The sequence below is a fragment of the Tunicatimonas pelagia genome (genome assembly GCF_030506325.1).
Classification (GTDB): domain Bacteria; phylum Bacteroidota; class Bacteroidia; order Cytophagales; family Cyclobacteriaceae; genus Tunicatimonas; species Tunicatimonas pelagia.
Genome location: NZ_CP120683.1, coordinates 2,765,245 through 2,995,930 on the forward strand (window position 1 = coordinate 2,765,245; position 230,686 = coordinate 2,995,930).

General features: G+C 44.6%; 212 protein-coding genes and 1 pseudogene (2 of these 213 running past the window's edge). 112 read left to right on the forward strand and 101 right to left on the reverse strand.

Going from position 1 to position 230,686, the window contains the following annotated elements:
• Positions 1 to 159 carry the final stretch of a DUF1553 domain-containing protein gene (locus P0M28_RS11650; protein WP_302210077.1) on the forward strand. Its footprint begins 3,024 nt before the window's first position, so the window shows 159 of its 3,183 coding nt (coding positions 3,025-3,183); the start codon falls outside the window, past its left edge; the stop codon is at positions 157 to 159.
• A 177-nt stretch (positions 160 to 336) separates the two neighbouring features.
• The gene (locus tag P0M28_RS11655) at positions 337 to 1,794 is read left to right on the forward strand and encodes a DUF1501 domain-containing protein (RefSeq protein ID WP_302210078.1); all 1,458 of its coding nucleotides are present in this window, start codon (positions 337 to 339) and stop codon (positions 1,792 to 1,794) included.
• A gap of 59 nt (positions 1,795 to 1,853) precedes the next feature.
• On the opposite strand, the gene P0M28_RS11660 is transcribed toward P0M28_RS11655, so the two are convergent.
• The 6 genes from P0M28_RS11660 to P0M28_RS11685 form a co-directional block, all read right to left on the reverse strand.
• Positions 1,854 to 3,383, reverse strand: coding sequence for a beta-helix domain-containing protein (locus tag P0M28_RS11660; RefSeq protein WP_302210079.1), 1,530 nt, complete (start codon positions 3,381 to 3,383; stop codon positions 1,854 to 1,856).
• The gene (locus P0M28_RS11665) at positions 3,380 to 3,829 is read right to left on the reverse strand and encodes a DUF5004 domain-containing protein (RefSeq protein WP_302210080.1); all 450 of its coding nucleotides are present in this window, start codon (positions 3,827 to 3,829) and stop codon (positions 3,380 to 3,382) included. The genes P0M28_RS11660 and P0M28_RS11665 overlap by 4 nt, the downstream gene beginning before the upstream one ends.
• Positions 3,829 to 5,397, reverse strand: coding sequence for a T9SS type A sorting domain-containing protein (locus tag P0M28_RS11670; RefSeq protein ID WP_302210081.1), 1,569 nt, complete (start codon positions 5,395 to 5,397; stop codon positions 3,829 to 3,831). Before P0M28_RS11670 ends, P0M28_RS11665 begins: the two co-directional genes overlap by 1 nt.
• Positions 5,398 to 5,415: 18 nt before the next feature.
• Positions 5,416 to 8,610, reverse strand: coding sequence for a TonB-dependent receptor (locus tag P0M28_RS11675; RefSeq protein ID WP_302210082.1), 3,195 nt, complete (start codon positions 8,608 to 8,610; stop codon positions 5,416 to 5,418).
• Positions 8,611 to 8,625: 15 nt separating this feature from the next.
• Entirely contained in the window at positions 8,626 to 8,856 is a 231-nt protein-coding gene (locus P0M28_RS11680) for a DUF4974 domain-containing protein (RefSeq protein WP_302210083.1), read from the reverse strand.
• Between the two features lie 423 nt (positions 8,857 to 9,279).
• A complete protein-coding gene (locus P0M28_RS11685) occupies positions 9,280 to 10,488 on the reverse strand; it encodes a mandelate racemase/muconate lactonizing enzyme family protein (protein ID WP_302210084.1) in 1,209 nt (402 codons plus the stop codon).
• A gap of 137 nt (positions 10,489 to 10,625) precedes the next feature.
• On the opposite strand from P0M28_RS11685, the gene P0M28_RS11690 reads away from it, so the two are divergent.
• The 3 genes from P0M28_RS11690 (at position 10,626) to P0M28_RS11700 (ending at position 13,569) form a co-directional block, all read left to right on the forward strand.
• Complete coding sequence (locus tag P0M28_RS11690; protein WP_302210085.1) at positions 10,626 to 11,180, forward strand: RNA polymerase sigma-70 factor; 555 nt, start codon at positions 10,626 to 10,628, stop codon at positions 11,178 to 11,180.
• 78 nt (positions 11,181 to 11,258) lie between these two features.
• Positions 11,259 to 12,128, forward strand: a complete 870-nt coding sequence (locus P0M28_RS11695; protein ID WP_302210086.1) for a FecR family protein — start codon at positions 11,259 to 11,261, stop codon at positions 12,126 to 12,128.
• A gap of 367 nt (positions 12,129 to 12,495) precedes the next feature.
• Complete coding sequence (locus P0M28_RS11700) at positions 12,496 to 13,569, forward strand: twin-arginine translocation signal domain-containing protein (protein WP_302210087.1); 1,074 nt, start codon at positions 12,496 to 12,498, stop codon at positions 13,567 to 13,569.
• An 84-nt stretch (positions 13,570 to 13,653) separates the two neighbouring features.
• Here P0M28_RS11700 and P0M28_RS11705 read toward each other — a convergent pair whose 3' ends face one another.
• From P0M28_RS11705 to P0M28_RS11715, 3 genes are all read right to left on the reverse strand, one after another.
• Positions 13,654 to 13,938, reverse strand: coding sequence for a hypothetical protein (locus tag P0M28_RS11705; RefSeq protein ID WP_302210088.1), 285 nt, complete (start codon positions 13,936 to 13,938; stop codon positions 13,654 to 13,656).
• A 98-nt stretch (positions 13,939 to 14,036) separates the two neighbouring features.
• Positions 14,037 to 14,411 (reverse strand): hypothetical protein, encoded by a 375-nt coding sequence (locus P0M28_RS11710; protein WP_302210089.1) that lies wholly within the window; start codon positions 14,409 to 14,411, stop codon positions 14,037 to 14,039.
• A gap of 345 nt (positions 14,412 to 14,756) precedes the next feature.
• Complete coding sequence (locus tag P0M28_RS11715) at positions 14,757 to 15,008, reverse strand: hypothetical protein (protein ID WP_302210090.1); 252 nt, start codon at positions 15,006 to 15,008, stop codon at positions 14,757 to 14,759.
• A gap of 45 nt (positions 15,009 to 15,053) precedes the next feature.
• On the opposite strand from P0M28_RS11715, the gene P0M28_RS11720 reads away from it, so the two are divergent.
• Together P0M28_RS11720 and P0M28_RS11725 are read left to right on the forward strand one after the other, a co-directional pair.
• A complete protein-coding gene (locus tag P0M28_RS11720; protein WP_302210091.1) occupies positions 15,054 to 15,209 on the forward strand; it encodes a hypothetical protein in 156 nt (51 codons plus the stop codon).
• Between the two features lie 327 nt (positions 15,210 to 15,536).
• Positions 15,537 to 16,316 carry an IS5 family transposase gene (locus P0M28_RS11725; RefSeq protein ID WP_302210092.1) on the forward strand — a complete coding sequence of 260 codons (780 nt, stop codon included), beginning with the start codon at positions 15,537 to 15,539 and terminating at the stop codon, positions 16,314 to 16,316.
• Positions 16,317 to 16,356: 40 nt separating this feature from the next.
• On the opposite strand, the gene pruA is transcribed toward P0M28_RS11725, so the two are convergent.
• Both pruA and P0M28_RS11735 read right to left on the reverse strand, forming a co-directional pair.
• Positions 16,357 to 17,985, reverse strand: a complete 1,629-nt coding sequence (pruA, locus tag P0M28_RS11730) for an L-glutamate gamma-semialdehyde dehydrogenase (protein WP_302210093.1) — start codon at positions 17,983 to 17,985, stop codon at positions 16,357 to 16,359.
• A 210-nt stretch (positions 17,986 to 18,195) separates the two neighbouring features.
• Positions 18,196 to 22,206: a fibronectin type III domain-containing protein gene (locus P0M28_RS11735; RefSeq protein WP_302210094.1), complete on the reverse strand. Its 4,011-nt coding sequence runs from the start codon at positions 22,204 to 22,206 to the stop codon at positions 18,196 to 18,198.
• Positions 22,207 to 22,433: 227 nt separating this feature from the next.
• Between P0M28_RS11735 and P0M28_RS11740 the strand changes: the two genes are divergently transcribed.
• From P0M28_RS11740 to P0M28_RS11810, 15 genes are all read left to right on the forward strand, one after another.
• Positions 22,434 to 25,088: a TonB-dependent receptor gene (locus tag P0M28_RS11740; protein WP_302210095.1), complete on the forward strand. Its 2,655-nt coding sequence runs from the start codon at positions 22,434 to 22,436 to the stop codon at positions 25,086 to 25,088.
• Positions 25,089 to 25,093: 5 nt separating this feature from the next.
• The gene (locus P0M28_RS11745) at positions 25,094 to 26,209 is read left to right on the forward strand and encodes a DUF4249 domain-containing protein (RefSeq protein ID WP_302210096.1); all 1,116 of its coding nucleotides are present in this window, start codon (positions 25,094 to 25,096) and stop codon (positions 26,207 to 26,209) included.
• 2 nt (positions 26,210 to 26,211) lie between these two features.
• Complete coding sequence (locus tag P0M28_RS11750) at positions 26,212 to 28,527, forward strand: hypothetical protein (protein WP_302210097.1); 2,316 nt, start codon at positions 26,212 to 26,214, stop codon at positions 28,525 to 28,527.
• A gap of 71 nt (positions 28,528 to 28,598) precedes the next feature.
• The gene (locus tag P0M28_RS11755; protein WP_302210098.1) at positions 28,599 to 30,005 is read left to right on the forward strand and encodes a Gfo/Idh/MocA family oxidoreductase; all 1,407 of its coding nucleotides are present in this window, start codon (positions 28,599 to 28,601) and stop codon (positions 30,003 to 30,005) included.
• A 131-nt stretch (positions 30,006 to 30,136) separates the two neighbouring features.
• Complete coding sequence (locus P0M28_RS11760; protein WP_302210099.1) at positions 30,137 to 30,766, forward strand: TetR/AcrR family transcriptional regulator; 630 nt, start codon at positions 30,137 to 30,139, stop codon at positions 30,764 to 30,766.
• 187 nt (positions 30,767 to 30,953) lie between these two features.
• Entirely contained in the window at positions 30,954 to 32,099 is a 1,146-nt protein-coding gene (locus P0M28_RS11765) for an efflux RND transporter periplasmic adaptor subunit (protein ID WP_302210100.1), read from the forward strand.
• Between the two features lie 56 nt (positions 32,100 to 32,155).
• On the forward strand, positions 32,156 to 35,296 hold the full coding sequence (locus P0M28_RS11770) for an efflux RND transporter permease subunit (RefSeq protein WP_302210101.1): 3,141 nt from the start codon (positions 32,156 to 32,158) through the stop codon (positions 35,294 to 35,296).
• Positions 35,297 to 35,395: 99 nt separating this feature from the next.
• Positions 35,396 to 36,730, forward strand: coding sequence for a TolC family protein (locus P0M28_RS11775; protein ID WP_302210102.1), 1,335 nt, complete (start codon positions 35,396 to 35,398; stop codon positions 36,728 to 36,730).
• Positions 36,731 to 36,777: 47 nt separating this feature from the next.
• Positions 36,778 to 36,918, forward strand: coding sequence for a hypothetical protein (locus P0M28_RS11780; protein ID WP_302210103.1), 141 nt, complete (start codon positions 36,778 to 36,780; stop codon positions 36,916 to 36,918).
• 68 nt (positions 36,919 to 36,986) lie between these two features.
• Complete coding sequence (locus tag P0M28_RS11785; RefSeq protein ID WP_302210104.1) at positions 36,987 to 38,120, forward strand: adenylate/guanylate cyclase domain-containing protein; 1,134 nt, start codon at positions 36,987 to 36,989, stop codon at positions 38,118 to 38,120.
• A 59-nt stretch (positions 38,121 to 38,179) separates the two neighbouring features.
• Positions 38,180 to 39,541 carry a Na+/H+ antiporter NhaA gene (nhaA, locus tag P0M28_RS11790; protein ID WP_302210105.1) on the forward strand — a complete coding sequence of 454 codons (1,362 nt, stop codon included), beginning with the start codon at positions 38,180 to 38,182 and terminating at the stop codon, positions 39,539 to 39,541.
• Between the two features lie 223 nt (positions 39,542 to 39,764).
• Positions 39,765 to 40,931, forward strand: coding sequence for a BamA/TamA family outer membrane protein (locus P0M28_RS11795; protein ID WP_302210106.1), 1,167 nt, complete (start codon positions 39,765 to 39,767; stop codon positions 40,929 to 40,931).
• 53 nt (positions 40,932 to 40,984) lie between these two features.
• The gene (locus P0M28_RS11800) at positions 40,985 to 41,638 is read left to right on the forward strand and encodes a DUF2461 domain-containing protein (protein ID WP_302210107.1); all 654 of its coding nucleotides are present in this window, start codon (positions 40,985 to 40,987) and stop codon (positions 41,636 to 41,638) included.
• A 37-nt stretch (positions 41,639 to 41,675) separates the two neighbouring features.
• Complete coding sequence (locus P0M28_RS11805; RefSeq protein ID WP_302210108.1) at positions 41,676 to 42,563, forward strand: helix-turn-helix transcriptional regulator; 888 nt, start codon at positions 41,676 to 41,678, stop codon at positions 42,561 to 42,563.
• Positions 42,564 to 42,682: 119 nt separating this feature from the next.
• Positions 42,683 to 43,180 (forward strand): hypothetical protein, encoded by a 498-nt coding sequence (locus P0M28_RS11810; protein WP_302210109.1) that lies wholly within the window; start codon positions 42,683 to 42,685, stop codon positions 43,178 to 43,180.
• Here the strand turns inward: P0M28_RS11810 and P0M28_RS11815 are convergent.
• The 3 genes from P0M28_RS11815 to P0M28_RS11825 all read right to left on the reverse strand — a co-directional run bounded on the left by P0M28_RS11815 (position 43,158) and on the right by P0M28_RS11825 (position 45,162).
• A complete protein-coding gene (locus P0M28_RS11815; protein ID WP_302210110.1) occupies positions 43,158 to 43,862 on the reverse strand; it encodes a LytR/AlgR family response regulator transcription factor in 705 nt (234 codons plus the stop codon). The two genes, P0M28_RS11810 and P0M28_RS11815, sit on opposite strands and share 23 nt — an antisense overlap.
• Positions 43,859 to 44,932 (reverse strand): sensor histidine kinase, encoded by a 1,074-nt coding sequence (locus tag P0M28_RS11820; protein WP_302210111.1) that lies wholly within the window; start codon positions 44,930 to 44,932, stop codon positions 43,859 to 43,861. The genes P0M28_RS11815 and P0M28_RS11820 overlap by 4 nt, the downstream gene beginning before the upstream one ends.
• Before the next feature lie 62 nt (positions 44,933 to 44,994).
• A complete protein-coding gene (locus tag P0M28_RS11825) occupies positions 44,995 to 45,162 on the reverse strand; it encodes a hypothetical protein (protein ID WP_302210112.1) in 168 nt (55 codons plus the stop codon).
• Here P0M28_RS11825 and P0M28_RS11830 point away from each other — a divergent pair, their 5' ends adjacent.
• The 12 genes from P0M28_RS11830 to P0M28_RS11885 all read left to right on the forward strand — a co-directional run bounded on the left by P0M28_RS11830 (position 45,163) and on the right by P0M28_RS11885 (position 56,033).
• A complete protein-coding gene (locus P0M28_RS11830; RefSeq protein ID WP_302210113.1) occupies positions 45,163 to 47,562 on the forward strand; it encodes a TonB-dependent receptor domain-containing protein in 2,400 nt (799 codons plus the stop codon).
• Between the two features lie 238 nt (positions 47,563 to 47,800).
• Positions 47,801 to 48,301 (forward strand): Crp/Fnr family transcriptional regulator, encoded by a 501-nt coding sequence (locus tag P0M28_RS11835; protein WP_302210885.1) that lies wholly within the window; start codon positions 47,801 to 47,803, stop codon positions 48,299 to 48,301.
• An 81-nt stretch (positions 48,302 to 48,382) separates the two neighbouring features.
• Positions 48,383 to 48,952: a hypothetical protein gene (locus P0M28_RS11840; protein ID WP_302210114.1), complete on the forward strand. Its 570-nt coding sequence runs from the start codon at positions 48,383 to 48,385 to the stop codon at positions 48,950 to 48,952.
• A gap of 18 nt (positions 48,953 to 48,970) precedes the next feature.
• The gene (locus P0M28_RS11845; RefSeq protein ID WP_302210115.1) at positions 48,971 to 49,834 is read left to right on the forward strand and encodes a hypothetical protein; all 864 of its coding nucleotides are present in this window, start codon (positions 48,971 to 48,973) and stop codon (positions 49,832 to 49,834) included.
• 6 nt (positions 49,835 to 49,840) lie between these two features.
• Positions 49,841 to 50,122 (forward strand): 2TM domain-containing protein, encoded by a 282-nt coding sequence (locus P0M28_RS11850; protein WP_302210116.1) that lies wholly within the window; start codon positions 49,841 to 49,843, stop codon positions 50,120 to 50,122.
• A 257-nt stretch (positions 50,123 to 50,379) separates the two neighbouring features.
• Positions 50,380 to 51,165, forward strand: coding sequence for an aminoglycoside adenylyltransferase domain-containing protein (locus P0M28_RS11855; protein ID WP_302210117.1), 786 nt, complete (start codon positions 50,380 to 50,382; stop codon positions 51,163 to 51,165).
• A 273-nt stretch (positions 51,166 to 51,438) separates the two neighbouring features.
• Complete coding sequence (locus P0M28_RS11860; RefSeq protein WP_302210118.1) at positions 51,439 to 51,651, forward strand: helix-turn-helix transcriptional regulator; 213 nt, start codon at positions 51,439 to 51,441, stop codon at positions 51,649 to 51,651.
• Positions 51,638 to 51,967, forward strand: a complete 330-nt coding sequence (locus P0M28_RS11865) for a HipA N-terminal domain-containing protein (protein WP_302210119.1) — start codon at positions 51,638 to 51,640, stop codon at positions 51,965 to 51,967. The genes P0M28_RS11860 and P0M28_RS11865 overlap by 14 nt, the downstream gene beginning before the upstream one ends.
• 51 nt (positions 51,968 to 52,018) lie before the next feature.
• Entirely contained in the window at positions 52,019 to 52,639 is a 621-nt protein-coding gene (locus P0M28_RS11870) for a HipA domain-containing protein (RefSeq protein WP_302210120.1), read from the forward strand.
• 252 nt (positions 52,640 to 52,891) lie between these two features.
• A complete protein-coding gene (locus P0M28_RS11875) occupies positions 52,892 to 54,043 on the forward strand; it encodes an alpha/beta hydrolase (protein WP_302210121.1) in 1,152 nt (383 codons plus the stop codon).
• Positions 54,044 to 54,198: 155 nt separating this feature from the next.
• The gene (locus P0M28_RS11880; protein WP_302210122.1) at positions 54,199 to 54,813 is read left to right on the forward strand and encodes a DNA-3-methyladenine glycosylase family protein; all 615 of its coding nucleotides are present in this window, start codon (positions 54,199 to 54,201) and stop codon (positions 54,811 to 54,813) included.
• Positions 54,810 to 56,033, forward strand: coding sequence for a DUF763 domain-containing protein (locus P0M28_RS11885; protein ID WP_302210123.1), 1,224 nt, complete (start codon positions 54,810 to 54,812; stop codon positions 56,031 to 56,033). Before P0M28_RS11880 ends, P0M28_RS11885 begins: the two co-directional genes overlap by 4 nt.
• A gap of 26 nt (positions 56,034 to 56,059) precedes the next feature.
• Here the strand turns inward: P0M28_RS11885 and P0M28_RS11890 are convergent, their stop codons facing one another.
• Positions 56,060 to 56,797: an SDR family oxidoreductase gene (locus tag P0M28_RS11890; RefSeq protein ID WP_302210124.1), complete on the reverse strand. Its 738-nt coding sequence runs from the start codon at positions 56,795 to 56,797 to the stop codon at positions 56,060 to 56,062.
• An 88-nt stretch (positions 56,798 to 56,885) separates the two neighbouring features.
• On the opposite strand from P0M28_RS11890, the gene P0M28_RS11895 reads away from it, so the two are divergent.
• From P0M28_RS11895 to P0M28_RS11905, 3 genes are all read left to right on the forward strand, one after another.
• Positions 56,886 to 57,230: a winged helix-turn-helix transcriptional regulator gene (locus tag P0M28_RS11895; RefSeq protein WP_302210125.1), complete on the forward strand. Its 345-nt coding sequence runs from the start codon at positions 56,886 to 56,888 to the stop codon at positions 57,228 to 57,230.
• Between the two features lie 301 nt (positions 57,231 to 57,531).
• Positions 57,532 to 58,377 carry a macrolide hydrolase EstT gene (estT, locus tag P0M28_RS11900; RefSeq protein ID WP_302210126.1) on the forward strand — a complete coding sequence of 282 codons (846 nt, stop codon included), beginning with the start codon at positions 57,532 to 57,534 and terminating at the stop codon, positions 58,375 to 58,377.
• Positions 58,378 to 58,574: 197 nt separating this feature from the next.
• Positions 58,575 to 58,985: an EthD family reductase gene (locus P0M28_RS11905; RefSeq protein WP_302210127.1), complete on the forward strand. Its 411-nt coding sequence runs from the start codon at positions 58,575 to 58,577 to the stop codon at positions 58,983 to 58,985.
• A gap of 103 nt (positions 58,986 to 59,088) precedes the next feature.
• On the opposite strand, the gene P0M28_RS11910 is transcribed toward P0M28_RS11905, so the two are convergent.
• The gene (locus P0M28_RS11910) at positions 59,089 to 59,670 is read right to left on the reverse strand and encodes a hypothetical protein (protein ID WP_302210128.1); all 582 of its coding nucleotides are present in this window, start codon (positions 59,668 to 59,670) and stop codon (positions 59,089 to 59,091) included.
• Between the two features lie 598 nt (positions 59,671 to 60,268).
• Between P0M28_RS11910 and P0M28_RS11915 the strand changes: the two genes are divergently transcribed.
• The 7 genes and pseudogenes from P0M28_RS11915 to ppgK all read left to right on the forward strand — a co-directional run bounded on the left by P0M28_RS11915 (position 60,269) and on the right by ppgK (position 66,025).
• Positions 60,269 to 60,757, forward strand: coding sequence for a hypothetical protein (locus tag P0M28_RS11915; protein ID WP_302210129.1), 489 nt, complete (start codon positions 60,269 to 60,271; stop codon positions 60,755 to 60,757).
• Between the two features lie 75 nt (positions 60,758 to 60,832).
• Positions 60,833 to 61,075, forward strand: coding sequence for a DUF1016 N-terminal domain-containing protein (locus P0M28_RS11920; RefSeq protein WP_302210130.1), 243 nt, complete (start codon positions 60,833 to 60,835; stop codon positions 61,073 to 61,075).
• 329 nt (positions 61,076 to 61,404) lie between these two features.
• Positions 61,405 to 61,880: pseudogene (locus tag P0M28_RS11925) on the forward strand (PDDEXK nuclease domain-containing protein).
• Between the two features lie 54 nt (positions 61,881 to 61,934).
• A complete protein-coding gene (locus P0M28_RS11930) occupies positions 61,935 to 62,402 on the forward strand; it encodes a hypothetical protein (RefSeq protein ID WP_302210131.1) in 468 nt (155 codons plus the stop codon).
• Between the two features lie 160 nt (positions 62,403 to 62,562).
• Positions 62,563 to 63,951 (forward strand): mercuric reductase, encoded by a 1,389-nt coding sequence (locus tag P0M28_RS11935; protein ID WP_302210132.1) that lies wholly within the window; start codon positions 62,563 to 62,565, stop codon positions 63,949 to 63,951.
• Between the two features lie 11 nt (positions 63,952 to 63,962).
• On the forward strand, positions 63,963 to 65,177 hold the full coding sequence (locus P0M28_RS11940; RefSeq protein ID WP_302210133.1) for a glycosyltransferase WbsX family protein: 1,215 nt from the start codon (positions 63,963 to 63,965) through the stop codon (positions 65,175 to 65,177).
• 92 nt (positions 65,178 to 65,269) lie between these two features.
• Positions 65,270 to 66,025: a polyphosphate--glucose phosphotransferase gene (ppgK, locus tag P0M28_RS11945; protein ID WP_302210134.1), complete on the forward strand. Its 756-nt coding sequence runs from the start codon at positions 65,270 to 65,272 to the stop codon at positions 66,023 to 66,025.
• A 12-nt stretch (positions 66,026 to 66,037) separates the two neighbouring features.
• Here the strand turns inward: ppgK and P0M28_RS11950 are convergent, their stop codons facing one another.
• A complete protein-coding gene (locus tag P0M28_RS11950) occupies positions 66,038 to 66,511 on the reverse strand; it encodes an NADPH-dependent F420 reductase (RefSeq protein ID WP_302210135.1) in 474 nt (157 codons plus the stop codon).
• A 32-nt stretch (positions 66,512 to 66,543) separates the two neighbouring features.
• Here P0M28_RS11950 and P0M28_RS11955 point away from each other — a divergent pair, with 32 nt between their 5' ends.
• A complete protein-coding gene (locus P0M28_RS11955) occupies positions 66,544 to 66,879 on the forward strand; it encodes a winged helix-turn-helix transcriptional regulator (RefSeq protein ID WP_302210136.1) in 336 nt (111 codons plus the stop codon).
• Between the two features lie 89 nt (positions 66,880 to 66,968).
• On the forward strand, positions 66,969 to 68,021 hold the full coding sequence (locus tag P0M28_RS11960; RefSeq protein ID WP_302210137.1) for a PA0069 family radical SAM protein: 1,053 nt from the start codon (positions 66,969 to 66,971) through the stop codon (positions 68,019 to 68,021).
• 165 nt (positions 68,022 to 68,186) lie between these two features.
• Here the strand turns inward: P0M28_RS11960 and P0M28_RS11965 are convergent, their stop codons facing one another.
• The 3 genes from P0M28_RS11965 to P0M28_RS11975 all read right to left on the reverse strand — a co-directional run bounded on the left by P0M28_RS11965 (position 68,187) and on the right by P0M28_RS11975 (position 70,624).
• Entirely contained in the window at positions 68,187 to 68,876 is a 690-nt protein-coding gene (locus P0M28_RS11965) for an ABC transporter ATP-binding protein (protein WP_302210138.1), read from the reverse strand.
• 96 nt (positions 68,877 to 68,972) lie between these two features.
• Positions 68,973 to 69,326 (reverse strand): four helix bundle protein, encoded by a 354-nt coding sequence (locus P0M28_RS11970; RefSeq protein ID WP_302210139.1) that lies wholly within the window; start codon positions 69,324 to 69,326, stop codon positions 68,973 to 68,975.
• A 50-nt stretch (positions 69,327 to 69,376) separates the two neighbouring features.
• Complete coding sequence (locus P0M28_RS11975) at positions 69,377 to 70,624, reverse strand: efflux RND transporter periplasmic adaptor subunit (protein ID WP_302210140.1); 1,248 nt, start codon at positions 70,622 to 70,624, stop codon at positions 69,377 to 69,379.
• A gap of 443 nt (positions 70,625 to 71,067) precedes the next feature.
• Between P0M28_RS11975 and P0M28_RS11980 the strand changes: the two genes are divergently transcribed.
• From P0M28_RS11980 to P0M28_RS11990, 3 genes are all read left to right on the forward strand, one after another.
• Complete coding sequence (locus tag P0M28_RS11980; protein WP_302210141.1) at positions 71,068 to 72,465, forward strand: sigma-54-dependent transcriptional regulator; 1,398 nt, start codon at positions 71,068 to 71,070, stop codon at positions 72,463 to 72,465.
• Positions 72,455 to 73,801: a sensor histidine kinase gene (locus P0M28_RS11985; protein ID WP_302210142.1), complete on the forward strand. Its 1,347-nt coding sequence runs from the start codon at positions 72,455 to 72,457 to the stop codon at positions 73,799 to 73,801. The genes P0M28_RS11980 and P0M28_RS11985 overlap by 11 nt, the downstream gene beginning before the upstream one ends.
• Before the next feature lie 77 nt (positions 73,802 to 73,878).
• Positions 73,879 to 74,655, forward strand: a complete 777-nt coding sequence (locus P0M28_RS11990; protein ID WP_302210143.1) for a DUF5694 domain-containing protein — start codon at positions 73,879 to 73,881, stop codon at positions 74,653 to 74,655.
• Between the two features lie 128 nt (positions 74,656 to 74,783).
• Here P0M28_RS11990 and P0M28_RS11995 read toward each other — a convergent pair whose 3' ends face one another.
• Positions 74,784 to 74,942 carry a hypothetical protein gene (locus tag P0M28_RS11995; protein ID WP_302210144.1) on the reverse strand — a complete coding sequence of 53 codons (159 nt, stop codon included), beginning with the start codon at positions 74,940 to 74,942 and terminating at the stop codon, positions 74,784 to 74,786.
• A 360-nt stretch (positions 74,943 to 75,302) separates the two neighbouring features.
• On the opposite strand from P0M28_RS11995, the gene P0M28_RS12000 reads away from it, so the two are divergent.
• On the forward strand, positions 75,303 to 75,998 hold the full coding sequence (locus tag P0M28_RS12000; protein ID WP_302210145.1) for an ABC transporter ATP-binding protein: 696 nt from the start codon (positions 75,303 to 75,305) through the stop codon (positions 75,996 to 75,998).
• 1 nt (position 75,999) lies between these two features.
• The gene (locus P0M28_RS12005) at positions 76,000 to 77,352 is read left to right on the forward strand and encodes a TolC family protein (RefSeq protein ID WP_302210146.1); all 1,353 of its coding nucleotides are present in this window, start codon (positions 76,000 to 76,002) and stop codon (positions 77,350 to 77,352) included.
• Between the two features lie 13 nt (positions 77,353 to 77,365).
• Here P0M28_RS12005 and P0M28_RS12010 read toward each other — a convergent pair whose 3' ends face one another.
• Complete coding sequence (locus P0M28_RS12010; RefSeq protein ID WP_302210147.1) at positions 77,366 to 78,595, reverse strand: chorismate-binding protein; 1,230 nt, start codon at positions 78,593 to 78,595, stop codon at positions 77,366 to 77,368.
• Between the two features lie 13 nt (positions 78,596 to 78,608).
• Entirely contained in the window at positions 78,609 to 79,025 is a 417-nt protein-coding gene (locus P0M28_RS12015) for a hotdog fold thioesterase (protein ID WP_302210148.1), read from the reverse strand.
• Positions 79,026 to 79,096: 71 nt separating this feature from the next.
• Here P0M28_RS12015 and P0M28_RS12020 point away from each other — a divergent pair, with 71 nt between their 5' ends.
• The 3 genes from P0M28_RS12020 to P0M28_RS12030 all read left to right on the forward strand — a co-directional run bounded on the left by P0M28_RS12020 (position 79,097) and on the right by P0M28_RS12030 (position 80,882).
• A complete protein-coding gene (locus tag P0M28_RS12020) occupies positions 79,097 to 79,756 on the forward strand; it encodes a histidine phosphatase family protein (protein WP_302210149.1) in 660 nt (219 codons plus the stop codon).
• A gap of 110 nt (positions 79,757 to 79,866) precedes the next feature.
• Positions 79,867 to 80,259: an arsenate reductase family protein gene (locus P0M28_RS12025; protein WP_302210150.1), complete on the forward strand. Its 393-nt coding sequence runs from the start codon at positions 79,867 to 79,869 to the stop codon at positions 80,257 to 80,259.
• Positions 80,260 to 80,300: 41 nt separating this feature from the next.
• The gene (locus P0M28_RS12030; protein ID WP_302210151.1) at positions 80,301 to 80,882 is read left to right on the forward strand and encodes a Uma2 family endonuclease; all 582 of its coding nucleotides are present in this window, start codon (positions 80,301 to 80,303) and stop codon (positions 80,880 to 80,882) included.
• Between the two features lie 26 nt (positions 80,883 to 80,908).
• Here P0M28_RS12030 and P0M28_RS12035 read toward each other — a convergent pair whose 3' ends face one another.
• The 4 genes from P0M28_RS12035 to P0M28_RS12050 form a co-directional block, all read right to left on the reverse strand.
• On the reverse strand, positions 80,909 to 81,757 hold the full coding sequence (locus P0M28_RS12035; RefSeq protein ID WP_302210152.1) for a carboxypeptidase-like regulatory domain-containing protein: 849 nt from the start codon (positions 81,755 to 81,757) through the stop codon (positions 80,909 to 80,911).
• Between the two features lie 158 nt (positions 81,758 to 81,915).
• On the reverse strand, positions 81,916 to 82,356 hold the full coding sequence (locus P0M28_RS12040; protein ID WP_302210153.1) for a hypothetical protein: 441 nt from the start codon (positions 82,354 to 82,356) through the stop codon (positions 81,916 to 81,918).
• Positions 82,357 to 82,461: 105 nt separating this feature from the next.
• A complete protein-coding gene (locus P0M28_RS12045) occupies positions 82,462 to 85,071 on the reverse strand; it encodes an ABC transporter permease (protein WP_302210154.1) in 2,610 nt (869 codons plus the stop codon).
• Between the two features lie 73 nt (positions 85,072 to 85,144).
• Entirely contained in the window at positions 85,145 to 85,474 is a 330-nt protein-coding gene (locus P0M28_RS12050) for a PadR family transcriptional regulator (protein WP_302210155.1), read from the reverse strand.
• Between the two features lie 434 nt (positions 85,475 to 85,908).
• Here P0M28_RS12050 and P0M28_RS12055 point away from each other — a divergent pair, with 434 nt between their 5' ends.
• Positions 85,909 to 86,190, forward strand: coding sequence for a HigA family addiction module antitoxin (locus P0M28_RS12055; RefSeq protein WP_302210156.1), 282 nt, complete (start codon positions 85,909 to 85,911; stop codon positions 86,188 to 86,190).
• Between the two features lie 15 nt (positions 86,191 to 86,205).
• Here P0M28_RS12055 and P0M28_RS12060 read toward each other — a convergent pair whose 3' ends face one another.
• Entirely contained in the window at positions 86,206 to 87,048 is an 843-nt protein-coding gene (locus P0M28_RS12060) for an AraC family transcriptional regulator (RefSeq protein WP_302210157.1), read from the reverse strand.
• Positions 87,049 to 87,355: 307 nt separating this feature from the next.
• Here P0M28_RS12060 and P0M28_RS12065 point away from each other — a divergent pair, with 307 nt between their 5' ends.
• Positions 87,356 to 88,303, forward strand: coding sequence for a phytanoyl-CoA dioxygenase family protein (locus P0M28_RS12065; RefSeq protein WP_302210158.1), 948 nt, complete (start codon positions 87,356 to 87,358; stop codon positions 88,301 to 88,303).
• A gap of 498 nt (positions 88,304 to 88,801) precedes the next feature.
• Here the strand turns inward: P0M28_RS12065 and P0M28_RS12070 are convergent, their stop codons facing one another.
• Entirely contained in the window at positions 88,802 to 89,515 is a 714-nt protein-coding gene (locus P0M28_RS12070; protein WP_302210159.1) for an ERCC4 domain-containing protein, read from the reverse strand.
• A 123-nt stretch (positions 89,516 to 89,638) separates the two neighbouring features.
• On the reverse strand, positions 89,639 to 90,541 hold the full coding sequence (locus P0M28_RS12075) for a hypothetical protein (protein ID WP_302210160.1): 903 nt from the start codon (positions 90,539 to 90,541) through the stop codon (positions 89,639 to 89,641).
• A 254-nt stretch (positions 90,542 to 90,795) separates the two neighbouring features.
• On the opposite strand from P0M28_RS12075, the gene P0M28_RS12080 reads away from it, so the two are divergent.
• Positions 90,796 to 93,216: an ABC transporter permease gene (locus tag P0M28_RS12080; RefSeq protein WP_302210161.1), complete on the forward strand. Its 2,421-nt coding sequence runs from the start codon at positions 90,796 to 90,798 to the stop codon at positions 93,214 to 93,216.
• A gap of 137 nt (positions 93,217 to 93,353) precedes the next feature.
• Positions 93,354 to 94,715: a GAF domain-containing protein gene (locus P0M28_RS12085; RefSeq protein WP_302210162.1), complete on the forward strand. Its 1,362-nt coding sequence runs from the start codon at positions 93,354 to 93,356 to the stop codon at positions 94,713 to 94,715.
• 1 nt (position 94,716) lies between these two features.
• Here P0M28_RS12085 and P0M28_RS12090 read toward each other — a convergent pair whose 3' ends face one another.
• Positions 94,717 to 95,787: a hypothetical protein gene (locus tag P0M28_RS12090; RefSeq protein WP_302210163.1), complete on the reverse strand. Its 1,071-nt coding sequence runs from the start codon at positions 95,785 to 95,787 to the stop codon at positions 94,717 to 94,719.
• Between the two features lie 117 nt (positions 95,788 to 95,904).
• On the opposite strand from P0M28_RS12090, the gene P0M28_RS12095 reads away from it, so the two are divergent.
• Positions 95,905 to 96,507, forward strand: a complete 603-nt coding sequence (locus tag P0M28_RS12095; RefSeq protein WP_302210164.1) for a methyltransferase family protein — start codon at positions 95,905 to 95,907, stop codon at positions 96,505 to 96,507.
• A gap of 137 nt (positions 96,508 to 96,644) precedes the next feature.
• On the opposite strand, the gene P0M28_RS12100 is transcribed toward P0M28_RS12095, so the two are convergent.
• The 7 genes from P0M28_RS12100 to P0M28_RS12130 form a co-directional block, all read right to left on the reverse strand.
• Positions 96,645 to 99,920, reverse strand: a complete 3,276-nt coding sequence (locus P0M28_RS12100) for a CBM96 family carbohydrate-binding protein (RefSeq protein ID WP_302210165.1) — start codon at positions 99,918 to 99,920, stop codon at positions 96,645 to 96,647.
• Positions 99,921 to 100,034: 114 nt separating this feature from the next.
• Positions 100,035 to 101,687, reverse strand: coding sequence for a RagB/SusD family nutrient uptake outer membrane protein (locus P0M28_RS12105; RefSeq protein ID WP_302210166.1), 1,653 nt, complete (start codon positions 101,685 to 101,687; stop codon positions 100,035 to 100,037).
• A gap of 12 nt (positions 101,688 to 101,699) precedes the next feature.
• Positions 101,700 to 104,975, reverse strand: a complete 3,276-nt coding sequence (locus P0M28_RS12110; RefSeq protein WP_302210167.1) for a SusC/RagA family TonB-linked outer membrane protein — start codon at positions 104,973 to 104,975, stop codon at positions 101,700 to 101,702.
• A 154-nt stretch (positions 104,976 to 105,129) separates the two neighbouring features.
• Entirely contained in the window at positions 105,130 to 106,164 is a 1,035-nt protein-coding gene (locus tag P0M28_RS12115) for a FecR family protein (protein ID WP_302210168.1), read from the reverse strand.
• Between the two features lie 219 nt (positions 106,165 to 106,383).
• Positions 106,384 to 106,986 carry an RNA polymerase sigma factor gene (locus P0M28_RS12120; RefSeq protein WP_302210169.1) on the reverse strand — a complete coding sequence of 201 codons (603 nt, stop codon included), beginning with the start codon at positions 106,984 to 106,986 and terminating at the stop codon, positions 106,384 to 106,386.
• Positions 106,987 to 107,428: 442 nt separating this feature from the next.
• Positions 107,429 to 108,181, reverse strand: coding sequence for a LytR/AlgR family response regulator transcription factor (locus tag P0M28_RS12125; RefSeq protein WP_302210170.1), 753 nt, complete (start codon positions 108,179 to 108,181; stop codon positions 107,429 to 107,431).
• Complete coding sequence (locus tag P0M28_RS12130) at positions 108,171 to 109,262, reverse strand: sensor histidine kinase (RefSeq protein WP_302210171.1); 1,092 nt, start codon at positions 109,260 to 109,262, stop codon at positions 108,171 to 108,173. The genes P0M28_RS12125 and P0M28_RS12130 overlap by 11 nt, the downstream gene beginning before the upstream one ends.
• 265 nt (positions 109,263 to 109,527) lie before the next feature.
• On the opposite strand from P0M28_RS12130, the gene P0M28_RS12135 reads away from it, so the two are divergent.
• The 5 genes from P0M28_RS12135 (at position 109,528) to P0M28_RS12155 (ending at position 114,264) form a co-directional block, all read left to right on the forward strand.
• The gene (locus tag P0M28_RS12135) at positions 109,528 to 110,289 is read left to right on the forward strand and encodes a tetratricopeptide repeat protein (protein ID WP_302210172.1); all 762 of its coding nucleotides are present in this window, start codon (positions 109,528 to 109,530) and stop codon (positions 110,287 to 110,289) included.
• A 103-nt stretch (positions 110,290 to 110,392) separates the two neighbouring features.
• A complete protein-coding gene (locus P0M28_RS12140; protein WP_302210173.1) occupies positions 110,393 to 112,510 on the forward strand; it encodes a TonB-dependent receptor plug domain-containing protein in 2,118 nt (705 codons plus the stop codon).
• A gap of 187 nt (positions 112,511 to 112,697) precedes the next feature.
• Positions 112,698 to 112,901, forward strand: coding sequence for a hypothetical protein (locus tag P0M28_RS12145; protein ID WP_302204934.1), 204 nt, complete (start codon positions 112,698 to 112,700; stop codon positions 112,899 to 112,901).
• Positions 112,898 to 113,872 carry a hypothetical protein gene (locus tag P0M28_RS12150; RefSeq protein WP_302204932.1) on the forward strand — a complete coding sequence of 325 codons (975 nt, stop codon included), beginning with the start codon at positions 112,898 to 112,900 and terminating at the stop codon, positions 113,870 to 113,872. Before P0M28_RS12145 ends, P0M28_RS12150 begins: the two co-directional genes overlap by 4 nt.
• A gap of 98 nt (positions 113,873 to 113,970) precedes the next feature.
• Positions 113,971 to 114,264 (forward strand): DUF4834 family protein, encoded by a 294-nt coding sequence (locus tag P0M28_RS12155; protein WP_302210174.1) that lies wholly within the window; start codon positions 113,971 to 113,973, stop codon positions 114,262 to 114,264.
• 5 nt (positions 114,265 to 114,269) lie between these two features.
• Here P0M28_RS12155 and P0M28_RS12160 read toward each other — a convergent pair whose 3' ends face one another.
• From P0M28_RS12160 to P0M28_RS12215, 12 genes are all read right to left on the reverse strand, one after another.
• A complete protein-coding gene (locus tag P0M28_RS12160) occupies positions 114,270 to 114,812 on the reverse strand; it encodes a DNA-3-methyladenine glycosylase I (protein ID WP_302210175.1) in 543 nt (180 codons plus the stop codon).
• Positions 114,813 to 114,877: 65 nt separating this feature from the next.
• Positions 114,878 to 115,759: a DMT family transporter gene (locus P0M28_RS12165; protein WP_302210176.1), complete on the reverse strand. Its 882-nt coding sequence runs from the start codon at positions 115,757 to 115,759 to the stop codon at positions 114,878 to 114,880.
• A 13-nt stretch (positions 115,760 to 115,772) separates the two neighbouring features.
• Positions 115,773 to 116,579 carry an inositol monophosphatase family protein gene (locus P0M28_RS12170; protein ID WP_302210177.1) on the reverse strand — a complete coding sequence of 269 codons (807 nt, stop codon included), beginning with the start codon at positions 116,577 to 116,579 and terminating at the stop codon, positions 115,773 to 115,775.
• 134 nt (positions 116,580 to 116,713) lie between these two features.
• Positions 116,714 to 118,330: an apolipoprotein N-acyltransferase gene (lnt, locus tag P0M28_RS12175; RefSeq protein WP_302210178.1), complete on the reverse strand. Its 1,617-nt coding sequence runs from the start codon at positions 118,328 to 118,330 to the stop codon at positions 116,714 to 116,716.
• 7 nt (positions 118,331 to 118,337) lie between these two features.
• Positions 118,338 to 119,015 carry a 16S rRNA (cytidine(1402)-2'-O)-methyltransferase gene (rsmI, locus tag P0M28_RS12180; RefSeq protein ID WP_302210179.1) on the reverse strand — a complete coding sequence of 226 codons (678 nt, stop codon included), beginning with the start codon at positions 119,013 to 119,015 and terminating at the stop codon, positions 118,338 to 118,340.
• A gap of 80 nt (positions 119,016 to 119,095) precedes the next feature.
• Positions 119,096 to 119,329, reverse strand: a complete 234-nt coding sequence (locus P0M28_RS12185) for a 4a-hydroxytetrahydrobiopterin dehydratase (protein WP_302210180.1) — start codon at positions 119,327 to 119,329, stop codon at positions 119,096 to 119,098.
• 63 nt (positions 119,330 to 119,392) lie between these two features.
• Positions 119,393 to 120,277: an endonuclease/exonuclease/phosphatase family protein gene (locus P0M28_RS12190; protein WP_302210181.1), complete on the reverse strand. Its 885-nt coding sequence runs from the start codon at positions 120,275 to 120,277 to the stop codon at positions 119,393 to 119,395.
• Between the two features lie 3 nt (positions 120,278 to 120,280).
• Positions 120,281 to 120,547, reverse strand: coding sequence for a DUF493 family protein (locus P0M28_RS12195; protein ID WP_302210182.1), 267 nt, complete (start codon positions 120,545 to 120,547; stop codon positions 120,281 to 120,283).
• A 123-nt stretch (positions 120,548 to 120,670) separates the two neighbouring features.
• The gene (locus P0M28_RS12200; RefSeq protein WP_302210183.1) at positions 120,671 to 122,125 is read right to left on the reverse strand and encodes a pyridoxal phosphate-dependent decarboxylase family protein; all 1,455 of its coding nucleotides are present in this window, start codon (positions 122,123 to 122,125) and stop codon (positions 120,671 to 120,673) included.
• Positions 122,126 to 122,139: 14 nt separating this feature from the next.
• Positions 122,140 to 122,787: a GNAT family N-acetyltransferase gene (locus P0M28_RS12205; protein WP_302210184.1), complete on the reverse strand. Its 648-nt coding sequence runs from the start codon at positions 122,785 to 122,787 to the stop codon at positions 122,140 to 122,142.
• 14 nt (positions 122,788 to 122,801) lie between these two features.
• Positions 122,802 to 123,221, reverse strand: a complete 420-nt coding sequence (locus P0M28_RS12210) for an STAS/SEC14 domain-containing protein (RefSeq protein WP_302210185.1) — start codon at positions 123,219 to 123,221, stop codon at positions 122,802 to 122,804.
• Between the two features lie 346 nt (positions 123,222 to 123,567).
• Positions 123,568 to 124,596, reverse strand: a complete 1,029-nt coding sequence (locus tag P0M28_RS12215; protein WP_302210186.1) for a hypothetical protein — start codon at positions 124,594 to 124,596, stop codon at positions 123,568 to 123,570.
• A 373-nt stretch (positions 124,597 to 124,969) separates the two neighbouring features.
• On the opposite strand from P0M28_RS12215, the gene P0M28_RS12220 reads away from it, so the two are divergent.
• From P0M28_RS12220 to rny, 5 genes are all read left to right on the forward strand, one after another.
• Positions 124,970 to 125,566, forward strand: a complete 597-nt coding sequence (locus P0M28_RS12220) for a T9SS type A sorting domain-containing protein (protein WP_302210187.1) — start codon at positions 124,970 to 124,972, stop codon at positions 125,564 to 125,566.
• Positions 125,567 to 125,819: 253 nt separating this feature from the next.
• Complete coding sequence (pheT, locus tag P0M28_RS12225; protein WP_302210188.1) at positions 125,820 to 128,231, forward strand: phenylalanine--tRNA ligase subunit beta; 2,412 nt, start codon at positions 125,820 to 125,822, stop codon at positions 128,229 to 128,231.
• A 91-nt stretch (positions 128,232 to 128,322) separates the two neighbouring features.
• Positions 128,323 to 128,622, forward strand: coding sequence for a hypothetical protein (locus P0M28_RS12230; RefSeq protein WP_302210189.1), 300 nt, complete (start codon positions 128,323 to 128,325; stop codon positions 128,620 to 128,622).
• 11 nt (positions 128,623 to 128,633) lie between these two features.
• Complete coding sequence (locus tag P0M28_RS12235; protein WP_302210190.1) at positions 128,634 to 128,921, forward strand: cell division protein ZapA; 288 nt, start codon at positions 128,634 to 128,636, stop codon at positions 128,919 to 128,921.
• 115 nt (positions 128,922 to 129,036) lie between these two features.
• On the forward strand, positions 129,037 to 130,647 hold the full coding sequence (rny, locus tag P0M28_RS12240; RefSeq protein WP_302210191.1) for a ribonuclease Y: 1,611 nt from the start codon (positions 129,037 to 129,039) through the stop codon (positions 130,645 to 130,647).
• Between the two features lie 89 nt (positions 130,648 to 130,736).
• Here the strand turns inward: rny and sucD are convergent, their stop codons facing one another.
• The 5 genes from sucD to pheS form a co-directional block, all read right to left on the reverse strand.
• A complete protein-coding gene (gene sucD, locus P0M28_RS12245) occupies positions 130,737 to 131,612 on the reverse strand; it encodes a succinate--CoA ligase subunit alpha (protein WP_302210192.1) in 876 nt (291 codons plus the stop codon).
• Between the two features lie 169 nt (positions 131,613 to 131,781).
• Complete coding sequence (locus P0M28_RS12250) at positions 131,782 to 132,246, reverse strand: hypothetical protein (RefSeq protein ID WP_302210193.1); 465 nt, start codon at positions 132,244 to 132,246, stop codon at positions 131,782 to 131,784.
• A 176-nt stretch (positions 132,247 to 132,422) separates the two neighbouring features.
• On the reverse strand, positions 132,423 to 132,812 hold the full coding sequence (locus P0M28_RS12255; RefSeq protein ID WP_302210194.1) for an ACT domain-containing protein: 390 nt from the start codon (positions 132,810 to 132,812) through the stop codon (positions 132,423 to 132,425).
• 2 nt (positions 132,813 to 132,814) lie between these two features.
• Positions 132,815 to 133,444 (reverse strand): hypothetical protein, encoded by a 630-nt coding sequence (locus tag P0M28_RS12260; protein ID WP_302210195.1) that lies wholly within the window; start codon positions 133,442 to 133,444, stop codon positions 132,815 to 132,817.
• A 57-nt stretch (positions 133,445 to 133,501) separates the two neighbouring features.
• Positions 133,502 to 134,542, reverse strand: a complete 1,041-nt coding sequence (gene pheS, locus P0M28_RS12265) for a phenylalanine--tRNA ligase subunit alpha (protein WP_302210887.1) — start codon at positions 134,540 to 134,542, stop codon at positions 133,502 to 133,504.
• 80 nt (positions 134,543 to 134,622) lie between these two features.
• Here pheS and P0M28_RS12270 point away from each other — a divergent pair, with 80 nt between their 5' ends.
• Positions 134,623 to 135,432 (forward strand): Rossmann-like and DUF2520 domain-containing protein, encoded by an 810-nt coding sequence (locus P0M28_RS12270; protein ID WP_302210196.1) that lies wholly within the window; start codon positions 134,623 to 134,625, stop codon positions 135,430 to 135,432.
• 7 nt (positions 135,433 to 135,439) lie between these two features.
• Here the strand turns inward: P0M28_RS12270 and P0M28_RS12275 are convergent, their stop codons facing one another.
• The 7 genes from P0M28_RS12275 to P0M28_RS12305 form a co-directional block, all read right to left on the reverse strand.
• Positions 135,440 to 136,051, reverse strand: coding sequence for an HAD family hydrolase (locus P0M28_RS12275; protein WP_302210197.1), 612 nt, complete (start codon positions 136,049 to 136,051; stop codon positions 135,440 to 135,442).
• Positions 136,052 to 136,055: 4 nt separating this feature from the next.
• Positions 136,056 to 136,571: a hypothetical protein gene (locus P0M28_RS12280; RefSeq protein WP_302210198.1), complete on the reverse strand. Its 516-nt coding sequence runs from the start codon at positions 136,569 to 136,571 to the stop codon at positions 136,056 to 136,058.
• 151 nt (positions 136,572 to 136,722) lie between these two features.
• Positions 136,723 to 137,514 (reverse strand): TIGR02757 family protein, encoded by a 792-nt coding sequence (locus P0M28_RS12285; RefSeq protein ID WP_302210199.1) that lies wholly within the window; start codon positions 137,512 to 137,514, stop codon positions 136,723 to 136,725.
• The gene (locus P0M28_RS12290) at positions 137,507 to 138,094 is read right to left on the reverse strand and encodes a hypothetical protein (RefSeq protein ID WP_302210200.1); all 588 of its coding nucleotides are present in this window, start codon (positions 138,092 to 138,094) and stop codon (positions 137,507 to 137,509) included. The genes P0M28_RS12285 and P0M28_RS12290 overlap by 8 nt, the downstream gene beginning before the upstream one ends.
• A gap of 83 nt (positions 138,095 to 138,177) precedes the next feature.
• The gene (locus P0M28_RS12295) at positions 138,178 to 138,846 is read right to left on the reverse strand and encodes a hypothetical protein (protein WP_302210201.1); all 669 of its coding nucleotides are present in this window, start codon (positions 138,844 to 138,846) and stop codon (positions 138,178 to 138,180) included.
• 173 nt (positions 138,847 to 139,019) lie between these two features.
• Positions 139,020 to 140,048: a LysM peptidoglycan-binding domain-containing protein gene (locus tag P0M28_RS12300; protein WP_302210202.1), complete on the reverse strand. Its 1,029-nt coding sequence runs from the start codon at positions 140,046 to 140,048 to the stop codon at positions 139,020 to 139,022.
• Positions 140,035 to 140,754, reverse strand: a complete 720-nt coding sequence (locus P0M28_RS12305; RefSeq protein WP_302210203.1) for a DUF4905 domain-containing protein — start codon at positions 140,752 to 140,754, stop codon at positions 140,035 to 140,037. The genes P0M28_RS12300 and P0M28_RS12305 overlap by 14 nt, the downstream gene beginning before the upstream one ends.
• Positions 140,755 to 140,867: 113 nt before the next feature.
• Here P0M28_RS12305 and P0M28_RS12310 point away from each other — a divergent pair, with 113 nt between their 5' ends.
• From P0M28_RS12310 to P0M28_RS12325, 4 genes are all read left to right on the forward strand, one after another.
• Positions 140,868 to 142,241, forward strand: coding sequence for an NfeD family protein (locus P0M28_RS12310; RefSeq protein WP_302210204.1), 1,374 nt, complete (start codon positions 140,868 to 140,870; stop codon positions 142,239 to 142,241).
• A 96-nt stretch (positions 142,242 to 142,337) separates the two neighbouring features.
• Positions 142,338 to 142,604: a UBP-type zinc finger domain-containing protein gene (locus P0M28_RS12315; RefSeq protein ID WP_302210205.1), complete on the forward strand. Its 267-nt coding sequence runs from the start codon at positions 142,338 to 142,340 to the stop codon at positions 142,602 to 142,604.
• A 195-nt stretch (positions 142,605 to 142,799) separates the two neighbouring features.
• Positions 142,800 to 144,749: a CHRD domain-containing protein gene (locus tag P0M28_RS12320; protein WP_302210206.1), complete on the forward strand. Its 1,950-nt coding sequence runs from the start codon at positions 142,800 to 142,802 to the stop codon at positions 144,747 to 144,749.
• Positions 144,750 to 144,939: 190 nt separating this feature from the next.
• Positions 144,940 to 146,064, forward strand: a complete 1,125-nt coding sequence (locus P0M28_RS12325) for a tetratricopeptide repeat protein (RefSeq protein WP_302210207.1) — start codon at positions 144,940 to 144,942, stop codon at positions 146,062 to 146,064.
• A gap of 164 nt (positions 146,065 to 146,228) precedes the next feature.
• On the opposite strand, the gene P0M28_RS12330 is transcribed toward P0M28_RS12325, so the two are convergent.
• The 3 genes from P0M28_RS12330 to P0M28_RS12340 form a co-directional block, all read right to left on the reverse strand.
• Positions 146,229 to 148,307 (reverse strand): protein-disulfide reductase DsbD family protein, encoded by a 2,079-nt coding sequence (locus P0M28_RS12330; protein ID WP_302210208.1) that lies wholly within the window; start codon positions 148,305 to 148,307, stop codon positions 146,229 to 146,231.
• A 134-nt stretch (positions 148,308 to 148,441) separates the two neighbouring features.
• Positions 148,442 to 148,678 carry a hypothetical protein gene (locus tag P0M28_RS12335; protein ID WP_302210209.1) on the reverse strand — a complete coding sequence of 79 codons (237 nt, stop codon included), beginning with the start codon at positions 148,676 to 148,678 and terminating at the stop codon, positions 148,442 to 148,444.
• Between the two features lie 168 nt (positions 148,679 to 148,846).
• Complete coding sequence (locus P0M28_RS12340; protein WP_302210210.1) at positions 148,847 to 150,115, reverse strand: MFS transporter; 1,269 nt, start codon at positions 150,113 to 150,115, stop codon at positions 148,847 to 148,849.
• Positions 150,116 to 150,248: 133 nt separating this feature from the next.
• On the opposite strand from P0M28_RS12340, the gene P0M28_RS12345 reads away from it, so the two are divergent.
• A complete protein-coding gene (locus P0M28_RS12345) occupies positions 150,249 to 150,731 on the forward strand; it encodes a regulatory protein RecX (RefSeq protein ID WP_302210211.1) in 483 nt (160 codons plus the stop codon).
• 21 nt (positions 150,732 to 150,752) lie between these two features.
• Here the strand turns inward: P0M28_RS12345 and P0M28_RS12350 are convergent, their stop codons facing one another.
• The 11 genes from P0M28_RS12350 to P0M28_RS12400 all read right to left on the reverse strand — a co-directional run bounded on the left by P0M28_RS12350 (position 150,753) and on the right by P0M28_RS12400 (position 160,274).
• Positions 150,753 to 152,366, reverse strand: a complete 1,614-nt coding sequence (locus tag P0M28_RS12350; protein WP_302210212.1) for a GAF domain-containing protein — start codon at positions 152,364 to 152,366, stop codon at positions 150,753 to 150,755.
• 364 nt (positions 152,367 to 152,730) lie between these two features.
• A complete protein-coding gene (locus P0M28_RS12355; protein ID WP_302210213.1) occupies positions 152,731 to 153,441 on the reverse strand; it encodes a 2-phosphosulfolactate phosphatase in 711 nt (236 codons plus the stop codon).
• A gap of 12 nt (positions 153,442 to 153,453) precedes the next feature.
• Complete coding sequence (locus P0M28_RS12360) at positions 153,454 to 153,783, reverse strand: pPIWI-associating nuclease domain-containing protein (protein WP_302210214.1); 330 nt, start codon at positions 153,781 to 153,783, stop codon at positions 153,454 to 153,456.
• Complete coding sequence (locus P0M28_RS12365) at positions 153,752 to 153,946, reverse strand: hypothetical protein (RefSeq protein ID WP_302210215.1); 195 nt, start codon at positions 153,944 to 153,946, stop codon at positions 153,752 to 153,754. The genes P0M28_RS12360 and P0M28_RS12365 overlap by 32 nt, the downstream gene beginning before the upstream one ends.
• Positions 153,943 to 154,299: a RusA family crossover junction endodeoxyribonuclease gene (locus P0M28_RS12370; RefSeq protein WP_302210216.1), complete on the reverse strand. Its 357-nt coding sequence runs from the start codon at positions 154,297 to 154,299 to the stop codon at positions 153,943 to 153,945. Before P0M28_RS12370 ends, P0M28_RS12365 begins: the two co-directional genes overlap by 4 nt.
• A gap of 90 nt (positions 154,300 to 154,389) precedes the next feature.
• A complete protein-coding gene (gene gcvT, locus P0M28_RS12375) occupies positions 154,390 to 155,493 on the reverse strand; it encodes a glycine cleavage system aminomethyltransferase GcvT (protein WP_302210217.1) in 1,104 nt (367 codons plus the stop codon).
• A 112-nt stretch (positions 155,494 to 155,605) separates the two neighbouring features.
• Positions 155,606 to 156,361: an arylamine N-acetyltransferase family protein gene (locus tag P0M28_RS12380; RefSeq protein WP_302210218.1), complete on the reverse strand. Its 756-nt coding sequence runs from the start codon at positions 156,359 to 156,361 to the stop codon at positions 155,606 to 155,608.
• 6 nt (positions 156,362 to 156,367) lie between these two features.
• Positions 156,368 to 156,832 (reverse strand): peptide-methionine (R)-S-oxide reductase MsrB, encoded by a 465-nt coding sequence (msrB, locus tag P0M28_RS12385; protein WP_302210219.1) that lies wholly within the window; start codon positions 156,830 to 156,832, stop codon positions 156,368 to 156,370.
• A gap of 45 nt (positions 156,833 to 156,877) precedes the next feature.
• On the reverse strand, positions 156,878 to 157,225 hold the full coding sequence (locus tag P0M28_RS12390; RefSeq protein WP_302210220.1) for a HepT-like ribonuclease domain-containing protein: 348 nt from the start codon (positions 157,223 to 157,225) through the stop codon (positions 156,878 to 156,880).
• Positions 157,218 to 157,514 (reverse strand): nucleotidyltransferase family protein, encoded by a 297-nt coding sequence (locus P0M28_RS12395; RefSeq protein ID WP_302210221.1) that lies wholly within the window; start codon positions 157,512 to 157,514, stop codon positions 157,218 to 157,220. The genes P0M28_RS12390 and P0M28_RS12395 overlap by 8 nt, the downstream gene beginning before the upstream one ends.
• Before the next feature lie 27 nt (positions 157,515 to 157,541).
• A complete protein-coding gene (locus P0M28_RS12400) occupies positions 157,542 to 160,274 on the reverse strand; it encodes a restriction endonuclease (RefSeq protein ID WP_302210222.1) in 2,733 nt (910 codons plus the stop codon).
• Positions 160,275 to 160,471: 197 nt separating this feature from the next.
• On the opposite strand from P0M28_RS12400, the gene P0M28_RS12405 reads away from it, so the two are divergent.
• Complete coding sequence (locus tag P0M28_RS12405; RefSeq protein WP_302210223.1) at positions 160,472 to 161,938, forward strand: ATP-binding cassette domain-containing protein; 1,467 nt, start codon at positions 160,472 to 160,474, stop codon at positions 161,936 to 161,938.
• A 123-nt stretch (positions 161,939 to 162,061) separates the two neighbouring features.
• On the opposite strand, the gene P0M28_RS12410 is transcribed toward P0M28_RS12405, so the two are convergent.
• Positions 162,062 to 162,631: a hypothetical protein gene (locus tag P0M28_RS12410; protein ID WP_302210224.1), complete on the reverse strand. Its 570-nt coding sequence runs from the start codon at positions 162,629 to 162,631 to the stop codon at positions 162,062 to 162,064.
• 162 nt (positions 162,632 to 162,793) lie between these two features.
• Between P0M28_RS12410 and P0M28_RS12415 the strand changes: the two genes are divergently transcribed.
• The gene (locus P0M28_RS12415; protein ID WP_302210225.1) at positions 162,794 to 165,253 is read left to right on the forward strand and encodes a S9 family peptidase; all 2,460 of its coding nucleotides are present in this window, start codon (positions 162,794 to 162,796) and stop codon (positions 165,251 to 165,253) included.
• Positions 165,254 to 165,262: 9 nt separating this feature from the next.
• A complete protein-coding gene (amaB, locus tag P0M28_RS12420) occupies positions 165,263 to 166,825 on the forward strand; it encodes an L-piperidine-6-carboxylate dehydrogenase (RefSeq protein WP_302210226.1) in 1,563 nt (520 codons plus the stop codon).
• A 64-nt stretch (positions 166,826 to 166,889) separates the two neighbouring features.
• Here the strand turns inward: amaB and P0M28_RS12425 are convergent, their stop codons facing one another.
• The 3 genes from P0M28_RS12425 to P0M28_RS12435 all read right to left on the reverse strand — a co-directional run bounded on the left by P0M28_RS12425 (position 166,890) and on the right by P0M28_RS12435 (position 169,225).
• Positions 166,890 to 167,558, reverse strand: coding sequence for a hypothetical protein (locus P0M28_RS12425; protein WP_302210227.1), 669 nt, complete (start codon positions 167,556 to 167,558; stop codon positions 166,890 to 166,892).
• Positions 167,559 to 167,628: 70 nt separating this feature from the next.
• Positions 167,629 to 168,207: a Crp/Fnr family transcriptional regulator gene (locus P0M28_RS12430; protein WP_302210228.1), complete on the reverse strand. Its 579-nt coding sequence runs from the start codon at positions 168,205 to 168,207 to the stop codon at positions 167,629 to 167,631.
• 211 nt (positions 168,208 to 168,418) lie between these two features.
• Entirely contained in the window at positions 168,419 to 169,225 is an 807-nt protein-coding gene (locus P0M28_RS12435) for a DUF1338 domain-containing protein (RefSeq protein WP_302210229.1), read from the reverse strand.
• Between the two features lie 279 nt (positions 169,226 to 169,504).
• Between P0M28_RS12435 and P0M28_RS12440 the strand changes: the two genes are divergently transcribed.
• Complete coding sequence (locus P0M28_RS12440; protein WP_302210230.1) at positions 169,505 to 171,385, forward strand: sensor histidine kinase; 1,881 nt, start codon at positions 169,505 to 169,507, stop codon at positions 171,383 to 171,385.
• Here the strand turns inward: P0M28_RS12440 and P0M28_RS12445 are convergent.
• Positions 171,351 to 172,703 (reverse strand): saccharopine dehydrogenase C-terminal domain-containing protein, encoded by a 1,353-nt coding sequence (locus tag P0M28_RS12445; RefSeq protein ID WP_302210231.1) that lies wholly within the window; start codon positions 172,701 to 172,703, stop codon positions 171,351 to 171,353. The genes P0M28_RS12440 and P0M28_RS12445 overlap by 35 nt on opposite strands.
• 78 nt (positions 172,704 to 172,781) lie before the next feature.
• Positions 172,782 to 174,206, reverse strand: a complete 1,425-nt coding sequence (gene creD, locus P0M28_RS12450; RefSeq protein ID WP_302210232.1) for a cell envelope integrity protein CreD — start codon at positions 174,204 to 174,206, stop codon at positions 172,782 to 172,784.
• Positions 174,207 to 174,444: 238 nt separating this feature from the next.
• On the opposite strand from creD, the gene P0M28_RS12455 reads away from it, so the two are divergent.
• The 9 genes from P0M28_RS12455 to P0M28_RS12495 all read left to right on the forward strand — a co-directional run bounded on the left by P0M28_RS12455 (position 174,445) and on the right by P0M28_RS12495 (position 184,972).
• The gene (locus P0M28_RS12455; RefSeq protein WP_302210233.1) at positions 174,445 to 176,346 is read left to right on the forward strand and encodes a fasciclin domain-containing protein; all 1,902 of its coding nucleotides are present in this window, start codon (positions 174,445 to 174,447) and stop codon (positions 176,344 to 176,346) included.
• A gap of 233 nt (positions 176,347 to 176,579) precedes the next feature.
• Positions 176,580 to 178,568, forward strand: coding sequence for a hypothetical protein (locus P0M28_RS12460; RefSeq protein WP_302210234.1), 1,989 nt, complete (start codon positions 176,580 to 176,582; stop codon positions 178,566 to 178,568).
• Between the two features lie 20 nt (positions 178,569 to 178,588).
• Positions 178,589 to 179,377 (forward strand): DUF2490 domain-containing protein, encoded by a 789-nt coding sequence (locus P0M28_RS12465; RefSeq protein ID WP_302210235.1) that lies wholly within the window; start codon positions 178,589 to 178,591, stop codon positions 179,375 to 179,377.
• Positions 179,378 to 179,459: 82 nt separating this feature from the next.
• Positions 179,460 to 179,951 (forward strand): nucleoside deaminase, encoded by a 492-nt coding sequence (locus tag P0M28_RS12470; protein WP_302210236.1) that lies wholly within the window; start codon positions 179,460 to 179,462, stop codon positions 179,949 to 179,951.
• Positions 179,923 to 180,501, forward strand: coding sequence for an NADPH-dependent FMN reductase (locus P0M28_RS12475; protein ID WP_302210237.1), 579 nt, complete (start codon positions 179,923 to 179,925; stop codon positions 180,499 to 180,501). The genes P0M28_RS12470 and P0M28_RS12475 overlap by 29 nt, the downstream gene beginning before the upstream one ends.
• Positions 180,502 to 180,652: 151 nt before the next feature.
• Positions 180,653 to 181,696 carry a glycoside hydrolase family 43 protein gene (locus P0M28_RS12480; protein ID WP_302210238.1) on the forward strand — a complete coding sequence of 348 codons (1,044 nt, stop codon included), beginning with the start codon at positions 180,653 to 180,655 and terminating at the stop codon, positions 181,694 to 181,696.
• Between the two features lie 136 nt (positions 181,697 to 181,832).
• Positions 181,833 to 183,881 carry a glycoside hydrolase family 97 protein gene (locus P0M28_RS12485; RefSeq protein ID WP_302210239.1) on the forward strand — a complete coding sequence of 683 codons (2,049 nt, stop codon included), beginning with the start codon at positions 181,833 to 181,835 and terminating at the stop codon, positions 183,879 to 183,881.
• A gap of 51 nt (positions 183,882 to 183,932) precedes the next feature.
• On the forward strand, positions 183,933 to 184,493 hold the full coding sequence (locus P0M28_RS12490) for a Crp/Fnr family transcriptional regulator (RefSeq protein WP_302210240.1): 561 nt from the start codon (positions 183,933 to 183,935) through the stop codon (positions 184,491 to 184,493).
• A 62-nt stretch (positions 184,494 to 184,555) separates the two neighbouring features.
• On the forward strand, positions 184,556 to 184,972 hold the full coding sequence (locus P0M28_RS12495) for a DUF5367 family protein (RefSeq protein ID WP_302210241.1): 417 nt from the start codon (positions 184,556 to 184,558) through the stop codon (positions 184,970 to 184,972).
• A 149-nt stretch (positions 184,973 to 185,121) separates the two neighbouring features.
• On the opposite strand, the gene P0M28_RS12500 is transcribed toward P0M28_RS12495, so the two are convergent.
• From P0M28_RS12500 to lpdA, 6 genes are all read right to left on the reverse strand, one after another.
• The gene (locus P0M28_RS12500; protein WP_302210242.1) at positions 185,122 to 185,562 is read right to left on the reverse strand and encodes a hypothetical protein; all 441 of its coding nucleotides are present in this window, start codon (positions 185,560 to 185,562) and stop codon (positions 185,122 to 185,124) included.
• Entirely contained in the window at positions 185,528 to 186,004 is a 477-nt protein-coding gene (locus P0M28_RS12505) for an Lrp/AsnC family transcriptional regulator (protein ID WP_302210243.1), read from the reverse strand. The genes P0M28_RS12500 and P0M28_RS12505 overlap by 35 nt, the downstream gene beginning before the upstream one ends.
• A gap of 326 nt (positions 186,005 to 186,330) precedes the next feature.
• The gene (locus P0M28_RS12510; protein ID WP_302210244.1) at positions 186,331 to 186,705 is read right to left on the reverse strand and encodes a DUF3108 domain-containing protein; all 375 of its coding nucleotides are present in this window, start codon (positions 186,703 to 186,705) and stop codon (positions 186,331 to 186,333) included.
• A 136-nt stretch (positions 186,706 to 186,841) separates the two neighbouring features.
• The gene (locus P0M28_RS12515; protein WP_302210245.1) at positions 186,842 to 186,982 is read right to left on the reverse strand and encodes a hypothetical protein; all 141 of its coding nucleotides are present in this window, start codon (positions 186,980 to 186,982) and stop codon (positions 186,842 to 186,844) included.
• A 14-nt stretch (positions 186,983 to 186,996) separates the two neighbouring features.
• Positions 186,997 to 187,737, reverse strand: a complete 741-nt coding sequence (locus P0M28_RS12520) for a DJ-1/PfpI family protein (RefSeq protein WP_302210246.1) — start codon at positions 187,735 to 187,737, stop codon at positions 186,997 to 186,999.
• Between the two features lie 137 nt (positions 187,738 to 187,874).
• The gene (gene lpdA / locus P0M28_RS12525) at positions 187,875 to 189,281 is read right to left on the reverse strand and encodes a dihydrolipoyl dehydrogenase (RefSeq protein ID WP_302210247.1); all 1,407 of its coding nucleotides are present in this window, start codon (positions 189,279 to 189,281) and stop codon (positions 187,875 to 187,877) included.
• Positions 189,282 to 189,537: 256 nt separating this feature from the next.
• On the opposite strand from lpdA, the gene P0M28_RS12530 reads away from it, so the two are divergent.
• The 4 genes from P0M28_RS12530 (at position 189,538) to P0M28_RS12545 (ending at position 193,582) form a co-directional block, all read left to right on the forward strand.
• Positions 189,538 to 190,248 carry a class I SAM-dependent methyltransferase gene (locus P0M28_RS12530; RefSeq protein WP_302210248.1) on the forward strand — a complete coding sequence of 237 codons (711 nt, stop codon included), beginning with the start codon at positions 189,538 to 189,540 and terminating at the stop codon, positions 190,246 to 190,248.
• A 105-nt stretch (positions 190,249 to 190,353) separates the two neighbouring features.
• Positions 190,354 to 191,052, forward strand: coding sequence for a YjjG family noncanonical pyrimidine nucleotidase (locus P0M28_RS12535; RefSeq protein WP_302210249.1), 699 nt, complete (start codon positions 190,354 to 190,356; stop codon positions 191,050 to 191,052).
• 233 nt (positions 191,053 to 191,285) lie between these two features.
• Positions 191,286 to 192,995 carry a GMC oxidoreductase gene (locus tag P0M28_RS12540; protein WP_302210250.1) on the forward strand — a complete coding sequence of 570 codons (1,710 nt, stop codon included), beginning with the start codon at positions 191,286 to 191,288 and terminating at the stop codon, positions 192,993 to 192,995.
• A gap of 17 nt (positions 192,996 to 193,012) precedes the next feature.
• Positions 193,013 to 193,582 (forward strand): gluconate 2-dehydrogenase subunit 3 family protein, encoded by a 570-nt coding sequence (locus P0M28_RS12545; RefSeq protein ID WP_302210251.1) that lies wholly within the window; start codon positions 193,013 to 193,015, stop codon positions 193,580 to 193,582.
• A 99-nt stretch (positions 193,583 to 193,681) separates the two neighbouring features.
• Here P0M28_RS12545 and P0M28_RS12550 read toward each other — a convergent pair whose 3' ends face one another.
• The 6 genes from P0M28_RS12550 to P0M28_RS12575 all read right to left on the reverse strand — a co-directional run bounded on the left by P0M28_RS12550 (position 193,682) and on the right by P0M28_RS12575 (position 197,889).
• Positions 193,682 to 194,569, reverse strand: coding sequence for an arsenite methyltransferase (locus P0M28_RS12550; RefSeq protein WP_302210252.1), 888 nt, complete (start codon positions 194,567 to 194,569; stop codon positions 193,682 to 193,684).
• Positions 194,570 to 194,615: 46 nt separating this feature from the next.
• The gene (locus P0M28_RS12555; RefSeq protein ID WP_302210253.1) at positions 194,616 to 194,945 is read right to left on the reverse strand and encodes an ArsR/SmtB family transcription factor; all 330 of its coding nucleotides are present in this window, start codon (positions 194,943 to 194,945) and stop codon (positions 194,616 to 194,618) included.
• A gap of 218 nt (positions 194,946 to 195,163) precedes the next feature.
• The gene (locus P0M28_RS12560) at positions 195,164 to 195,655 is read right to left on the reverse strand and encodes a GNAT family N-acetyltransferase (RefSeq protein ID WP_302210254.1); all 492 of its coding nucleotides are present in this window, start codon (positions 195,653 to 195,655) and stop codon (positions 195,164 to 195,166) included.
• 2 nt (positions 195,656 to 195,657) lie between these two features.
• Positions 195,658 to 195,939 (reverse strand): type II toxin-antitoxin system TacA family antitoxin, encoded by a 282-nt coding sequence (locus P0M28_RS12565; RefSeq protein WP_302210255.1) that lies wholly within the window; start codon positions 195,937 to 195,939, stop codon positions 195,658 to 195,660.
• A gap of 288 nt (positions 195,940 to 196,227) precedes the next feature.
• Positions 196,228 to 196,686, reverse strand: coding sequence for a hypothetical protein (locus tag P0M28_RS12570; RefSeq protein WP_302210256.1), 459 nt, complete (start codon positions 196,684 to 196,686; stop codon positions 196,228 to 196,230).
• A 57-nt stretch (positions 196,687 to 196,743) separates the two neighbouring features.
• Positions 196,744 to 197,889, reverse strand: coding sequence for a cysteine desulfurase family protein (locus P0M28_RS12575; RefSeq protein WP_302210257.1), 1,146 nt, complete (start codon positions 197,887 to 197,889; stop codon positions 196,744 to 196,746).
• Between the two features lie 237 nt (positions 197,890 to 198,126).
• On the opposite strand from P0M28_RS12575, the gene P0M28_RS12580 reads away from it, so the two are divergent.
• The 5 genes from P0M28_RS12580 (at position 198,127) to P0M28_RS12600 (ending at position 204,946) form a co-directional block, all read left to right on the forward strand.
• Entirely contained in the window at positions 198,127 to 198,453 is a 327-nt protein-coding gene (locus P0M28_RS12580) for a PadR family transcriptional regulator (RefSeq protein ID WP_302210258.1), read from the forward strand.
• Positions 198,453 to 201,032: an ABC transporter permease gene (locus tag P0M28_RS12585; protein WP_302210259.1), complete on the forward strand. Its 2,580-nt coding sequence runs from the start codon at positions 198,453 to 198,455 to the stop codon at positions 201,030 to 201,032. The genes P0M28_RS12580 and P0M28_RS12585 overlap by 1 nt, the downstream gene beginning before the upstream one ends.
• Before the next feature lie 220 nt (positions 201,033 to 201,252).
• Positions 201,253 to 201,567 carry a PadR family transcriptional regulator gene (locus P0M28_RS12590; RefSeq protein ID WP_302210260.1) on the forward strand — a complete coding sequence of 105 codons (315 nt, stop codon included), beginning with the start codon at positions 201,253 to 201,255 and terminating at the stop codon, positions 201,565 to 201,567.
• Between the two features lie 3 nt (positions 201,568 to 201,570).
• Entirely contained in the window at positions 201,571 to 204,297 is a 2,727-nt protein-coding gene (locus P0M28_RS12595) for an ABC transporter permease (protein ID WP_302210261.1), read from the forward strand.
• 160 nt (positions 204,298 to 204,457) lie between these two features.
• Entirely contained in the window at positions 204,458 to 204,946 is a 489-nt protein-coding gene (locus tag P0M28_RS12600; RefSeq protein WP_302210262.1) for a retropepsin-like aspartic protease, read from the forward strand.
• A gap of 62 nt (positions 204,947 to 205,008) precedes the next feature.
• On the opposite strand, the gene glmM is transcribed toward P0M28_RS12600, so the two are convergent.
• Both glmM and P0M28_RS12610 read right to left on the reverse strand, forming a co-directional pair.
• Positions 205,009 to 206,403 carry a phosphoglucosamine mutase gene (glmM, locus tag P0M28_RS12605; RefSeq protein WP_302210263.1) on the reverse strand — a complete coding sequence of 465 codons (1,395 nt, stop codon included), beginning with the start codon at positions 206,401 to 206,403 and terminating at the stop codon, positions 205,009 to 205,011.
• 61 nt (positions 206,404 to 206,464) lie between these two features.
• On the reverse strand, positions 206,465 to 206,695 hold the full coding sequence (locus P0M28_RS12610; protein ID WP_302210264.1) for a hypothetical protein: 231 nt from the start codon (positions 206,693 to 206,695) through the stop codon (positions 206,465 to 206,467).
• A gap of 196 nt (positions 206,696 to 206,891) precedes the next feature.
• Between P0M28_RS12610 and mazG the strand changes: the two genes are divergently transcribed.
• Both mazG and P0M28_RS12620 read left to right on the forward strand, forming a co-directional pair.
• Positions 206,892 to 207,701: a nucleoside triphosphate pyrophosphohydrolase gene (mazG, locus tag P0M28_RS12615; RefSeq protein ID WP_302210265.1), complete on the forward strand. Its 810-nt coding sequence runs from the start codon at positions 206,892 to 206,894 to the stop codon at positions 207,699 to 207,701.
• Positions 207,698 to 208,570 carry a UbiA family prenyltransferase gene (locus tag P0M28_RS12620; RefSeq protein ID WP_302210266.1) on the forward strand — a complete coding sequence of 291 codons (873 nt, stop codon included), beginning with the start codon at positions 207,698 to 207,700 and terminating at the stop codon, positions 208,568 to 208,570. The genes mazG and P0M28_RS12620 overlap by 4 nt, the downstream gene beginning before the upstream one ends.
• 87 nt (positions 208,571 to 208,657) lie before the next feature.
• Here P0M28_RS12620 and P0M28_RS12625 read toward each other — a convergent pair whose 3' ends face one another.
• From P0M28_RS12625 to P0M28_RS12645, 5 genes are all read right to left on the reverse strand, one after another.
• Positions 208,658 to 211,150, reverse strand: coding sequence for a BspA family leucine-rich repeat surface protein (locus tag P0M28_RS12625; RefSeq protein ID WP_302210267.1), 2,493 nt, complete (start codon positions 211,148 to 211,150; stop codon positions 208,658 to 208,660).
• A gap of 269 nt (positions 211,151 to 211,419) precedes the next feature.
• Positions 211,420 to 213,000, reverse strand: coding sequence for a response regulator (locus tag P0M28_RS12630; protein ID WP_302210268.1), 1,581 nt, complete (start codon positions 212,998 to 213,000; stop codon positions 211,420 to 211,422).
• Between the two features lie 12 nt (positions 213,001 to 213,012).
• Positions 213,013 to 213,600 carry a hypothetical protein gene (locus P0M28_RS12635; protein ID WP_302210269.1) on the reverse strand — a complete coding sequence of 196 codons (588 nt, stop codon included), beginning with the start codon at positions 213,598 to 213,600 and terminating at the stop codon, positions 213,013 to 213,015.
• 336 nt (positions 213,601 to 213,936) lie between these two features.
• Positions 213,937 to 216,444, reverse strand: coding sequence for a hypothetical protein (locus P0M28_RS12640; RefSeq protein ID WP_302210270.1), 2,508 nt, complete (start codon positions 216,442 to 216,444; stop codon positions 213,937 to 213,939).
• A 398-nt stretch (positions 216,445 to 216,842) separates the two neighbouring features.
• A complete protein-coding gene (locus tag P0M28_RS12645) occupies positions 216,843 to 217,457 on the reverse strand; it encodes a toxin-antitoxin system YwqK family antitoxin (RefSeq protein WP_302210271.1) in 615 nt (204 codons plus the stop codon).
• 223 nt (positions 217,458 to 217,680) lie between these two features.
• Here P0M28_RS12645 and P0M28_RS12650 point away from each other — a divergent pair, with 223 nt between their 5' ends.
• The 13 genes from P0M28_RS12650 to P0M28_RS12710 form a co-directional block, all read left to right on the forward strand.
• Entirely contained in the window at positions 217,681 to 219,327 is a 1,647-nt protein-coding gene (locus tag P0M28_RS12650) for a sodium/sugar symporter (protein WP_302210272.1), read from the forward strand.
• A 58-nt stretch (positions 219,328 to 219,385) separates the two neighbouring features.
• Positions 219,386 to 219,958 (forward strand): hypothetical protein, encoded by a 573-nt coding sequence (locus tag P0M28_RS12655; protein WP_302210273.1) that lies wholly within the window; start codon positions 219,386 to 219,388, stop codon positions 219,956 to 219,958.
• Positions 219,959 to 219,999: 41 nt separating this feature from the next.
• Entirely contained in the window at positions 220,000 to 221,157 is a 1,158-nt protein-coding gene (gene galK / locus P0M28_RS12660) for a galactokinase (protein WP_302210274.1), read from the forward strand.
• Positions 221,158 to 221,230: 73 nt separating this feature from the next.
• A complete protein-coding gene (locus P0M28_RS12665; RefSeq protein WP_302210275.1) occupies positions 221,231 to 222,286 on the forward strand; it encodes a UDP-glucose--hexose-1-phosphate uridylyltransferase in 1,056 nt (351 codons plus the stop codon).
• An 80-nt stretch (positions 222,287 to 222,366) separates the two neighbouring features.
• Complete coding sequence (locus P0M28_RS12670) at positions 222,367 to 222,936, forward strand: hypothetical protein (RefSeq protein ID WP_302210276.1); 570 nt, start codon at positions 222,367 to 222,369, stop codon at positions 222,934 to 222,936.
• A complete protein-coding gene (locus tag P0M28_RS12675) occupies positions 222,933 to 223,418 on the forward strand; it encodes a helix-turn-helix domain-containing protein (protein ID WP_302210277.1) in 486 nt (161 codons plus the stop codon). The genes P0M28_RS12670 and P0M28_RS12675 overlap by 4 nt, the downstream gene beginning before the upstream one ends.
• Positions 223,415 to 223,867: a hypothetical protein gene (locus P0M28_RS12680; RefSeq protein ID WP_302210278.1), complete on the forward strand. Its 453-nt coding sequence runs from the start codon at positions 223,415 to 223,417 to the stop codon at positions 223,865 to 223,867. The genes P0M28_RS12675 and P0M28_RS12680 overlap by 4 nt, the downstream gene beginning before the upstream one ends.
• Before the next feature lie 251 nt (positions 223,868 to 224,118).
• Positions 224,119 to 224,670, forward strand: a complete 552-nt coding sequence (locus P0M28_RS12685) for a GNAT family N-acetyltransferase (RefSeq protein ID WP_302210279.1) — start codon at positions 224,119 to 224,121, stop codon at positions 224,668 to 224,670.
• 117 nt (positions 224,671 to 224,787) lie between these two features.
• Positions 224,788 to 225,018 (forward strand): type II toxin-antitoxin system HicB family antitoxin, encoded by a 231-nt coding sequence (locus P0M28_RS12690; RefSeq protein WP_302210280.1) that lies wholly within the window; start codon positions 224,788 to 224,790, stop codon positions 225,016 to 225,018.
• A 77-nt stretch (positions 225,019 to 225,095) separates the two neighbouring features.
• Positions 225,096 to 225,236 (forward strand): type II toxin-antitoxin system HicA family toxin, encoded by a 141-nt coding sequence (locus P0M28_RS12695; RefSeq protein WP_302210281.1) that lies wholly within the window; start codon positions 225,096 to 225,098, stop codon positions 225,234 to 225,236.
• A gap of 228 nt (positions 225,237 to 225,464) precedes the next feature.
• Positions 225,465 to 226,415, forward strand: coding sequence for a carbon-nitrogen hydrolase family protein (locus tag P0M28_RS12700; RefSeq protein WP_302210282.1), 951 nt, complete (start codon positions 225,465 to 225,467; stop codon positions 226,413 to 226,415).
• Between the two features lie 145 nt (positions 226,416 to 226,560).
• Positions 226,561 to 229,743, forward strand: a complete 3,183-nt coding sequence (locus P0M28_RS12705) for a PVC-type heme-binding CxxCH protein (RefSeq protein WP_302210283.1) — start codon at positions 226,561 to 226,563, stop codon at positions 229,741 to 229,743.
• Between the two features lie 183 nt (positions 229,744 to 229,926).
• Positions 229,927 to 230,686, forward strand: the 5' portion of a protein-coding gene (locus tag P0M28_RS12710; RefSeq protein ID WP_302210284.1) for a ThuA domain-containing protein. The gene runs 170 nt beyond the window's last position; the window shows 760 of its 930 coding nt (coding positions 1-760); its start codon is at positions 229,927 to 229,929; its stop codon lies beyond the right edge, outside the window.

Here is a 230,686-nt window from a genome sequence, read left to right on the forward strand (position 1 = left end):
AAGCAGGCTTATTATCAAGAGCGAATACAGGAAGCCGAAAGCTTGTTAAAAGTAGGCGAAGCGTCTCGTGATAAACAGTTGAATACTGTTGATTTAGCGGCTATGACCATCGTAGCGAACACCTTATTCAACCTTGACGAGGCCAAATTTAGAAGCTAGACTAGGATTGATAGAATTTTGGGATTACCAGGATGTAAGGTATTTGCAACAACTTGGTATTGACCTAAGGTACGATTTATTCGCTATTTAGAATTATACGATAATCAAAAAGTAAATATTAGAAGATCAGATACCTGGTAATTTTCAATTATCCACTATCCACTTTGAATTAGTATTATGGATATTTTAGGGGAACATTTTAATCAGTTAAATCGTCGGCATTTCCTGTCTCGCCTGAGTCTAGGTGTGGGTAGTTTGGCTTTAGGCAACCTGCTGGGTTGCGACTCAAAAAGTGGATTGGGTGGAAATGCCCAACCAGAAGCCGGAATTCTGGATAATTTTCATATCGCCCCCAAAGCCAAGCGGGTTATTTATTTGTTCCAAAGCGGTGGGCCTTCCCAGATGGATCTGTTTGACTACAAACCCATGTTACGGAAGATGCACGGCGAAGAACTGCCCGCCTCAGTTCGCGGTGAACAGCGGCTGACGGGTATGACGGCTAATCAGTCTTCTTTCCCGCTGGCGGCGCCTATGTTTGATTTTAGTCAATACGGACAAAGCGGGGCTTGGGTAAGTAACCTAATGCCGTATACGGCTGAAATTGCGGACGAACTGTGCTACATTAAAACGATGCATACCGAGGCAATTAATCATGATCCGGCTATCACGTTTTTTCAGACCGGATCTCAGCAGCCAGGTCGGCCCAGCATTGGTTCTTGGCTGAGCTACGGTTTGGGCAGCGATAATCAGAATTTGCCAACATTTATTGTGCTGCTTTCACGAGGAGCACAACGACCTCAGCCCATTTATTCCCGACTGTGGGGCAACGGATTTCTGGCTTCACTACATCAGGGCGTACAGTTTCGGGCAGGTAGCGATCCGGTATTGTACCTGAATAATCCCGAGGGGATGGATGCTAAAACTCGTCGCGACGTATTAGATCATCTGAATGAGCTTAATACCAAGCGATTGCAAGACTTCGGCGATCCCGAAATTGAGTCGCGGATTGCTCAGTACGAAATGGCTTACCGCATGCAAACTTCCGTACCCGATGCGCTGGACTTATCGGATGAACCAGATAGCACTTTTGAGATGTACGGAGAGGAAGCTCGTAAACCGGGAACCTACGCGGCCAATTGCTTACTAGCCCGTCGCTTAGCCGAACGAGACGTGAAATTTGTGCAACTCTATCATTTGGGCTGGGATCAGCACACTGATCTGCCCCGCGAAATCACTTCCCAAGCCCGCGATACTGACCGGGCTTCGGCTGCTTTGGTGAAGGATTTAAAGCAGCGGGGTTTGTTAGACGATACTTTAGTCGTTTGGGGCGGTGAGTTTGGGCGAACCAATTATTCGCAAGGACAACTAACGGCTAATAACTACGGTCGTGACCATCACCCGCGTTGCTTCACGGTGTGGATGGCCGGGGGGGGAACCAAACCCGGCATCACCTACGGTGAAACCGATGAGTTCAGCTACAATATCGTCAAAGATCCGGTACACGTCCACGATTTTCAGGCTACGCTGTTGCACTTACTAGGCGTAGACCACGAACGGCTCACGTTCAAACATCAAGGGCGGCGTTATCGTCTGACGGATGTTCATGGGCATATAGTGAAAGGCGTGCTGGCTTAGTAATAAAGGAAAAAAGGGAAGCCCACGCCTCCCTTTTCGTTTATCTTGCTGTTTCTCGTTTATTCGTTTATCTCGCCGTCGGCATTTAAGCTCCAGCCAGCCGTCCAGTTAGTATCACCAATAGCTCCGGCGTAAGGAGCCGTATCGAAGAACTCACCTAGAGTAGACGGATCAAAACTTACGGTGGGTATCTCATCCGGCACGTAGCTATCCGAATCAATGCCAGAAACAAGCGTACTGTCTATATCAATCTGGTTATTAAATTGTTCCCGCTGATTGTAGAAGATTAATCCGGCACCGCGCAGTGGCGATGGTCCCTCTTCTACATCTGGATCTTCCGTGCCAATGCCGTCATCCTGCATGCCGCCAATTTGGAAAATAAAGGTGTGGGCAATAATATCTTGGCCTTCCTCGTAGCGTTGCAATCGGATACCATCGTCGGGATATTCAGCTACAATACCATTGTAAAATCGGAACGGACCGGCATCATCACGAATTCTTGCGCCATCCAGGTCTTCGCCTTCATCGCGTCCGTTACCAATAAAAGTAGCATTGCTGATGGTTACTGGCTCACCATCGCGAATGTGCAAATCACGGTCGCCGTGGTCTACTTCCGAATCTATAATTAAGAATTGGGCATTTCCGGCGGCAGTCCGTAGATAGAAACCAGTGCTGGCGTCGGAAGTTGAGATACAGTGCTTAAACGCGAAGGTGCCTTCCCTAACGTAAAATCCATAGTTTCCGGAGAAGTAGGTTTGTACATATTCCATCGGGGTAGAACTTACCTCACGAATGAAAAGAGCGGACTCTTCTTCGCCTCCTCCCGCGTACTCTACTCGAACGTACCGAAGTGAGAAGGGTGAATAACTCGGATCATCCTCATCGCCTCGCAGGATGAACCCACCCCAATCGCCCGGAGCGGCGGTCTGAGTTAATGTGTTTGCTGAGGTAAAAATGATAGGAGCTTCGGCAGTTCCTTCGGCAACCAAACGCCCTCCTTCCGTGATAATCGTTACCGGATTGGCGGTATCTACTGCTGCCAGAATTAAACTACCCGGTGGAATATTCAAGGTGCCTCCCTCAGCTATTGTCACGCTGCTAGCAAATCGGTAGATTGAATCGGCACTTAGCGTTACTTCAGTAGCAATCGTTTCTGCACTAAATTCTCGAAGCCCCCGGATAACATCTACCACAAAAGTCTCAGTCTGCTGTCGCCCATCTTGGTCGGTAACGGTAAACTCAATTGGTAAACTGCCGAAAGCAGCTTCAGTAGGAACAGTATAATTAAATGTTAAGGTATCCTCTACCGAGTTGAGCCCTTCTAGCGGTATAGTCCTCAAATCCGTACCGCTCTGCGAAGCGGTTAGTGAGGTAATCTCTGACAGCACATTGTAACGTATGACAATGGAGGCTACTGAATCGCGCTGGGTAGAGAAACTGGCTCCTTCAGGAAACTCCAAAACAGGTTTGGGGGGAGTAAATCCCTCACGATCTTCGTCAAAGTCTTCGCAAGAAAGAACGAAAACTGATAGTAGAGCGATGGTATACAGACTAAAACGAATGCGCTTTTTTATCATTGTTCTATTCATGGTGCGGCAGATAAATCAAAGGTATATTCGCCTGTAATTCCTTCGGTGCGTCCCACAGGGGCATTATCAAGCGTAAAGCGAAGCCGAAGTAATGCAGCATCGGTGCTGGTGGTAATACTGACCGGGATACCATTCATAATGAGCGTATTGAGGTCATCTTCAGCAAATTCCCAAGTGCCACTGGCACCAAAAGCCGGATCACCATCTTCAGTAGTCCAGGTATTATCTTCTGAGAATGTGATAGTAAAGTCGGTGAAGTCTACATTGGTTACATCTACTCCATCATACGTTACTTGGTCGGCCGTCCAGGTTTTAGCCAGACGCTCGATTTGCTGCTGCTCATCGTTGGTTACCGGGCCATCGTCCCCGCCTTCTTCGTCGCACGAAAGCAGCAATGCGGTTAACCCAGCTATTAACAGATATTGAAGAGATCGTACAGTCACCATTATTTCTTAATAAATTTTTGGGTGCTAATTTTTCCGTTAGGCTCAGTGACGCGAACTAAATAGATACCCGCGTTCAAAGGAGACGTGTTTACTCCAATATATTTTTGGGATTTGGAAGCTGATACCTCTAGCATTTGTTGTCCCATCAGGTTAGTAATCGCTATTTGCTGGGCAATCATATCGTCGGAAAGCTGAATATATAATTGATTCCCTACCGATGGATTAGGAAATATCGCCCAATTATCTTGTTCGGGTAGTAACTCTGCCAGGTCGGTAACGGGGTTCAAATCTTTCAGTGGCCAATTGCGGTCGCCCAGTGGGCCGCCATCGGTCGCTGCTGTAGCCGCAAAGTCAGTAGTACTGTAGCTAAGACTGTAAGGAAACTGCCAAGGAAGTGCTAAAGTCTGGTCTACTAATTGAAAAGCCGGAGAGCCGAAGAGATTCCAGTTAGGTGCCGTTGCATCGTCTAGGTTATCCAGCGTGGCCTGATCAATCACCATTTGGCTCACAACCGCCGCGCTGGGGATGGGGGCATTTTCAAAGTTAACGGGCTCACTAAATGTTAATTCATCAACTAATGTAGTAGAGTCTAGATCAGTAGCCAGAAATACGTCGCTACTGTAGATAGGCCGATCAACTACTGTGTCGGGGCGAGCCGCTATTACCTCGGGCTGAGTGTACCAAAGATTATTGCGAATAATTGCCGTCTGCTCTACATCAGGGAATGTATTAACGGCAGCTTCGCCTACGGGTATGATCTCAAACGGATCGTCGGACCTTACCGAGCCTAAGAATCCAGCATTTACCATTAGGTTATTGACAAACACGGTTTCAATAGTCTCATCTAGCTGAATAACGGTTTGTCCGAAATTCGTGAACGTATTGTTCGTAAATTCTCCGTAGCGTAAGAACCGCCCACCCGACAGGCGGATCGCCCGACTGGTAACATTGTACATAGTGCAATTACGTACCACCACTGAGTCGGTGTTGGTACGACAGTCAATAACCCGTCCATTGTTGGGTACTGAAGGTCGCCCCATGTTGCTAATAATAGAGTTCGTTAGGTAAACCTTAGCATTTACATTATCCAAACGCATTGCCGACTGACCAGAACCATCCAACCAGCAATTGTCAATTCGTACCTCTACGTCATCGGCCCTGACCCGTAAAATACGCTGGATATACTGCCCTAATTCATCAATAGAGGTGATGTATAACCCTTCTAATCTAATATCATTCAGTACTGTGAACGGACGAGCACTTTCACCCCCGCTGGTGGCAGCAGGCTGAATAATCGGCATTGCCCCGTCTCCCTCTTCGGCTCGGATGTAAAGGGGAAAACCAGGATTCTGAATTTCACCTGTTGTCTTATACACTCCGTTACGGCGCAGCACGTAGACAGTGTTAAGACTTACCCGTTCGCCAGTATCGGTGGTGTCGCCGCTAATCCTATCGTTAAGAATTCCAATCCGTTCGGGCTCAACAAATACTTCACGAAGCTCCTGGCCTCGCAGTTCAGATGCTACTAGAGTAAGTATGAATAAAGAATAAATATAAAATTTTTTCATCGAGTCAGTACGTAAAATTTATTCTACCGAAAATCTGTAGCGGATACCCAAGTCGAAAGTAGCTCCGAAGAATTCTCGCTCAGACTCAAAGCGTTCGTCTAGAAGAAAGCTAGTAGGCGGTGCATCCGTTATGTTGTTCCAATTAGCGTACACTTGCCAGCGAGGAGTGATCTTTTGACTAGCCGTAGCATCCCAGCGGGTGAGAAGGCCCGTGAATGTATCGAAGGTTTCGTTGCTTCCTAACTCGTCAAAGCTATTGTCCTGAACGATGACTGAAACCCGACCGGAAAATCCACCTTTTTCGTAACCTAACGAAGCGTTGAAGGTCAAATCGGGCTGACCAGGAATAGAACCAAGACGTTCGGTGTCTAGCGCAGTCGGATAGAAAAATGGTGCCTCGCGTTCGTCCAAAATAGCGAATAGGGGATAGAAAGTGCGAGAGTCAATTAGAGTGGCATTGGCTGATAGTACAATACCATCAAAGGGAGCAGGAAGCATTCGGAAGTTAGCCTGTATATCTATCTCTACTCCGCGTACCTCAGTGGTACTTGTTACATTAATTGGTTGCTCAACTTCAAACCCAAAGAATTCGTCCCGCCGATCGGTTTCATTGAAGGTAGATTGTACGTCTACATTTTGCAGTTCTTTGTAAAATGCGCCGACCGTGAATAGTCCGAACTTATTGTAGAATGAGAAGAATACGTCGTAGTTCCAGGCGGTCATATGCTGAAGGCCTGGATTACCTAACCGAGCTTCAGCCTCAAAGCGGTTCACCGCCCGCCAGGGCACCAAATTTTGGAAATTGGGTCGGGCTAACGATTTAGTTAACGCTCCCCGAATATCAAACCAGTCGGTAATCTGATACTTTGCCTGAAACATAGGAAGTATTTCAGTGTAGGATATACTGTTGAGAGAATCGCGAACAATGGCCTGACCAACTTCTCCCTCACCAAGCTGATCATCATCTTGTTGGAAAGTCTCAAAACCACGATAGTCGGCATCGGTGCGCTCTATCCGGACTCCACCTAACAGCATGAGATTTCCAATATTTACCTCACTCATTAGGTAGCCTGCACTGACTAGCTCCCGTGCTTCATAGTCTTCATTATCGATAAGGATTCGGCGGAAGTAATAATCATCGGAGAACCAGTCAGCCAGCCGATTTGCTTCGCGAACGTTGATACCCGGTCCAAAATTAATGTCACCATCTAAAAAGTCGCCGGCATCATAACTATCCTCTAGAAAGTTAGTCATGGCAATTTGGGCGAACTGAGGCACCCGCGTGTACTCGTTGGGAAAGTCATTGATCAATGCGGCAAACCCATCTTCGGGTCCGTTTCCATTATCCCGAAACTCGATAGCATCCTTAACCCGGTCAAAGTACCTAGCTTTTACTCCTCCTTTTATAAAACCGGCTACGTTAGATCCAATGCGAAAGTCTTTCTGTAAATCTAGCTGAAGCGTATAGATATCTTCGTCGGTTTCGTCCTCCCGCAAGCGAGCTCCCCCTCGGCGAAGGTACGCTTCGCCAGTCCGGTTGAAAGCGATACTTTCTAGCTCCTGAAAAGTGGTACCATCTTGGAAGCCGCCAATTGGAATCTGACTAGCGTCTAGGGCACTTTCCTCCCGAAAACCTAGTTCGTGCGAAAAGGGAGTCGTTTGACGGGTGAGTGAATACGAAGCTCGCCAATTAAATGCCCAGGTTTTATCAAACAAGCGATGCTCTCCGCTAAGTGTATTAGAAATGAGCCGGGTGCGAAGCTTGCGGTCGCGAATGTCGTAGTTTTGAAAATTGGAAGCTACACTGATTTGACGGCGGCGGCGAATCTCATTTCGTACAGTTTCGCCCCAAAGCGCATTAAATAAAATGTTACCAGAAGCTCCCAGATCATAATCAAGCCCCAGGCTACCTCCGTAGCGACGGCGAACTTCGTTGATATCCGAGACTCGCTTAGCGGCTAGATTTAGTTGGCGGGTATCGGCGTTGTTATCCCAATCAGTTTGTAGTACATCAGAGCTACGGTTAGCTTGTTGGTAATTACCAGTAATGAGTACGCCTAATTTATTGTTTAGAAATCGATTACTTAAGCTGGCATTTACCCGCGGTTGCCCCCATTCATTAGCCACACTATTATAGCCTCCCGAAGCCCGTATATCACCGTTTAGTCCGGCATCCGCTTTCTTGGCTACAAAGTTAACCGTCCCCCCAATGGCATCACCGTCTTTGTCGGGAGTGAGGGCTTTAAAAACTTCAATACCTGCGAGTTGCTCAGGAGCAATCATACTCAAATCTACCGAACGGTCGCTAGGGTCGGTAGAAGGAATACGCTCACCGTTAATCGTGATTGCATTGAAGCGAGGGGAAAGTCCGCGTACCACTACTTTCTGTCCCTCTCCGGCATTACGCTGAATAGCAATACCGGGTAAGCGGCCTACCGACTCGGCCGCGTTTTGGTCAGGCAGTTCTTCAATACGCTCTTTAGAAACTATGTTAACGATAGTGTTAGATGAAATCTGCCGGTTGATGGCGGCTTGCTGTCCTAGTGCCTGCCCCGTAATAATCACCTCCTGGGTTAGGATTGCTTCGGGCTTTAGCTCTACATCAACATTCGTTGCGGCTCGGGCTTCAATATCAACTTCTATTTCTTTCGCATCGAACCCGATAAATTGGTACACAATCGTCTGCTTACCCTCCGGCACATTTACCAATAAATAGTCGCCATCAATATCAGCTGTGGTACCGACATTCGTTCCTTTCACTATGATGGTAGCTCCGGCTAACCCTTCACCAGTTTCTTCATCAGTGATAGTCCCTATTACTGCTCCGTACTCTTGCACCACAACGATCTTAGGGCGGGGGGCACGATGGTAGCCCTTAATCATGATTTGATGATTACGCTGCCGGACAATTAAGTTCTTACCCTGAAATAAGGTTTCTAGCACGTTGGCTACGCTTACATCGTATACCTTTAGGTTGACCAGCTGGTCTTTATCTACATTTTGGCTGCTGTAGACAAAGCGAAACTCAGTTTGATTTTCTATTCGCAGTAAAGCTTCTTCTAACGTAACGTTAGTCAGATTAAGAGAGACTTTCACCTCCCGAATACTTCTGGCACTACTAGCCCAAGCCTCAGTTGTTGCGCCGAGGATTAATACAACTCCGCACAGCAAACAGGCAAAGTGGTGCGAAGAGCGATGTAGAAGTTGGTTCATATTAATTGTATAAGATTATTCTCGAATGGTGATATGATCTCCGTTTATTTCATAGCGAATATTTAGTATAAATGATAAATCCTGTAGTATGGCATCTAGACTCTGAGAAGAGAACCGGGCGGTAACTCGCTTGCTCTTTAGTTTCTTGTTTTTGATAGTGAAGACCACGCTGAAATGCTGGCTTAGTGTATCACAAACATTTGTTAAAGGCTGATCTCGAAAAATAAGCTCTCGTTTTTCTGCCATTGAAGGCTCACTGCTTATAATCAACAGAAGCAATACAACAATTAATTGGAACGAAAGACTCTTCATTGAAATAGCTTTAAGACTCTTCGGTAATTTATGGACGTAGCAAAAGCGATATACCCCTACAATCAAAAGTATTTTCTTAGTTAGCTGATCTAGATGCTACTTTTCGCTTCTTATTTGATACACTCATATTTTCTCTCTATTGATACTGTGTCAAAAAGGAATCAAGGATATGAGCAGTTTATCTGCTTATCCGAACAGACTGTTCTGATGCGTGAAAATTGATTCTGCGTAGCCACAGAACAATCAAATAAAATCAAGGATGACGGCGGCACTTACGGTTAATTATATAGTAACAATCATATTGTTTTTTGACTTCAAATAAGAATGAGTTAATCGGACATTAATGATTTGAGGAGTTTAGCGGTTGAGCTTTTCTTTTTCCATTGCCTCCTCATTCACGGTCAGCCCTAAACCGGGTTGGCTGGGGATATAAAGATACCCGTCCTCAAAAGTGAAGTAGTCATCAAAGAGATGGTTTAAACCCAGTTCTTCTCGTTTTCCCCCATACTCTTGCACTCGTGCCGCATTCGGAATTGAGCCAATCAACTGTAAACTAGCCGCAGTGGCAAGTGTGGGTCGAGCATTGTGTACCATGATGGTTCGGTCAAAGGCGTGAGCCATATCCGCCACTTTCTTGCACTCGCTAATCCCTGCACATTTGATAACATCAGCATTGATTACATCAACTCGCCCAATGGTCAGTAAATCGCGCATTTGCCACTTGTTGAATTCGTGCTCTCCCGCCATCACTGGAATGGGAAGTGCCTCTACTACCTGACTTAGCCCTGGATAATCCAGGTAAGAAATTGGTTCTTCCAGGGCGGCAATATTGAAATGTTCGTACAGTCTCAGCCCCATATCAATAGCTTTAGCGGGAGTATAACCGTTGTTAAAATCAACGAATAGCTCAATGTCATCGCCTACGGCTTTTCGCACTTCTCGTACAATCTCAAAAGTGGGGTCAGGATCAGGGTTTAGATTAAGTTGACGGATTTGCATCCGCGCTTTAATGGTAGCATAGCCTTGCTCTACAAAAGCTACCCCGGTAGCGGCCATCTCTGCTGCATTTTTCTGACCATTCTTACCTCCGCTACGCCCGTAGCTACCGTACACCCTTACTTTTTCAGCTTGGGTACTGCCCAGCAGGTTGCGCACTGGTACGTTCAGTAGCTTACCTTTCAAATCCCACAGGGCATTGTCAATACCTGCAATTGTACCGGGTAATAAACCCGTAGAGCCAATATCTTCGCCCTTGAAAAATAGGCGTGCCCATATGTGCTCAGAATGAAATGGGTTCTGTCCTTCTACTTCATCTTCACAGAACTCCTCAATTACTTTTGCGACCAACTCAGGATGATCGTGGTCGGCCTCACCCCAGCCCGATATGCCTGCATCAGTTTCTATTTTTACAAAGGTTGCTTTTTTGAATACGTAAGGCTTTACCTTAGTAATCTTTACTTCAGAAGGCTCTTTTATGTGTGATGTTGCTACTGAGCTTGATAGAACGTTAGGCGTTGCTAGACCTAGGGCAGAAACGCGGAGGAATTCATGTCGGGATAAAGCCATATTTTTAGTAGTTAGACGGGTACTAGACGGTTTACCCTGACAATATTTTAAAAAATTGCTATCTTGGTCGTTTTCTAAGAGTTACTATTAACAATATTCTTTAATAGTGTTGTTCTATTTCGTAACTGGTAAAGACAGTGCCCAACAATACACATTATCCTTCCCTAGAACGGCTATTCGAACAGGTAACCCGGCACGATGACTATCAGGCATTTGAGAAAATATTTAAATCTACTTACGGAGACCTGTTACGCTACATAATGGGCTTTACTTCTGATAAAGGGGAAGCTGAAAATGTAGTATCTGAAGTTTTTTATAAACTTTGGAAGCATCGTGGTAGTATTCACATTAGTACATCGGTAAAATCGTATCTCTATTCGGCAACTCGGAATCAAGCTCTGGACGGATTGCGGAAAACACAGAGTGCCCAGGTTATGATGAAGAAGACTTCAAGTGCCTTGAGCGCCCATGTAATTAGCCCAGAAGAAAAGCTTATTGGCCAGGAGCTGGAGGAGTGTATCCAAAATGCAATTAATCAACTACCCGAACAGCGACAACTGATTTTCCGTCTTAATCGGGAAGAGGGACTCAAGTACCGAGAAATTGCCCAGCGACTCAATATCTCAATTAAAACAGTAGAAACCCAGATGAGCCGTTCACTGAAAGCCTTACGTGAGGCTATTCCTCATTAAATTAGTTATTATAAATTTATAGATCTGCCGTAAGGGAAAATAGCTAGCTACCCGTCATAGAAGCAGACACAGATATTTATGAGTGAACATCATAACTACGAGAAGGAAGCCAACCAGGCTTTTCGCCAACTTGACCAACGATTACGAGAGGAAGATTTAGTGCCTAATCAGAAGGTTCATACTTTTCAACGATACTGGATTGCCGCAGCAGTTTTGGTAATAATACTAGCCTCGGCTGCCCTATGGCCTACCTGGTTTACTTCTGCTCAGTCTGAAGTGGCTGTTAGCCAGATAGAAAAATCCACCCTGCCGGGGCAGAGAACTCGCTTTCAGCTACCAGATGGAACAAAGGTCTATCTAAATGCTGATAGTCGGTTTACCTACCCTTCGGCTTTTGCCGAGCAGCGGATAGTGTATCTCAGCGGAGAAGCCTTTTTAGAGGTAGCGCATGATGCCGATCGACCATTTATTGTTCGCACGGAAGAGGCTACGGTTCAGGTGTTGGGAACCTCTTTTAATGTGAAAGCGCATAAAGATCAGCCTACCGAAGCTGTGGTAGTAAGTGGAAAGGTAGCATTTAATGCCATCAACCATCCAGAATCTCGAATGCTGCTCCAGCCTAACGATAAGGCCGTATTAAATGCTACTACTGGGGAAACCATTCAAAGCTTGGTAGATGCTACTAGCTACACTGCCTGGACGAACGGTACGTTGATCTTTGATAATCAACCTTTGGGCGAAGTGTTTACTGAACTAGCCCGTTGGTACGGAATGACAATAACTGTAGAAAACCCAACTATTCGGGAGTGCCGAGTTACCGCTAAATTTGATGATTTATCGCTAGCTACGGTGCTAGACCAGTTGCAATTCGTTGTTCCCATTACTTACCAGCTAGAAGAAAAGCGCATTTCGATTGGTGGCGATAGCTGTGAGAAAGAAATGCTGTAGTTGGTATTTGTCGCCAAAAATAGAAGTAGTCAAGAAAACTTACTTCTCAACTGCTCTCTAATTGCTTGAAAGAATCTAGTACGAAGCTATCATCTTCCAGTTCTTCATTCAGCCACCATTATTATTGGTTCTAACTTTGTTTAGTCGCCCGTTTACTATTTTATGAATAGCTTCAGATCGCTATTCCAGTTATTGCTGCCATAAATTCCTTTTCCTTTGTATTCCGTTAAGTACATCTGGGGGTGTTGGTCAGAATTTCAACAACGCCTGATGTTCTCTCTTTATTCAGAAAATCGCATTGGATACTCTACTTTATCAGTGGGCTTAGTATATTTACTGGAATAAGAACTACAATACCTAATCTGCTATGAAAGCAACGGCTAACTCTCGTCGCAATTTTTTGAAAGAAACCACTGCCTTGGCCGGAACGGCTTTTCTGGCTCCCTATAACTTTTACATTCAACCTACTAAACCTAAACTTATGGAAGAAATTATTGGCCACGGAGATTTTAAGTACCGCGTACATAAAGAATGGGGTGACTTGAACCCTAGCCAGACCCCAGTGAAGAACTGTCACGAGATGGTAATGGATTCGCAGGGGAGGCTAATTATGATTACCGATGAAACCAAGAACAATATTATCATTTACGATAAATCGGGCAAACTACTAAGTTCTTGGGGAGATCGTTATCCGGGTGGGCATGGCCTTACTTTATTTAACGAAGGCGGGGAAGATGTGCTCTTTATTTCTGACCCAGATAAAGGCCAAGTAGACAAAGTAGCAATAGACGGTAGCCGTAAGTTTATGACCTTGAAAAGTCCCTATGAGTTAGGCATTTATAAAAAAGAAGAGCCTTACAAACCTACCGAAACAGCAATCGCCCCCAATGGAGATATTTACGTAGCTGATGGCTACGGGCATCAGTACATTATTCAGTACGATGCTGAAGGAAACTACATTCGCCACTTTGGTGGGAAAGGTGATGGCGATGCCCAATTTTCTACCGCTCACGGCGTGGCTATTGATACCCGCAACCCAGATAATCTTACACTACTGTGTACTTCCCGCGCCCACAATGCATTCAAGCGTTTTACGCTAGACGGAAAATATCTGGAAACGATTTTTTTACCCGGTGCTTATGTTTGTCGTCCGGTGATTGATGATGAGAATCTGTACGCCGGAGTATGCTGGTCGCGCCTGAAGTACCTAAACCAAACGCCTGATTCGGGCTTTGTAACCATTCTGGATAAAGACAATAAAGTAGTTTCTAATCCCGGTGGTACCGAACCGGAGTACCGTAACGGTGAATTACAACTGATGGTACAGCAGCAACCGCTATTCAACCATTGCCACGATGTATGCATCGACGAAGATAAAAACATCTACGTTTGCCAGTGGAATGCCAATCAGACCTATCCGATTAAGTTGGAGCGAGTTTAAAGCATGTTTGCAAAAAAAAGCCCGGCGAATTCGCCGGGCTAATCAGATTAAAAAGTGTAAGCTTTCAATTTCAAAAAATCCCTCTTACAATTCAACTTCCCGAATAGCGTGGACTGGTATGACCCTTCCTCCTTTTAGTGTAACATAACGTTCGGTAACTGCCCATACGGTAGTAACTACTCGCTGGGGTATTCCATCGTAAAGCTGATACGTGATAGTCACTTTATGGCGGAATAAATTGCCCAATGAAAGTGCTTTTTGTAGATACCATCGGCGTCGCTCAATTTCGAGCCGATCGCTTAATACTTCTTTAGTAGCAAAAGAAGCTTGACCAATAATTTCTTTGGGGACTGTGATGACAGATTCCATATTTTTACTGTATTTAAGATGAAAATTAAATGAAGACTACCAGTATTTGCTAGCGTGATAGCATACCGTAGCTACAATAGAAAAATAATACAGTAAATTTAAATTTGGAAAACACCGTAGAGTGCTAGCAGTAGACTACAGTTTTTTGAGGAAATATGTTGATGACGGCAAACCATTCTAAATTGGTCAGTATCGCCTGCATCCGAAATGGCTTCCCATCTTTGTAGATAGCTTTTAGTGGCGCGCTTATTGCTCTTGAGCCGCTTAGATAAAATTCTGGTTCGCACAAACTTATTAGGTTGTTGCGCTGACGCGACAAATTCTAATTGGTTAGTAGTAGAGCATGTTATCGCTAAATGAGTATCGGCTGAGAATTGGGCTGCATTAGACCAACTACCCTCTTGAATGGATGTAGCTGACACCTGAATAGCTATCAGGAGCATTAGCGATGCATGTACTAACAATGTAATCATGAATTATGCTACTGAATTATTCAAAATGCTTGGATTGTTGCCTTGCTATATATTTTGATAGCTTTACTATTATAGCTATAAATTTCATTAATTCCTAATTTCTACCCTTAGATCTTTATTTCGTACAGAGTCTTTCTGATAAATTTATACTATCAGCCGACAGAAAGTACCTGCTTTTAGAAAAATGGAGGAAAGAGCCCGCTTTAATTTGATAGAGAAAGCACACCAATCAGTTGATGGGAGGGTAATTTACTCGCATTTACGTTGGTCTGTGACAATTGGGCTTAGGTGGTTAGACACATCAAAGTGCTGTACGCAGACAATAAGTAAAATCAAGCATAAGAATTACCGTGGCCCTTGATACTCTACCAATCGTAAAGAATCATTGTTGATAGCGAATAGATAGCCGTATTGGCCGTCGGCTAGTTGAATTGAGGCAGCTTCTTTTACTTCACCACGAACATATAAGCCTGTTTGTTGGGGTGATAAACCTGCAAATTCTTGAGTGTTTTTTTGTAGTAGTAGCCCGTAGCCTGCATCATTACGAGGAGTTTCTACTTCGGAATGGCTTTGTTGCAACGCAACAAAAACAGGCATAGTTGAGTATTTGAATCATAGCGATACAAACCAAATACTTAAGCCATGCCTGAATCGAAAGATAAGTATAAACATAGAGACTGGAAAGCCTATAATGAATCATTATGCCGCCGAGGCAGCCTAGTGTTATGGCTGGATGAAAAGGTGTACCGCCATTGGCGCGATGTCTCGTTACATGGCAAATCCAGGGGAAGCCTATGACTATTTCGTACGCAACTAAAAGTTGTGCGGAAGAGATTGCTTGGCGGGTTAGCTACCAGCTTCTCCCTTTGATAAAATGCTTTTAGCTAAATCTATTCTCCGTTGGGTGTAAGCACCGTCGAGTATCTTCGTAAATGAGGATGTTAATCAACCGCTTTAGTGCATATTGTCTATTGCCTCCAAACGATTGACGGAACATTGTTAACTGACGATGCGTAGTTGTATGCCTAACCCAATGGCAATTCATTTTGAGCACTTTACGCGTAACAACAACTCTTAGAAGCTGTTTGAGTTAGTAAATCTTGGCAGAAAGAGCTATTGTTTTTGATGCGAAACAAAATTTATAGCTCCGATCTTTCTGCCAAGTCATGGCAAAGTATAGAGAAATTGATTAGCGTACAAAGAAAAAGTAAATGGGAACTAAAAGACATCGTAGATAGTATCCTGTACCTGACTAAAAACGGCTGTGTCTGGCGTGACCTTCCCGGCTGTTTCCCCCCATGGCCGACGGTATTCTGGTATTTTTCCAAATGGACTGCCGATGGTACCTGGAAAAACATCAGTGATTGTTTGACGGTGGACCTGCGAGAAAAAGTAGGAAAACCCGTTCAACCAAGTGTCGGTATCATTGACAGCCAGAGCGTGAAAAACAGCCCTACTGCCACAGAAAGTACAGGAATAGATGCCGGAAAGAAACTTAAAGGGCGAAAACGATTTTTCTTGGTGGATACGATGGGGAATTTACTGGACAGCTTCGTAGTGCCTGCTAACTGCTATGATGGGACCACTGCCCTTTCTTGCTGGAGTAAACTGTCTGTTGATAACTTGTTATTGGATAATATTCGATATGTATATGCTGATGGCACATTCGGTGGGCAGTTCAAACAGGAAATGGGCACACAATTTGAAGTATCGGTGATTATCCCCAAGGTACCCATTGCCAAAAAAGGAAATGTCTGTATACACGAAAACAGATGGATTGTAGAAAGAACGATAGCATGGACAATCAATAATAGAAGATGCGTGAAGGATTATGGGCGTAAAACTAAACATGCCAATGCTTTCTTAACGATAGCAAATATCAGAAGAATTGTACGAAAAATTTAACTCAGACAGCTTCTTAGAAAGGTTCTATTTTTTCAGTTGGCTAGCCCATAAACGGATAACGAAAATTAGTGGGCGGATCAAAAGTTTCTTTGATAGTACGAGGTGATACCCAGCGTAGTAGGTTGAGCGCTGCTCCCGCTTTATCGTTCGTACCAGAGCCTCGCGCTCCACCAAAGGGCTGCTGCCCCACTACGGCTCCCGTAGGTTTATCGTTGATGTAAAAGTTTCCGGCCGAGTGCCGGAGCTTCTGAGTTGCCTGCTGAAGGGCGTAACGATCCTGAGCGAAGACGGCTCCGGTGAGTGCGTAGGGCGAGGTCTGATCTACTAGCTCCAGTGTTTCTTCAAACCGCTCGGCTTGATACACGTAGATAGTCACCACTGGTCCAAAGATTTCTTCGCACATGGTGGTATACTTGGGTTCTTGAGCTACCAATACCGTGGGCTGAATGAAATATCCTTGCGACTTATCGTATTCTCCGCCAGCGATGACTTCTACCATTGGATCGTTTTTGGCGTTATCAATGTACTGGGCAATTCGGTCAAAGGCTACCTCACTGATTACGGCACTCATAAAGTTCTGAAAATCAGCCACATCACCCATCTTAATTTGCTCAATATCTTCCAGCATGTAGCCCTTTATCTCATCCCATAAGTTATTAGGAATGTACACCCGCGAAGCAGCGGAGCACTTCTGCCCCTGAAATTCAAAGCCCCCCCGAACAATAGCAGTAGCCACCGCTTTAGCATCGGCCGAAGGGTGGGCGATGATAAAATCTTTTCCGCCAGTTTCGCCTACAATACGCGGGTACGAACGATAGCTATCAATATTGTTACCAATCGTTTGCCAGAGTTGCTTAAACACTTTCGTGCTTCCGGTAAAGTGCAATCCGGCAAAATCAGGGTGGTTGAATACCACCTCTCCCGCTACCGGACCATCTACATTAATTAAGTTAATTACTCCGTCGGGCACCCCCGCTTCCCGGAAGATTTGCATCAGCAGATTGGCTGAATAGATTTGTGTTTCGGCGGGTTTCCAAACGACGGTATTACCCATCATGGCCGGAGCAGCCGGCAGGTTCCCGGCAATAGCAGTGAAGTTGAAGGGGGTGATAGCGAAGATGAACCCTTCTAACGGACGTTGCTCCACCCGGTTCCAAACGCCTTTGGGCGAAATAGGTGGTTGCTGTTCGTAAATCTCGGTCATGTACTTTACATTGAACCGCAAAAAGTCTATGATCTCGCAAACCGCATCAATCTCGGACTGATGAGCTGTTTTAGACTGGGCCAGCATGGTTGCTGCGTTCATCTGGTAGCGATACTTTCCGGCAATCAGTTCGGCAGCCTTTAAAAAGATACTGGCTCGTTGCTCCCAAGCCATATTCTCCCAAGCGTACTTCGCTCCTAGCGCGGCGTTAATTGCTTGTTCCACGTGCGAAGCATCGCCTTCGTAGTAATGCCCCAACACGTGTTGGTGGTTGTGGGGTGGGTTCAATGACTTCTTTACATCTGTAGTAATTTGTTCGCTGCCAATGTACAGTGGTACTTCTACCTGCTGCGATTGCAGGGCAGTAAGCGTTGCTTGAAGTGCTTCTCGCTCGGAAGTGCCCGGGGCATAATCGTAAATAGGCTCGTTAATGGGGGTAGGAACTTGATAGAATCCGGTAGACATGAAGATTAAAAATTATAGGTTAATTGTTGAATGACTGGAAGCTGGGTGCATGGGGCAGGGATTCAGATAATGTACTCCACGCCCCTAGCTCCGTGTTCGTGGGCAAAGGTAGACCTTTTCTAGAGAAAGAACCAGATCAGTTCTATTGTGTTTAGACGAAAAAAGCCCCGAAATATAATTCCGAGGCTTTCCTGTTTGATCGACTATTATTTACTGTTTCACAATTTTCATGACGTGGGATTGATCTTGACTTTGTATCTGCACGTAGTACAACCCAGCCGGTAGTGCTTGTAGAAGCAGGCTACTTCTTCCCTTGGTCAGTGCCTGATTCGCTACTTGCTGCCCCGCAGTATTTGTAACTACGGCCCGGCTACCCAACCAGCTTGCTGGAATCTCTAAAGTTAGTCGGTCACCTACTGGATTAGGATACGCCGCGATGTTCACCTCCGATTCCTGACCAATGCTAGTAATGAGGGCTGGGGGTTCCTCTTCTTCAATACCCACAACATTGATAAATCTTTCTACCTCTACCGATAATGTTAGTGCTTTATCATTCACCTCTATCTGGTTATCCCGCATATCAACTCCTTCGTAGTCTGCCAAAAAGAAATAATCACCAAGTGGAATGTTCGGGAAGTAAAATTTTCCGTCACCGTTCGTCACCCCGTAACCCACAATACTTTGATCGGTGGTGCTAACCAAATACACCGTAATACCAGCCATAGCAGATTCTTCCAACCGACCTCCTGATGAGCCTTCTAGAACCAAAGTTCCTCCTACGGTTACACCCTGCTGAGCGGTAGTATCCGGTTTGGAAATAAGAGCTACTGACAATGTAGTATCCTGCGTGATTCCGAGAATATCGGCCTGCGCCAAAGTTAGTCGTCCCCCCAAATAGGTGGGCAGGTACGCAGCATCAGAAGAAGTTAACCGCATACTGTAGAAACCACCCGCCACCTCCGAGAAAATACCACTACCTGAAACCAAAGGCTGCTCTTGCTCTACCGAAAAACTACTACCCGAAGCCTTGTTGAGGCTAGCCATTACGGCGGGTACCTCATTTGCCGAAGCAAGTTGTACGGTAATAGAATATTTCAGGGTAGAATCAACCGGAGGCTCGGTAGTTGGCGGAACCGTATCCGAGGTGAAAACCAAGAAAGACTGACTTACCGGAAAAGCAGGTTGGTAAAACTCGTTTCCGGCTTGAGCAGCGGTTACCGTGACGGTTCCGGTATCCAGAAGCCGGAGTATATCACCATCCAGTTCAGCCGGACCGTCGATAGAAAAGTCAATCGGCAGCTCCGAGCTAGCCGAAATCGCTAACGCTACAGAATCAGTGAGGGTAATGTCTTGATCGCTGATGGCGGTAAACGCAATAGTCTGGGTGCCCTGATTAATGGTAAACTGCCGGGTAATTGGAGTGGCTGCCTCGTGAAAATCGTCGCCGGGCTGGGTTGCCCGAATGGTTACCTGACCAATACCTAGGGTAGTTACCATATCCCCCTGAATATCTACTAGACTATCCCCTTCTATCGCCTCATAGAAAACTGGCAACCCTGAGGTAGCGGTAGCATTCAGCACAAAAGAGGTGGTTCCGAAGTTCACGTTGGCTACCGGACTAAAAGTTAGGCTATTTGGTTTGGCTTGTACGTTCACCGTCATCGGATTACTTACCAATGTCAAATCGGGTGCTGCCAGATTAGTTACCTCGCAGATATACACGCCATCGTCACTCACTACGATAGGATTCATAATATACTCACCTACAGTGGTAGTATCAACCGCCACTCCATCGCGGTACCAAACGTACTGATTACCAACTACTGAAGCATCAATACCTAGCGAGAGCGTATAACTATCTTCCACATTCCGAAACGTATTAGTGGTAGTGCCCACCTTTGCTTGAGGAGAGTAGATTAGGTTTGATGCAGAATCTACAACATAGATTATATCCTCGAACGTAAGTACGTTGTTAGATAAATCAATTACCCCTAAAGTATTAGGCGGGACATTATTTACAGCATCAATCTGATTTCCGTTTAGCAATAGCGAATCAGTAGCTTCCGAAAAGATACTAATCCAGGGATTTAGAATTCCACTCAATACGTTGTCTTGCAAATTGGCGTATTCCAGGCCGGTGAGATCGCTCATCGTTGCTGGAAAAGAACCGACGAGTTGGTTGTTACTCAACTCTAACCGGACTACCCGATTATCCGTTACACTCACCCCGTGCCAAGTGCTTATATCCCCACTCAACCAATTAGTGTTATCCGTCCAGTTAGGACCATCGGTAGCATTATAAAAATCTACCAAGGCCAGTGAATCAATGACCAGCGGATTCTGGGGAGTAGTGAACGTAAGTGTATCGGAAAATGGACCACTACCGCAAGTATTGTCAGCAAATATTCGGAGATAGTACGTAGTTAAAGGAATTAGTCCGGTTACCTTAGTATTAGTTGAGTCTAGTACAGTCGTACTCACCGTACTGCCAAATAGATTATCGGTAGCCACTTCTACCGAATAGGTGTCAGCGTTGATAATACTTTCCCAAGCTACGGTTACTTGGTTATGCTCAACCACTAACAAAGTGTCTACCGGAGCTGATGGTAAACTGTCGGTGGTAAAAGTTAGTACTGCGGTAGTATCGCCCGTGCCGCAAGCATTACCCGGAATAATACGATAAGCGTAGGTAGTAGCCGAAGTAAGACCACTAATTACTAAGGTATCATTACTGATGGGGTAATTATCAATAGTGGCAAAAGCATCGGTAGAAAGCTCTACCAGGTATTCATCCGCTTCGGTTACTTCGTCCCAAGTAAGCATCGCCCCGTCACACGCGATTTGAGAGGCTGCTATATTGGTAGGAATGACCGGAACATCGTTGGTCTGATAGGTTTCCGTACTGGCGGGTCCAGACCCACAGACGTTCTGCGGAGTGACCCGATATTCGTAAACTGTTCCTTGCTCGCGACCTGCTATTGAGAGTGAAGTAGAAGGAATAGATTGAGAAATATCGATAGTAACAAAACCATCTTTGGAAACCTCCAACAAGTAGTTCGAAGCATACGTCACCGCATCCCAGCTTACCTTAAATCCATCGCAGTCGGGATTAGAAGCTGATAGGTTAGTAATAGCGCCCGGAATATCGAGCACTTCTACCGAAATAGTATCCGAATTGAGTGAAGTACCACAACTGGTACTTGCCCGTACCTGGTAATAATACGTTTCAGTAGCCATAAGCCCGCTTACATCTAAGAAGGTATCAGTCGTAGAAGTGGCACTATAACCAGCGACCATTGTAGTAAAATCACTGTCTTCGGCTACATCTATTTCGTAACTAGTCGCTCCGAATACCGGATTCCACGTAGCCGCAAATGCATCGCAGGTGATGTTAGTCGCTGGCTGGGCAACTGGGGCACCATCATCGATTATGCTTATATTAAAAGTAGATGAATCTGAGCAGATCCCACCAGTCGTATACGTTATCGTATGAACGCCCGGCGTGCTAGCCGATAAATCAATTTCACCCGTACCAATATTAATTATAAGTCCGGCTGTAGCGGTAAATGTACCACCGGCATCTCCGGTAATAGTAGCTACTGGATCAGTATCCGTTGGGCAGTAATCGGAAGCAGTATAATTGAAACTGGCATCACCCCTAGCGGTGATGGTCAAACTAAAAGTACCGCCGGAGGGGCATGTCCCCCCCGTTGTGTAGGTAACGGTATAAGTACCTAAAGTACTGCCCGATAAATCTACCTCACCTGTTGCATTATCAACAAATACTAAACCAGGGGTACTACTAAATGTACCACCGGGCGTGGTGATACTATTAGGCACCGGATTACTATCATCTCCACAATAATTCGCACTAGCGTAGCTAAAGCTAGCGTCTTCTACTGCATTAATTGTTACGTTAGAAGTTTGAATATCGGGCGGTGAAGTTGTTTCGTAAGTTACCGTATATGTTCCAGGCATACTAGCATCCAGATCAATCTCACCCGTAGCAATGTCAATATCCAATCCAGCAGTACTGCTAAATATCCCACCGGGAGTGGTTACCGATGGCGTAGGGTCAGCATCACTCTGGCAATAGCCTGTACTAGCGTAGTTAAAGGTAGCGTCCTCAACCCCCCACATATCTTTATCGCTATGGCCTACGACCGAAGCCACCGTTGAACCACCATATAACCACAATAAAATAAAAACAAACTGTTTCATAATAAAACATTTCCATGAAAAGTGCAATTATTATTCTACAGGAAGACAATCCAACAGTATTCTTACTCGGAAAAGTACATGACCGCCATAAAACGCAATAACGAGGGGGTTTTTACAACTTTTTTCTTATTTCTAGGGTCTATTGGTTATCCATTAGAATAGAATTAGATTGGCGGTATATGCAACCTTACGCCTCACTACGACTTTTTTTTGCGGTCTTTCTCATTATGAAAATAGCTACTTCTTCTTTCGGACAATCAGTGGAAGATGTCGTTGTTAACCGCTCAGCAAGCAATATTAGTCTTACCAATTGGATACAAGAAATTGAATCAGCAAACCCGGTTCGGTTCTTCTATCGCCCTGCGTGGACCGACTCTATTACCGTTTCTCAGTCGTTCAGCAACACCCCACTTACCAAAGCACTTTCCACTATTATTCAGAATACCGATCTGGCCTTCACCACTTATCAGAATTATTACATTGTATTGCTTTCTACCGCCCCCGTAGCCACTCGCCGTTCTGCTACTGATGCCGATAACCGCCGAATAATCATTGGCGATTCACTGGCAGCCGACGGACAAACCGAAGCAGTAGTAAGTGGCTATATTCGGGATGGAAGTACCGGACAGGGCATTGCCGGCGCAACGCTTTTCTCGCCGGAGGCTGGACAAGGAACCTCCACCAACGCTAACGGCTACTACAGTTTAACTATCCCTACGGGCAATTACGACTGGGAAATTACCTCGCTAGGTTACGAAGCGGAAGCACGTAAAGTACGGGTGACTTCTGACGGATCATTTTCGGTAGATTTATTTGAAGAGACCTCTCGTTTGGAGGAAATTACTATTACCGAACGAGCGGAAGATAACAACGTGAGCGGAGCCCAAATGAGTGCTACCCGCATGGATATTCAGCGAGTACAGAAGATGCCGGCCTTCTTGGGCGAAGTAGATATTATTAATGCCATTGAGATGCTACCGGGGGTAAGCGTAGCGGGCGAAGGAGCTTCGGGCTTTAACGTGCGCGGAGGTGATGTAGGCCAAAATTTAATTTTACTAGACGGCATCCCCATCTACAACCCCTCCCACTTATTCGGATTTTTCTCCGCTTTTAATGCGGATCTGCTGCAAGATGCTACGCTATACAAAGGGGGCATTCCGGCTCGCTACGGCGGGCGAATTGCCTCAGTATTGGACATAAGCACCAAGGAAGGAAACCTGCGAAAACTAAAGGTAAGCGGAGGTATTGGAGTGATTGCCAGCCGCCTATCGGCTGAAATTCCGATTGTGAAGGAAAAAAGTAGTTTGATTATTGGGGGCCGAGCTTCGTACTCCGATTGGATACTAAACCGCTTGCAAGACATTACCCTTCGGCAGAGTGAAGCTTCATTTTACGATGCTAACGCTAAGTGGACGTATCGGCTCAATGAATCTCATAAAATTGGTCTGACCGGCTACTTTAGTAACGACAACTTTGGCTTAGCCAATGATGCTACTTATCAGTATCAGAACGCGGGAGGAGCCCTTCATTGGGATTACTTAATCTCACAAAAGTGGTTATCCTCACTAAGAGTGACTCAATCGCGCTACCGCTACCAAATTGGCGACGTACAAGATAGCGTATCAGCCTCCCAGATTGACGCTGCCTTCGACCAGACAGGGGGGCAGTGGAACCTGAACTTTTTCCCAAATGAAGAACACGAGATAAGTGGTGGACTTGAAGTAGCCCACTACCAATTTTCGCCGGGTGACCTTCGCCCCACCGGAGATTTTTCGCTAATTATCCCCCAAGAACTGGCGACTGAGCAGGCTTGGGAATTTTCTGGCTACCTAAGCGATGTTTACCAGATTAATCCGTTTTTGACCCTAACTGCGGGAGTGCGCTATAATTATTATCGCTACGTAGGGCCACGCGAGGTAACCAACTACGCTGAAGGCCGCCCCCGTCGGGTTGGTTCCACTACCGGAACTACCACCTTTTCTGAAGGTGAGACTATTGTTACCTATCAGGGCTGGGAACCTCGGGCGGCGTTACGCATCGGACTAAACAACCGAAGCAGTATCAAGCTGAGTTATAACCGTCTTCGGCAAAATACCCATCTAATTTCTAACACGGCCAGCATTACCCCAACCGATATTTGGAAACTGAGCGATCCGTACTTACCCCCTCAAATTGGCGATCAGTACGCGATTGGCTTCTTCCGTAACGTATTTAACAATGCGATAGAAGCATCAGTAGAGGTATACTATAAAGATATTCTGAATTTAGTGGAGTACCGCGATGGAGCCACCCTACTCATGAACGATCAACTGGAAGCCGACTTGCTTAGCGGAACCGGAAAAGCCTACGGAGCCGAGTTATTGGTCTCAAAAAATATCGGAAGGCTGACCGGCTGGCTCGCTTACACCTTCTCCCGCACTTTGCGTAGAGTAGATAGTGATTTTCCTGAAGAGCGAGTGAACCGGGGTGAGTGGTATCCGTCGTACTTCGATAAACCGCATGACCTTACCGTGGTAGGAAACTACCAATTCACTCGACGAGTACGCTTAGGCTTTAATTTTACGTTCAGCACCGGGCGCCCTATCACCTTACCCGAAAGCACGTACCGCATTGGGAGCTTCGATATTGCCAACTACTCCGACCGCAATCAGTACCGTATTCCGGCTTACCATCGGTTAGACCTATCATTTTCAGTAGATGGAAATCTGAAAAAGAAGAAGAAGTGGGACTCAAGTTGGACATTTGCGCTCTACAACCTCTACGGACGGAATAATCCGTATTCTATTTTCTTTCAGAGCACCGGTTCTGGGCGGTTTTCAGCCTTCCGGCTGGCTATTCTGGGGCGACCATTTCCATCAATCACCTATAATTTTAAATTTTGAGCGTTATGAAGGGAAGGGGATTTATTTTTGCATTTCTACCACTACTACTAACTACCTGTATTGATCCTTTTGATATAGGCGATGTAGTAAATGGCCAGCCACGATTGGTGGTAGATGGTTTACTCACCAATCAGCCTCAAGCGCACGAAGTACGCATCTCTTATTCATCGCCTACCCTAAATACTTTTGATCGGGAAGTAGTGTCGGGGGCTGACGTTTTTATTGAAGACGAAAACGGCAGCCAGGTATCACTAATTGAAGATACTGAACGGGAAGGCGTGTATCTAACCCCGAGTAACTTTGCCGGAACTGTAGGAGTTACTTATACCTTGCGGGTGCGTACCGCAGAAAATGTTAGCTATCGCTCTTTACCGGAGATGATGCGCCCGGTAGCTGAGATTGATAGTATCTACGCCGAACTGGACAGTCGACAGTCCCTTTCATCCCTTGGTACCCTGCTGAATAATTGGGGAATGCAGTTCTACGTAAGTACCGGAACCGGTACGCCTGAATCGAACTTTTACCAGTGGAAATGGGAAGAAACCTATCAGTTCACAGCTCCCCTAGCCCGAGAAGACCAAATTATTCAACCAATCTGTTACCAGTCGGGCCGTCAGTTTAACCAGCTTCTTATTGGTTCTTCGCAAGATTTCTCCCAAGATCGCATTGGGCGGCAACCGATTACTTTTGTATCTAAAAATACGTATAAGCTTCAGCAACGCTACAGCTTACTGGTGAAACAGCTATCACTTTCTGAACGGGCTTTTAACTTCTGGAGCGATGTAGAGGTGCAACGTGATACTGACGGCTCTTTATTTGACCCACCCCCCTCTCAAATTATTGGCAATATGGTGCGCGACGATGATCCCGAAGATATTGTACTTGGTTACTTTCAGGTATCAGCAGTAACCGAGCAGCGATTTTTCATTACCCGAGCCGAAGTGCCTGCTAGTCCTGGTGGGCCAATTGGAGGGTTTAGCTCCTGTGTAGAGTCTTCCGAACCTCCGGCGGATGGAAATAACGGCGAATCCTCAGGTGGTCCGGATGATGGCCCCCCAGATTTTTGCTACGATTGCACGCTGATACAAGGAACTACTACTGAACGACCTTCTTTTTGGTGATTATGAAGAGAGTATACTTTGGTTTACTGTGGCTAGTGCTAATTCAGGCACCAATATTAGGCAAGGCGCAAGGTGTAGGCACTATGCTTCAAAACTACGCCAGCAAGTCAGCAACCGAGGAGGTGTTTCTCCAGCTATCCGAAACAGCAGTTGGGGTTGGTGATACAATCTGGTTTCAAGCCAGCATCAATCAACCGGATACTGCTCAGAACCCTAGTCGGGTAGTGTATATAGAGCTGTTTAATCAGCAAAAAGTAGCGGTGGCGCAAGGCATTTACCAAGCCTCGCTAGGAGTAGCTACAGGTCAGTTATCGCTGCCCGATAGTTTAGTCGGTGGGTGGTATCAGCTTCGGGCGTATACCCAGCACATGCAGAACAGACATTCTAGCAATTTTTTCACCCAGCCTATCTTAGTAGTTAATGTTAACGCTACTAATCCCTCGCCCGCCACCCGGCCTAACCCGCCAAGTTTTACGCTTCATCCGGAGGGAGGAAACTGGGTAGCCGATAAAAAAACTAACGTAGTTGCTCAACTTTATTCTTCTGCCAATCACACCGACACAATTCGCCTGGAAATAATTCAAGCGTCTGATTCGGCAGTAGTAGCGCAGGCAACTTTCTCGCACCGCTTAGCGAAACTTTCGTATACCCCTCAAGCAGATACCAGCTACATGGCTCGGCTCATTACCGCCGATACTAGCTACACCCAACTTCCTAATGCAAAACCTGACGACTGCACTCTTCGGGTCAGCAGCGATGGGAATCAACTAAAAATTGATGTTACCAAGCAACCGAGTATCCGGGAAGTCTTTTTGGCCATTCGCTCCGGTAAGCAGCTATTACACGCTCAAGCGGTAAACCAACCGTCTTTTTCAACCTCAGTGCCTACCTCTCAAGTACCGGGCCTGATTGAAGTAGTACTGCTTGATAATCAGGCGCAGGTGCTCGCACAACGATTGTTTTATATTGATGAACCAACCAGCAGCTCTTCCATTAGCTTATCTAAAACAACCGTATCGCCTCGCGAAGAACTACACGTTTCCCTGAGCGACATCCCCAATTTGAATGAGGTGACGCTTGCGCTGACTGTTCGTAAAACTCATCTTTCTCAGCATCCGCTTTCGGTAGCGGTGCTAAATAATTTTGGCTTAGCGGGTGTATCCTTACCCACTGACCTACCGGCTAGCCAAACTTCCGCCTGGGTTAATCAGTGGTTAGTTACCCAAAAATCTTCTTGGCGTAGTTGGCCTAAGATGCTTTCTCAAGAAGATTCTTCCGAGCGTTTTATAGCAGAAGATGAAATGCTCCTTATCACCGGAAGCGTGCATACCTCTCAACCCATTGGTGAAGACGATCAGGTGTTACTTTCTATTCCTGGGGATGACCCCTACTTTGAGTACAGTGAGATTACGGAGGGTGGCAGGTTTGCTATCCCCATTTCTCGGGTGTACGGTTCGCAAAACTCTATTCTACAGTATAACTCTGCCACCGATGAACAGCCCCAGAGTATTCGTTGGAAAGTAGATAGCACCTTTGCCTCATCGCCTCCGGCGAAATTCTATGCACCTTATACCATTACGAATGATGAATGGCAAAAGCTTGTAAATGAGTATCGTACCAGAAAGAGTATTCAGCAGGGGTACTACTATTTTGAAGACAATGCTGAAGATACGTTAGGCCAGTCTAGAAAGCAGTTTAGGTTTTACGGTGCACCCAACGTACAAATTGACCCTGAAGATTATATCGCTCTGCCCTCCTTCGAAGAAATCTGTAGAGAGTTGCTACCGGGAGTACGGCTCATGAAGAAAAAGAAAGTGTATGATTTTGATGTTTTCAACCCAACATCACGCAAATTTCTACCCAACGAACCTACGCTACTGTTAGATGGCGTTCCTATTCAAGATAAAGACTACATCATTAACTTTCCCCCCGATCAAATTGATTTCATTGAGACGGTAAACCGCCGAACGTACTACGGTAATGTGCGACTCGATGGAGTAATTGCTCTGTACACCAAGCAGGAGAAGGCATATGAAGATGCTCTCGCGGGGCGGGCCCACTTTACTACCCTACCCTACTACACTCCGCTGGTCTCCTTTTCATCACCCGATTCTCTAATTGCCTCATTGCCTGATTTCCGAACGCTGTTGCATTGGAAGCCAAATGTTACTCTTGATACCGACGAAACCGGCTCGTTGTCATTTACTACTTCCGATGAGCTTGGTCAGTACGAAGCCGTGTTACAAGGGGTAACCAAGGAGGGTGAAGTCATCTACGAAATAGCTACTTTTGAGGTAAAACCGGCTGACCTTCCCTAAAAAACGGCTTATCCCTTTCAGATAAATCGATAATTCTTAATATCTTACTGAGCAGATACAATTACATAACCATGACAAAAAACGAAATTTCCCGTCGCTCTTTTCTTTCTTCCGTCAGTATGCTTGCTGCTGGCTCTATGATTACCGCACCCGCTGGTGGCTTTGGCCTCACCGATGAAAAGCTCAAAGTAGTGTTGGTCGGCACCGGAGTGCGGGGCACCTCCTTCTGGGGTAAGCGACTGGTGGAGCAATATCCTGACATTTTAGAGTTCGTTGGCTTAAGTGATATTAATCCGGGACGCTTAGCGTATGCGAAAAAATATATGGGCGTAGATTGCCCTACTTTCACCAACTTTGAAGAGATGGTCACCCAGACCAAACCCGATTTGGTGATTGTAACCACGAAAGATTCTACCCACCACGAATTTATCATCAAGGGCTTGCAAATGGGCTGCGACGTGCTCACCGAAAAGCCGCTAACCACCGACGAACGCAAGTGTCAGGCGATTCTGGATGCAGAACGGAGCTCTAATAAAAACCTAATTGTTGGATTTAACTACCGATGGAGTCCCTACGCTACCAAAATTAAAGAGTTGTTGATGAATGAAGCAGTCGGAAAAATCACTTCGGTAGATTTTCATTGGTACCTAAATACGTACCACGGTGCTTCGTATTTCAGACGCTGGCACGGGTTGCGCCAAGCAGGAGGGACGCTATGGGTTCATAAATCTACGCACCACTTCGACCTGCTGAACTGGTGGCTCAATTCCGACCCGGCCGAAGTTTTTGCTTATGGAGCACTAGAACACTACGGGGTGAATGGCCCGTTCCGGGGAGACAACTGTCGCTCCTGTGAGCACAAAAGTGACTGTAACTTCCACTGGGATATTACTAAAAGTGAGCGGGATATGGATTTGTACGTAAAGAACGAGGAGTACGATGGCTACATTCGCGATAACTGTTTGTTCCGGGAGGATATTAATATCTACGATAAAATGTCAGCCCAAATTAAATACGCTAACGATGTAGTAGTAAACTACTCGCTCACTACTTATTCGCCCTACGAAGGCTGGCGAATTGCTTTCAACGGTATGGATGGCCGGATTGAAGCCTGGTTGGATATTCCGTACTTCAAAAGCGAAAATATGAGTCAATCGGAATTACACGCGGCGGAAATGAATCAGTCGGGCGAAGACGAAGCCCAATCCGAACCACTGATTGTACATAAAAACTGGAATAACTTCGAGACGGTCAATGTTCCGGTAGAGCGAGGTGGTCACGGCGGAGGTGACAAACGGCTGCACGATAAAATCTTTAAAAATCCTGAAAAAACTGATCCTTATGACCGGGCAGCGGGAGTACGCGACGGTGCCATGTCTATCTTAGTGGGAGTCGCAGCCCGCAACAGTATTGAATCAGGCGAACCCGTACGAATTGCCTCACTAACCGACCTTCAGCCTCGCGCCAAGCGAATTTAGCTCACTGATAGGCCACTATTTTAGCAATTGTTAAGAGCAAAATGGTTTAGTCTGATAGTATTGCTAACTATTATTGTAGAACTATTTACTGCTGTTTATAGTATGTATATGTGCATACCAGCAGAACTATTATGAAAGTCGGCTCTAAGCATCAATCAGCAGAAATGCGGCGACAGCAAATATTGTCGGCGGCCGATTTGGTACTCATCGATGTAGGCGTTGAAGATTTTACTATTGATCAAGTTGCCGAACGGGCTAACATTGCCAAAGGAACTGTCTATAAATACTTTAAAAGTAAGGATGAGATTTTAGCCGAAATCAGTGCCAAGGCGATCAGTTTACTACTACAAAATTTCCGGCAAGCAACCGCTAGTCATACCCACAGTGTAGAAAGGCTTAAAGCAATATGCTGGGCGGCCTATCGCTATTATCAAACTCATTTGGCCTACCATGAGTTGTTGGCTTATATAGAACGCCCTGACTTTAACATTGATTTTCAGGGATATACTAAAATCAGCCAATCAGTCCAGGATTTCTGCGAAAGTATTATTGCGGAAGGCCAACAAAAAGGCGAAATAAACCCTTCTCTCAACCCCGAATTATTAGTTCGGGTCATTTGGGCTACCAATATTGGGGTCATCCAATTTGTGCAAACTAAGCAGAAACTAATTCAGAATATTCACGAGACTTCGATAGATGAGATGATTGACATCTCGGTACAGATAATGGCTAATGGCATTTCTACCAATAAAAAAGACTGATAGTCATTTTATAATAATTATTTATTCCTCTCTAACTGTTTGATTCTCTTCAAGAAACGTATATTTATCACCGCCATTTACAATTTTGTTTAAAAATTTCTCTCAAAGAACTAAACAAAAATATCGATACTGCGATTAATCAATGGTGACTGTTAGTCATTTTTATAAACACTTTTAAACCGCAGTAATGAAATATCTCAAATTCGCCACTTTAGGATTGCTTGGAATAGCCCTGAGCATCACCCTAATTTCTTATGTGACCAAATCGGAAAGCAAAGCATCTGCTGCTTCCAGTGAGTCTAACAAGACTGAATCCACTAGTTCATCCAATACCGTGCGTCTTAGCACCTTAGAGCTAATTCCTGTGGAGAATCGGGAAAAAACCATTCAAGTTCCAGTCAGCGGACGAGTGGTACCTAAGAACCAAACCCAGCTATTGGCCGAGGTACAGGGGCGCATTCTACCGGCATCGTGTAAATTCAAAGCTGGTCAGCATTTTAAGCGAGGCGAGGTATTGCTCTACGTTGATTCCCGCGAATTTGCGCTGAACCTGGAAGCCCAAAAAAGTGCCTTTCTCAATATTTTAACCGGAATTATGCCTGATTTGAAGGCGGATTATCCCAACAATTATCAGCAGTGGCTTACTTACGTGCAAGCTTACGATAGTGGTCAGCCACTACAACCACTTCCCGAAACTTCTTCGGAAGGCGAGAAGTACTTCATTACTTCTAACCAGGTGTACAACACTTTTTATTCCATTAAGGCACAGGAAGAGCGGTTGAACAAATATACCATCCGGGCACCTTACGCGGGGTTAGTAACTGATGCAATGGTGGATATTGGCGGTATGGTATCGCCGGGACAACTGTTGGGTACCCTTATCAGTAGCAGTGACTATGAATTGGAAGCCGGGGTAACCTTGGAAGCCACTACTAACCTCAGCGTAGGTGACAAACTGACGTTTCAGAGTAACGAAATAGCGGGTACCTGGATCGGCGAAGTAGTTCGCATTAACGATATTGTTGATCCCCAAACCCAGAATATTCCCGTATTCTTTCAAATGCAGGGGCCTTCACTCAAGAGTGGTATGTACTTGGAAGGGACATTTGCTACGCGTAGCTACGAAGATGTATTCGTCATCCCGCAAGCAGCACTGTCCCGCGACGAAAGTGTGCTGATACTGGAAGAAAACGTAATTGTCCGTAAAGCCATCACCCCCGTTGAGTACCTGCGCGACTCTATTATTGTGCAAGGTCTCACCGAAAGCGATCAGCTGATTTTAAACCAGTTTGGCACGCCCGTAGAAGGTAAAAAAGTATACCAGGATAACTAAGATTAATCGCTTGTACCGGACAGGTTTCGGAAGATAGCAAGAATAAGTAATACGCTATGAAAAAGATTATTGAATTTCTCACCCAGCGTCCCAGCCTGGTCAACATCTTCATCGGGCTGATTGTGGTCGTCGGATTGTTCACCCTTTCCTCCATCCGCAACACATTTTTCCCCTCCGAGCCAATCAACTTCATCTCCGTCAATGTTGTGTACCGAGGGGCTTCGCCTCAGGAGGTTGAAGAGGAAGTGATTAATAAAATAGAAGATAACCTTCAAGGACTAAAAGGAATCCTTCGGGTTACTTCTACCGCTACCGAAAGTAATGGCAACGTGCGGATTGAAATGAAAGAAGATGCCGATGTCAATGAAGTATTGCAAGACGTTAACAATGCCGTTGACCGGATTACTACTTTTCCTAGCGGAACGGATACCCCGGTTATCCGCAAAGAAGAACCACTTAACTATACCATGACCGTTAGCTTAGTGGGCGACGTCGGTTTGGCTACTTTGAAGGATTACGCTAAGTATATGAAAGACGAACTAATCCTTTCGCCCAGCTTATCGCAAATTGCCATCAGTGGCTACCCCGAAGAGGAAATTGAGGTGCGGGTGCGCGAAAATGACTTGCGGGCGTACGAGCTAACTTTCGAGGAAGTGAGCCGGGCCATTCAGCAAACTAACCTCAAAGCTTCCGGTGGGGAACTGGAAACGGAAGACCGTAACATACTAATTCGCCTTAACAGTCGCGACTACTACGCCAAAGGCTTGTTGAATACTGTAGTAAAAGCTACCCCCGATGGTAAGGCCATTTTGCTTAAAGACGTAGCCGAGGTAAAAAACCGCTTTACCGATAAGCCAGACGCCACGTTTATCAACGGTCAAACCGCCGTGACACTGAAGATTTTTAGCCGCTTTCAGGAAGATATTCTAGACAACGCCGCCTACGTAACCGACTACATGCAAGACTTCAACGAAGGGCACGAAGGGGTAGAAGTAGTGATAGTGGAAGACAATAGTGTGGGATTGAATACGACCATCAGTACGCTAACCAACAATGCGTGGCAGGGTATTTTGCTGGTCCTTATTGTGCTAGGGCTGTTTCTGCACCCGCGCATTGCCTTTTGGGTAGCCTTCAAAATTCCGGTAGCCCTGCTGGGCATGTTTATCTTGTCTAACTTCTACGGGATGACGATCAACCAGCTTTCGCTGTTTGGTACTATCGTGGTACTGGGTATTTTAGTAGACGATGGAGTGGTAGTAGCCGAGAATATTTACCAGCATTACACTAACGGAAAAAATAGACTGCAAGCCGCTATTGATGGTACCCTTGAAGTGGTTCCGGCAATTGTTTCTTCATTGACTACTACCGCCCTCGCTTTTTCACTTTTCTTCTTTTTGGATGGCCAGCTAGGCGACTACTTTTCGGATATTTCCTTCGTGGTATGTGCTACGCTATTGATTGCTTTATTAGAAACCTTATTTTTTCTGCCGGTACACGTGGCTCGCTCTAAGGCTTTAGGTAAAGATGACAAGCCGTGGAAACTAACTCAAAAAACTAATGAATCGCTGATTCACTTTCGGGATAAGGTATATGTGCCCATTATTAACTTCGGGGTACGCCGACCGTGGGTGCCCATCCTGGGCGTAGTGGTCGCGATGGTGCTTTCTGTTTTTGCCATCGGCTCAGGTACCATCAAGAGTACCTTCTTCCCAGCTATTGACCAAGACGTGATTACGGCGAGCTTAGAGCTACCGCTAGGCACTGACGAAACGTTGGTGAATAAGCGGTTGGCGCAGATGGAAGAAGCCGTTTGGAAAATCAATGAACGCTACAGCGTCCAGCGCGACGATAGTGCTCAGGTGGTTAACTACGTGGAGCGCATCATCGGTCCGCGTAGTAATGAAGGCAAACTAAATATTTACATGATGGAGGGCGATGCCCGGGGAATTCGCTCGTTTGAGATTGCCGGAGCTATTCGGGATGAGGTTGGCCCCATTCCGGAAGCGCGTAACCTAGCCTACGGCAGCATTCCGGTGTTTGGTAAACCCGTTTCTATCGCCTTGGTAGGTAGCGACCTGGAACAACTACGCGACGCTAAAACCCAACTTCGCAGCTATCTAGAAGAACGCAGCGACCTGAAAGACGTAACCGATACCGACCAGCAAGGCGTACCCGAGTTGGCGATGGAGCTGAGCCCCAAAGCTCGGTTTCTTGGGCTCACCGAAGCGCAAGTGTTCAATCAAATCCGCCAGGGCTTTTTTGGATTGGAAGTACAGAGTTTGCAGCGAGGTGACGAAGAAGTAAAAGTATGGATGCGTTACGATGAGCAAGACCGACGGTCGGTAGATCAATTGGAAAATGTACGCTTGAGAACGCCCAACGGCGCTTCCTATCCCATGCGGGAACTCGCTACTTTTACTGATAAAACTAACGTAGCCTCCATCAACCACCAGGAAGGTACCCGGGAGATTCGGGTTGAGGCGGATGTAGAGAATTTGCTGGTCTCGGTACCTGGCGTGCTAGCTGAGGCTGAAGCCACGGTTCTAAAAGATATTCAGCAGCAGTTTCCCAGTTTACGCTACACCTTGGAAGGCGAGGCTCGCCTCTCGAGCAAAACGCAGAATTCCAGCCAGGCACCGAGCTTAATCATATTAGTGCTCATGATTACGGTGCTGATGTTGAATTATCGCTCGCTGAGTAAAACCCTCGCTATTCTGATAATTCTTCCCTTTGCCTTTGTTGGCGCGGCCTGGGGCACATTTTTGCACGGTATCCCGTTTAGCATCTTTTCTATTTTGGGTATGATTGCTCTCTGGGGGATTTTGATCAATAATGGGCTAGTGTTGATCTCTACTTACAACGAAGAACTGAAGAAGGGAAATTCAGTAACCGAAAGTTTGAAGTCGGCCGCTATTTCGCGATTCCGACCGATTGTACTTACCACCATCACTACGGTATTTGGTTTAGCTCCGCTGTTGCTCAATAATTCAATCAGTGCCCAGTTTATTAAGCCTACCGCTATTTCGGTAGCCTACGGCCTGGTTTTCGGCATTGTACTTACGCTGTTTTTCTTGCCCGCGCTGATACTTTCTTTTCATAAACTGAAAGAATTCTATCACCTCAAAATCCGAAAAAAGGATGTAAAATCAGAGGAACTGGATGTAGTCTTCCGCGAAATGAAGCAACAAATTACCTAAAACCTAATGAGTGATGACTAGTGATGAATGAATAATAAAATATCAGTCATTCATCACTAGTCATTATTCATCAGTCATTATTCATTAATCATCACCACCATGAACGCTATACGTATTTTTATTTTTTTCTGTCTCTTCAGTGCAGCTCCGGTTGTGTACGCTCAGGAGACACTGACCTTGGAAGAAGCGATTGATATGGCACTGACCAATAACCAGGAGATCGCTATTCAGCGTAAACAAACCGATATTGTTCGCAATAATGTGTACAAGGGCAACGCCGGGTTGCTACCGACGATCAGCTTGATTGGTAACGGAAGTTACAGCAGTGGCAACACCGAAGTAACGCTTCGGACGTTCACCGAAAACCCTGCCCAGATTACCATTGACGAAGACAACGTCGTGACCGAACAGGCTTCAGCCGTAGTCCAGGCCGACTACGTATTGTTTGCTGGGTTTAGTGGTCAGTACCGCTATCGGTTGCTGGAACACGCGGCTACCATCAGTCGTTATCAGCAGGAAATACTGGTAAACAACACGGTGCTATCGGTAGCCGAGCTGTTCTTAGAAATCGCTAAACTTCAACGCCGGGAGGAACTGCTGCGTGAAACCATTGAGATTAGTCAGGAACGGCTGGCCAAAGTCAATGACCAGTTCGCCTTTGGTAAGGCCACCGGATTGGATATTCTAAGAGCAGAGACCGATCTGAACCAAGATCAAACCGCGCTGGATGATATACGCTTAGCTAAAAATAACCTGTTGAAAGACCTCAGCTTTCTAATTGGTCAACCCGCCGAATCTAACTACGCAGTGTCGGCGGTCTACCAACTACCCAAGGTAGTTACCCTGGATAGCTTGAAGCAACAGGTGCTTCAGAGTAACCCCGAGCGTAAGCTACAGGCCGAAAGCATGATGGCTGCCCAAGATCAGCGAAAACTTACCCAAGCCAACCAGTACCCTCAGCTAAGTGCTTTTGCCAACTATGGTTACCAGTGGCAACGAAACGATGTGCAACAGTTGGCCGAGTTGCAAAATATTGGGTACACGGCTGGAGTCTCACTCCGCTACAACTTGTACCGGGGTGGACAAACCCGCCGGAACTTACAAAACGACCGACTGGCAATTGAGGCCGAAGAGGTTCGCTTACAGCAGGTGCGTGAGCGTTTGGTTAACCAAGCCATTAAAGAATATAGTACGCTGGAGTATCTGCAAGCGCAGTTGAGCCGGGAAAAAGAAAACCTAGACACGTTCACTGAGAGTTTTGGCCGAATGCAAGAACGGTACTACAATGGTAAAGCTACCTCGCTTGACATCCGAGATACCCAAACCGCTTTACTAAATGCGAACATCACCGTCAGTGATATTCAAGCCGAAATTATTCAGTCGTTTATGCGACTCGAGAACTTACGCGGAGGACTGATAGGAACCACTCCCTAAACAAGAAAGGTAGCGCATAATTTACTTAACCCGTATAATTAGCGATTATGAAATCCACCGAATCAATTACTACTTTATCGATGCCCCAAAGCTATCAACAAGGATGGAAAACGGCTCAACAGCAACTTGATCGTCAGCTTTATTTACGCCCGACTAAAGCGAAGGGTCGGGGCAAGACAGATCGTTAGCCTCAGCTTATATTTTCCAGGAATCTTCTCGGTAAAGCAACTATCACCACTTCTTTCATCGAATATTTATGCTCTATTTGCTAAAAAAATACCCTAAGCAAACCGATACTGCCCTATTAATTCTAGGGTTTGTCATTGGTATGAATTTTTTAGCTTACGTTAAGTACGCCGGCGTAGATTGGCAATATTTCTACCAACTTCATCCTTCATTTCTGCTGATCACCCCTACGCTAGAAGGATTAGTCTTGGGTACCACATTGGCCGTGATGGAGCATGTTCTCTTCAAGCGGTTTTACGTTAGGTTCAGCTACAGCCAAGCTTTGTTGATGCATATCATCATCACTGCCATAGTTATTGTCATTACGTTGTTGGTGGGAGAAATTTTCAATCAGATAGTATTTAATAAACAAGATTGGGGCATAGCTCTACCCACCGCTTGGCAGTTTATACAGTCACCATTAAATGCTTCTCTATTTGCCTACTCACTGGCACTAGCAACGCTACTCAACTTTTTTCGACAGTTGGGTAACCACTTTGGCCATAGTATAATCTTGGACTTCATTACCGGAAAGTACGTTCGCCCTCAAGAGGAGCACCGGACTTTCATGTTTTTAGACCTCAATCAGTCTACCACCATCGCCGAGCAACTGGGGCACGTGAAGTACAGTCGCCTGTTGAATCAATGCTTCAACGATCTTTCAGAATTTATTTTACGCTACGAAGCAGATGTATACCAGTACGTAGGCGATGAAGTCGTACTCACCTGGCATACTGACCAAACGAAAGAACCCATTGATATAGCTGGATTGTACTTTGATTTTCGGTCGAAACTCCGCCAGAATGCCGTTAGCTACCGCGAAAAATTTGGGGTAGCCCCTCAGTTCAAAGCTTCGGTGCACACCGGTTTGGTCTCTATCACTCGGGTCGGGCATCACCGTAAAACTCTAGCTTACCACGGTGATGTACTCAATACCGCGGCTCGCTTAATCAATATTTGCAGTAGGCTTAAGAAAGATTTACTAGTAACGGCTACCTCTGCTTCGTTCATCCAGCGTAGTCCCCAATATCGGGTAGATAACGTAGATACACTGCTGTTACGTGGTAAGCATAACACAACTCAAGTGTTTGAGGTGATACAGTTACTTGAGCCTTGGTCGGCTCAACTACAGGGTAATGCACCCTTATCTAACGCTGCCCTATGAAAAGTCTTTACTTCACTATTTAATGACTGAAGCACATTTACTTCATAATTCTGCTTTCTATGAAACAAGAACCCATTGATATACTGCTTTCTCCTTTACGGCGCGTATTAGCGCACCCTTCTACAAGTGGTTTACTTCTATTGCTTATGGTAGTAGTCGCTATGATTTGGGCCAACTCACCTTGGGAAGCGGCCTATCATCATCTATGGGAGACTCACTTTACCATCGGATTTCCAGGTTTTTCACTGGATAAGAGCTTGCATCACTGGATCAATGATGGGTTAATGTCCATTTTCTTTTTTGTGGTTGGTCTGGAAATCAAACGAGAAATCATTAATGGCGAACTATCCAGCTGGAAGCAAGCTTCGTTGCCAATTGCCGCAGCCGTAGGTGGCATGGTTATCCCTGCACTGCTCTATTTGGTTTTCAACTACGGTGGGGAAGGAGCTAGCGGATGGGGTATCCCAATGGCTACTGACATTGCATTTACCTTAGGCTTACTCTCACTAGTGGGTTCACGGGTGCCGCTTTCGCTCAAGATATTCATCACTGCCCTAGCTACAGTTGACGATATTGGTGCGGTGTTAGTTATTGCTATTTTCTATACCCCGGACGTCGATTTTGTACACCTCGCTTTGGCTGGTGCTTGCCTGTTAGTGATGCTCAGCGGCAACCTGTTAGGCATTCGGAATGTCTGGTTCTACCTATTCTTTGGCATAGTAGGCTTGTGGACAGGTATGTTATTGTCGGGAGTACACGCCACACTAGCTGGGGTATTGGCTGCGCTCACTATCCCAGCCCGGGTGAAAGTGGAGGAGCAGGAGTATCATCATCTACTAAAAAGCTGGTCGAGGCACTTTGCTCAAGCACCTTCCATTGGTGGCCCGCTCATCTCTAGCGACCAGCTGCATATTACCTTAGAGGTGGTCAAGGGAAGTGTGCGAGCCACCCCACCCTTACAGCGACTGGAGCACGTTATGGCCCCACTGGTTACTTTCGGAGTAATGCCTCTGTTTGCTCTAGCCAACGCTGGCGTGAGCATCAAAGGTGATATACTAGCCATGCTAGCTCATCCGGTGAGTCTGGGTATCATCGTAGGCTTGGTGGTTGGAAAAATTGGAGGAATCTGGCTGTTTTCCCGCATTATGGCCACCGCTGGTTGGGGACGTCTGCCCAAGAGTAGCAACTGGTCACAAATGGGAGGAGTAGGTATGATGGCTGGTATCGGCTTCACCATGTCGCTCTTCATTGCCGAGATGGCCTTTACCGACCCAGTACTAGTGCAACACGCCAAGATTGGCATATTAACTGCTTCTTTTCTGGCCGCCGTGACGGGTATGTTGTGGCTATACTTTCTACCGACTCGGCCTACTAGTGCTCGACATTCCCCACGTCCAATGGCTAAAAAGTATGCCCAATAATTTCTGTGTTTCAATGACCTTTAATTTACGCATAATGAAAACCTTGCTACTGCTGATCCGTACGCCAAAGCACAGTGGGCTGCTATTTAATAGCATTTTGGTAGGCTTAACTAATTTAACTCTACACATCAATAATTCTTTAACCTATTACTGGTTTTACCTTAAGGCTTTTTCATCCAGCTCTTTAGTATAAGTGTCGTATAATTAGCCTTGATTTTTTACTATGCCTAAGCAGTTTCTTAGAAAGGTTCTCTACTTCGGATATACACTATGCTTCGGATTACTAATTCCCTACTTAGGTACAGCTCAGTCCATTGATCGGTTGGTTGATTTTTTTACCCTTCAGCCTAACCAGCGAGCCGCTCGGCAGGATACTAGCCTATACCCAGCTAAACTAATTTTAACTCCGTTGGTCGCTTTTTCACCCGAAACCAGCTTAGAGTTCGGGGTTGGAGCTAAGTACTTGTTTAAGTTCCGAGGATCAGGTTCGGAAACCCGCACCTCCAATATGCCACTTTCGGCAACTTACACCCTCAACAATCAGGTGTTGCTATTTTCCGGATTTTCCATTTTCTCCAATCAAGAACGCTATATGCTGACGGGTAACCTACGGTTCCGCGTGTTTCCTCAGTATTTTTACGGTATTGGTCGTGACAGTCCTTCATCGGCGGAAGAGGAATACTCATTTACCCAGGTAACCATTGAACCGATTTTACTCAAACAGACTTGGCTACGTTATCTATTTGTAGGAGGCGGGATGCGCTATAACTATATCGGTAATATGGAGTTTGAGGCGGAAAGCGTACTAGCCGAGAGTGACATTTTGGGGGCAGATGGCTCTACTTCCGTAGGTGTTGAAGCCTCAGTAGTTTACGACAATCGGGATAATATTCTTACTGCTCACCGAGGGTGGTACGTTTATTTGACACACGGTTTCTACGAATCATGGTTGGGAAGCAGCGCTACCTTTCAGTTAACCCGGTTCGATGCCCGCCGATTTATTCCACTCCCCGACCGCAGAAGTGTGCTGGCGTTACAACTACTAGCAACTTTTTCATTTGGCGATGTGCCGCTGAATGAGCTAGGCGCACTGGGTGGGGATCAGATTATGCGAGGATACTACGACGGACGGTTTGTTGACAATCATCTGTTAGCACTTCAGGCCGAGTATCGGTTTAAAATATTGGGTCGGTTAGGTGCCGTAGTATTTGCTGGAGCCGGCGATGTGGTTTCGCAAACCCGGGATTTTCGGCTAGGAAACTTTCGCCCCACTGTGGGAGCTGGATTACGCTTTTTAATTGACCCACGAGAAGATTTAAATATTCGCTTTGACTACGGCATCGGGCGTAGTACCCAGAACTACTACTTTCAGGTGGGCGAAGCATTCTAAATCGTAGAGATCATGAAAAACAGAGCCAACCGTAAATCAAACCCCAAACAACAATGAGTTTCTACCAAGTATTTGACTTTTTGCGTGACCTGAACAAAAATAATAACAAAGCCTGGATGGACGAACACCGCGGGCGCTACCATGAAGTACGCGACTTTATGCTTGGCTGGATTGAAAATCTGGACAAACGGCTTCAGGAAATTGATCTCGGTTACATGCCGACTCCAGCTAAGAAGGCGATTAGCCGCATCAATAATAATTTGGTATACAAGCCCAATGCTCCCACTTACCGCGATCATTTTGGGGCAGAAATGAATAAAGCGAAAGACAAAAGTGGTTTTTACGTTCACATGAGCCTGAACGGCAGTTTTATCGGCGGTGGGTTCTATAATCCTTCCAAAGATCAACTGGATAGCATCCGCGATGCGATTGATTACAATGGTGAAGAGCTCAAGAAGATCATCTCCAAAAAATCGTTCGTTGAAACGTTTGGAGAAATGAGTGACAAGGATGCACTAAAAACGGCACCCAAAGGCTTTGCTCAAGACCATAAGCATATTGATTTGCTACGGATGAAAAGTTTTGCCGTAATGCACACGATTACCCAAAAAGAAATCATGGCCGATAATTTCACTGATAAAGTAGTGAAAGTGTACCAAGAGATAGTACCGTTTAATCAGTATCTGGAAAAAGCGGTGAGTGTCTGAACAACAAATCTAACCATCCTCTTTCAATAGTCACGTCATGTCTTTTGTTACCCAGTTTTCTTCTATGCGCGACTACGCTGAGCGCATGAAATTGCCCATTAGGCCTGAGGTAGATAATTTCGCTATTTTCGACTTTGCTGATTTACCTCCGTTGGCTAACGTTTCGCTCACAAGCTACCAGCAGCACTTCTTTGAAATTACCCTAGAAATTACACCCATGTGTTCGCTTCAGGTAGATGCGTTTCATTTTCCTGCCAGCGGACATCGTATCTCTTTCATTCGGCCTTCCTGTCTACTTTCACTTCAACAACCGGCAGACATCACCGGAAGAGGCTTTACCGTATTTATTGGTCAAAAGATAATAGAAGAACTCTTTCTCACTACGCGCTCTTTGGGTATATCTCCCCTTTTTGATCCTACCCGTTCGCCAGTTATCTCTTTGACTTCTAAGCTATTACACGAAATAACGGATATCTTTGCACAGCTATACTACGAGTACACCGAATACGGTGCAGCCGGCAAAACTATTCTTAGAGCATATCTGGGCATTTTGTTAGAAAAAGTGGCTCGCCACTGTGCTTCCACAACGAAACTTCCGTCGGTTTCACGGGCTGCCGAACTCACGGCTAACTTTCATCGATTCTGTCAGCGTCATTTTCGGACCCACCGAACAGTGAAAGATATTGCTTCGGAAATGAATGTATCGCCCAAGTACCTTTCGGAAGTAGTGAGTCGTACCACTGGCCAGAAGGCACTGAGTATTCTCAACCGCTACCGGATTGATCACGCAAAAGCGCTTCTACTCCAGACAACACTTAGTCCAACCGAAGTGGCTTACCACCTTAATTTCGAGCATCCCAACTACTTTTTCACACTGTTTAAACAAACTATCGGTCTAACCCCTCGGCAATTCCGGTATATGTAGAGTATTATCCGACTTTTCCGAATAAAGCCTCTGCTTGTGCCTGTATATCTTTATGAAACGCCTTGGTAGTTTCCTGGGCTATTAATCTATCTTAAGTATTCATACTAATTAGTTTAATCATGAATGATACCCATCAAGCATCGAATCAAGAACAAGTATTGCGCCAGATGATCGAGCAAGACTACGCTTCGCTCTGGACTAAAACAGCTAAGAACCCTCTAGATATGGCTCAAGCTACTGAGGTATACCTCACTACCAAAGAACTTGTAGTAATCGACCCAGATTTAGGAATGGCCGACCCTGGTGCTCCTTCCCGAGCTGTAAGTTACGAGACTATTTTCCCGCTATGGTCGCGCATGTGGGAGTTTGTAGAAGAAGGGGGAATTACAAGTGTATTTAATATAAACATTCACCTATACTCGGAACAAGCCTTTGCAGCCTTTGATGCGACCGGAGAGATGAAATTTAAGAACGGCGAACAGGTATCACTCTTCCGTAATGTTACGCAGTGGTGGGTATACACTTCAGCGGGATGGCGCATTCGCTACGAACATGTATCGGAAGGAAAGCCAGCTGGTGAAGGGCAAGTGAAAACTAGCCCTGAAAATGTTGTCTGACTGACTCACGGTACTGCTCTCCAATGGGAAGCTCTTGTCGACTAATTTCTACATCCTGTTTAGTGTAAGCCGTGATTTGGTTAACATTGACGATGTATGAACGATGAATCCTCAAAAAGCGATCGTCTAGCAGTTTTTGAAATGCCGAGATACTGTACTTGACGGTGTGTTTCTCATCAACGCAATGAATAGTGATATAGTCTTTACGACTCTCAACGTATAAAATACTATCTAGCAATAGCTTTACTTGCTTCCGATCTTTCCTAATAAAGATATGGTCTTTTCGTACTACTTCGCCGGGCAGGGCGGTAGTTGGAGGCACTTCCGGTTGCTGACTCAAAAATTTCTCAGTGGCCTTGAAAAGACGCTCAAAGGTGATTGGTTTTAGTAGGTAGTCAACGGCATTTAGCTCAAACCCATCGAGCGCGTAGTCTCGGTAAGCAGTTGTAAAAATGACCTTCGGTTGGTGCAACAGATTTTTGAAAAATTCCGTCCCCTTCATTAGCGGCATCTCAATGTCTAAAAAAAGAAGGTCAATCGTATGTTGTTGTAACACCTTTCGGGCTTCCAGGGCGCTGGCGCAGGTGGCGACTACCTCAAAATCGGGTAACTGGGCTAAATGGGTCACAATGAGTTCACGAGCCAATTCTTCGTCATCAATAACTAAACAAGCGTACGTCATGGGGCTTGCAGGTTTAGAGTCACACAATAAGTTTCGGTTGTTTGCTCGATCTGAAGTTGATGAGCGTTGGGATAGAGCAACGCTAACTGTTTTCTAACGTTCCTTAGGCCAATAGCTGGTTTTATTGCTTTACCGGGCGGAATACCGGCTGGCACTGAGTTTCTGATACGGAAGGAAATGGTCTTCGCCTGGGTACTCAGTCCAATAGCAATGGTAGCTTGATTAATTTCTTGGCTTACCCCGTGTTTGAAAGCATTTTCAACGAAGGTTAATAGTAGCAGTGGAGCAATCTTGAGGTCATAGTGTAGCGAGTTATCAAAAGTGATGGCTACCCGTTGGCCGTAGCGAATTTTTTCTAACGTAAGATAGTTTTCAATCAGCGCTACCTCTTTAGCAAGCGGTACGTAGTCTTCATTGCAGCGGTACAGCATATAGTCCAGCATATCGGATAGCTTACTAATGACTTCGGGAGTTTTATCTGATTTTTTGACCGCCAATGCGTACACATTATTCAGGGTGTTGAATAGGAAGTGAGGGTTGAGTTGATGCTTTAAGGCCGTGAGTTCCGCTGTCTTTTTTTGCTCGTTGATCTTCGCCAAACGCTGTTGATTGCGATAGAACTGAAAGAGCAACAGCAATACCGTAGGCGAGAAGAAGAAAATTGCTTTACTGGCCGTCACCGAAAGATTAGCTAATCGCTCGGGAACCGAAAAATACCCAAATTTTTCAAACTGCCAAGCGTACGACTGAGGATACATAGGCTCGAAGTAGTAATACTTCGCGGCATAGTACCCAGTGGTAGCCAGCACCAGCAGAAGGGCGAGTAGCCCTCCAAACAAAACAAATCGCTTTTTGTCCAGCAATTTCGGCATGAGAATGTAGAGCGTCACGTACGCCACGATCACTTGCAAAGCAGTCATGACGGCCATCACCCCGATCGAGTGGCTGACATTGTTATAAATCACCCGACTAGAGGTGATGATATGAAACACAAAAATGACTATCCAAAAAAGTAGGTGCCGCAGGAAAGGAGTATCTACTCGCTGGTATGTCTCTTTCAGAAAATGCATAGCAATGGGTAAAGATACGGATCGCTAGGCGAACTACCCGCAAAAGTAGCTAAAGCGGCAGGCTAGGTGGTTGTACCACTCATTACCGTAGACGAACCCTGATTTTTACCCTCAATAACAGTCTGATAGCGAGAATCAGCGATTGGTCTACTTTTCAAAAGAGGTGAGGCATTCAGAGCTAGTATTGCCCGCATAGAGGAACCACCCTCATTCATCCAAACCTCGTACATATGCCTTATTTCCTAAAAAAAGCACTCCTCATTGGGTGCCTGGTAATGATCTATTTTACCGCTCACGCCCAATCCATTCAAACCATTACGGGTCAAGTGGTAAACGTTCAAGGGGAACCACTCTTCGGAAACGCGATAGTCATCTCACCCACCGACTCGAGCATTATTCAGGGCACACCTTTTTTGGAAGGAACATTTACGCTCACTGGGTTAAATAATCAACAAGTACTGCTTAAGCTTAGCTCACTCACTTTCCGGGATACCATATTGGTTGTGCGCTACGCCACCAATGCTCACGTGGATTTGGGAAGGGTTAGGGTTCGGGAAGCAGCTAATGAATTGGACGAGGTGACGGTAACCGCGAAACAATCGCTCGTTAACGAACGGCCCGATGGCTCTCTGGCCATCAATATCGCCAACACTCCACTGGCAACGGCTACATCGGTAGACGAAATTTTAAGTCGCTCACCGACAATCGTGTACGACGAAGATGGCAACTTACAAGTGTTTGGGAAAGGAGCAGCCATTCTGTTTATCAACGGGGTGCGGGTAGCCAACGAACGCCTGTCTACCCTTTCGCCTTCCGATATTCAAACTATTGAAATCATTAGCAACCCCGGCCCCCGCTACGATGCTGAAGGTAACGCCGTGATTAATATCATTACCCGCACCAATCGTGAGCAGGGCGGGCAAGGAGCGATCAAAAATTATTACAGCTACAGTGATTTTACGGGCTACGATAACCGAACCGACATCGCTTACAGCTACGCCCAGGGCAACTGGTCGACCCACGCTAACTACGGCTTACAGTTGGGACACAATCGGCACATCCAGCGCACCAGTCGTACCCGCAACATTCCTAATAACTTCTTTCGCTCTACCATCAAAAACGATTGGCAGTACGAATACGATAATTTGTCTAACTACGGAGTAGGACTCCAGTACAACGTTGCGGCAGATCACTATTTTTCAGTACAGTACACCGGGGCATACGAAGATTTGGGCGGACAGCAGTTGAGTGATAATACCATTGAGGATAGTCAAGTTATTGTCTACAACACCAACATTGCCCGGGACGACCTGACGCAGAAAAATACCCTAAACGCCAATTACTACCGTAAAATGGATAGCCTGGGTTCCAGCCTATTCATCGGTAGTCAGTTTGCGGGCTACGCCAACGACTTCGACAATGATATTACCGAATCCAGCGCCATTGATGATATAGCGCAAGTGGCTCTCATCAACAATGTGGGTGGTAATGACATCAACATTTTTAGTACTCAACTTGATTATACGAAAGTTTTTAGTAAGCGGTACCACTTAGAGTGGGGCGGGAAATACGGGTACGTACAGATCAACTCCCGCACCACATTTTTTGATCTGGGTGAAGGGGGCACTCGCACCCGAGATGAGGATCTGTCCAGTAGTTTTGCATACCGCGAGCGGGTTCCGGCTGCCTATCTCAATCTGCAAGGCAACATCACTGATAATATTGACTATGGTGTGGGACTGAGAACGGAACTTACGGATTACACGCTTTTCACCGAAGTAGACGGTGGCCGTACCATCGGTGATACTTATTTCAATGTGTTTCCCAGTGCTTCACTCACCGCCCGGCTGTCGGAGCAGACCAATGTTTATGTTACTTACACCTCTCGTATTGTTCGCCCACCCTACCAAACCCTCAACCCGTTTGTCGTCTACCAAGATGCTTTTACTTCTATTCGGGGCAACCCCGATCTTCAGCCCTCGCGAGTGCACGCTCTCGAGGCCGGAGGAGCGTGGGCGGGGCTCAGCCTCAAACTAGGCTACAACTATACGATTGACCCTATTGATGGCGGAGCATTTCAGTCGGAAGATAATCCTCGTGAATACATTTTGCAGCGGGTTAACCTAAGTGAGCGGCACGCATTCTTTGGTACGCTGTCTAAAAATATTAACCTGGCCTGGTGGCGATCTAACAATACCGCCACCCTCAGCTTCGACCGATTGTTTGACAATACCGGAGTTTTTGCGGTGAATAACAGCGAGCCGTACTACTACCTCTACTCTCAGAATAGCTTTGATATTAAAGATTGGTTTACGCTTTATCTCACCGCTTGGTACCTGAGTGATAAACGGGACGGCATTAACTTCGAGAAAGACTACTCCTCGGTCAACCTAGGAGTAGAGAAAAAGCTATTGGGGAACTCTCTCACTTGCAACCTCGACTTCAACGATGTGTTCTACCGGGTACGGGCTAGCGGGGAATACCGGGTAGGCCAAACCGATGTGATTTATGATAACGTGTGGAATACCCACTATGTCCGGTTTTCAGTAGCCTACAATTTTGGCAGGCTCAAAGAACTTAACTACCGCAATAAGAATGTGGGGGAGTCAGAAAGTCAACGAGCGCGCTAAGGCATTGTTGAACCCATGGGCTACCCAATGAAATTTTGTCATTATAAGTAGCTGGAAAATGTACATTTGTATTCACGATAGCCTTTGTAGGTGTGTGTTATTAGGGTAAAAAGCAGTAGGTTCGTATATCGAGCCGTTGTCCAGCGTTATGAACATGAAGCCACATACACTTTAGCAATTTCTTAGAAACCTAATTAGTATTTCAGAGGAAGCTATCGCTGAAATAGAAACATCAGGAATTAGAAAATCTGTAGAAGCTAACTCGATTTTTTTCTCGGCCAGCGAGCCGTTTTCTAAGTTACTGTTTTTAGAAAAAGGCTTGGTCAGGTCTTATCGAGTGATAGACGGTAAGGACATTACTTTTTATTTCTTTACCGCCGGGGAATTCGCCGTTGATTACGAAAGCTTCTTAAAAGAATCGGAAAGCTCGCTATTCTTTGAGGCATTAGTTGATTGTGATTATCTAGAGTTCAGCAAGTCAACCATTGAAGCGTTGTATGACTCATTCCCGGCGTTTGAGCGGGTGGGAAGAATCATGGCAGAACAGGCTTATCTAAGTGCTACCAGCCGGGTCAAGGAGCTTCAGGCGGAATCTTTACAGGATAGGTACCTTAAACTGCTGGCACGCAATCCCGAACTTTTTCAGCAAATTCCCCAATACCATATTGCCTCTTACCTAGGCGTGAAGCCTCAGAGCCTCAGCCGAGTGAGGGCCAAGCTTACCGGAAAGATTTACTAGCCCTGCCCCTTCTTCACCTAGGTGAATGAAAAAGACCCTTTGCTTTTTGACCTTTGTATTATCACCAAAACAGATAATCAAATGCAAAGGATTCGTTTCACTCTTCTCATTCTTCTGGTCGCCTCTTGGGGAACCACATTAGCCCAAAGCGAAAACGAGGTACGCCGCTGGGGCGTAGAGTTCAGCCCGGTTGGAGCCGGAGTCTTTCAACTATTTCAGGGCAAGGCCACCTACCTGCTTTGGCCTAATAAGTCTACCCCGGCGGAAGTGGGTCTGGGCCTACTCTTACAGCCCCAATCTACTTCTTCCACTAATGAAGGCTTCAACAGCGATGGTACGTATTCCGCCGTGATGGCCTCACTGGCCTACCGACAGTATTATTGGCGAGGTCTCCATACGGAATCGGTGGTCAATTTTGGACAAGGTTCGGTAGCGGATAATGTGGTTGATGGCGGGGAGTACAGTGCCTTTCAGCTCTTTGTACAGCACTTCGCTGGCTACAAATTTCGGTTCCTCAACGGGGCTAAGATCAATTTTTACGCGATCCCGCAGTTCGGCATTGGCTATGTTCCGCTGGACAAAGAATGGCCTACCACCGAAGACAGTGGAGTCTTCTTCTTGGGAGACCTGAAGGTGGGAATTAATTTCTAATCAAAACAACATCATCTTATGAAAAAGCAACGAGATATTATCCGAATTGTCCACTTGTTAGGGGCAGCGGTCATTGGCACCTACGTGTATTCGCCCTACAGTCAATTAGCGTGGTTCACGTTAATCTTGCAGATTGTGATTATTCCAGCTCTAATCCTTACAGGTTTATGGCTATGGAAACCCAAGTGGTTTAAAGCCAGTCGGAAAACGGCTACGCTACTACTTTTCGCCCTGATGACGACTGCATCATTAAACCCGCTACAGGCGCAAGATCGCCTGAAAGGAGGCGCGGGAGGATTCACGATAGGGGTTAAGGCCTACAATACGGCTGCTCACCAGTTCTTCGTGCCGGAAGGAGGCCCTACGATGGGCGATAACATTGTTCAATTTGGTGGGGAAGGCTACGGGTTACTCAATCGGTGGGTGCTGGGCGGAAGTGGATACATGAGCCGGGGCGACCAGGTGCAGGAGGGCAACCTACAGTATAAGGTACACGGCGGCGGTGGGTTTTTCCAAGCTGGATACGTGGTGTACCATACCGATGAGCTATTGGCATTTCCCCTTTTGGGTATCGGTGTAGATGCCTTGGGGATTAATCGGAGAGTGGAGGAAGACATCGCCTTTGCCCCTGACCGCTTTTTGGAAGCGAACTACTTTATTGCCCGACCTAGCCTAGACGTAGGGGTTGGCGTTGATTGGTTTCCGGGTAAAAAAGGTTGGAAGCTAGGTATCCGAACCGGCTACAATGTGACGCTTGCCCGAAATAATGAGTGGCGACACTACGGTGGTGAGATTACTACCCCTGATCTGCCCGATAATGATCTGGACGGTTTCTACGTGAGGCTAACGGTTGGGGGTGGCCATTTCAGAACAAAAGAATAACTGACTATGAACGCACTCATCGAACAACAAATCTACGAAAGGGCGCGTCGCAGAGTCGCCTTTCGGATTCACTTGATTGCCTACGTGATTGGAGTACTCATCAACTGGGTAGTTTGGGTAGTGTACCCCACCCCGCACATTTGGCCGATCTGGCCGACGCTGGGTTGGAGCATTGGTATCGCCTCTCATTACTTGGGAGTTTATCATCCTGGTCAGATATTCTCTATTGACCAAGAGATAGAACGTGTGGTAAGGAAGGAGCTCAACAAGAAAGATCAGAACGCTTAGTGTCTAGCTTTTTTACGAGGCAAATTACAATTTTGGGATAAAGACGTTTATAACACAGCATAAACACTAAGGCATAGTTGAACCAATGGTCAACCCAATGAAGTTTTGTCATTATGAGTAGCTGGAGAACGGAGCAAATGTCGCGAGGGGTGGAGTGGTTGTAGCCAATTGGGGTATCCCAGAAGCATTGAATTTCACTGAAAACGTTAAACATTAAAATCAACAATTTAATTTTACGTTGTTTAGAATTATGGATAATGCCAGAAGTAGAACAAAAAAATATTGGTTTTGAAAATGCTCCTGCAAAAGTAAGAGAGATTGTTTTTGCGCTTAGCGATGGTTTACAAAACACACTTAGCGACAAACTTCTTGGTTTGTATCTGTATGGCTCTCTTGCTTATGGCTGTTTTAATTCCGAAACGAGCGACATAGACTTTGTTGTCGTGTTATCTGAACCCTTAACTTCCGAAGAAGAGCAAAAAATAGCTCAATTGCATAAGCGTTTGGGTTACGATCCTGAATATGGAAAACGTATTGAGGGAACGTATATGACCGAAGAACAGGTAAAAACCGATGAGTATCCACCTGATTTTTTGTTTTACGTGGAAGGTAAAGAATTTGTACAAGCACAAGCAGGACAAGGCGAATACGATTTCCCAATGCATTGCCAACATTTGCATGAATCAGGTTTAAAGATTATTGGATATGAACCGCAGAAATTATTTTTGCCCGTACCATGGGAAATTTTAAAGCGTTCTCTCCGGCAGGAAATGCCATTTATTAAAGAACAATTTGAAAAAAGACCCATATATGCTGTGCTCAATTTGTGCCGAGTAGTTCGAGCCTATGAAACTCACAAACTTTCTTCAAAGAAACAGGGTGGCGAATGGGGGCTCCAAAATTTCCCTGCTGAATTTCATGAGATGATTCAAATTGCGTTGGAAGGGTATACGCATAAAAAAACGGCCAGACAAAAACAATTCTTAACAGAAAACCTCTCTCGTTTTTACGAGTATTGTATTGAAAGAATTCCTAATAGTTGACAACAAACAATAGAACAACTGGCTACAACACTATAAACAAGCAATAGCAGGTTAGCACCATGTTGATAGAGTTGATTTTTGGCCGATTAATTTGCGCCTGCGCGAAGCTTATCCGGTGAAATTCCGTAACTACATCATAGCCGAGACCATTGTAGCTAATTTAATTATACCCGAATAGGTATAATCTTTTCTAAAGAACATATGTCTATACCCGAGCGGGTACATTTTAACAAATTATCATTATATTTATACCCGTTCAGGTATAATATTAGTATGAAAAAATTAAGTCAATTCGTAAAGGAAAGGCGAAAAAACCTAGGGCTCACCCAAGAAGACCTTTCGTTTAAAGCTGGAGTCGGATTACGATTTGTTCGCGAACTAGAACAAGGGAAAGAATCATTAATGACCGACAAAGTCAACCAAGTATTATCATTATTCGGCCATGAACTTGGCCCAGTACCAACAGAAAGAGATGAAAGTAGCTAAAGTTTACATGCACGATACATGGGCCGGCGTATTGACGGAAGATGAAGATGGCTACCATTTTCAATATGAAGAATCGTACCTGAAAAAACCCGATTCAGAAGCAATAAGTGTAACATTTCCCCTTGCACCCGATCAATATGATAGCAAAGTTTTATTTCCATTTTTTGACGGATTAATTCCAGAAGGATGGTTATTAGATATAGCACAAAAAAACTGGAAACTAAATCCGAGAGATAGAATGAGCATACTACTAAAGACCTGCTATGATTGCATAGGCGCAGTATCAATACGATCACAAGAAGAAAATGGAAAGTAAATGCTTTTACTGTTACCAGAAAGTCGATGCTAGTGAATTGAAGACCTAACCATGCATTTGGCTGAGATTAGTAAATTAAAAACAGTAGAGCATTCACTTGTTAGATTAAAATCGGGTGAATTAGCTTATCTAACAAAACGAATTGACAGAAAAAAAGGAAGTAAGCTTCATATGGAAGACATGTGTCAAATCACCGAACGAATGACGGAACACAAGTACCAAGGATCTTATGAGCAAATAGCCAAAGCTATAAAAAAATATAGCGCTAACCCCGGCTTAAGTATCACTGATTTCTTTGAATTGGTTCTGTTCTGCTTTTTAACCGGAAATAATGATATGCACCTTAAGAACTTCTCTTTACTGAAAGGCAATTCTAGAAATGATTTATGCCCTGCCTATGACTTAGTTGCCTCTGAACTAGTGGTTGAGGGAGATGATGAAGATCTTGCCCTGAACTTAAATGGCAAGAAGAAAAAAATCAAAAAGAGAGATTTTGTAATTGCTATGAAAGGGGCTGGTTTAGGCGAAAAGGTGATTGAAAACATCTTTAAAAAGTATAAAAGGCTGATCCCAAAATGGTCTAAATTCATTGAAGAAAGTTTCTTGAGTGAATCAATGAAAGAAGAATATAAAACACTGATTAATCGCAAAGCAATACAAATTGAACTCTAAAAACCAGCTACAATAAGGCGTAGAGTACATAGTCTCCCTCCGGTCAGCAATGCCTTGTACACCAATAAGTTTTACAATTCTACAATCATGGGAAAGCCACTTTTATACCTTACCATTCTATTTCTATTCTCCTCTTGTATACACCATGATAACGCTCGGCCTTTTTCTAAACACAATAACAACCCTCTGATTTTTCGTGAGGTTAATAATATCTTTAATGCTTCTAGCCCTACTATTTCTGAACTCAAAAAGTTGGATAAAGACGATAGAATCGGCGCAGTAGATAACCTTCTTGCTAGCCATAAAGAAAAAGGCTTCCCTTTAATAGAACAAGATTCATTGTTGGAGGGATACGTTTATGCTACGTTTATCCATATTGACTCAACTCACCAAAACGATATTACATTTAACGTATTCGGAATCTATGACGAATACCGGTTTGGAGACAAAAAGCTTTATCATCTAGACTCCACCGATTTGTACTATAGAACCTATATGATTCCAGATGATTTATGTTTTGCCTACAAGTTTTACTATTCTAATAAAGTAACTGGAAAGAAGTCAAGGATGTCTGATCCTTTAAATCCGAGTCTTGTTCCATCCTCCGAAAGAAAAAATATGAGCTGGTCTGCGCTAGATTTAAGAACCAGTGAGGATGAATGGTATGTTAAAAGTGACCATCGTCAATACGGAACACTTGATACACTAGAACTACACAGTGAGCTGCTTTCCAACGCACGAAACATCTACGTTTATCTACCGCCCAAATATGATACTACTAAGGAAAAGTATCCGGTAATATATCTTTTTGATCCGTACATTTATTTGAATCTGGTGGAAGTTCCTAATGTGCTTGATAACCTAATCTATCATCAAGAAATTAGTCCGATGATAGCCGTATTTATTGATAACCCATCGCAAGCAGTAAGGAACAAAGAACTTCCGCTGAACGCTCAATTCAAGAACTTTTTTATTACTGAACTATTACCATTCATTAAAGATAGGTACCACGTTACGGATTTAGCAGATGAAACTATTATTGGCGGAATCAGCTACGGTGGATTAGCTGCAACGTATATTGCCTTTGAGCATAGTGATGTTTTTGGGAAAGTTCTTTCTCAATCGGGCAGTTTCTGGCGAGATACCACGCTTACCGACGGGGGAGAAGATTGGATAAGGGGCGATCACTTGACCAGGCAATTTCAAACCCAAGAGAAACGCAGCTTAAAGTTGCACCTCGATTGGGGATTGCAGGAAAACTGGTGTAAAGCATCTGGTAGAAGATTAGCCCAGGTACTCAAAGATAAACAATACGAGTTCACATTTACAGAGTTTAACGGATGGCATGATTGGTCTAACTCGAGAAAAATATTTCCAGATGCTTTACGGTATTTATTAGAGTAACAACAAATTGCCTGTGCCAACATTTTGTGTAGTATGTAGCGGGTAACGTTCAGGTTCGCAGCGTTGGTTCTCGTATTAGTTTTGGTACATCCTGACAAAAAATCTTCGCGAACTCTGCCACATGCTATACAATCTACTTAACATAAGTAAAACAAGTGAACTCACTCAGTAATTCTGTAACCCATCATCTGTCAGCTAAAGACAGTATTCTGAAGCAAGTCATCGCCGAAGTTGATTGGCCAAAAATCATTAGTACAGGTAACGTCTTTCATGATTTGATGAGTTGTATTGTTGAACAGCAGATTCACTACCGCAGTACCAAAAAGACATTTGCTAAACTCTTAGCCAAAGCTTCGTCGGAAGAGCTTACCGTAGATAACTTTGCGGAGTTTGAAGAGCAAGCGTTGGGCGATGTAAAACTCTCCATGAAAAAGTACGAGACCATCATTGAGGTAGTAGCGTTCTTTCAGGAGCACTCACCCGATTGGTCAGGGATGAGTAATGCTGAAGTACGCGAAGTACTCGGTAGTATCAAGGGGATTGGCCCCTGGACGATAGATATGATTTTACTCTACACGCTGGAGCGTCCTAATGTATTTCCTGCTCAAGACTATCATCTTCGGCTGGTGATAGAACAATTGTACTCTGTTGACGCTAAACGCATCACCTCAGAAATGAAGAAAATTGCTAAAAACTGGGCTCCGTACCAATCTTTCGGCGTGAAATATTTGTTAGCCTGGAAGGAGGCTAATAAACGAAGAAAGCAATGAAACAATCCGGTTCAGCTGATTTAGCTCTGATGGGAGGAGGTATTCCCCCCTGGTTATTTGAACGAATGAAGAAATTGAGTCTGGCCATTGTAGAAAGTATTCTGGCGGAATACGGTCATCAGGCTTTTCTCGCTAAATTGTCTAATCCATTCTGGTTTCAGAGCTTTGGAGCGGTCATCGGTATGGATTGGAACTCGTCGGGAGTGACTACCGCGGTTACTCGCGCTCTGAAAGATTCTATCAATCCTCACGCTCAAGAATTGGGTTTGTACGTTTGCGGGGGAAAGGGTAAACAATCCAAGCGAACTCCTCAGGAACTGGTTTCAGTAGGGGATAAAACGGGACTGAATGGCGAAGAACTATCGCGTTTCAGCAAACTAGTAGCGAAGGTAGATAACACGGCGGTACAAGATGGGTTTCAGCTTTATCTGCACAGTTTTCTGGTCAGTCGTGCGGGTGACTGGACAGCTATTCAGCAGGGAATGAACGGTAACACTCAGCAGGCTCGTAGGTATCATTGGCACTCTAAAAATATCAGTTCGTTTGTAAACGAACCTCATGCGGCTGTCTGCGGCACTAACCAAGGAGACATTTTGAATCTGGTAGCCCAGAATGCCGAACCAACGCGGGGTGGAATTTTAGAAATTGCCCAAGAAGCTCCCGATAAAATGATACGAGAAGTACAAAAGATGATCTTACCCAACTACTGCGGAGTGAAGGCGAAAGATGTTAATCTTAAACGACTCGGCAGCATTCTGTGGCTGGCCCAAGAAAGCCAGACCAATCAGTTTGAGGATCTACTACTGCTCAAAGGTTTAGGTCCCCGAACATTGCAGTCTCTCACGCTGGTAAGTGAAGTGATTCACGGCACCCCTTCCCGCTTCTCCGACCCTGCCCGCTACTCTTTTGCCCACGGCAGCAAGGGTGGCCGACCGTTCCCGGTACCTACCAACATATACGATGAAACCATCAGCACTCTTCGAAAAGCCGTAGATCGAGCCAAAATTGGGCATACCGACAAACAAAAAGCCATTAGCAAACTCACCGATTTAGCGCAGAAAGCTGAACAAGGTTTCACGCCCAACGATAATGGGTCGGCCGTCCGATTTAAGCAAGTACTGGAAAAAGAACAACGAGACTCCTGGAAGCACGGTGGGAGAACAGTGAAAGGCTTCGTAAAGCAACCCCGAGATGGGCAGATGGACTTGTTTAATTCTTGAGCAGCCGAACAAGTTAACCTTGCGAATTAAAGTGTTGTTCCCCCATCAACAATCACTTTTTCGTTTCTTAGAACTTGCGATTTATCAGAAAGTAAGAATTCAACGACGGGAGCAATATCGGTGGGTTGCACAATCCGACCGATGGGCGAAGTTGATGATATATGTTCTAACAGACTGTCAATCGCTTCGTCAGTCATACCAGATTTCTTCTGAATAGGAGTTTCGGTAACTCCTGGGCTTACCACATTGACCCTGATTCCTCTGGCAGCAAGTTCTATGTTCAAAACTTTTGCGATGCTTTCCAGTGCTGCTTTGCTTGCAGTATAAATACTAGTGTTAGCAAATGACTTGAAAACGACAACAGAAGTATTGAGCACCACACTAGCTGTATTATTCAGAATCGGAATAAATTTCTGGATGGTAAAAAAGGCTCCTTTAAAATTAACATTCATGGTTTCATCAAACAAGCTTTCTGTGGTTTCTTGAAAGCTGGAAGCTTTAAAAATACCAGCATTTACAAATAAGCCATCGATCTTACCAAATTGATTTTTAACTTTTGCTACCAAATCATCTATATGTTCTAAAGAGGAGGTATCCGATAAAATCCCGACACAGTTCGTACCTAGTTTGGTAACTGCATGGTCTACGTTTTCTCTGGTTCTTCCGGTAATTATTACCTGGTAATCAAGACCCAGCAGATAATCGGCACAGGCGAACCCAATTCCGGTAGTTCCTCCTGTTATCAGTACTATTTTGTTATTCATTTTGTAAAGCTGCAAAACCGCTTTACATTTGGCAAGTACTTACTTTTTGGTAAGTAACTAACCATTAGCTCAGAAAAGTGCTACCTGTATGGAAACAGCCGAAAAAAAATCCAAAAAAATGTATCAACAAGCCATAGAATGCCCCATTACGGTGTTCATGGATCAAATCGGAGGTAAATGGAAACCCGTTATTATTTGGCTTTTGCTCTTAAACGAGGTAATGCGCTTCAATGAGTTGGATAAAGCTATCGCGGGAATCAGTCAGAAGATGCTATCCCAACAACTAAAAGATTTGGAGAGTATTAAAATAATAAAAAGAAAATCATATCCCGTAATCCCACCTAAAGTTGAATACCGATTAACTGAAAAGGGTAAGTCGCTCAAAGAGAACTTAACTTTGATAATGGAATGGAGTCGCAAAAATCTATCATGAATTATGATTGACGCCAAACAGTACGACCGTATCCAAATCTTTACAGCCAACTTGGAAGAGGTTTTCATAACTAACGCTATGATTGGTTATACAAACCCAGCCAAAAAGGTTTGGTTATATGGCACTACTCGCATTGTTTAATTGTACAAAATAGGATAGGTTTGTTTATCCACACGTTAGCGGGCATTGTAACAGACGCCACCACATAAATAGACAAAACGTTTAGAAAGTGAAAAATATCCTACTTTGGACATTAATAATCGGGCTGACAATTTGCAGTTGCAAGCAAAATAACAAAGAAATGAAAGAGAAAGTAATTAAGGCGAATGACATTGAACTTTATACGAAAAGCTTTGGAAGTGAAAATAATCCTCCAATTCTATTAGTTGCGGGAGCGACAGTTTCAATGCTCTATTGGGACACAGATTTCTGTCAAAAATTAGCGGACAAAGGATTTTTTGTAATTCGCTATGACAACAGAGATGTTGGAAGGTCAACTTTCTTCGAGCCAGGTACAACACCTTATGACATTATTGATTTGACAAATGATGCAATTTCAATCTTAGATGCTTATCGGATTGACAAAGCACATTTTGTAGGTATGTCATTAGGCGGACTGATTTCTCAAATTGCATCAATAAAATATCCTGACAGAGTAAAGTCATTAATACTTTTATCGACTGGACCTTGGGGAGACTCTGACCCAACAATTCCTGAAATGGACACAAGAATTTTAGAACACCACGGGAATGCAGAATCTGTTGACTGGTCAAATGAAGATAGCGTTGTAAATTATATGGTCAAAGGGTTTACTTTAATGTCAGGTAAAAAGGCATTTGACAAGAAAAGAACCGAAAAGTATGTAAGAAAAGAATTTAACAGGGCTAAAAATTATATCAGTATGTTCAATCACGCAGCACTGCAAGGTGGTGAAGAATATTGGAATAGGTTAGACGAAATTAAACAACCAACATTAATAATACACGGAACAAACGATATAATTTGGCATTATAAGAATGCCGCAGTTTTACTTGCAAAGTTAAAAGGTTCTAAACTGATTACTCTTCATGGAACAGGACACGAATTACATTATGAAGATTGGGAAACAATAGTTGAAGGAATTGAAAATCACATAAATGAGTCATAAAGAAAAAAACGACCCGCTAACAATGTGTATAAGTAATAGCGGTTTAAGTGAAAAAACGAAATTATAAACATAAAACAAGGTCAATGCTAAACTAAAAGGCTTGTGAGTAGAAATCCGCTACTACTCATACACGAGACCGTTGTGAACAATGCCATCAGAGAGCTATTATCCTTTACCAAACCATCAATAGCAACAATATGAAAACTAGAACTGTGCTCTCAATCCTTGGTACCATCGTACTCCTTAGCAGTTGTCAGCCAGTTGAATCATCTGAAACTACCCAAATAAAAAAGGGCATGATCAGAGTAGTAATCATGTACCCCAACGAGGATGGGAAAACGTTTGACATGGACTACTATTCTAAGAAGCATATGCCAATGGTCGCCAGCTTATTTGGCGATCCATTGAAACGATATGCCATTGATAAGGGAATGTCTGGCCGAACGCTCGATGAACCAACGCCCTACTTGGCCGTCGGGTATTTTTACTTTGACAAGCTTTCCGACTATGAAAATGCTTTTGGATCAAATGCCGAAAAAATCCTGAGCGATATTCCCAACTACACCGACATTCAGCCTATTGTCCAGATTAGCGAAGTAATATACTGATATGTCTATGAGTAATAGTACCTTGCAGATCGCTGCTGTTTACAGGCTTTGTTAGCAGTAATTTTTTACAAATTGCGTTGATACATACTCACCAAATTTACAACTACTCTGAGCTTTTCCCAAATCCAATTGTGTACCCAAAAGACAACCCAATAAAGCTTAAATCAACGGTTCCTATTGTTTGGGTATTTGGTAATTCAATATCACCTTTTGGAGTGAAATTGTATTCCAACCCAATGATTAACTTATTGAATTCAACCCCTCCTCTTACCAAAACCCCTATTTGATTACTGACGCTTCCTCTAATTTCTTCTCTGGAAAAATCTGCTTTATCTAGTTGAGTAACTTCTACGTAGGTTCCCAACAAATAGTATCCTACGCCTAAACCTAAGTAGGGACGAAAAAAATACTTGTTCAAAAGAATGTTTTCATTCAAGTAATAGTCAAAAGTCGGCACAAACGAAATCACCCCGTTACCTGATTTTTCATTGACGGTATATTCAAAACCAGTATTATTTCCAATGGTCTGAGTATTAATTGTACTGATACTGTTTGACCCGGAATATCCCACAACTCCAAATCTCAATCCAACGACAGTATTTTCTGTAGATCGCACTTTAGGCTCTACATTAAGGAATAACCCTGGTTTTCCGAGGTCAAAACCAGTTTCTATTTTCAGTTTCATACCGCCCCGTTCTTGAGCATTTACATCGAGCAACCAGAACAACAATGTTATAAGTATGACTATCTTCCTAAGCACAGCATTTTTATTGCAGAACGATTTAAGTTAGAACATCTTATAAACGCCTATTCTCTTATTGTTGGAAACTGATTTTGAGCCTGCTTTTTTATAATTGTTGCTGGCAAAATTACAGCCTGACTAATAGAGAGATAGTTGCTGAAGGCAAATTTTTTGTCCGTACCCTCTTTAATCGTAGAATCAGCAACTACCCGACCTAATCACAAGCCAATTCTTTTGTCTATGTTTCTCCAAACATTTTTACTACACTATGAATCTGCGCAACCTATGCCTTACCTGAAAGGAAACGAATAGCCTATAGCAAATTTTAATAGTAACCAGGCTAAAGCATTAAATCGCCAATAGTCGCTCAAATAGGTTAAAAGTTTGCATATACAACTTGATAAGCAGATATGTGAATTTACTGAAAAAGGTGTAGATATACTGCACCTTTTCTGTTGTGTACCTATACAAAATGAATTAGGTTTGTTTATACCTACGTTGTGCGTCATTAATGAAAATGATTGAAAAAACTCAGAACATATTGAATAAAAAGCATCTCCTGATCGTCGGAAAAACCGAAGCCGAAAGACGAAAGTTTATTAATGACTTAATTCAAGGTGTAAATTTTGAAGTGTTTCGATTTCCTTCAAGGATGAAGTTGTTTGATGAGTACTGTGACTTTATAAAAAAAGAAAAGATTTATGAGCCCTGGTACAAAGCAAAAGGTTATAATGTAAATCAAATTTTAGATTTTCATTGGGATTGGATTTCGGAGAATAATTCGCTGATAATTATGGAAGAATTTGAGCAAATGGAAAAAAGATGGCGGATTGAATTATTGAGGATTTACCTAAATGAGATTGAGAATCGAAAAAAAGATGAAAAGAAAATCCATTTAATTATATCTCAAGAAAGTGAAAACGGATTGATTGAAAAGCTTTCTGAGGTAATGGTCATTAGAGAAAGCGAAAGAAGAACCGAAAAACAAATTGTTGAACAGAATTTAGAAACAATTGATATTTCGGAATAAAAAAGAACACACAACACTGTATAAAAAGCATTAAAACGACTTTTTATACTAAACGTTGGGCACAATTATAGGAATATGAATCTAGATATCACCAGTACCGAGGAGTATTCCCAGTGGGTCAGAGACCTGAAGGGGAAGATTCGAGTGAGTCAAATTAAGGCAGCTATCAAAGTAAATATTGAAATGCTCTACCTGTATTGGGAAATTGGCAAATCAATATCAGATAAATTGAGCACCTCCGATTGGGGAAGTTCTATTGTAGACAAGCTCTCTACTGACCTAAAAAGGGAATTTCCAAATCAGAAAGGTTTCTCCTGATCCAATCTTTTCTCTATGCGGAAATGGTTCGAGTTCTATGCCATGGAAAGTAGAGATTTTGAAAAAGTCCAGCAACTTGTTGGACAAATTCCCTGGGGTCATTATTAGGTCATGATTTCTAAAATTACTGCACTTGAAGAAGCAAAGTTTTACTGCCAAAAAACGATAGAAAATAGTTGGTCGCGAGCTATCCTAATCCACCAGATCGACAGTGGATTGATAAACCGAATTGGTAAAGCCACGACAAATTTTCCAAAACATTGCCAGAGCCGCGTTCAGAATTGGCCCAAGACACTTTGAAGGACCCCTACAAACTGGATTTTCTTGACTTGGGAGAGAAAGTATTAGAACGCGACATTGAACGGCAGCTAGTGAAGCACATTACCTCATTCTTGCTTGAGTTAGGAACAGGATTCTCGTTTGTAGTCAACAAGTAGCCCTGAAAGTGGACAGCCAAGACTTTTATGTAGATCTTCTTTTTTACCATATCAAACTCAAATGTTACGTTGTAGTCGAGTTAAAGGCCATTGAGTTCAAGGCAGAATTTGCTGGAAAAATGAACTTATACCTTTCGGCTGTGGATGATCAATTAAAAATGCCAGAAGACAACCCTACTATTGGATTGCTGCTTTGCAAATCAAAATCAGAAATCGTTGCTGAATACGCGCTGAGAGGAACTACACAACCCATTGGGATTGCGGAATACGATTTGAACAAGGCTATTCCGGATGAACTCAAAACAAAACTACCAACAATAGAAAAAATAGAAAAAGAACTGGCTACAACAATGGCTAAAAAATCATAGCTACCCTTCGGGACATCAACGCTTTTTAGCCTAACCACCGTACGCAATTTGAGGATGGACAAACTTAACTTCAATTTTATTTTTAAAAACGCATTTGATACATTCAAAGTCTTTGAAACTATCCCAATTAAAATTAGTGGAATTTCAATAGAAGGACATTCCAAAACTATATGGCAAACACTAAATCATCTGATAATATGGAGAGAATTTCAGATAGAAAAACTGAATAATATTAACTCAAAAATTGATTTTAATGAATCTGAATCCTGGATATCCGAATTAAAACCAAATAATTTGAACGAATGGAAAACAAAAACAGAAGAATTCAAGAATCAAACAGAACAAATTGAAAAAGTTATATCGAGTCTTGATTTATCGGAATTAAAATTAAATGAGAAACTCAAATTAATTCAAGATTCAAGTGCGCATTTGTCATTCCATTTGGGAGAAATAATATTAATAGCAAGACAGAAAAATAAATATCCTAAGCCAGACGAAATGAACGATTTTTTGAACGAATAAAAATTACTTACAATAGCAGCTACAAGTAATTGCCTGTTCTCGCCTACTTCTGAAAACCCTTGCATATTTTCAGTTTGGTTTGTACTTGCTAAGTTAAGTACTAAATCCTGCTACTACTCATACACGAAACCATTAGCAAAACACCAGAACCCATAAAACCATGAAACACTTCGCTCATCTCATTATCGGAACCGGACAGGCTACCGGGACTTTACTTGGCAAGCTAATTCCTACCGAAACGGCTATCGGGGTTATTGAAGCCAACAAAGTGGGGGGCAGTTGTGTGAACTACGGTTGTACGCCTACCAAAACATTAGTAGCCTCGGCCAAAGCTTGGCATCAGGCTAATCGGGGCGATTTTTACGGCTTCCAGGCTGAGAATCTCAAGCTTGATTACGGCAAGGTAAGAGAGCGGATGAACAGTATCCGAAACAGCGGTAGCGATGGTTTAAAATCTTGGATGGAAAATACATCCAACGTCGATCTAATATTCGGTACTGCTAAGTTCACTGGCGATAAGCAGGTAGAAGTAGACGGTCAGACTTATACGGCTGATAATATTTATATCAACGTAGGAACTCGGCCTTCGGCTCCGCCCATTCCGGGCTTAGATGATGTACACTGGCTGGATAGTGCCCGCTTACTGGATCTTGAAAACGTACCGGAGCATCTGCTAATTATTGGTGGTGGATACATCGGCGTTGAGTTTGCTCAAGTGTTCAGGCGGTTTGGAGCTAAGGTCAGTATCATTCAGCGGGGAAGCCAACTAATGCCCCGGGAGGACGAAGATGTGGCGGATACAGTGAAAGAATTTCTGGAAGAAGAAGGCATCAATATTTACTGTAATGCTAATACTATAAAAATCACTCCAAAAGGCGATCAAAAAGAAATTGAGATTGAAGTGGACGGAGAACCCAAGCTATTGATTGGTGATCAGGTTTTAGTAGCAGCCGGAAGGATTCCCAATAGCGACACGCTAGCCCTGGAGAATACCGGAATAAAAACCAACGATCGCGGACATATTGAAGTAGATCAATACTGCGAAACTGTCGTCAAAGGAGTCTACGCTGTGGGAGATGTAAATGGGCACGGCGGGTTTACCCACACAGCGGTGAATGATGCCGAGATTGTTCTGGACAAACTCTTCGACGGAGACAGAACGCTTGATGTTAGAAACACGATTTACGGATTATTTACCGATCCGCCGCTGGGCCGAGTCGGTATGACCGAAAAAGAAGCAGTAAAGAAAGGAAAGCGCGTACTAAAAGCTACCCGATCCATGAGTAAAATAAGCCGGGCTAAAGAAATGGGCGAAACCAAAGGCTTTGCTAAACTGCTGGTAGATGCTGAAACCGATTTGGTGTTAGGAGCTTCTATTTTAGGAGTAGGCGGAGATGAGATCGTCAATATGTTCGCCACCATTATGCACTCCAACATTCCGTGCCGCCACTACCGAAAAGTAGTCTTAGTTCATCCTACCGTTTCTGAGCTAATGCCCTGGGTTCTGGATGGAATTAAAGAACTTATGGAAAAAAATAACAACGAATAAGCCTATCCGTCATGCGTAAAATATTCTTATTACTTGGCATCGTTGCTACTAGCTGGCTTTTAGCGTTCTGCACCGAAGCTGAAAAAAATGTAGCAGAAGATACTACCGTAGTTCAATCAGTCAGCAGTGAATATACCGTCGCTGCCTACGTATGGCCCTCGTGCCACCATGATGAACGCTTTGGCGATATGCTTTGGCCGGAAGGAACCGGCGAGTGGGAAGTTATTAAAAAAGGAACAGCGCGCTTTAACGGGCACTACCAACCCAAAGCTCCGCTATGGGGCTACGAAATGGATGATAATCCTCAGGTGATGGAAAAGTGGATTGATGCCGCTACCGATCACGGGGTGAATACCTTTATTTTTGACTGGTACTGGTTCGACGAAGGTCCATTTCTGGAAAGCTCGCTTAATAATGGATTTTTGAAAGCTCCCAATCGCGAGAAAATAGATTTCTACCTGATGTGGGCCAACCACGATGTAAAGCAAAATTACTGGAACGTGCATAAGTACCCGGATGTAGATACACTACTTTGGGATGGCGCGGTAGATCTAAAGAACTTTAAAATTGTAGTTGATAGAGTGATTACTCAGTATTTCAGTCAACCCAACTATCATAAAATCGACAGTATGCCAGTCTTTTCCATCTTTAGCCTTACTAACCTGACGGAAGGGCTGGGTGGATTGGAAGCAACTCAAGACGCGCTCAACTATTTCAGAGAGCAGACCATAGCAGCGGGTTTTCCGGGACTTCACCTTCAGGCAATACTCTTTGGTAATCCCAATCAGAACGCAGCAGAAACAGTGGAAGCCCTGAATTTCAATAGCGCCACTCAGTATAATTGGGGGTGGATGAAAGAACAAGACTATCTGAAATGGGGAGCTAAAGCCATTGAGAGGAGAAATGCTTGGGCTGAACAACTCAAAGTGCCGCTGTTCCCCAACGCTTCCATCGGGTGGGACGATACTCCCCGTTTTCCGGCTAAGGGAGAGAAAGATATAGTACGCTATAATAAGTCACCGGAAAGCTTTGCTGCCTACCTTCAAGAAGCCAAAGAATACTGCGATGACCATCCCGATCAAGCAAAGCTAATCACTATCTTCTCATGGAACGAGTGGATAGAAGGAGGATATCTACTCCCTGATCGGAAATACGGATTTGAATATCTGCAAGCCGTAAAAGAAGTTACCGAAGGCTCTTACGACCAATACTCAAATCAGCAATAAGATCATTATAAACAATACATTCAGACCGTAGTTTTAACCTTCATGAGTAACCGGGTTCGCCGGACAGCTAACAAGTAAAGCAAAAGTATGCCATGGAAATTTTAGGATTAGACGTAGGCGGCTCCGGAATTAAAGGCGCCATTGTAGATACTGAACAAGGTGAATTAATTACGGATCGGTTTCGAATAGATACTCCCAAACCGGCTACCCCTAAATCGGTGGCTGAAACGGTGAAGGAAATAGTAGAGCACTTTAAGTGGAAAGAGTTTGTAGGGTGCAGTTTTCCGGCGGTGATTATCAACGGAAAATCCATGACCGCGGGTAATATCAGTGACAAATGGATCGGCACTCAGGCTGATGAATTATTCAGTAAACACTGCGATGGCCTGAAATTTTACTTAGGTAATGATGCCGACTTGGCCGGAGTAGCCGAGGTAGAATTTGGTGCTGCTAAGGGTCTGATGGACAAGGTGCTAATGATCACGATTGGTACCGGACTGGGTACTGGACTTTTTTACAACGGAGAGCTTATTCCCAATATGGAATTGGGGCATATTCTCTATAAAAATGGCGACCCGATTGAACGTTACGCCGCCGACTCAGCCCGAAAGCGAGAAGACCTATCTATGAAAGAGTGGGCTAAGCGCTTTGATTATTATTTGCACCATTTGGTGCGGGTAATGGCTCCTGACTATTTTATTTTAGGTGGAGGTATCAGCAAAAAATTTGATAAGTTTAAAGACCATCTTACTGTGGACATTCCCATAAAAGTTGCTGAGTCCCGAAACCACGCCGGAATTATTGGTGCGGCTCTATACGCCAAAAGAATGCATGAAGCGGGTAAATAGGATCTGTTTTCATTATCGCTTGAGCAACTTAAAACCAATTTCTCGACCTTGCCCCTGAACCATAGCTAGGTTGATCCAAAACCAGGCAAATTGCTCGGTTAGCTCGAATTTGTCATTTCCGCCAATATCATAGCATTCGGCAAAGCCCGTATCTTTTGCTAATTGGACTGCTACCTTTTTTCCTCGGGCGCTGTTGCCGCAGGTAAACATATCGCCAGCTACGCTCTTGTATTCTGGATTAACCATATTATTGTAACCTGTATTGTTAAAGCACTTTACTACATCTTCCGACTGGGTATTCGTCAAAACTGCATCAGCGGTGTTAGAATATCCCTTTGAGCCTCGCTCCATCACAATATTCATAGCATCAATAATGACCTTTCCGCTTGTATCACCCAGGCTTTGGGCTACTTCAACGGCGGCGGGTGCAGGGGTAGCCAATAAAATTACTTCCGACTTGGCTACGGCTTCTGCTACTAGAAACACCTCAGTGTTGGAGTTATTTAACAATTGCATTCATGTATAAGAACAAGCTTTACTACAACCCAGTAGAGTTTGCGATGGATAAGATTGGGGGTATCTGGAAAATACCGATTCTCTGGAGGTTGAAAAGCCGGATAATGCGATACAGTGAGCTAAAAAAAGATATTCCTCACATTACCGACAAAATGCTGACTACCCAACTTCGAGAATTAGAGGCAGAAGGGTTCATCCACCGGGAAGTGTATGCCGTAGTACCTCCCAAGGTTGAATATTCCATGACCGAAAAAGGAAAAACCTGCATTCCCATCATTGAAACCATTAGGAATTACGGACTTTATCTCATTAAGGAAGCTGGAATAGAGCATGGATGAAGATATTTGCTTCACCTCTCTTCAACTACTTTTTCTTTTTTCAAACATTTTATACTTATTTTAAGTATTTATTACTTATCATAAGTGTAATGCAACAATCGTATCACTCCGGTCGGGGAGCGCAGTTCAATCCGGCTAATTCTTTTCTAGACCAACAAACTGTTCAGGAACACATCGAAGGAATCGACGAAGAACATTACGTTCCGCCTCAGCGACAGATTATTATCGACCATCCGAAGAAAATCATCAGCAAAAGCGACAGTCCTGACTTACGGATGATGTACTCGGTAAACCCTTATCAGGGTTGTGAGCATGGTTGTATTTACTGCTACGCCCGCAATTCTCACGAATACTGGGGCTTTAGTGCCGGACTAGACTTTGAACAAAAGATTGTCGCCAAGCCTAATGCGCCCAAGTTACTGGAAGAAGCTTTTCAACGACGTAGTTGGCGAGCTGTGCCGATTGCCCTCTCAGGAAACACTGACTGTTATCAGCCCGTAGAGCGAGAGCTAAAAATCACCCAACAACTACTGCAAGTTTGTCTGAAATACGGTAATCCGGTAGGTATCATCACCAAAAACCGCTTGATTGAGCGGGATTTACCTATTCTAAAAGAATTGGCAGCTGAGCAACTGGTTCATGTGTACTTCTCCGTTACTACCCAAAACGAAGAGTTACGCTCTAAAATGGAACCCCGCACCGCCAGCATCACTAAACGATTGAAAACGCTGGAAACACTTTCCCAGGCGGGAATTCCCTGCGGAGCTATGCTTGCCCCTATTATTCCTTCCTTAAACGATCATGAAATTCCCTCACTCATGCAACAGGTAGCCGATGCCGGAGCTTTGTCCGTGGGCTATACCGTTGTGCGTTTAAATAAAGCTATTGGCCCATTATTTAAAGATTGGATTGTCAAAAACTTTCCTGACCGAGCCACTAAAGTTTGGAAGCAAATTCAGGAACTACATGGTGGCGCGGTACACGATAGTCTGTGGGGACGACGCATGGTAGGAGAGGGACCTATCTCCGATCATATCGCTCAGTTATTTAAAATCGCCAAGCGGAAATACTTATACGGTCGGGAAATGCCTGCCTACGATCTTTCCCGCTTCAACCGTAGCGGTAGTTATCGTTTGTTTTAGCACATCAATAATTGCAATGGTTATTCCACAGCTAAGAGAGAAGTACGGTCTCTCTTCCGTACAGATAAACAAAGTGCGATTGTGAGCTCAAAAACAAAAAAGCGGCACCCTATCTACGAAGTGAGGGTCGCCGCTTTTCAGTTCTACAAACTACTTATCAAAAGTTTACACGTGAAATTTCTCTTTAATGTTTTCGGTTACGATCATACCGTCGAATAAATTAATCACTCGGTTGGCGTAGGTAGCATCGTGGGGGGAGTGTGTTACCATCGCAATGGTGGTTCCAGCTTTGTTAAGTTCTGATAACAGGTTCATTACTTCCTCTCCGTTGGTAGAGTCTAAGTTACCCGTCGGCTCATCCGCCAGTATAAAGTTAGGGTTGGCAACTACCGCTCGGGCAATAGCCACACGCTGCTGCTGACCACCCGATAGCTGCTGCGGAAAGTGATTACGACGGTGCATAATGTTCATATGCTCTAGGGCAGCATTTACTTTCTTTTCCCGCTCCGCCGAAGGTACTTTCAAATATAACAGTGGCAATTCTACGTTTTCGAAAACGGTCAGTTCATCAATCAGGTTAAAGCTCTGAAATACAAAACCAATGTTTCCTTTTCTTAGTTGAGCCCGCTGCCGCTCGGAGTAGTTACCCACCTCGTGATCCATAAAGTGGTACTCACCGGAAGAGGGGTTGTCGAGTAGTCCTAAGATGTTGAGCAAAGTAGATTTACCACAGCCAGAAGGACCCATAATAGCGACGAACTCTCCCGACTTGATCTCAATATTGATGTCGTTCAGTGCGGTGGTTTCTACCTCATCCGAGATAAATACTTTCTTTAAGTTGTTTGTGCGAATCATAGAATTTTCGGTTTTAGATTTTAAGGACTGGGATTTGGAGCGGTTACCCGCCGGGACCGGAATCCGGAGACGGGAGACCGGGGTTACACAATCCGGTTAGAATTTAGTTTTTCTGGTTTGAATTAATTTATGTAGCATGGCTGAGATTTTGCAAGTTCGTTCTATTGATTCATCTATATTTCTTAGTTCAATTAGCTGTGCTTCTTTAGCAATCATAAGCTGAGTTCTCAATTCTGCACACGACCCTTGAGCGATATGCAGATACTGTATAAATTCCTTATTAGATTTTCGCTCAAATCCTTCGGCGATATTAGAAGGCATTGAAATTGCTGATCGCTGAATCTGATCACGTAGTCCGAAATTTCTACTATCTCTTAATTCTCTACATAAGACCACCGATAACTTGAATCCCTCCTGCCAAACATCCAAATCCTCAAACCTCTTTATCATATCTCCCCAACTACATTTTCCGGTCTTCGGACTCCGGTGTCCGGGCTCCGTTAAAATACTAAGACTTCATTATCCCCAAAATTCTCATACGACGATGTAATTACCTTCTCGCCCGGTTCTAAGCCTTCTAGCACTTCGTAGTTTTCGGGATTCTTACGGCCCAGGCGAATATCGCGTTTGTAGGCTCTTGAGCCATCATTGTTCAGTACAAATACCCAGTTACCACCAGTGTCGCGAAAGAATCCGCCCGTAGCGAGCAGCATCGCCTCCTCTGAACTACCTAGTTCTAACCGAATGCGTAGCGATTGTCCACGACGAATACCGCTGGGTACTTCGCCCACAAATTTCATATCTACTTCAAAGTTACCTTCGCTTACTGTCGGATACTTTTTATAAATCTCCAGGCGATAATCGCCACCCGCGAAATTAAATGTTCCTTGTTGCCCTACATCAATGCGGGGTAGGTAGAGTTCATCAATAGCCACACGAACTTTATAGCTATCCAGCAGCGCCACTTGCCCTAATCGCTCACCAGGCGTAATTGATTGACCAGGCTCCCAGTCGGGAGTAGTTAGTAAGCCATCGGTAGGGGCAGTAACAACTAGGTTATCCAAAATCTTATTTACTGCCTCCAGGCTGCGTAATATTCGATCTTCCGATCGGTTAATTTGCCGTAACTGATTGTCCCGTGCCATCGAATCTGCTTGATACGATCGGTACGTAAGGTCTTTCAGGCGCTTATTATACTCAAATTGTTCTTCCACTTCCTCCAACTCCCGTTGAGAAATTAACTTTTTACTAGCTAGTTCTTTAAACCGCTTATACTGGGGAGCTAGAAGTTGTAACTGGTAATCAATTTGGGCTATTGATCCTTTTTGGTTTAAGTCATTCTGGTCAAGTTGCAGTCGGTTATTACGCAATAAACTAAGTTGCTCGTAGAACTGTCCCTCGCGATTCATCACATCTAGCCGAAGTGCTGAGTTATCTAGTATCATAATCGTATCACCTTCATCTACCAATGCCCCTGATTCTAATACAATTTTTTCAATCACCCCACCTTCAATAGCATCCATGTAAATTGTTTGGCTCGGCATTACAATTCCAGTTTCCGGAATACGCTCTTGAAAAATATCTTGCTTAACGGTAGAAACGGTAATTTTTTCTTCGTCTACATTTAACTTAGATCGGTTGTCGGCAAAAAGAAAACTGTATAGAATGAACGACACGAAGATCAACCCGAGACCAATCCCGAGTATACGTCCGGTTGTCCATGTTTTCTTTTTTATTTTTCGGTCCATTCCCATAGCTTGTCTGAATCTTGGCGGTGTAATTTCAATTAATTTTAGGTGGCTGTAGTAGCTCGATCATGAGAGTTACGAACACTGTGCCAAAACTAAAAACTGTGCTCAACCCCTCTATTTAGCCCTTTTAGCCAGGAGGAAGTGTACGGAAATGGACATCCTTTGTACGCTTCTGTACGTTGCCAGTTCGAAACCGGACACTTATATTTGAATTCTTAAAGTGTATTTATAGGTAGAAAAGGTTGAATTCCGTTACGTATGCTTGGTTTTCAGCCTTTGCAGATAGTTGCTTAGCCTATTCCTCTATTTATTAGGTACAATCTTTGGCAAACAAATAATGAATGATGATTAATGAACTACGGATAATCAACCAGTTATGCTATAACTGATTATCTGAAGTCAATTATTCATTATTCACCATTCATCAATCATTCTATACTATGAGCAGAACTGTTAATAAAACTGGTAAAATCTTAATTGTAGACGACAACGAGGATGTATTGCAAGCGGCTAAGATTTTCCTAAAGCGTCATTTCCTTCAGGTAGATACTGAAAAGAACCCGGGAGCCATTCCTGCCACCATCAGCAATGAACAGTACGATGTGATTTTGCTGGATATGAACTTCACCAAAGATGTGAGTAGCGGAAAGGAGGGCTACTTCTGGCTGGATCAAATTCTGGAAAAAGACCCTTCGGCGGTAGTGATTCTTATTACGGCCTACGGAGATGTTGATATGGCGGTGCGGGCAATTAAAGAAGGTGCTACCGACTTTGTGCTCAAACCTTGGAATAACGAAAAGCTACTCGCTACAGTAATGGCCGCTCTACGATTGCGCGCTACCAAATCAGAAGTGAATCAGTTACGCTCTCAGCAGGAAATTCTTACCGCCGATCTTAACAATAAATTCCAGGATGTTATCGGTAGCAGTCCGGCAATGCAACGGGTGTTCGAGACGATTGAACAAGTAGCCAGCACCGATGCCAACGTACTGATTTTGGGTGAAAACGGAACCGGAAAAGAAGTGATTGCCCGGGCTATTCACCGTCGCTCACAACGGACAAATAATGTATTTATTAATGTAGACTTAGGAGCGGTTACTGAATCTCTGTTTGAAAGTGAGCTATTCGGACATATGAAAGGCTCCTTTACTGATGCCAAGCAAGATCGGGTAGGCCGCTTTGAAGCTGCTTCGGAAGGTACGTTGTTCTTAGATGAAATCGGCAACCTTTCACTCCCTTTGCAGGCCAAACTGCTTACCGCTCTTCAAAATAAACGCATCACTCCGGTAGGTTCTAACAAAGTAATTGATGTGGATGTCCGCTTTGTCTGCGCTACCAACATGCCTCTTTACGAGATGGTGCAAAACAGCGAATTTCGGCAGGACTTGCTCTATCGTATTAATACCATAGAAATTAATTTACCTCCTTTGCGGGAACGAGCCGAGGATTTGGAACCCTTAACTACTCATTTCCTGAGTATGTATGCTAAAAAGTACAACAAACCTATTCACTCTATTAGTGCCAGTGCTATTAAGCGAATGCAAAAATACCACTGGCCGGGTAATGTGCGAGAGTTACAGCATTCAGTAGAGCGGGCGGTAATTCTCAGCAATAAACCTACCTTGCAACCGGAAGACTTCTTCTTCAATGCCGATAACGCCCGACAAGGCAAAGACCAGGATGAACTACATCTGGAAAAGTACGATTTGGAAGAAGTGGAAAAGCTCTTAATCCGCAAAGTGTTGAAAAAGCACGGCGGTAATATTTCCAAGGCAGCCGGAGACCTGGGCTTAACGCGGGCTTCGCTGTACCGGAGGCTAGAAAAATATGATATTTAACCGATTTGAGTGGACGCTGCTAGTTCGTATTATACTACTGGCAGCTAGCATGTTATTATGTCTTTACTTCGTGTTTCATACCGAACGATACGTAAGTGGAGTCATCATTTCCTTACTAGTCATCTACCAGATTTACGAGCTGTATCAGTATGTGCTGGAAGCGAACCGTAAGCTAACCCGTTTTCTAGAAGCTGTTAAGTACTCTGATTTTACCGCTGGTTTTAATAAAGATAGCCAACTAGGCGAAAGCTTTCGCAACCTGAACCGGATGTTCAACGAAGTATTCGATGCTTTTCGTAAGGCTCGGGCTGAGAAAGAAGAACATTGGCAATACTTAAAAACAGTAGTACAGCACGTGAACGTTGGGTTGCTATCCTACGATGAATCTGGCAATATTGAACTACTGAACAATACCGCCCGACGGTATTTGAAGGCCCACCAAATGACTAAGATTCGGGAGCTTTCTAAAATTAATCCCGAACTATACGACCTCATTCTTAAACTACCTACCGGCACTAAAACCCTGATTAAGCCCAGTGTCGATCTTCATTTATCCATCAATGCTACCGAACTTCGCCTACGGGGTAGCACCTACAAACTCGTCTCTATCCAGAATATATTATCGGAATTACAGCAGCAAGAGATTGAGGCTTGGCAGAATTTGACTAAAGTGCTTCGTCACGAAATCATGAACTCCATTACACCAATTGCTTCTTTAGCGGGTACCGCGATTGATATTATTCAGGAGGATGTAGAGCGTCAAAATGGTTCTATGCTATTTGATCAGGAAGCTTACGATGATATCAACATGAGCCTGCGAACGATTGAGAACCGGAGCAAAGGGTTGGTGACTTTCGTGGAAGCCTACCGTAATTTCACCAATATTCCCCAACCGGACTTTGAGCGGGTGAAGCTCAAAAACGTAATTGAAGAAGTAGTGAAACTGATTCAGGCTGGAGTGGCTCGCGACCGAGTGGCTATTGAAGTAACAGTGCCCGATAACCTGATTGTCCGGATTGACAGTAAGTTGATTGAAATGGTATTGATTAATATTCTAAAAAATGCGGCTGAAGCACTGGATGAAACCGAAGAACCCACCATCAAAATAGTAGCTCACGCTGACCAAGAGCAGCGGGTATTTGTGGATGTTACCGACAATGGATCAGGCATTGAACCCGAAGCTCTGGAAAGAATCTTTATTCCATTTTACACTACAAAGCGCGATGGTTCCGGCATTGGCCTAAGCCTCTCCCAACGCATCATGCAAATGCACCAAGGCAACCTTACCGCAACTTCAGAGGTAGGGCAGGGAACTACGTTTACTTTACAGATGTAAAAGACGAAATGAGAAATGTGGAAAAAATAAAGATCATTCTTCTAGTAGCTATATTGATTTTGTTTTCGTACAACTATATGGAAGCTCAGAATCAGGTACCTGTTCAGCAACCTGACAATAATAAGATTGCAGTGCTAAACTTTGGTACGTTTCATATGGGATTTACACCTGATGAAAATACGACTGAATTCGACGAGCAGAATCAAGAGAACCAGAGAAAGGTACGGAAGATAGCCAAAAATCTTGCGGAGTTTCAGCCGACCGTAATCGTGGTAGAAGTACCCCCAGATAATGAAGAGTTACAGGGCGAATACGGCCAATATGTAGATAACCCTAAGAGGGTTTTCGAGAACCCGTCAGAAATTGAATTGCTTGCTTACGAAGTTGGGCGGCTTTCGGGGGCGACCAAAATATACGGTATTGATCATAAAATGAATTACAACTACCGAGTAGCTAGAGAGATAGATAATGCAATTGATTCTACAACGGTAAGGGAGTACTACGAAAACCCCTTTTCAACAACTCCTGAAATAGACGTAGAGCTGGATAGTCTTCCGTTATTTGATAAACTCAATATGCTTAACCACGAAAAGTTCCTAGATTTCTTGATAACGATCAATGCAGATATTTTGGCCTACGCCGGAACAGAAGACGGTTTTGAAGGAGCCGATGAAGCCGCAAAATATTATCAGCGAAATCTTAGAATGTACTCTAACCTTAATCGACTTCCTCTGACTAAAGAAGATAGGGTTTTCATCCTTATGGGAGCTAGTCATACTGCGTTTTTCCGAGACTTTTTTAGTCGAAGCCCTAAGTACGAGATGGTAGATACCTTTAAGTACTTAAAAAAATAGTAGCAAAAATTGCCCTTCTAATAAAGACTACACGCGCTATCAGAACTAAATGATCTCGGGTGTGAATGCATAGTCACAAAAAAAGCAACCCATTGGCTGCTTATTCACACACTGTTCTGTTCTTTGCTTCAAGAGGCTTTCTCCAATGAGTTTTCTAACTGTTTTGCTACTTGCTTTGCTGGCTTCTCCATCGGCTTTACTGAGTACGTAGGGCACATTTGCGTATAGCAACCCGTTAGGGAAAAAATCATTGCGCCCATAGCAATTGTCAAGATTTTCTTCTTCATAACACTGTTTTTATTTCAAAAGTAACAGTATCCTTAGAATAATTCAATAACACAACAGCACGATTCATTACATAGCTGCTGAAGCAGCCATAAACTACATTATCCAGCTAATACCCGCCTGTAGCTGGTGTGTTCGTTTCCGTACACCTTCATTTCAAAAGCGGACGGTTAAAACGGGGTAAAACCGCTATTATTACGTCTAAACGCTTAATTAGGGCTTGGCATATTTGTTGGCATACCACAATTGTAGTTAGATATACACTCAATATACTACACCAACTTTTGCCACTACCTCGATGTGAGATTGGCGAAACATCTTTGATAACTACTATTAACTGACATCTTTATAATTATTATACTATGCTCAAACTTATCGATGTAGACAAATTTGTCCAGTCCCGATTCAAGAAAACGTTTATCCTCAAAGGTATTGACCTGGAAGTAGAAGAAGGCGAGTTTATGACTATTATGGGTCCCAGTGGTGCCGGAAAATCTACCTTACTCAACATCATTGGGTTACTCGATCCACCTTCAGCCGGAGAGTACTACTTGCGCGACCAACCGGTGCATAAACTACGGGAACGCCAACGCAGCGAGTTGCAAAAACACACCATTGGTTACGTATTTCAAGCCTACCACTTGATTGATGAACTAACCGTTTTTGAAAACATTGAAACACCACTGCTCTACCAAAATATGAAGGGCAAGGAACGCAAAGCCCGCGTGGCCGAACTGCTTGATCGCTTTCAGATGGTAGCTAAGAAGGACTTATTTCCTGAGCAGCTTTCGGGCGGGCAGCAGCAACTGGTAGGAGTAGCCCGCGCCATTGCGGGAAAGCCAAAACTTCTATTAGCTGATGAACCGACCGGAAACCTACACTCCGAACAAGGGCGACAGGTGATGGAGCTGTTCAAGCAGCTTAATACCGAAGGCATGACCATCATCCAAGTTACCCACTCGGAGGAATGCGCTGGCTACGGCGACCGCATTGTCAATATTGTTGATGGCGCGATTCAAAGCGATGAACAAATTCAGAAAGAAGAACAGAACGCATAATATGAAACGACTAGTATTACCACTACTTTTTCTAACCATACTCGGTAACCTTTCTGCTTGGGCGCAGGAAGATAATACGTTGACCTACGAAGAAGCCGTAAGCATCGCCCTGCGGGAGAATATTCAAATTCAGCAGCAACGTAACTTGCTAGAGGTAAACCGAGCCGAACGTGCTCAAGCTTACGCTCAGTTTGCCCCTTCTATCGGATTTGAAGCGAGTGGAACCCGGATATACGGTCGGCAATTTGATAACACTACCGGGAGATTTACAGAAGAGATTAATAATCGACTGGATCCAGGAATCGGAGCATCCTTAACGCTGTTTAACGGTTTCAGAAATATTAATCAACTCCGCCAGTCACGGAAAAGCGCTGAAGCGCAACTTAACCTAATTAACCAGACTAAACAAGATGTTACATTTGATGTCTCTCAACAGTATTTGCAAGTGCTGCTTGACCAAGAGTTGCTTCGCATACAGCAAGCTAACTTGGAGCAACAGGAAGAGTTGTTGGAGAGTACTCGCACTTTCGTAGAAAGTGGTGCTCAATTCAATATTGCAGACCTATATAATCAGGAGTCTGAAGTTAAGCGAATAGCTCTGCTGGTAGTAGAAGCCGAAAATGCACTAACGATTAGTAAAGTGCAACTAATTCGCTTACTTCAGATTGATCCTTTGGCCGAATGGGCGTTTGCTGAACCGGATATTAATCAATGGGAAATTCTTTCTAAGGATATTAATATTGAAGAGGCTTACAATCAAGCCATTGCTAACCGCAATGATATTAAGCAGCAAGAGAATGTAATTCAAGCTAATCAATACGGCATGAAAGTCGCTCGTTCAGGGTATATACCTCGACTTACCGCTAGTTACTCTATTGGATCACAATATTCTACCTTATTTGATAGCACATTTACCGACCAAATATTTGATATCAATCGAGTAAGTGTGATACGACTCAACCTAAATATTCCCATTTTTAGTAATTTAGATAACTATGTCGCAGTGCAGCGTAACAAGCAACTAATGCATAATGCGGAGTTAGGGCTTGAAGATTTAAAACGTAATACATTTGAACTGTTACAGACTGCAGTAGCTGATTACAAAGCAGCTAAACAACGAATTATTGCAGCGGAAGCTCAGGTAAAGGCTGCTGAGAAAGCCTTAGAAGCTGAGCGAGAACGGTTCCGATTAGGTGTAGGCAATGTTCTGGATCTAAATCAAGTCAATGCTGCTTATGTAGAAGCTCAGGCTACCCAAGCACAAGCTAATTACCAGCTTATATTTCAAAAAACCGCTTTAGATTACTATACTGGAAAACTACAACCGGAAAGCATTACGATGATTAATGAATAAAGACATTCATCCATTATTCATTCGTCATTATTTGCTGTATCGTTCGCATCTTCATTTCGGTTTCTTTCCACTCTCGCTCCGGTTCAGAGTCAATAGTAACCCCAGCTCCGGCGTACAAGGCAGCTCGCTGATCGAGCAGTTGCATACAACGAAGGTTGACGAACAGATGAGTTTCTTCCTGCATATTTACCGGACCTAGAAAGCCGCTAAAAAATGAACGATCATAGCCTTCGTATTGCTGAATAAAATCTAGGGCAGATGCTTTGGGCATACCGCAGACCGCTGAAGTGGGATGCAGTAGCTTAAGCATTACCGAACCCAGTTCGGGAAAATTGGTAGCTTCCATATCCACCGTAAAATCGGTGCGAAGGTGCAGTAAATTACCCGCCGCCGTAGTTTTGGGACCGTCCTCTTCAAACTCCCGCAGCCGGATTCTTTTAAAACAATTGATGATGTATCGACTGACCATTGCTTGCTCCTCAATCTCCTTTTGTCGCCAGGCAGCATTCTTTAGCGGATTTTCTCCTTGCACGGACTGAGTTCCCGCTAGCGCAACGGTTCGGAACGTTTTACGATTCTTTTTCGAGGAGATACTCACCAGTATTTCAGGTGAAGCTCCCATCCAGGTTCCTACTCCCGGAATGGAAAACAAGGAGACGAAAGCAGTGGGGTAAGTATCGCAAAGCTGCTGAAAGGTGCGGGCTGCATCAAAATTATCCGGCAAAGGAACTAGCTTGGAGCGGGATGGTACTACTTTCTTAAAATCACCTCGTTCAATGGCTTCAACTGCCTCCGCCACCATGTTATTAAACGTAGTTGCTTCTAAACTAGAAAATGAAGCGTCTAAAGGAACCGTATGGACTTGAGCCGACTGCTGTTTTTTTAACTGCTGATGCAAGAAGGTGTGAACTTCAGTCGCCTGATTTGAACCACAAACTGCTTCACACTCCGATTTCCCTGATCGATAATAAATATCCGCCCGGATGTAGGGTGACTTCTCCTCGGGATTTATAAACGGGCTAGCAATAAAACCCGGGGTAAGTTCTTCCAGTTGCCACTCGGTTAGAGAGGCTTCTCCCGAAGTGTCTAAAATTACGTGTTGCGCCCGCTGATTGGGTAACCGCCAAGCAGCAACTGATAATTGACGATAAAATGATGTATTCAAAAAAGCCCGCAAGACATCATCAAATGCATACCCCGACCAGTCAACCTCCTGCGACGCTATAGCTTCTAATTCCTTCATGATTTTCCTTACTTCACTTCTCAACCACCGCCACGGTTAGGCGGCTAATGCAGACTAATTGCTGCTTCTCATTTACAATACGAATTTCCCACACGTGGGTTCGCCGACCAATATGTAAGGCTTTAGCCGTTCCGTACACATAACCCTGCATCACTCCCTTCAGATGATTGGCATTGATATCTAACCCCACGCAATAGAACTTTTCAGTATCCACGCATAAATGAGAAGCTACACTGCCTACCGTTTCGGCTAGCACTACCGAAGCCCCGCCGTGCAGAAGCCCCATTGGCTGGTGGGTACGGTAGTCAACCGGCATCCGGGCGGTTAGCCCATCAGTATGAATTTCAGTGAATTCGATACCCAAATGTTCGGTCATATTGCCTTTTCCCATCGCGTTGATGCTGTCAATAGAAATATCGGGGCTAATCATGGGCTGCGCTTTGTACAGTATAACTTTTTTAGTTCCTTACCGCTTTAACTGGTAAACTGGGTGAAAAAGTTATGGATAAAGTTATTTATTTGATCCGGCACGGGCAAACGGAATACAACCGAAAAGGAGTAGTGCAAGGTAGCGGAATTGATGCACCGCTTAATGAGGTAGGCCAATTGCAAGCGGAGGCTTTCTATAAAATGTATCGTGACGTTCCGTTCGATCACGTGTACACATCCACCCTCCAGCGTAGTGTGCAATCCGTAAAAGGTTTTCTGGAGGATGAATTACCAACCACGCCGCTAGCCGGATTGAATGAAATCAACTGGGGGGTGAAAGAAGGAAAAGTACCTACCACCGAAGAACATTCGTATTACAACAAGATCATCAGTGGCTGGCGCGAAGGGAAACTCGATGTAGCCATCGAGGGCGGGGAAAGCCCGCTGATGGTGCAGGAGCGGCAGAAGCCAGCATTAGAACATATTTTATCCTATCCTAAGCAAAAACAGGTGCTGATTTGTATGCACGGTCGGGCTATGCGAATCTTTCTTTGTCTGATGATGAACCGCGACCTGAGAGAAATGGATCAGTTTGCCCACACCAATTTGGGACTTTACCTATTGCACTACTATGCTGATGATAAACGGTTTGAAATTATCAAGGAAAACGATCAAGCCCACCTTCTGGATGTTCCGCCACTTACCCAAGAAGATGCATCTGAGCCGAAGTGATCTAACCTTTTTGAACCAAAGCAGTTTCTAAGTTCTAAGGTTGCAAGTTTCAGGTTAATACTAAACGTGTAACCTGCCAAACTTGTAACTAACAAAACTATTTTTTAATCATGGAATGGAATCCGAAAGAAATCGAGCTTATCTACAATTTTAATAATCAAGGTGACCGAGAGGCTCTCGCTTATGCCAAGCAAATTGCCCAGCATGTAAACGAAACTGATATTTCTAAAACTCCGCTTACCGAACGGCAGATGGCGCAGTTACTAGATAATCTGAGTTTAGGAGTCGATGATGTTATTGACCGCCGGGCGGATATTTACCAAGAAAAATACGATGATGCAGAAATGTCGAAAGAAGATTGGCTGGAAGTACTAAAGCATAATCCTGAACTAATGCGTACCCCGATCGGAATTCTAGGCAACCGAGCTATTATCTGCGAAACTCCCAACGATCTGCTCAAGCTAGACGATGGGCAGGGCTTCGACCAGAACATGAAGACGTAGTTTAGTCGTGATTCATCTAGAAAATCCGTAATTTCCTCATCATGGAAAGATACGAAATCAAGTTACCACCGACTCTTTCGCTCACCGAGGATGAATTCTTCGCGCTCTGCCAAGAAAACCGCGACCTGCGTTTTGAGAGAAATGCTAACGGAGAAATTATTATTATGGCCCCTACCGGAGGAATCACTGGCGATAAGAATGGCGAATTAGTTGCTGATTTGAAATTATGGAATCGCCATACGCAACTGGGAAAAGTATTTGACTCCTCTACGGGCTTTATCTTACCTAATGGAGCGACTCGCTCGCCGGATGCTTCTTGGTTGGAAAGGTCGCGCTGGGAGGCTTTAACTGAAGAGCAACAGGCTACGTTTGTGCCACTATGCCCTGATTTTGTGGCTGAACTGATGTCTCCTTCCGATATACTAAAGACTACGCAAGCAAAAATACAAGAGTGGATGGACAATGGCTGTCGCTTAGGTTGGTTGTTTTATCCGCCAGAAGAACAAACCTTCGTCTACCGCACTGGACAAGCCAAACCAGAGACAGTCATTGGCTACGACCGAACATTATCGGGCGAAGAGGTGCTACCCAACTTTGCGTTTGACTTGCAGTGGTTAAAGTAGCATCGCTGAAAGGTCATCTGGTGAGGCTACTCCGCTAAATGGCCTTCTGCCGTTAGGTAAAGTGTAATCGGAATACCCTCTTTTTTCCAAGGAGCTAAACTGGAGGCTCGAGTGTAAGCTTCTCCGCGATCGTAGCCTTTACCGTGGGTGAAAAATAGCGCGTTATTGCCAGTGTCGCTCCGCCAAAGCTGTATCACCTCAAAGGTCACGATAATATCTTGGTCAACAATCAATTGTCTCGAGGTAACATCCCTGGTGATCCATTTATCGCGTTTGTAACTTTTAATGAATAACTCCTGCTGAAGCAAGGAAGTATCGGGTAAATCATTTTTTACATCGTAAACATTAATGCGAAACAGCACACTATCCATCGTATTGAAGCGGGTATGAAAGTTGATGTCAGTCACTCGGTAGGTTTGTCCGTCGTTAAAAATCCGCACACCCCATTCCCCACCCCAACCGAAGTTTTGCAAACCGCTCTGCCCCGAAGTGGTTTTCGTTGGCTGATAGCGTCCTAATTTTATGGGATCACTCAAACGAGAGTCTTCTACCACTACTTCCCGCAGGGTGAATGCTCTAGGGGATAAGTATACTTTCAGTGGCGCTGATCTCCAACTGGACTGAGGAATATGCTGAGTATGGTAGCCAACACTGGAAAACGTTAGTTCGTCCTGCGAACCAGCTTCGCTCAGATCAATTTTGAACGTTCCATCATCCCGGGAAATTACTCCCATATTTTTGTCTAACACACCGATGTGTACATAAGCTAAGGGCTGCTGCGTGGCTGAATCCAATACTACTCCGCTGACGACCTGACTGAAAGCTGTGTTGGCAAAGAGTGAAACAAATAGAAAAGCAGTTACGATTACTTTCATTGTAGCATTTTTAACGTCATTCCGAGTGAGTGATAGCGAGCGAAGGAATCTCCTCCAGTTAAGTGCTCTGCTGCTTATGAAGAAGATTCCTTTCCTTCACTACCGTTCGTAATGACGGTATTTGAAGTTACTTGCAATGCTTCAGAAGCTGATAGATACTAGCGAGCATTTTTAATCTTCTTCGGATCAGTTTTCCACTTTAGGTTGTATTCGCCCGTAGCCTGTTCTAAACCGATAGTTATTAGATAGTCCGATTTCTCGGGCAACTGAATGATGCAGTTATTTGCCTTTGCGGTTGTTCCTTTATCAAACTTCTTTTTCCATACAACTTCGCCATCTCGTTCTATTAAAATAGTGGCTTTACCTACTGTGGTCTTGATAGAATATGAAAGAATAAGCGGAGATGCACTTTCGGTCGATATTTCTTTAGAAATGTCTCCGCTCGCAATCTTATAAGAGGCTTTCAAGGAATTTCCGAATAGTGTCTTCTTCTGATGATAGTGCTCGGCTTCTAAACCATCGTAGATAATTTCATTATCTGAGGTAAAAATGAAAGACGAGAAAATCAGCAACACGATGATGAATGATAAAGCTTTCATAATTCTTAAACATAATATTTGATGACTAATGATGAATGACCGATGAGTAATGATTCTCTAACCGTCTATTAATCACTATTCGTTTGTCATTACTCATTAAAAATTTTACTCATCCCGCAGCGAGTTTACCGGATTAACCGAAGCCGCTCGGAAGGCTTGTAAGCTGACACTAATACCAGCAATCACGAAGGCGATTATCCCGGCAATAAGGAAAACATCGGCTCCCAGACTGATGCGATAGGCAAAGTCTTGTAAGAACTGATTGGCTCCGTAGTACACCAACGGGCAGGCCACTACAAAAGCAATCGCGACTAACCCCGCAAAATTTCGGGAAAGCAGCACAATGATTTGAGTGACAGACGCGCCCATTACTTTTCGTACTCCTACTTCCTTACGTCGTTGGCGGGTAGCAAAGGCAGCCAAACCTAACAGCCCTAGCGAAGCTAATACCACCGCAATTCCGGCAAAGACGGAAGCAGTCAAGCCCAACCTTTCTTGTGCTCGGTACATCTTGTCAAATTCTTCGTCTAGAAAATAGTAGCTGAAAGGTTCAAAGGGGTCAAGTGACTGATAGGCTGACTCCAGTACTGCCAACCCTTCTGCGGTGCGACCCGGCTGTAAGCGAACGGCAATTTCTCCGTAGTAATATTCATCACCGGGATAATAGTAATGGAGCATGGGCTGAATACGATCTTGCAGCGACTGATAGTGATAATCTTTCACCAAGCCCACTACGGGAAGGTGTTCACCATCGCTATTCACTAGATACTTATCTTGTACATCTTGCCACCCCAATGCTTTGGCGGCAGTTTCATTGATAATTACGGCATTGCTATCGGAAGGAAGGTTGGCGGAGAAAGGGCGACCCGCTACTAAATTCATACCCAATGTTTCAAAGTACTCATTACCTACTATCACCCAGCGCAGTTCGGTCGATTCTTCATTAGGCAATTCGCTGTCGCGGAAATCAGTCGAATAGTAATTATAACGTCCGGGCATTTTCTCCGCGAAGGTGATAGCCGTTACTACGCTTTCACTCTTTAAGCGATCAACCATCGTTTTTATCGCCGACTTAGCCTGCCCTTCGCTTTTGAAGCTGTAGTTATCATACCTTAGTGAGAAGGCCACTACATTCTCTTCATCAAACTGTAAATCCTGAGACTTCATAAACTGAACCTGTCGCCAGATAATGAGCGTCCCAGCGATCAGCAGGATGGAAGCAACGTACTGCACTACAATTAATCCTCGTTGAAATATCCGCCCCGAAGTCCGAAACTTATTTTGCCCTCGGAGGGAAGTAATTGGTGATAGCCGAGAAACGAAAGCTGCTGGATAAGCCCCAGCGAGTAAACCGGTGATAAGCCCGATAGCCAGTAGTGTGCCTAACAACGGTAAATTCTGCCAGTAGCGAAACGTCAAAGACAGATCGAAGTACTGGTTGAATCGGGGCAAAACCAAGTGTACTAGTAGCATTCCTACCACCAAAGCAAACAAACAGGTTACTACTGATTCCATAAGAAATTGAGCGATCAACTGACTACGCAGGGAACCGATCGCTTTTCTCAGCCCAATCTCCCGCGTCCGCAGCAACGACTGGGCGGTAGCTAGATTGGTGAAGTTAACACTGGCAATAAGTAGCGTGATAGCCGCAATAATGCTGAGTAGCACAATGATTGGGGTATTTTTAGTATCAAACGCTCTTAGTTTGGCGAGTGGACGCAGATACAACTGTAAGTTAGCAGCTCTTTCACCCACGTAATGACGATTTTTGAATGCCAGCAGCTTGTCTGATAACTCCGTCGTATTAGCCCGATTATTTAGCTTGACGAAGGATGTCATGAAAGTACCTTCCCAACCAGCTTCCTTCGTCACCCAATCAGGCGCGTTATTCCAAGGTAATAATACCTCAAATTGTAAGGACGAATTATCTGGAAGGTTCTTCAATACTGCACCAACTACAAATCGCTGCTCATTATTGATTACTTCTAACGTTTTACCAATTGGATCAGCGTTTCCGAACAGTTCCTCAGCTATCGTCCGGGTTAAGGCGATATAGTTCTCCGTTTTTAACGTGCTTCGTAAATCGCCTGCTACGGTCTCAAAAGTGAACACGTCTACAAACCCTGAGTCTACAAAATGTACTAGCGGGTTTACCACATTATCTTGATAGCGCAACCGAACGTAGTCTGGAGCAAAGTAGCGGGTACCACTGACTACTTCAGGAATTTCTTCCAGCAACGTAGGAACAACTGGAACTGGAGTGGCATCGTAAGTATCCAACTTACCGTTCTCATTCTCTTGCTGCCCCAACCGATACACTTGCTCGTGCTCGGCATGGAAAGTATCGAAGGATTGCTCGTAGCGAACAATTAGAAATAAGACGATAGAAGCAGCAATACCTACGGCCAAACCAAAAATATTGAGCAAGGCGTAGCTTTTATACTTCCATAAGTTGCGAAGGCTGACTTTCAGATAGTTGCGGAACATAGCGGGATGGATTAAGGTAGAATAGGTATGAACTGGTCGGATAATTGATGGGCGAAACAGTAGCAATACATCACGAATGTACTTCCACCGCGCTTCTCGAGTACCATCTTGCTGCACTCGCTCGTCGTACAGCTCGACCAGATCACCCGCCAAATCTTCGTAATAGGATGGGTGACAGAACCAGCGAAAAAAGTGTTGAGCCCAGTGCGGGGGAGATTGCTTGTCCATAGTTTAGGTTTCAGGGGTTAAGGCTTGGGTTTTAGGAATTAGGTATCACGAACCCCCAAAACCCAAGCCCTATTCAAAAGTCGAAAGCAATTTTTGGAATAGACTGCCATAGTTGTAGGCGAGCGTCCCGCACCTCAGTTAAGGCTTGCTTACCGTAAGGAGTTACTGTGAAAAATCGCTTGCGCTTTCCTCCTCGTACCTTCGTTGCTTCACCTAAGCGAGATTTTAGAAATCCTTTGGTTTCCATTCGTCGCAAGGCCGACTGCAATGCTCCTACGCTTACTGAACGGTCTAGCCGTTCCTCAATTTCTCGTTTAATTGCCACTCCGTAGGCTTCATCGTACAGCACTGCTACGGTTAGTAGTACAATTTCTTCAAATTCACCTAACTGAATTTTTGCCATCGCATTAGTATATTTCCTAAATGTAGTTTTTATAAATCATAAATCCTAATGACGATTCTCAAGTACTTCAATCTATGAGAAGACTATACTGTACTTTAAAACGTCCGCTTGACGTATTGCGTATTATTCAATATATTTATAAATGATTAAAGGGTATCGGAACAAGAAGACCAAAGACTTCGCTAATGGTGAATTTGTCCGACAGTTTGAACCTTCTAGACGCCAAGCAGAAAGGCAACTCAGGATTTTAGAAGCAGCTATCACCCTTCGTGATCTAGCACAATTGCCAAGTAATAGACTGAGGCATTACGAGGTGATCGGCAAGGGCAATATAGCGTTCGGATCAATCAACAATGGCGTGTTTTAAGTGGCCGAATGATTCCGATGGTCCGGATAATGTAGAGAGCGTAGATTACCACTAAAAGACATTAACAATGAGTAGAACCCCCATCCATCCGGGAGAAATTCTTGCCAACGAATTAGAAGAGTTAGCACTTTCGGCTGCTGCATTAGCCCGCACAATTGATGTCCCGGCTAATCGTATTACTCAGATTTTAGCTGGTAAGCGAGCAATCACTGCTGATACTGCTCTCCGGCTAGGACAATATTTTGGAATGAGTGCCGACTTTTGGATGAACCTGCAAAAGATATATGAATTAGATTTAGCTCGTCAAGAAGTGGGTGACCGTATAGCTCTTATTCCACAGCGCACTTAACACTAAAACTCCATACTATATTCTATATTGTTTCCGAAAATCCGAGGCATTCATTCCCACTATTTTTTTGAAGAGCTTACTAAAGTACGATAAACTCTCGAGGCCTACGTCGTAGGCAACTTCCGATACGCTTTTACCCTGAAGCAGTAACGTCTTAGATTGAGTTATCCGGTACTGGTTCACAAAGTCAGTGAAGGTCATATTAGTCTGCTTTTTAAAGTAACGACAAAAAGCAGCCGTGCTCAGATGAACCTGCTCAGCAATCTCATTTACATCGGGATGCTCATTGTAATTCTGATGAATGTAATTGTAGACCGCCGTCATCCGAATTTTGTCGTTCATAAACAGCTTCACGCTGGTGTCCCGATCATTAAGTTCAACTACCTCTTCGGATTTCGCTAGGGTTTGAAACACTTTCAGTAGTTGCAGAAGCTGATCAAAGCGGTTGAGTTCGCGCATATACCGGAGTTGTTCGGCTACTTCTATTTTGGTTTCACCACCAAACGATAATCCTCGATACGATCGATCAAGCAATTGGCGAATTCGATTAAACTCGGGAGTCTGCTGAAAGGCATCACCCAGAAATGGTTTTCTCAGTTGTACCACAATCTGCTTGTAATCAGTTTTTAATCCGTAATCAAAATTGAGGTGTGGGATGTTGGATCCAATGAACACCAGATCACTACCCACGTAGCTAGAAACGTGCTGGCCCACGTGGCGAATGCCTGTAGCGGCTTCTACGTATACCAGTTCATATTCCGGATGATAGTGCCAAAAAAAGTGATTTCGCAGTCGCGGCTCAAACAGTTTGAATGACTGATTGCCATCAGGTAACACAACCTCTTTCTGAATTTTCATTACATAAATTTCCTGTCAAGGTATATTTTTGGATAGAATTTACCGAAAAATGTCAATACAGAGCAAATAGTTATCAATTGGGATAAAAATAGGGAAGAAGCACTAAAGTATCTTTGTAAAGAAAAAGGTGTTATCGTGCGAAGTGCTTTAGTGTTATGACCTAAATATTCGTTTTACCCCTTATCATATACATTAACACAGTAACACCAAGAACTATAACACCCAAACACAATAATACTAGACCCCGGCAGTCGCCACTGCGGAATAAATCCGGGGATAACATCGTAATACTCTAACTCTCAAAATTATGATTGAAACCACCAACGCCCATAAAGATATTCCGGGTAATCCATCTACGGCTATTAGTAGCCAGACCAAACTGAACGACCGCAGCAACGGTCAGCCGTTACAAGTGCTTAGCGAGGAAGATTGGCATTTCTGGATAGAAAACGGCTACGTTGTAATCAAAAATGCCATTCCTCAAGAACAGGTAAACCGATTGGCGAACTTCCTCTGGGAGTTTGAAGAAAAAGACCCGAACGACCCTGAAACCTGGTACGCCCCACCCCGAGCCGAGATGAAGATGAAGGAGTTGGCTAATACGGGTATGGTAGAAGTCTACAATCATCAGTATTTATGGGATAATCGGCAGTACCCAAAAGTATACGAGGCATTCGCTGATATTTGGGGAACCGAAAAGCTATGGGTCACTATTGACCGAGCTAATTTGAACTTTCCCAACCGTCCCGGTTTTGAAACCAAAGGATTTATCCACTGGGACTACGATCCTGAAACTAAGCCTCAGAATGTGCAGGGAGTACTGGCTCTTGCTGACCAAACTGATGAGAATATGGGTGGTTTTCAGTGTGTGCCTGAACTATACCGCACTTACGATACCTGGAAGTTGACTCAACCCGCCGACCGAGATCATTTTAAACCCGATGTCAGTGGTTTTGAGATTGAAAAAGTACCACTCCAAGCGGGTGACTTGCTCATCTTTAATAGCACTCAACCTCACGGTATTCGCCCGAATAATAGTAAGGATAAAGTACGGATTGCCCAGTATATTTCTATGATGCCCGCCGAAGAAGATAACGAAGAGCGGCGGCAGTGGCGCATCTCTTCCTGGAAGGAGCGCCGCGCTCCCGAAGGCTACGCTTTTCCTGGTGACCCTCGATGTTGGGAGCAGAAAAAGTACAATACCGCTGAATTAACGCCCCTCGGCAGAAAGCTGCTCGGCTTGGATCGATGGTAAATAAGAATAGCGGATAACATTAGGAGTTAAAGTCTGGCTTAAGCATCTGACTTAATCCTCTAGCCCCCTTTGCATTCTCCCCCCCTTTTTTAACTAAGTGGACAAAAGTTTTTCGTAATCTCCCCGGATGAGCTTTGCGTCCGCCACCCAATGAATTCTGGGGTTTCCCTTATTCTAATACCAAAAGTTTACCTTTGTTAGTACCAATGCTAAAGTAAATAAAGCTTCGTTACTTTATTTTGCCCGCGTTCCCATGGCTACCACCTTCATGGTTGTTATGATTTGAGTGTATAACAAAATGGGTGCATACAAAAAGCGAGTGGGAATACTAAGATTTCCCTAATTTTGAGGTCTTTAATCATGCGGTGGGCATCACCATCAAAAAAACTCGCTATGGATGGTTTCGACCAAATCTATGGAAAATATGAACCCTCACGAAAACGACACACTTTTTCTAAGAATATTTTTCGTTGCTATTTAAATTAATCGGCTATAAAGCTATTCATTTTCCGTGTTGTATCTTACCCTATCTTCTTCCACTACCCAGCGAATCTTCTCAGCGGTACTACGGCCTACTCCAACTACTTCTTGTAGCTCCCGTTCACTAGCGGAGAGTACGTTTTGCACCGTGCCAAATTTTTCGAGCAACAAACGGGCTCGGGTAAGACCAATACCGGGTAAACCTTGTAAAAAGTACAGTTGCTGTTTTTCCTTCCGGCCAATCTGTGATGTTGGATAGCGTCGGGGCGGCCACCTGCGAGGCGATTTGGAACGACGGGTTCCTAAAGCGTTTAATTGACGAGCAGCCATCAACAACAGAGAGGCACTTTCGGCGGCATCCATAGCGCGGAGCACCGGGATTTGCATAAATAACGTTGCCTGCATTAATGCTCCTTGAACTGCTTCCCGTCGCATTCCACTACGATGCAGGTCAGTAGAAGTGCCTTCCAGCAATAGAGCACAAGGCCGCTCAGACTGTACCAACCGATAGAGTTGAGCAAACAATCGCCCAGATTTTAAAGAAGCAACCAAGTCAATCAGTGTTTTTCGCTCTACTAGTAGTTGACCATTCACCTCGTAGTCACCGATGGGCAACCGCTGTACCTCCAAGTCTACTCCCTCAGTTTCCTGCAAAATTGGTAATAACCCGCTTCGCCTCTCCCGGTCATCAACTTTGATGTTGATTAAAGATAGTTCAGATACGATATTCAATGTGGCGTTAGCTTTATTGAAGAAGCGTAGAGCAAATATCGAGCTATTCCTACCAGAGTTAGGTTCATGCTACTGTAGAATATCACATTCTGATTATCTGATAAAATTCAGCTAATCTTGGTATCATTTTCCAATCATCCACTCTATCAAATCATCTACCTCCACAATGGACCAGGAGTGGGGATGGCGGTTGCCGTTGGATCGATATCCACGATTCTCAGTAGGAATATACTCTACGTTATCACCAAATTTTTTCGCCAAGTCGTCCGCCATTTTCTTAATAAAGTAGGCGTTCATTTCTTCGTACTCATTCTTTCGGTTCTCTTGCCACCAGACTGTATCGGGTTCGGTATAGAACCGTAGTTTGACATCTTGCAGATGGGATAGATTATCAGTGTTGCCGGTTTTAGTGGTATAAACTGCGTACTCTTCGTACGGCTCAATACTGGCTTTAGGCTTGCCAAGGGCTGATTCCAATACGTTGACAATCATCTCGCTCTCCTGAACTGAAACCGGCGAGAAGTTTCGCTCAATATTCCTAAGAGAATTTTCGTATAGTCCCAGCAGATCAACCGGAGAATCAACAATAAACGCTCCTCTCGGCTGAACATCGCCTTCTGATTCTACTAGATAATCGCTGAGTAGCAAGCTAACGTTGCCTCCGCTGGAGAAGCCACCGATGTAGACACTCTCTATCGGGAGTTTATTTTCCTCAAACATTTGAGTAATGATGGTAGCGAGCTGTTTCTTCTCGCTTTCCTTCAGCCACAGTTTTCGGTTAAACTTCATCAGGGCTACGGCTATTCCGGCTTCCGTAGCTGGTTCTATGATTTCAAACTCCCGCTTAACCACATCTGGAGTTTCGGGAAAACCACCGAAGAGTATGAGTACGCCCGTTGGCTTTCGTTCGGGCATCACCAGTTCGTAGTGATCGGTCTCTTCGGTAGTAAACGAGCTTACGTTCTGCGAGAAGCTATTAAAGCTTACCAGCGAGAGAATAAGTAACAGGGCCAGCAGGTTTTTCATAGTATCTTCTTTTTTGCTAAAGAAGTGAACCGCAGCGTAAAAAGTATCCTCTCAGTAGTTAAGGTTTGTTAAAATCTAGATAATAAGAGCTACTAACGTTGCCTTTAAGCTTCGTAGAGTAATTGTTAATTGCTCATTGTTCACTGTACATTGCTTGTTGTTCCCTGCACCTCAGTGGTTGTTCACTGCATTTGGCTTGTTAATACTACCAGGTTATCTCAATTTAGCTCTTCATCGATTCAAATCTGACAACCATGTTCCAATACTTTACCATTGCCTACCGCAACCTCACCAAGCATAAATTTTACTCCCTCATTAATTTATTAGGTCTAGCCATCGGTACGGCAGCTTGTTTACTGATTTTGCACTACGTACGCTACGAGCTGAGCTACGAAGACTTTCACGAGAAATCTAATCAAATCTACCGACTCACGTTGGATGTTTACGAAGACGGGGAACTACTGACTCAAGATGCCGAAGTGTATCCGCTAGCGGGTCCCGAGCTAAAAGCTAATCTGCCTGAAGTGCTGGACTACGTGCGGCTGCACGATCAGGAGCAATTAGCCTTTGGTACCGACAAGTATCGTAATACGGAACGGCGCGCCTATTACGCCGACCCTTCGGTTTTCTCTATCTTTTCGCTGAACATGGTGCAGGGCGACACTGCTGGCGCACTGGATGAACCTTTTGAGTTGGTGCTAACTGAATCGAAGGCGAAGCAGTACTTTGGCACGACTGACGTGGTAGGGAAAACGCTGGACTGGTTCGGGGGTACTTACGGCCCTAACAATGGAAAAAGGCTGGTAAAAGTTACGGGAGTAATAGAAGATCTACCGCCTAATACTCATTTGAAAATAGATTTTCTGATTTCTTACATTTCCCTACAAACAATTGGCTACCCGATGGGCTGGGACGCTAATAACGAATTTACCTACTTGTTGATGGAGCCACAAACTAACTTGGCTGCTTTTAGCGAGAAGCTAAATAAGTTCGTTGAGAGTTTTCAATCTGCTGAAGGCTTTGAAGATAGTGAAGAGCGTTTTATTGTTCAGCCTATGGCCGATATTCATTTGTACTCCAATAAAACCTTTGAACCGGAAGCTAACGGCGATGCTGATACCGTAACGTTTCTATCGGTCATTACTCTATTCATCTTGATTATCGCTTGGGTGAACTACGTGAATTTGGCCACCGCCCGCTCGGTAGAACGCGCCAAAGAAGTAGGCGTAAAAAAAGCTGTGGGTTGCTCCCGCTTGCAGTTAATCCGACAATTTCTGTTTGAATCTCTTGTAATTAATCTATTAGCGATGGTTTTGGCGGTACTTATTGTGTACGTGAGCTTTGCGGCTTTCCGTAACTTAAGCGGCCAACCCCTCAGTATCCGCCTGTTTAGTGATAGTATTTTCATGCTAACCATTGCCGGACTAGTGGTGATTGGCACACTATTATCTGGTTTATATCCGGCGTTAGTGCTGTCTTCTTTTCGTCCGGTAGCGGTGATGAAAGGGAAGTTAAAGAATACTACCCACGGCAGGTATCTTCGTCAGGGGTTGGTAGTGTTTCAATTTCTAGCCTCGGTCGTACTGATGGTAGGAACATTTACGGTGTATCAGCAACTTGCATTTATGCGGCAGCAGGAATTGGGTATGGACATTGATCAGGTGCTGGTGGTCGATGTTCCGTTGGATATTCAGATAGATTCTATTGCCCGCTCCCGCATTGGCACCCTGCAACAAGCCTGGGGTAATTTATCTACTGTAGAAGCAGTGGGTAGCTCCGGGGCAGCCCCCGGAACCGGCTATAACTTTCTTAGCTCAAACATAGGAATACGCCGGATAGGTGATGAAAAGGATAACAATATTACTTTTTATTGGTACCGGGCCGATGCCAATTTTATGGATGTGCTGGATATGGAACTAATTGCCGGACGTAATTTTCAGGAGGGTTCCCGTAATGAGCGGCAAATACTAGTGAACGAAAAAGCAGTTGAGATGATGGGTTTTACCAGTGCAGAGGAAGCAATAGGGCAAATCACCACTTTCTACGACAGTGCCGAGATTATCGGTGTAGCCCAGAACTACCACCACCTTTCTATGAAGGAGCCAATCATCCCGCTGATATATATGCACGGCAGCAATAATCTATATCAATATTTGCGCCTCAATACCGACGACCTTCCTCAAACCTTAAAGCAGGTAGAAGCGACTTACGAGGAAGTATTTTCAGGTAGCACTTTTTCTTATTTCTTTCTGGATGATACCTTCAATCAGCAGTACCAAGCTGAAACCCAGTTCGGAAAAGTGTTCGGAGTGTTTGCCGGACTGGCTATTTTGGTGGCTTGCTTAGGCTTGCTAGGCTTATCTTCTTACACCAGCATTCAGCGCACTAAGGAGATTGGCATCCGTAAGGCTCTGGGTGCTTCAGTGAGTCATATTATTCTACTGCTCACTAAAAGTTACTTCCGTCTTATCCTTATTGCCCTAGTAGTTGCTATTCCGGTAGCTAATTACGTAATGGGCGAGTGGCTAAACCAGTTCACGTATCGCATTGGTATTAGCTGGTGGTTATTTGTGGTACCCGGAATACTGGTCGTCCTTATCGCGCTGTTAGCAGTAAGTGGGCAAACCCTGAAATCAGCTCGATCCAACCCAGTGAAAGCTCTGCGGTACGAGTAGGTAACTAAATTATTGAGCTTCAAAACTGATGTTATTTGGTTGCCCTGATATATTTGAGATTCATCTGATTCATTACACACGCAACTATTTAGAATAAAATTTGCTGTTACTCGACAAATTATTGTGAATAGTCGGGTATGAAATTCTTATTCAACATAGGGGTAACTGAGGAGCTCTCGGAACTATATCAAGCTAAAGTGCGACTCGCTAACCAGATCGCCAGTATGTTTGTATTTGTAGCATTAAGCTACATGGTTTTTTCTATCTTCTATTATCCACCCCTGGTTATGTATCCGGCGAGTGCTGCCGGGCTAGCGTGCAGTATATTTATATTCAACTCCTTTCAGTGGCATCATCTGTCTCGGTTTATCATGTCGTTCCAGGCGTTGTTACTCACCGCTATCTACCACGCCTACCTAGTAACACCGGGTGAGTCTCTACTAGATGCATTTATGGTGTGCCAGATTTCTATGACACTAATTCCCTGGATTCTTTTTGATTTTGAGGAAAAAAGGCTGTTGGCTGCATCGCTAGTTACGTGTTATGTTATTTTCTTTAGTCAATCGTGGCTAAGCACGGTGTTAGTACTAGATCTAGATAATAGTATGTTTAAAGGTGGTATTTTCTATTACGCCACTAGCGGTATGGGTATCATTATCATTTCTCTCTCACTTTTCTTTTTACTCCGCAAGAATCATCGGGCTGGTCAGAAAAATACTAAACTGCTTAGTGAAGTAAGTGATCAGAATCAGGCCATGCAAGAGCAACAAGATGAATTGTCAAAAAACCTAGAAGAAGTTAAACGGGCTAGAGAAGAGGATGAAAAGAGAAGTTGGGCGGCTCAGGGGCTGACTGAGATAAACCAAATATTGCGAGCCAATCAAGATCAGAATGAGACGTATCAGCAACTTATTGCTAAACTGGTTAAATATTTAAAGGCTAATCAGGGTGGTTTGTATGTCTTAGAGAATGAAGACAACCAAATATTACGTTTAGAAGCCTGCTACGCTTACGAACGAAAAAAATTCTTGAACAAAGAGATTGAACCCGGTCAGGGTTTGGTAGGTCAATGTTTTTTAGAAAAAGAGTCAACGTATTTAACTGATATTCCTGATCGGTATACATACATCACTTCAGGCTTAGGAAAAGCTACTCCGAGTTATTTATTCATAACTCCCCTCATACTCGATGAGCATGTAGCCGGTGTTATCGAAATTGCTTCTTTCTCGCCCATTGAAGAACACCATCAGCACTTTTTGCAGAAAGCGGGTGAGGACATAGCTTCGGCCATACGAAGTAAGCAAGTAACGGCCAGAATGAGTGAGCTACTTAACCAGTCGCGGCAACAGGCCGAAGAGATGCAAGCCACTGAAGAGGAAATGCGGCAGAATATGGAAGAGTTACAAGCTACCCAAGAAGAGATGCACCGTAAATCTAGCGAGCAGGAAAGTATTATTCAGCAGCTACGCGAGGAGCTGGCTAGTCAGGCACAAGCATAAACTACTTGTGCTCGGCCATTTCCTTCATCACCGTTAGTAACGAAAGTGCAGTTTCTTCCGAATACCGTCCCATACCACACGAGCAGGCAATATCCACGGAACTACCTCGGGCTGACTCAATTGCCTGTAGTATGTGTTGGTGTTCTTCCTTATTGCGCTCTTTATGTACAAACCCGGCAATAAAACGAACGTGATTGGGTAACTTGATATCCTTTAAATCGGCGTAGTACTTTTCATCTGTCGGGGGAGGAGTAGCTGCCTCAGCCAGAGGATAATGTACGTAGTTAAGTTGATGGGAACTGGGCCACTTTTTCACCATCTGATTGGAGAAATATACTAACTTCTTCAACGTTTTAGGATGAATCAGTGCTTCATTATTCAGATCACCTAAACAAATATGAACCCCCAATTTGGCCGACGGGTCTATCTTTCTCACCAATCCGTATATACTTTTTAGAGGTAAATCTATTAGAAAATTGGGCAACTTATAAGCAAGTGCTAATTCACCCGGCACTTCAATTTGTATTACTACATCGTTACCCGCTAGCTTAATGATCTCATTAACTTCGTAGGCTATCCGTCGATTAAAAACATCTGCGTAACGTATCGCATCGATCTTACCCATCATAGCAAAGGTGATTCCTAAGCCGGTAGGTACTCCAACCTGAAACTTGAGATCTGGCTGACTACGTTCTTCCCGCAGTTGTTTAAACAAGGGGTAACTCTCTTTGAAGTAAGTATGGTACCCGAAATCCAGATGTTGGTACATCTTGGAGGGTGGGTGCTTAGGGCGCAACTTCTGCACAGTATCATATCCCACTGGAAAACCATCATCGCCGCGCTGAGCATCCTGCGCTACTTCCCAGTTCTCAGTATCTTCTGTGCAAATATCAATAGCGGTCATCACCCAAGCCGCCCTCTTTCCTTTAGGATATTGGGGTGTTTTCTCACCAATCTCTCCGTCGGGTAGGCTAGACAAGCGGGTTCCCAGATGATCCATAGCGCGTTGCATGGCATCTTGTTCATCGGCAAAGGGCATGCTACCCACTAAGTGCGTTCGTCGCTGTATCATTTTAACTAAGCTATATTTTCTAAATATAGTAATAGTAGTTGTACTTGCCCCAGTTTTCAAAGCATCGTATATGAAAAAATTACTACTATCTCCCGAATTTTTGTTCATCTTTGAAAGATGGTAGTTTCCTACTTGATTCTGGCAGGTTTGTGGCTAGTGTATTTCGGTTTGCACAGCTTTTTGGCCTTAGCTAAGGTAAAAAAACAGGTGCAGGGCTGGTTAGGTCAATCGTACCGCTACTATCGGTTAGGTTACAATATTATTGCGGTAATCACTCTTATTCCTATTCTGCTCTACAACTCAATAATCTCTTCCGAACCACTGGTGGCCGATGTGCGGGTACGTGATATGCTACAACTGTTTGGCTTAGTACTAGCTTCTTACGGAGTAATTGTGATTCACCTGTCGTTCAAACAATTCTCTAAACGGGAGTTCTTAGGCGTACCCACACCAGCGGCGAATCAAGTTGAGCCACTTCAAACCGATGGCGTTTTGCGCTACGTTCGCCATCCGCTATACGCAGGTACAATTCTGATTGCTCTGGGATTATGGTGCTTCTCCCCTACTATCGCCAATCTTGTTACCGCCTTGGCCTGGATCGCCTACATTTTGATCGGAATTCAACTGGAAGAAAAGAAACTGCTAAAACTTTACGGCAATGAGTACCAAACGTATCGGCAACAAGTACCGATGCTGATTCCCCGATTGCGCTCTCGTTAATAGATGCTTGCTCTTTGTTTATTCTTCAAAGAAGCTGCCCAAATAAGATTTTCATCCGAAAAATACTAAAAGATAGCAACTAATCGCTTCTCCTGAAGCAATGGGAACGATGCTGTTCCCATTGCTTGGTTATCTCTTTATTCAGGTGAACTCACTAGTACCTTCAGCATCTGTGTACGCTGTAGTTGAATAATAGTAACAAAATAGATGCCTTGCTGTAGAGATTTCCCTTGCACAATATCACTCCAAACAACCTGATGGTTACCTGCTTGTTGCCCGACTGTTTGGTAGTGGCCTAGTACCCGCCCTTGTGTATCGTGTACTCGAATGTTTACGGGCGAATCAGTCTCTTGGTAGAAAGTGATAACGGTTGTTTCATTAACCGGATTCGGATAAATATGCGTCTCTGTTGACTCACTTTCACGTACTAAAGGGGGTGCCTTTACGCCTCCTTTAGCAACCGAGGCCACTCGTGTTCCATAACGTAGCGGACGATCTTCGGTACCGTTAATAAGCAAAAAGGGAGCATCATTGGCATCCGGGCTTTCCTTAGAATAGAATCGTTGGTTAGATGTTCCATCCGATATAATAGCAAACGAAACGGTTTTGTCACCATTAAATTCCTGCTTCACAATATCGGTTACATTGTAGATCATGTATTCGCCTTCCCGGGCACTCGGAAGCGTCTCGATAATGGAGCCGATGGTCGGTTCGGTATTCCAGGTGAGCGTTTCCTCTTCCCAGCTATCATCTTCTACAAAGGCAGCACTATACAGATCAGTACCTTGATCTTTGACTTTTAAACGAAGCGTAGCCGTCTTGATCCACCGACGATTACTACTTAGGTCAAACTTTAAAAACGAGCGTCTGGTGAAGGCTGCCCCGGTGCTTTTAGCCTCAAGTTGATCGCTATCGCCAAAGTTTCGGTCGGCATTGTTCCCACCCCGAACGTAGGTATCGTCCACCACCGCTAGCGAAGTACCTCCGTACGATACTGATAAATTCAGCGTAGCCGATGACTCTTTACCTGCTTCATCTACCGCAACAGCTTTCAGAACAAATGCTCCTCCGGTATTCCGGCGGGTTCGTAGAATATACGGACGCCGATTATCAGTACGTACCAATGAATCATCAATGTAGAAGTCAACCCGATCAATAGCTAACCCATCAGTGGTAGCTGCTTGAGCAACGGCTACAATCGGCCATCGGATTGAGGGGTACTGAAAGCCTTCCCGGGGAAAGCGAAATTGCACATTAGGCGAGCCGATATCAGTAGTACCTGCTTCTACGAGCAGGCGAGGTTCATTGCCTTCAGCAGCCTCCTTTGAGAAGTACTCTACCAGTGCCGTAGAGGAAGTCCAGATGGCAAGGGATAGCACCCCATCACCCGCTTGCTCTTGCTGCACATACTCGGTAAGGTCAAAGTCAGTCCAACGGCCTTCATTAGCTACGGATTCATTTGCCAAGGCTGCGGTATATTCTGGCTGATTGTTCCAGGTGATACTATTTTCCTGCCAAGTATCGTCTTCAACTGCATACACCGTATGCTCGGAATTACCTGTGCGGGCTACCCGCAGGCGCAACGTAGCCCGTTCTACGGGTTCCAACTCAGACACATTGAACTGAAGAAAGATTCGTCGTTGCAGGTTTTCACCAGCGGCAGTTTTAATCAGCAGCGAAGGACTATTTCCGAAATTATCATCGTCGGTTTGCCCCCCTTTAACGTACACATCTGCCGCAGCGATCAGATTGATGCCATTATCAGGATGGGCAACACTCACTTGCTGAGTAGCCAGCCGAACGGCTCCTTTGTTATCTTTAGCAATCGCCAACAACGTGGTTGTTCCGGCGGGAATATCAGTCCAATCAAGGGTGTAGGGAGCTGAAGTTATTGAGCCGAGACGAATCGGCCCGGCGTACAAGACAACTTCTCGGATGCCATCTGGGTCAGAAGCTGAGGCAGTAATGCTGATAGTATCACCTTCGCTATAAGTAGTAGCACCATCAGGAATGGTAATACTCACTGAAGGCATGTCGTTGAAAGAGCTGTTGGCTTTCGCAACGAACATATACGTTTCACCGGGTTCCAATCCGCTGACTGTCTCCGAAGTAGCTCCGCTGAGCGTGATAGTTTGGTACGGATCGGGCGTACCCGTGCTGCCAAGTTCTTCGTTCCAAGAATCATAGCGATATACTTCCAATGCGTTAGCGTACGATGGAATATTGTTTACGGTGAACGAAGTTCCGAACAGCGTACTCCACTCTTCGCGGTTATGCCACACCCACATCTTTTTATTGTCGCCTTCCAAAATGTCGATACCCGTCGCTTCATCACCTGAAACTAAGGTTAGCCCTTGCGTAATGTTGGCAAGCATTTGGTGGGCAATTCCTTTGGCATTTCCTAGAAAAGGAAAAGCAGAAACGGCCATACCTAGTTGCGTATTTGAGTTCACAGGTAAGTAGGTGCGAAACGTCAGGGCGTAGTCAGAGACGAACTCTCCCGCTGGATTTTTCACGGTCAGCAAGTCCCAGGTTCCGGTTACAAAGTCTTTGGCATTCTCCGCGTCGGATCCCGCCCCTCGGGCGTTGTATTCAGTACACCATACCCGGAAATCGCTGGTGATGTTATGCCACGAACGCAAGCTATCAATGAGCACTTGGTGCGACTTCGCCTTAAACTGAAGGTTAAACGGATTTCGCCGATCATAGTAGCGATGGATATCCAGGGCATTGAGAGTACCATCGTTGTATAGCGGAGCTAGCCCATCCATGTAGATATTAAACCGCTCGAACAAAGGTACTTCCTGAAATCCACCGGGTGCTACCTGGAGCGAAGGGTCGGCCGAGTGAACTCCGTCGGCAAACCCACGTATGGCGGCTACGAACTCTACCGCATCGAAGTTATTATCTGGCTCATTCACCGCGGTATATTGCGTAATACCCCAGTCAGTGATTCCTTTGGACAGCAGAAAGTCGCTGTTAGGGCGAAATCGATTCGCGAAGGCCGCTCCAATATCAAACCACTTTTGCTCATTGCCCAAAGCCCCGTGGTCGGCAAAAATATGCTCGATAAGCAACATGGGATAGATATCTTCCTCGTAAAGTGCTAACACTAAGCTATCAATGACTTCGGGCTTGACTTGCCCTCCTTGCAGATAGCGCTCTGGAAATATCCCGATGCGGGTATACGAAAGGCTCGCCGCCTGAATGGCTTCAATAGCATTGAAAGCATTTACATCGGTTAGCCCACCGTTAAAATCACAGCTACCCATCATTTCAGCAGCCGTTGGGTTGGAGTTCAGAGGTGGCCCGGCTTGCGCCCGGACTGAGCCATTAGTTGCGATAACAGTAATGGCTACCAAAAGCAGCAACCGTAAATTATATGTTAAGAAGGGAAGGGTATGTCTCATCATTGATAGGATTTAGTGATAGTGTTAACGAGCTAGCGAAGGCCAACTCAGGTCATTGTTATAGAATAAGAAAGGTTGGCATTCCGTAGAACCCGAAATGCCATTTACACGGGTTGGTTAGTACCCGCCATTTTGCCTCATTTCACTCGTTAGGTTGGCATCGATAACCGACTGGGGAATAGGGAATCGGCGGTCACGTTCGGCAATAACCGGGCCAGCAATAGGGTTGTACGCTCGTACCCGTTCTAGCAGCCGATTGTTTCGTATCAGGGCGTAGCGCCGTTGCTCTTCGCATAGTAGTTCCCGCGAACGCTCATCCAGCAAAAAATCAATGGTTGCGTCGGCCGCAGTGATGTCGCCAACCCCAGCGCGACGGCGCACTACATTGATGGACTCGGCTGCCTCAGCCGCTTTATCCTGAGCAATTTGGGCTTCGGCTCGCAGCAGATATGTATCTGCCAAACGGAGATAGGGTTGATCGCCAAACTGCTCGTTAAGAACAATGTTGTTAGGATCAGCCCACTCCCATTTACGGCTATGGGGATACCGCGTACGGTTAGCATTAGTAATGTCTGGTTCCGGAATTACTTCGGTGAAGACTGTATCTCCGAAACTGGCACCTTCGGGAGGTACATCACCGTTGGCTTCGGTGTAGATATAGCCTCGGCTGATAGCGTACCACGAACCGCGGTCATCAGCGGCATCGTAGACATTTATTCCCCAGTTAGTAGGAGCCAAACGACCAATGCCTCGCCCACCCCGATCAACCGATAGCTCAATACCGTTAATCAAGCGGTAGAAGCCCACAAAATAACGTCGCATAATGTTCCTTCCCTGGTCAGGGTTGTCGACGAGGTTCTCTTGCAAGATTGCCCAAAGTACTTCGGTGTTTCCCTGACTTCGGAGTACGTTGCCGTCGTAGAACTGATCCATAAAAGGTACTCCGGCCTGGTCGGCTCGCACGCCGTAACGTTCGGTAATAAGTTGGTAAGGTCCATCAATCACCGCCTGAGCCTTAGCTTCAGCCTCTGCCGGGCGGTTCATCAGAATATAGAGTTCGGCCAAGTAGTGCTGGGCTACAGCCTGACTTACTCGTCCGGAGCTGGCCACTTCTACCGGAAGATGCTGCTCCGCAAAGAGCCAGTCTTCCTCCATGGCCTGGTAAATAGTTTCTACCGAAGCCCGCTCCCAATCGGTTTTGATACTGGCTCCGCTCGACTCGGTCATGTTCAGCGGTACATCTCCCCATAGGTACGTGAGGTGACGATACGCCCAAGCTCGGATGGTTCGTGCCTCCGCCAACACTTGGTTTTTCTCTGCCTCAGTCCAGTCAATATCGGGGTTATCAGCCCGATCAATAATGGTATTAGCGGCATTCACTGTGCGATACAACCAATTAAAAATCCGCTCTATGTACGCATTTTCGGGATTATTCTGGATAAACTCGTTAGTCACTCGCTCTGAAGGGCCCGGATTGAGCGCAAAAACGTTATCGGTACCATTCACCATCAAAGAAAAGCGAATATCGCCCGCCGAGGTCTCGTTTTGTCCCGTACTTCCCATACGCTCCTTGCGTACCTCGTGGTAGAGACCATTAAGAGCCGCCTCGAAGCCAGCGGTGTTGGTAAATAAATTCTCAGCGACAATAATATTGGGGGCGTCTTCTTCTAGAAAGTCTTCGGCGCAACCAGCAGTTAGCACTAAGAGTACGCTCAGTATCCCTCCGCTAACCCATCGTAAAATTAGGTGTTTTTTATTGTTCGTTGTCATGATACGTTTTGTTTAGAATGAGACGTTAATACCTACCAGAAAAGTCCGGCTCTGCGGGATTCCAAATTGACGATTAAACTCCGGATCGGTACCTGTCCAGTCAGTAATGGTGAATAGGTTGCGGACGGTGGTGTATACCCGCGCTGATTGCAAGCCAACTCGTTCCAGCGAGCTAGTTGGCAGATTGTACGATAGCGTTACATCTCGCATGCGGATGAAGCTAGCATCTTCCAAAAACAGCACTCCTCGCGGATTACTATCATCGCTATTTCTGGGGTAGGAATTGATCGGATTTGTAGGTGACCACCACTCTCGTTGCACTCCATTGCGGCGGGCATCTAACAGAAACACTTCCCGGTCGGAATCTAACAGGCGATTGGGTCGTTCTACGCCCTGCTCGGTGAAAAGAAAAAATGTTAAGGCAAAGTCACCATAACTGATGGTGCTTCCTAAGCCAGCAATAAAATCAGGTTGTAAATTTCCGAAGATCGCCCGGTCATCGTCGGCGGTAATTTCATCATCGCTGTTCTGATCTTTAATTTTTACATCGCCGGGTACCGCATCGAAGCCTTCGGCAACGTCAGATTCGCTTTCTTGCCATATTCCGTCAAACACAAATCCATAGTTCACGTCAATGGGCTGACCGATAAACCAGCGGTTTCCTACATCGTCTTGACCATCGCCGTATAAATCCACAATTTCGTTACGATTGAAGGAAAAGTTGAGGTCAGCAGTCCAGGTGAGCTTCTCTTGTCGGATGATATCGCCAGATACAAGTATCTCTAGCCCGTTGTTGCGGGTTTCCCCAATGTTTTGTACGATACTGGTGATACCGTGCACCGAAGAAATAGCTCGGCTGAGTAGCAGATCTTCCGTATTAGATACGTAGTACTCAAGGCTACCCCGAATCCGGTTATTAAGAAACCCGTAGTCCACCCCGATGTTAGCCGAAGTGGTGGTTTCCCACCCCAGTCCATTATCACCTAATGTAGAGGGAATGAATCCAGCGGCCAGTGATCCTCCGTTGTCGCCGCCCAAGTAGTTTTGGGTGGCTAGTCGCGCCAGGGTCTGAAACGGGTCAATGGCCTGATTACCTATTCTTCCCGCTGATAAGCGAAGTTTGAGGGCACTAACAGCCGTTGATCCCTCCAAAAAGTTTTCGTTACCTACGTTCCAGCCTAGGGCTACCGAGGGAAAAAATGCGTACTTCTGATCGCTACCGAAGCCCGAGAAACCGTCGCGACGAGCGGTCAGGGTGAGCAAGTAGCGTCCGTCGTAGTTATAATTAAGTCGTCCCATCTGCGATACCAGCGTGCTTCGGCGGTATATATTTGTTGGGGTGATTAGCGAAGCAATTTCTGCTTGATAGAAACCGAGTATATCGTTGGGAAACCCTTCAGCATCAGTATTAAATCGCTGAAAATCGCTAAGCTGCCCACTGTATAGTGCCGTTATGTCAAAATTATGTTTGTCAATAATCTTCTTATACGTGAGGATATTTTCTACCAGATAGTTTCGATCCCTAACCTGTCGGTTTGTGAGCGACCCTCGGCTCTCAAACCCATTCTTGGTATCTCTCCCCCGGTACACGTTATTGTCCCGATTTGAGTATTCGTAGCCCGCGTTAAGCTTGTAGGATAAGCCCTCAATAAAAGGGAAAGAGATATTCGCATATAGGTTAGAAAACACCGTATACTCTTCGTCTTCATTATCAAACAGGGTTCGGCCGAGGGGATTCCCGAAGAATTCATCTTCAGGCCAGGGATACACCGTAAGCCTACCATTTTCGTCGTACGGATTGGTGAGCGGATTAATGTAAAATGCACTGGCTAAATCTACTTCTACACCACTGCGATCAATGTAACCCAGGCGCGTATTCGTGCCAATGGCAAGCCAGTCCGTAATCTGCTGATCCAGGTTGAGCCGTAAATTATACCGCTTGAAGTCATCGCCTTGAGCAATCCCTCTCACTCCCAGGTACGTTCCCGAAACGTAGAATTTAGTATTTTCAGTCCCGGATGAGATAGACAGCGAATGCTCCTGCTGGACAGAGGTGCGGGTGGATAAATCGATCCAATCGGCGTAGGTGCCTGCTGCAAAATTATCGAGCTCGGTCTGACTCATCACCGAAGTGGGGTCGTCGGTAGCGTTGAGTCGCTCCAGCTTAAAATCATAGAACTCATCACCCGTCATTAGATCGGGTACGTTCACGGCATTCTGTACTCCAATATATCCGGAGTAGGAAACGACTGGCTTACCAACCTCACCCTGCTTAGTTGTGATAAGAATAACGCCATTCGCTCCCCGGGTTCCGTAGATGGCCGACGAGGATACATCTTTCAGCACTTCAATAGAAGCAATATCGTTTTGGTTAATTTGCGAAATATTACCACTGAAGGGTACGCCGTCTAGTACAATCAGGGGCTGGTTGTTAGCAGTGATGGAATTTTGTCCTCTGATTCTGATATTCACGTCACCGCCTTCGGCTCCACCGGAGTTATTGTTGATGTACACCCCAGATACTGCTCCTTGTAATGCTTGAGCAAAGTTGGTATTCGGTACATCTTCTAACCGATAGCTTTCTACTGAGGCTACTGAGCCAGTGATATCTTCTTTCTTCTGAGTGCCGTAGCCTACCACAACTATCTCACCCAATGATTGAATATCCGGAAACATAACTAAATCAATAGTGCTTCTTCCGTTAATTGTTATCTCCTCCTCTACATACCCCACGAACGAAAAAACCAGCGTTGTGGCATCATCAGGAGCAGATAGTTTGTACTGCCCATTAATATCCGTTACTGTACCTACTGTGGTACCCTTAACAAGTACTGTGGCTCCGGGAAGAGGCTTATCTTCTTCATCAGTGACCGTACCACTAATAGAAATGGCTACCGGAGAAGGTGGCACTTCAGGTTGAGGAACCACTACTTTACGTACATCGATATTTTCGTTGTGTTGCTTGAACTGTAATGAGGTTTTCCGCGAGACAATGGCGAGTACATCGGCCACCGATAGCTTCCGACGAGGGATGTTGAAGACTGCTTTATTATCTACGTCGGCGGCATCATACGTAAACTTAAATGCCGATTGCTCCTCAATAGCTCGGAAAATCTCCTGCGTATTGGACTGCTGTATTTCTATTGTGATGAATACTTCTTTTATACTTTTTATTTGTGCCCGACTGCTTTCTGCCATAAGTCCGTTGAAAAAAATGGACTGGATGGCAAAAGCATACACGGAATATCTCGAAAGCATAATGATCGAGTCTAGTAACTTTCTTTTCATACTTTTGTAATGTTTAAATGAGTGATCGTTTAGACACGCTTCGGGCTAGCACATTCCCCAATGTTTATCAGTCCGAAGCATCTTTTGACAGCCTGGCATGCCGGGCTGTCTTTTGTTTTTATGAAGTATCAGGTTGCAGCATCATGGCTATAAATTAAAAGGTGATAGTAACTTGCTTTCCTTCTATACTAAAGGTGAAATTCTCGGCAAAAGCGAGTCGTTCCAGTACCCGCTCGGCACTTTGGTTAGCGAACTCACCATTTATACGCCACCGGCGAGATGGGCTCCCCACCACGGTAACATTGATTCCATACCATCGCTCCAAGATTGCTTTTACTTGAGATAAAGAACTATCTCGAAAGCGTAGTATGCCCTTCTTCCAGGCGATCACCTCCTCTGGATCAAATACTTGCACAATAGCTTCATGGCGATGATAAACAACTTGCTCTCCGGGCGAAAGCGTATGCTCTTGGTCAGCGTCTCTTCGTACAGACACTTTACCACTAACCAGCGATACAGCGAGTGTATGGTCATCATCGGGAAATGAGCGAACGTTGAATGAAGTGCCCAAAACTCTCACGCTTTTATCGTTAATCACGACATCAAAGGGCCGAGCTTCATCGTGTTTTACCTCAAAAAAAGCTTCTCCCCGCAAGTGAACCATGCGAACCTGGGCAGAAAACTGTTCCGGAAAATCAAGCCGACTATCAGCATTAAGCCAAACAATGGATCCATCGGGCAATTGGAATTTTATGCGTTGTCCTTTCGGGTTTTCTTTAGTCACAGTGCTCACTACGGGTAACTCTACTTTAGCAGTAGAAGGAGTGTTGAGATGAATAATTAATCCCGCCCCGATAGCAACACAAAGAATAGCAGCAACTCTCAGGTAAGAAGAAATAGCCTTTCTGGTACGCGTTTGAGTAGAAGGGGTTACCTTGAGCGAGGGGCTAGCTACCAGGATTTTTTCTAATAATGCATCTTTCTCTTCACTATTAATAGGTTGTTGATTGACAGACTTTAGCTTAATACCTAAAATAATCGTACGAGCAGTATGAAATGCCTTAGCTTGGTCGGGATGTTGCTTCAACCAGTTAGACCAGTATAAATCGCGCTGTGGGGTAGGAGACTTAACCCACTGTACAAAGCTGGCGTTGGCAAGAAGTTGATTAATTTGACGCTGATTCTTCATCAATAAGATGGTTCATACTCATAGAGAACCAAAAGAAGAAAAAGACATCAAAAAAAATAAAAAGTTAACACGGATCAGTATCAGCCAGCACAATGACGAACGACTTTGGCAAAAACAAGCTAACGGAGACATCAACGTAAACACACCGATACCCTCAGTTTTTTACAAAGACATAGCAGGTGACGATCAGCGAGAGAATTGATGTTTTGTAGCACTGAGCTATTTTGAATACGCCTTTCTTAGTCGATTGAGTGCTTGGTAAATAAGGTTTCTCGCAGATCGTATATATTTCATTCCCATTACCTGCTGAATTTCCTGATAACTCATATTTTCAAAATACAGATAATAGATTGCCTCCTTCTGATGGCGAGAGAGCTTTTGAATAGCTTTGTTTAAACGGGCAGCTTGCTCTTCTAGCTGCTCACTTTCGAGCATTGTTTTCTCTCGAGAAGGGGTAACGGAAAAATGAAGGTGGTGAAAATCGGCTAGGGAAGATTTCGATTTCTCCTGCCTCTTCTTCACCTTCAATAGCTTTCTTCTGAATGACTTAAGTAAATAGGGCCTGATATGCTGAATTGAGGTAAGGCGTTTTCTATGATCTCGTAGATCAATAAAAAAGTCTTGAATAGCATCTTTGATGATCTCATTATTTAAATTGAACTGCTGCCCTAACCGTACGAGCGAGTCAAAGTAAGCATCATAGATCTCGGTAAAAGCTACGTCACTGCCATTGATAAAATCGTTCCAAATTACCTCATCCGGGCGATCACTGCCGGGCGACTTCTCTTGTTGATGCAGCTTACGAAAAGGATACTCACTCATAGTATGAAGTATTTTGAGAATACCAGCAGTATAATTGCTAATTAAGCATTATCAAGTGAGAAAACTACAGTTTTTTTATTAAAAAATAAACCGTTTGCTCTTTCTTGGTATCGATAGTATACTATTCGCTAGTAGTGATAATAGCAGATTGACGTGACCCTATTAGAAGTCATTGGGTTGTAAGAACATCATTAATGATGTTTTTATAAGACTAAAAAAATACAATAGTGATGAAGCTATATTTCATCCGAAAGGTAGAAAATAGTTGTAATGACATTATATCTTATGGGCACTTTCCCGTTCCACGGTGGCCCGGATGAATGCTAACGAATTCCGGTCGGCATCCAGCGTGGAACGCCCCAACGGAGCCTCCCGCAAGAGATGCTGGGTACCGACCACCGGAATTCACAGAGCCTCATCCGGGGAAAGGAAGTCCTTACTTTTACCGTCTCAACAACTTCTGATTGATCAAGGCTTCCATGACGGACTCGCGGTAGTGGCGACTGATCGGGATGATTTGTTGACCGATGAAGATTTGATTTCCTTCTACCGAGGTGATTTTGTCTTTGGCTACCAAATATGATTTGTGAGTTTGAATAAACCGTTCGCTCGGTAAGCGTTCGGCGACACTTTTCAGCGTAACCAGTGTCATGTACTTATGCTGTTCAGTGTGAATCATCACGTAGTTTTGCATGGCTTCTACGTAGTGAATACCATCCACTGCGATCTTTTCGTATTTCTGATCTACTTTCACAAAGAAGTAGTCATTTTCCGCTTCAGTGGATGAAGAAGGGGAGGGGACGGTTACAGGAACTGGGTTATTAGCTCGTTGCTGGAGTTGCCATTGGGCTTTTGCTTTGTTGGCGGCTCGGTAGAAGCGATCAAAAGTAATGGGCTTAAGCAGATAATCCAGTACATCAAGTTGGTAGCCCTCTAACGCATACTGAGGATAGGCGGTAGTTAAAATGACAAGTGGCGGTTGTCGGATGGTTTTTAGAAAATCGATGCCGTTAATTTTGGGCATTTGCACATCCAGAAAGATCAAATCTACTGAATGCTGATCGAGCATTGTTCCAGCCTCTAGCGGCGACTCACATTCTCCTACCAAGTTGAGAAAATCTAGATCTTGAACATACCCGGCTAATCCTTCCCGAGCCAGCGGTTCGTCGTCTACTACCAGGCAATTAATTTTCATGAAGGTCAATGGTCAGTTCTACCGAGTAGGTCTTGTTTTGGCTATCAATTTGAAGAGCATGTTGCTGGGGGTAGAGTAAGTCTAATCGGCGTTTTACGTTAGTTAATCCAATACCGCCGTAGTATACCGCGTCGCGGGCTTTAGGCTCGGCTGGTTCCTGCGAGTTTTCTACGCTAAACCGAATCTGTTTCTCCTGCTGAGCTAGCGAAATCCGAATAAAGTTTTCTTGCTGCTTTCCTTTGGATACGTGTTTAAAGGCGTTCTCTACGAAGGGCATCAGAATAAACGGGGCAATCTGCGCGCCGTTTACATTTTCGCTCACATCGAGGGCGACCGATACATTTTTATTCACCCGCAGCTTTTCTAGTGACACAAAATTAGCTAGGTAATGCACTTCTTTTTTCAGTGGAATTTGCGGCTCGTTGCATTCATAAAGCTGGTAGCGAAGCAAATCAGAAAACTTAGACAGTGTATCGGTAGCCCGCTTAGAATCTTTCTCGATCAGGAAATGAATAGAGTTGATGGTATTAAACAGGAAATGGGGGTTGAACTGCGAACGGAGAAATTTCAATTCAGTCTCCAGCTTTTCCTTTTCCAATTCCTGCGTTCGCTTTTGGTCTTTCAGATAGTCCTTGGCCAACTTGATAATCATCACCGCCACCACCCCGGTAAACGCATTACTGGCCATAATTCCCAAAAATTGCGGATACGTTCCTTTAAACCAATCTCCGGCTACATCCCAACCACCGGTGTCTAGGTAGTACATTCCCTGAAAGTTCAGTGTGGTCAATGAAGTTGATAAGAGCACACACGCCAAAAACCCTAACGCATACCAACCATAACGCTGCTTCCTGAGCAAAGTCGGAATGAAATAATATATATTAAGATACGCCCCCGACCCGTAAGCGATGGATTGAATAATTATGCTAAAGAATGTTTCCCAGGAAAGCAGAGGCGCACTGCTGAATAATATTGACCAGAATAATACGTACACCACCCAAAACAGTATGTGGTACAGCTTGTACCGAACAATTAGTTGGTACGCTTTAGATTCTTTCCAGCGAGATAATGAGTCACTCATACGTGCAAAATTGCTATAAGTAAGGTAGCGAAACAACTTCGGTTGACCAAATGCACCCCACAGTTGATAAGGCGCACAAAGCAGAGGACAACCAGCGGATGCTGCGAGAAACTGTCTTTTTAAGCCCTCTCTTCCCATTTTCCGCTCTCCCTTTTCCCTTCTTCCGTCTGTTGTCAACGCCCAGCTGCATCTGGTCAACTAAGTTTCTGCGTCATCTGATAAGCCACGTTCTTTGAAGCATTCATTCACCAAAAAACTTTTAATTATGAATGCTTTACAATCAATTTCCCGATTCTTCTTTATAGTTCTTGGATGCGCAATTACCCTGCCTACGGTAGCACAAGTAAGCTCAGAAGTGCAGCAACTCTTTTACCGAGGTTACCTTACTACCGAAAAAGCTCCCTGGGAACAGGCAATAGAAAAAATCAATCAGGATACCTCCCTGGATGAAATAGAAAAGCTACACGCTACTACGGAAGCACAGACTGGGCTATTAATCTACGCGATGGCTCACCAGGATGAAGCAACGTACGATGCCATTGCCGACGACCTGGAAGGAAGTTTAAAAACCATTCTCAAAGAAGATGCTGAAGACGCAACGGCATTAGCCAAGATGGCACAACTTTACGGAGCTACGATGGCTTTTCAAAGCTGGCGAGCCATGTATCTTGGTCCCAAAAGTCAAAAGCTGGTAGATCAAGCTCTGGAGGCCGAACCAGAAAACGCCGACGCTTGGGTGCAACGCGCTAACTCCCGCTTATTCACTCCCACCATGTTCGGAGGTGATATAGATGAGGCAGTAGAGTGCTTTGAGAAGGCGGTTCAGTACTACGAAGCTCAACCGGACTATGCTAAAAACTGGCGTTACTTAAATTCTTTAGCTTGGCTCGGACAAGCCTACCAAAAATCCGATCAGCCTTCTAAAGCTATTGCCACCTACCAAAAAGCGCTGGAAGTAGAACCTAGCTTCGGCTGGGTGAAGTACAAACTTATGCCTCAAGTCATCGCTCAATCTTCCAACAAGTAATAAACGAATTACCCTGCTTCGTCCCCCTTTTCTAAAGGGGGGGGTAGGGGGATTTAGACAAACTCCCCTTTTTCAACACATACTCATTCTTACCCTCTGTTCTATGAGAACCTATTTACTCTCCATCTTTCTTTTCCTCTTTTCCACCTTTTCCTTCGCCCAAAGCCCAATCACTATTCAGGGGCAGGTAGTGGATGCAACTACGCAGGAGTTGCTGATTGGAACAAATGTATATCCACTATCAGACTGGCAACGGGGCACTAGCACCGATGATGAAGGGCAGTTCACGCTGGAAGCCGCCACTGATGATACGCTCATGGTTACATTTATTGGCTACGAACCTCAGTTGGTTGCGGCAACCGAAGGAGAGCTTTTAGTAAAGCTAAAGGCTAACGTGCAGAACATGGAAACCGTAACTGTAGAAGCCTCTAGCTTGGTGGCCGAAGAGTTCAGCATCAAGAAAATTGAACAGTTAGAAATTTATATGAACCCCAATGCCAAGGCTGACCCGCTGTTGGCGGTAAATTCTCTTCCGGCAGCTACTACATTGGATGAATCAGCGAACGTCAGCTTGCGTGGAAGCAGCCCGGCACAAACGGGTATTTTTCTGAACGATGTACCGATTTACGACGCGGTACGATTTGCTCAACTCAATGGTATCGGTACGTTTAGTATTTTTAATACGGCGTTGATTAAACAGCTACAGGTATTTCCCAGTAATCCGCCGCTGGAATTCGGCAACACCTCCGCCGGACTCATCTCTTTGCAAACTACTGACCAGATTCCCGAACAGGCGAGTGTAGATGCAGTTATCTCTCCGGCCAACGTAGGAATTTACGCTAGTTTGCCGACTAGTTCAACTTCGGCAGTTTCGTTATTCAGCAATTATCAACCGTCGGGTATTCTCCAGGCCATGAACTCCCGCGCTTTACAAGACCTCAAGTATTTCCATACGCTAGACTTCGGGGCACATTACTTTCACCAACTAAATGAGAAAACCAGTTTGAAGGTGTTCAACTACGCGGTGAACGAAGGTTATCGCTTTGCCAGTCGGCACCCTTCCGGCGATGATACTTTTCGGATGCAGAAGTGGCGAAATTTTACCACTGCCAATCTCCGGACTCAATACGAACATTCACTGTTGACTTTTAACGGTGGCTTTAGCATTAGTGATATGAATCTTTCAGTAGGCAACTTGGATATTGATACCCAAAACCAAGATATGTATTTGTCAGCTAACTACACCCGCTTCTGGGATGCTTGGACGCTGAAAACTGGCTTTACCTACGATGATCGTCAAGCTGATTTTGCCGGAAAAACACCAGTATTTGATTACGCCCGGGCAACCCATCATCCGGCTGATTCATTTGCAGCCCAGATGCAGGTGCGCGTGCCTGAAGGGTACGTCTACAGCAAGTATCAACCTAGCCAGCGCTGGACACTGGGGCTGGGACTTCGGAAAAATGTACCGATAAACGATCAGCCCGATTATTTGAGCTATCAATTCAACACCCACTATCAACTAGCGAAGCAACAAACCGTAACTTTCTCCGCCGGGCGGTACCACCAGCAGGTAATTCCGCAATCGGAGTCAGCGGCTAGCTTTTACTGTAGCGATCAGCTTTCGCTTGATTATCAGTACCAAAGAAAAGGGAAAACACTGTCGCTGGCAGTTTTTTACAAGGATACCCAAGCGGACAGAGTAATGGAGCAGACCTACGGAGCTGAAGCGGCTGCCGATATTCGCTGGTCACCTAAGCTGAGAACGCAACTTTCGTATACCTACCTGAATGCCAGCGTGCAGGAAGAGGAAGTCTCAATTTCATCGCCCTACGACCTGAACTACTTTGTACGAGGGAGTTTTACTTATCAAATAAGTCCGCAGTGGTCGTTAAGCAGCATCTTTATTCATCGGCAAGGCACTTTCTACCAATCCGTAGTAGATCGCGTATATAATTCTGAGCTAGAAGTGTACGCACCCACGTATGCCTCAGCCGATCAGGCTCTACGATTACCTGACTATAATGTAATCGATCTAAGCATCAGCCGAGTTTGGCCACTATCGGAAAAATTATCAGCGGTGGCTTTTGGCAACATTAATAATGTACTGAACCATCGTAATGTACGAGGTATTGATTACAATCAGGATTATTCTCAGCCTTTTAACAAATTGTTTGCCCAACGTACTTTTTACGCTGGGGTGATACTTCAGTGGCAGTAGGTCTTAGTGTTATGGTGTTAGCGTGTTATTGTGTTAAGGTATTCAAGTATTCAGGCCGTTGTGGAACGGTGTTCAGGAATAGGTGAGATTGAGTGCCCAAACACCATTCCAAGTAACGTGAACATACAAACACCTGGGTGCATTTCATAATGTCGTATGAAGATAGTACCTTAAAAAGTAAAGAGCTATGACGAAAGAAGAATACCTAGACTTAGCAGCTTCCCGGTGGGACGCTCTTGAGTCGTTGCAAGACGAGAGGACTTTTTATGATTACGAAAAGAAATTTGATACCCTCTGGGTTGAGTTAGGCCGCCAAGTGCTAGAAAAAACCGTAGGGGTCTCTTCTACTGACCGACGGATTAAAAAAAAGTCCAAAGTCGCTACGGAATGATAGCAGTGAGTAAAGCCCATCGGTTCAGTCAGTACCTTTCAGGGAAAGTTACCCCCTACCTGACCGAACTGTTGGTATATGTAGGGCAAGATCATTGTTATGCGTCAGGTGCTCGGCTCATAGAGAAACTACTTCATGTGCCCAGTAATGCGACCCAGATCTATCGCCTGGTTCATCATTATGGGCAATCGGCCGCCACTTTATTAGCGGAAGAGACACCTGCGAAAGCAGTAAGCTCCTCAGAAGTGGTCTATGTAGAGATTGACGGCGGGATGTTATTAACCCGGGAACAAAGTTGGCAGGAAGCCAAGATTGGTCGGGTGTTTTGCGAATCGGATTGCTATAAGGAGCAGCCCGAACGGGGCTGGATCAAGCATTCTGAGTATGTGGCTCACCTGGGGCACCATCGGGCGTTTGAAGCCAAGATGGCCGTATTGACCGATAAGTATGAGGCGTTAGCTGAGCGTATGGTCGTGGTGAGTGATGGGGCACCCTGGATCAAAAATTGGGTGGATGCTGCCTATCCGCGAGCGACCCAAATCTTAGATTTTTATCATGTCAAAGAGCACTTAGCTCAGTTTGCACACCTCTATTTCAGTAACGCTCAGCAAAGCAAAGCTTGGCTGGCGCAAGTGAGTGAACAACTACTACAGCAGGGGGGAAGGCAAGTAGTGGCTACCATTGGGGCTTTAAAGACCACCACCCAAGCAGTAGGAAAGGCCAAAGCCAAACTGCTACGTTATTGTCAAAACAACACGTACCGGATGGACTATCCCTACTATGTTAGCCGAGGCTGGATGATCGGATCAGGAGCCATAGAAGCAGCCCAACGTACGGTAGCCCAGCAACGCTTAAAGTTATCAGGCCAACGGTGGGGCCGGAAGGGAGCACAGCGGGTACTTGATTTGAGGGCACTCAATATGAGCGACCGATGGCATCAACTGCAAGATGTTATACGAAACGCTGCGTAACGTCATTTTGAAATGCACCCAAACACCTCAACACACGAATACTTCGTTGTGAAACTTGTATCTTAGTTAGTCAGTTAAATAAGTATACTGTCTACACTATGTTGAAATTTATTATTATCGCGGTTCTTTTTATATATGTCGTTTATAAAGCCAGCGATTTCGTTCTTCGTATGATTGATAGCGTTACTGGCGGGGGACGGCGAGTGAATAATACTAATGGGCGAGGACGTAGTTTTGGTCCTGAGCACCGTCGCCAACAACAAAGCCGCTACCGCCAATCGAAGAATGGTAATGTTAATATTGATTACGTTCCTAAAGAGCAAACTAAGAAGAGAAGTGCTTCTGAGGGTTTTAAAGGTGGTGACTACGTTGATTATGAGGATGTGAAATGACAAACTCACCCCTTCATCCATGCTGGATTTAGCTCTTTTATTTTAGCAAAGATCGGGCAAGAAGGCTCATGGGCACCGGGCAAATAGCCCGTACTCATCAGAAATTCATTTACAATCTCACCTCCCACGAATTTGAAGTGCTTTTTAAATAGCTTTACCCACTCTTCTTTGGTCTTCGGGTGGTGCTGATCGAGCCAATTTTTGAATGACCCGTATTCCTGTTGAAGCAATAAAATCTGCTGGGCATTGTAAATAGTCGCATCTACTTTAAGTCGGTTGCGGATAATTCCCGCATCATTTAACAACCGGCCCCGGTCATTTTCGCCATAGCTAGCTACTTGTTCTATACTGAAACCGGAATAGGCTGTCCGAAAATTATCCTTCTTTTTCAGAATGGTTATCCACGATAACCCTGCTTGATTAATCTCTAAAATCAAACGGCCAAATAGTTCATCATCGTCAGTAAGTGGAAAACCGTATTCATAATCATGATAGTACACGTTTGGATTGTCAGCATCCATCTGCTGAACCGCTTGGCAATAGGTCATATTTTTAGTGTTCAAGTGTTATTGTGTTCAAAGTTACTGCGCTCTAAATGGAGAAACTCAAAGCATTACAACACCTTTCGTTCAATTTTAGCACGCTTGGATTTTTTAGCAAGATTTTGCTTGTACCATACGTTAGCCACTACACCCAGTATAGCCAATCCCATACCCGCGTAGGCTAGTACGCTGTAGGTCTCATCAAAGAAAATATAGCCAAAAATCAGGGCATACACGATGCTTAAGTAGCGAATAATGCTCACTTTAGACAATTCTTCTAACTGAATGGATTTGGTCATAAAAAACTGGGCAAACTGCGTGAGTAAGCCAATAGCAATCAGAATTGCCCAATCCCAACCTTGGGGTGGTACCCAATTGAAAAACGAATAAGCCCCGCTGAGTGGAGTAGTAATCAGTGGAAAGTAAAAGATAATTACCAGCGGATGCTCTTTAGTATTGATTTTTCGGATAAAACTCTGGGCTAAACCAGAAAAGAACGTGGCAACGATCCCAATCACCAGATACAGCCACTGCACGCGAGGGTCAAAGCCTTGAACCATAATGACTCCAACAAAGGCTAATGAGAAGAATAGCCACTGAATAGGTCGCACTTTTTCTCTAACAATAAAAATTCCTAAAATAGTAGTGAATATGGGTGCTAGAAAACCAATAGTAACGGCACTCGCTAGCGGGATTTCTTGTAACGTTTCGTAGAATAAAATCAATGCAACAGCTCCGAATAGCCCTCTTAAAAGCAAATGCTTGCGATGAATACCCCAAACCGATACACCTTGCCTTTTTAGCAACCAGAAACTAAGTAAGAAGGAAATGGCTGACCGGAAAAACACGACCTGAGTGGAAGGAATGTGAGCGACTAGTTTCACCATCAGCCCCATACAGGAGAAGAAAAATACCGACACTACCATATACCAAACACCTCGAGAAAAAGCCACGCTATACGTCTATTCAATAATCCTTACCGCTGTACCAATGCTTTTTAATCACTTCCATCAGGTCAGATCGAATGGCACAGCCTGCTACCAGCTCACCGCCGAAAATGTAATTATCGGTTCCGGTAAATGTGGTGACTGAGCCACCTGCTTGCTGTACGATCAGCGTTCCGGCCGCTACATCCCAGGGTTTGAGGTTATACTCAAAGAAACCTTCAAACCGTCCGCAGGCAACGTAGGCTAGATCAAGCGCGGCACTGCCCATTCGGCGCAAGCCGTGGGTTTGCTGCATCAAATCCTGCACCACATCAATATACGCGGGCATCTCCCGAAACTTAGAATACGGAAACCCTGTCGCTAGTAGTGATTCCTCCAGCGTTTCCACCGGAGAAACTTGTATTTCCTGCTTGTTAAGACACGCTTTTCCATTTTTGGTAGCATAGAACATCTCGTCACGATTGGGTTCGTAAATTACTCCCAAAATCACTTCATCGCCTTCCATCAAGCCAATGCTAATAGAGTAGAAAGGGAGATTATGCACGTAATTAGTAGTACCGTCTACCGGATCAATCACCCAGTTGTAGCGATCGGCTTTTCCTACATCCGCTGTGCCTTCTTCGGTAATAAACCCCGCTTCGGGGAGAATTTTGGATAGCTGAGCCACCAGTCGTTTTTCAGCTTCTTTATCTACGTAAGACACCAGATCATTCTTTCCTTTGTACTCAATTTCTGAGAGGGAGAATTTCTGGTTCTCTTCCCAGATAAACCGTCCGACCTCCTTTACAGTCGTCAACGTTTGCGACAATACTTGTTGAATATCCATTACGTTAATAATTTTAAGATTACATGTTGAAAATTATAAATTACTGATAACCATGTGTTTACATGTTATTTTTTTAACCTGTAATTTTCTATTTTCACTTATCAACTTTTACCTGTCCCCCATCAATTATCAACTTAGTATTTATACGTTTTTCGTTTTACAAAAGCAGCCAAAAATACCAAGGGCGATAGCCAGGCAGCAGTGCGAGCTAGGTAGTCGCCGTGGCGAGCGTAGAAAGTAATCTCATCGTTCGCGTAGATTGTTTCCCGAATAACAGCAGGTTCCCAATATTCGGTAGGCTGCAAAATATCGCCTCGTTGGTTAATAAACGCCGAAATACCCGTATTGGCTGATCGGGCTACACTCCGGCGCGATTCAATAGCCCGCAGTGAGGCGTACTGTAAATGTTGCTTGTAGCCAGGACTGTTACCCCACCAAGCATCATTCGTAATGATAAAAATTAATTCGGCTCCGTTGCGGACAAACTCCGCCATAAAATCGCCGTAGATAGATTCGTAGCAAATGGCTGGGGCAACTCCCACGGAATCGGTATCGTACAGCACGGTGCGCTCGGCTTGTCGGCCGAAACCTCCGGCAGTGCCACCCAAGTCAAAAATTGTTTCAGAAATTACGCGGAACACCTGCGGATACGGCAGAATTTCTACACCCGGCACTAGCTTCGATTTGTGGTAGTAAACCTCAGCATCATTTTCGTCTACGAATAGTGCGGTATTGAACATATCATAGTAACCTATTTTTTCCCCGTATCGGGCTGTAGCTGGAGCCACAGTATCTTTATCGTAGATAATGTAAGAAGTCATTCCGGTAATCAGCGCCAAGTCGGGGTAGCGTTCGTTGAAATCTAGAATCTTCTGAAAAATCTCGCTAGAGATAAACTCCGGCTCGTAATACGCCCCATCGAAAGCTGACTCGGGCCAGAGAAGAAACTGCGTTTCAGGAGTAAGTACTTCTTCGGACTGAGTGATAAATCGGGCTACCTGCTCTTCGTAAGGAATAAAATTTTCGCTACCGACGAATTTCTCAGTGTAAGGGTCAATATTCGGCTGCAAAGCGACTACTTCTACAGGTTTTCCTGTTTCATCATAATTAAAATAAACAATGTAGGAGTACATCACTGGCAAGGAAAGCCAAACTGCTGTGAATAATAATGATCGCCACTGAATCTTCGTCAGCAAACTTCCGGTAGATGTGAAAAATACTTGGTATACCGCAATATTGCCTAGCCAAACCCAGAGCGTACCACCAAATACTCCGGTGTACTCGTACCATTGCACCCAGGCGGGCTGCGCAGCAAAACCATTACCTAGTGTGAGCCAAGGCCACGATAAATCCCAGTTCAGATGGATGTACTCAAATGTCATCCAGTAAACAACTAGTGAAAACAGTCCCCAAGCCGTTCCGGTAACCCGCTTTGTGAAGCGGTACAGCAACCACGGAAGCGTCATTAGTAGCGTATTGGCCAACAGCATAAAAATAGCTCCGGCCAGCGTGGCATTGTAGACCCACCAAGTGGTTAAGATATTCCAAAGGAACAGCGTAAGGTACGCGTAGCCGAAAAATACCCGACCCGGACGACGGTAGTTTTTGCTAGTACAGTAGTTCTCAATCGCTAGTAGCGGGGCAATGGCAAAGAAAAGAAGAAATGGAACTTTAAGGGGAGGCCAGCCCAGCCAGAAGAGTAAGCCACTAGCGGCTGAGAGCAAAAGTAGGTAGTAGGGTTTTTGTGGCAAGAGCGGATTAGGATTTACCTTCAACAACAATGACAATTTCTCCTTTAACGGTAGAGTCAGCGAAGTAGTTGATTAATTCGGATAAAGTTCCTCGTTGGGTTTCTTCGTGCAGCTTGGTCAGCTCCCGAGAGACCGATGCCAGTCGGGTCTCGCCCAAATGTTCGGCTAATTGCTGTAAAGCTTTTACTAGCCGGTGGGGCGATTCGTAAAGTACCATAGTGCGCGATTCTTCGGCTAGTTGCTTCAGGCGGGTTTGTCTACCTTTTTTATGCGGTAAAAACCCCTCAAACACGAAGCGGTCGGCGGGTAATCCTGAGTTGACTAGAGCTGGAATTAATGCGGTTGAACCGGGCAGGCATTCCACTTCAATGCCTTCTTTTAAGCACGCTCGCACTAGCAAAAAACCAGGATCTGAGATAGCCGGAGTTCCCGCATCGCTGATAAGTGCCATGCGTTCGTTCTCCAATCGCTTCACCAAACCTTCTACCGTTCGGTGCTCGTTAAAAGCATGGTAACTATGCATAGGAGTACGAATATCAAAATGCTTTAGTAGCTTTCCCGAAGTACGAGTATCTTCGGCTAAGATAGTGTCTACTTCTTTCAGGATACGTAAGGCTCGCAAGGTAATATCTTCCAGGTTCCCAATGGGAGTAGGCACTAAAAACAAGGCGGCAGTTTCTTGCATGATAACGAGGCAGTCGAGACTTACAAGGTTTTAGAATTCGTGACCTAATTCTGATTTGAAGTTGCTAAACTTCGCAAATTTCAACCAGCTAGTTTATCAATCTCTTCGGCCAATTTGTGGTCTCTATCCGTCACCACATTTCCGGCATCGTGGGTATTCAGCTCAAAACTAACCTGGTTATAAACGTTGGTCATGAACGGATGATGGTCCATTTTTTCCGCTACAATCGCTACCCGGCTCATAAACCCAAAGGCTTCTACAAAATCTTTAAACTCGAAAGACTTTTTCAGCTTGTTATCTTCTTCTTTCCACATAGGTCAATAGTTTTTTTGTGTTCAAGTTTAACTGACCGAAAGAGACAAAGTTTAGCAACTGCTTCAGTTATCAAAAAGGAAAGTAGCCATCACAGGGAAGTGATCACTGAGTGACCAATTTCGTTGATCTGGATTAGGAACAAAAACCTCCTGGTTTAGCGTGATTGATGAGCCTTTTAGCGTTTTTGCCAAATTTTTGCTCAATAGTAGGTAATCAATTCGGCGGTAGGGCACCAAAACATCTTCGCCTAGCTCATCCATTTTGGTAAAGCCACTTCCGTGCTTTAACGAATCGTAGGAATCTACCAAACCCAATTCCATCCAGCGATTGTATTCTACATCAAATGGGCGATGATTCAGGTCACCCGCCACAATTACGAGTTTTTGCTGAGCCAAATCCTTTTTTAGGTAAGGGGTTAGCGCATCAATCTGCTTACGCCGAGTTTTGTAACGTTGCCGAGGTGCTAACTTGAAGCCGTAAACAATCAGGCTTTGATCCTGAAAGTGGAGAACAATTCGCCCCCAGTGGTTGAACAAGTTGTCTACATCAGAAATATTGCCTTCAATGCAATAATTGGTACTATCAACCGAAACTCGCTCATTTACTATCAGCAGACCCACCCGCTTTGCTTCTTTGTAATCAGCACACTTAATTGGGTAAAATCGATACGAGCTACCCATCGCTGATGCTAATGTGTCGTATAAATCGGGATGACCACCGGGTTCTTGAATAACTAAAATATCGGGCTGATACTTACTGACCTCCTGGCCAATTGCGCGAAACCGCTCAGATGTAGTTCTACCATCCGCTTGTCCGTAGCCTCGCCCACTTCTCAAATTGTAGGTGACAATCCGCAATTCAGCAGTAGATTGACTAGTGCCTAATGTGGGAATAAGTAGTACACTGAGAATTACGACGAGTCGCCAACAGATAAGCCGTTCATTCATTAGCTACAGTGCCAGCACTCCCTCAATCTGATGAGCTTCCTTATATTTTTCTATCACATCTTCGCTGGAGCGCATCATTATCTTAGCGGTCACACTGGTGTAACTTCCTTTACTCGATTGCTTGGTGGTCAAATTATTTTTAGGAAACAGCGCAAATACTTTGTCTTCCTTTCCGGTAGGTACAATAAATTTAAACATGTACAGCGAAGGCCAGTCGTGTTGCTGGTCGAGCTTCTGCTTAAAGGCTTCTATATCTAGTTTGGGTAACATAGATCAGGATTAATCGGTGAAACTTACGAGGGGGGCAGCCAGGTATCTGACCTAGCTGCTCCATCCCGATGTTGTTAACAAACGATGTAAGCCATTAAGAGGTTTCTACCAGAAGAAGCACTGCTAGTAACTAATGTTACTAACCGACGAAGCATCGGCAACAGAAAGCTCACTGTAAAACTTATGAGCCACAAAGTCAAGATACGTCAGTGTCATTTCCAGATCCTCAGAAGAGGTATGGGGGTTGATGGTACACATCCTCAACACAGTATGATTACGGATGGTCGTGGAGGAGAGAACCACACCTTGCTCATCCATTATATGGTCAGCCAACTGAAGATTGATCTTATTCTGCAAGTCAAAGGAAATTGAATCAGGTGCAAACCGAAACGTGACAATTCCTAGCTGAGGGGCAGTCATAATCTTCCAGTGAGGCAACCCTTCTAAAATAGAAGCTGCCTGATCGGTTAACGCCATCGTGTACTGGATAGCTTGGCGAAAAGTATCCAGACCATAGTGTTTAATTGACATCCACAGAGGAAGTGCCCGAAAACGCCGGGATAGCTGAATTCCTTTGTCAGCAAAATTTTGGTACCCTTCCGTCTCTTTCAAATAAGCCCCTGATGTTTGAAACGCTCTCTGTAAATATTCGGTATTCTTCACTAGAATGCCGCCAATATCGTAGGGCTGATAGAGCCACTTATGGGGATCAATGGTAAGAGAGTCGGCTTGGTGCATACCTTGCAAAGCCTGACGCCCCCTTGGTGCCAGCCAGGCGGCTCCGCCGTAAGCAGCATCTACGTGCATCCAGCATTCCTCCTGATCGCAAATTTTTCGTATGTCTACCAGCGGGTCTACTGCACCAGTATTGGTCGTTCCCGCATTAGCAATAACACAGAACGGACGCTTTCCCATTTGTCTATCAAGTGCTATTTGAGCCTGTAAATGCGTAATACTAAGTTGGTGCGAATCATTTGTGGGTAAAATACTCAATTGCTTGAGAGAGAAGCCCAAAATTTTGAGTGCCTTAAAGTTGGATTTATGAGTTTGATCGCTACAATAAATTACTGCTTTAGTGCAATCTTCCTCCAGCAATGCTTCTCGAGCGGTGGCCAAGCCAATAAGGTTAGCCACTGACCCTCCCGAAGTAAGAACTCCGCCCGCCAACGGCCCCATGTCCATCTCACGAGTAAGCCATTGAATTACGATTCTCTCAATTTGGTTGGCCGCTGCGCCAGCCCGCTCCATGCCCGAAAATACGTTGTACCCACTCGCTAGCGTGTCGGCCATCACACTAATAAAATTGTGGGGGCCAGGTACCCACGCGAAGAACCGCGGATGGTTCGGGTACATATTATTCGGAAATATATCTTTTTGGGCTTTGGCAAATATTCTATCAAAAGGCATTCCCTTCTCCGGGATAGCTTCATCGAATAGTGCGGTAATCTCACCGGCGTTTTTATGTCCGCCGGCAGGTTTTTCACTTAAGGTCTGATAGTGGTCAATAAGTGTATCTATCACTTTATAGCCAATTCGACGCATTTCATCTTCAGGTAGCTGAAAAAATGTATTTTTCATTTTATGGTAATCTTTCAAATAGGTTTATGGTAGACTTTACAACTTGATACGCTATCAATATTCTTGAAGATAGCCTGACCTTCGTACTGGAAGGTTTTGTAGACAATTTCATCCGCATAGATGTAGTTTAGAGAGTTTTCCATCATATGTTGAGAAATAGAGCCTGTTGCTTCACAAACAGTAGCTTTATACCCTTTTCTCCTACCCATATCTTCGGCAAATTGGATAAGACGTTGTGCCAATCGCTGTCGGACGTACTGCGGATATATTCCGCACATAGACATGTGCAAATGTGAACCAGGAGTTACTTCGTGCTCCTGATTAAAACGTTTACCCAGTACCTCCAACAACGCTGCGATGGGTTCAAATTTCTCAGAAGCCTGCTCTAATCCGGCGGGCGGGGGTGAAGTATAATCTTCACATATTAGGGCACCTACTACCTCATCTTCATCTGTCACAACTACTACGGATAGCTGATCGGAAGCTGCCTTTTGGGTGACTATCTGAGAGAAGTAAATAAATTCTTCTTCACTAATTGCTAGTGCTTCCGACATAGGTTCGCTTTTGCTAAAAGTTGAAGCGATACATTGCGCCGCTGTGGCCACGTGCTTAGGTTCTAATGGCTTAAGGGTAAGTTGGATAGTATCTTGAGCTATACTCATGCTTATTACCTATTTTACTTTTCAAACCAAGCATAGGCCTCAGCTGAACTCGTGAATTTCTCTACCTCCAGAAGCGAAACAAATTTTTGCCCCAATGCCACTGAGTTACTAAATTCTCCGAAAGCGCTCTCAGGCACAACTATTGCTATTTTCTCTACGCCATTTCCTTTAAGCATTTCGCTCCACTGTTCATCTACCCACTTAGCAGTTTTGATTGACCCTCCCTTGAATTGAGAGATATCAGCTATCAAATTCACAATCTGGTGTTTCTTAATTAGATTTAGAATGCGTAAGAAGCCTTCTCTTGTTTCCTCATCAAGGATGTGACCTTTCCATTGGTACATCAATACATTTTTGTCTGGATTAATCTCGACATACAGCTTGGACTCATCAATTGCCACTACTGTCTCTTTTTCTGTGTTCATGGTATTCATATGAAATATATTTAGGATAGTAAATAATACAACTGTACCTACTCTTATTTGTTTATAACACTTATAATAGCAGTAAACTAAAAGTTATAAAAAAACAAGAAATAGCTGTATCGTAAAATTAGAATAGTAAACTCTGGAAAACCTTTTTAAAAAAGAGAGAATGGTACAATAAACGAGACTTCGTTTTTTTGCAAAAAGAGTAGTTGTATTATTCACTGTAAATGCAAGAGGTAGCCAAAACCGAACACATAGAGCAGATGCGCGCAGGGGTATACTCATTGTACTGTATTGTGAGGCAGGAATATATTCTCTAGAAATAGTAATAAGTATGAAGTGTACCTTACTGCTAGATCTTCATGCGAAGCACCTCTTCTAAACTTGCCTTTACGATCTCTCCCATTGATCGGCAGCGAGAAAAGTTGGCAGAATGATAAAAATCGGTTAAATCTCGTTTTAGCTGAGCAACATTTTCGGCGGGAGCCAACGTATCATGCGTCATAGCATTCATCAGATGCTGAACTTGGTGACGCGATGAACGTACTCGGGTGGCCATGAGCGCATGTTCTTCGATCTGGTACTGGCGCACCGACTCAGAGGTCATCAATTTTAATCCTACCTGAATAATCGGATTATTCTGTTTGAAGTACTGCGGCATGTAGATAGTTTTATGACCCTCGTACGATTGCTGGTCAAAATCAATAGCCCGAATCCGGTAATGCAGCTCATCAAAATCAGGGGTAACATCTATCACATAATTAGTGGCGTGCATATCGCCGAGTAGACGCACAAAGCAGCGTTCGTTAAACTTTACAAACTCTTTGGCTAACCGAGTAAGGTTATGAGTACCATTGTGCAACTGATCCTCAAAAAAACGATCGCCCGGAATGCCGGCAATATGCTCCTCTATAAGTGTTTGATCCGCCACCAAGTAGCTAATCCTGTTAGGAGAGAGCATATGCTCCAACTCCAGACCATAGACTCGGGAGGCATCGGCATGCTTAATATAGAAATAATCGAAGTTATCATTGATACGGTTTACAATGCGTATTCGGAACGGGCGGGTATTGCCGTAGATGCATAAATCAACTCGGTCTACGTACAAGTGCTCCATCACCGATACGTCACCATCCGCTTTCAGAATAGAGTAGATCATCTTCAGCGCGTAGTAGATGCGATCCATGTCTTGCTGAGGGTACAACACTGTTACCCACAACGTGTCTTTATTAAATTTATCATAGAGTGGAATAGTATTGTTATACCGCCGTAGGTCTTGGTACGTGATGGGTACCGTAGTTAAACGAGCCTGATCTTGTAAGTAGCTGCGAAGAACCTCACCAATGGCATAGGTTTTTTTCTTACGAGAGATTCTCGGCATAAGTATTCAAGTGAAAATGACGATTACAAGAAATAGTCCGCAAAAAAAGTGATTGAAAATGGCAAAATACGGTACCCGAACCTTACAAATTGAAGAATTACAATATTTACAATTATTCAGTCTTTTTTTAAAAAAATGTTGAACGGAAGTATACCCTTAAGCTCATCTTTTTATACAGTTAATAAATGATTAGATAATTCTTTATAAAATATTCATTTCATTATGTTTTTTATATTGAATTGATATTTTTGTTGAAAATTATTCAACAATCTATTCAATACCTGCGTATATTTGCAGTGAACGGTTAACCAAAAGTTCAAATTTGTAAGTTAGTCAAAGACCATAAGTTAGACCATTAAAAGCAAAAACAAGAATGAAAACTATTCAAGGAACGCTAATGATTGCTGCCGTATTTCTATTATTTGTAGGAAACGTGGTAGCTGCTAGTGGCACTGATACTAAAATTAGTGTTAGATCGCTAGAAAACGAAAGTAAGAAGGCTTTAATCCGGGTAGCCAGTGTCGGTTCATCTGAACAAGCCACTTTACGTATTAAAGATGAAAACGGCCGAACGCTGTACCGCGAAACACTCAATGGTGAAGATGCCTACATGAAAAAGTACGATTTCTCTCGCTTGCCGAGCGGTGAGTACGTAGTGGAAGTTCGTACGGCCAATGGTACTACTAAGGAAGCTTTTTCACTTAATGAAGGAGCAGCCCAGGCTGTGTACTTTAAGCCGGCTATAAAGGTAGAACCACAGAAAGTAAGTGTAGTTTTTAAGAACCAGATCAACTCGTCAGTATCCTTAAAGCTTTTTGATCAGGATGGGCGGGTACTTTATGAGGAGCGAGTAGCCTCTCAGGAGAAGTTTGCTAAAGGCCTCGATTTGTCTAAGCTAAACCGAGGACAGTACTCTTTAGCTATCTTGGGTAATAACTACGTGTACACCAAGAGTATTGATCTAAAGTAATATAGTACGGCGGGCGACCTCGCCGGGTGATAGTTCGCCGGGCGGCTCTGCCATGCGATTATAAGTATTTTTGTTAGGTTGTTGTATTGGTGCAGGCTCCTTCTGGGGGCTTGCATTTTTTTATTCAGTGCCTACTCTAGTAATTCCTACCCAGAGAGCACGACTTCTGTTCAAAATTCTTATTTTTGCCAACCCATTTTGAAGGTACGCATCCCGATAGGTGCCACCTTCTTTTTATTTAATAGCGTTGGTAATGAAAATATCCATCAACTGGCTTCGCGAATTCATCAATCTTACGGCATCGCCTCAAGAACTTGCCGATAAGCTCACGCTTTCTGGTCTGGAAGTGGAAGGCCAGGAGAAGTTCGATCAGATTCCGGGCGGTTTGGAGGGATTGGTCGTCGGCGAGGTGCTCTCGGTACAAAAGCATCCTAATGCCGATCGGCTTAGTTTAACTCAAGTGGATGTGGGCGAAGCGGAACCGCTGCCCATTGTTTGTGGTGCTCCTAACGTAGCCGAAAAGCAAAAGGTCATTGTTGCCAAAGTAGGAGCCACACTGTATCCAACTAAAGGAGATTCTTTTGCTATCAAAAAATCAAAAATTCGGGGTGAGGTATCACGGGGAATGATTTGTGCCGAAGATGAAATTGGGCTAGGTACCCAGCACGACGGTATTATGGTGCTCGATACCCAGCTACCCAACGGTACTCCCGCGGCTGATTACTTCGGACTAGTATCGGACCAGGTGCTAGAAATTGGACTTACTCCTAATCGGGCAGATGCAGCCTCCCACTTTGGCGTAGCTCGCGATCTGAAAGCGTTGTACCACCAACCACTAACACTACCTAATACCGAAAACTTCTCGGTAGATAATCAGAATTTGCCTATTGAAGTAGTGGTAGAAAATACCGAAGCTTGCCCTCGCTACTCGGGATTAACCATTAGCGGCGTCGCCGTGCAAGATTCACCTGATTGGCTACAAGCTCGGCTACGGGCTATTGGCTTATCGCCGATCAACAATATAGTGGATGCTACCAACTACGTGCTGCACGGGCTAGGCCAACCCATGCACGCCTTCGATGCCGATGCAATTACCGGGGGGAAAGTAATTGTAAAAACCCTGCCGGAAGGGAGCACCTTCACTACGCTAGATGAAAAAGAGCGAAAACTACTGGCCCAAGACCTGATGATATGCAATGCTGAAGAGGGCATGTGTATTGCTGGAGTATTTGGGGGCATTAAGTCGGGAGTGAAAGCAAGCACCCAAAATATATTTTTGGAGAGTGCTTACTTTTCGCCGGAGTACATTCGGCGCACTGCCCAGCACCACAGCTTAAAAACTGATGCTTCGTTTCGCTACGAGCGGGGCACCGACCCTAATATTACGGTGTACGCCCTAAAGGTGGCTGCTTTGCTAATAAAAGAGATTGCGGGAGGGCAAATATCCTCGAGTATAGTAGATGTGTACCCTAATGCCATCGAATCGTTTCGGGTAGCGGTAAAGTACAAAAATGTAGATCGGCTCATTGGTAAACAGATTGACCGTGGGGAGATTACAGAAATACTGCAACAACTGGAGATAGAAGTAGTAGAAGAAAATGAAACCAGTATTACCGTGCTGGTACCACCTTACCGGGTAGATGTGCAGCGGGAAGCAGATATTATTGAAGAGATCCTACGGATTCATGGCTACGATCAGGTAGTAACGGCCGATTACCTAAGTGCCGATTATATCGCTCGCTTCCCTGAAATTGATGATCGAAAGCTACAGCTACGTCTCAGTGAGATGTTAGTCGGAAACGGGTTTTACGAAATGGTGACCAACTCGCTTACCAAACCAGCGTATGTTCAGGAGCCAACCGCCGTTTCGTTATACAATCCGCTGAGTGAAGACCTCAACGTTATGCGCCAGCACTTACTATTCTCTGGGCTAGAGGTAATCGCGCACAACATCAATCGTCAGCAAAAAAATTTGAAATTTTTTGAGTTCGGAACAACCTATAGGCACCAAGAGGATAAGTATTTGGAAGCAAAGGAGTTAGTTATTTTTATGACCGGATTGGTGCAAGCCGAAAGCTGGATGGCATCGGCAGAGCCAGTATCTTTTCATCATTTGTCCTCGCATATTCAAATAATTTTTAATAGGTTTGGTATCACTGGAATAGTTCAAGAACCCTTGAACGACCCATTCTTTAGCTACGGATTACAGCTTACTCATCAGGAAAAAATAGTAGCTAAACTCGGTAAAATCGATACTAAAACGGCGAATTTGGCCGAGGTAAAACAGCCCGTTTTTTGTGCGGTAGTACAGTGGCTAGTACTGCTAGAAAAATTGCGCGGCACCTCAACCAAGGAGCGAACAGTTTTTCAGGAAATTTCTAAATTTCCTGAGGTAAGGAGAGATTTGTCTCTGGTATTAGATCAGGAAGTAACCTTTAGGGAAGTAGAACAGGTGGCGAAGGCCAACGGCAATAACTTGGTAAAGCGCATCAATGTGTTTGATGTTTACGAAGGTGAACAGTTGGTGAAGGGAAGAAAGGCCTATGCACTCAGCTTTATTTTACAAGACCAGCATCGAACGCTGACTGATAAAATTATTGACAAAACAATGAACCGGCTTATGAAGCAATTTGAACAGGAACTTCACGCAGAAATTCGCCAATAGTCCATTGGCCACGCTACCAGCTAGGCGGACTAGCAAGCTGGCTCTCATATTCTCTTAACCAAAACCAAACTCTGCTAATACGTCCGTCTGCATGATCCACCCTACTATACTCTCGTCCGAAATTGTAACCCTAGAAAGGAAAATCGAGCTACTTCTTGATAAGCACACAGCATTGCAGGAAGAATTGTCCCGAGTAAAACAAGAGAACGAAGAACTGAAGCTGGCGCTCACTTCTAAAGAAGAAGAATTAACGCATTTTAAAAAATCAATTAAAATCAGTAAACTTGCTCAGTTGACAGTAGCTGATCACAGCGAAACTACTGAAGTAAAGCGTACTATTAACGAGTACATCAAGAAAATTGATAAATGCATTGCTCATTTGAGCCAGTAAAGCACATTTTCATGGAGGCACTTTCCATAAAAATAAAAATTGGGGACCGAGAGTATCCTATGCGGGTTGAGCCCGAAGATGAAGAACGTATCCGGCAAGCGAGCCGAATGCTGAACGAACAGATTCAGCACTACCGCCAGAGCTATAATACTACTGATAAGCAAGATCTGCTGGCAGTAGTGGCCTTTGATGCGTTTTTAGAAAAGTTAGCGTACCAAACCCAGCAAGCTGAAACGGAAAAGGTGATCGCTGATAAGATCGGTCGTTTAAACCGACTTATTAGCCAAGCCATATCGTAGTGCTAAATGTAGGCAGCCTCTAGTGCTGTTTAACGTGCATACCCTTCGTTAATACTCGCTCATCGGCAGTGTAGTTAGGCTACTGTCTGTAGTATCCACATCTAACTATATCATCATGGGTGAATCAACCATAATTTTACTTGTCGCCGTAATTGCGGCCCTAGGGGCAGGGTTCTTCATCGGCTTACTGGTATCCAAGCGGAAAACCGATACGCAGGAAAAACAGCTTAAGGATCGAGAAGCTGCCCTCAAACAACAAGAAACTACCGTGCAGGCCAAAGCCGATATTATTATCAAAGATGCGAAAAGCAAGGCCGAGTCTATTAAGAAAGAAAGAATCTACGAAGCCAAAGAAAAGTTTCTGAAGCTAAAATCAGAATTTGAGGAAGAATCCAATCGAAAAAAGAATATCCTAATTACTAACGAAAACAAACTTAAGCAGCGGGAAACTCGGCTCAACGAGCAAGCGGAAAAACTGCGTGGTCAGGAAAATAAGCTAAAGGAAAAGGCAGAAGGCCTGGAAACCCAGCTGGAAGTTACCCGCAAAAAGCAAAGTGAGTTAGAAAAAGTGCATCAGCAGAAGGTGGCCATTCTGGAGAAAGTATCTGGATTATCAGCGGACGAAGCCAAACAGCAACTTATAAAAAGCCTAGAAGATGAGGCAAACACGCAGGCTACAGCACTCATCAAAAATATTATTGAGGAGGCCAAACTTACCGCTACCAAAGACGCTAAAAAAGTAGTGCTAGATACCATTCAGCGTACTGCTACCGAACACGCTATCGAAAATTGTGTATCCGTATTCAATATTGAAAGCGACGATGTAAAAGGAAAAGTAATTGGTCGGGAAGGGCGTAACATCCGAGCCTTAGAAGCCTCTACCGGGGTAGAAATTATTGTAGATGATACTCCCGAAGCCATCATTATTTCTGGTTTCGATCCGGTGCGCCGGGAGATCGCCCGCCTTTCCTTACACCGATTGGTGATTGATGGTCGTATTCATCCTGCCCGTATTGAGGAGGTGGTTGCTAAAACAACCAAAAACATTGAAGAAGAAATTATTGAGACCGGCGAACGCACAGTAATTGATCTGGGAATTCACGGCTTACATCCTGAGCTGATTAAGATGATCGGGCGAATGCGCTTCCGCTCGTCTTACGGACAGAACTTGCTACAGCACTCCCGTGAGGTATCCAACCTCTGCGCTACTATGGCTTCTGAACTAGGAATCAATCCTAAACTAGCCAAGCGAGCGGGCTTGCTGCACGACATCGGAAAAGTATGGCCTGAAGAACCAGAGTTACCCCATGCTTTGCTCGGGATGAAGCTAACCGAAAAGTACGGCGAGCACCCCGATGTGTGCAATGCCGTAGGCGCGCACCACGATGAAATAGAGATGACTGCCATTATATCTCCGATTATTCAATCTTGCGATGCTATCTCGGGTTCTCGCCCCGGGGCTCGGCGCGAAATTGTTGATTCCTACATTCAGCGACTTAAAGATTTAGAGTCGCTAGGCTTAGAATTTGATGGGGTAAGTAAATGCTACGCCATTCAGGCCGGAAGGGAGCTGCGGGTAATTGTAGATGCTGATAATGTAACTGATGACCAAGCAGGCAACCTTTCGTTTGAGATCTCTCGTAAGATTGAAAAAGATATGCAGTACCCTGGGCAAGTGAAAGTAACCGTAATTAGAGAGATGCGCTCGGTGAGCTTTGCGAAATAGAATCATTTAGAGACCAAAAAAGGCAAGTTTCTGTATCACCGATTAGATTACAGAAACTTGCCTCACTTGAATGTTAGATAAGGATAAATCTACGACAAAGCCTCCGCCATTTTCTCGCCAATGGTAGCCGGAGATTCTACTACAATTAGGCCACATTCGCGCATCACGCGCATTTTAGCTTCGGCAGTATCTTCTTCACCACCAATAATAGCTCCGGCGTGACCCATCCGGCGACCGGGAGGAGCGGTTTGTCCGGCAATAAAGCCGACCACTGGTTTTTTATTTCCGTTTTCCTGAATCCAGCGAGCAGCCTGCGGTTCGTACTGTCCGCCAATTTCTCCGATCATTACGATGCCGTCGGTGTCTGGGTCGTTCATGAGTAGTTCTACAGCCTCTTTGGTAGAAGTTCCAATAATTGGGTCACCCCCGATGCCAATTGCCGTAGAAACACCCAATCCGGCTTTTACCACCTGATCGGCTGCTTCGTAAGTAAGCGTTCCCGATTTAGATACGATTCCGACCTTACCGGGCTTAAATACAAAACCAGGCATAATACCCACCTTGGCTTCGCCGGGAGTAATTACCCCGGGGCAGTTGGGGCCAACCAGCCGTACGCCCTCTTTTTGCTTTAGGTAGTGCTTAGCTACCATCATGTCCTTCACGGGAATTCCTTCGGTAATTGCGATGATTACCTCAATACCGGCATCGGCTGATTCCATGATGGCATCGGCGGCAAAGGCCGGGGGTACAAATATGATGGATACATTGGCCTGCTTTTCGGCTACGGCCTCGGCTACACTATTGAATACCGGACGATCTAAGTGGGTTTGCCCACCCTTACCAGGCGTTACGCCACCAACTACATTGGTGCCGTACTCAATCATTTGTTCGGCGTGGAAAGTACCTTCCGAACCAGTGAAGCCTTGAACAATAATACGGGAATCTTTATTTACTAGAACACTCATAGGGTGGGGAAAAAATTTTTGACAAAAATAGGACAAATCAGCGCATTGCCAAACCGATACAGTGTTAAAGTGCGAAGTGTTAGGGTGCTAATGTTTTCAACTATTCAAACTAGTACGACCCAGTATAGGCACAATAACACTCTAACACATAAACACAATAACACTAACCTTATGGAAGGTTAAAAATGTACAAGAAGTTACCATCTAGTTGCGTACCGTACTGGCGCAGTGGCAACGGACTTACCCCGCCCACCGGATTACCCTGAAAGTCGTAGACGGTATTGTCACAACCCTCCTGTATGAAAAAACCGGATGGATCAACAAATATTTCGGCACAGGCTTCTTCAAATCGATGGGGACTGGCTTTCTCAAAAGCCCGGTAGGTAGTTGCGTTTTCTCGATAGATCAAAATACCCTTCCAGCCACCTATAATCTCGACAAAGCCACCATCTTGCCGAAGGGGCAAAAATTCTTGATTGGTTAGGTTAATCGTTTCGTCTACTAGCACCGGGGGGATAGGATCGTATAGCAGATCATTTTCACAACCGGCTAGGAGACATAGGAAAAAAGCAAGCGCATAAATTCCCCTAGCCCTATTCCATAGCGGCCACTTTAGGAAAGGGGGAAAAAGCATAAGGCAGGACAAACTTTTTTCTCCTCCTTTGAAAAGAGGCCGTCTCCTGGTCAAGCCAGAGACAAGCAGTGGAACGGGGTAAGAAGGGTTTAACGTTTTATTTTTCATTTTGAAGTCAACGTACACTCCTCCGCTCAACGCAGAAATTAAGTAGAAAGTGTCAACTCATAAATACTTTAGTCTGATTCAGCCACAGCACAACCTAGTGACTCTAGGCAGCGTATTGCTTCCGGCAAATCGGCATCCTTTACCAACAAATGGTCAGTAGAATAAGCCGAGAGCGCAAAAATGGAGATTTGGGCGTCGGCTAAGGCCTGCGCGACTGCCGCTAAGAAACCTACCAACTCAAATTGTAAGGTAACCCGAAACGATAGCATCCGCCAACCTTGCTCCGACTCAATAATCCAATCATCATTCAAATGCTGCGCGTCAACTACTACCGTGATCTCTTCTCTATCGCTAAATACCGCCACAAAATCCTTAGGAACGTACTTTGCCTTTACCACAGCGAAATGCTGAGACCAAATTTCTACCGGGCAGTTTTTGAGGAACTCTCTGACGTTCAAAGTTATTCTATTTTTTTGGGAATAGGATCATCAGAACGGATTCGCCAAGTTTCATCGTAGATAGAAGAATACTCAATTTCAATAATCGCCCGTTCGTCTGAATTTACGAAGAGTGTGTTGATAACCGCAGCAGAATACTCGCTACTTGACCCAATTAAAAATATTGTTTTTCCAGCAGGTAATACATAGCCAGGGCTAATATCTACGTTAGAGATAGCAAAGTCGGCACTATCAGAATGATTGATAGAATTGAAGTAAAATGAAGAAGGGGACTGTTCGTAGATAGAGTCCTGATAATAAATTTTAACATTGTTGATGAAAGCTGGGCCAACACCATTATTTGCCAATCCTATTCTCCATTTTATATATTTCCCGCCTCCATCCGAGTACGGGGTTATCATCAGATATGGCAATACGCTAGCATATTGTTGCTTTTGAATAAGATAAGTTTGATAAGCAAATGTGGTAAATGTGCCCATGCTAATTAGAAAAGCTAGCAAACTGAGAAACTTATCGGAATTCCAGAAATTCTTCTTCCCCATAGGAATGCCTAACTGTTCTAACCAGTAGGCGTTGTTCTGGCTTTCGTTCTTTTTAGTTTCTTCAGTTTTCTGGTCAGGTTCTTCTTTCATCAAACGTAGCTATTAAAACTGAAGATAAGCAACAATTCAGCAATTGAACCATCGATATTAACCAAACGCCCTAAATTGCTTCAAAAAGCGCACATCATTTTCGGTGAATAGGCGCAAGTCTTTGATTTGATACTTAATCATCGCAATCCGCTCGAAGCCCATTCCGAAGGCGAAGCCGGTAAATTCTTCCGAGTCAATGCCGCAGCTTTCTAGCACATTGGGGTCAACCATGCCGCAGCCGCCAATCTCCAGCCAGCCGGTACCCTTCGTTACCCGACGGTCGGCCTCGGTTTCAGTGCCCCACCAAATGTCCAACTCGGCACTGGGTTCGGTAAACGGAAAGTACGAGGGGCGCAGCCGAATTTTTGTTTCGGAACCAAATAGCTCGCGGGCAAAGTGCAGCAGGGTTTGCTTCAAATCTGCAAAGCTTACATTGCGGTCTACGTACAAACCTTCCACTTGGTGGAAGACGCAGTGCGCTCGCGCCGAAATAGCTTCATTGCGGTACACCCGTCCCGGCATAATCGCTCGGATTGGTGGTTTCTGCGATTCCATCAGCCGTACCTGCACCGAAGAAGTATGCGTTCGCAGTACGATGTCCTGTTTGTCTTCGCCACTATTCTTCTCAATAAAGAATGTGTCCTGCATCTCCCGCGCGGGATGGTTGGGAGGAAAGTTTAAGGCCGTAAAGTTGTGAAAGTCATCTTCAATTTCCGGCCCGTCGGCCACATTAAAGCCCATTCGCTCAAAAATTTCTACTACCCGGTTCTGCGTTTGGGTCAGCGGATGAATTGCGCCCAAGCTATCGGGTACCGGCGGAAGCGTCAGGTCGGGCACGTCGTCGGGTTGGCCGTTCTGCTGCTCTTCCAGTGATGCAATTAGTTCTTTAAATTTATTTTGAGCAGCGTTCTTCAGATCATTGAGCCGTACCCCCATTGCTTTTCGCTCTTCGGGAGCTACCGTTTTCATTTCACCGAACAGATCGCCGATCACGCTTTTTCGGCTAATAAAGCGAAGACGGTACACTTCTAATTCATCTTGGTCAGCCACCGTATACTGGCTAATCTCTTGCTTTAGGGCTTCTATTTTTTCGTTCATGGCGTAGTTCTGAATAAACCGCAAAGGTAGAGCTTCTTTTAACTGATTTCAATGGTTTCGGAGTTTTCGTAATTTCCATCATGATAAATTCGTATCAAAAAATAACTATTGTAGGAGCAGGCAATGTGGCTTGGCATCTGGCACCCGCTTTAGAGAAAGCCGGTTGCTCAGTAGTGCAAGTGTACGGTCGGCAGTCTGAGAAGGCTCGAGCGTTAGCCAGTCAATTAAAGCAAACGCAGGTAAAAACCGACCTGGATTTTTCCGATAGCTCGGCGCACTTATTTATTCTGGCTGTATCTGACGATGCTATTGCTGAGGTAGCTCGGCAAATAAAGTTATCGGAAGAATCAGCCGTGGTGCATACTTCCGGAGGTCAACCAATGGATACGCTAACGGCCGCTCCGACACAACAGATTGGAGTGTTTTACCCGTTACAAACCTTCAGTAAGCAACGAGCGGTTCATTTCAAAACTATTCCTATTTGCGTGGAGGCTAACAATAAAGAACTGTTAGATGAACTGACGAAACTGGCGCAGAAAATCAGTAATCAGGTGCAAGCTATTAATTCTCAGCAGCGAGCTGTACTACATGTAGCTGCTGTGTTCGCCAATAATTTTACTAATCATTTGCTACGGATGGCGGAACAGTTGCTGCACGACCGTCAGTTAGATAGTACTTTGCTGCACCCACTCATTCAGGAAACGATAAGCAAATCTTTGGAAATTTCCCCAGCCCAATCGCAAACCGGCCCGGCTTGGCGTAATGATCAGAAAACGATTACTCACCATCTGGATTATCTTCAAGCCTATGATCCAAGCTACGCCGAAGTGTATCGGGCACTAACAGGACATATTCAGTCTCTTTTTACTGATAAGTTTGGTACAGATTGATTTCTTTTTACAGAACGCTCAACTTCTTTAGTTCTTCTCGAAGGTTGGTATCAGGGGTGAGGTGGATTCCAGTGATTCCGAGGGCTTCGGCTCCGGTAATATTTTCGGCTACATCATCAATGAAAATGGCTTGTTCAGGTACGATGCTGGGCTGTCGATCCAGCAGCGTCTGATAAATACGGGCATCGGGCTTCACAATCCTAAGCTCACCCGAAACTACGGTATCCTCAAAATACTGTAAAAACGGATAGTCGCGCTGGGCAATGGGAAAAGTTTCGGCCGACCAGTTGGTGATCGCGTACAGACTAATATTGGGCTTCTGCCGTAGGTCTTCCAGCACCGCTACATTTTCTTCAATAGCTCCGCCCAGCATTTCCGCCCAACGGCTGTGATACGCCTGTATTTCGGCTACGTACTGCGGATAGGCTGCCGTTCGTTCTTCTACTGCTTCGGCAAACGGTCGGCCCCGGTCTTGTTCTTTATTCCACGCTCCGTGGCAGACTTCCTGAAGAAACTGTTTCATCTCAGCTTCATCAGTAAACATTTTCCGATACAAATACTCAGGGTTCCAGTCAATCAGTACTCCGCCGAGATCAAAAATTACGGTGTCATAATTCATATGCTTATTTTTCTTTTGCTAATCCGTAGATGGTAGTATGCATACCGGCAATTCGCCACTGACCGTTTATCTTTTCCATTAGCCGTGTTTCTCGCTTTAAGCCTCGCAGTGAATCTTGCTGCTCGTAACTCACCCATGCTCCGTTTTCGTATAGGCGCACATCAATATCGTTAACCAAAGTAGGCACCGGTTCTGGCTCAGGGTGTTGTTCAATAAATGTTTTGACAAAGCTGCTTATCTCATTCCAACCAACAGACTCTGAAAAGCTGCTGTCGGCAAAGTTTATGTATGTTTTGGTAATAGTAGAATCATGCACCCACTTTTCTTGCCAGCTTTCGTAATTCCGCTGAAAAGCCGCTTTCGTTTCGTCGTTTAACGCTTTTATAATAGCTGCCTTTTCTTCTTCAGAGGAGTGCGCTTGATTGGTTGCATTTTCTGTTTCTTGGTTAGTTGCGTTCTTGCAACTAACGGTGTAGGATAAAACTACCAAGAGGAAGGCGACTATCAGTTTACTACGCACGCTTATTGCTTTTTGCTTACAGGCTGCAATGTACAATGTGTAGTTGATAATCGATAATGAATGATGACGAATGATTAACGAACAGTCTATAACTTCTAAAACTTAAAGCTAAATGGCCAATGGCGGTGGACTGTGGACTGTGGACTGTGGACTATGAACTAGAAACTGTGGACTGATTGTTACTTCCTAAGCCAAATAAAGCAAAATCGTACTTCACGGGGTCGGTAGGGTCAAACTTTTGGAGATTTTCGGTGAGTTCTACTGCGGTGCGCCAATCGGTGGGCTTGCGGGTGATTAAACCCAGCTGACGGGCTACTCGGTCTACGTGTACATCGCAGGGACAAACGAGCTGGTCAGGCCGAATCTTATGCCAGATACCAAAATCTACTCCCCGATCGTCTTGGCGTACCATCCAGCGTAAGTACATATTCAAGCGTTTGCAGGCTGAATTGCGCTCGGGTGTGGCTACGTGTTTACGGGTTCGGGTGGGATAGTCGGGTAGACTAAAGAATAAGTCGTGGAAATGAGTGAGCCCACTTTCAACCGTTGGCGACTCTTCGCTCATTCCTTGCCAAAAAGCTTCCTCTAGTGAATTATGCTGTTGATAGAAGTGGCGGAAGAACACAATAAAGTAGAGTGCATCGGTAGCGTTAAACGTTCGGTGCTTAAAATTCAGAAAAGGTTTGAGGTCATCTTCTTGGTGGTGCAAAATGAAGTCGTGCGGAGTATTGTCCATGTAAGAAAAGAACTCCTCACATTTATTGATAATGGTTTTACGCTGCCCCCAGGCTAACACGGCCGCTACGAAGCCACTAATTTCAATATCCTGCTTCTTCTGATACTGGTGGGGAATGCTGATGGGATCGCTTGCGATAAACGCCGGACGGTTGTAGCGATCGTGTTGTTCTTCTAGAAAGTTACGCAGTTCTGCAAACTTACGCATGTAATAACCGCTCCTGCGTTAGCCGCAGTTCATGCTGCTCCTCTCCATCTTGCCAGGTAACAATAATTCCTCGACCCGATTCTTCTACACTCCAGCTAAACGATTTGATGGTTTCAATATACTTTAGCTGCCCGGTTTTTAGGTTAAGAAAAACTAAATCGAAGTCGGGTAATTCCTTGGGAATGACGGTATTGAATTTCTGCAATAACACCCCATCGAAGCAGGGATACTTAAAATCGCCGAAAAAATCTTTGGCTAAGGCTTCGGCATTGTTCGGAATAGCCCGCAACTTGTAGTAAGCCGGCCCAAACATAATTTCTTCTTTCAGCTTTCGCTCAATACGCAAATTATCGCTCTTAAAAAACGCTTGCCAGTCGGGAGCGGCTGGTCTAGGGGCCGGTTCTTCTTTACGGAAGAGTTTGCGGATCAACGAAGTAAGCAACCACGATAGCGTAGAAAACACCCAAACCACACTAACAAACAGTAGCGAGAAAGCCATGATGATAGGATAGAATACGGAAAAGATTCCGGTCCAGATCCAACCCAGAAATTTTTTGGAAGAAGTTTGGTTTTGCGACATAGCTGTAAACTGAAAGGTATAACTGTGACGAGTATATTATACAAAATTACCAACCAATAAATTCCGGGATGGTTTAATAGCTATTATCTTATTTGAAAATGAATGTGATCGTCATGGCGTACCGCCCGACATCCGTGAAATCTTATTTTCGGATCTATTAACCCTAATCGACCTCTAAGGTGAGGTTCAATAAATATCTTACTGACTTCCTTTTGATTAGCTATCTTGTTGACTAGTTCTTGGGTTCCCTCTTCCGAGAAAGCGATTTCGTTGTTGATTCTCGCAAATGTTAAGTACTTTGGAAAGTCGTATTGCCAATAGCCGGCTCCTTTGCATTTTAAGATTTGATCGTATTCATCGGCAGTTGGTTCTTGATAAATGCCGTAGCCACTCACTGAAGGTTTCATGTTGGTCAGTTGACCATTCTGATGTTTGTATACGAAAGAAATATCGACTTTTCTTCCGTCATTGTGGCTCAAGTGCGGAAGTAGCGGAAACCCATCAAAAAATGGAAAATTAGCATCAAGATATATCAGTTTAATGCCATCGTTTTGCTTCTCAAATTTATAGGCGACATTTTGAATTACATCGTTTAGTTCAGTGCGGACGTAGTTTCGGTTGGCAAGCCGGTAAAAGAATGAATGGGCTTGTACCAAATCGGATTCTTTGATACGTTCCCGTCCGAAAATTGGTGCAATGTTCGGAACAACCAAATAGGTCGCTAAGAGGTAAAAAAATGCAAAAGCTACCAATATTTTTCGTGCTCTGTACCTGACTTGCAACCTGATTATGAGAAGTGAGATTGAGTAAACAACTCCTCCGATCTGGGTTAAGATAGTTAGAACAGCAAAAATTACGACGTGTAGAAAGATTATCAAACCCAATCAGATTTTTAACAATTGAGCAATTGAACCATAAAGATAGGCTACTTCACGTACGAAATTTCCACGGGGAAGCGCTGGTTAATGCCACCCAGTTTGTCGTAGGCCGATTGGGTAAGGCGAATGGCGAGCTTGTTATTCACGCCGGTGTCGGGTAGCTTGCCCACTACGCGCACAAAGAGGCTCATATCGTTCATCTCATTACGAACCCGTAAAATAGTACCGACCGGTGCGGTGCGGTGCAATGCCAGGTATTTTTTGGTATTGAGCTTTCCTTCAATTACCGAAGCAAAACCATTGTCAGAAACTTTGGTGTAGGAGGCAATGGTTTCTTCTTCTTCCTGCCGAATGCGCTCGTAGCGTTTTCGCTCCTGTCGCAGAGCTTCGGAGCGACTAATGCGCCGGGTAGGAATTGGCGCCGTGCTAGCAGTAGGCTCTACTCTTATCTCTGGTATTGGCGGTGGTGCTTTTTCCCGAATGGCCAGCACTTGCCCAAATTTGATGCTTTCAGTTTCCAACTCATTACGCTTCATTAACTCAGCTACCGGAACCTGATAGGCTCGGGCAATAGCGTACAGGGTTTCTCCTTCTTGCACTTGGTGCGTAAGGTAGCGACTGGTATCAGGCTGCTCTTCCGGGGGCTGAAGCTGGTAGATAGCAATTACTTGGCTAATTTTGAGTGGCTCTAAGCCTAACACATTCCAGGTTTTAATCTGGTCGGTAGTAACTTCGTACTGCTTAGCCAGTCGATACAAGGTTTCTCCTTCCTGCACCGTATGCAAGGTTTTTTCGCCCCGGCTCAATTCAGGAAATAGCGGTGCCCGAAGTGTATCGCCAATAGCTAATTTCTCAACATCTACGTTCGGATTTATCGCTTTAATCTCTTGAGTAGATAAGCCGTAGCGGCGCGAGATAGAAAAAAGCGTCTCGCCCTGATTAACTTGGTGCAACACGTACACTTCGCCGTTGCGGCGCTCAAGTCCTACTGAGTCAGGCGATAGTGTGCTGGCTAGCGCAGCCGGAATTGTAAATAGACTGATAAATAGCGGAAGTAACCAATTACGATAATGCATAACTCACTAATTGGCGTTGGTGTTGAACAACAATAAGCTGATTCTGAGCAATGAAAAATGTTCCTAATCCTACCTGGGGCACTGATGCTTCCAGGCATTCGTGTAGCAAGATTGTACCCTGCTGGTCAAGTATAAGCAAATAGTTCGCCAATCCGCTTGATTCTGCGGGCAAATAGTAGGCAATACCGATGTAATTACCGTAATCGGCATACTCACACCCCTTTACCGGTTGCCCCAATCCGAGCGACCCCACAAAACTAGCTACCGTAGCAAAATAAGGCTGATCTTCTGCATAAAAAAACGGCTGAACCAGGCCATTATTCTGTCTATCTGTATTTTTTTGATTGGTCTCCCCGTTGATTAGATTTCTGACCGAAGGTTGCGTTTGCGGCTGAATTAGCTGCTGGGTACTGATTTCTACCGCGTAATACGCCTTCTTTTCCGGATTATGAGTATCAGTAAATACCTGAAAAACCAAATATTGATCGTTGGCACGGTATAAAGTAGGCCAGCCTTCGGCAACCGATAATGTAAAATCTTCCCAAAGTAACTGACCAGATGACAGGTCTAGTGCAGCAAAGTAAGTTGATTGACCTTCGGCCGAGCGTAGTTCCAGAAAGAGATGCTTTCCTTCATCATCTACAATTGTTTTCCAAACGGGGGCTTTAAAGGTAAAAGAGAAATTGGGAGTTAACTTTTTTAGCAAGACTGCGGTTTTTTACGTATACTAAGTGGCTATTTGCGGGGATAAATATAAGTAGGTTAAGAGATGAAAAATAGCGAAGTGTGTATTCTCAAATCAGAAGGAGCGTAACAGCCATGAAATATTATTTATTCTTCATTTTATTAGGCGGAATATTCTTCGTTTCGCCGAATCAGTTCGCCTTTAGTCAGTCGTCGGACGAAGCTCAAGTATTTGTAATGGAAATCCGTTCGGAAATTGATGCCCGCACCAGTCATTACGTAAATCTAGCTCTAGAAGAAGCCGAAGACCTTGATGCGGACTATATTGTCATTGATATGGATACCTACGGCGGAGCACTTTACGATGCCGACGATATCCGCACCCGAATGCTGGAATACGAAAAGCCGGTCTACGTCTTCATTAACAAAGATGCCGCTTCAGCCGGTGCCCTTATTTCCATTGCCTGCGATAGTATTTACATGGCTCCTGGAGCTAGTATTGGCGCAGCTACGGTAGTGAACGGCGGAACCGGTGAGGCAGCTCCCGACAAATATCAGTCGTACATGCGGGGCATTATGCGTTCTACTGCCGAAGCAAGCGGTCGCGACCCGCAAATTGCCGAGGCTATGGTAGATGAAAGTATAAAAATAGATAGCATCTCGGAGGAAGGTGAGGTAATTACTTTTTCTACTTCTGAAGCCATAAAGTATGGCTACTGCGAAGCTCAGGTCAGCAGTATTGATGAATTGCTAGCCAGAGCCGGAGTAGAGAACTATCAGTTGACTACATTTGAAACTAGCACCGTAGATCAAATAATTTCATTTTTTTTAAATCCGGTTATTAGTGGGCTGCTCATTCTGGTGATTATCGGAGGATTGTACTTCGAGCTTCAAACTCCCGGGGTGGGTTTTCCGATTCTTGCTTCGTTTGTTGCTTTAACACTTTACCTAACCCCGTATTACCTGAGCGGATTAGCCGCCAATTGGGAAATTGCGGCTTTATTCTTAGGCGTGGCACTAATTGCCCTAGAAGTATTCGTAATTCCCGGCTTTGGGGTAGCGGGTATCAGCGGCATCATTCTGGTAGCTGGCTCATTGATGCTGGTGATGCTTAACAATAATAATTTTGATTTCTTCTTTGTTGATTTCAGCGAAATTACCCAGGCTCTAGCAACTATTTTGGCGGGCTTTTTCGGTGGAGTTCTACTCATGTTCTTCGGAGGGGTTCGGCTTACCAATACCGAATTTTTCCAGCGGGTGGCTCTTCAGGGTACCCAATCCAGTACCGAAGGGTATACCTCTAACTTTAAAGTAGGCTCTTTTGTAGGCAAAGAAGGAGAAGCTTACACCATTCTACGCCCCAGCGGAAAAATAATGATTGATGATGAGTTACTGGATGCTTACACGCAAGGTGATTACATCAATCAGGGCGAGCGAGTAGTAGTAGTGAGTGATGAAGGCTCATCTTTACGAGTAAAACTAGTGCGCGATGTGCAACCACAAGCGTAACTTGTTGTATTTATGTATTACTGTGTTCACGTATTCATGTAATTTTGAACACCTGAACATTGCGCGGCAACCGCCTGAACACCTAAACACCTAAAAATGGCTAAACCACCCTGCGAACACTTTGATTCAGAATCTCTGAAGACTGCCAATGAAGCAGTTTGTGAAGAATGCGTAAAAACCGGCGACTCTTGGGTACACCTTCGTACTTGTCAGACCTGTGGCGGTACTCACTGCTGCGACAGCTCTCCTAATAAACATGCCACCAAGCACTTTCACGCTACCCAGCACCCAGTAGTAATCTCCGCCGAGCCGGGGGAACAGTGGGCTTGGTGTTACGAAGACGAACGGTTTATGAAGTATTAACACTAATAGACTCTTATCATTTGGTATGACATCTAATAGTGATTCTAGCGGCGGGAAAATTCATAATCCTTATTATTTTTATATTTTACACATACTTTATTAAAAAAATTGCCATAAATAGGGGAAGAATTAATAATTTATCAGTTATATAGTATATTTGTTCATGGTATAAATCATCTACTAATTACAAACACAATGACTACACTCAAATTCAGAAGAAGTATTCTTTTCCTTTCTTTCATCTCACTTTTTCTTGTCTTCTCTGCCTGTGATGAAGATGAGGGTTTTACCCCACCTACGCCAGACAATACTCCCAGCAAAGTCTATTTTTTTAATGCGGTGAATGGTGCTGACCTAGCTGGGTACATTGAGTTTTCACCTAATGACGATAATACTGTAGATGCAGAAATAGTTTTATCCGGAACTGAGCCGGGTAACACGCATCCAGCAGCGATTCGAGCCAACTCAGCCGTTGAAGGAGGCGATATTACAGTAGAACTTGAAGCAATTGAGGGTGCTACGGGACGTAGCCTAACTACCCTTAGCAACTTTAACTACGAACAAATACTTACACTTGATAACTACGTAAGCGTTCAGCTAAGCGAAAGTGATCAAACGGTAGTCGCCCAAGCTGATATTGGAACTAATGAACTGAGTGGAGAGTCTAAAGAATACGCGCTGGCTCTTCGTGATAATTCGGGCACAACCGGAGCGTTATTGCTAGAGCAACGCAATAGTGGCGAAACCCTCGCTACCATTACACTAGATAGTGTACAAAACCTTACCGACGGGGCCAGCCATCCTGCCCATATTCACAATAATACCGCGCTAGAAACTGGTGGAATTGCGTTTACCTTTACTCCCGTAAGTGGCACCACCGGAATGAGTATGACACATATTGCCACTTTAGATGATGGTACGGCGATTACTTACGAACAATTACTAGACTTTGATGGCTACGTAAACGTGCACGAAAGCATGGAGAATTTAGCAACGCTAATTGTACAAGGTGACATTGGTGCCAACGAACTTACTGGCGATGAAGTAACCTACCCGTTAATGACCCAAGACGTAGATGGAATTATGGGTGAAGCCACCTTCGAAAAACGACAAAACGGCGAAACCGTGGCTACCCTTTCTCTAGAAGGAACTCCGGAAGGAGGGGAACACCCCGCTCATATCCATTTCAATACGGCAGCCGAAGGAGGAGGGGTTGCGGTGAGCTTTACCCCGGTAAACGGTACTACCGGAATGAGTATGACTAACATTGCCGCCACTGATGATGGTACGGCCATTACCTATGATTCATTACTAAATTACGATGGCTATATCAATGTACACCTCAGTGCCGAAGACTTAGCCACTATTGTAGCTCAAGGTGATATGGGTCAGAACGCTCTGACCGGGGAGACCATAACGTACGTACTAGATTCAGTAGCAATGCCAGATATTAAAGGAGAAGCCATATTCTCCCAACGAAACAATGGCACTACGCTAGTAGAATTAACGTTACAGAATACAATTGAGGGGGGAACACATCCGGCGCATATTCACGCTAATACCGCGGCTGAAGGAGGAGGTATTGTTATTGATTTGAATGATGTAGATGGTACCACCGGCATGAGCCGTACCCAAGTGGCTGCTTTTGACGATGGCACCCCGGTTACTTACGAAGGATTGCTAGACTACGATGGTTATATTAATGTCCACATTAGTGACGATGATCTGCCTACTATTGTTGCTCAGGGCGATATTGGAGCTAATGCCTTAACTGGTAATTCAGTTACGTACAACCTAGGTGAGGTAGCTGGGTCAGGAGTGAGCGGAACGGCTACTTTTGCCGAGCGCAAAGACGGAAGCTCGCGAGTAACCCTCGTTTTATCAGGTACACCTACCGATGGAAATCACCCGGCGCGCATCCATTTTAACTCAGTAGAAGAAAAAGGCAATGTCGCAATTGAGCTTAGTAATGTCAGTGGCGCATCAGGAATCAGCCAAACTTCGGTGATGGCTCAAAATAATAATGTGACTATATCTTATGATGAACTCATTCAGTTCGATGGTCACATTAATGTGCATCCAAGCCCTGATGATTTGACTACGATAGTTGCTCAAGGAGACATCGGAGCTAATGCACCGGAGTAGCCATCTTTCGTGCTGATTTAGATAATAAGGAGAGTTTCATTACTTCTCCTTATTATTCCCATTTTGCTTTTCTTCCAAAAGTTTTTACGTTTCAACAAATGGCCAGCTCCGTTTACACAAAGAGGGTTCGCTATTGCTGAAACTTATCACTTTCCGCCACGTTACTTGTCTGAAAAAAGAAGCAAAAGGCATGAGAATGATCCTTACGATAACCGTGCTAAGTATAGCTACTAGTCTAGGTTGGGCGCAGCGTTCACTTTCTATTAATAATCCGGAAGTAGAGCGGTTAATTAAGCAAAACATTCAACATTTGTATAATACGGATGTAGCGAAGAGTAAGCAGCTAAATCGTCGTATTCGTACGTTATTGCCTAACCACCCGGTAAACCCACTGTTGGAGGCACTTACCGTGCGAGCGGCTCATCATCCCATAGAACCTGAGAGTCAGGCAATGGAGCAATTAAAGAAGCATCTTTATCAGACAGTGGAGGCAGCGGAGGTGCTATTGGAACAAGATGAGGATGATCCTGAAGCTACTTTCTTTACAATGGCCGGGTACGGCTTGCTATCGTTGTATGAAAATGAAACCGGAAACTATATGAAAGCAGTTTCCCGGGCTAAAGAAGCCTACGGTTCACTGAAAGCTGGTATGGATATGAAAGAGGAGTTTGTGGAGTTCTACTTTTCTACCGGTTTGTATAACTACTACCGAGAAAAATATCCGGAAATTCATCCGATTTACAAACCTTTTACTTGGTTTTTCAAGAGTGGCGATAAGGCACTGGGGCTGGAACAAATAAAAAAGTCGCATCGAGAATCTACGTTTATGCGAGCCGAAGCAGCCGATTATCTGACCCACATTTATTTGCACTACGAGAACGATGCTCAGCAAGGACTTAAGTACGCTCGTATACTCACCGACAGGTATCCGGATAACCCCTATTTTACCACTAACTTTGTGGATGCTGCGCTTACCGTTGGCACGTACCAGGGGCTCGATGCTTCTATTCGCCGACTGTTACAACATGATCGCTCGTATTACCGGATGGGAGGACATGTTTTTCAGGGGATGCTGCTAGAGAAACGAGACCAGGATTTTGCTGGGGCAGAGCGACAATATATTAAAAGTCTGGAAGTAGGCACTGCACTTAAGAGCGATGAGTCTGAGCATTACCGTAGCTGTGCTTACGCCGGACTAGCCCGTATTGCCCACCAGCGGCAAAAGTATGCTCAAGCTCGAAAATTGTACGAAAAAGCGCTCGCTTCGGCTCAGTACGAAATAGTAGAGAAAGAAGCAAAAGCGTATCTGAATTAGACTTCGTAATGTTATGATTTTTTGGTGCTCAAGTTTGCAGTTTTATGATCTTTAAAATTGCACTGGCAACCCGCCGCGTACACGGTGGATCGCTTCGCTCAAACAATAAATCTTCCCTTAAATGCCAGAAAGGCCTTTTCTAATCCATAGTTCACGTTAAGTGCTTATTTTTTTGCCAAAGCATTATCGTCTACGGTTTCTCCCGCCGCAAAGCGTTGCTTACCCAGTTCCAGAAAATCCACAAAGTTGGCTACCCTTAAATCGTAAGCTTTGGGTTCGGCTAGTAACTCTCCTTTACTGTTGAGCAGTACGTAGTAGGGCTGAGCATTATTATTGAATCGGCGAATCTGTAAATCAGCGTTCTGCTTACCAATGGTTTTTTTTACTTTGTTATCGTACTCAGAGGTATACCAATCTGCTTCGGACAACTCAGTTTTTTCGTCTACGTACAGAGCCACTACCACAAACTCTTCTTTCAGTCGCCGTAGCACTGCGGGGTCAGACCAGACGCGGGCTTCCATCTCCCGGCAGTTCACACAACCGTGTCCGGTGAAATCCACAAACAGTGGCTTGTTTTGCGCTCGAGCACAAGCCAGTGCTTGTTCATAATCAAAGTAGCCCCGAATACCATGAGGAATATGCAACAGATCACTGTACTTGGGTTCTTCGCACAGTGTTTCTTCGTTACGCACCAGAGCAGCATTACCACCGCTTGCCGATTGCTGCTGGGCAACGAGTAACGGCATATTGAAATCGTGGGTGTGCATAGGTGGAAGATAGCCTGCTAACGCTTTCAACGGAGCACCAAACAGTCCGGGAATCAAATACACTACAAACGAAAAAGTAGCAATAGCCAGCATTAACCGGGGTACCGAAATTGTTTCTAGCCTACTATCGTGTGGGAGTCTCAGTTTTCCTAGCAGATAAAAACCCATCAGAGAAAAAATAACGATCCATAGCGTTAGATATACTTCCCGGTCTAGTAGGTTCCAGTGATACACCTGGTCAGCTACGCTTAAAAATTTCAGGGCTAAGGCTAATTCCAAAAAACCCAGCACTACCTTTACCGAATTCAGCCAACCACCCGATTTAGGCAAACTATTTAGCCACTGCGGAAAGGCAGCAAATAATGCAAAAGGAATGGCGAATGCGAGAGAAAACCCAAGCATACCCACAATTGGTTTGGCAAACTGCCCCCCGGCCGATTCTACCAGCACACTGCCCACAATAGGGCCGGTACAAGAAAAGGAAACCAATACTAGCGTAAACGCCATGAAGAAAATGCCGTAATAACCGCCCCGATCAGCCTGCTGGTCTACCTTATTGACCAATGCACTGGGTAGGGTAATTTCAAATAGCCCTAAGAAAGATAAGGCAAAGAAGATAAATATTGCAAAGAAGAATAAGTTCGGCAGCCAATGAGTGCTAAGCCAATTGGCGAAGGTAGGGCCAAAGATTACCGAAACCAGCGTACCGACTACAGTGTAAATAGCCACGATAGACAACCCGTAAATAATAGCCTTGCGGATAGCAGCAGCATTACTGGTGTTGCCCCCGGTGAAAAAAGTTACGGTCATCGGAATCATCGGGAATACGCAGGGAGTAAGCAGAGCAGCCAGCCCAGCTAAGAAAGCGATAAAAAAGAAAGTAATCAGCGTATACGGAGTGGTAGATTCTCGGGGGTTACTGTTCAGATTGCTACTAAGTACTGGCTGGGCAACATCAGAATTAGTGCCTTCCGCAGAAGATTGAGCCTTTCCGGCCAAAGGTACGGTCAGAGAAAATTCATCATCAAAGGGAATACACTGCCCGTCTATATCATTGCACACCTGATAGCTGTACGAGCCGCTAGCTTTATTCAAAGTTGCATCCAGTATTTTAATGGTCTGCCGAAGTTCAGCCTTCTCAGTAAAGTAAGTGTAATTTCCTTCCCAAAGTTCGTCGTACTTTTCTTTGGCCCCGATCGGTTGAACCTCACCAACTAGCTCATAGCTTTTGTTAGGCGCGAAGGTAAACTCCGTAACCATTGGTCCTAAGTCAGGATCAAAGTCGGTAGAATAAAGGTACCAGTCTCTGTCAATGGTGACCCGAAAAATTATGTCAATCTCTTCCCCAACCTTCACTTCTTCTTTTGACCAAGCTAGCTGCCAAGTAGCTGGCTGTAGAATTTGACCGGAAGCCAGTTGGCTATTAGCTAAAACAAATGATAGGAAAAAGAGGCAAGAAATGAATCGGATGAGCATGAGTCTCTTTAATAGCGTTCTAGAGTAAGAAAACGCTTACCTACTCCGAAAAGTTGCTCAATCGGCGCAGCCCATAGCAAGTCTGCTCTTAACCGCAGAAAAGAAATCATAAAAATAGCAGCCTACTGACAAAACTAGGCAAATACTTCTTCCGGCTCCGTAATGCGGCGACGATGCACAGGTCTATCATCACCGTCAGGCAGAGTGACACCGGGGGGCAGATCAAGATCAGGAGTGGGAGTCGTAGATATGCCACCATCATCGTCATCATCATCGTCGTCACGAAAGCGAAAATTCCGCTTCTTCATCAGGACTACCATGAAGTAGACCATGATTACATACGCTGCTCCCATAAGTAGCAAATCAATCATAGGACGTTCCTCCGACAGAAATTAAAATTGTGTTCTATAAATCTATAAAAAAAACGTGGGAAATGCGTATTAGTTATCAAAAATAAAAATTTGTTAGTGATGTTACCGCTCCAGTAAGGAAAATTAAAAATTAGTCTCCTCTTCGTTACATATTTTACTACAAACTACCTACGCCAAGGCCTGTTTTCTATTTTGTTGTAACAACATTAGTGCCGAGAAGGCGGTGAATATGCTGAGAATAAAGTAGGCGAATACTACATTAGAACCTATGCCGAAAAAGTGGGCCGAAAATAGCATGATAAAACAAACCCGCATCAACACATTCAGGATACTGAAAATACTATTAACGCGCCCAATCACCTCGTTCGGAATGTACTTGAACAGAAAGGCCAACCGAATTACGCGGGTTCCGGCATTAGTAAACCCAATTAATAGACTTACACCTAAAAATATACCTACCGACTGGGTAGTAGCACTCAACAATAAAGCCCCGGTAGTAATGGCCATCATCACAGCAATGGTCAATACCGGATGTACTGCTCGAAACAAGCGTCCGACTCCAATACCCGCAGAAAGAGCACCTAGTCCGTAGAGAACTTCGGCCCCGCCGAACACGTGACCGCCTGCTCCTAAATACTGGGAGACATAGAGCGGCATAAGCGCGTGGAGCTGTACCAGCATAATTACGAAAATGCTGTGAGAGAAAAAGCCAAACCGGAAGATAGCGGGGTGCTGGCGCAGATAGCGAAACCCGGAGCGAAGCCGTTTGATAAATGACCCTCGTTCAATTTTATCTTCGAAGCGAGGAATGTAGTGAATCAAACTAATGAGTCCAATTGATAGCAAATAGGTGATGCCATCCATTAGAAAAATCTTGTGCATACTCCACGCTTCAATGGTAAGTGAAAAATGGTAGGTCTGACCTAGCAGAGTCAATTCCGGATGCCAGGATAGTCCTTCTAAAAGCAGGGCGGCAAAGGCTCCTGCCAGTACGTTGGTTGATTGGCCTACAATTTCAATCGCTGAGGTGACTTTAGTATATTCGCCTTCTGAACTAATTTCATGGGCAAAGGCGTATAAGTTAGGATAGTGAAGATAGAACCCGAAAATAGTGGTCGCAAATACCCCAACGATGAGCCAGGTAGACAATTCTCCGGCGAAAAAGCCGTAGCTGGCTACCAACAGTAAGATAGTGGCCTCAGCCGTGTTGGTTAACAGAAAAACATTCTTGCGATTGAAGCGATCAACGATTGTTCCGGCAGTTAACCCCCACAGCAGAGTGACGAAAGTAATAATGCCGTACAGTAAGTTAAACTGCGACGACATGCTTTGCTGGGCAAAATACCAGGGCACCGCTAGCATCGTAATTCCTTGAGCAAAACCCGAGATACCGTTAGCAGTAAAAAGAAGAAAGAGCGTGCGCCGATGAGATCGCAAGAGCAAAAAATTTGAGGGTGACTCTGATGCAAACGTTCTGCCCAAGGTTAGGGTTCTAAATGTTAGAAAGTTAAAAGTTACAAGTTTAAAGAACCTGGAGCTTATCACTTTTAACCCGTAACTGTACGAACAATTGACAAACGATAAAGGAATAACAACGTGGAAGCAGCAGGCTAAGGTAAAAGCAGCAAAGTATTGTGCCTATCAGGAGCGTACTCAGCAAGAAGTGCGTGATAAACTTTACAGCTACGGACTCTATTCCGATGCAGTGGAAGAGGTACTATCTGACTTGATTAGTGAAGGGTTTGTAAACGAAGAACGCTTTGCCCAGGCATTTGCCCGAGGAAAATTTCGCAGTAACAAGTGGGGACGGATTAAAATAGAGATGGGGTTGCGCCAAAAGGGAATATCCGACTACTGTATTCGTAGTGGTTTGCGAGAAATTAGCGAAGCAGATTATACCGATACACTTAAAGCTTTAATTCAAAAAAAGTGGAACTCGCTGGAGGGTGAAGACGCTTACGCCCGTAAGCACAAGACCGCCCGCTTCGTACAGGGAAAAGGCTACGAATCAGAGCTAGTATGGAGGCTGCTGGCAGATTTAGAAAATAGCTAATAGTGCACCATCACCTATCAGTTAAACAGTATGTCCTTCCCCTTCTAGTTCTTGAATTTTTGCCTGCTGTCGCTCAATCACAGCTTCGTACTCCTGTGTTTTTCGCTGCATTTCTTCTTGGGTAGCCTGCAACTCTTCCATATTCTGACGCATTTCTTCCTCCGATGCTTGAAGCTCTTCAGTATTTTCCTTCGATTGATCAAGCAGTTGTTTCGTCTTGATATTAGTTCTCACATTAGCTACTACTGAGGCAATAATTTCGCCAACATCCTCTAAAAACGCTATTTGATAGGGCTGGAAAGAGGTAAAGGTTGCTAATTCTAGTACCCCCAGTACTTCCTCGTTAGAAATTAGGGGCACGATTAATAGTGCATTGGGTGTAGACTCGCCCAATCCGGAAGTAATTGCAACATATTGGTCAGGAATCTTAGTAAGATGCAGTGTCTTTTTCTCCAAATATGTCTGACCTACCAACCCCTGTCCGATCTTCACCACTTTATCAGTATGCTTCTTTTTATCGTAGGCATAGCAGCCAACTAGCTCTAATAATGGTACAATATCTTTGTCTTCCTGCAAAAAAAAGAGCCCGCCCTGGTTGGCATCTACATATTTTACTAAATAGGATAGTAATTCATCAGCCAAAGTTTGTGGGTCTTTCTGATGCTTACGAGTGATTTCAGCTATCTTTGAAGTACCTTCGGTAGTCCATAATCGCTGCTGGTCTTTTTGCTTCACTGCTTTCATCTTCTCCCGCATCTGGATCAAAGCACCCGTTAAATTATTCTTATTGGCTTCCCGGTTGCTATCATTGATACCTTCCCAGGTCACGGAATAGTCGCCCTGTGATATTCTCTTAACGAAGCCGGCCGCAGTCTTAAGATCGTTAATAAGGTGGCCGATAAGGCTACTATCCTTCTCTTTTCGGTGATGCACCTGATTGTCGAATAAATACATCCGGTGGCTTTCAGCAAGCTTATTGAAAAGATTTCGGCGTTCAGCCGCCTGGTTTCTAATCTGGTGAATAGCGTATAGTAAAGTAGGTATTCCGATAAGTAATAGTACAATCTGTAAGATAGCAGCGATATCCAGATAGAAATTATAGCGATTTTTAGCTTCTTCGTACTTAGAATGCTCAAAGGCTAGTACCTGATTGGTGTAATCTCGACAGTTATTCCATACTTCAGTGCCTTGATCCCGACCGTAGAGGTTAAACATACTAGCGTCGTTACCTTGCTTCTTGAAAGCTAAAATCTCGTTCAGAGTGTTATAATAACCATTCATAGATTTTTCTACCTCCGTTATGCCATCAGCATTAGCAAACTGATGTTTTTCTAATAAGGCTCGCAACTTTTCAAAATTCCGCTGCAAGCCAGTGTGTGCAGAGTTGTGGGTTGTAAGGAAATGATCAGCGGGTTTTACTAAGTAGCCTCGTACTGATTTATCCATGTCATTCATATACAAATAGATACTATCCACTCGCTTACTCACTGTTTCTACCTGCTCTTTTGTAGTATAGAAACGCTTACTTTCGTAACGCCCGTAAAAGGTAAACAGCGAGCTTGCACCAATTAGGGCAACAGTGAAAAAGATCGCTACAAGAACACTATGCTCTTGAATGAAAGAACGAAATTTCATTTGAGGAATATTGTAGTCTGATTTACCCTAAATATGCGAACAGGTATTAGGTTAAAAAAACAATATACATCCAGAAGAGTACGATGTAATGTTACTCAGATTTGAGGAGGGCTAGATCGATAATTTTATTCCCCAAGCAACTGCTAAAGCGCACCCCGAAATTTTAGGCGCTTTCCACCAACCCTCATGGCAATTGGAAGGTGATGAAAAGGGGAACAGTACAGGCTAAAAAAGTTAAATATCCGTAGGGAAACAGAAAAAATCTGAGTGGTGGATAGTTGAAAATGGATAATGGAAATTTGTCAACTGTCACTTGCCAAACGCATAACCATGGAAAATCAGCAATCTAACAGTAATTTAGCCATCACGATGATTGAATTACCAAATGCTCGCTCTCCAGAAATGGAACTACGTTATACTCATCTTTCTTCAGGCAGAAGCGCATATCCTCATCCGCCGATAACTTATTAAGTCGCTGGGCGTGTGACGTTTGCGAAATCACTCCGTAAAGGTCGTTTTGGGCGTTCTCGTAGAGTAACTGAGCCGCTAGTGCTGAATCTCCTTTTATTTTGAAATCATTAGTAAGTTGAGCAACCAACGCTCCGGCAAACAGAGTATCTTCCAAGTTCATCTGCCCTTTCCACCCAGCACAAAGCACTAACGTATCTTCATCTAGCTCTTTAACTCGATTGGCTAGAGCACTTAAGTTCAAAAAAGCTCCAATCAGTAACTGCTTTGCTGACTTTGATTTTTCAATAGCCAGTGTTCCGTTGGTGGTGGTCATCGCCAGTGATTTACCTTTCAACTCGCCGTTCATTACATCGTAGGGTGAATTGCCAAAATCGAATCCTTCTACTTTTGCGCCATCTCGCTCCCCCGCCGAAAGGTAGTCTAGACGCTGTAATGCCATGCAACCTTCCACGTAGGCGACCGGCATTAGTCGTTCTAAGCCGTGGGCAAAAGCCGTAATCATTGTCGAGGAGGCCCGTAGCACATCAACCACTACCGCGACTTTTTCTACGATAGAGTGCTGGTGTAATAATTCAGGGGTTAGGCAAACTTCTATTGTTTTCAAGGTTATGGTTTTTTATTCGTAATAAGTAGCTGTGTCTATTAAAAATTTATTCACTTCTTTTATTTCCTGGGATGAATCAAGCGTAATATCAAACTCAACTGGAAAGCTTTCATACATCTCAGCTTGATCATCTGAGGGTTCATATTCTAATTTGACAGACATATTAGCATATCCGATAATTCGCATTCCCTCATTAGAAGTTTCTAGTGTCTGAATTTCAATGTCGTTCACCTCGTCCATATATACTCGCGATGCCAGGTCAGATAATTCATCTGGAAAATTATGGGTGAAATACTCCGTTAACTTCTCTTCAATACCATCTATGAAATATAATGGCTTCAATTAATATAGTTTCATCACCCCTTCTAGCTATCATATCAACACCAGAACCTTTTGTTTGGCTTTCTAAAATCACTTCGTAATCTTCACTTCGGTACTTTTCTGCAATCTCCTCCAGCGCAGTCCGCTCGTAAACTACAGAAAGCTTTTCAGGTGATAGCTTCATAACTTCATCTTGTAATGTTCACTTCTCAAGATCCCAATGTGAATATAAACAAAACTTTTTCCTGTAGATAACAGTTCGTCAAAGTCTTCAGCGATGTTCTCATCTATATCATCTAACGTTAACCCTGTCGCTGTGTTGGGTGATAAAGTAAGTACTCCCGCGTAGCGCAACCTTACTACTTTATCATCATTATAGCATTCACCTATTAATGAATCCCAAATGGGCTTACTAATATTATCGGCATCCGGATCATTACTATCTTTCCTAATCTGTTGAAAATAAATGATAATGCCGTACAAGTCTTCATCAAAGACAGTGGCATCAGGATTGTAGTAATGAAATTGTTCTCGCACTTTATTTTGAAAGCTGTCCTTCCGTTTTCCTTTTGTTTGTTACGATGGCGGTTTCCCTTCTACCACTATGGAATACATTATTTTGCAGTATCAATTGGTAGTTGGGGTAACAAAGGGTGGTTTCATGATTTCAGCTTTGAGGCGACGGTTGCGGACACCTACGTAGATATTGCTACCGGGCTGAGCCTGCGTTTTTTCTACGTACCCTAAACCAATACCTTTTTGCAAAGAGGGTGATTGGGAGCCGGAGGTTACCCGACCAATCTTTTCGTCTTGCTCATTGAACAGCTCGTAGCCCGCCCGAGGGATGCCTCGGTCTACCATGACTAAACCAATAAGTCTATTTTCTCCCCCTGACTCTTTTCTTCCTTGGAGAAAAACGGAGTTGGTAAATTCTTTATTAAACTTGGTCACCCAGCCCAAGCCCGCTTCAATGGGGCAGGTGGCATCATCAATATCGTTACCGTAGAGGCAGTAGCCCATTTCCAATCGCAGTGTATCCCGGGCACCCAAGCCAATCGGTTTGATGTCAAAAGGCTTACCCGCTTCAAAAATAGCGTTCCACAGTTTTTCGGCTTGGTCATTGGTAACGTACAATTCAAACCCGCCTGCTCCGGTGTAGCCGGTGGCGGAGATAATTATATCATCAACCCCACCAATATTTCCCTGCTGGAAAGTGTAAAACTTCATCTCGTCCAGCTTAATGTCGGTAATTTTCTGTAGCGTCTCGGTTGCTTTAGGGCCTTGAACCGCGAAGAGGGAAATACGATCGGAAGCATTTTCCATTTCAACTTGTTCGGTATTGTAGTGCTGAATCCAGTTCCAGTCTTTTTCAATATTGGAGGCGTTCACTACCAGCATGTATTCTGCTTCGCTAAGCCGGTACACCAGTAGGTCATCAATGACTCCCCCATCTTCGTTCGGTAGATAACTGTACTGAGCTTTTCCGTCAAACAGTTTAGTAGCATCGTTGCTGGTCACGCGCTGAACCAAGTCCAGGGCTTTGGGGCCGCGAACAAAAAATTCGCCCATGTGCGATACATCAAACACTCCTACACTTTGGCGAACCGCCAGATGTTCTTCAATATCAGAACTGTAGCGAAGGGGCATTTGGTAGCCGGCAAAGGGTACCATTTTCGCGCCTAGCTTCACATGCGTATCGTGTAAAGCAACCTTTTTGAGATTTTCTTCCATAGTTAGGTGTGAACTACTGTCCGTAGCATTTATTTTGGAACCAAAGGTAAATAGAAACTGGATAAACACCCAAATAACGAACCGGACAAGTACTGAACAGTATTCTTATAGTTTATAACGCTATGCCGAAGTACTTTTTCAGCTTTTGGTCGAAATCCCGATAGTTCTCTACTGGAGTTTCGTTTTTCTTACCATCAATTGTCTCAATAAAATTTTTGTCAGTAAGGGTAATCCGTCCATCGGGAGTCAATAGCGAACAAAGTTTGCCCTGAGTGAAAGGCGATTCGGGAGAAGTCTGGTGATAGCGGCACATACCAGCGAAGTCAGTCAGCAAGTGTGGCTCAGGTTTGAACTTATACATCTTTATGTACTCCTGCTGGTCGGTAGTTCGGCGCAGTAAGGTTTCTACTTCATTCAGTTTCACCAACTGATAGTAAGTGTCATCCTGGTGCTGATGATCCTCCGCACTTAGCCGTAGTGGTTCAGGGAAATTGGTGCCAAAGCCCACATCTACCAACCAAGGTTCTTCCAAATGCACCACAATCGCTACGTGACCAAAGTAGGGAGTAAACTGCTGTTTGGGCTGAAAAAATACACTACAAGTGATAAAGTGAGTCGAAAACCCTAGATTTTTGAGCAGTTCATTGAACAATCCATTCACCTCAAAGCAAAATCCACCTCGCTTGTGCCCAACGATTTTGTCATAGAACCGCTCCACATCAATCCGAATTTCCTGCCGCTGATGAATATCCAGATTCTCAAAAGGCACGTGTAATAAGTGCGCTCGCTGAAGGACTTTTAGCGTAGCCAACGTTGGCTCTCGCGAACCAGAGTAGCCAATACGGTTCAGATAAGCTTCGGTATTCATCGAGTGTTATTCCGATGCAGTAGTTTCCTCTTTTTCTACCAGTTTAATCGATTCAGAATTGATACAGAAACGCAGACCACTGGGCGGTGGGCCATCGGGGAAAACGTGGCCGAGATGACCATCACACACATTGCACATCACCTCTACCCGTACCATGCCGTAAGAAGTATCTTTTTCGTACTTAATTACGTTGTCCTTCACTGGCTCGGCAAAGCTGGGCCAGCCAGTGCCCGAATCAAATTTGAGTGCGGAGTCAAACAGCAGCGTATCGCAGCAGATACAGGCATATTTTCCGGGATCGTGCGCGTGGCAGAGTGCTCCCGAAAAGGCTCGCTCGGTTCCTTTTTGTCGAGTAATATGATATTGTTCGGGAGTTAATTGCTCTCGCCACTCTTCCTCAGTTTTCTCTACCCGTCTGTCCGGCTCAGGACTACCCTGATTAGCATATTTTATAACATCGTTCCAGTTCATAGTTCAATAGTAAATTGCGTTTGAAAGTGTAACAGTTTAGGTATGCTAGGTGTTCTCGCCGGTGAGAATGCTCTCAATTTGGGAGTGCAGTGAAGGAATTTTATTAGTAGCTACATCCCAAACTATTGAGTAGTTAATCCCCATATAATCGTGAATTAGGCGGTCTCGCATACCCGCCATATTTTTCCATTCTATCTTATTCCACTTCAGCTTTATGTCGGCAGGAATCTTCTTCGTAGCTTCTCCTATAATTTCTAAGCTACGTACAACCGCCCGTTTCAGGGTTTCGTCTTCTAAAAAATCGGATATTTGGGTTTCATCAGTAACTACTGACTGTATATAAAGGCACTCATCCCGGATGTGCTTAAGGTAAGCGAGCGAATCTTTAGGCATAGACTACCTCCTCAAGAATTTTCGGACCGATATACGGACTCAAGCCCGATTTGGTGATAATCTCTATCCTTTCATCGGTGAAAAGACGTTCTAAATAATCGCATAACGCCATATAGTTATCAAACTTCTCGTATTCCGGTTTAAAGTCAATTAGCAAATCAATATCACTCTCGAGAGTCTGTTCGTTTCGGGCGTAGGAACCATATAAACCTATATTCTTCACCCCAAAACGCGCTATTTGCTCTTGATGATCTTTAATAGTTTCTAGTATAGTTTCCTTTGTTCTCAAGTAGGTCTTATAGTTACTTATACCAAACTAGATTTTAATCTTCTTTTTTGTGCGAGATTTCTTATCAATAGCTCTTTGTTTACTTACAGTTATCCCAAACGACTGACATAACTGCTGCTTCTTTTTAATAGGTATATCAAATAGATATAAATAGCCGACAATCATACTTCGCAATACTGAGTTAGCTACCTTTTCAATAATACCGCTTGAAGCCACAAAACAAAGCTTAAAAATAAGGTCGTTAGTTACTTCTGTAATATTCTGGCTATTAGGTACCCTATCTTTCAGATGTTTACTTTCAACAATTATTTTTTTAACATGATCGGCTATTGATTTTGCATTATCACTCAGGAAGTTGATATAATAGCTTAGTGTTCTAAGACCCAAAAAGTACGTTTCAGATATTATTGTATATTTTTGCTCACCTGACATTTCCCCCCAATACTTCTTTGATATTTGTCCGAGTATCTCTATAGTTTTGAATGCTAAGGTAATTTTTGCGAAGATATCCAGACTATCAATATCGTCAGACTCCTGTAAATCAGCACTTATTTCTGATGTTTCATCAACTTCCTTCTCCAACCTTTCAACCTCGTCTTTTTCCTCTAACTCTTGTTCTATTACCTCCTTTGCATCGACTAACTTTATTATTTCTTTAGGCAATTCATTAATTAATGTATTTATCCGATCTACATCTCCCTCAATCCTAGCTACTACCTCTTTTTCAAAAATTGATTTAGCATTGTTTAAGAGGCAGTCTACAATATACTTGTCTTTCGATAGATGTGTTAGAAACATTACAATACTTGCGTATTCTTCTACATATATCTTCTTACACATCTCATCAATCTTGTTACGGATAGCCTGGTTGGTGATATTATTAGTTAGATACTTTGCTACGAAAAAATAATATATGAACTTGTGGGTTACGATAATACTGTTCTCTGTAACTGATAATAGTCTCGCCTGACAGAGAGTATTTAGTACCTCATTTTTATCAGTATTGACTTGTAGTGTTTTGTTAAAGTCTTTATGTAGTTCAGAAAACTCAGTTTCGTCTAACATATCTTCGTCTCTAGCAAATAATTCTTCACATAACCTAGTCATGAAGCTATAATAGAGACTGATATCATTCTTATCACTAAGTGACCTTGCTAAAGATTGATTTATCAATAGCTCATAATAAAATCCGTGTAAAGTAGATTCTGTCTTTCTCGAGGTACCTGCTTCAATAGATTGGAGTAGAGTTAGAAGATATATGGGGTTTGAGGGAATATAATTCTTACCGACTATTGTGTTGATATAGCTTACAGCTTCTTTTACCTTCCGTCGTAAATCATTCGTATTTATGATCTCATCTTCACGACCTATAGTATACCACCTCTCTACCAACTTGTATCTAAGCTTATGTCCAAATTCTTGAAGTGAATAGACTTCGAATTCATCGAAAGTACTCGAAGCATCTTTGCCGTTGAAAAGCCATATCTTTAGCTTTAGAAGCTCATTCCCAATCAAAATGACATTAGAATAACTGGCTACTAAGTTTTTCAGAAATTGATTTTGAAGATCATCCCGACTTTTGCTAGTCTTATGAAAATCATCTATTATCAGAAGTATTGATTCTTTACTTAAAGTAGAGTAGTCTTGTATGTTATCGTATTGTTTGGAATAAGCCTCTTTTACAGACCGTGTAATGTAATCGCTTCTAACATTTTTTATGTCTTTGCAATTAACGTAAATAGGTATACGGTTATCGTAGTAACATCTTTTAAATAGATGTTTACTTAAAGCTGTTTTCCCACTAGAATCTTCGCCCGTAAATAACAACCTGACATTATTATTAGACTTTAATTTACTGTCAAGTAGGCTCGATAAATTTTTGTATTTGGCTTCACCTACATCTTCTTCTTTTTCAGTAATCCTCTTTAAATCTGGGGATATGTAGATATCATCAAGTTTTATTTCTTTTACTTTTGGATGAGCGAAGTTTGCCCCAGGATTATCTAAGTATTTTTCAAATTCTTTACTGATCTCTATATTCGGTGTTCCTGGCGATATTGTTAACTGCTGACCAACACCATAATACTTTTTTTCCAGATCCTGCAATTCTACAATAGCGTGAACAATTGCCTTTTTTCTTGTCAACCTCCTGTCATTCTTCTTGTCTGCTATTTCCTCTACTTCGCTGTCTTTTAACTCTTTTAGAGATTTTGCATCATAGATGTAGTAGTACTTATTTACAGCATCAGGTGAGGTGATTATCACATAATATATTCCGAAATATGTATAGGCGAGTATCTTTTTATATAGGTTTTCATGTTTTGGAAGTAGCGAGTCTCCTATGTGCTGTACTTTTTCAGCATTGATTAAAAATTCTATAATTCTATCAGAACCTATAAATGATAATTTTTTATACTTCTCATCTCCCTGCATTTCTGCTACCAAACCTGCTGCCTGATGATCTAATTCTTCTGTATGAATAAAGTATCCAAAATCTGCCTCCTTATGAAATACATTGAAATGGAAGTTTTTTATCTCGGTAGATTTGGGCTTTTGCTTTGCCTTACATTCTACCAATAGCTTCTCCTTTCTGACAGTATGATTAGCCAATAGGTCAATCTCTAAGCCAGTGAAGTTTACGTTCTGTTGTATTGTATATCCTTGGGTAGATAGTATATCTCGCATCAACCCTTCGAATATGCTTCCATTTTTAGATTTACGTATTTCGGGATATAGAATAATCTTTACTTCAGACCGCATATTTTTCTTTATAAACTCGTAGTTATTTAATGTTATTAAAGTTCTTTAAATACTCTATAACTTAGTGAGTTACTTTCTCTCTTAACAATGCATACCATAATGACTGTTCCTGCTATTCCAAAGTAAACAAAATTGTCAATTGTAACGGCACAATCTGGCTTAGAACACTACTTTTGTATCTATTCCAACAATACAATATGCCAAAACCACTAATAAAAGCCACTCAAATAGAAGTTAAGATTAGATCAAAGGTTGTACTTCGAAATGTAAGCTTTACAATCAGTGAAGGGGAAGCCTGGGCAGTTACTGGCCCATCCGGTAGCGGTAAAACTACCTTAGCGAACGTGATTCGGCAGCGCCAACCACTTTCTTCTGGAAAGCTAACTAGTCATTTATCGCCAACGGAACGAGTAGTGATGGTAGAACAGCAACATACGTATCGAAACCAAACAGATAATTCCTCTACCTACTACCAAGCGCGGTTTGATAGCATGGACTCGGTAGACTTTCCTTCGGTGGAAGAGGAATTGTGGATAAGTGTTACTATGCCTAAGAATGAAGAGATTGATAGAGTACTGCAACTGTTGCAGATCAGTCATTTACGGTACTCCCGCCTGATTCAACTTTCTAACGGAGAAAATAAGCGGTTTCAGTTGGCAAAAGCTTTGCTGCAACAACCTAAGGTGCTGATTCTGGACAGTCCCTTCATTGGTTTAGATCAGCAAGCTCGGAAGGTTCTGCACAGAATTATCAACCAGCTAATATCAGAACAAATCACCATTGTGCTGATTACCACTCCCAGCGAAATTCCCAACCGTATCATGTATGTGCTGGAACTACAAGAAAATCATTCCGCCCAAACGTATTCCCGCGCTTCATTTTTAGCCCAGCAACCTAAGCAGATAACTTCAGTAGCGACTGAAACGGGAATTCATCGGCAGTTACTAGCAAGGCTATCAACCGAAGCGGATACGTCTTTTGAGGTAGCAATCCGAATGCACAATGTGAGCATACGCTACGGGGGCAAAACCATACTGGACGGGGTGAACTGGCAGGTAAATCGGGGCGATAAGTGGGCGCTTTCCGGCCCGAATGGAGCTGGGAAATCCACGCTGTTGAGCTTAATCAACGGAGACAATCCTCAGGCCTACGCCAACCAGATTTATCTCTTCGACCGAAAGAAGGGTTCTGGTGAAAGCATCTGGGATATCAAACGGCGAATTGGCTATGTCTCGCCCGAGCTTCATCTCTACTTCAATCGTCGCCTTTCCTGTTTTGAAGCCGTAGCCTCGGGGCTTACCGATACGCTGATTAGCGATAAGAATATTTCTACCGAACAAAAGGCGACGGTAGCGCAGTGGCTGAATGTATTTGGCTTGCCTTCTCAGCAAGATAATCCGCTGATGGCGTTGCCACTCAGTGAGCAGCGACTGGTACTATTGGCGCGGGCATTGGTTAAAAACCCTCCGGTGCTGCTGCTCGACGAACCTTGTCAAGGATTGGATACTCAACAAACGCAAAAATTCAACGCAATAGTAGACACTATCTGCCAGCACTTTGATAAAACGCTGATCTACGTTTCTCACTACGAACAAGACATTCCCACCTGCGTGAACCAGCGATTGTTTTTAGAAAAAGGAAAGGCTAGCGTGATTTTGGATTAGGCTTAGAACGCTTTGAGTACTGCTATGATATGGCAACTGGTGTTAGGCGTTTAACCTATTCACATTTCAACTCATCTTACAGTAAACGAGTTACTTTTTAGTCAGTGCTTTATTTGAAAGGAACTACTCTAACCCGTCAATCGCATTTTCAATACCATCCATCTTTCGCTCGGAGTAGGCTCCCGAAGTTGCGTATATGATTTTTCCGGTTTGGTCGAGTAGAAAGAAATAGGGAACGTCTTTTTTCTCAAAATCTAGGGCTTGTTTATAAGGCTTGAGTTTGCCTTGGTAGAACAGAATGTAGGGCAGTAGGCGACTGTCTAGGTTCTTGGCTGCTTTACGTTTAGCGGTGCCGGCGGCAGCGGCCTTTACCCCGGTAAACATCGGAATCAGATACACATCAATATCGTAGGTGAAACTAGCGAACAGCCCACCGCTACCCGGGTTCACCTTTTGCGAAATAAACGTGTTGTACACCGGACTCATCCATGAGTTCAAATCCTTTTCAGACTTTTTAGAGTAGGCTAAACCCACCAAAGTAATCCGGCCTTTCGTATCCTCCGGTAAGTTAATCACCTTATCATCTACCGTTTCGGCTTGCATCTTAGGGAAGGGCTGATTAATGACTGACGAGATCGGGTGACCCGCCGCACAGCATAAAATAATCGCTAGAAAAGATACCCACTGTCTCATAACACTTTTGTTTAGTCTTCTTCTTCAATCACAACTACTGTACCTAACGCCGGGTCACAGAACTACGTGTAAGTTGTTAGCAGAATTTGCCCCGAACAGAGTGAGTCAATACCAAAAAATAAGTACCTTGTCAGACCTTTTTTTACCATCTTTTTTACACTTATGACCTATTCTGTTTCACGCCTTATTTTCTTGATTACTTGGCTGAGTAGCACCGTAGTTTTTGCTCAGAAGGATCTTGCTTACCAAACGCCACCTTCGGCTATTGCTAATTTGGCCAATGCGCCCCTTACCCCCGCGGTAAGTGTCAATAATTCGCACGAATGGATGGTGCTACTAGAACGTCCCGGTTACCCATCTATCGAAGAGCTAGCCCAACCCGAGTTGCGTTTGGCTGGCCTTCGGATTAATCCCCGTACCAACGGGTCTAGTCGCGGTGGCTACTACGTGGGCATGTCGGTAAAACCCCTCGATGGCAGTGAACCCATCTCGATCAATGGCTTACCGGAGAGTCCAAAAATTGAGAACGTAAGCTGGTCGCCCGATGGACAGAAGATTGCGTTTACGGTTACGCAAGAGAGTGGGATCGCTCTCTGGATAGCAGATGCAGCCAGTCAGCAAGCAAAGGCACTAACCGAGCCGGTAATTAACGATGCTATGCGAGGACTACCCTACGCTTGGCTATCCGATAGCAAAACCTTGATTTATAAAGCCGTAGCAACCAACCGGGGCGAGGCTCCCCAAGCTGCTTCAGCCCCTGCTGGGCCGGTAATACAAGAAACTTCCGGCGAAAAAGCCCCCGCTCGTACTTACCAGGATTTACTGCAAGATCCGCAGGATGAAGCGTCGTTCGCTTACTACACTACGGCTCAACTTCATTCGCTGAATATTGAAACTGAGGAAAGTTCAGCTATCGGAGAAGCGGCCATCTTCTCTGAGGTATCTCCCTCACCTGACGGAAACTATGTTCTGGTGACCAAAGTACAGGAACCCTTTTCTTATTTAGTGCCATACTATCGTTTCCCAATCGCAGTAGAGGCTTGGAGTCCTTCGGGTGAAGTAGTTCAGACCATTGCCGAAATTCCTCTGGCTGAAAGTATTCCTAAAGGGTTTGGTGCCGTTCGGGAAGGCCCACGGAGCTTTACTTGGCGAAACGATCAGCCCGCTACACTGTACTGGGTAGAAGCGCAAGATGGTGGCGACCCTAGTCAGGAAGCTGAAGTACGGGATCAGCTATTCTTCCTGGAAGCTCCGTTCGACGGTGAAAAGCAAACGAGCATTCCAATGAAGTTGCGGTACGGAGGGGTTACCTGGGGAAATGACGACTTAGCGATTGCCTCCGAGTGGTGGTGGAGCAACCGTCAGCAAATTACTTCGTCCTTTAATCCTACCGGAGGGGAAGATTCCAAAACGGTTCTGTTCGACTACTCTTTTGAAGATCGCTATAACAATCCGGGTAATTTTGAAACGGAAGCAAACCAGTACGGACGCTCAGTACTACTGACCGATAAGAAAGGGAAGACGCTGTACCTGAGAGGGCAAGGCGCCTCCGACGAGGGTAATCGCCCGTTTGTAGATGCTTTCAACTTATCGAGTCAGGAAACGGAACGCTTGTGGCAGTCCGAAGCTCCGTACTACGAATATCCGGTGCAAATCCTGGATGCGAAAGAAAATACGGTGCTCACCCGTCGCGAGTCGCGAGAAGAACCACCCAACTACTTTGTCCGGGACTGGAAATCAGATCAGCTAACCGCGCTTACTGAGTTTTCGCATCCGTATCCCGAGCTTAAAAATATTGAAAAGCAGGTAGTGAAATACGAGCGCGAGGATGGAGTTGCTCTGCAAGGTGATTTGTACCTGCCGGAAGGCTATGAGCCTGGTGATGAAAAACTTCCCGTGCTGATGTGGGCGTATCCTAATGAATTTAAGAGTGCCGATGCAGCCAGCCAGGTACAAGGCTCTCCTTACGAATTTATCCGTATTGGCTGGTACTCGCCCCTGTTCTGGGTAACCCAAGGTTACGCCATTCTGGATGACCCGAGTATGCCGGTAGTGGGCGAAGGCGATGAGGAGCCGAACGACACTTTCCGTAAGCAACTGGTAGGCAATGCGAAGGCGGCTATTGATAAATTGGTAGATATGGGCATTGCCGATAGCAGTCGAGTAGCCATTGGCGGTCACTCCTACGGAGCCTTTATGACGGCTAATCTACTGGCGCATTCGGATCTGTTCGCCGCCGGAATTGCCCGAAGCGGTGCCTATAACCGCACTTTAACCCCCTTTGGTTTCCAGCGGGAGGAACGAACCTACTGGGAAGCCCCGGAAATTTATTATCAGATGTCGCCCTTTATGCACGCTGAAAAAATCAACGAACCCATTTTGCTAATTCACGGTGAGGCTGATAACAATTCCGGTACATTTCCATTACAAAGTAAACGCTACTTTAATGCGCTCAAGGGGTTAGGAGCTACCGCTCGTTTGGTGATGTTACCTCACGAGAGCCACGGTTACCGAGCGCAAGAATCGGTTTTGCACATGCTGTGGGAAATGGATCAGTGGCTGGATAAATACGTGAAAAACAAAGATATGGTCGAGACCGCTCGACAAGGAGAAGAAGAATAAACAACACATATGGAAACAATGACATTAACCCAGGATATGCAAGAGGTACTAAATACTTTGGGCATACAATCTGTAAACCCAGCCTACAGCACAGGGCAAAAATCAGGAAGTACTGATGGAGAAAGAACAACCCGTGATATTCACTCCCCAGTGGATGGCTCGCTGATTGCTACGGTGCAAATGGCAAGTGTAGCCGACTACGATCAGGTAATTGAGCAAGCTCAGAAGGCTTTCAAAACCTGGCGAATGATGCCCGCCCCTCAGCGGGGTGAGATTGTCCGGCAAATTGGTAACCGACTGCGGCAATATAAGGAGCCGCTTGGTAAGCTGGTAACCTACGAGATGGGCAAAATCTATCAAGAAGGGCTGGGCGAGGTACAGGAAATGATCGATATCTGCGATTTCGCGGTGGGTCAATCGCGGCAGTTGTACGGTTTTACCATGCACTCGGAACGTCCGCAACACCGTATGTACGATCAGTACCACCCGCTGGGAATTATTGGGATTATTTCGGCCTTTAATTTTCCGGTGGCTGTCTGGGCCTGGAATGCTATGTTGGCTGCCGTCTGCGGTAATGTCTGTATCTGGAAACCTTCCGAAAAAACTCCGCTTACGGCTTTGGCTTGTCAGAAAATCGTGGCGGAAGTGCTAAAAGAAAACGATCTACCCGAAGGTATCTTCAACCTAATTATCGGCGATGCCGAGATTGGTTCTAAAATGGCTCACGACCGCCGGGTTCCTTTAGTTTCGGCCACCGGTTCTACCCGCATGGGCAAAAAAGTAGGGGAAGCCGTGGGGGCTCGTTTGGGTCGCTCACTGCTAGAGTTAGGTGGTAACAATGCTATTATCATCACCGAACACGCTGACCCGGAAATGGCTATCCGAGCCACGGTATTCGGCGCAGTAGGAACCTGCGGACAGCGTTGCACGTCCACCCGTCGGTTGCTCATCCACGAGAGCCGTTACGATGAGATAAAAGAGCGATTGCTCAAAATCTACCCTACGCTTTCTATCGGTAATCCGCTCGATGAAAAGAATCTAGTGGGTCCACTCATCGATCAAGATGCCGTAAATAGCTTCAAGAACGCTTTGCAAAAAGCGCAGGAAGAAGGTGGAAAGCTACTGGTTGGCGGAGAGGTACTGAGTGGGGAAGGCTACGAAGGTGGTAATTACGTAACCCCCGCTCTGGTAGAAGCTGAGAACTACTACGAAATTGTGCAAGAAGAAACCTTTGCTCCTATTCTGTATCTAATTAAGTACCAAGGCGACGTACACGATGCGGTAGCTACCCATAACGCTGTGAGCCAGGGGTTATCATCGGCAATATTTACAACTAACATACTGGAAGCCGAAGCTTTCCTTTCGCAGCGAGGTTCCGATTGCGGTATTGCTAACGTGAATATTGGTACTTCGGGAGCGGAGATTGGTGGAGCTTTTGGTGGCGAAAAAGATACGGGCGGAGGGCGCGAGTCCGGTTCCGATGCATGGAAAGTGTATATGCGCCGTCAGACCAATACCATTAACTACAGTACCGAGCTACCGCTGGCGCAGGGAATTAAGTTTGATATTTAAGGACAGTAGGCGAAAATACAGTCTGGAATAACGTAGTTCGCTTCCAAACTGTATTTTCTCACAGCTACTTCTTCTTTATAGGTAGCGAGTAACCTACACTGACGTTAAAAATAAAGGGAGTGTTATTGATCCCTGCCTGCATTGCTTCGTGGGTTTCGGTTTGCCCAGTTAAGCGATTATCGTAAGTAAACTCATTACCATTCAATGATGAGCTAATCCGAGGCCAATACCGGATGCTGGGGGCGACCATAATTCCGTTCAAGGCATTGGTTTTTTTAGCAAACGGACACCAGTTAACGTAGGCACCCACTCCTAAAGAAAAGGTGTTGTAGGAAACAATTTCTTCCTCTATCTCCAGTGGAGTATCGCTGTCGTAGCTGATCTCAAAGCGGTGCCATTTCGGCTCCAGGCGGAGGTTAAACCAGTGATTGAAGCGATAGCCCACGCCAAACCCGGTGGTGTAGGGCATGTGTACTTTCAACTGTTGATCGGCCAACTCACCCGATACCGTATTTCCCGAAAAATCTAGCAAAACCCCGTGAGAATAATCAAACGCCAACCGCTTGTAGAAGAAGTTGCCTTCAACATTAAAGCCATTAGCAAATATGGGCTGGTTCAGGCCAAATAAAAGGTTAACGCGCGTATCTAGCGAAGAATTTTCATTTTGTGCTTGAGCAGATTGCGCGTAATAGAGAAAAAAGAAGATAGCTATGATTCCTAGTACTTTGTTCATCGTTCTATTGATTTCTGTTGAATAATGATACAAAGAGACGAAAAGTACGACTAAGCTCTATTCACATTTGTTAACTTCGGTTTAAGCTACTTTTTTTTCTAATTCTACTGAGCGATTGCGGTTTAATACCCAAATAGGCAGCTAAATAATACTGCGGAATGCGTTGAACCAACTCTGGCTTTTGCTCAATGAGTTGGCTGTAGCGTTGCTCGGCCGTCAGCGTAGCGAGGTTGTTGGCGTGCTGAGAAGTATTAATAAATGCCTGCTCTACTTGGTAGTTTTGTAGAGCCATAAAGCGGGGATGCGCTCGAAATAGGGATTGTAAACCATCGCGATCAAATACATAAATGAGAGAATCTTCCAGGGCAATGATGTTCATCTCTGAGGGCTGACGGCTAGAGAAACTTTTTAAGTGGGCGACCCACTCACCTTCCTTGGCAAAATCACAGGGAGCTGGTTCGCCATCGTTGTTGGCGTAGTGCATGAGCAACCCCCGACTCACATAAGCGATTTCCTGGCTTACTTGTCCTTCCTTCAGAAGAAAGTCGCCTTTAGCAAGCTGTCTGGAACGAGCGATTGCCGAAAATGCAGCCAACTCCTCACTGCTGAACTGCTCAAACTGCTGAACATTCCTGATAAGATCGTTCATACTCCACAATTTACGAAAAGCGCGTAGTGAAGAAAAGTAAAACTACTCCCGTCAATAATAAAACCAGGAAAATGTAGAAAATAAAGATTAGATATGACCGAAAAACAAAAAAGCCCGATAAAACCGGGCTTTTTTGATATTGTAAGTTAAACCACAAAAAGGAATAGAATGATCGTGTTCAAATTACAAAATTTTTAATAAAATGGAAACTTTATTGGCTTTTGTTAGTGCTCTCGAAAATCTTATCGGCTGAGTTGGCGACAAAGCCTTGGTATAATTCCCCACTAGATTGCGGATAACGCTGGGCAAATTCATAGTAGCAAGCGGGTACCGCGAAAGTGCCATCGCTAAAATTCACTTCTACCGTATCGGCCAGCGTAGAGGATTGTTCTAAGTACACATCTTTTGATCCTTTCACCTCACCGCCACTGTCGTTCATCTTAAAGCCATTCTGCTTAATGAACTCATTTACTTCTCGAATATCGCTGAAACTATTAAGTGCGTTAACAAATACCGTAAAGTGGTTGGGCCGATAACCATGAGCGGCCATCCAAGCAGCGTATTCGCTCTTAGTGCGAAGTTGCTCGTAGGTTTCGTTACTCACCTCCCAAGGGCGGCCGTTAGAGCAAAATTCAAATTGCTGGGTAAGGTAGTCAGGTACCTGATCAATTAACTGGTTTACGATGTCTTGCAACTCGTTGTCAAACTCTTCCAGCTTTAGCTCGCTGATGAAGATTTTGGGCATTTGCCCATCAGGGTGCTCGTAGTGTTTGGCGTAAAGCTTCTTAGCCGTAAAATGATAGTCTTGGCGGTATTCGTAACCACTTTCTAAAAAAGGTATAGCCAACACATCAATTGTTACTTTGGGGTGATTAAAGGTACGGAGGGCGATATGGTCGTTTTGCACCTGATCGCCTCGTTCCAGGAACAAGTTGTAAATTTTCAAAGCTTGTGGGTTCATGGTGGTATAATCCTTCCACATTTTTTCCAGCAAGTCGGGTAATGTTGTCGTAGCCATTATGAAAATTTTTTGGTAAAACATTAGTTGAAATACATATGTAAGTAAACGCTATGATAACCACAATGCTTTACTCGAGGATTGTATATTTTTATAGTAATTTTTTAAGGGACGAACCTATTTGTTCAGGAAGAACCCTCTATCTATTGGTGCCGATGTAGGATGTAAAATATATCTCGCCAATGGATTCAATAACCCTGAAAATATCGCGCATAAGTACTTATACTTATTTTACGAAGAGATAAGTACAAAGGCAGAAAATTTAAGCAACAACCCAGTATGACCATTAGAAAACATATTCTTTCGTCTTTACTTTTCGTATTCCTACTTACCTTTATTTCGCTAGGAACGTCCTTATATTACCTAAATCGACTAGGTACTACTTCCACAGAAATGCTTCAGGAAGATTATCAACTGGTAAAAGTATCCGAAGAGCTTATGGTTTCTTTGGTAAAGCTAGACCGAGCCTTGGTGATGCTCTGTATAGATAGCACTTCTACTCAAGAAGAAGAAGCTCTTTTAAAAATTGTTGCCAGTGAAGAGGGCGTCATCAAAAATTATATATCAACCATTGAGGCAAATCAGTTGGAAGGAAAACGCTCAGAAGCTTCTGTTGAGCTAAAGAATAACTACGCCCGCTACCAAAAAAACCTGAACAAAGTAGGTAGCGTACCTGATCCAGATGAATTATATCTCAGTTTGCTACGCTGGCAAAATGAGGTGGTTCGGGCCAATTGCTCGGATATTATAGAGGCAAGCCATATGGCACTGAAGAACAAAAATGAAGAGTTGCAAACCCTATACTTGAAAGCAAAAATTAACACATTTTTAGTCTGTATTATGGTGCTGATAAGCGTTGCTGTGGTAATGGATAAGGTGCCAAGCTGGATTATGCAGCCAATCAGTGATTTAACCGGCCGGGTAAAAAGGCTGATGCAACAGGAAGGAGAGTTTGAAGAAGCATTAACCTCTGACCGAGACCTTGAAGACTTAGCAAAGTCTATTAATTTGGCGGGAGAGCGTTTGAAAGCTTCGGAGGAGAAGTTCTGGCTTATTACGCAAAACTTATACGACATTATTTTCTTTTGCACTCCTAACACTAAAATTTTCTATACCACCCCTTCCATTCAGCAAGTGCTTGGCTACACACCCGAAGAATTAATTGGCCGATCTACCCCCGACTTACTACATCCCGAAGATATATCGCGCATAAAACCAGAAATGACTCAGAAAAGAAGTGTAGAAGTCCGGCTGAAAAATAAGCAAGGTGATTATTTATGGCTAGAAACAACCTTAACCATTCACCAGAACGAGCAGGGTGAAAAGTTATATATTCAGTACACAGCTCGGGATATTAGCGAACGAAAGAAAGCTGAAGCCAAGATAAATAGTGCATTGCTTAACGAGAAGGCACTCAACGAAAAATTAACTCAAGCTAATCAAGAATTGGATAAACTGGTGTACAGTGCATCGCATAACCTCCGGTCGCCGCTTACCTCAATTCTGGGGCTAACCTCACTGCTAAAAGCAGCTACTCGAAAGAAAGAGCGACTAGAAATTACTGAGGGGATAGAAGAAAGTATTCATAAGCTGGATGAAACTGTCAGGGATATTATTGAGTACTCCCGTAATGGGCGTACTGAGGTAGAGATAGAGCAAATAGATGTTGAGCAAGTAATAGTTGATGCAATTCGAGATTTACAGTACTTGCAACCCACCGACCAACCTGTTGATATTAACCAGTACACTGACCCTAAGTTACAATGCTACTCTGATCGCAGACGGGTTAGGGTTGTTCTTACCAATCTTATTTCAAACGCAATTAAGTACGCAGATACTGAGAAAAAGCAATCTACCCTTCGGATAAACGCAACCAGACAAGGAGGTAACCTAGTGCTTACCCTGGTAGACAATGGTATTGGTATTGAAAAAGAAGTGCAAAGCCAGGTATTTGATATGTTTTACCGGGCAAGCGAGCAAGCATCGGGGGCTGGGCTGGGATTGTATATTACAAAAGAGATCGTAGAGAAGCTAGGAGGCGCTATTGTACTTACCTCTACCCAGGGTAAAGGTACCTCGGTAGAAATAACCATTCCGGATATGAAGCCAGCCAATTTGGCACAATTCAGTGCGAATAGGCAGATACCAAAGAACGCGTAGCATTCTGAAACACAATACCTAAGCCTTCTAATTCCTGCAAAATAGGCTGATAAATCTCCTTATGCACCGGAATAGCCAACCCTGCCTGTGATACCTGATTATTCAGAATAAGTTTTGCTGCGATTCCTAGCGGATAACCTACAGTTTTAGCCATTCCTGAGAGATGGTTCAACCGTCCGGTTACTGCCAGTGATGAAGTAGTGAGCAAATCTTCCCCGTTGAGCTGATACCCCACCAAGTGCTGCATCACAATCATATCTTCATTTTGTGGTTCGGTCTGCCACTTTTCTTCCAGCAGTTTTTGCAATACATCAGCGGGCGATGCTTTGGTCAGGCCAATAGGTTTTTCTTCAAGCAAGCCCAGCCAGGTAATCCGATCCATCAGCTCGGAGGTAACGTCCGTTCCAATGTATCGACTAAAATTAGTGACTAAGCTATCTTCGCTGTAGGGTAAGTAGGCTCGTACAAAATCGGCGTAAGTCATATTCTCCAGATTACGAACTTCGTAACTATCGTCGGTCAACCCTAGCTGAACAAAAGCGTTCCAAGCCGCGCAGAAGCCAGGTCGGCGCAAAGTGCCCCGCAGAATAGTTTCAGCCTGGTGAATGCCGTACAAATCACGGTACTTTAGTGAGTCACGGTTGGGGTACGACTCAAAGCGTCCGTAATCCGGTACCTCCACCGCACTCAAGCGTTTGAATACATGGTGGTGCGGAATATTTTTATAGCGACCTCTAAATAGATATTGCGCCGTACCAAACTTTCCGGCTAGCACTACATTACGAGGGTTCCAGGTAAATTTGTACCGCCAGGGGTTATCATCTGAACCGGGAGCCATTAGCCCTCCGCAGGAAGATTGAAAAGAGGTTATGGTACCACCCTGTGCCTTCACTTCATCAATAAGTTTCATGGCTGACATATGGTCTAAACCCGGGTCGAGGCCACACTCGTACAAAAAAGTTAGGCCCTTATTTTCAATATCGGTTCGCAGCTTTTTTACATCGTCGCTCACGTAAGAAGCCGTAATCAGATTTTTCTGTAAGGCCAAGCAGGAATGCACCACATGAATATGAAACCGCGCCGGTAGCATCGATATAACTAGGTCAGCCTGTTTAACAATACGGTTGCGCGCCTCTTCATTAAGCACATCAATTTGCTGAGTTTCTATAGTAGGATATTGCTGCTTAAGAACGGCAACCGTTTGCTCCGAAGCATCGGCCACAACGATCTGCCAGTGGTACTGTTGACGTTGCTCACATAAATACTGAATAAGGGCGGTGGAGGAGCGTCCCGCTCCCAAAATAAGCAGTTGTTTCATATACAGTTTACCTTTTTAAGCATAACGCCGAAATAGTTTCTTTCCTTACAGGTATGTACGGTTTATCTGAAGAATAGATTAATCCTTATTTTCAGAGATATTCTCCGAAAGCGCGTACCAATTCACTTGGCGCGACAGGTACATTACCGCCGCCAGAATTGCAAACAGGGCTAGGCTACCTACCAGCAGGGCATAGTCTTGTAGTTGCAAAAGAATAAAGATAAATCCGTACAACAGCAATAGTAGCAAAACCACCAACCCGGTAAGTTTATTATCCTTCAGTACTCCCCGAACGTATACCCCGACTAGTGCAATAGTTGCTAAGCTAGCGATGACGTAGGCCAATGCAAAGGATACATGCTCGGAGATAGCCAGCAGGAGCGCGAAGAATAAACACAGGGCTAGCCCAACTAAAATGTACTGAATAGGATGGATACGGCGATAATGACGGATTTCCGTGAAGAAAAAGATAAGAAATGTAAGAGCAATGAACATGATAGCGTACTTCACCGTGCGTAGCGATTTTTGGTAAGTATCTACTGCTTGCAGCAAATTAACCCCAAAGGCATAACTACTATTGGTTGTAGCCACATCTTCGGGTAGGGCGTAACGGTCTACGTACGGTTCCATTGCCGAGCGATTAGAAAGGTTGAAACGAAACTGACTGTTCTTCCAAACTTGAGGAAAGTTTCGGTTCAAGTGCAAAACCTCCCAGTAGGCGGAAAACCCCTGCTCACCAACCTCTCGTTCATCAGGCAGAAAGGAGCCAGAAAAGCTGGGGTGCGGCCAGGGCGAGGTCATATCTATTCGGGTAATTCGTCCCATTGGTAAGAACTGTAGCGATTGGCTCCCGTTCAGATCTAGTGCTAGGCGAAAAGGAATGAGGGTATTATTTTCTATCAGAGGCACCCTCGTTTGAACACCGGAGGGTAGTACGTCGGTGGCGGCTACTCCCGGCTCAAAAGTGTACTGATGGGAATTCCACTCAACTGCAACCGCTTGGTTAATCCCTCGCATATCGGGAATACCTAGCGATAGCGCCGTTTCCGAACGAAGTAGTTGGCTGCTGTCTACTCCCACCGTACCCCAATCGGGCAACGTAAAGGTGCCTTCTATCTGTAACTGCGCCTGATACACAATAGCTTGGTAAATACCACGAGCGCGTTTTTCAGGCAAAATTTTCACTCGTATACCCAGCGAATCGGGCAGTACGTGGATGTATTGAACGCTCCGGCGGGTACGATTATCCTCCGCAACGGTAATTACTTCGTACGGCACTGTCAGTATCGGTCCCCCTATGGTTTGGGCATTACTCCACAGACTACTTATATTCTGAATGGCATCTTCCCGATACCGCGACCGCTCGTGAATTAAGCTTTCAATCATTGCGGTAGGAATCAAGAGAAGTAGCACCAGTATCCCGATAGAGATAAGGCGCAGGGTTACCGAATTTCGTACCCATCGGTTCAGGCGTTCGTACAGGGTTTGATCAGATGCAGACATACGGCTATTTACCACGATTGAATAATAGTAACGGTACAATACGAAGTTTATTAGCCAACCGACCCGTTACGGTAGGCAGAAGCAAAAATTTGTACCACCCTTACTGACAGTTCAACCCATTATTTCAACAACTCACACCACTTATATAATTTTTTTAGCCTTTTAATAAGACATTATTCCTCTAAACAAGTTAGAGAGACGTACTTGAAAATCATATCACACAAAATTTTTTTTGACAATGGAAAGACCAATTATTAATTTTTATCGTCTGTTCCGCTTTACCGGAGCCTTTTGTCTGAGCTTGTTATTTCTGGCCAGTTGCAACGATGATGACAATGGTGGCGATCCGCCTAGTCCGGCACCTACCCAAAACATTGTAGAGATTGCTGATGGCGACGACCGATTTGATACATTGGTAGAAGCAGTTATAGCAGCTGAGCTAAATGATGATTTATCTGGCACTGGGCCGTTTACCGTTTTTGCCCCGACCGATGCTGCTTTTGATGCATTGATAGCTGCCACTGATGGTATTAGTTCCTTAGAAGAAATCAGCACTGCGTCGCTGATCCAGATTTTGCAGTACCACGTAGCCAGTGGTGCCTTACTTTCGTCCGCACTGGAAGAGGGGCAGACCGTTCCTACGTTGCTAACCGGAGAAACTCTTACCATCGGGGTCAACGGAAATGCAGTAACCGTGAATGGGGTCAACGTAGTGGTAGCCGACATTGAAGCCACCAATGGTGTAATCCACGCGGTAGACCAAGTACTGGTTCCCGAAGGATTTGTGATTGTACCAACTCCGAAAACTATTGCTGAAATTGCTTCTGAAACCGAATCACTAAGTTCGTTAGTTGCTGCTTTAGGACGAGTATCTAGCTTGTCTGATGCCGCCGGTGATGAGACCAGCACACTAACCGTATTTGCTCCTACCAATGATGCTTTTGCAGCTTTATTAACTACGCTGACTGATGCTACCGGAAACCCTTTCGAGAATTTAGACGATGTGCCCGATTATGTGCTGGAACGAGTATTACAGTACCATATTTTAGGAAGTGCCAAAACAGCCGAGCAACTGACTGATTCCGAAGAAACACTAGAAGGAAGTAGTATTAGCGTTGATGGGACAACGATCAATGGTAGTGTTAATGTGGTAGATGGATCAGCCGATATTGTAGCGAGCAATGGTATAGTTCATGTGATTGACGCTGTACTGGTTCCTGAATTTATTCTGAATAGCTTAGGCACTGTTCTAGAGCCTGCTATTTTTGATGCCGAAGGACGATTTACTACGCTAGTAACTGCCGTTGAAAGAGCGGAACTTACTGGTGCGCTTACTGATGACGATGCTACTTTAACGGTGTTTGCTCCTACCAACGATGCATTTGCCGCCTACATTGATGGCAGTGCCTTTGCCGATGCCTCGGAGTTATTGGCTTCTGATATGTTGGATGATATTTTACTGTACCACGTATTAGATGCCACTGTTCTCTCATCAAATATTATTGCGGGATCATCTTCAGTACCTAGTTTTGATATCAATCAAGATGGTATAAGCCCAGAAATCTATATTAGCAACAATGGTGATGATGGTATCTTCCTGAATGGAAGTTCGCAAGTGGTTGCTCCTGACTTAGAAGAAGCAAACGGCGTAGTACACGCAATTAATGGTGTGTTAGTACCACCCATGAATTCTATTACTGATATTGTAGCAGCTTCTGCTGCTGATGCTGATAACCCTCAGTTCACCTTACTATTAGCAGCTCTACAAAATGCTGATGATACTGATAGTGATTTAGTTGAGGTGCTAAGAGGTAATGGGCCGTTCACCGTATTTGCCCCTACTGATGATGCCTTCATCGCGGCTGGGTTTGCTGATGCTGACGCTATAGCTAATGCTGACGCTGCTACGTTGCGGTCTATCTTACTCTATCACGTAGTTTCTGGAGCGGTATTTTCTACTGATTTGGCCGATGGATCTGTAACTACCATCGGAGAGGAAGAATTTATAGTAAACGTTGCTGATCCAGTAACTATCGCTGACCTTAACGCGGATAATGAAGACGCTGAAGTAACCAGCGTAAACATTCTGGCAACCAACGGAGTCATTCACGTAATTAATCGGGTATTGCTTCCTGAATAAAAAGAAATCAGGTCTAGATTATATTTCAGGCAGATGTTCCCCGGGGCATCTGCTTTTTTAATTTATTAAGGATATGGCTGAAATTCTCGTATTATTTCACCATTTTTGTTATGAATCTACTTAGATTTTTTGGGTTGCACTAGTCGTTGTGACGCTTTAGAAGTATTGGTAACGACCCAAAGGGTGATTTTTTAGTTTTACTGAAGTTCAACAGCTTCATTACTTATTTTTTGATGTTAGCTTATACTTTTCGGGTCGCACTATGCGGCATGTTTTTATTCTTACTTTTCTTCTCGGCCTCCGCTCAAAAAAACCAGTTATACGAGGGTCGATACCAGAACGAAATTGGCGAGCAAGGACAAGCCCGTTTCTACTACGACCAACCCCGCCGCTCGGAGGAAAAAATACTGGATGGCGACTTCTACTTTACCGTAACCTACACCGACTCGGTGAAGGAAAACCTGCTGATAAAAAAAGTATACGAAGGGGCATACAAAGAGAACCAGAAGCATGGAGATTGGAACTACGATTTTAAGGAGTACGAAGTAATTCTTCAGGATATTGAAGACGTAGAACTAAAGTACAATGTAAACGGTAACTACATTAACATTCGGGGTACGTACGACGAAGGGTCACCGATGGGCGAGTGGACGTATCGTGAAGATTCTATGCGGAACAGTGAATACCTTAGAACGGTACGCCGGGGTATTGCCAACTTTCGCGATGGCTACCTCTCGGGCTCGTTCACATTCAATAAAGAATCAGAGCAGGACACTTACCGTGTACAGGGGCAGTTTGATGAAAATGGCCGAATGAACCAGCAGTGGGAGATCTGGTACCGTACCGATAGCACGGTAGTTGAAGAAAGTAGAACCTACCGTCAGGGTTTACTTACCTCACTCGTCCGCATTGATCAGGCTACGGGTAAGGTAATTGATAGCCTTATTTACGATGAGGTAATTGCTAACTTAGAGAAGCTCAAGTCAACAGATACTGAGTCACTGGGTTTTAAGGTTAGTCGCCAGGGGTTCGGTTTGTTATTTGACCTCGGCTACCCAAAGGGGGCGGTGAAGAAAACCCGACAACGAGCGGGTAATAACATCATCCAGCGAGCCCTCAACAATTTTGTTAGTGTTGACCTACAGACCAACGAGATTCAGGGGCGCAAACCCGTTGAACTGGCGGCTACCAGTCGATTTAAATACGAAATCAGCGAAGAAGAACAAAAAGCCATTGAAGAGTTGAACCGTAAGGTCGATTCACTCAAAGCTCAGATCAGTCCCCTAGCCCGCAACGAAGCCTTTGAACTCAATCGCCAGCGTAATGATTCCCTAGCCCACATATTTACCTACTTCAGTAAGCTCGATAGTCAATTGACCGTACTTGACTCAGTAGCCACTTTTATGAGTACCCCGAAGTATCAGTACGTTGACCCCCAAATACTGTTCGGTGACTCGTTAACCTTTGCCAAAAAGACGGATACACTCAACTACGTAGTTGATGGCGGGCCCCGGCAGTACGTAGTTCAACTGCCGGGGGAACCTTACGATTCGGTTAGCCTGCCGGTTCGGCTTAGTCAGTACGTGAACGACCTGATGGTTTTCGTTCCCCCTAGGCTTGCTTTCGTTCAGGGTGAGCTAACCAGTATTGAGCAGGAGGGGGTAAACCGGGCGTTGGAAGAAAAAATTAGCCAAAAACACAAGACAGTAGACAGTCTGTACATTCGTACCGGAGAGACCCCTAATTCACTGGAAAGCATGATTTATCAGGCGTTTGTAGATGGGCGGGTAAACCAACTGGAGCGTCGGTACAGTAAGGCTAACAATTTTATTATCAAACAGCAGATTGGTGATAGCATTTACGCGGTGCTGGATACACTACACGCCTTGCATACCCCACTGGACACAATCCCCGAGTACGCCCAGCTGATAGATGAAACGTACACCGAGAAAACCTTCGACCCCTATACTTTCAGCTACGATTTTACCCGACGGGCGAAGAAAGAATTGTACGAAAAAGCGGCCGAGCAACTTTATCAGTACTTGCTGGTGCAGTTGGCCGAAACGCGCGATTACCGCCAACTCATTCCTCGGGCTAAGGAGATTGTTGCCCTGTTTGACCGACTGATGGAATTATCGAAGGAAAACACCCGCAAGTTAGAGCGAAGGCTCCGGCGGGTGCGCGATCCGCAAGAAATAAAAGAACTTATTGGACTCGTCTGAGCGAATCTTATCTGTAAGCTATGCACCAAAGATTTACGCTATTTACGTTACTCTTTTTAATATTTGCACTGCCCAACGTAGGTTGGGGGCAAGACCTTACTGAGGCCCCCGATGATCCGCAGATTCCTGATCGGGTAGTTAATCGCCAAACCGGAATTTGGCACGGAGTATACACCAAGTACCAAATAGGTGAGCGCCTGTTTTATTACGGTGAGTACCACGTGCGCCGCACCGATTACTACCAAAACATGCGTAACCTTTACCTGCGGTTTGGGGTTACTTACTTGCTGGACAAATACCTGGAAGTGACCGGGGGCTTTGTAAACCCCTACACCTGGGCTTCCGACCCGGAAGATACCGAACGTTTTGACCCCGTGGTGCCGGAGTTCCGCTTTTGGGAGCAACTGCTCTATGTACAATCGGTGGGGCGAGTTAAATTCTACCATCAGCTTCGGTTCGAGCAGCGGTGGAAGCGAAAGAATGATATTGGTGCCGACTATAAATACTCTAACCGATGGCGGTATCGCTTTACAACTTACGTACCGATCAACGACTACACTCTACGGCCCGGTGTGCTGTTCGGGTCATTCTACAACGAAATTTTTATTCAGAACGGCAAGCATATTCAGTACAATAATTTTGAGGAAAACCGAACCGTACTTGGGTTAGGCTATATTCTGAATAATAGCTTACAATTTCAGGCGATGTACATGTGGACTTACGGCCAGCAAAGTGCCTTTGAATTCCGCCAACGTGATATTATCCGCTTCAACATCTACCATAATCTGGATTTGCGGAGGGATCGCTAAAGGTCGTCCAACGAAAGGCTACAGAAACTTTTCAGAGTATAAATGATCCTTGAGTAAATAGTAACCACTTATCTTAGCAATTATGGATCAAACTACCTCTGGAAAGAGCGATAATCACTTCATTTCAATAGCTATTAACTTAGCCCGAGAAGGGATGCGGAAGAACGCTGGTGGGCCATTCGGCGCAATCGTGGTAAAAAATCAGGAAATTGTTGGTTATGGTCACAATCAAGTGACCTCATCTCACGATCCTACCGCCCACGCGGAAGTGGTTGCCATTCGGGATACCTGCCAAAAGCTGGGTACTTTTGAGCTAAACGGTTGTATCATCTATACCTCCTGCGAACCCTGCCCTATGTGTTTGGGAGCTATTTATTGGGCGCGCATTGATCAGGTAGTTTTTGCTGCCACCCGGCATGATGCTGCCCAAGCTAACTTTGATGACGAGTGGCTCTATCAGGAGATTCCTCTGGTTTGGGAGGAGAGAAAACTAGATTATCAGCAAATTGGGCAAAGTGAAGCTGTTAAACTGTTTGAAGAGTGGAATGCTAAATTGGATAAGGTTCGCTACTAGAAAAAATGGCATGAGAGGAAAGCTAAAAGTTTTGGGAATCAATGGAAGTGCGAGTCAAAGTTCTTCCAACCTTGCTATTCTACACGCAGTGGCTAAACTAGGAAAACCTCATTTTGATTTAGAGATAATTGACGATCTGTCTAAGCTGCCCCACTTTAGAACAGAACTGACTGATGACAATATTCCTGAGGAACTAATTAAACTTCGTAACCAGATTGAAGTCGCCGACGGAGTAATAGTCTGTACCCCTGAGTACGTTTTTAGTATTCCAAGCCGACTTAAAAATGCTATTGAGTGGTGTGTTTCAACAACCGTATTCTCGGATAAACCTACTGGACTTATCACGGCCTCTGCTCAAGGGGAGAAGGGGCACGAAGAATTAAAATTGATTCTACAAACTGTTCAGGCTAGTCTTGCAGAAGATGCTACGCTCCTCATTTCAGGGGTGAGAGGTAAGGTGAACAAAAACGGTGATATTGCAGACCATGAAATAGCCACTGCAGTCAAAAAACTCGTTGAAGCTTTTGCTGAACTAATGGGAGAAAAGTAGCCTATTGAGTAAATGGTGCCTCACTCTGAATGGTTGTTGTAGGATGGACAACACTTATTCTTCTTCGTGTATGCTATGCTGCCCTTCTTCAAATAGATTATTCCGCAGGGTATACCTATATTAAGCTCGAAACCTGATAAATACCAACCGCATGAGACAACTTATTTATGGATACTTAGTGCTACTGACTGCTGCTACCATCGGATGTACCAGTAGCCCTACCGAAACTACAACTGCTACCGACAGTACTGCTCGAGCGGGTAACCCCGTTTTTGATGGGTGGTACGCCGACCCGGAAGGTATCGTTTTTGGTGATGAGTACTGGATTTACCCCACGTATTCGGCTGCTTTTGAGGAGCAAACCTTCATGGACGCTTTTTCCTCTTCCGATTTAGTAAACTGGCAGAAGCACTCCCGTATCATTGATACGACTGCCGTAAAGTGGGCTCGGCAAGCTATGTGGGCTCCGGCAGCAATAGAAAAAGATGGGCAATATTTCTTGTTCTTTGCGGCCAATGATGTGCAACGGCCGGGACGACCATTTTGGGACGAAAACAACGACATCAATCACTTTGGGGGAATTGGAGTAGGAGTGGCCGACTCACCTGCTGGTCCTTTCCGAGACTATTTGGGCGAACCATTGATTGCTGATTTTTACAACGATGCCCAACCTATCGATCAGTTCGTTTTTGAAGATACCGACGGCACGTACTATATCTTCTACGGTGGTTGGGGGCATTGTAATCTGGGCAAACTCAACGACGACTTTACTGCCCTACTACCCTGGAACGATAGCGCAATGGTAAAAGAAATTACCCCGGAGGGCTACGTAGAAGGGCCTTTTGTGTTTTTACGTAATGAACAGTACTACTTTATGTGGTCGGAGGGTAACTGGACGGATAGTACGTATACCGTAGCCTACGCCATAGCTGATCAAATAGATGGGCCTTACCAGCGTATGGGTACTATTTTATCGTCTGAGCCCGGCTTGGCTACGGGTGCGGGGCACAATTCAGCCCTTCGGGTGCCTGGTACCGACGAGTGGTACATGGTCTACCACCGCCGCCCCATTCCCAATGAAGGCCGCGACCATCGGGTAACCTGCATTGATCGATTATCATTCAACGATGATGGCACCATTCAACCGGTGAAGATGACGCGTGAGGGGGTACAGGCTCGGCCTATTATCAAATGAAATGATAAGTCAAACAAAGGTTTACGTACGACTGTTGGTCAAATAAATCATGTCAACTAGCCTAATGAAAACCATCACCCTATCTTTCTGTCTCTTAATACTTTATCTTGTGAGTTGCACCAGTCCCGAAAACTCCATGGTAACTTCTGTTCCCTCGCCCTCCGAAAATATTACAGTTGACTTTACTCTACTGGAAGATGGTACTCCTAGCTATTCAGTTACCCAAGGGGAAACTCCGGTGATTCAACCGTCCACCTTGGGTTTTGAATTTGAGAACCAATCCGCGTTGATGAATGGGTTGGAAATTACGGGAACGGATACTGGCTCAGACGATGAAACCTGGGAAATGCCCTGGGGCGAGCAACGAACGGTACGAAACCGCTACAATGAGTTGGTAGTGCATTTACAAGAGAAGGAAGCCCCTAACCGCCCACTGGATATTTACTTTCGGGCGTATAATGATGGCGTAGCATTTCGCTATCATTTTCCTGAACAGCAAGGGGTAGACACGCTGATTATTACCGACGAGAAAACACAGTTCTCCCTGGCTGGCGATCATACTTGCTGGTGGCAACCTGGCGACTGGGACATCTACGAACATTTGTACAACACCAGCTCGTTCACCAAAATTGATGCCATCGCTAAACGTGATCATCCTGACCTGAACTCATCCTATATTCCTGAAAACGCAGTGAATACACCCATCACGATGCGAACCGCCGATGGACTGCATTTAAGTTTTCACGAAGCGGCTCTAGTTGACTACGCCGGAATGACCTTAAGGATTGACCCGGAGAATTTACGAATGGAAAGTGGTCTAGTGGGTTCTGACCGCTTAGGCTACAAAGTAAAACGGGGCCTACCGTTTAGCACTCCTTGGCGCACCATTCAGATTAGCGAAGATGCCGCCGGGCTGATTGAGTCTAAGCTGATCGTTAATTTGAACGAACCCAACAAACTGGGCGACATCAGTTGGTTCACCCCTATGAAGTACGTCGGCATTTGGTGGGAAATGCACTTAGGAATTTCTACCTGGGATATGGAAGGTACTCAGGATATGTCGACCTATACTACTGACCAAGTAACTGGTAGCAAACACGGCGCGACTACCGAAAATGCTAAAAAATACATAGACTTTGCCTCAGAAAATGGTATCAAGGGTTTACTGGTAGAAGGTTGGAATACGGGCTGGGATCATTGGATTGGCTTTGAAGATCGGGAAGGAGTCTTTGATTTTATCACCTCTTACCCAGATTATGATATTGAAGAAGTGGTGCGTTACGGGCGAGAGAAAGGAGTAGAACTAATTATGCACCACGAAACTTCGGCTGCCCCCCGCACCTACGAACAACAGATGGATACCGCTTACGCCCTGATGCAATCGCTAGGAATTCACTCGGTGAAGTCGGGTTACGTGGGACCAATCATTCCGAAGGGGGAATACCATCACGGGCAGTGGATGGTCAATCATTACAATAATGCCGCTATTAAAGCAGCGGATTATCAGATAGCAATAAACGCCCACGAGCCGATAAAAGCTACCGGACTACGCCGAACGTATCCCAACATGATTGCCCGCGAAGGTTTACGCGGGCAAGAATTTAATGCCTGGGCATCAGACGGGGGAAACCCACCCGAGCACCTACCGATTATTGCGTTTACCCGAATGCTTAGCGGACCGATTGATTTTACTCCAGGGGTGTTTAATATCAAGATGGAGCCGTATAAAGAAGGCAATCAGGTAAATACGACCTTAGCCCACCAACTCGCACTGTACGTGGTCATCTACAGTCCGGTACAAATGGCCGCCGACTTACCCGAAAGCTACGAAGGGCAACCCGCCTTCCAGTTTATTCGCGACGTAGGCGTTGATTGGGAACAAACCAAAGTGCTCAATGGTGAAATAGGCGACTTTGTGACTATTGCCCGCGAAGAGCGAGAAACCGGTAGCTGGTTTGTAGGTGGTATCACCGATGAAGAGGCCCGCACAATTACGGTTAATTTCGATTTCCTGGAAGCCGAACCCGAGTACATTGCTACGCTCTACCGCGATGGTGCTGATGCTCACTGGGATGATAATCCTACCAGTATCGAGATTGAGCGTATTGAAGCAAATTCTTCTACCGAGTTACCCATTGAACTAGCTCCGGGTGGTGGCTTTGCCATTAGTTTGATGAAGCAGTAGTAGGGTAAAGCATAAATTTGCTGCTTAATTCTAAGCGATATTCTTGATAAGATGACTAAAGAACAATTATCTGTTTTTGATTCCTTATCTAAAGAGGCTTTAGCCGAGATCTTACAAATAAGCAGTACTATAAATCTTACAAAAAAGCATCTTATTTTAGAACCCAATAAATATTCTAACGACTTGTTCTTAGTCTTGAAAGGCTGCCTTAAACAGTACTATTTTAAGGAAGAAAAAGAGGTCGTCTTTAGGCTAATCGCGGAAAATGAGTTTTGTTGCTCAGCATATGCATTGATCACTGGTGGCAAAACTTTCGAGTACATAGAAACTACCGAAGAGGCTATGCTTCTTCGTATCAATTATCAGAAACTCTCACAGCTTTACAACCAAAGGATAGATGTTGCTAATTTGGGTCGTCGTTTAACTGAACAGTACTTCGTTCACGAACAAGACCGACTGCTATCTATCGTATTTAAAACACCCAAAGAGCGATATTCAGCATTTATGCAAAAAAATGGCAATTTAGTTCAGCGGTTTCCATTAGGTACTATTGCTTCTTTTCTGGGAATGACTCAAGAAACATTGAGCAGACTACGCGCTAAGCGATTTTGATTCTGATCAAATAATTTCTATCAGTGATCTCTTATTTTTGAGTGTATCAAATCAGAGATAAGATGAACAGACAAAACAAAATTTTCTTTCTAGGCTACGGGTTGGTTGTATGGTTCTTGGCTACAGTAAGCTTTAAATTTATAGGTTTCGACGAAAACATCATGTGGTTGAATTTTTTACTACTTGTTGTTGGAATGCCCTTATTAAATATCGTAGGTTATCGCTGGCGTAAAGTCAGCGGTAATGATAAAGCAAAGGCTTCCGCTTTATTCGCTTTTTCAGGAATGATGCTAGACTCCTTTCTCATACTATTTTACCCTTACATTTTCACAGTGGATCGCTTTTCTCTAATGCCCAGCGAGGGGCACTATCTAGCAGCCTGGCTATTGTTCGGAAACAGTATCACATTTCTGACAGCTATTATTGCCTCAGAGATAGAAGCAAGAAAAGTAACTACTACCCATCAAGTTGCATCATAACATTTTATCCTTCTTGCCACAAGAAAGTAGTGCTTACAGTAGAGTACGTGACATAGCCTTCCATAATATCGCTAATAGTGTAAACGTATTTAGCTCTGGATGGTGGATTAGCCATTATTGATAAAACAGTAGAAGTTCCTTGCTGAACACTACGTAGGCACGACAAACTCGAGATTTACGAGCGGTTTCAAGTCAGGCGATATCCATTGCCTCCGAGCTTCTTTGCTCATAAGTAATTCTTTCCGATAATAACGAAAGGGAAAGCTTTTATCCAGGAAGGGTTGATCGTCCAATAGCTCAAGTCGAGCATTGAAGTCATTGTCATCAAAGGTGAGGTGGTATTGAGCAATTACCCGAATGTATAATTCTGTAAGCGTTTCGTGGTAGCCTGAACGATCGGTGTTTTTCCCTTTGACGCTTACGTTGTAAAGCTTGATGCCTTCTTTAATACTCTTTCGGGCTTGAGGCAAAGGTTGGTGGTAGGTGTACCAAAGTGCCATCAACACATGCGCCCGGTGATTCCAAAGTGCTACGGGATAGGTGCCGTGCTCAAATTCAGTTACGAGTTTTTCTACTTCTTGGTAAGTCATAGTGGGGGCGATTAATTTCTTCTTTATAGGTACTGAGTACCACCGTAGTACTCGTCCGAGAGACAGCGCGGTTGCGTTTAATCTTTTGAGTCAAGAGTGTTTCTAAAACATTAGTATCTTCTACTAATACTTTCAATAACAAATCATAACCTCCGGCAATGTGATGGCATTCTAGAACTTCAGGAAGTCCTATCAGATAGTCTTTTGCCTCGTTGGAGATCGTATGATCAATCCACACTTGGATAAATGCGAGGAGACGTAATCCTAGTCGGTCACGATTATAGCGAATGGTGTATTGCTCAATTATTCCCGACTTATCCAGCCTTCGCAATCGCTCAGTGACAGCCGGTAACGAAAGATGTATTTTGCGGGCGATTTCCGCTCCTGTCACCCGGGCATTGGCTGTAAGTTCATTTAGGATTTTAATATCCACTGCGTCCATTCTGTAATATTATTAAGGCAAAAATATTAAGCGCTTAATAATGATAATACTTTTTAGTAAAAGAACAGCGATTATTAATTTTTCCCGGTGAAAAGCTTACAGAAAACTGGTAAAATGGCAGAAAGTCACTCGGCTTAGGAAATGTTATTAAGCAATACTAAAGTAGTTTCCGAAATAAATGTGATTCCGTATAGCAAAAGAGAATCGCTTATTTGTTAATGAAACCAGTGCGGGTAAGCGTTTCCTGGCTAATATCTACTACCTATTCGTCAGCCCTTCTTATGAAGTCCAACTATCCTTTAGCTCGGTAGTCATTGCGGCTCTATTCATCTCATCGCTGGGATTACGGCTTTACTCTTCACTGCCTTGTGGCTAGCCTGATCTACCCAGATTTCGGTTTGACCCGCATCACTATTAGCAGACTTCACCTCTACCCGATAGGTCTTGAAGGTTCCTGCTGGCACGGTTACTTCTTCCTCACTGGTTACCTCCAACACCATCGTTTTCATCTGGTTCGACTGAAGATACAAGTTCTGATAAGTAGTCTGATAGTCTTCCTTCAGCGGTAGCTTGGCAATGATCTTGCTAGCTCCGGCTCCTTCGGCAAACAGGGCTTGCTCTACGGCGTGGTCAATAGCTATTTGCTGTCCGTTGGCGTTCATCTCTCCGGTCACACTATCGGCCGAGTAGGTAAGACTCATCTTTACTGGCCCCTACCTGCCGGTTTAGCGGTTGTAGAGTTTGCTTTTGTACCACTATTGAGTCGGTGGCGGTGCCCATCGGGGTTTGTGCTGACTCCACCATCACCCAGGTGTCACCTTCATCTTTGATCTCCAGCTAAGACTCCATTGGAATTTTCTGTTCCCCCGTCTCAATGATCACCTGATAGGTATACGAACCGGCTTCCAGGTCTTGCTCGGGCTGAGGCACTACGGCGGCGGTCATGTCTACGCTCTGAGGCAGAGTAACGCTATCCACATCATCAAGTTAAGTTAGTTTCCTCTATATTCCATTCCGTTAGGTGCTACTGGCCAAGGTTCCTTCTCTTTAAATGTATGTTGCAAAGCCCGGGCAATCATAGCACGTAATTTTTCGCCGTGATTTTTTTCTACAACGTGCAATGCTGCATCAATTCCCGAGGTGATGCCCGAAGAGGTGATTACATCTCTTTCGTCTACAAACCGAACGTGTTCAATTACCTCAACTTTGGGAAACTTAGCTTTAAAATCATTAGCCACAAAATAGTGCGTTGTGGCTTTTTTTTCATCCAATTTCCCGGTGTTAGCCAAGAGGTACGAAGCAGTACAAATAGATACTACGGTTGAGTTAATGTTAGTAATGAAAGCGCGCAGGGACTGATCGTTAAGTAACTCATTGATAACAGGCATACTTGCTCCGGGTACAATTAAATAATCGGGAGCCGGCATATTATGAATATCATAAGATGGAGTGATGGTCAGTAGACCCTGCTCGGTAGTTATTGGCTGTTTATCTAAGCTCACTGTATAGGTATTATACTTTCCTTTCGTTAGCTTCTGAGCTTTAGAAAATACTTCCATCGGTCCAGCAAAATCTTGTAGTACAACATCTTGATAAACTAGTATCGCAATGTTGATCGTATCGTCAAAGCGGTTAACCACTATCTCATTCATTTTCTGGGAATGATCTGCATCAGTGGTTTGTGCGTGCAAATGCAATGAGAAACATAGTAAAAGCCGCGTTAGATTTTTCATAGAATGAATAGTGGTTGTGGATGGAATAGACACTTTTGTTGCTTACAGACAACTTCACGTTATGAACTGTATTTACTGCAAAAATAAAGGCAGATTCACTACAAACCTGCCTCCTATCAAATATTGACTACGATTTTCTACAAATGAATCACCTCTTCGTAGGCAGCCGCAGCAGCTTCCATCACCGCTTCCGACATGGTAGGGTGCGGGTGTACGGATTTGATGATTTCGTGCCCGGTAGTTTCCAGCTTACGGGCGGCGACTACCTCAGCAATCATCTCGGTAACGTTGGCCCCAATCATATGGGCACCTAGCCATTCACCGTACTTCTTATCGAAGATCACTTTTACAAAACCTTCGTTAGCTCCAGCAGCACTGGCTTTACCCGAAGCTGAGAACGGAAATTTGCCAACGCGGATGTCATAACCGGCTTCCTTGGCCGCTTTTTCGGTGTAGCCTACTGACGCTACTTCAGGCCAGCAGTAGGTACATCCCGGCAGGTTATTATAGTCTAATGGTTCGGGGTTCATTCCGGCAATGGCTTCTACGCACGTGATACCTTCAGCGGAAGCTACGTGCGCCAAAGCGGGGCCTTTCACAATATCGCCAATGGCGTAAACTCCTTCCACATTAGTACGATAAAAATCATCTACCTCCACGTGAGTCTTACGATCATTAAGCTTTAAGCCTACTGTCTCAACGCCTACGTTTTTCAGGTTAGTGGCAACTCCTACTGCCGAAAGTACTACATCACATTCTATCGTGCTCTCTTTGCCGTCCTTTGACTTTACTTTCACCTTACAGCTTTTGCCCTTGGTATCTACCGAAGTCACCTCCGAGTTAGTCATAATTTTGATACCCTTCTTCTTGTAGATTTTCTCCAGTTGCTTAGACACTTCCTCATCTTCCAGCGGAATGATATTCGGTAAGTACTCTACAATCGTTACTTCGGTACCAATAGTATTATAGAAGTAAGCAAACTCACAGCCAATCGCGCCCGAACCAACAACTACCATTTTCTTGGGTTGCTCATCCATAACCATTGCCTTACGATACTCAATAATTTTCTCTCCATCAATCGGGATACTAGGCAATTCGCGCGCGTGCCCTCCAGTAGCCAGAATGATGTGTTTAGCGGAGTAGGTCTGTGACTTTCCGTCTTCGCCTTTTACCTCTACTTTACCTTTTCCAGCTATTTTGCCGTGACCTACTAAGGTGTCGATTTTGTTTTTGCGGAACAAAAACTGGATACCCTTACTCATTTTTCCCGCCGTATTCCGGCTACGTTTCACCATTCCCCCAAAGTCCACTTCCGCATCCTTTACGCTAATGCCGTAGTCCGAAGCGTGTTTGATGTATTCAAAAACCTGGGCACTTTTTAGTAGTGCTTTGGTAGGAATACAGCCCCAGTTGAGGCATACGCCCCCTAGTTCAGCCTTCTCTACTACTGCCACTTTCATGTCTAACTGGGCGGCGCGAATAGCGGCTACGTAGCCGCCAGGGCCACTTCCAATTACAATAAGATCATATGATTTTTCTGCCATAGTTGTGTTAGATTCTAAAAATTAAATCGCTTGCAAAAATAGTGAATTGATGGGCATTATAAAACAGCAGTGCTAGTGTTATGGTTCGAGGTGTTACAGTGTTTACGTGCTATGGCAAGACGGGCTCCTGCGTTTATGTTTCGTGTGGAATTAAATACCTATAAAGTCCTGAATACATTAACACTAAAACACCATGATACTCAAAATGATAACAACCTCCGTAAACCAGACGTTCAGGAAATAATATTGCCCAACAATGAATGACATCAATACCCGAGAGACTTACGATAAGCTAGCTAAAAGCTATTCTGATAAGATAGATTATAAACCTCATAATGCTTTTTATGACCGTCCCAACACACTGAGTCTATTACCAGAGGTAGCCGGAAAACACGTGCTAGACGCGGGTTGTGGCCCGGGAAAATACGCGGAGATTCTGATGGCAAAAGGAGCAACAGTTATCGGAATAGATTTGAGCCCGAGAATGATTGAAGAGGCGGTAAAAAGAAATGATTCTAATGGTGAATTTACGGTTCATGATTTAACTCGCCCCCTAGGCTTTGAAGATCAACTATTTGATATTGTCATTTGCCCATTAGTACTAGAATATATCTACGACTGGCAACCGGTATTCAAAGAATTCAATAGAGTTTTGAAACCCCGAGGCACTTTCGTTTTTTCCGTTACCCATCCCTTTTCCGACTACACCTATTATAAATCTAAGGATTACTTTACGACCGAAAAGGTAAGTGCTACCTGGACGGGCTTCGGTGGAGCCATTGAAGTAGAAAGCTTCAGAAGATCATTAATGGATTGCATAAACCCGCTCATTGAAAACGGATTCATCGTAGATAAAATATTAGAGCCACTGCCCGTACCAGAATTTGAGAAGTACGATCCTAAACATTTTAAAGAACTCAATGAATTCCCAATCTTCATGTGTGTGAGGGCAGTAAAAACTGTGTGATAGTGACTAAGTTCTGAGTTCCTTGCATGAGGAAAGTAACACAGAACTCTAAACTATATAGCATTGTAACACTTCGCACAATAACACTTTAACACCAAAACACCCGTGAAAACTTACACCCATTTACTTTTTGACCTTGACCACACCTTGTGGGATTATCACCGCTGTGCCAACGAAACCCTACACGAGCTATATGATCAATATCGCTTAAAGCAGCTGGGAGTACACTCAGCCGATACCTTTTGTCGGACATTTCATCAAGTCAATTTCCGGCTGTGGGATTTGTATAACCGAGGTGAGTACGATTCGGAACGGCTACGGCGGGAGCGGTTCTTTCTGATTTTTGATGAACTACAGTTGACGTACCCCAAAGAATTGCCACCTACTATAGCGCAGGACTATCTGACTACCTGCCCCGCCAAGGGACACGTTATTGCTGGTACCTTCGCTACGCTAGATACACTGAAAGAAAAGTACACGCTCCACATCATTACGAATGGCTTTTCCGATGTACAGTTGGTCAAACTTAAACATGCTAATCTGTCCAAATACTTTCAGACTGTGACCACCTCCGACGAAGCGGGTTACCGAAAACCGCACGAAGGCATGTTTCATTATGCCCTTGATCGTATCCCGGCTACTCCGGAAGAGTGCATTATGATTGGCGATAATCTGAAGTCTGATATTCTCGGGGCGCAAAATGCTAAGATTGATAGCGTATACTTCAATCCTAGTCAGGAAAAACATAATACAACCGTTACCCACGAAATTCAGTCGCTGACTGAGCTGCTTACTATTCTTTGAAAGTTTACTTCTATTTAGCCGCTAATTTTGCGATTCCTGCTTTTCTAATTGCGGTGAATAGCTTAAATTAAGCGGTCAAGAATTTTAATATCGGTTCAATTTTGTAACTGTGTATTACAGGTAACTTAAAGCACTGAAATAACAGTAGCTTATTTATTTTCAATTGTCCAGTATCAATCGGCCGCCGACGCGGTTTCAATTAGTATAAGTAATTACCTAAATATCACACTTGTATGTACGTAAATTCCAAAGGCATGGAAGAGAATACCTACGATGCTATTGTCATCGGGTCGGGTATTAGTGGCGGTTGGGCCGCGAAAGAACTTTGTGAAAAAGGGTTGAAAACCCTAGTGTTGGAGCGAGGCCGCATGGTGGAGCATGTCAAAGATTACATCACGGCAAACAAAGAACCCTGGGAGTTTCCCACCCGGGAACGAACACCACCCGAAGAAATCAAGGAGCATTATCCCAAACAGAGCCGCACGGGTTACACGGTTCGGGAGTCGTCTAAACATTGGTTTGTAAAAGATAGCGAACATCCGTACCAGGAAACCAAACGTTTTGACTGGATGCGGGGCTACCACGTAGGGGGACGTTCTATTATGTGGGGCCGTCACAGCTACCGCTTCAGTGACTTGGATTTTGAGGCCAATATGCGCGATGGGCACGGGGTAGACTGGCCAATTCGCTACGCCGATATTGACCCTTGGTATACTTATGCTGAAGGCTACGCCGGAATCCACGGAATGAATGAGGGGCTGCCTCAACTACCCGATGGCAACTTTCTTCCCCCGATGGAATTTAACTGCCTGGAAAAACACTTTCGGGAAAAAGTTGCGGAAAATTTTGGCGGACGAGTGGTGACGATGGGTCGCACGGCTAATCTGACCCAAAACCACAACGGGCGGGTAAAATGCCAGTATCGTAACCGTTGTATTCGGGGCTGTCCTTACGGGGGCTACTTCAGCAGCAATGCAGCTACCCTGCCCGCAGCGCAGGCAACTGGAAACTTAACGTTACGTCCTGACTCCATTGTTACTTCAATCATCTACGATAAAGAACAGCGAAAGGCCGTGGGAGTAAATGTGATTGACCGGGAGACGAATGAAGCAATGGAGTTTAACGCCAAAGTGATTTTCTGCTGTGCGTCGGCTGTTGCTTCTACCTCGATCCTAATGAACTCTAAGTCTGATGCTTTCCCCGATGGTATCGGAGCAAGTAGCGGTGAGCTAGGTCATAACCTAATGGATCATCACTTCCGCACTGGAGCGAGTGGCGACTACGATGGTTTTGCCGATCAATACTACTACGGACGTAAGCCTACCGGATTTTACATCCCCCGCTTCCGCAACGTGGATAAAGCCAGTGAGCAAAAAGATTACGTACGAGGCTTTGGCTACCAAGGCGGGGGCAGTCGGGAGAGTTGGCAGAGTGCCGTAGCGGAAATGGGTTTCGGAGCTAGCTTGAAGGAGAAAATTGTAGAACCCGGTCCGTGGCGCATGGGTATGACGGCTTTTGCCGAAACCCTGCCTTACCACGAGAATAAAATGACGCTGGACTACGAAAATACCGATAAGTGGGGGCAACCTACCGTTATTTTTGATGCTGAATTTAAGGAGAATGAAATGGCGATGCGGCCGGATATGGCCAACTCAGCTGCTGAGATGCTAGAAGCAGCCGGCTTCAAAAATGTTCAGACCTACGATGCGGGAAGCTGGCCTGGCTTGGGAATTCACGAAATGGGTACTGCTCGCATGGGTCGTGACCCAAAAACCTCGGTACTCAACAAGTGGAACCAAGTACACGATGTGCCTAACGTTTACGTGACCGACGGAGCCTGCATGACTTCGGCTGCTTGCGTAAACCCTTCGCTCACTTATATGGCACTAACTGCCCGGGCGGCCGACCATGCGGTAAATGAGTTAAAAAAAATGAATCTCTGATAGTTAAAAAATTAAATATGGATCGACGACAAGCGATAAAACAAGCCAGTTACTTGATGGGTGGCGCACTCTCTGCTCCGGCTATTTTGGGAGTCATGAAAGGCTGTACGCCTAAAAAAGAACTCAATTGGCAACCCGGATTTCTATCCGAAGATCAGGCCGCCGTAGTTTCGGAAGTAGCCGAGCGCATTATTCCGGCTACTGATACTCCGGGAGCTAAAGACGTAGGCGTACCGGAGTTTATTGACCTAATGATGAAGGATATCTTTGGCGAAGAAGACCAGCAGCAGTTCGTAGCCGGAATTACCCAGTTAGAAGAAATGAGCCAGAGTGAGTACAGCGATGGTTTTGCCGATTTGGAACCTGAGCAAATGGATGCTTTGCTCACCAAACTAGAAGCTGAGGCGCAGGAAAATCAAGAAGATGGTGTAAAGCCCTTCTTTAAAACGATGAAGGAACTGACCCTACTCGGGTTTTGCACTTCCGAAGCCGGAGCTACTCAAGTACTTCAGCACGTACCCGTTCCCGGACGCTACGAAGGTTGTATTTCGGTAGAAGAAGCCGGAGGTCGTGCCTGGGCAGTGTAATTCCAGAATTCTAATTAAATTTTTTCGTAGCCCTATCATTAATCGCGCGGCGAACCGTGACGGGGCTACTATATTTTATCCTCCCACTAAATTCCTGAATTAACAGCAGCCACTCTCGGGCTTACAGGCATCGGCTGACTGAATTTCGGAAAGTTTCAGATTAGTTTTTTCTGCTTTGGTTCCGGGCTTTTCAGCGTATACGGTGATGCTAAAAATTCCGGTCCCGTTGTGGTTAAACGATGCTGCCTCTTCTTGGGAGAGGTATCGGTCAAGAATATCAGCAGGTATGTCGATTGGTTTTTCTTTTTGAATTTTTACGTTTTGAAAACCTCGATCCGTAATTGCTTGTAGATATTCTTCTTTCTGAATGGCTCCGGCAACACAACCCGCGTACATCTCAGCATCTTGCCGTAAAGCATTGGGAAGATCACCTACTAAAACAATATCCGAAATACTGAAGTGTCCACCTGGTTTCAGTACTCGGTAGATTTCACCGATAACTTTTTTCTTGTTGGGTACCAGGTTCAGCACGCAATTACTGACAATGACATCGGCCACAGCATTATTTACCGGCATATCATCAATATCGCCTTCTCTAAATTCTACGTTGTTATAGCCCAGTTTTTCTGCATTGATACGAGCCTTTTTGATCATCGTGGGGGTGAAATCAATCCCGATAACTTTACCCTCACTGCCGGTTTCGTGCCGGGCCACAAAGCAGTCATTACCGGCACCGGAACCCAAGTCCATGACCGTATCTCCCTGCTGTATTTTAGCGAACTGAGTCGGAAGGCCACAGCCTAACCCAAGATCGGCATCTTCTACGTAACCGCTGGTGTCGGAATAGTCATCTACCATAATATTGTACACTTTGTCCGATGGGTTGGTAGCTCCGCAGCAGGAAGAGGCATTTTCGGCTTTGCCTTGTTCAGCGATTTTAGCGTAACGCTCTCTCACCAGGCTTTTTAATTCTTGCTCTTTTTCCATGTCGATAGTTCTATTGTGATAATACTATAAATAGGTTCAAATTATTTTAGCAGCACACTGGCTGCGAAGTATCTTGGTCTAAAAACTGATTCATTATTTCTTTCATCTTAGTCCAATTTCCCGTGTCTATACAATAGCAAACCCGGGTACCTTCCACATTGCCTTTAATTAAACCCAGGTGTTTCAGCTCTTTTAAATGTTGCGATATTGTGGGTTGCGCCAGCCCTATTTCGTCAACGATGTCGCCGCAAACACAGCCATCAACTTTAAACAAGTGCTGCAAAATCGCCACCCGAGCAGGGTGGCCGAATGCCTTAGCAAATAGCGCAATCTCATTTTGTGACTCAGTAAATATTTCGGTCTTAACTAATCCCATATTTCTGCTATAATCGTTTTATTGCAATGTTACGATTAAATATTGAACAATCAAAAATACTTTTTAGCAGTAATAGCTACTTCTATGGTTTTTTAGCAGTCTTAAATGATGATTGAAGGTTGGTTATTGGTAAAATGCAGGATTTTTCAGGCTAACGGCTCATGTATGGTGCGTATCCCGGAGGATGCACTATACACCGTGTTGTGGTGTCGTTCTTTTTATATTATCTGCTTGATTGTATTCATAGGGAGGAACATTTTTTCACTATCGGGAAGTTGTTCAAAACCATACTTTTGATAAAACTTTATTGCATATTCGTTTATCGGATCGACGACAACAGCCATAGCTCCAATACTTTCTTCAGATAAAGTAAAAGCTCTAAATAAAGCATCTAGTAGAAGGTATTCTCCAAGACCTGTTCCTTTTTCATTTATGTCTCTAGCCAGTCGTCCAAGTAGAATGACAGGAGCATTATAATTCCGAGGAACCTTTTTAATATATTTTTCAGGTATTAGTTCTCTACCTAGACTTTCGCTAGTAAGAGTATAGTAGCCAATCACATTGCTGTCTTTGTCTGTTGCAACAAAACATATTGCAAGCCTTTTTTTAATGTCTTGACTAACCTGTTTTTGAATATAATCAGTTAATGATTGTTCTTCACAATTAAAACTCCTTCTATTGTGAGATTTATCTAAAATCGAAATATTCAAGTTCAGGATTTTTTTGATTTGTATCTTTTAGCAGCTTCTATCAAATTTTGATTTGGCTTAGTATTATTAAATACAGCATCAAAAAAAATCTGCCGGTCTGTTTCAGTCGCAATAACTCTATCATTTTTAGCAACTATTTCTTGAGCTTGTTCTTTAACTACTCGAACTATAAAGCTACTAAATGACTTGTCTCCGCTAAGTTTTTGGGCTCTTTTGAAAATTCTTTTGTCAGTAGCGGAGACTCTTAATTCAATACGTTCGTCTTTGCTTATCTGTGCTTCCATAATAAATTTCTTTTTACAAATGTACGGTAATAAACCGTACAAACCAAATTTCATTTAATGCACCACAATGTTAAAGCTATGGATCGTGCGAAGCGATAGCGTAGTATGATTTATAGCGGGCGTTCTGGGACGTTAAGTTGCGAAGATCAACTCGGGAAAACCTATGATGCTTTACCAGGTTGTTGGGTCATGATTCTATTCGTACCACCCAGCTGTATACCCATGTTACTAGCCACAATCTAATGAAAGTTCCTAGCCTACTCACTTTTCTGGATTAGCGGCAAAACGTCAATTACCTACCGGACCCACCAACTCAGCATCTTCCAGAATGTACATCAGTTGCTCATAATCCTCGTCGTTCAGTTTAAGTTTTCCTCGGAAGGCCACCATTTCTTCGGTATAATCAACCGGATTTTTCAGAAATACTTCCATCACCGTTTCGGGACCGCCCGAGCCACAGAAGAAGCAGGAGGCAATGGGTAGTGATGAAACGATGACGTGCTCGGGTTTAAACAGCCCCTCAAAAGGAATAATATAACCGGGTACAGTGACAATCTTACCCTCCAGCTCTTGGGCTTTTTCGCTAAACTTAGGCACGTAGAGTTCGCCGTACTCGTCTTCGGTGATTTTGTACTCAACCGAGGCTAGGGCTTTCCACACATTATCTTGGGTAGCGTCTTGAGCAAACGTAGAGGTAAAAAGGAAAAAGCTAAGAATATACGTGATGGCAATGCCGCTCAGTTTCATGGGTAAATGGTTTAGGTGTATTCATACAAACGAAAAACAAAGAATAAGTTTATACGCTTACTGCGCAACGGCTACCGGGTAAAGTGATTTTAATGTCTTTACTACGTATTCAACTTCCTCAGTGGTGTTGTGGCGACTGAAAGAAAGGCGCACTGCCCCTCGCTGCGGATCGCACTGAAGGGCGCGAAGCACGTGCGAGCCTTGTTGCGCTCCACTGGAGCAGGCCGAGCCACCGGAAGTTGAAATCTGGTTCAAATCCAGGTTAAACAGCAGCATATCATTATCTTCTGAGGGCGGTAGGCTTATGTTTAATACTGTGTACAAACTATCGTCCAGATCAGCCGACATTCCATTGAACTGTACTCCCGGAATCTGTTCTTGCAACCCCTCAATCATGCGTTGTTTCAGCGACTTAATGTGTAGGGAGTGCTCATCCATATGCGTGTGGCTTAGTTCTAAGGCTTTGGCGAAGCCCACGATGCCGTAGAGGTTTTCGGTACCGCCCCGCATATTGCGTTCCTGCCCACCGCCGTGCAATAGTGGGCAAACCTTATGGCCTTTAGCCAGGTACAGTAAACCAACGCCCTTGGGACCGTGAAACTTATGCGCCGCGCCGGCAATGCAATGAACGGGAATTTCTTTCAGGTCGATAGGGTAATGTGCCAGGGTTTGCACCGTATCCGAATGAAAAATAGCGTCGTGCTCGGCACAGAGTTCGCCTACTCGCTGAATATCGGTCAGGTTACCGATTTCATTATTACCGTGCATTAGCGATACCAGTGCCCGCTCAGGTTGACGAAGTAACTTCTCCAGATGATTGAGGTCAATATTTCCCCTTTCGTCAAACTCTACAAAATCGAGCTGAATTTTCTGCTGTTTCTCTAATTCTTGTAGCGTATGCAGCACCGCGTGATGTTCTAGTCGCGAAGTAATCGCCCGGCGGAGATTATGAGAATCAATAGAACAACAGATAGCGGTATTATCCGCCTCTGTGCCCCCCGAAGTAAAGAAAATTTCGGAGGGAGTAACGTTCAGCAGCTCGGCTACCTTCTTGCGAGCCTGCTCAATCGCCGAACGGGTTTGCCGCCCGTGAGCGTGGGTAGACGACGGATTGCCGTAGTGATCGGTCATGTAGGGAAGCATTGCTTCTAAGACCGCAGGATCAAGTGCCGTAGTCGCTGCATTGTCTAGGTAAACTTGCATGAGCTAAGTAGATTAAGTACAGAACTTACAAAATACGCCAAGAATGGGCGGGTTTGCAAGAATAGCGGAAAGTTAAGAGCAGAGTGAACAGTGAGTAACCCTGCAAATTTAAAATTCAATTTTAGATTTGCAGGAATGAACCTTTCAATTTTATCTCGTCGGAAAATTACTCGTGTATTTATATAACAAAAGTAAAACTAATAATTATATTTACTTTTGTTAAGTAAATTACTCCTTATGAAATCCCCATCTCTCGGCGAATTTGAAGAACTGGTTCTACTCGTTGTAGCCGCTCAACACGATCAGGCTTACGGAGTGTCTATTTTGGAAGACTTGGAAGAAAAGCTAAGTAAAAAGATCAATATCAGCGCAGTGCATGTAGCCCTGAAACGAATGGAAGACAAAGGCTTCGTCGAGTCTCGTTTTGGCGGTATTACCAGCGAGCGGGGTGGCCGTCGGAAGAAGTACTACATCATCACTGCTTTTGGCAAGCAGATGCTCGACCAACAGTACGCGCTACGCACCAGTATTTATCAACAAATTCCTAATATTTCTTTCGGCTAATGGAAGTGCCACCGCCTAAATATGCCCACCGCTTCCTTCGCTGGTTCTGTCGAGACGACTATCTGGAAGAGATTGAAGGCAATTTGCTGGAGATGTACGAACGGCAGTATGAAGATTCTCCGGAGAAAGCCCAACGACAATATGGGTGGAACGTGCTACGGCACTTTCGTCCGGCATTCATCCGATCGTTTAAAGTATATCAACCCAATAATTATCGCGCTATGCTACGTCATAATTTGATCCTGACTTTCCGCAGCTTCCAACGCTACAAAAGTACCTTCCTAATTAATCTCATCGGTTTGTCCTCCGGTTTGGCTTGCGCTCTGCTGATTTTTCTGTGGGTGCAGGATGAATTGAGGGTGGATAAGTTTCATGCCAACAACGACCAACTTTATCAAATTCTGGAGCAACGCGAACAAGCGGGAAAGCTGGTATTATTCAGGACAACTGCCGCCCCTACCGCGGAAGCCTTAGCTGCTGACCTGCCCGAGGTAACGCACGCCACTACGGTGTACAACTCCAGTAGTAGCGTGCTTTCGGTAGATGAGAAAGATATAACAGCAAAGGGACAGTTTGTAGGCAACGACTTTTTTCGCATGTTTTCTTTTGATCTGGTACAAGGTGATGCGGCACAAGTATTGACCGACCCCTCGTCTATCGTTATCTCCAAAGAGTTGGCGCAACGTTTATTCGGGACTACAGAAGAGGCTGTAGGGAAAACGATAGAGCGGAAATCAGACCACTCGTATCAGGTGTCGGGTGTATTTAGAAATGTTCCTCGTAATTCTTCTATGCAATTCGATTTTGTGCTGCCCTTTGCGGGGTATCAACGTGAACACGAGTGGACTAGTGAGTGGAGCCGAACGAGTCCGGCTACCTACGTTCAGTTAAAACCGGGGGCTGATCTTGCTTCGTTCAATAATAAGATTGCTAATTTTGTCCGAGATAAAACAGAGGGTCAAATCTTCCACCGCACCATGTTTGCCCAGCGTTACTCGGATGTTTATCTCTACAGCAATTACGAGAATGGGGAGCAATCGGGTGGTAGAATTACCTACGTTCGCCTGTTTTCGTGGGTAGCCGTTTTCATTCTGCTCATCGCTTGTATCAACTTCATGAATTTATCTACGGCCCGAGCCTCTCGCCAGATGAAAGAGATCGGAGTAAAAAAGGCGGTCGGTGCTCGTCGGGGCAGTTTAGCTTCCCGTTATTTGAGCGAATCAGTATCGGTAGCTACTATATCGCTATTACTGGCTGTTCTGCTGGTGAGCCTACTGCTTCCTTCCTTCAACGAGATTACCGGAAAGCAGCTCACCTTTGCGTTTGATGTGAACCTGATACTGATAGCAATCGGAATTACTTTGTTTACGGGGCTGGTCGCCGGAAGCTATCCGGCGCTATACCTTTCTGGATTTGATCCCGCCGTGATACTGAAAAACAAACTCAATCGGTCAGTGGGAGAACAGTGGACACGGCAGGGGCTAGTGGTTCTTCAGTTCACCTTATCCATTATTCTGATTACTGCTGTTTGGGTAGTGTACCAGCAGGTAGCGTTTGTACAGAACACTCATTTGGGCTACGATAAAGACAATGTGCTTTACTTTGAGCGTTTGAGCTGGGAGGAAGGTAATCTTAAGGCATTTTTAGGAGAAGCTGAGAAGATACCTGGAGTAACTCAAATTTCTAGTATTGGGCACGACATGACCGGACATAATTCAGGAACTACAGGTTTGCAGTGGACGGGGCGCAACCCCAGCGATAGAACGGAGTTTGAAGTGGTACGGGCTAATTACGGTACCTTAGAATTACTGGACATTAAGTTAAAAGAAGGTCGGACGTTCTCGGAAAGCTTTAGCACCGATACGGCTAAAATCATATTTAACGAAGCAGCCATTGACTACATGGGACTCACCGATCCGGTAGGTGAAGAAGTTGAGTTGTGGGGAGAAAACCGAGAGATTATTGGCGTCGTGCAGGATTTTCACTTTGAATCGTTGCACGAAAACATAAAGCCACTATTTATTATACTAAATCCTAATAGCACCTGGAACATAGCAGCTAAGATAGAAGCAGGTCAGGAGCAGGAAACGATTGAGCAACTTAGTCAATTATCCAAAAAGTTTTATCCTGATTATCCGTTTGACTATTGGTTTCTAGATCAAGAATATCAAGCTCTGTACGCTGCCGAGCAGCGGGTCGCTGTATTATCTAAATACTTTGCCGGCATCGCCATTCTCATTTCCTGCTTAGGATTGTTCGGCCTAGCGGCTTTCACAGCTGAACGTCGCTTAAAAGAAATTGGTATTCGCAAAGCCTTGGGGGCGAGTGCCACTAGTATTGTGCAATTGCTAACCAGTGATTTTACGAAGATGGTGCTGGTTGCCATCACCATCGCCCTACCCATCAGTTATTTCGCGGCCCAACGTTGGCTTCAGAATTTTGCTTTTAGCATCTCACTACAGTGGTGGTACTTTGTTGGAGCAGGTGTGTTAGTACTGCTCATTGCTTGGCTTACGGTGGGGTTTCAAACCGTCAAAGCTGCTCAGGCAAACCCGGTGGAGTGTTTACAGGATGAGTAATGAAATAGCGATACCACAAATACACCTTTCAAAACAGCATCTCACTTAGTATAGTTTGCTTCCTTTTTCTTTAATCAGTGTAATGTTAGGCAAACCTAATCGTCCTTAATAAAAAGGTGACACCCTCCTTTTTATGTAGCAAATAACTGTTAATCTGATCTACAGTAGGAAGTTTGAATAAATATCATATATTTGTTATACAAGTATTAATGATATTGCCATGATACCGAATCTCGGACAACTAGAAGAAAGTGTATTACTCCTGGTGATGATTGTAGAAGAAGCCTACGGAGTATCAGTAGCTCAGGCTTACGAAGAGAAAACGGATAACACAATTTCTATTCCGGCGATCCATACCGTGCTCAAGCGACTAGAAAAAAAGGGGATGCTTCGCTCGTGGATGGGCAAAGCTACGGCTGAGCGGGGCGGACGACGCAAACGGCTTTTTGAGGCTACCCCCTACGGATACCAGGTCATTTCCCAACTTCGGGAGAACCGCATAAAGCTATGGTCTCTGATCCCTAAATTTAATTGACCAATGGCTGAAGAAAGAGAGCATAAGCGGGACGTAACCCCGCCGCAATGGGCGAATCGCTTTTTGGAATGGTACTGCGCTCCTAACCTGCTGGACGAAGTGCAAGGCGACCTACACGAAGCTTTTTATATCCGCGTGAAGCAATACGGCGCTCGGAAGGCTAAGTGGCTATTTGTCAAAGAAGTATTACTGTTCTGTAAGCCCTCTTCAGTAAAAAAACCTGATTCTACTCATCTTCTAATCACCCCGGACATGTTCCAAAATTATTTCAAAATTGCCTTCCGTAATCTCACGAAGAGCAAAGTTTTTTCCGCTATCAACGTGTTTGGGCTGGCAGTAGGTTTAGCCGCGTCTTTTCTAATTACCCAGTATATCCACTTTGAGTCAAACTACGATCAGTTTCATGAGAAGGTTGATCGCATTTACCGGGTGACTTTATCGAGCGTACAGCCCGGAGAAGTAGTTACGCCTCAAAACACTAGTGCAGTCAATCATCCGGCGGTAGGCCCAGCATTACAAGAGGATTTTCCTCAGGTTGAAGCCTTTGCCCGAGCAGTAACCCAAACGCTTTTTATTAATGCATCTTCAATAACCTACGTAGATGAAACGGGGCAAGCCACTACGTTTAATGAAGATCGAATGTATATTGCTGACTCCGCGTTTCTCACCATATTTTCTTTTCCCTTTGTAGCTGGAAGTGCTGAAACCGCCCTCGCCGAACCACAAACAGTTGCTATTTCTGAATCTACTGCAAAAAAGTATTTTGGTTCAGCCGATCCATTGGGTAAGGTACTAGAAATAAATGGTGAGTTGCCATTAACAGTAAGAGGGGTATTTAAGGATATTCCGGAAGACTCTCATATCCAGTTCGATATATTGATCTCCTTTCTCACACTGGGTGAAAAATGGGGTTATGACACCTGGATTTGGCCTGAGTTTTACACCTATGTGCTACTAGCTCCGGAGGCAGACCCAGAACAGTTGGAAGCTCAATTTCCTGCATTTATCGACCAGTACATGACCGATATTATGGCCGAACACAAGTTTCAGGCTGAGATGCACTTACAGCCAGTCGGTGATATTCACTTAACTTCCCACTATAATAATGAAGCGGAGGCGAACAGTAGCGAGCAACTGATGACTTTTCTTACCATCCTAGCTGCTTTTATTCTGTTTTTAGCCTGGATTAACTACGTAAACTTATCTACGGTCAAATCGCTGGATCGGGCGCGGGAAGTAGGGTTACGTAAAGTTGTGGGAGCGGCTCGCCTACAGTTGATTGGTCAATTTCTGCTGGAGTCGATGCTTATCAATGTGTTAGCGTTACTACTATCGGTGGGAATCGTTTGGTTAGCTTGGCCTTTCTTCCAGCAGATTACCGGCAAAGAGATAAGCGAAAGTTTGTGGGCATTATCGGTATGGCAGGAGCTTTGGTTTTGGGGGCTGATAGTAGGGGTTATTGTTGTAGGAGCCTTACTGGTGGGATTTTATCCCGCTTGGATGCTATCCTCTTTCCGCCCCGCTAAAGTACTAAAGGGGAATTTTCACCACTCATTCACCGGGGTTTCTCTGCGGAAAGTACTGGTGTCCTTCCAATTCGTCCTGACGATCATCCTAATCATCGGCACCATCACGGTGTATAAGCAATTATCGTTTATGCGAAACCAAGACCTGGGCTATGCGAAGGATCAGCTCTTGGTTGTAAAATCCCCGGCTATCTACGATTCTACCATCACTCAGCAGATAACTTCCTTCAAAACTGAGTTAGCACGCCATTCGGCTATTCACCAAGTAACTGCTTCTACCGAGATTCCGGGAGAAACAATCTTTGCCCGTAATCATATCTGGAAAAAAGGCAAGGAGAAAAACACGGATGTAGGATTCTTTTATCTAGATATTGACCCAGACTTTATCAATACATTTGAAATGACCGTGATAGCAGGTAGAAACTTACGGGAGGAAGATAAGGTGCCCTCCTTCGATGCTAAATACGCTAAAATCATGATCAATGAAGCACTCGTAAAAAAACTAGGATACTCTAGTAACGAAGATGCCCTTCACGAACGCCTAATTTTTAGATTAGGACTACCCGAGGTGGAGGGAGAAGTAATCGGAGTAGTGAAAAATTACCACCAACGATCGTTACAGCAGGCTTATGATCCTATCCTGTTTATTTATCCGGGCTGGAATCGATGGCAATACATCACTGTTAATCTCAGCACTGATAAACTACCTCAGACGATAGCTACAGTTGAGGAAGAATTTCAGCAGGCTTTTCCCGGCAATGCGCTGGAGTACTTTTTTCTGGATGATTATTTTAATCGGCAGTACGAGGCCGATCAGCGATTTGGCAGCATTTTTAGTGTATTTACTACCCTGGCCATCGTTGTAGCTTGTTTGGGCTTATTTGGCTTGTCAGCCTTCACCCTCAAACAACGCACCAAAGAAATTGGTATTCGTAAAGTACTGGGTGCTTCGGTAGCTCGTATCTTGGCACTACTTTCCCAAGACTTTGTGAAGCTGATTTTTATTGCCAGTCTGGTTGCACTACCTATTGCCTACTTCGCCATTCAGCACTGGTTATCGAACTATGCTTTTCATATTGAAATTAGTGTCTGGCTGTTTTTACTACCCTTACTGTTGATGCTAGCCATCGCCTTAGTTACGATAAGTATTCACACGTTCAAAGCTGCTTTGGCTAATCCAGCAAAATCACTACGGCAAGAATAAGCAAAAACCCCACCCTGTTCGGTATTGGCCGATCAGTGGGCGATAGTGAACAAGATAAAAACGTAGAGTGCTGTCAAACCTATGAGAATCGCCACTATATAGATTAGCACTCTTCTTGTAATCCCCCTTTACATTCGGAACACTTCTATCCCCAAGTGCTATGATTTTACTCATTATCATCTGTTTCATCTGGGGTAGCCAGATTCCATTGATGGCACAAGATCAGTACGAAGTAGTTGAGTTAGCCGTCATGCGAGATCAGCCGATTGTTCGGGGAAAAATTAATGGTAAGAAGGCCTACTTGTTACTGGATACCGGGGCGGATGTGAGTATTATCCACTGTAACGATGCTAAACGATACGGGTTTTCCTGCCATACCCGAACTTCTCTAAGGGGCTTTCAGCTCGCCGGACTAGGGGCTAACGTGAAGGGATTGGTTGGCGTATACGATATGGATCTTCAACTAGGCTCTCAGACGATACAAGCTAATTACATTGCTCTTGATTTATCCGGCATTATCCGCTCCCTAAATACTGGGGCATCCGTGAAGATTAGCGGTATTATCGGCTCAAAAGCACTGAAAAGGCACGGTTTTGTGGTTGATTATGATCGTAAAGAAGTCAAAATGAGGCTTCCAGGAGCCGATTAGCTTTTGGGTTAGTTTCTCAGATTAGAACTGCAACCTGTAGTTTCGTCATCAGTAATGATCTATTAATGATTGGTATTAATAATTTCCCGAATATCTGTGATCAGCTTATTTGCTAGGTGCTCGGCAGTGGCGCGAGAGTTGGATTCCGAAATAATGCGGATGATGGGTTCGGTGTTAGATTTTCGCAGGTGTACCCATTCGCGGTCGAAGCTAATTTTTACGCCATCGGTGGTATCTGTGGGTTGGTTGGCGTAGCGTTCGGCTAAGGTTGTTAGTACCGAAGTCATATCAATATCGGGCGTAAGCTCAATTTTATTTTTGGAAATATGGTACTGAGGGTACTTCGCTTTTAGTTGAGCGATAGATCTACCAAATTTTGCCAAGTGTGACAGAAAGAGGGCAATACCTACCAATGCATCGCGACCATAGTGTAGCTTAGGGAAAATTACTCCCCCGTTACCTTCGCCCCCAATAATGGCATCAGTCTCCTTCATCGCCTTTACTACATTCACTTCGCCTACGGCGGCGGCAGTATAGCTTCCTCCGTGCTTCTCAGTTACATCGCGTAGTGCCAATGAGGAAGAAAGATTAGAAACGGTATTTCCGCCCCCATTCAGCCCCAGAATATAATCGGCTACGGCTACCAATGTATACTCTTCTCCAAATGGGTCGCCGTTTTCTTGAATTAAAACTAAGCGATCTACATCAGGGTCAACAACAATCCCCAAATCATACGAACCTTGCTCCATCTTTCCGCATATATGATTGAGGTTTTCAGGAACAGGTTCGGGGTTATGGGCGAATGAACCGTTGGGTTCGCAATAAAACTTTTCTATCTGATGTACTCCCAACTTCTCTAGTAGCATCGGCACGGCAATACTACCTACCGAATTAATGCAGTCAATGGCTACTTTAAAATCTCGCTCCCGGATGACTTCCGCATCTACTTCGGGCAAAGCCAGTATAGCTTCAATGTGTTTTTCGGTAGCCCCTTCAATCCGCTGATAAGCACCTAGCTTATTAACGGTAGCAAAGTCAAAATCGGCGACTTCCGCTAAATCGAGTACCGCTTTTCCGGCTTCGGCTGAGATAAATTCTCCGGCCTCGTTTAACAGTTTGAGAGCATTCCACTGACCAGGGTTATGGCTAGCAGTGATGATGATGCCACCCTGCGCCTTCTCATCAACTACGGCTAGTTCTACGGTAGGAGTTGTCGCTAAGTCAATATCCAATACATCAATGCCCAAGCCTTGCAGGGTAGCACTCACCAACTTAGCAACCATTTCGCCCGAGATGCGGGCATCGCGCCCAATGACTACGGTTACTTTTTTGTGCTGTTGCTTCAAGTAAGAACCAAAGGCCGATGCGAACTTTACGGTATCAATCGGAGTGAGCCCTTCGCCTACGGCTCCGCCAATGGTTCCCCGGATACCGGAGATGGATGTGATAAGTGCCAAAGATGAAATGTGGTTTGAGACAGTACTATAGAAACAATAAGAGTGCGCGAAGTAAGAGAAATTAGTCGAATTTCGCCAAAACTTTGTTTACTTCCGAATCGGGGTTGCCGCAGGCTTCGCCCTTCCCCACTTCTTTGCCGCAGTAGCCGCAGGTGGCTCCCTCTTTATTCAGGAATGGACTTTGAGAAGCACAAGTACCCTTAAATTCCCCGTTTTTCAAGAAAATGAGCCGAACGCTCATCAATATAAAGAAAAGGGCAATAAATCCTATGGCTAGCAATATCGTGGTCATAACTTCAGTATTTGGTACAAAGATAATATTACTAGGGTAAAACGGGGGTAAAGGGAGCAAAGTTTCTGAGAGAAATGTTTAATGTTGCGATTGATAGTCAACAGTCCATAGACTACAGTCGATAGTGAATCCATATTCAAGTCAGGAACCTACTATGGACTATTGACCGTTGACTGTGGACTATACCTTTTGAACGATGAATGAACCAATAAACGAACATCGTAAGATTGCCCTGGAGGCCTTTGATCGACTGCTGACAATTATGGGAGAATTGCGGGTGAAGTGCCCTTGGGATCGGGAACAGACCATTGAAAGTATTCGCCATCTAACCATAGAAGAAACCTACGAACTCTCGGATGCCATTTTGAGTGGCGATCTGAGTGAAGTTCGCAATGAGCTAGGCGACTTAGCTCTGCACTTAGTCTTCTACGCCAAAATAGCTAGCGAGCAGCAGGCATTTGACATCAGTGATGTTCTGAACGGTATATGTGATAAACTAATCCGTCGGCACCCCCACGTCTACGGTGACATTGAAGCCAATGACGCGAGCACAGTAGAGCAAAACTGGGAACAGATAAAGTTGAAGGAGTCGGGAGATATACGTAAGTCAGCCCTGAGTGGAGTACCTTCCTCATTACCAGCCTTGCTAAAAGCATTCCGGATGCAGGAAAAAGCTCGAGGTGTGGGATTTGACTGGAGTGAAAAGACAGAAGTTTGGGATAAGGTAGAAGAAGAAATGCAGGAGTTTCAGGAGGCGGAAGCATCGGGTAACCTTGCGGAAGCCCAGGATGAGTTTGGGGATTTGTTATTCGCCCTAATTAACTACGCCCGCTTTGCCGGAATAAATCCTGAAGAAGCTTTGGAGCGAACGAATCGAAAATTTATGCGACGCTTCCAGCATATTGAGCAGCGGGCTTATGAGCAGGATAAGAATGTGAAAGACATGACCTTGGAGGAAATGGAAATCTACTGGAATGAGGCGAAGAAAAACACTGCTTCGTTATGATCGTTCGGTCTACCTGGCTTCACTTACGGATTCCTTTCTCCTTTTTCCTACTTCCTATCTATCTCTTCGCCCTAAGCGTAGCCGAAGATTTTTCGACAATAGATGCACTGCTGATTTTCTTCATTCTCCACTTCTCGTTGTATCCGGCTAGCAACGGTTACAACAGTTTTTTTGATAAAGATGAAGGAAGTATCGGTGGGTTGGAGCATCCCCCACCTGTGCAATTGGAGCTGTACCGAGTTTCGTTGCTGTTGGATGTAGTCGCCATTATTCTGGGATTAATAGTAAGCGTAGAGTTTGCCATCATGCTGTTTATCTACGGAATGGTTTCTAAAGCTTACAGTCATCCGTCAATCCGCCTGAAAAAGTACGCTATTGGTAGTTGGCTAGTTGCGGGATTCTTCCAGGGCTTCTTTACTTTCTTGATGGTGTACGTAGGGGTGAACGAAACCTCACTATTGTTCTCTCAGCCACCTGAAATGTGGTTAGGAGCTACTCTTGCTTCGCTCATGCTGTGGGGCTCGTATCCTATGACTCAGATTTATCAGCACGATGAAGATGCTAAACGAGGCGATTTTACGCTAAGTTATCGACTAGGTGTCTTGGGAACATTCCACTTCACCGCCATCTTTTTCGGACTGGCTACTTTAGGTTTCTGGTTATACTACCGAATCTATTTTGGTGAATTGCTAGCTGGATTATACTTAACTTCTTTGCTACCCGTGTTAGGGTACTTTTCTTATTGGTACATCCGCGCCCGTGAAGATCGCTCCCGAGCTGATTTTCGTCATACTATGCGGTTGAATTTTCTTTCTAGTTTATGCCTTAATCTGTTTTTTGGGCTAATGGTCATATGGGATTGGATATAAAAAGTAAGACTTCCAAAGAATTTCAGTCGGGTTGTTGAACCTTCGGAAGTCTACTGTCAACATATTTCTGGTAAGGTGAAATTACTACTACGGCAGCTCAGTATCCCCCGTGATAGTCCAACCTTTATTATTGATAAGGGTATTGCGGGCGGTTTTTCCTACAGCGCTGTATTCCATACCATCAGCCCCTAGATTAACATTAGAAGGTACTGTATTTAGCTCAGCCCAACCCTTGAGAGTCGCATCATAGTTGGTAGAGGAGAGGCCTGAGTTATCTAGCATCTTAGACATGTTAGTAGCACTATTGATTTTCCACCCGCCTAGACTATGATTAAAGGCAGAAGCTTCTTGAAACATAAATTGAAATTCGGCAACGGAGCTTACATCCCAACCAGAAATATCCTGACTAAATGCGGTATTTTGGCTGAACATTAAGGCCATACTAGTAGCACTGCTGGGAACCCAGCCGGTAATATCTTCGTTGAATGGCGTTTGCCGAAACATGGCAGCGAAGCTACGAACATTACTCACGTCCCAACTGGTTATGTCACCTTCAAAGTTGGAAGCTCGGTCAAATGTGGAACGCATTTGTGTTACCGATGATACATCCCAGGGTAGATCTTGGTTGAATGAAGATGCTTCTTGAAACATGAAAGATATATCCGTGACACTACTCGTAATCCAATTATCTAAAGGCTGATTGAACGTAGATGCCTGATAAAACATTCCTCTCATATTGGTTACATTACTCACATCCCAATTATTCAGGGGCGAATTGAATGAACTTGCGCCCATGAACATATTATTCATATCGATTACATTACTCACATCCCAATCATTCAAGGGCGAATTGAATGAACTTGCGCCTTCAAACATACTTCGCATGGTTGTAATTGTGCTTACTTCCCAATGTCCGATAGAGCCAGTGAGATTTTGTGCCCCTCGGAACATATCTGTCAAGTCATTAATATCGTCTAAATCAGGGGCATCCGTAGCGGTAATTTTCAAATCTTCACAACCGTTAAAGGCCCCTCGCATATATTGCCAGTCAATATTACCCCACTGCTCAACGGTCTTTATCTTGGTATTATCGCTGGAGTTATTGAAAGAAAGAGCGGGGAATGTACCCGTAATCTTTACCGTATAGGTGTCTGCCGTACTGTAAATATGGGTGGCGGCGGCCGTTTGCCCCCTGCTAGTCTCACCATCACCCCAATCTACAGTATAGTTAAACGAAAAGTTCAGTCTGGCAAGGATTGGTATGGTAATAGACAAGTCACTAGCGGTTACTTCCCAGGTAGTGATGAATGCGTCGGGGTCCGCTACAACTTCGGTAACGTCATTTAGCATCACAGTCACCTTGGCGGTTTTGGTATCGGCACCATTGGTTACTTCGTAATCAGCCGTAAGGCTGGTATTGGTTTCGTAATCAAAAGCACTAGCTTGGGCTACGGTAAGTTCGCCAGTAGTAGCATTGATTGCGATCGCTCCCGCTGGGGTTTGCGATGTCAGCTTAAATGAGAGATTCCCAAAACCGGTTGCCTGCACGGTGCCCAGCACCTGATCAGCGGTTGGGTTCTCGTCAATGGTTACGCTAAAGTCAGCGACTGTAATGGCTTCGTCTATATCCGTTAGGGTAATGGTAACCTGGGTCGTATCGCTTGCTGTGCCCACGGTAGCCACTACTTGAGCGGTTAGCGTAAAGTTGCTTTCAAAATCAAACTTACTAGAATCCGCAACGGTCAGCTCGCCGGAAGCAGCGTCAATGGTTATTGCACCCTCCGGGCTTTGCGAGGCTATTGCAAAGGCCACCGTTCCGGTAGTGGTGGCTTCCACTTGGCCGAGTACTTGACCCTCATTAGGATGTTCATCAATCGTTACGGCAAAGTCGCTGGCCGAAATGCTAACCTCTTCTACATCCGTTAGGGTAATGGTGACGGTGGCAGTATCGGTTTGGGTACTAGTGGTAGCTACTACTTGAGCCGTTGATGTTGGGTTGGTCTCAAAATCAAACTTGCTAGAATCGGCTACTGTTAACTCGCCCGTGTTAGCGTTGATCGATATGGCCCCCGCAGGTACTTGAGAAGCCAATGCTAAGCTAACCGATTCAGTGCTAGAAACCTGAACTGTCCCCAGTACTTTTCCCACAGCGGGGTTCTCATCAATAGTTGCGCTGAAGTCAGCCACAATGGCACCATCTTCATTCACATCGGTCAACGTAATGGTGATGGATGACAAGTTGCTTACTCCTTCGGCCGTAGCGGTTCCCGTAGCACTAATGACCGGATTGGTCTCAAAATCAAATAGTGAGGCATCGGCTACGGTGAGTTCCCCGATTTGTGAGTCAATGGCTAGTGCCCCAGCTGGGTTCGGCTCGGTGAGTGAATAAGCAATGGTACCTTGACTAGTGGTGGCTTCCAATGTACCCAGCGAAGCTCCGTCGGCTGGGTTTTCATCGATAGTCTTGGCGAAGGGCGTTACGGAGATTTGCACCCCTGAGGGGTCATCTTCTTTACAAGAAAAGAAGCCTGCTACAAACAGGAAAGAGAGAAAATACAGTAGTATTCCACGGTTCTTCATGCTGATAATACTTTAGATTTGTTATTATTTTGATCGCCCAAAAGTAGCACAAGAACATAGCCTTTGTAATAGCCCTCGGGGTGGGCGGCGGATAATGAAAAGTATCTGGCAGAAATTGTAAGGCTTTACGGGAGGGATGTAATTTTCAGTGTAAAATAGCAGGAGCGCGGAGCCGGGAGCTAGGCGCAAGGGGTGCCTTCTGTGCGTATAGAAAATACCTTTGTACGTATAGAAAGTGCTCCAAGCCCCGTGCTCCCCGCGCCTCGCCCTTAAAGTTTTATGCCGAACCGGGTACGGAATTTCTCAGCAAAGCGGGTGCTGTTTTTGAACCCTACGGAGAAAGCTAACTGCTGGGTGGATTTGTAATTACCCTGATCGTAGTAGGCTTTGGCGCGGAGTAGGCGACGTTCCGTGATTAGTTTAGTAGGAGTAGAACCACACAGCTCCTTTACTTTTCGGTACAGAGTGCGTTCGGTTAAGTCCAGTTGAGCGCATAGTTCGGGTACGCCAAATGGCTTGTTGCCAATATTCTCATCAATCACGCTGCGTAGCCGCTGGTTGAATTCGGCTAGCTCGTCAGGTAGTAGTGGAGTTTGATTCTCGCGTAGTTGTTGCGCGATAAATTGCTTCCTGAAACTATCCTGCTCAAGCAGCTTATCAATCAGTATTGAGAGCTCTTCTTCTGAAAATGGTTTGGTCAGGTAGCCATCAATGCCTACCCGAAGCATATCCAACTTGCGCTGCTGGTCGGCTTGCGCGGTAATGACGACAATGGGCTGTTTATAATTTCGCTGCTTAAGTTCATGAATTAGTTTTAGCCCATCCATACGCGGCATCATGTAATCGGTGATGATTATATCAACATCATGTTTTTCTAATAGCTGTAGAGCTTCTTCACCGTGTACTGCCTCCAGAACTGTGTATTGGCTAATAGCGGGAATGCTTAGGATAAACCGTCGCATATCCTGATTATCTTCTACCAATAGAATTGTCTTCGTTGATGACGGAGATAATGGCGGAGCGTTTTCTTCCAGAGAGGTATCGTCAATAGTTATTTCTGAATGGGGCACTTCGGTAGCGGTAGAATCTCCTTGCCAAAACTGATCTTCCATAAAACGAATGGTGAACTGCGCGTAGCGGTTTACCTCGCTTGCTACCTGAATATAGTAGTCGTGTTGTTCTAAAATAGCTCGGGTTATTGATAGCCCAATGCCACTGCCCTGGCTGCGGGTAATATCATTTTTCACTTGGTAGAACCGATCAAAAATCCGGTCTACATCCTGCCAAGGAATGCCGATACCGGTGTTGTATATCTTAAGCAGGGCTTCATCTTCTACTTGCAGTATGAGCTTGGTAACTCCACCTTGATGAGTAAACTTTAGTGCATTGATAATTAAATTGGTAATGGCTCGGTTCATCAGCACCGCATCGCCGTCGATGAATATCGGGCGGTCGGGAATATCTAGCGTTAGATTAATGGTTTGCTGACTGAAAATATCAGAAAAATCGGCGTGAACTTTTTGCAGCAATTGCGATAGATTCACCGAAGTACGCTGAAGGGTCAGTCCTTTATTATCCAGCTTGCTTAGGTCAATAATACTGTCGACCAGCTCTTTGATATCGGCAGATTTCTCAGCGATAATCTTAGCGTGCTGCTGGTTCGTTTCGCCAACAGCACTTTCGGAAAGTCGGCGGGCGTAGCCAGAAACCAAGGTAAGTGGGGTACGGATTTCGTGCGAGATATTAGCGAAGAAGTGGCTTCTGAAATCATGCAGTTCCTGTAGTTCCCTCGCTTGCGCTTCAATAGTGCGCCGATCAGCTAATGCTTTATTTCGCTCCAGGGCTAGCATTTTTTCAGCTTCTTAGTTAAACTGTTTAATGTAGAGCACAATAAGGTAGGGCGTGAAAAAGGCTACGGTTATCACGACCAGCACCGTATTTGGTAAGTCATAATCCTGAAAAAAGATATGGCTACTTAGGGCAGCCGTTAAACTCACCAGCAAAACGATAAAGTGAGCGGTAAACCGTTGGTAAAGAACAACCGCCGCCAGTGGATAAACAATAAGAAACAGTTCGGTCAGTTCGCCAGGTATCGTAAATATGCCAACTAATGTACACTGTACGATACTAAAGCCAAAGAATAGAAATTTGGATAGCTCGGCGTAATCTTTAACATTGAGGTACTGCACAAAACTAAAAATAAGTAAGGTAGTAGCGGACTGCAGCGCAATAGGGTGCCAAAGTTGAGATGATACTAACCCGTAGATGGCGATAAATATCACTGATACATGATACCAAGTTATGCACAGAATATTCAGCAACTTTTTATTTCGGTGTTCCCGCTTTTGTTCGGGGTCAATACCCAAGTTGACTAAGTAGGTATAAAAAGAAATCAGCGGTTTGAGTGTAAGTTGCGGGAAACGATAGATAGTTAGTTGAGCGGTTTTCATACAGGCTTATCTAGAGTCATTAATTATGTAAAACTAATCAGGAGTTGCGGATTGTTTTACTTTCACCTTTTTCTTTTTGCCCTATGCGGGGGAATAGTACTGATAACCTGCACGCTTGCCATTCCCGAAGTACCTAGTATATGCTAACTTTCTTTTAGGTTGACAGAACCCTACGGGTACAGAGAGACAATTTCTATATGATAGGGAGCTTGTGGAGTGGATGCACCGAAAACCGGGAATGGGAGTTCAGGCCAGAAGTAAAACAGAGAGAGCCAGATTTTTACGTCTGGCTCTCTACTATTCACTCGTTAAAAACTAGTCCTGACTGATAATACATCAATCTACCCATGTCAGCTTTTTAATGCAATGATTACCAGAGTCAGCTACGTAAACATTTCCGGCAGCATCAATAGCCAAACCTTGTAGTCCGACAAAACCTGTGGCAATTCTTCTGGAATTACCATTAGTATCTATTTCCCAGATTCGGTCATTACCAGTAATGTAGATATTTCCGTTCGAGTCGATAGCTACGTCGCTAATCCGGAAATATGACCCAGCTAAAGTCGTGACGTTATTATTGGTGTCTATCTTACGCAACTTATTATTGTCGTTATCAGCTACGTACAAGTTCCCTGAAGCATCAGCGGTAATTCCTTGAGGTTGGTTAAACTGAGCGACGTTCGGTGCACCATCAGCCGATCCGGCAGTCCCCCTACCTACCGAATAGGTAGTCCAGTTATTGTTACTGATACTAAACTGCTCAATCGCATGTCCTCCAAACATAGAGGCGTATATGTTATTATTATAAATGGCTATTCCCCAGATGGTAGATGAGCCTGGGGCACCAGGGCTAGTTACCACTCCGGCTGAGGTGATTTTTCGTATTCTACCAGCACCACCACCTGTTCCAAAGTCAGCCACCCATATAGTACCTGAGGCATCAACCTCTACATCACTTGGGTCTAAGAACTGGGCACTAGTACCTATACCATCGCGCGAACCTCGAGTACTGCCGGCAAATGTAGTTACCACTCCGGTCGGGGTAATCTTACGAATACGATGATTACCTGCATCGGCTACAAATAGGTTACCATTGCTATCAAAAGCCATTCCCTTAGGGTCGTTGAACCGAGCAGCCTGACCAGTACTGTTAGTATTACCTGATGCTCCAGGTGTACCCGCAAATACACTTACCACCCACTTATCGTTGTCATCGACGATGATGGTAAAATTCGCCGAAGAAGTACTACCATTTAGTTCGGCCTGGTAGGTTCCCGTGATAGTGGGGTTGGTTTCGTGGTCGAAGCTACTGGCAGTGGCGATTAGTAACTGCCCTTGGGCATTAATACTCACCGCATTGGGCACTGACTGGCTTATAATGGTGTAAGTAGGCGTTCCAGTACCGTTGGCCACAGTGACATCTAATACGCCAATCGCGGTATTCACCTCACTGTTTTCGTTTACATTTCCAAAAAACGCATTGGCGGTTATCATCACCTCCAGAACATTGTTGATAGAAATGGTAAAGTCTGCTTCGGCTTCCTGGCTATCTACAACTACCTTGTACCTTCCTGTAACCTGCGTATTGGTTTCAAAGTCAAATACAGTAGCATCGGCAATGCTGATTTCGCCTTGGGCGTTGATGCTGACCGCCCCAGTTATTGACTGACTGACAATCGAGTAGGTTGGCGTTGCCCCATTGAATCCGGTAGCGTTTACCGTGCCAATAATGGTATTCACCGGACTATTTTCATCTACGTTTCCACTAAAATCAGTAGCACTTAGCGGTGTGGTAGGTTCCGTAATATCGTTAATTGTGATAGTGAAGTTGGCTTCTGCTTCTTGGCTACCTACAACTACCTTGTACTTACCCGTAATCTGGGTATTAGTTTCGTAATCAAATGCACTAGCATCGGCTACGCTCAATTGTCCCTGAGCATTAATACTCACCGCTCCAGTTATGGACTGGGACGCTATGGAGTAGGTCGGTGTTCCTCCGGTCACGGTTGCTGATACGGTACCAATGGCCATACCTGCTGGACTATTCTCATCGATACTGCCTGAGAAGTCAGCTATGGTAATCTTGATACCATCTTCATCCACCACTGTTACTTCTTCTACATTCAGAACCTTCACCGTAAAATTGGCGGTGTCCGTCACGGTACCCACGGTCGCCGTATAGGTTCCTGTAATTTCCGAATGGGTTTCATGGTCAAACAGGCTACTATCAGCTACAATAACTTCACCCTGGGCATTGACACCTACTGCGCCACTGGGCGATTGGCTAATGACCGCATAGGTAGCAGGATCACTGCTCCCAGTGACTGTCACGTCTAGGGTGCCAATGACGGTACCCGATGCGCTGTTTTCGTCCAAACTATCTAAGAAGGTATTGGCGTTAACCTGTATTTCGTTCACATCGGTAACAGTGATGGTAAAGCTTGCTGTGTCACTGGTTCCCTCAGCCGAGGCTACGTATTCCCCGCTGATGGTAGGGTTGGTCTCAAAATCAAACGCCGCTACCTGAGCTACTTTCAGCTCCCCGCTACTGGCTTCTACACTAACGGCCCCATCTACACTTTGGGAAAGCAAACTGTACAACAAAGCGGTACCCGTGCTGGCAGTAGCTACTAAGGTATCAATTACATCACCCATTGTTGGGTTTTCAGCAATACTTGCGGTAGCATCCATTGCCGTAATGGTTAAAAGGTTTCCTGTTCCGGGAGTGGGAGTTGGGGACGGTGGGTTGGAGGCATCATCGTCCTCCCCGCAGGAAACGATGAGCAACCCACTCATGACAATGCCCCACAATAAAACTAGAAATCGCACACTGATTCTTTTCATTGGAATAAAAGATTACGTGAAATAAATGAGTAAAGCGGTGGGTCGGGAGGTGCAGAGAACCGGTGATTTAAAACCGGACGCTGCAATAGTAAAAAATAAAAAGTAACGGATAATAACCCTTCAAATAGCGAGGATGTAATGATCTACGGGTCAGGATATAGCCGAAATGATGGAAATAGAAGTTCGCCTTACCGGGTCTGCCAAATATCTTGTTGGTTCCGAAAAATATGATTATTGCGACTTTTAATTAAACTTTTGTAAGAATTTTGAAGGTGTGCGAAATTACTACGAATTGAAGTGGGGTAATTAATAAAGAAGCCGAAGTTCCTTAGTCAAGAGGAGGAAAATAGCAATGAGTTTTTGGAATAAACGGGTGGAGTGGAGAAAGTCAATACGGTCTAATTGGGGTTTTCGGATGTTTCTACTTTCATCTTTTTCTTTTTCCCTCGGGTATTATAGCGATACCAGTCGCCCACTCGCTCACCTTTCTCAAATTGCCCAGAGTATTCTAGTTTCCCTTTGGGAGTGTAGAACTTCCATTCACCATTTTCTTTTCCATCAGCAAAAGATCCGGTTTGCCAGAGTTCGCCGTTCTCATGGTAGAACATCCAGTCACCATCAGGTAAGCCCTGCTGATAATTCCCCACGCGTTTTAGTTGCCCACTTTCGTAAAAAAACTGCCATTGACCTTGGTATAAACCATTTTTATAAACGCCTCGCTTTTCAACTAACCCGTTAGGAAAGTAGTAATAAGCTGAGTCCTCCAGTAGTCCGTACTGCCAGATTTCTTTTCCCGTCAGCTTTTCGTCAAAATCAAAGTATTGTACTTTGCCGTGCAGCGTATCGTGCCGATACTCTTCTATCGAGTTAAGCTTTCCGTCAGGATAGTAGAATTTCCATATATCCTCTTTACCAAAGTCGCTCTCTTTCCCCTCTGCCTTTATTGATCCATCTTCGTAGTATTCAACTGTTGTTGTCTGACTAAAAACATCTCCCGAGGTTAAAACAAGCATCAAGCTGAGAAAGAGTGAATGCGTCAGTGTGTTCAAGTATCGAAGTTTAAAGTGTTGTAGTACTTGGTAGGTGTTAGGGTATTCTCGAGGTTACTTGTTTAGTGTAAACGGAAATACCATACAGCGGTCACCATAATACAAAAACACCATAACACATTAACACACAAAACTAAGAGAGAATTAGTATACTTGTACTCTCGAACAATAACCTAACTACCAAACTATGGGATTTTCTACTTTAGACATTATTGTCTTCCTGGTTTACTGCCTGTTTATTGTGGGACTAGGACTGTGGGTATCGCGCGATAAAAAGGGGGAAGAAAAGAATTCGGAAGATTATTTTTTGGCAAGCCGCTCGCTACCCTGGTGGGCCATTGGAGCTTCACTTATTGCTTCTAATATTTCTGCCGAGCAATTTATCGGTATGTCCGGTTCGGGCTACGCCCTCGGACTGGCAATTTCTACTTATGAGTGGATGGCAGCGGCTACGCTGTTGGTAGTAGGTAAATTCTTTTTGCCCGTCTACATCAAGAAGCAGATTTACACCATGCCCCAGTTTTTGGCTGATCGTTATAACGATACGGTACGAACCGTGATGGCCGTATTCTGGCTACTGGTTTATGTATTTGTAAACCTTACCTCAGTCATCTATCTGGGCGCACTCAGCATTGAAACCGTCATGGGTATTCCTTTCACCTATGCTGTAGCAGGATTGGCCGCCTTTGCTTTGCTATACTCCATTTACGGAGGACTAACCGCCGTAGCCTGGACTGACGTAGTGCAGGTGGTGTTTCTGGTTCTGGGTGGATTGGTTACTACCTATTTAGCGTTGGAAATTGTGGGAGATGGCGATGTGCTGGGCGGACTAGCCCGCTTACGTGATGAAGCCCCTAAGCACTTCAATATGATTATTAATGAAGGCGAAATGATGATTCCCGACGGGCAAGGTGGCACCCGCGATGCCTACATGGACTTACCCGGACTAAGCGTACTGATTGGTGGTATGTGGATTGTGAACTTAAGCTACTGGGGCTTTAACCAGTATATCACGCAGCGAGCGTTGGCGGCTAAAGATTTAGATAATGCCCAACGCGGAGTGCTTTTCGCCGGATTCTTGAAGTTATTAATTCCTCTGATTGTAGTAATTCCCGGTATTGCGGCTTACGTGATTGTGCAGAATGAAGAGTTGGCAGGGAACTTTACCCAAACTATGACCGATCCCGATACCGGATTTATCAAACCGGATCGGGCGTATCCTACACTGCTGGGCTTGTTGCCTAACGGACTACAAGGGGTAGCATTTGCGGCACTTACCGCGGCGATTGTGTCGTCACTGGCTTCGATGGCAAATAGTACATCCACTATTTTTACCATGGATATTTATCGGCATTATTTCAATAAAAATGCCTCTGAGGCCAACTTAGTCCGCACCGGACGAATTGTGGTTCTCGTAGCTTTTATTGTTGCCTGCTTCGTAGCTCCGGCACTGGGAGTACTTGACCAAGCTTTCCAGTTCATTCAGGAGTATACCGGCTTTGTTTCGCCGGGTGTATTTGCCATTTTTGTATTCGGGGTATTCTGGAAAAAGACCACTCCCAAAGCCGCGCTCACTGCGGCGATTCTTACCATCCCACTTTCTACCCTATTTAAGTTTGTCACCCCGAATATACCGTTTATCGACCGGATGGGGATTGTCTTCCTGATCTTAGCAGCTATTATTATTGTAATGAGCCGGGTAGAAGGAAGAGGTAGGGATCAACCTAACTCGGTAGAAATTGATTCGGGACTCTTTAAGACCAGTGCTAAATTCAACATCGGGGCACTGCTCATTCTTGGAGTTCTGGCAGCGTTGTATGCGATTTATTGGTAGAAATTCCGCATCACTGATTAATAGTTTTCACGAGATCGAGCTTTATAGATTGTAGCGAATGATACCGGAATATCTGTACCACTACTATGAAACAAGCAATGGTTCTTTTCAAAATATCACACAAAATGGATATGAGAAAGCCGTTAAGATTCAGGGCAAAATCTCGGAAGGCTGGAATAGTAAGAGGCCATCTAACTATATAGAACTTCGGTTTGCTCTGGAAAAGAGGTTAAGAGACCAGTTTATATCCAAGGGTGGGAAGCCTACTAGAGATGATCCGTTTTACTTTACATTAGGAGAATGTAAGTGGGCAAAATCCTGGTATATAAACCCTGGAGTTGTAAAAATTCCATTATCTGATTTCAGTTCCGAACATATCAGTTTTACGTACCCTGATAGTATGGTATCGTTTCAGTTTAATGACGAACCTAAACTTGCAACGTATCGGAAAGGATGTAATGGACAAGTCTTTTTACTAAGCGAGTTAAGTGATCTGATCAGTGAGTATGGATTACCATCTGAGGAAAAATCTCACGCTGAAGAAAGGCTAAAATATGACAAATATATAGAAGCTCAGGTGTGGGATGACTCAATAATAGAAGCATATAAAGCAAAGCTCAACGAGGTATAAAATGCCCTAAAACGCGTTTTATACTAATCAATTTAGTTATAATGAATAAGCAAACGATACAAACTGAATTTGAAACCCGCTACGGCAAACCAACCTTACTAGTGCGCTCCCCGGGTCGAGTCAACCTCATCGGCGAGCATACCGATTATAATTTGGGGTTTGTGCTTCCGGCAGCAGTAGATAAAGAAATCATTTTTGCCCTATCTCCTAGTTCTGACAAACAGTCGCACTTCCACGCGCTTGACCTAAACGAGACGCTAGATTTCGATACCCAAAATTTTCAGAAATCAGAAAAAACGTGGGCAAACTATGGCTTAGGGGTGATTGACCAATTGCAACAGCTTGGCCATCAAGTTCCGGCCTTTTCCTGCGTTTTTGGTGGAAATATTCCGCAGGGGGCGGGAATGTCATCATCGGCTGCCTTAGAGTGTGGTTTGGCCGTTGGGCTTAACGAATTATTCAATCTAGGCATTGACAGGGTAGATTTAGTTAAGCTTTCGCAAAAAGCGGAGAATGAGTTTGTGGGAATGAACTGCGGCATTATGGATCAGTTTGCCAGTGTGTTTGGTAAAGATCGCCATGCTCTGAAGCTAGATTGTCGTTCGCTAGAATATGAGTACTATCCGGCAGACATTAGCGAATACAAACTGGTGCTGTTCAATAGTGCCGTAAAGCATTCTTTGGTAGATTCAGAGTACAATGTTCGCCGTAGCCAGTGTGAAGAAGGAGTCGCGCTTTTACAGAAACTGGGTGAAAATGTAGCTAGCTTACGAGATGCCACTTTACCAATGCTGGAAAAATATCAGAGTCATTTTGACGAAGTGGTTTACCATCGCTGCGCCTATATTGTAAAGGAAAACCAGCGGGTGCTAGACGCTTGTCAGGCATTAGCGAATCAAGATTTAGCTACCTTTGGTCAGAAGCTCTACGAGTCGCAGCACGGTATGCAGTACGAATACGAGATCACGGTGCCCGAAACCGAATTTTTGGTAGATCAAACCCGCGACGAACCCGCTGTTTTAGGCGGACGACAGATGGGTGGCGGATTTGGTGGCTGTATCATCAACTTGATTGAAGAAGCCGAAATTGACCGTATTGCTAACCAGCTCGCTCAAACGTATAAAGAAAAATTTAATCTAGACTTAGAAGTATACATCGCCGATATTGTCAACGGAACCGAAATAATGATTGATGATTGATGCCTCCGTGGCGCGGATAAATGATTAATTAATATCATCAGTCATTAGTCATCACTCATTAATCATCAACAAAATGGAATTTAACCTTACTGATCATCCGCATCGCCGTTACAATCCACTCACCGGAGACTATGTGCTAGTTTCGCCCCACCGCACCAAACGACCCTGGCAGGGGCAGGTAGAAAAATCGGAGGAAGAAAAACGACCAGAGTACGATCCCGACTGCTATTTGTGCCCGGGTAATGAGCGGGCTGGTGGTGAAATTAACCCCAATTATCAAAACACTTTTGTCTTCACTAATGACTTTGCCGCGCTCAATCAGGAAAGTCCTAGCGGTACTTACGAAGTAGGTGGTCTGTTGCGAGCTAGGAGCGAGACCGGAATTTGCCGGGTAGTTTGTTTCTCACCCCGCCACGACCTTACAATACCCGAATTGTCGGTGAGCGACATTGAAAAAGTGATTAAGCTGTGGCAAGATGAGTACCGCATACTGGGAGCGAATCCGGACATTAACTACGTACAGATTTTTGAGAATAAAGGCAAAATGATGGGTTGTAGTAATCCGCACCCGCACGGGCAAATATGGGCGCAAAGCACGGTGCCGAACGAACCAGCTACCGAAGGAAAATTTCAAGGCGATTACTACCAGCGCAACCGCCGCAGTCTGCTGGCTGATTATCTGAAGATAGAGATGAAGGAGCGAGAACGGATTGTCGTAGAAAATGATCATTTTGTGGCGTTGGTACCCTTCTGGGCGGTTTGGCCCTACGAAACTATGATTATCAGTAAACGGCATATTCAGCATATTTTGCAGTTCAATGACGAAGAAAAAACCGCCTACGCTGAAATCCTCCAGCAATTGACTATCCGTTACGATAACCTATTCGAGACCTCTTTCCCATACTCCGCCGGAATCCACCAGGCTCCTACTGACGGTCTAGACCACACGGAGTGGCACTTCCATCACCATTTTTATCCCCCATTGCTTCGCTCTGCCACTGTAAAAAAATTTATGGTCGGCTACGAAATGCTCGGCGATCCCCAACGCGACATTACCGCCGAAATGGCTGCTGAAAAATTAAGAAGCTTACCAGATGTGCATTATAAAAACGAGGCTACTAAGATTTGAAACTCCGTAATTTCTTGATGCTGTAATATGAACTCTATGTAAGGAAACGGTATATAAAAATAAACTTATAAGTTGATTTTATGGTTATAAATGGTATCTTTGCTATTGTCAATGGGAGCTTACTGTCTGTCCGGTTTGAGGGAAATGAAAGAGATGAGTTTGCTAGACTATTTGAGCAATGGCAAGATATCGAGTACCTCGAAAACTTTTTTGAAAGTAACAAAGATGATTTGCAAAATGGATTTTTCGGAAATATTAGCATTGAAGATGCAGTATTTACTACTACTGAAGAAGCCGATGAACTGGAAAACCACATTCAGGAAGTGGCCAAAAAAGGACAGGAAGATGATTATTCTACACTCTACGATCTGATATTTCATCCTTTACATGCCAACGATGTGTCAACGTCGCACATAGAAAGCAAAGCATACGGCTTAACCTCTAAATCTTGGTTACGAGTGTATGCTATTCAGATCGCTACTAATTTATATGTTGTTTCTGGCGGTGCCATCAAGCTTACCAAAGCTATGCAAGATCGTCCACATACTATAGAAGAACTTAAGAAACTTAGAGCTACTGCATCCTATCTTAAAGAAATAGGATTAGAAGGTAGCGGAGACTACGGTTACATAGATATACAAACATCATGATTACACGACAAGACGCACTTAACAAACTTAACGGGATTATTTTAGATGGGCGGCAATCCGCGACTCCTAGCCAGTGGCACGAGGATGTAAAGCGACGCGCTGAAGAAAAGCCCTGGAAAAAACGATCTCAAGCAGTAGCCTTAGCCGTTCTACGAACCCTCCGCGCCAAGAAAATGAGTCAAAAAGAACTAGCTGAACAGTTAGGCGTATCTGCTCAACTAGTTAATAAATGGGTAAAGGGTAAAGAGAACTTTACTTTTGAAACAGTTTCAAAGTTAGAGGAAGCCTTAGATATTCAGTTAATGCAAGTTACTGGTCTTAAAAAGCAAACAACTAAGTTGAAAGAGTACATTATGGTGGAAAAGGTTGAGAAGGCTAAAAAGTCGCATAAACCTACTCAGACGGCTTCAACAGAAACCAAAGTGATTCCAATGAGCAGAGAACTTAGTTATATTCCTGACGAGCAATATGCCTACTCATGAAAGAAGAAGAAGCTGGGAAAATAGGTTTCCTTCTTAGCAACATTAGTACTTTAGAATTTGCTACAATCGATAGTGCCTATCAGGAAGGTAGTCCAGAAGATTTACAGCTAGGCTTCGGCTTTGGGATACTAGAAGAAGAGAGGTGGATAGTCTGTGATGCCAACGTTGAATTTCATATTAATAATCGCCCCTTCATCATCATAAAGGTACGGTGCGAATTTGAAATCGATCCGAATGCTTGGGAAAGGTTCGTTGATTACAAAAAAAATACAATAACATTTCCGGATGGGCTCCTCCGACATCTGGCGGTTCTTACTACGGGTACTACCCGCGGTATACTACATGCCAAAACGGAAAACACAAAATTCAATCAAATCATACTACCCACTCTTAACATTGCTGATATTGTCAGCGAACCCATAACTTTTGATATAGACGCTAAGAAGTAATTACTTGCTCTGAATAGCCTCTTAAAAATGTACATTTTGTTCGATACCAAACAAGTTAATCTTATCAAAGATTACAACCCTACTAACAAATCAAGAACTTATGCTAAATATATTCCATTTTGGGCATAACTCTTATGTGACGGTTATGTGATTGAGTAAAGCGGTTAGTTATATTTATATGTGTAAATAACTGTAAATCAGTTGCTTAAAAATAATCACTCGTATGATGGCTATGTGATTAAGCATTAAAAATGAACCACTTTCCAAAAATAGAAACCAACAGGCTACTTCTTACTGAGTTGAAAGCAGCCGATATTCCTACTATTGTCAAGCACGCTTTCAATCCGAAAATATCAGACTTCACAGGAAATATACCTTATCCGTACTCAGAAAAAGACGCGATCTACTGGCTAAATCTGGCGAATCAAGGATTTAGAAGCGGAGCAAATGTTATTTTCGCAATTAGACTAAAACCTCAAGAAGAATTTATTGGAGGAATAAGTTTGACCATTGAGCGAAGATTCAATCGGGCAGAAATTGGCTATTGGATTGCCGAACCGTTTTGGAACCAAGGTTTGACTACGGAAGCCACAAAGGCGATAGTAAAGTTCGGTTTTGAGATACTCAATTTGAACAAACTAACCTCATCGCATCTCGCCAAAAACATAGCTTCAGGAAAAGTGATGCAAAAGGCTGGAATGGTCAAAGAAGGTGAATTGAAGGAGCATATTCTCAAAGATTCTGAATACCATGATCTGATTTTGTATGGACTTACTAAAACTGATTACGTTACACGAATATAAACGGAATGGTGGCTACAGAGAGGTATGAAAAGAGTATGACACCAAATTAGTGCAATATTTGTTATAGTTTTACGATCAGGGCATTATGAATGGTTATCCACACTTAAGATCATCAGTATGGAAAAATTACTGAAACTGCATATTGAAAAACTTCCAGAGGGATTTTACTTAGCAACATCTGACACAATTCAAGGTTTGGTAGCGCAAGGAAGAACTTTGAATGAAACCATAGAGATTGCAAGAGATATTGCTAAAAAATTGATTGAAGCCCAGGAGGGAGAAGGAGCAGAGGATAAGCTAACTACTATAGATGATAACTTTGATTATTCAATAGTTGTCGGAGTTTAGTAATGGGAAGGTTAGCTGGGTTTCGCTACAGACAAATCATAAAGAAACTTACGTCAGGCCGCAGGCAGTCATGAGATATGGCCACCATGGAATGGCATAATGAAGAAACTAAACGATTCACTACTATTCCTAATTATCCTGGCGATATGCCTGAAGGAACACTGAGAGCTATCCTGAAGCAAGCTAATGTTTCACCAGACGAATTTCTGCAAAATTGAAGAAATACATATTGTCGGGAATAGGTATTTTGGTTGGGCTCGGATTAATTTTAGATGTATTCATTTTTCAAGATAAGGCTATTGTTCCCGGATGGGGAGAATCTATGATAACTCCTTTTCAATTTGTTGAACTAATAGGTGCAGTATTACTGATTGCTTCGAGAGTCTTTTCGTATAGAAAGGTAACAGTCTAAGTCGGAAAGAGCTAATCTCATAAGATAACAATTCATGCAAAAACAACTCATCGTTGGCCTAGCCCAAATTTCCCCGGTATGGCTAGACCGGGAAGCAACGCTGGTAAAAGTAGCCGATTACGTAAACCAAGCAGCCGAGCAGGGCTGCCGGTTAGTAGCGTTTGGAGAAGCTTTGGTTCCCGGTTACCCGTTTTGGTTAGAACGAACCAATGGTGCCCAATTCAACTCACCTGTTCAAAAGGAGCTACACGCGCTTTATCTACGAGAAGCCGTAGTGGTAGAAGAGCATTTGAGTGATCTGCAAAAATTAGCGCAGCAAAAGCAAATTGCTGTGTATTTGGGCTGTATCGAGCGAGCGATGGATCGGGGTGGACACAGTGTTTACTGCTCGTTGGTTTATATTGATACTAAAGGAGAAGTTGGTTCGGTACACCGTAAACTGATGCCAACTTATGATGAGCGACTGGCTTGGTCACCGGGTGACGGTCACGGACTGCGAGTGCATCCGCTGGGCGCATTTACCGTAGGCGGGCTGAATTGCTGGGAGAATTGGATGCCGTTGCCTCGGGCTGCTCTTTATGCTCAAGGCGAAGATGTGCACGTAGCCGTTTGGCCGGGTTCTCAGCGAAATACGCAAGATATTACCCGTTTCATCGCCCAAGAAGCCCGCTCCTACGTCATCTCGGTTTCGGCACTAATGCGAAAATCGGATATTCCTGACGATGTGCCGCAATCGACACAGATCAAAGAAAACAGTGATGAGTATTTGACCGACGGAGGTTCTTGTGTCGCCTCACCCGATGGAAGTTGGTTGCTGGAACCGCAGGTAGGTGAAGAAGGGCTATATACTGCTACGCTGGATCATCAGAAAATTCGAGAAGAACGGCAAAACTTTGACCCCTCCGGTCACTACTCTCGCCCTGATGTTACTCAGCTTATGATAAATAGAGAGCGCCAAAGCGTAGTGAAATTCCGTGAGGAGTAATAAGTGTACTTCACTATCGCGGATAAAGAAGAAGGGTGTTCTGACCAGTGTGATTCTAAAATCTACCGGCTTTTTTTATGGTTTCCAGAACTGTTGTATATTGTGAGTCGCGGTAAGGTAAATACCGAAAATACAACAATACTAGATGATAACCTTTCAAAAGAAATTTACCGATGGTGTCTTCGGTATATTAGGTGCTGCCATAATAGCCGTTGGGCTGGGTGGCTGCTCTAATTCCAACACTTCTGGCCTATCGGTAGAAAAAGATTCCCACATTGTTCTTATTGGTAATAACTTAGCCTCCCGAATGATGCACTTTGGTCACTTTGAGACCGAGATGCAATTGCGCTATCCCGAACATAGTTTGTTCATTCGTAATATGGCTGATCCGGGGAATACACCCGGGTTTCGTCCCCATTCTAGCCGAAACTCGCCTTGGGCCTTTCCTGGAGCGGAAAAGTTTCAGGACGAACTAGCCAACGATTCCGGGAGTGAAGGGCATTACCCAACCCCCGACGAATGGCTGACTAGTTTGGAAGCCGATATTATCCTAGCGTTTTTTGGGTACAATGAATCCTTTGAGGGTGAAGAAGGGCTAGAAAATTTCCGGGCTGAACTAGATGCTTTTATTGACCATACGCTCAGTCAGAACTACAACGGCGACTCATCGCAGGCGGTACAATTAGCAATTGTGTCACCCATCGCTTTTGAAAACCTGTCCGACCAGTATGATCTGCCCGACGGAACAAAGGAGAACGCGAACTTGGCTATGTATACCCAAGCCATGCAGGAAGTAGCGTCAGAAAATGGGGTACACTTTGTAGATGCTTACAACCCCACCAAAGGTTGGTTTAGTGAGGCCGAAGCTGCCCTAACGATTGACGGTTTTCAACTGACCGATGACGGCTACCGTCAGTTCGCTGACTTACTGGCCGATAAAGTATTTGGTGAGAAAGAGGCAGGGGCCGAAGAGCACCGGGCCTTAGTACACGAGGCGGTGATGGAGAAGAACTGGATGTGGCACAACGACTACAAAATACCGAACGGCGTACACGTATACGGTCGTCGTTACGAACCCTTTGGCCCCGATAATTATCCGGCTGAGATCAAGAAGCTTGGGGAGATGGCCGCTATTCGGGACGAGGCTATTTGGCAAGCTACCCAAGGGGAAGAAATGGATTTAGCCGCTGCTGATGCCCAAACGAGTCCGCTACCTCCGGTAGAATCTAATTATAAATCGGAAGAAGCTAGCGGTAGCGATGAGTACCTCTACGGACAGGATGCCTTAGATAAATTCACGATGGCCCCCGGTTATAAAATTGAGCTGTTTGCCTCTGAGCAGGAGTTTGAAGATTTGGCAAATCCGGTACAGCTATCATTTGATAATCAAGGAAGGCTTTGGGTAGCTACCATGCCGAGCTATCCGCATTACAAACCCGGCGATGGTAAACCCAATGATAAAATCATCATTCTGGAAGATACCGATGGTGACGGCAAAGCCGATAAGCAAACAACCTTTGCCGATGGCTTACACCTGCCCGTGGGCTTTGAGATTGCCCCCGAAGGAGTGTACGTTTCGCAACCACAAGACTTACTGTTGTTCAAAGATACTGACGGCGATGACCAAGCCGATGTGCGCGAAGTCTTGCTCAGCGGTTTCGACGATCATGATACCCACCACATGCACAGTGCGTATACGGGAGACCCCTCAGGAGCTATTTACATGGGTGAAGGAGTGTTCTTGCATACGAATGTAGAAACCCCCTACGGTCCGCTGCGGGCTACCAACGGTGGATTTTACCGCTACAATCCGCAACGGCGACGGTTGGAGCGCGTAGCGCAATTGCCTATCCCTAACCCTTGGGGCATTGCTTTTGATGAATGGGGGCAAGATTTTTACGCAGATACATCAGGGCCAGACGTACACTGGATGATGCCGGGTGAGGTGAATCCCCGCTACGGAGTAGCCACGGCTGAATCCCGCAACCTGATTGAAGATGCCCATCGGGTGCGGCCTACCTCGGGGCTAGAGTTTGTTTCCAGTCGTCACTTTCCCGAAGAGGTGCAGGGCGATTTGCTGATTAACAATACCATCGGGTTTTTAGGAACCAAGCAGCATAGCATGGTAGATGATGGTACCGGGTTCGAGAGTCGGCATCGGCACGATTTGGTGCAAAGCTCTGATCCTAACTTTCGCCCGGTGGATATGGAATTTGCGGCCGACGGCTCACTTTATCTGGTAGATTGGCATAATATGCTGGTGGGGCATATGCAGCATAACGCTCGTGACCCTTACCGCGACCACGTACACGGACGCATCTACCGTATCACCTATCCTGACCGTCCGCTGGTGGAATCGGCTGAAATTGCCGAAGCCAGTATGGATCAACTGCTAGAAAATCTGAAACTTCCCGAATATCGTACCCGCTACCGCACCCGCCGTGAACTGCGAGGACGCAACTCACCCGAACTGCCTTCTAAACTGAAAGGTTGGGTAGAAGGCTTAGATGAGAGCGATGCTCATTACGAACACCACTTACTAGAAGCCCTTTGGGTAAGCTGGGGACTTAATCAGGTGAATCAGGATTTACTACGCCGACTACTTAAAGCGGAAGACTATCGGGTTCGATCAGCAGCTACTCGGGTACTACGCTACACCGGGCATCAGGTAGAAGACCAAGCTGATCTACTGATGCAGATGGCGCAGGACGAGCACGGTCGGGTTCGCTTAGAAGCTATCGTAGCAGCCTCCTGGCTGGATAAAGAGCAAGGACTGCCCATTGTAGAAGTTGCGGGTGAAAAACCGATAGACGAGTGGATGCAGACTACCTACGAAACAGCACTAGCCCACCTGAACGGACGCTCTATGCAGGAAGAAAAAGACGAGTCTATTTCTACCCAACTGGCCGGAGCCGAACGAGAGCTATTTATTAAAGGTAAGGAGATTTACAATGAGGAAGGCTACTGCGGAACCTGTCATCAACCCGATGGGGGTGGATTGAGTGCTTCGCAGTTTCCTCCGTTGGCGGGAACGCAGTGGGTGTTAGGTAACGAAGAACGTTTAATTAAGCTAACCCTTCACGGACTGATGGGACCAATTGAAGTATTAGGGAAAGAGTATCCGGGACAGGTACCGATGACCCAATTTGGCGGACTACTGAATGATGAGGAACTGGCATCGGTGCTCACCTACGTGCGAAATTCGTTTGGTAATGAAGCTTCGGCTATTTCACCAGAGAAAGTGAAGGAAGTACGCGCTGCTACCGCCGATAAAACTGGATTCTATTCGCCCAAGGAATTACTAGAAGAACATCCACTTGAGAATTAGATTTACATACGCAAATCCCCCTTACCCCCTTTACGAAAGGGAGAAAATGCTAACAAGTAAGGATGATTTATATTCTTACTTGAGACTTCAATCAGAACATCCCCCTTGCTGAAGCCGACGTGGCGCGGAGGATTAACCCTTGTAAACTTCAATAATAAATATCAACTCACAATAATTGAAAATATGCCTTACCTATCATCCACCAAAAACCCAATTCTATTTTGTTTCATAATCGCCACTTTTCTCTATAGTTGCGGATCATCCTCTAGCAGTAGCGAAAGCGAAGAAGCTACCAGCCAGACTGGAGTAGCTAGCGAAGCGGAAGAGGAACAGCCAACGGTAGTCTTTGTTACCGGAGATCATGAGTATAGTAGTGAAGGTACCATGCCTAAACTAGCGGCCGAGCTAGAAAAGAACTATGGGCTAAAAACGATCGTACTCAAATCTGCTCCCGACTATAATGCTGAGGAAAATATTCCAGGATTAGAAGCTTTGCAGGAAGCTGATATGGCGGTATTCTTCTTGCGCTGGCGGCGGTTACCTTCCGATCAGGTAAAGCATATTGAAGATTATCTAAAAACTGGAAAGCCTCTGATTGGTTTCCGCACATCTACCCACGCCTTCAATTATCCCGAAGGGCACGAACTGGAAAATTGGAATGCCTTTGGTGAATTTGCCCTCAATGCGCCTCCCGGCTGGGGTGGCGACCACAACCATACCCACTACGGTCATGAGTCTACCACCGAAGTGAGTGTGATTGAAGAGGCAGGTGACCGGGAAATTCTTACCGGAGTGAATGATACGTTTGATGCTGCTTCCTGGCTTTACACTACACTTCCCGATTACCCCACCGAAGATTCAGAATGGCTACTGATGGGGAGCGCAGTCAATCCTGATAAGGAAGCTATTGACCACCCGGTAGCCTGGACGGGTACGAACTCTT

Bases quoted from the DNA above. Each gene is read 5' to 3' on its own strand.
- P0M28_RS11655 (WP_302210078.1), top strand. From the start codon at position 337: ATGGATATTTTAGGGGAACATTTTAATCAGTTAAATCGTCGGCATTTC.
- P0M28_RS11660 (WP_302210079.1), bottom strand. From the start codon at position 3,383: ATGAATAGAACAATGATAAAAAAGCGCATTCGTTTTAGTCTGTATACC.
- P0M28_RS11665 (WP_302210080.1), bottom strand. From the start codon at position 3,829: ATGGTGACTGTACGATCTCTTCAATATCTGTTAATAGCTGGGTTAACC.
- P0M28_RS11670 (WP_302210081.1), bottom strand. From the start codon at position 5,397: ATGAAAAAATTTTATATTTATTCTTTATTCATACTTACTCTAGTAGCA.
- P0M28_RS11675 (WP_302210082.1), bottom strand. From the start codon at position 8,610: ATGAACCAACTTCTACATCGCTCTTCGCACCACTTTGCCTGTTTGCTG.
- P0M28_RS11680 (WP_302210083.1), bottom strand. From the start codon at position 8,856: ATGGCAGAAAAACGAGAGCTTATTTTTCGAGATCAGCCTTTAACAAAT.
- P0M28_RS11685 (WP_302210084.1), bottom strand. From the start codon at position 10,488: ATGGCTTTATCCCGACATGAATTCCTCCGCGTTTCTGCCCTAGGTCTA.
- P0M28_RS11695 (WP_302210086.1), top strand. From the start codon at position 11,259: ATGAGTGAACATCATAACTACGAGAAGGAAGCCAACCAGGCTTTTCGC.
- P0M28_RS11700 (WP_302210087.1), top strand. From the start codon at position 12,496: ATGAAAGCAACGGCTAACTCTCGTCGCAATTTTTTGAAAGAAACCACT.
- P0M28_RS11705 (WP_302210088.1), bottom strand. From the start codon at position 13,938: ATGGAATCTGTCATCACAGTCCCCAAAGAAATTATTGGTCAAGCTTCT.
- P0M28_RS11710 (WP_302210089.1), bottom strand. From the start codon at position 14,411: ATGATTACATTGTTAGTACATGCATCGCTAATGCTCCTGATAGCTATT.
- P0M28_RS11715 (WP_302210090.1), bottom strand. From the start codon at position 15,008: ATGCCTGTTTTTGTTGCGTTGCAACAAAGCCATTCCGAAGTAGAAACT.
- P0M28_RS11720 (WP_302210091.1), top strand. From the start codon at position 15,054: ATGCCTGAATCGAAAGATAAGTATAAACATAGAGACTGGAAAGCCTAT.
- P0M28_RS11725 (WP_302210092.1), top strand. From the start codon at position 15,537: ATGCGAAACAAAATTTATAGCTCCGATCTTTCTGCCAAGTCATGGCAA.
- pruA (WP_302210093.1), bottom strand. From the start codon at position 17,985: ATGTCTACCGGATTCTATCAAGTTCCTACCCCCATTAACGAGCCTATT.
- P0M28_RS11735 (WP_302210094.1), bottom strand. From the start codon at position 22,206: ATGAAACAGTTTGTTTTTATTTTATTGTGGTTATATGGTGGTTCAACG.
- P0M28_RS11740 (WP_302210095.1), top strand. From the start codon at position 22,434: ATGAAAATAGCTACTTCTTCTTTCGGACAATCAGTGGAAGATGTCGTT.
- P0M28_RS11745 (WP_302210096.1), top strand. From the start codon at position 25,094: ATGAAGGGAAGGGGATTTATTTTTGCATTTCTACCACTACTACTAACT.
- P0M28_RS11750 (WP_302210097.1), top strand. From the start codon at position 26,212: ATGAAGAGAGTATACTTTGGTTTACTGTGGCTAGTGCTAATTCAGGCA.
- P0M28_RS11755 (WP_302210098.1), top strand. From the start codon at position 28,599: ATGACAAAAAACGAAATTTCCCGTCGCTCTTTTCTTTCTTCCGTCAGT.
- P0M28_RS11760 (WP_302210099.1), top strand. From the start codon at position 30,137: ATGAAAGTCGGCTCTAAGCATCAATCAGCAGAAATGCGGCGACAGCAA.
- P0M28_RS11765 (WP_302210100.1), top strand. From the start codon at position 30,954: ATGAAATATCTCAAATTCGCCACTTTAGGATTGCTTGGAATAGCCCTG.
- P0M28_RS11770 (WP_302210101.1), top strand. From the start codon at position 32,156: ATGAAAAAGATTATTGAATTTCTCACCCAGCGTCCCAGCCTGGTCAAC.
- P0M28_RS11775 (WP_302210102.1), top strand. From the start codon at position 35,396: ATGAACGCTATACGTATTTTTATTTTTTTCTGTCTCTTCAGTGCAGCT.
- P0M28_RS11780 (WP_302210103.1), top strand. From the start codon at position 36,778: ATGAAATCCACCGAATCAATTACTACTTTATCGATGCCCCAAAGCTAT.
- P0M28_RS11785 (WP_302210104.1), top strand. From the start codon at position 36,987: ATGCTCTATTTGCTAAAAAAATACCCTAAGCAAACCGATACTGCCCTA.
- nhaA (WP_302210105.1), top strand. From the start codon at position 38,180: ATGAAACAAGAACCCATTGATATACTGCTTTCTCCTTTACGGCGCGTA.
- P0M28_RS11795 (WP_302210106.1), top strand. From the start codon at position 39,765: ATGCCTAAGCAGTTTCTTAGAAAGGTTCTCTACTTCGGATATACACTA.
- P0M28_RS11800 (WP_302210107.1), top strand. From the start codon at position 40,985: ATGAGTTTCTACCAAGTATTTGACTTTTTGCGTGACCTGAACAAAAAT.
- P0M28_RS11805 (WP_302210108.1), top strand. From the start codon at position 41,676: ATGTCTTTTGTTACCCAGTTTTCTTCTATGCGCGACTACGCTGAGCGC.
- P0M28_RS11810 (WP_302210109.1), top strand. From the start codon at position 42,683: ATGAATGATACCCATCAAGCATCGAATCAAGAACAAGTATTGCGCCAG.
- P0M28_RS11815 (WP_302210110.1), bottom strand. From the start codon at position 43,862: ATGACGTACGCTTGTTTAGTTATTGATGACGAAGAATTGGCTCGTGAA.
- P0M28_RS11820 (WP_302210111.1), bottom strand. From the start codon at position 44,932: ATGCATTTTCTGAAAGAGACATACCAGCGAGTAGATACTCCTTTCCTG.
- P0M28_RS11825 (WP_302210112.1), bottom strand. From the start codon at position 45,162: ATGTACGAGGTTTGGATGAATGAGGGTGGTTCCTCTATGCGGGCAATA.
- P0M28_RS11830 (WP_302210113.1), top strand. From the start codon at position 45,163: ATGCCTTATTTCCTAAAAAAAGCACTCCTCATTGGGTGCCTGGTAATG.
- P0M28_RS11840 (WP_302210114.1), top strand. From the start codon at position 48,383: ATGCAAAGGATTCGTTTCACTCTTCTCATTCTTCTGGTCGCCTCTTGG.
- P0M28_RS11845 (WP_302210115.1), top strand. From the start codon at position 48,971: ATGAAAAAGCAACGAGATATTATCCGAATTGTCCACTTGTTAGGGGCA.
- P0M28_RS11850 (WP_302210116.1), top strand. From the start codon at position 49,841: ATGAACGCACTCATCGAACAACAAATCTACGAAAGGGCGCGTCGCAGA.
- P0M28_RS11855 (WP_302210117.1), top strand. From the start codon at position 50,380: ATGCCAGAAGTAGAACAAAAAAATATTGGTTTTGAAAATGCTCCTGCA.
- P0M28_RS11860 (WP_302210118.1), top strand. From the start codon at position 51,439: ATGAAAAAATTAAGTCAATTCGTAAAGGAAAGGCGAAAAAACCTAGGG.
- P0M28_RS11865 (WP_302210119.1), top strand. From the start codon at position 51,638: ATGAAAGTAGCTAAAGTTTACATGCACGATACATGGGCCGGCGTATTG.
- P0M28_RS11870 (WP_302210120.1), top strand. From the start codon at position 52,019: ATGCATTTGGCTGAGATTAGTAAATTAAAAACAGTAGAGCATTCACTT.
- P0M28_RS11885 (WP_302210123.1), top strand. From the start codon at position 54,810: ATGAAACAATCCGGTTCAGCTGATTTAGCTCTGATGGGAGGAGGTATT.
- P0M28_RS11890 (WP_302210124.1), bottom strand. From the start codon at position 56,797: ATGAATAACAAAATAGTACTGATAACAGGAGGAACTACCGGAATTGGG.
- P0M28_RS11895 (WP_302210125.1), top strand. From the start codon at position 56,886: ATGGAAACAGCCGAAAAAAAATCCAAAAAAATGTATCAACAAGCCATA.
- estT (WP_302210126.1), top strand. From the start codon at position 57,532: ATGAAAGAGAAAGTAATTAAGGCGAATGACATTGAACTTTATACGAAA.
- P0M28_RS11905 (WP_302210127.1), top strand. From the start codon at position 58,575: ATGAAAACTAGAACTGTGCTCTCAATCCTTGGTACCATCGTACTCCTT.
- P0M28_RS11910 (WP_302210128.1), bottom strand. From the start codon at position 59,670: ATGAAACTGAAAATAGAAACTGGTTTTGACCTCGGAAAACCAGGGTTA.
- P0M28_RS11920 (WP_302210130.1), top strand. From the start codon at position 60,833: ATGAATCTAGATATCACCAGTACCGAGGAGTATTCCCAGTGGGTCAGA.
- P0M28_RS11930 (WP_302210131.1), top strand. From the start codon at position 61,935: ATGGACAAACTTAACTTCAATTTTATTTTTAAAAACGCATTTGATACA.
- P0M28_RS11935 (WP_302210132.1), top strand. From the start codon at position 62,563: ATGAAACACTTCGCTCATCTCATTATCGGAACCGGACAGGCTACCGGG.
- P0M28_RS11940 (WP_302210133.1), top strand. From the start codon at position 63,963: ATGCGTAAAATATTCTTATTACTTGGCATCGTTGCTACTAGCTGGCTT.
- ppgK (WP_302210134.1), top strand. From the start codon at position 65,270: ATGGAAATTTTAGGATTAGACGTAGGCGGCTCCGGAATTAAAGGCGCC.
- P0M28_RS11955 (WP_302210136.1), top strand. From the start codon at position 66,544: ATGTATAAGAACAAGCTTTACTACAACCCAGTAGAGTTTGCGATGGAT.
- P0M28_RS11960 (WP_302210137.1), top strand. From the start codon at position 66,969: ATGCAACAATCGTATCACTCCGGTCGGGGAGCGCAGTTCAATCCGGCT.
- P0M28_RS11965 (WP_302210138.1), bottom strand. From the start codon at position 68,876: ATGATTCGCACAAACAACTTAAAGAAAGTATTTATCTCGGATGAGGTA.
- P0M28_RS11970 (WP_302210139.1), bottom strand. From the start codon at position 69,326: ATGATAAAGAGGTTTGAGGATTTGGATGTTTGGCAGGAGGGATTCAAG.
- P0M28_RS11975 (WP_302210140.1), bottom strand. From the start codon at position 70,624: ATGGACCGAAAAATAAAAAAGAAAACATGGACAACCGGACGTATACTC.
- P0M28_RS11980 (WP_302210141.1), top strand. From the start codon at position 71,068: ATGAGCAGAACTGTTAATAAAACTGGTAAAATCTTAATTGTAGACGAC.
- P0M28_RS11985 (WP_302210142.1), top strand. From the start codon at position 72,455: ATGATATTTAACCGATTTGAGTGGACGCTGCTAGTTCGTATTATACTA.
- P0M28_RS11990 (WP_302210143.1), top strand. From the start codon at position 73,879: ATGGAAGCTCAGAATCAGGTACCTGTTCAGCAACCTGACAATAATAAG.
- P0M28_RS11995 (WP_302210144.1), bottom strand. From the start codon at position 74,942: ATGAAGAAGAAAATCTTGACAATTGCTATGGGCGCAATGATTTTTTCC.
- P0M28_RS12000 (WP_302210145.1), top strand. From the start codon at position 75,303: ATGCTCAAACTTATCGATGTAGACAAATTTGTCCAGTCCCGATTCAAG.
- P0M28_RS12005 (WP_302210146.1), top strand. From the start codon at position 76,000: ATGAAACGACTAGTATTACCACTACTTTTTCTAACCATACTCGGTAAC.
- P0M28_RS12010 (WP_302210147.1), bottom strand. From the start codon at position 78,595: ATGAAGGAATTAGAAGCTATAGCGTCGCAGGAGGTTGACTGGTCGGGG.
- P0M28_RS12015 (WP_302210148.1), bottom strand. From the start codon at position 79,025: ATGATTAGCCCCGATATTTCTATTGACAGCATCAACGCGATGGGAAAA.
- P0M28_RS12020 (WP_302210149.1), top strand. From the start codon at position 79,097: ATGGATAAAGTTATTTATTTGATCCGGCACGGGCAAACGGAATACAAC.
- P0M28_RS12025 (WP_302210150.1), top strand. From the start codon at position 79,867: ATGGAATGGAATCCGAAAGAAATCGAGCTTATCTACAATTTTAATAAT.
- P0M28_RS12030 (WP_302210151.1), top strand. From the start codon at position 80,301: ATGGAAAGATACGAAATCAAGTTACCACCGACTCTTTCGCTCACCGAG.
- P0M28_RS12035 (WP_302210152.1), bottom strand. From the start codon at position 81,757: ATGAAAGTAATCGTAACTGCTTTTCTATTTGTTTCACTCTTTGCCAAC.
- P0M28_RS12040 (WP_302210153.1), bottom strand. From the start codon at position 82,356: ATGAAAGCTTTATCATTCATCATCGTGTTGCTGATTTTCTCGTCTTTC.
- P0M28_RS12045 (WP_302210154.1), bottom strand. From the start codon at position 85,071: ATGGACAAGCAATCTCCCCCGCACTGGGCTCAACACTTTTTTCGCTGG.
- P0M28_RS12050 (WP_302210155.1), bottom strand. From the start codon at position 85,474: ATGGCAAAAATTCAGTTAGGTGAATTTGAAGAAATTGTACTACTAACC.
- P0M28_RS12055 (WP_302210156.1), top strand. From the start codon at position 85,909: ATGAGTAGAACCCCCATCCATCCGGGAGAAATTCTTGCCAACGAATTA.
- P0M28_RS12060 (WP_302210157.1), bottom strand. From the start codon at position 87,048: ATGAAAATTCAGAAAGAGGTTGTGTTACCTGATGGCAATCAGTCATTC.
- P0M28_RS12065 (WP_302210158.1), top strand. From the start codon at position 87,356: ATGATTGAAACCACCAACGCCCATAAAGATATTCCGGGTAATCCATCT.
- P0M28_RS12075 (WP_302210160.1), bottom strand. From the start codon at position 90,541: ATGAAAAACCTGCTGGCCCTGTTACTTATTCTCTCGCTGGTAAGCTTT.
- P0M28_RS12080 (WP_302210161.1), top strand. From the start codon at position 90,796: ATGTTCCAATACTTTACCATTGCCTACCGCAACCTCACCAAGCATAAA.
- P0M28_RS12085 (WP_302210162.1), top strand. From the start codon at position 93,354: ATGAAATTCTTATTCAACATAGGGGTAACTGAGGAGCTCTCGGAACTA.
- P0M28_RS12090 (WP_302210163.1), bottom strand. From the start codon at position 95,787: ATGATACAGCGACGAACGCACTTAGTGGGTAGCATGCCCTTTGCCGAT.
- P0M28_RS12095 (WP_302210164.1), top strand. From the start codon at position 95,905: ATGGTAGTTTCCTACTTGATTCTGGCAGGTTTGTGGCTAGTGTATTTC.
- P0M28_RS12100 (WP_302210165.1), bottom strand. From the start codon at position 99,920: ATGATGAGACATACCCTTCCCTTCTTAACATATAATTTACGGTTGCTG.
- P0M28_RS12105 (WP_302210166.1), bottom strand. From the start codon at position 101,687: ATGACAACGAACAATAAAAAACACCTAATTTTACGATGGGTTAGCGGA.
- P0M28_RS12110 (WP_302210167.1), bottom strand. From the start codon at position 104,975: ATGAAAAGAAAGTTACTAGACTCGATCATTATGCTTTCGAGATATTCC.
- P0M28_RS12115 (WP_302210168.1), bottom strand. From the start codon at position 106,164: ATGAAGAATCAGCGTCAAATTAATCAACTTCTTGCCAACGCCAGCTTT.
- P0M28_RS12120 (WP_302210169.1), bottom strand. From the start codon at position 106,986: ATGAGTGAGTATCCTTTTCGTAAGCTGCATCAACAAGAGAAGTCGCCC.
- P0M28_RS12125 (WP_302210170.1), bottom strand. From the start codon at position 108,181: ATGAAAATTAATTGCCTGGTAGTAGACGACGAACCGCTGGCTCGGGAA.
- P0M28_RS12130 (WP_302210171.1), bottom strand. From the start codon at position 109,262: ATGAGTGACTCATTATCTCGCTGGAAAGAATCTAAAGCGTACCAACTA.
- P0M28_RS12135 (WP_302210172.1), top strand. From the start codon at position 109,528: ATGAATGCTTTACAATCAATTTCCCGATTCTTCTTTATAGTTCTTGGA.
- P0M28_RS12140 (WP_302210173.1), top strand. From the start codon at position 110,393: ATGAGAACCTATTTACTCTCCATCTTTCTTTTCCTCTTTTCCACCTTT.
- P0M28_RS12145 (WP_302204934.1), top strand. From the start codon at position 112,698: ATGACGAAAGAAGAATACCTAGACTTAGCAGCTTCCCGGTGGGACGCT.
- P0M28_RS12150 (WP_302204932.1), top strand. From the start codon at position 112,898: ATGATAGCAGTGAGTAAAGCCCATCGGTTCAGTCAGTACCTTTCAGGG.
- P0M28_RS12155 (WP_302210174.1), top strand. From the start codon at position 113,971: ATGTTGAAATTTATTATTATCGCGGTTCTTTTTATATATGTCGTTTAT.
- P0M28_RS12160 (WP_302210175.1), bottom strand. From the start codon at position 114,812: ATGACCTATTGCCAAGCGGTTCAGCAGATGGATGCTGACAATCCAAAC.
- P0M28_RS12170 (WP_302210177.1), bottom strand. From the start codon at position 116,579: ATGGATATTCAACAAGTATTGTCGCAAACGTTGACGACTGTAAAGGAG.
- rsmI (WP_302210179.1), bottom strand. From the start codon at position 119,015: ATGCAAGAAACTGCCGCCTTGTTTTTAGTGCCTACTCCCATTGGGAAC.
- P0M28_RS12185 (WP_302210180.1), bottom strand. From the start codon at position 119,329: ATGTGGAAAGAAGAAGATAACAAGCTGAAAAAGTCTTTCGAGTTTAAA.
- P0M28_RS12190 (WP_302210181.1), bottom strand. From the start codon at position 120,277: ATGAATGAACGGCTTATCTGTTGGCGACTCGTCGTAATTCTCAGTGTA.
- P0M28_RS12195 (WP_302210182.1), bottom strand. From the start codon at position 120,547: ATGTTACCCAAACTAGATATAGAAGCCTTTAAGCAGAAGCTCGACCAG.
- P0M28_RS12200 (WP_302210183.1), bottom strand. From the start codon at position 122,125: ATGAAAAATACATTTTTTCAGCTACCTGAAGATGAAATGCGTCGAATT.
- P0M28_RS12205 (WP_302210184.1), bottom strand. From the start codon at position 122,787: ATGAGTATAGCTCAAGATACTATCCAACTTACCCTTAAGCCATTAGAA.
- P0M28_RS12210 (WP_302210185.1), bottom strand. From the start codon at position 123,221: ATGAATACCATGAACACAGAAAAAGAGACAGTAGTGGCAATTGATGAG.
- P0M28_RS12215 (WP_302210186.1), bottom strand. From the start codon at position 124,596: ATGCCGAGAATCTCTCGTAAGAAAAAAACCTATGCCATTGGTGAGGTT.
- P0M28_RS12220 (WP_302210187.1), top strand. From the start codon at position 124,970: ATGAAAACTATTCAAGGAACGCTAATGATTGCTGCCGTATTTCTATTA.
- pheT (WP_302210188.1), top strand. From the start codon at position 125,820: ATGAAAATATCCATCAACTGGCTTCGCGAATTCATCAATCTTACGGCA.
- P0M28_RS12230 (WP_302210189.1), top strand. From the start codon at position 128,323: ATGATCCACCCTACTATACTCTCGTCCGAAATTGTAACCCTAGAAAGG.
- P0M28_RS12235 (WP_302210190.1), top strand. From the start codon at position 128,634: ATGGAGGCACTTTCCATAAAAATAAAAATTGGGGACCGAGAGTATCCT.
- rny (WP_302210191.1), top strand. From the start codon at position 129,037: ATGGGTGAATCAACCATAATTTTACTTGTCGCCGTAATTGCGGCCCTA.
- sucD (WP_302210192.1), bottom strand. From the start codon at position 131,612: ATGAGTGTTCTAGTAAATAAAGATTCCCGTATTATTGTTCAAGGCTTC.
- P0M28_RS12250 (WP_302210193.1), bottom strand. From the start codon at position 132,246: ATGCTTTTTCCCCCTTTCCTAAAGTGGCCGCTATGGAATAGGGCTAGG.
- P0M28_RS12260 (WP_302210195.1), bottom strand. From the start codon at position 133,444: ATGAAAGAAGAACCTGACCAGAAAACTGAAGAAACTAAAAAGAACGAA.
- pheS (WP_302210887.1), bottom strand. From the start codon at position 134,542: ATGAACGAAAAAATAGAAGCCCTAAAGCAAGAGATTAGCCAGTATACG.
- P0M28_RS12270 (WP_302210196.1), top strand. From the start codon at position 134,623: ATGATAAATTCGTATCAAAAAATAACTATTGTAGGAGCAGGCAATGTG.
- P0M28_RS12275 (WP_302210197.1), bottom strand. From the start codon at position 136,051: ATGAATTATGACACCGTAATTTTTGATCTCGGCGGAGTACTGATTGAC.
- P0M28_RS12285 (WP_302210199.1), bottom strand. From the start codon at position 137,514: ATGCGTAAGTTTGCAGAACTGCGTAACTTTCTAGAAGAACAACACGAT.
- P0M28_RS12290 (WP_302210200.1), bottom strand. From the start codon at position 138,094: ATGTCGCAAAACCAAACTTCTTCCAAAAAATTTCTGGGTTGGATCTGG.
- P0M28_RS12300 (WP_302210202.1), bottom strand. From the start codon at position 140,048: ATGCATTATCGTAATTGGTTACTTCCGCTATTTATCAGTCTATTTACA.
- P0M28_RS12310 (WP_302210204.1), top strand. From the start codon at position 140,868: ATGAAATATTATTTATTCTTCATTTTATTAGGCGGAATATTCTTCGTT.
- P0M28_RS12315 (WP_302210205.1), top strand. From the start codon at position 142,338: ATGGCTAAACCACCCTGCGAACACTTTGATTCAGAATCTCTGAAGACT.
- P0M28_RS12320 (WP_302210206.1), top strand. From the start codon at position 142,800: ATGACTACACTCAAATTCAGAAGAAGTATTCTTTTCCTTTCTTTCATC.
- P0M28_RS12325 (WP_302210207.1), top strand. From the start codon at position 144,940: ATGAGAATGATCCTTACGATAACCGTGCTAAGTATAGCTACTAGTCTA.
- P0M28_RS12330 (WP_302210208.1), bottom strand. From the start codon at position 148,307: ATGCTCATCCGATTCATTTCTTGCCTCTTTTTCCTATCATTTGTTTTA.
- P0M28_RS12335 (WP_302210209.1), bottom strand. From the start codon at position 148,678: ATGATTGATTTGCTACTTATGGGAGCAGCGTATGTAATCATGGTCTAC.
- P0M28_RS12350 (WP_302210212.1), bottom strand. From the start codon at position 152,366: ATGAAATTTCGTTCTTTCATTCAAGAGCATAGTGTTCTTGTAGCGATC.
- P0M28_RS12365 (WP_302210215.1), bottom strand. From the start codon at position 153,946: ATGAAGCTATCACCTGAAAAGCTTTCTGTAGTTTACGAGCGGACTGCG.
- gcvT (WP_302210217.1), bottom strand. From the start codon at position 155,493: ATGGAAGAAAATCTCAAAAAGGTTGCTTTACACGATACGCATGTGAAG.
- P0M28_RS12380 (WP_302210218.1), bottom strand. From the start codon at position 156,361: ATGAATACCGAAGCTTATCTGAACCGTATTGGCTACTCTGGTTCGCGA.
- msrB (WP_302210219.1), bottom strand. From the start codon at position 156,832: ATGAACTGGAACGATGTTATAAAATATGCTAATCAGGGTAGTCCTGAG.
- P0M28_RS12390 (WP_302210220.1), bottom strand. From the start codon at position 157,225: ATGCCTAAAGATTCGCTCGCTTACCTTAAGCACATCCGGGATGAGTGC.
- P0M28_RS12400 (WP_302210222.1), bottom strand. From the start codon at position 160,274: ATGCGGTCTGAAGTAAAGATTATTCTATATCCCGAAATACGTAAATCT.
- P0M28_RS12405 (WP_302210223.1), top strand. From the start codon at position 160,472: ATGCCAAAACCACTAATAAAAGCCACTCAAATAGAAGTTAAGATTAGA.
- P0M28_RS12410 (WP_302210224.1), bottom strand. From the start codon at position 162,631: ATGAGACAGTGGGTATCTTTTCTAGCGATTATTTTATGCTGTGCGGCG.
- P0M28_RS12415 (WP_302210225.1), top strand. From the start codon at position 162,794: ATGACCTATTCTGTTTCACGCCTTATTTTCTTGATTACTTGGCTGAGT.
- amaB (WP_302210226.1), top strand. From the start codon at position 165,263: ATGGAAACAATGACATTAACCCAGGATATGCAAGAGGTACTAAATACT.
- P0M28_RS12425 (WP_302210227.1), bottom strand. From the start codon at position 167,558: ATGAACAAAGTACTAGGAATCATAGCTATCTTCTTTTTTCTCTATTAC.
- P0M28_RS12430 (WP_302210228.1), bottom strand. From the start codon at position 168,207: ATGAACGATCTTATCAGGAATGTTCAGCAGTTTGAGCAGTTCAGCAGT.
- P0M28_RS12435 (WP_302210229.1), bottom strand. From the start codon at position 169,225: ATGGCTACGACAACATTACCCGACTTGCTGGAAAAAATGTGGAAGGAT.
- P0M28_RS12440 (WP_302210230.1), top strand. From the start codon at position 169,505: ATGACCATTAGAAAACATATTCTTTCGTCTTTACTTTTCGTATTCCTA.
- P0M28_RS12445 (WP_302210231.1), bottom strand. From the start codon at position 172,703: ATGAAACAACTGCTTATTTTGGGAGCGGGACGCTCCTCCACCGCCCTT.
- creD (WP_302210232.1), bottom strand. From the start codon at position 174,206: ATGTCTGCATCTGATCAAACCCTGTACGAACGCCTGAACCGATGGGTA.
- P0M28_RS12455 (WP_302210233.1), top strand. From the start codon at position 174,445: ATGGAAAGACCAATTATTAATTTTTATCGTCTGTTCCGCTTTACCGGA.
- P0M28_RS12460 (WP_302210234.1), top strand. From the start codon at position 176,580: ATGTTAGCTTATACTTTTCGGGTCGCACTATGCGGCATGTTTTTATTC.
- P0M28_RS12465 (WP_302210235.1), top strand. From the start codon at position 178,589: ATGCACCAAAGATTTACGCTATTTACGTTACTCTTTTTAATATTTGCA.
- P0M28_RS12470 (WP_302210236.1), top strand. From the start codon at position 179,460: ATGGATCAAACTACCTCTGGAAAGAGCGATAATCACTTCATTTCAATA.
- P0M28_RS12475 (WP_302210237.1), top strand. From the start codon at position 179,923: ATGCTAAATTGGATAAGGTTCGCTACTAGAAAAAATGGCATGAGAGGA.
- P0M28_RS12480 (WP_302210238.1), top strand. From the start codon at position 180,653: ATGAGACAACTTATTTATGGATACTTAGTGCTACTGACTGCTGCTACC.
- P0M28_RS12485 (WP_302210239.1), top strand. From the start codon at position 181,833: ATGGTAACTTCTGTTCCCTCGCCCTCCGAAAATATTACAGTTGACTTT.
- P0M28_RS12490 (WP_302210240.1), top strand. From the start codon at position 183,933: ATGACTAAAGAACAATTATCTGTTTTTGATTCCTTATCTAAAGAGGCT.
- P0M28_RS12495 (WP_302210241.1), top strand. From the start codon at position 184,556: ATGAACAGACAAAACAAAATTTTCTTTCTAGGCTACGGGTTGGTTGTA.
- P0M28_RS12500 (WP_302210242.1), bottom strand. From the start codon at position 185,562: ATGACTTACCAAGAAGTAGAAAAACTCGTAACTGAATTTGAGCACGGC.
- P0M28_RS12505 (WP_302210243.1), bottom strand. From the start codon at position 186,004: ATGGACGCAGTGGATATTAAAATCCTAAATGAACTTACAGCCAATGCC.
- P0M28_RS12510 (WP_302210244.1), bottom strand. From the start codon at position 186,705: ATGAGTCTTACCTACTCGGCCGATAGTGTGACCGGAGAGATGAACGCC.
- P0M28_RS12520 (WP_302210246.1), bottom strand. From the start codon at position 187,737: ATGAAAAATCTAACGCGGCTTTTACTATGTTTCTCATTGCATTTGCAC.
- lpdA (WP_302210247.1), bottom strand. From the start codon at position 189,281: ATGGCAGAAAAATCATATGATCTTATTGTAATTGGAAGTGGCCCTGGC.
- P0M28_RS12530 (WP_302210248.1), top strand. From the start codon at position 189,538: ATGAATGACATCAATACCCGAGAGACTTACGATAAGCTAGCTAAAAGC.
- P0M28_RS12540 (WP_302210250.1), top strand. From the start codon at position 191,286: ATGTACGTAAATTCCAAAGGCATGGAAGAGAATACCTACGATGCTATT.
- P0M28_RS12545 (WP_302210251.1), top strand. From the start codon at position 193,013: ATGGATCGACGACAAGCGATAAAACAAGCCAGTTACTTGATGGGTGGC.
- P0M28_RS12550 (WP_302210252.1), bottom strand. From the start codon at position 194,569: ATGGAAAAAGAGCAAGAATTAAAAAGCCTGGTGAGAGAGCGTTACGCT.
- P0M28_RS12555 (WP_302210253.1), bottom strand. From the start codon at position 194,945: ATGGGATTAGTTAAGACCGAAATATTTACTGAGTCACAAAATGAGATT.
- P0M28_RS12565 (WP_302210255.1), bottom strand. From the start codon at position 195,939: ATGGAAGCACAGATAAGCAAAGACGAACGTATTGAATTAAGAGTCTCC.
- P0M28_RS12570 (WP_302210256.1), bottom strand. From the start codon at position 196,686: ATGAAACTGAGCGGCATTGCCATCACGTATATTCTTAGCTTTTTCCTT.
- P0M28_RS12575 (WP_302210257.1), bottom strand. From the start codon at position 197,889: ATGCAAGTTTACCTAGACAATGCAGCGACTACGGCACTTGATCCTGCG.
- P0M28_RS12580 (WP_302210258.1), top strand. From the start codon at position 198,127: ATGAAATCCCCATCTCTCGGCGAATTTGAAGAACTGGTTCTACTCGTT.
- P0M28_RS12585 (WP_302210259.1), top strand. From the start codon at position 198,453: ATGGAAGTGCCACCGCCTAAATATGCCCACCGCTTCCTTCGCTGGTTC.
- P0M28_RS12590 (WP_302210260.1), top strand. From the start codon at position 201,253: ATGATACCGAATCTCGGACAACTAGAAGAAAGTGTATTACTCCTGGTG.
- P0M28_RS12595 (WP_302210261.1), top strand. From the start codon at position 201,571: ATGGCTGAAGAAAGAGAGCATAAGCGGGACGTAACCCCGCCGCAATGG.
- P0M28_RS12600 (WP_302210262.1), top strand. From the start codon at position 204,458: ATGATTTTACTCATTATCATCTGTTTCATCTGGGGTAGCCAGATTCCA.
- P0M28_RS12610 (WP_302210264.1), bottom strand. From the start codon at position 206,695: ATGACCACGATATTGCTAGCCATAGGATTTATTGCCCTTTTCTTTATA.
- mazG (WP_302210265.1), top strand. From the start codon at position 206,892: ATGAATGAACCAATAAACGAACATCGTAAGATTGCCCTGGAGGCCTTT.
- P0M28_RS12620 (WP_302210266.1), top strand. From the start codon at position 207,698: ATGATCGTTCGGTCTACCTGGCTTCACTTACGGATTCCTTTCTCCTTT.
- P0M28_RS12625 (WP_302210267.1), bottom strand. From the start codon at position 211,150: ATGAAGAACCGTGGAATACTACTGTATTTTCTCTCTTTCCTGTTTGTA.
- P0M28_RS12630 (WP_302210268.1), bottom strand. From the start codon at position 213,000: ATGCTAGCCCTGGAGCGAAATAAAGCATTAGCTGATCGGCGCACTATT.
- P0M28_RS12635 (WP_302210269.1), bottom strand. From the start codon at position 213,600: ATGAAAACCGCTCAACTAACTATCTATCGTTTCCCGCAACTTACACTC.
- P0M28_RS12640 (WP_302210270.1), bottom strand. From the start codon at position 216,444: ATGAAAAGAATCAGTGTGCGATTTCTAGTTTTATTGTGGGGCATTGTC.
- P0M28_RS12645 (WP_302210271.1), bottom strand. From the start codon at position 217,457: ATGCTTGTTTTAACCTCGGGAGATGTTTTTAGTCAGACAACAACAGTT.
- P0M28_RS12650 (WP_302210272.1), top strand. From the start codon at position 217,681: ATGGGATTTTCTACTTTAGACATTATTGTCTTCCTGGTTTACTGCCTG.
- P0M28_RS12655 (WP_302210273.1), top strand. From the start codon at position 219,386: ATGATACCGGAATATCTGTACCACTACTATGAAACAAGCAATGGTTCT.
- galK (WP_302210274.1), top strand. From the start codon at position 220,000: ATGAATAAGCAAACGATACAAACTGAATTTGAAACCCGCTACGGCAAA.
- P0M28_RS12665 (WP_302210275.1), top strand. From the start codon at position 221,231: ATGGAATTTAACCTTACTGATCATCCGCATCGCCGTTACAATCCACTC.
- P0M28_RS12670 (WP_302210276.1), top strand. From the start codon at position 222,367: ATGGTTATAAATGGTATCTTTGCTATTGTCAATGGGAGCTTACTGTCT.
- P0M28_RS12675 (WP_302210277.1), top strand. From the start codon at position 222,933: ATGATTACACGACAAGACGCACTTAACAAACTTAACGGGATTATTTTA.
- P0M28_RS12680 (WP_302210278.1), top strand. From the start codon at position 223,415: ATGAAAGAAGAAGAAGCTGGGAAAATAGGTTTCCTTCTTAGCAACATT.
- P0M28_RS12685 (WP_302210279.1), top strand. From the start codon at position 224,119: ATGAACCACTTTCCAAAAATAGAAACCAACAGGCTACTTCTTACTGAG.
- P0M28_RS12690 (WP_302210280.1), top strand. From the start codon at position 224,788: ATGGAAAAATTACTGAAACTGCATATTGAAAAACTTCCAGAGGGATTT.
- P0M28_RS12695 (WP_302210281.1), top strand. From the start codon at position 225,096: ATGGCCACCATGGAATGGCATAATGAAGAAACTAAACGATTCACTACT.
- P0M28_RS12700 (WP_302210282.1), top strand. From the start codon at position 225,465: ATGCAAAAACAACTCATCGTTGGCCTAGCCCAAATTTCCCCGGTATGG.
- P0M28_RS12705 (WP_302210283.1), top strand. From the start codon at position 226,561: ATGATAACCTTTCAAAAGAAATTTACCGATGGTGTCTTCGGTATATTA.